The sequence below is a fragment of the Agromyces kandeliae genome (genome assembly GCF_009674665.1).
Classification (GTDB): Bacteria; Actinomycetota; Actinomycetes; order Actinomycetales; family Microbacteriaceae; genus Agromyces; species Agromyces kandeliae.
Genome location: NZ_WKJD01000021.1, coordinates 115,343 through 342,395 on the forward strand (window position 1 = coordinate 115,343; position 227,053 = coordinate 342,395).

Below are 227,053 nucleotides of genomic sequence, written 5' to 3' on the forward strand. Positions count from 1 at the left end.
CGGGCGCGAGCGTCGCGTCCTCGTCTCCCTCCCAGCGGAGGGCATCCTCATCGTCGCCGTCACGGCTCATGCGGATCAGCCTAGCGACGGCCGTGCCCGCCGAACGCGTCGGCGGGCACGGCCGGCCGCTGATCAGAACACCGGCGTCCCGTCCCGCGTGAGCCGCCAGTTCGCGACGTGGAAGTCCACCGGGTCGATGACGCCCGCCTCCGACGCGTACGACACGATGGCCTCGCGGATGGCAACATGCGCGTTGTACGCGACCGGCGCCGACGCGATGTGCGGGAAGCCGCCACCGCCGGACTGCCGGTAGTTGTTCACTGCGACGAGGAACCGCTGGTCGGATGCCACCGGAGCTCCCGCGTACGAGAGGTTCGCGATCCGCGAGCCGACGGGCTGCGAGCTGTCGACGTCGTAGTCGACCCCCCGAGAACTGGTCGTAGTTGTCGTCGGGCGTCCCGCTCGCGTTCGTCCACGCGGTCGGGGTCACGGGTCGCCGGGCGCGACCTGCGCGAAGTACTTGGTGGAGTCTGCTCATTCGCGCACGCCGTTCCGGACCCCGGAATCACCGCATGGGGGGCCGCTCGGATCGACCCCGCCATGCGGTTGCCCCGCTGCCGTCCTCCGGTCGGGAGCGGCTCCGTGAGATCTGCACCGATCAGCCGCAAGTTCCCGCCGCGAGTCGTTCCGCGGTGTCGGCGGTCACCAGCGGCCGCTGCGCGAGTGCGAGGACGGCGCACTCCTTCACGGTGCGGGGCTGGCGACCGGTCGCGGCGGCCATCCGCTGCTCGATGCGGTCCGCGGGGAGCCCCGCGAACTCCTCGGCCAGCGCCTGGCGCCGCTCCGCCTCGCGGAGGATGGCCTCCTCCAGGCGGTCGGCCGGTGCGAGGTGGGACAGGTACGCGGGCCGCTCCGCCCGGGCGGCCGCCGGCACCCCTCCGCCCTGGGTCTGCGCGGCAGTCGCACAGGCCGAGAACGACAGGGCGACTCCGACGGCGGCCACGATCCCGGCCGAGGCGCGAACGATGTGTGCGCGGCGGTTCCCGATGCGAGTGTTCATGATGCTCCCTTCGGCCGGAACGACTCCGGCGTTCGCCTTCACGCTCGCAATCGCGGATATCGGCGGACGATCGGCAAATATCCACGCGATATCCGTCCCGGCGCGACATCATTGACCGGCAACTGACGATTTCTCGATACTTCAGGCATGACCATGCGGATTCTCGGCCCGATGGACACCGGCGGCCCCTCGCTGAGCCCGAGGGAACGCACCATCCTGACCGCCCTCATCGTGCGCCGTGACGTCGCGATCTCGCCCGCCGAGCTCGCCGAGGCCTGCTGGGGCGAGGAGCCCCCGGCGACATGGGCGCAGCAGGTCCGCAACGCCGTCGCGAAGATCCGGTCGAAACTCGGCGCCGACGCCGTGCGCACGGTCGGCGTCGACTACCGCCTGGGCATCGAGCCCGACGCCATCGACGCGGTGCAGTTCGAGCGCGCGGTCGCCCAGGCTCGGCGGCAGGCGCTCCAGGGCGCGCACGATCGTGCGGCGGCGGGATTCGCGAAGGCGCTCGCCCTCTGGCGCGGCGCCCCGCTGCCGGATGCCCCGGACTGGCCGCCCGCCGTCATCGAGGCCGCGCGGCTGGTCGAGATCCGCCGCAGCGCCGAGGAGGAGCGGCTCGACGCCAGGCTCGCGGCCGGCGAACGCGGCGCCGTGATCGCCGACGCCGAGCGCCTCGTGCGCGAGGAGCCGCTGCGCGAGCACCGCTGGGCGATCCTCGCGCTGGCGAACTACCGGGCCGCCCGCCAGGCGGAGGCGATCGCCGTCATCCGCGGTGCGCGAGCGCGGCTCGCCGAGGACCTCGGCATCGATCCGAGCCGGAGCCTCGTCGAGCTCGAGACGGCCATGCTCCGGCAGGACCCGGACCTCGAGGCGCCCGCCATCGCGCTGGCCGAGCGCGAGATCGCGGCATCCTGCCCGTATCGAGGGCTCGCCGCATACGGCGACGGCGACCGCGCGCTCTTCTTCGGCCGCGACGCCGACATCGAGGAGGTCCTTGCGCGCTGCCGTCGCCAGTCGGTGGTCTCGGTCGTCGGTCCGAGCGGGTCGGGCAAGTCGTCGCTCGTGCGCGCGGGCGTCGTCCCGCGGCTGCGCGACCAGGGCCGCGAGGTCCTGATCGTCACGCCCGGCGGTGCGGGCGCCGAGCAGTTGCGGGCGGCGTTCGAAGGCGGTGCGGCAGTGGTCTGCATCGATCAGGCCGAGGAGTTCCGGACGCTGCCGGAACACCAGCTCCGCGAGATCGGCGCGCGCTCGGCCGAGTGGGTCGAGCGCGGCGGATGCCTCGTGCTGGCGCTGCGCTCCGATTTCATCGACGGGGCGACCGGCATCCCATCGCTCGGGACGCTGGTCGGGCGAGGCCTGTACGCGCTGTCACCCCTCGGTGAAGCCGGCCTGCGAGCGGCGATCACCCGCCCCGCCGAATCCGCGGGACTCGAACTCGAGCCAGGCCTCGTGGAGCTCATCCTGCGCGATGCGGGCGATCGGCCCGGCATCCTTCCAGCACTGTCGCACGCGCTCGTCGCCACGTGGTCCAGACGCGAGGGCGCGACGCTCACGGTCGACGGCTACGAGACGTCGGGGGGTATCGCCGGCGCGATCGCCCAGTCGGCCGAGCAGGTGTTCCAGTCGCTCTCCCCCTCCCGCCAGGAGGTCTGCCGGTCGCTCATGATGCGGCTGGTCGAACGCACCCCGGAGGGCATGACCGTGCGACGCCGGGTGCCGCTGGCGACGCTGAGCTCCAACCCGGAACGGCGTGCCGTCGTCGAGGGTCTGGTGCGGGCCCGTCTGGTCACCATCGACGGCGACGCGGCGATCATCGCCCACGAGGCGGTGGGCACCACCTGGCCGCGCCTGGACGGGTGGCTGACCGAGGACGCGGCGAACGCCCGCATCCTGCGACAGATCGAGGCCGCCGCGGCCGCATGGGACTCCGCGGGGCGCCCGCCCGATGACCTGCTGCGCGGTGCCCGCCTGCACGGCGCGACGGACTGGCGCGACGGCGTGGACCCCGACCTCACCCCGGTCGAGACGGCGTACGTCGACGCCTCGCTCGAACTGCACCGGTCGGAGATCAGAGAACTCGAAGCACGCTCGGCCCTCGATCGCCGGCGCAACTCGTGGCTGCGGGGCGCGCTCATCGGGGCGGCACTGCTTCTGGTCGTCGCGGTCGTCTCGGGCGGCATCGCGGTCGTGCGCGGCAACGATGCGGGTGCCGCCGCCGAGGACGCGACGATCGAGGCACTCGCCGCCACCTCGCTCGCGATCCGCGACAGCGACCGCGATGTCGCAGCGCTCCTCGCGGTCGAGCTGCAACGTCGCTGGCCCGACGACTCACGTGCCCGATCCGCCCTGTTCGGAACCCTCACCAGCGCGGACGGGCTCGCGGCCCGGCTCTCCCTCGGCGAGTCCCGCGTGAACGGCGCGCTGATCCCCGGCACCCGGACGGCGTTCGTCGTGGAGGATCGTCTCATCGACGACGAACCCCAAGGTGTCACAGCCGAGCCCCGTTCCGTCCGGGTGATCGACCTCGACACGGGCGACACGGTTCGCGAGTACGCCGTCGACATCGCGCCGGTGGACTCGAGGTTCGAGCGCGACGTGTTCGTGAGCGAGGACGGCTCGATCGCGTTCATCCAGTCGGGCGCACTGCGCGATCCGGCGCGTGACAGTTGCTGCAGGAACTTCTTCGATGCGGTGGACCTGGCAACCGGGGAACAGCCGTTCGCGACGGTGGACTTCGACGACCGCACCGGGCAGCGCCCTGCCGTGACCCCGGACGGGTCCCGCGCCTACTTCAACCACGCCATCACCGCGGATCCGGGCTGGATCGACCTCGTGACCGGGGCGGTCACGCTCTCGGTGGAGCACGATCCGCTCGAATTCGAGGGCCTGCCCCTGTACACCAGCGGGCTGGCGCTGATCGACGACCGGCTGTACATCGGCGGCGAGGAGGGCATCGTCGTCTACGACGCCTCGAGCCTCGAGCGGATGACGCGGCTGGGCGACCTGCCGGGCGACCTGGTCAACCAACTGTTGTTGGCCGACGGCGAGGGCGGGCTCATCGTCGCCGGGAACGAGGGCGGGGTCGCGCGCCTCGATCTCGCCTCCGGCGAGGTGATCTGGCAGCGCGCCGCCGACGAGGTGCGCTGCGGCGAGGCGATCGTCGTGCCGCCCGACCGATTCGTCTGCACCGACGGGATCGGCCAGATCCGTCAGTTCGAGCTCGCGACCGGTCGGGAGACCGGCGCGGCGCTCGACACCCTGTCGGACTGGAATCGCGGGCTCGGCCTCCTTCCCGGAACCGAGGAGGTGGTGACGTTCACCACCCGATCTCCGGCATCCGTGCTGCGATGGCGCGTCGACGGCATGCCGGCCATCACCCGCCCCATCGCCGAGGGCCAGGTCGCGGTCGACGGGTTCGGCGCCGACGACGCGCTGCTCATCACCGCCGACGCGCCCGCCGCGCGCGGCGCATCGCCCGGGGCCGTCCGGCTGTGGAATGTCGGGGACGACACGCGGGCGAGCGACGACGCGTTCGAGCAGGTGTGGGTCGGCCGGGACACCGTCGCGGTGAAGCAGACCGGGTTGGGCGACCAGGTGCTGCGTTCGGTCGACTCGGACGCGATGGTCGACATCGGCGTGCCCGACGACGCTCGCGCGGGATGGTTCGTGCCGCAGGGCTCGACCGGTCCCTACGGCTTCGTGGTGATGCACGAGGGGCTGCTCGCCTTCGACCCGAGTACCGGCGAACCCGTGAGGCTGATCGAGACCGCGATCGACCCCGTCATGTTCGGGACCGGGCATTCGCAGGTCGGCGAGGACCGGGTCGCGTTCACGTGGTGGGACGCCGACCTCGGCCGCACCGTCACGGGCGTGTACGACATCGCCTCCGGCGAGGAGGTCGCACGCGGACTCGAGGACGACGAGAGCGTCGTGGGCCTGCCCGACGGCGACGTGGTGAGCGCGAGTGCGGCTCGCCTCAACCGGAGCACGGGTGATCTCGAGCCGGTGCACTCGCTGCCCAAGTCCGGCGTCACTCCGGCCTACATGAACGTCAGCGCCGACGGCACGACCCTACTGCTGTCGGGTCACGACCAGAGCGTCGCGCTCTACGACGTCATCGACGTGCGTCGGCTCGGCGACGAGATCTCGACACCCCAGAGCCCGAGCCAGTGGTGGCCGGCCGGGTTCCTGAGCTCCGACGGCCGCCTGATGGCCACGAACACCTTGGACGGCGTGCTCCTCTGGGACCTCGACGCCGACGCCATGCGCGACGCCGCGTGCCGCATGGTCGGCCGCGACCTCACCGAACTCGAATGGGCGACCTACTTCGGCGACGAGGCGCAGCTCGCCACCTGCGCCGACTCGATCGGGTCGGGTGTCACGGCGGGCTGACCGCCGCGAGACGGATACTCGACGAGGGCGCCCAGCACGCGATGTGCATGGGCGCCCTCGTGAACCAGTGCGGTGACGGTCGCTGAAGCGCGACCGACTAGCGAGCGACCTCGCCGTCGACGTAGTCGTCCTCGCTGACCTGGGTCCACGCGAACAGCTTGCGCAGCTCGCGGCCCGTGGTCTCGATGGGGTGACCCTCGCCCTTGGCGCGGAGCTCGAGGAACTCCTTGGCGCCGTTGTCCTGGTCGTCGATGAAGCGCTTGGCGAACGCGCCCGACTGGATGTCGGCGAGCACGGCCTGCATGTTCTCCTTGACGTGCGGGTCGATGACGCGCGGGCCCGAGACGTAGTCGCCGTACTCGGCGGTGTCGGAGACCGACCAGCGCTGCTTCGAGATGCCGCCCTCCCACATGAGGTCGACGATGAGCTTCAGCTCGTGGAGCACCTCGAAGTAGGCGATCTCGGGCTGGTAGCCGGCCTCGGTCAGGGTCTCGAAGCCGTACTGGACGAGCTGCGAGACGCCGCCGCAGAGCACGGCCTGCTCGCCGAACAGGTCGGTCTCGGTCTCCTCCGTGAAGGTCGTCTTGATGACGCCCGCGCGGGTGCCGCCGATGGCCTTGGCGTACGACTTCGCGAGGTCCCAGGCGGTGCCGGAGGCGTCCTGCTCGACGGCGATGATGTCGGGGATGCCGCGGCCGGCGACGAACTCGCGCCGGACGGTGTGGCCCGGCGCCTTCGGCGCGACGAGGATCACGTCGACGCCCTCGGGCGCCTCGATGTAGCCGAAGCGGACGTTGAAGCCGTGGCCGAAGACGAGCGTGTCGCCGGTCTTCAGGTTGTCCTTCACCGAGTCGGCGTAGATGTGGCGCTGGAACTGGTCGGGCGCGAGGATGACGACCACGTCGGCCCAGGCCGAGGCATCCGCCACGCTCTTGACCTCGAAGCCGGCCTCCTCGGCCTTCTGGGTCGACTTCGACCCCTCCTTGAGGCCGATGACGACCTCGACGCCCGAGTCGCGGAGGTTCTGCGCGTGCGCGTGGCCCTGCGAGCCGTAGCCGATGACGGCGACCTTCTTGCCCTGGATGAGCGAGAGGTCGGCGTCCTTGTCGTAGTAGATCTCAGCCATTGCTGTTCTTTCTCCTTGGGTGGGGTTCAGGTGACGGATGCTTCGGCGCGCCGCCGCGGCATCCGCTGGTCAGTTCTTGAAGACGCGCTCGGTGATCGACTTGCCGCCGCGTCCGATGGCGAGGAGGCCCGACTGGGCGATCTCCTTGATGCCGTAGGGCTCGAGGACCTTCAGCAGCGCGGTGGTCTTGCCGGAGTCGCCGGTGACCTCGATCACGAGCGCGTCGGTCGAGACGTCGACGACGCGGGCGCGGAAGAGGTTCACCGCCTCGAGCACCTGCGAGCGCGTGGTGTTGTCGACGCGCACCTTGATCAGCAGGTGCTCGCGCTGCACCGACTGCGTCGGGTCGAGCTCGACGATCTTGATGACGTTGACGAGCTTGTTCAGCTGCTTGGTGACCTGCTCGAGCGGCAGGTCCTCGACGTCGACGACGACGGTGATGCGGCTGAGGCCGTCGATCTCGGAGTGGCCGACCGCGAGCGACTCGATGTTGAAGCCGCGGCGGGCGAAGAGTCCCGCGACGCGGGTCAGCAGGCCGGGCTTGTCCTCGACGAGGAGGGAGAGCACGTGGGTCGACATGTCAGTCCTCCTCGCTGAAGGCCGGCGCATGGTCGCGCGCGTACTGGATGTAGCTGTTCGAGACGCCCTGCGGGACCATCGGCCACACCATGGCGTCGGCCGACACCACGAAGTCGATCACGACCGGGCGGTCGTTGGTCTCGAGCGCGAGCTTGATTGCGTCGTCGACCTCCTCCTCCGTCGTCACGCGGATGCCGAGCGCGCCGTAGGCCTCGGCCATCTTCACGAAGTCGGGCACGCGCGCGGTGTCGTGTCCGGTGTTCAGGTCGGTGTTGGAGTACCGGCCGTCGTAGAAGAGCGTCTGCCACTGGCGGACCATGCCGAGGGAGGAGTTGTTGATGACCGCGACCTTGATCGGGATGTCGTTCAGGGTGCAGGTCGCCAGTTCCTGGTTCGTCATCTGGAAGCAGCCGTCGCCGTCGATCGCCCAGACGGTGCGGTTCGGCTCGGCGACCTTGGCGCCCATGGCCGCCGGGACCGCGTAGCCCATGGTGCCCGCGCCGCCGGAGTTCAGCCACGAGTTCGGCCGCTCGTACTTGATGAACTGCGCCGCCCACATCTGGTGCTGGCCGACGCCCGCCGCGTAGACGCCCTCGGGGCCGGTGAGCTCGCCGATGCGCTGGATCACGTACTGCGGCGCGAGCAGGCCGTCGGAGGTCGGCGCGTAGCCGAGCGGGTACTCGGTGCGGAGGCCGTCGAGCGTCGCCCACCACTCCTCGAGGTCGGGCGCGCCCGCCTTGGTGACCTCGCGGTACGCGGCGAGCAGGTCGACGAGGACCTCCTTCGCGTCGCCCACGATCGGCACGTCGGCGGCGCGGATCTTGCCGATCTCGGCCGGGTCGATGTCGACGTGGACGACCTTCGCGTCGGGCGCGAACAGTGCGGCCTTGCCGGTCACGCGGTCGTCGAAGCGCGCGCCGAGCACGATGAGCAGGTCGGACTCCTGAAGCGCGAGCACCGCCGGGACGGTGCCGTGCATGCCCGGCATGCCGAGGTGCTGCTGGTGCGAGTCGGGGAAGGCGCCGCGCGCCATGAGCGTGGTCACCACCGGTGCGCGCGTGCCCTCGGCGAGTGCGAGGAGTTCGTCTGACGCACCGGCGCGGATGATGCCGCCGCCGACGTAGAGCACCGGGCGCTTGGCCTCGGCGATGAGCTGCGCCGCGGCGAGCACCTGCTTGCCGTGCGCCTTCGTGATCGGGCGGTAGCCGGGCAGGTCGAGCTTCGGCGGCCACGAGAAGGCGAACGTCGCCTGCTGGGCGTCCTTCGTGATGTCGACGAGCACGGGGCCGGGCCGGCCGGTCGAGGCGATGTGGGCTGCGGCCGCGATCGTCGCCGGGATCTCCTCGGCGCGCTTGACGAGGAACGAGTGCTTCGTGATCGGCATGGTGATGCCGACGATGTCGGCCTCCTGGAACGCGTCGGTTCCCATGAGGTTCGAGAACACCTGGCCGGTGATCGCGAGCAGCGGCACGGAGTCCATGTGCGCGTCGGCGATCGCGGTGACGAGGTTCGTCGCGCCGGGGCCCGAGGTCGCGATCGCGACGCCGAGCTTGCCGGTCGACGACGCGTAGCCCTCGGCGGCATGGCCGGCGCCCTGCTCGTGGCGGACCAGGATGTGGCGGAGGCGACGGCTGTCGAGCAGCGGGTCGTAGACGGGGAGGATCGCGCCGCCGGGCAGTCCGAACACGTCGGTGATGCCGATGAGCTCGAGCGATCGCACGACCGCCTCGGCTCCGGTGAGCATCTCGGGCCCGTTCTGGGACTGCGACAGGGTGGCGGGCGATGGCACGGGGCTGGCTTCCGTGGTCATTCGATTCCTGTTCATGGTGATGGTGAGTTCGGGACAGGCGAGAGCCTCAGCCCGTCGTCGCGCCTTCGGCTGCGGAGCGCACGAGCTTCGAGTACTTCGCGAGGACGCCTCGGGTGTAGCGCGGGGGAAGTGCGGCCCAGCCGTCGCGGCGGGCTGCCAGCTCGGACTCGTCGACCAGTAGGTCGATGGAACGAGCCGCGATATCGACCCGAATCAGATCACCATCGCGCACGAAGGCGATCGGACCTGCGTCCACCGCCTCGGGTGCCAGATGGCCGATGCACAGGCCGGTTGTGCCGCCTGAGAATCGACCGTCCGTCAAGAGTAGTACATCTTTTCCGAGCCCAGCGCCCTTGATGGCGGCGGTGATGGCGAGCATCTCGCGCATGCCGGGGCCGCCCTTGGGGCCCTCGTAGCGGATGACGACGACGTCGCCGTGCTTGATCTCGCCCGCGGTGAGTGCATCCATCGCAGCGCGCTCGCGCTCGAACACCCGGGCGGGGCCCTCGAAGGTCGCCGCGTCGAAGCCGGCGGTCTTCACGACCGCGCCCTCGGGGGCGAGCGACCCGTGCAGGATCGTGAGGCCGCCGGTCTCGTGGATCGGGTTGTCGAGGGTGCGGAGCACCTCGCCGTCGAGGGCGGGGATGTCCATCTCGGCGAGGTTCTCGGCGAGCGTCTTGCCCGTGACGGTCAGTGCGTCGCCGTGCATGAGCCCGGCGTCGAGCAGCGCCTTCATGAGCACGGGGAGGCCGCCGCGGCGGTCGACGTCGTTCATGACGTACTTGCCGAAGGGCTTGAGGTCGCCGATGTGCGGCACCTTCGAGCCGATGCGGTTGAAGTCGTCGAGGGTGAGCTCGACCTCGGCCTCGCGGGCGATGGCCAGCAGGTGGAGCACGATGTTCGTCGAGCCGCCGAGCGCCATGCCGACCGCGATGGCGTTCTCGAACGCCTTCTTGGTGAGGATCCGGCGCGCGGTGATGCCCTGCTTCAGCAGCTCGACGACCGCCTCGCCCGAGCGGTGCGCGTAGTAGTCGCGGCGGCGGTCGGCGGATGCCGGGGACGCCGACCCCGGCAGCGAGAGCCCGAGCGCCTCGGCGACCGACGCCATGGTGTTGGCGGTGTACATGCCGCCGCACGCACCCTCGCCGGGCGCGAACGCGCACTCGATGCGCTTGGCGTCCTCCTCGCTCATCTTGCCCGCCTTGACGGCGCCGACGGCCTCGAACGAGTCGATGATCGTGATGTCCTTCTCGGTGCCGTCCGACAGGCGCACCCAGCCGGGGGCGATCGAGCCGGCGTAGAGGAACACCGAGGCGAGGTCGAGTCGGGCGGCGGCCATGAGCATGCCGGGGATGGACTTGTCGCAGCCCGCGAGGAGCACCGAGCCGTCGAGGCGCTCGGCCTGCATGACGACCTCGACCGAGTCGGCGATGACCTCGCGCGAGACGAGCGAGAAGTGCATGCCCTCGTGGCCCATCGAGATGCCGTCGGAGACCGAGACGGTGCCGAACTGCAGCGGGTACCCGCCGCCGCCGTGCACGCCCTCCTTCGCGGCCTGCGCGAGGCGTCCGAGCGAGAGGTTGCAGGGCGTGATCTCGTTCCACGAGGACGCGATGCCGACCTGGGGCTTGTCCCAGTCGGCGTCGCCCATGCCGACCGCGCGGAGCATCCCGCGACTGGTGGTGGCCTCGATGCCATCCGTGACGACGCGACTGCGGGGCTTGGGATCGATCTCCGACATGGGTCCGAGTCTACGGGCCGCGCGCGACCCGTTTCGCCGGGCGACCGGCGCTCGCGGCGCCATTCGTTCGCCACGGCGTCCAGTGCGAGGCGGATGCCGCGCCGCGGCGTTTCAGCGCGCGGCGTCGCGCGCGTCGGCGAGGAGCTCCAGGAGCTCGGCGACGTCGTCGGGGCCGTTCAGGCGATACGCGGCGAGCGACTTGCCCTGGCCGACCTTCACGCCGACGTCGACGCCCTCGAGGACCGCGAACGCATCCTCGTCGGTCACGTCGTCGCCGACGTAGATCACGGCGTCGGCTCCCGCGTGCTGTCGCAGCCGGAGCAGCGCCTCGCCCTTGTCGCTCGCGCGGACCGCGAACTCGAGCACGTTCTTGCCCGAGCGGGTCGCGAGACCGGGCAGCTCCTGCTCGACCAGCTCGCGGGCGCTGCGCTGCAGTGCGGCGCCGGCTCCGGCGCCCAGCTTGCGGGTGTGCAGCGCGATGCCGGCGGGCTTGCGCTCCACCCAGGCGCCGTCGGCGGCGGATGCCGCCTGCTCGACGATCTCGATGAGCTGCTCGAGTCGCGTCAGCTCGCCCTCGCGCAGGTCGATCGTCACGTCGCCCCCGCTGTCGAGCTGGAGCTCCACGCCGTGCGATCCGCTGAGGAGCGCGGCGACCGGCGGCGACGCGACCTCCTTGAGGCTGTCGAGCGCCCGCCCGGAGACGAGCGCCACCCGGGTGTCCTCGTGCTCCGACATCCGTTCGATCGCGGCGCGGGCCTGCGTGGTCGAGCGGGCGTCCTCCGGCCGGTCGACGATCGGGGCGAGCGTGCCGTCGAAGTCGAGCGCGACGAGGAGCCTCGGCGCCTCGGCGAGCTTGGCGACGGCACTGCGCAGCCCGTCGGGCACGCCCGGCGCGATCTTCCCGACCCCGGTGAGGGTCTCGAGGAAGGTCGCGGACCAGTTCGCGACGTCGTTCTCCTTGACGCGCTTGCGGAGCACCCGCATCCGGCGGGCCCGCTCGCGCTTCGAGAGCTTCGTGGCCTCGACCATGGCGTCCTTCAGGCCCTCGATGTCGTGCGGGTTCACGAGGATCGCCTGGCGGAGCTCGTCGGACGCCCCCGTGAACTCGCTGAGCAGCAGCACGCCGTCGTCGTCGTACCGGCTCGCGACGTACTCCTTCGCGACCAGGTTCATGCCGTCGCGGAGCGCCGTGACGAGCATGACGTCGGCCGCGAGGTAGAGCGCCGCCATCTCCTGCCGGGGGTAGCCGTGGTGGAGGTACGTGATGGCTGGGTGCCCGAGCGTCGAGTAGTCGCCGTTCAGGCGTCCGACCATGAGCTCGATCTCGTCGCGCAGCTGGCGGTAGGTCTCGACCCGCTCGCGCGACGGGCTCGCGACCTGCACGAGGGTGGCGTGCTCGACCGAGAGCCGGCCGTCGCGCAGCAGCTCGCCGAACGCCTTCATGCGGTGGCGGATGCCCTTGGTGTAATCGAGCCGGTCGACACCGAGCATCACGACATCGGGGTCGCCGAGGCTGCGACGGATGGCGCGGGCGCGCTCCTGCACCTCGGGCATGCGTGCGAGCTCCTCGAACGCGGCCGCGTCGATCGAGATCGGGAAGTGTCGCGCGACGACGTGGCGCACCGCGCCGTCGTCGCCGGGGACGTCGACCACGGTGCCGCGCGTCTTGTAGCCGAACAGGCGACGGACCGCTCGCGAGAAGTTCCCGGCATCCGCTGCCCGCTGGAACCCGATCACGTCGGCGCCGAGCAGGCCCTCGACGACCTGGCGACGCCAGGGCAGCTGCGAGTAGATGCCGTAGGCGGGGAACGGGATGTGGTTGAAGAAGCCGATGACGAGGTCGGGCCGTGCCTCGCGGAGCATCCGCGGCACGAGCTGCAGCTGGTAGTCCTGCACCCACACGACCGCGCCCTCCGCGGCGGCGGCCGCGGCCGCCTCGGCGAAGCGGCGGTTGACCGCGACGTACGCCTCCCACCACTCGCGGTGGAAGCTGGGCGGCGCGATGACGTCGTGGTAGAGCGGCCAGAGCGTGTCGTTCGAGAAGCCCTCGTAGTACTCCTCGATCTCCTGCTCCGAGAGCGGGACGGGCACGATCGAGATGCCGTCGTGCTCGAAGGGCGCGAACTCGCGGTCGGCGACGCCGGCCCAGCCGACCCAGGCGCCCTCGTTGGCGCGCATGACGGGTTCGAGCGCGGTGACGAGCCCTCCCGGCGAGGCCTTCCACTGCGTGTCGGCGCCCTCGCCGCCGACGTAGTCGACTGGCAGGCGGTTGCTGACCACGACCATGTCGTAGATCGGCTCGATGTCTGGCTCGGTGTCGGAGTCGGTCGCGGGCTTCACGTCGTCGGATCCTCCTGGCGGCTCGGGAATCAGGCTAACAGCCGAAGGTCCCCACCCGATCCCCAGCCGTCGGGGCTAGACTTCGAGCCTCATGATCCGTATCGGTATGAGCACCACTTGCGTGTACCCACTCGAACCCGAGCACGCCTTCCGAATCGCGAAGGATGCCGGGTTCGACGGCGTGGAGATCATGGTCACGCAGGAGGCGACGACGCAGGATCCCGCGGCCCTCATCGAGATGTCGGAGCGCTACGAGCTGCCGATCCTGTCGATCCACGCCCCGGTGCTGCTGCTCACGCACTTCGTGTGGGGCCGCGACCCGCGCATCAAGCTCGCCCGCACCGCCGAGCTCGCGAAGGCGGTCGGCGCCGACAGCGTCGTCGTCCACCCGCCGTTCCGGTGGCAGGCGAGCTACGCGCTCGAGTTCCTCTCGATCGTCCGCACGCTCTCCGAGGAGCACGGCGTCGCCATCGCGGTGGAGAACATGTTCCCGTGGCGCGCCGCCGGCCGGAACATGAAGGCGTACGCGCCCGGCTGGGACCCGCGCCAGATGGACTGCGACGCGGTGACCCTCGACTTCTCGCACGCCGCGCTCTCCGGAACCGACAGCATGCAGCTCGCGACCGACCTCGGCGAGCGCCTGCGTCACGTGCACCTGTGCGACGGCTCGGGCGCGATCGGCGAGGGCCAGATCTTCGACGAGCACCTGCTTCCCGGGCGCGGCAAGGAGCCCGTCGCCGAGGTGCTGCGCATGCTCGCCGACCGGGGATGGGACGGCGCGGTCGTCGCCGAGGTGAACACCCGCAAGGCGAAGACCGAGGCCGAGCGGCTCGAGATGCTGCGCGAGACCGTGGCGTTCGCGCGCGAGCACACGGCGGTCGCGGCAGGCGTTCCCACGCCGGAGCCGGCGCACGGTTCGCCGCTGCGCCGCGTGATCGACGCGATCATCCCGGGCCGCAACTCGTAGCGGTCGCCGAGCCCGACCGGCCGCGCCGCGGCATCCGCTCGAGCCCGCCGTCGGCGGTCGCCTGCGGCGGCGCCGGGCATGAGCCTCGACGCCGCCGCGCTGCCGGTCAGGCGCTCGCGGGTGCGAGCCGCGGTGCGGTGCGGATGCCGCGGCGTCGGGCGACCACGATCGCCGTGCCCGCCACCCCGAGCACACCGAACAGCATCAGCGCTCCGGCCGCGGCCCAGACCCCGGATCCGCCTGCTCCCGACACGATGAGCTGCATGCCCTGCACCGCCCAGGTCAGCGGCAGGAACGGGCTGATCGCCTGGTAGGGACCGCTCACGATCTCGAGCGGGTAGACGCCGCCGGATGCCGCGAGCTGGAGCACCACGAGCACGAGCGAGACGACCGTGCCGATCCGCCCGAGCCAGGCGCTGAGGAACGCGTGGATCGCCGTGAACACCACTGCGAGCAGCGCCGAGAACGAGAGCGTCTGCGGCAGCAGCGACCAGGCGACGCCGAGCACGGTGTGCATGAGCAGCACCACCGCGGCCGCCTGCGCGAGTCCGATGAGCGAGCCGCGGAAGAGCGTGCGTGCGACGAGCGTGCTCGTCGGCGCGGTCGTCTCGAGCGCCTCGCGGCGGAACGGCCGGAAGACGAGGAAGAGCGTCATCGCGCCGAGCCACAGCCCGATGGGGCCGATGAGCATCGCGACGACCTCGCCGAACGTGGAGATCTCGTTGGCCCGCGTCGCCTCGGTGACGACCGGCTCGGCGACGACGCCCGCGGTCTCCTCCGGGTCGAGTCCCTCGAGCGACGAGGTGCCCGCGGCGCCCTGCGCGAGGCCGTCGGCGAGCTCGCCGGTGCCGTCGGCCAGCTGGGCCGCGCCGTCGGCGGACGCGGCAGCGCCATCGCTCAGCCGGGTGAGGCCGCTCGCGATACCGCTCACGCCGGACGCGAGGCCGTCGGCGCCGTCGCGCAGGGCGGGCGAGCCGGCAGCCGCCTGGGAGGCGCCTCCGGAGAGCTGCGAGATGCCGGACTGCAGGCCGTCGATGCCCGAACCGGTGCCGGAGACGAGTGCGGCGCCGCCCGCGGCGAGCTCGTCGAAGCCCGTCGCGGTGCCGGCGCGGAGCGCATCGCCGCCGTCGACCAGCTTCGTGAAGCCATCGGCGGTGCCGGCCCGGAGCACGTCGCCACCGCCCACGAGCTGGTCGAAGGTCGCATCCGTCCCGGCGATGAGGTCGGCACCGCCGTCGGCGGCGGCGTGCACGCCGGCGGCGTACTCCTGGATCGCCGCCTGCAGTGCGGCGCCGGTCGGGTCTGCCGCGAGCAGCGCGGGGACGGATGCCGCGAGCTGATCGCCGGCGGTCGCCAGCCCTCCGATGCCGTCGACGTAGTCCGACGTCCCCTGGGCAAGGCCGTCGCCGGCGAGGCCGATGCCGTCGACGTATGCCGCGATGCCATCGTCCACGCCGGTGCCGGCCGACCGGACGCCCCCCACGTACTGCGCGATGCCGCCGTCGATGCCGGCTCCGGCCTGTGCGACGCCGCCGACGTACTGCGACACGCCCGAGGTGATGCCGTCGAGGCCGCCCGCCTCGGCGTCGAGGGTGCCGAGGCCGCCCGCGAGCTGCTCGACGCCCGAGGTGTACTGGTCGACGCCGGAGGCGTACGCGACGGCGCCGTCGGCCGCCTGCGCGGAACCGTCGGCGGCCGAGCCGATGCCCCCGGCGAGCTGGTCGAGACCGCCGGCGAGCGAGTCCGCGCCGTCGGCGAGCCGACCCGCGCCGTCCGCCGCATCGCCGAGCGAGCCGCCGACCTGCACGAGGTTGCCGTAGAGCCCCTCGAGGTACTGGGTGGTCAGCTCGTGCCCGAAGGTCGTCGCGATCGCGTCGCCGACGGTCGCGCCGATGGTGCCCGCCAGGTAGCTGTGGGCGTCGTCGGTGCGGATGTCGAGCGCCGCCGTCGTCGGCGCGTCGCCGGCGAGCGAGGTGACCGAGGCCGAGAAGTCGGCCGGGATGGTGAGCACCGCGTACGCCTCGCCGTCGGCGAGCTTGGCCGCTGCCTCCTCGTCGTTCGAGATCGTCCAGTCGAACCCGGTGTCGCCGTCGCCCGTGAGCTCGGTCACGAGCAGGCGACCCGCCAGGACCGGCTGCTCCTCGCCGTCGGGCGTGGTCGTCGTGACCATCTCGTCGTTGTTCACCACGATGGCGGGGATCGAGTCCATGCGCTCGTCGGCGCCGCCGATCGCCCCGGCGACGAGGCCTGCGACGGCGAGCGGGACGGCGATCACGGCCGCGAGCAGCGCGGCGCGGCGACCTCGGCGGCGGACCGCGGGTGCGGCCTGGGCTGGGGCGTCGGGTCGGGTCATCGGAGTGCCTCCATCGGGCGGGTGGCGAGGTCGATCGTGCGGATGCCGCGCGGCTCGAGCGCCGCGCCGGCGGCGTCGAGGTCGGCGTCGGGGTCGGCGGTCGCGATGAGCACGACGCCGGGGGGCAGGATGCGGTCGAGCGCCGTCCACGCGGCGGCCGAGCCGGAGAGCCCGTCGAAGTCGACGACGATCGCGCGGGGGTGCTCGGCGAGGGCCGCCGAGACCGTGACGAGCAGTCGGTCGAGCGCGTCGAGCGACGCGATCGGGGTGTCGGGGTCGATCGTGCGCGAGCGGCGGGAGGTCTCGTCGCCCGGCGCCGTGCGCGCGTCGGCGACGCGACGCAGGGCGGCGTCCACGGCCGATCGGGTCGAGTCGAGTCGGTACCACGCGCGGGTCGCGTCGGCACGCGCGGCGATGAGCTCGCCGGCGCCGCCCGCGGCCGCGGCATCCGCTGCGCCGTCGGCGATCGCGACGCGGCGCATGACCGTGCCGGCGTCGATCGGGAGCGGTGCGCCGAGGACCGCGAGGCGCCCGCCCGCGGGCAGCACGCGCCCGGCCAGCGTCGCCGCGACGAGGCGGCGCTCGGCCGGCTCGCCGAGCACGACGAGGGCGCCGCCGCGCGGCACGCCGACGGAGATCGGGCCGATCGGCGCCGCAGGGTCGCCGACGAGGAGGTCCTCGGCGAGCACGTCGGCGTCGCGCGCGGCCGCCCACTCCGACTCCGCGAGGTGGGCGCGCAGGCCCTCCCCCTCGATGTCGACGTCGGGGAGGATCCGGCCGAGCCACTTCGGCAGCCACCAGGCGCCGCGACCGGCGAGCGCCATCGCCGCGGGGACCAGCGTCATCCGCACCAGGAACGCGTCGAACGCCACGCCCACGGCGAGCGCGAACGCGATGCCCTTGATCACGCCCGTCCCCTCGGGCACGAACGCGAAGAAGACGAAGAACATGATGAGCGCCGCCGCCGTGACCACGCGCGCGGCGTGCTGGAAGCCGTGCACGATCGAGTTGCGCGCATCGCGGGTCTTCACGAACTCCTCGCGCATGCCGGAGACGAGGAACACCTCGTAGTCCATGGCGAGCCCGAAGAGGACGGCCATGAGCAGGATCGGCAGGAAGCTGAGGATCGGCCCGGGCTCGATGTGCATCAGGTCGGCCATCCATCCCCACTGGAAGACGGCCACGGTGAGGCCGATCGCACCGAACGCGGAGAGCAGGAACCCGAGCGCGGCCTTGATCGGCACGAACAGCGATCGGAACACGATGAGCAGGAGGATCACCGACAGGCCCACGACGATGAGCGCGAACGGCACGAGCGCGTCGTTCAGGCGCTGCGAGATGTCGATCGAGACGGCCGTGTAGCCGGTCACTGCGATCGGGGTGCCGAACTCGTCGACGATGTCGTCCTCGAGCGCGCGGATGTCCTGCACGACCACCTTGGTCTCGGGGTCGGTCGGCGCCGACTCCGGGATCACCTGGATGATCGCGGTGTCGACGGTCTCGTTCGGCAGGCCCTGCCCGACGTAGGCGACGCCGTCGACCGCGGCGAGCCGGGCGCCGATCGCGTCGAGGTCGTCGAAGATGTCGGTCGTCTGCGTGATGTCGACGGTGACGATGAGCGGGCCGTTGTAGCCGGGGCCGAAGCCCTCGGCGATCATGTCGTACGCCTCGCGCTGGCTCGTGCCCTCCTCGCCCTGCCCGCCGGGCAGGTTGAGGTCGAGGCTCGCCGCGGGGACCGCGGCCGCGCCGAGGAGGCCGACGACGAGCAGCACGAACACGACCGGGGCCTTCAGCACGGTGTCGACCCAGCGGCGACCCATCGTGCGCTTGCCGGAGTCGTCGGAGGCGACCGCGCGCCGGTGCGCCCGGCTGCCCGGCTTCGGTGCGAGTCGGCCCTTCGCCAGGCCGAGGAGCGCCGGCAGGAGCGTGGTCGCTCCGAAGACGGCGACGAGCACCGCGAACGCGGCGCCCACGCCCATGACGCTGAGGAACGGGATGCCGACGACGAGGAGGCCGAGCAGCGCGATGATCACGGTGAGGCCCGCGAACACGACCGCGCCGCCCGCGGTCGCGACGGCCTCCGCAGCGCTCTCCTCGGGGTCCATGCCGCGGGAGAGCTGGGTGCGGTGACGAGACAGGATGAAGAGCGCGTAGTCGATGCCGACCGCGAGGCCGATCATGACCGCGAGCATGGGCGCGGTGCTCGACACCGTGGCGAACGCGGCCACCACGGTGATGCCGCCGAAGGCGGTGCCGACGCCGACGAGCGCGGTGAGCAGCGGCATCCCCGCCGAGAGCAGCGACCCGAACGTGATGAGCAGCACCACGCCCGCGAAGATCACGCCGAACGCCTCGGTGATCGTCAGGCCGAACGTGGTCTCCTGGAAGACCTCGCCGCCGAACGCGACCTCCAGCCCGGCGTCGCGGCCGGTTTCGCCGGTGGCGAGCACGGCGTCGATCTGATCCTGCGTGACATCCGTCACCTGGCCGTCGAACTGCACCTGGATGTACGCGGTGCGGGCGTCGTCGGAGACCTGGTCGCCGGCGTACTCGTCGAACGGGCCGAGCACGCTCGCGACGCCGTCGACGTCCTCGAGATCGGACTCCATGTCCTCGATGGCGTCGCGGTACGGGGCGTTCTCGACCGAGTCGCCGTCGGGCGCCTCGACGACGGCCTTCGCCGACGCACCCGCGGTCTGGGGGAAGACGGCGGCGAGCTGGTCGATCGCGTCCTGGGACTCGGTTCCGGGGATCGCGTAGGACTCCTGGAGCTGGCCGCCGAGGCCGATGCCGGCGCCGACGAGCCCGCCGAGGGCGATCACCCAGGCGATGATGACGACCCAGGCGCGACGGTAGGCGAAGCGTCCGATGCGGTGGAGGAGGAGGGCCACGGTTCTCTCTCAGTTGCTGGGGGTTCGGGCGGGGGTGAGGATCTCGGCGATGATGCGCCGGAGCGCGTCGCGCATCTCGTCGTCGCTCGGGAGCGTCGACTCGTCGGCGAAGTTCCGGCCGGCGGTGAGGAGGAACGCGGCTCCGCCGATGGCGATGCCGAACCGCACCTGGTCGTCGACGCTCTCGCGCTCCTCGCACACTGCCGACGCCAGGCGGCGGACGGCGACGTTCGCGCGGGCGATGACGGGCAGCTCGGCGAGGCTCTGGCCCTGGGTGAGGAAGACGTGCACCGCTTCGCGATGCTCGAGCAGGAGGTCGACGACGCGGTCCACGAGCTCACGACGGCGACCGGAGCCGCGCCCGGCGAGGAAGACCTCGAGCACGTCCTCGAAGCCCTCCACCGCGGGCTCGATGGCCGCCTCGAGCAGCGCCTCCTTCGACCCGTAGTGGTAGAGCACGCTCGACTTGGCGTAGCCGGCGGCGTCGGCGATGTGCTGCAGCGACGTGCCGGCGAAGCCGACCGTCGCGAACTGCTCGAGGGCGGCCTGCTTCAACTCGTCGGCAGCGCGCGCACGCGGGACGGGCGTGACTTCGGTGGGCATGCCGTCGACGCTAATTGACCGATCGGTCAGAGTCTGCACGATCGGTCAGACTCCGGGCGTTCTCACAGCCTCGACGGCACGCGTCAACCGGTCGCGCGAGCCGATCCGAACGCGATAGCGTTGCGGAATGCGCAAGTACCTCTTCAGTGGAGCGGTCCTGAGTTCGCTGTTCGGCGCGGTCGGAGTCATCCGCGCGACGCAGGCCGGGCCGCGCGACTGGAGGCTCGTGCTCATGTGGATCTCGTGGGCCGCCACGCTCGCCATCGCGATCGGAACGGTCGCAGACGAGCAGAAGCGCCGCGAACTGGCCGAGTAGCCTCGGCCGACCCGAACCGTCCGCGTCCGACGGCTCGACGCCCCCGCGGCGTGTCCGAGCCCGGGGGGTCGCCGCGTGACGGACACTGGACGAAACGCCGTCCGACGTAGTCCGCCACCCGTCCCGACCGAGAGGACACCGATGTTCCGCCGCTGGCGCCGCGCACGGCTCGCCGCACAGGCCGCAGCCCACACCGCACCCGCGCCCTCGCCCCGCGCAACGGCCGCAGACCTCCGCGGCGAGCACATCTTCGAGCTGGTCAACGCTCGACTCTCGCGATTCATCGGCCCGGACGGCCAATGGTCCCTCGTCCGCCGCCAGGCGGACGACTCCGACCGCATCTTCCAGGCGATGCTCACCCACCAGATCGCCGCCGAGGTGACCCGCGCGATCCTCGAGGAGCGCGAGCAGGTCGCCGTCGTCGTGCCCGCCGATGAGACGTCGCACGCGCTCAGCTGGACGCCGGCCCCGCTCGTGATGTGGGCAGACCCGGTCGCGGTCGACGAGACGGATGCCGCGTCGCCCGAGCCCGAGGCCGAGAACGTCGCCCTGCTGGCCGTCGAGGAGTCCGCGCGGGCCGCCTGACGGCATCGCCCCGGGTTCCGCCCGCTGGGCAGCGCGGAATGCACGGCCTTCGTCGATCCGCAGACGAGTCGGCGGCTCGGGACCCGAAGGTTCCGAGCCGCCGACGACAGCGGTGAGCCCGTCAGGGGATCTCAGCCGCAGATGCCCCTGGCGGTGTCGTTCTTGCCCTGCCCGCCGATCGCCTTGACGACGTCTCCGACGTTCGTGAAGCCGAGCGCGCCTTCGGTGTTGATGGTCTTGTGCACCTGGCCGAAGCAGGCAGCGTCGGCGGGCGCAGCGTGCGCGGGGCCGGCGAAGCCGAGCGTGGCGAGGGCGGCGATGAATCCGGTGGCGAGAATGCGCTTCATTGAACTTCCCCTTCGATCGGCGGGTGCGTATTCACCCTTTACCGGTACTTCCGCCACGAACGCGGTTTCGGATGCACCCCGGAGGTGGGAATCGAGAATTCGCGAGTGCGATCCCGGAATCGTGGGCATCCGCCGGATGCCTCGATCGGTTCGGAGACCCCGCGGAACGCCCGGGGCGGCGGTCCACTCAGGGGGCGACGCGAACCGCGCGTCCATCGAAGCTCACGACGTCTCCGAGCGTCAGCTGCCGTCCGCGTCGCCGATCGACCTCGCCGTTCACCGTCACGCGGCCGCCGACGATGGCCTCCTTCACGTCTCCACCGGAGTCGAGGAGCCCGGCGAACTTCAGGAACTGCCCGAGGCGAATGCCCTCCCCACCGATCGGGACGTCGTCGATCGGAGCCGGGTTCGTCATGCCCGAATGCTCACCGAGACCACGGCGCCCGCCCTGCGTCGGCGCGGCGCAGCGGCCGGGGCGGCGGCCCCGGCACTCCAAAATCGGCCGGGGAATCTTGTACGGCCACCTCGCGCGGCCGTTCCCGGGCGTTCGTAGCGTGAAACGACACGGGCATCCCCGCCCCCTCACGCCGACCGATGGGAATCGCATGACCGCCGCACCCAGCCCCGTCGCCGCGCCCGAACGGCGCCGCGCACGCACGTCCGCCCGCGACCTCGCCCAGATCGCCGTCTTCGCCGCGCTCATCGCCGCGCTCGGCCTGCCCGGCGCCCTGTACGTCGGCGGCACGGCGGTTCCGATCACGTTCCAGACGCTCGGCGTCATGCTGGCCGGCGCGATCCTCGGCGCACGGAAGGGCGCGCTGAGCGTGGTGCTCCTGCTCGCACTCGTCGCAGCGGGCCTGCCCCTGCTCTCGGGTGGCCGCGGCGGCCTCGGCGTCTTCGTCGGGCCGTCGGTCGGGTACCTGATCGGCTGGGTGCTCGGCGCGCTGGTCATCGGCTGGTTCACGGCGCGGCTGCTCCCCCGCTACCGCGTCCTGCCCGCGCTCGGCGCCACCGCGCTCGGCGGGATCGTCGCGATCTACCTCGTCGGCGTGCCGGTGTTCGCCGCGATCACCGGCACCCCGATCGGCGTCGCGATCGCGGGTTCGGCGATCTTCCTGCCGGGCGACCTCCTCAAGGTCGTCGTGACGGTCCTCGTCGCCAAGGGCGTGCACCGCGCATGGCCGGGGCTCATCGAGCCGCGCGCCTGGCCGTGGAAGCGCCCCGCGGAGGCCACCGCGAAGTGACCGACCTGCTCGGCGCGTCAGGCGACCGCATCGCGCTCTCGTTCGGCGGACGGTCCGCCGGCTTCGACGAGCTCGCGCGGGCGGTCGCCGGCGCCGGGTTGCCCCCGGGCGACGGGCCGGTCGGATGTCGCGCCGACGGCGATCCCGTCCTCGCGATCACCACCGTGCTCGCCTGCCTCGACCGCGGTCGGCCGGTGCTCGTCGGCGGCACGCAGCGCGACGCGGACCGCATCGCCGACGACCTGCCCGCCGGCACCGAGCTCGCCCTCACCACGTCGGGTTCGACGTCGGCCGACGGCTCGCCGCGCGTGGTCGCGCGCACGCTGGACTCCTGGCTCGCGTCGGCCGAGCCGCTGGCGGGGCTCGCCGGCCTCGACGCGCACGACCGCGTCGCGGTCACCGGCCCCCTCGCCGCGACGATGCACCTCTACGCGGCCCTGCACGCGCTCCGGATCGGGGCGACGGTCACCGACGACGTCGCCTCGGCCACCGCCGTGCACGCCACGCCGACGCGCCTCGCGCGCCTGCTCTCCACCGAGGCGGCGCTGCCGCGCACGGCGATCGTCGCGGGCGCCGCGATGCCGTCCCGGCTCCGCGGGCAGGCGGCGGGCCGTGGCATCCGCGTCGTCGAGTACTACGGCGCCGCCGAGCTGTCGTTCGTGCTCGCCACCCGTCATGGGAGCGACCGAGCGCCGGACTCCGGGCTCGAGCCGTTCCCCGGCGTCGAGGTCGACCTGCGGCCCGCCGACGCGGGCCTCGAGCTGTGGGCGCGGTCGCCGTACCTCGCGATGGACGTGGTCGGCGGGCGGATGCGGCGCGACGCCGACGGATTCGCGACGGTCGGCGACCTCGCCGAGCGCACGCCGGCCGGCGGCATCCGCGTGCTCGGACGCGGTGACTCGGCGATCATCACGGCCGGTGCGACGGTGCTCGCCGAGGACGTCGAGGCGCACCTCGTCGCGCTTCCCGGGGTCCACGACGCGGCCGTCGTCGGCGAGCCGCACGACCTGCTGGGCGAGCGCATCGCGGCCGTCGTCGAGCTCGAACCCGGCGCGCGGCTCGAAGCGGTGGCGGATGCCGCGCGCGTCGCGCTCTCGCCCGTCGAGCTGCCGCGCCGCTGGTTCGCCGCCGACCTTCCGCGCACGGCGTCGGGCAAGCCCGCGCGCGGGCGCCTACGCGACGACATCGCGGCCGGCCGGCTCGGCCCGGGCCATCCGCCGCACTTCGCCGACTGGAGTCGCGCATGACCCGGGAGCACGCACCGGTGATCGTGGCGGCGCGACGCACCGCGATCGGCACCGCCGGGCGCGGGTTCGCCCGGCACGCGGTCGACGCGCTCGCCGCCCCGGTGCTCGCGGCGGTCGCCGCCGAGGTGGCGCCGGCCGGGGTGCCCGTCGACGACGTGGTCCTCGGCAACTGCATGGGTCCGGGCGGCGACCTCGCGCGCGTGGCCGCGCTGCGCGCGGGGCTCGGCGCCGAGGTGCCGGGCGTGACGGTCGACCGGCAGTGCGGGTCGGGCCTCGACGCCGTGATCCAGGCGTCGTCGCGCGTGCGCGCCGGCGACGCACGCCTCGTGCTCGCGGGCGGCGCCGAGTCGGCGTCGACCGCACCGCACCGCTCGTGGCCCGACTCCGGCGAGCGGTACGCGCGGGCGCCGTTCGCTCCCCCGGGCCTGCCCGACCCCGACATGGGTCCCGCGGCACAGTACCTCGCCGGGGTGCGCGGCATCGGCCGCGAGCGGCAGGACGCGTGGGCCGCACGGTCGCACGCGCGTGCCGCCGCCGCACGCGACGCAGGCCGGTTCGACGCCGAGGTCGTCGCCGTCGACGGCGTCGCCCGCGACGACCGCCCGAGGGCGACCATGGATGCCACGATGCTCGCGCGGTTCGCGCCGGCGTTCGGCTCCGCCCGCGACGTCACCGGCACGGTCACCGCGGGCAACTCCTGCGGGTTCTCCGACGGCGCCGCCGCGATGGCGGTCGCGACCGCCGACCTCGCCCGCGACCTCGGCCTGCCCGCGCTCCGGATCCGCGCGACCGCGGTCGCCGCGGGCGACCCGGCGCTGCCGGGACTCGGCGCCGCGTGGGCCGGACGCCGTGCGCTCGTAGGCGCCGGAATGACCGCCCACGACCTCGGCTTCGTCGAGATCACCGAGGCGTTCGCCGCGCAGGTCCTCGCCGTGAGCGACGAGCTCGGGCTCGACGAGGAGACGATCTCGGGCGACGGCGGCGCGATCGCGCTCGGCCACCCGTGGGGCGCGTCGGGCGCCGTGCTCCTCGTGCGCCTGGCCGCCCGGATGGCCGCCGACGACGATGCCCGCGCGGGCCTCGCGGCGTGCTCGATCGGCGGCGGACAGGGCGTCGCGATGATCGTGGAGCGCGTCGCATGAGTGCCATCCGCTTCGACGGCGTCAGCCATCGCTTCGACGACGGACTCGTCGTCGACGACGTCACCCTCGAGCTCACCGAGCGGCGCATCGGCATCGTCGGCGCGAACGGGTCGGGCAAGTCCACGCTCGCGCGCATGGTGAACGGGCTCGTGACGCCGACGACCGGCACCGTGACGGTCGACGGACTCGACGTGGCCCGCCACGGCCGCGAGGTGCGCCGCCGCGTCGGGTTCGTGTTCACGAACGCCGACACGCAGATCGTCATGCCCACCGTCCGCGAGGACGTCGCGTTCACGCTGCGACGACACCGGCTGGATGCCCCGACCGCGGCCGCTCGCGTCGAGGCCGTGCTCGAGCGGTTCGGGCTCGTCGAGCTCGCCGACCGCCCCGCGCATCGCCTCTCCGGCGGGCAGAAGCAGCTGCTGGCCCTGGCCGCGGTGCTCGTCGGGGAGCCGGCGATCGTCGTGGCCGACGAGCCGACGACCCTGCTCGACGCACGGAACGCCCGCCGCATCGCCGAGCACTTCGCGACGCTCGACGAGCAGCTCATCGTCGTGAGCCATCACCTCGAGCTCCTCGAGTCGTTCGACCGCGTGATCGTGATGGAGGCGGGCCGCATCGTCGCCGATGCCGAACCCGAGGCCGCGCTCGACGCCTACCGGGCGCTGATCGGGTGATCTGGCCATGATCGGCGTCTTCCACCCCGGCTCATCGGTCGTCCACCGCGCGCCGGCGCTCGCGAAGCTCGGGCTGCTCGCGGTCGCGGTGACGGCGACCGCGCTCGTCGGCTCGCTGCCCGCGCTCGGGATCGTCGCGGCGGCCACGATCGGCCTCTTCGCCCTCGCCCGGATTCCGGTGCGGGTCGCCTGGCGGCAGGTCTCGCCGATCCTCTGGGTCCTCGTGTTCGCGGTGCCGGTGCAGTGGATCTTCGCGGGATGGGAGGCCGCCGCGACCATGGGCGCCCGGCTCGTGCTCGCCGTCGCCCTCGCCGCCGTCTACACGCTCACGACCACCGTGTCGGCGACCCTCGACGCGATGCAGGTGCTGCTGCGCCCGTTCGCGCGGTGGATCGACCCGGACCGCGTCGGGCTGGCGCTGGCCCTCGCCATCCGCTGCGTCCCGCTGCTCGCCGACCTCGTGCGCGAGGTGCTCGAGGCGCGCAAGGCGCGCGGCGCCGAGGGGTCGCTCACCGCGCTCGCGGTGCCGGTCATCGTGCGGACGCTGCGCACGGCCGACCACCTCGGCGAGGCGCTGATGGCGCGCGGCGTCGACGACTAGGCGTCCGCGGACCGGCCGCCCGTCTCGAGCACGTCGCCGGACGGCAGCTCCCGGTGGCCGCCGAACTGGAGCCGCATCGCCGAGAGCAGCTGGTTGGCGTAGCGATCGTCCTCCCGCGAGGCGAACCGCTCGAACAGGGCTGCCGCGAGCACCGGCGCCGGCACGCCCGTGTCGACCGCGGCCTTGACGGTCCACCGACCCTCGCCGGAATCCGAGACCCGGCCGGCCAGTCCGTCGAGCGTCGGATTCTCGACGAGCGCGGCCGCGGTCAGGTCGAGCAGCCACGAGGAGATCACCGACCCTCGTCGCCAGAGCTCGGCGACGGCCGGCGTGTCGATCGTGAACCGGTAGAACTCCGGCTCCTCCAAGGGCGCGATCTCCGCCGAGTGCTCCTCGGGGCGGAGTCCGGCATCGGCGTTCTTCAGGATGTTCAGCCCCTCGGCGAGCGCCGCCATGATCCCGTACTCGATGCCGTTGTGCACCATCTTGACGAAGTGGCCGGACCCCGAGGGCCCGCAGTGCAGGTACCCGCGCTCCTCTGGGGACAGCTCTCCCGTGCGGCCCGGCGTGCGCTCGATGTCGCCCGGGCCGGGTGCGATCGACCGAAGGATCGGCTCGATGCGCGAGACCGCCTCGTCAGGGCCTCCCACCATCAGGCAGTAGCCGCGCTCGAGGCCGAACACTCCGCCGCTCGTCCCCGCGTCGACGTAGTGGATGCCGGAGGGCGCGAGCGCCTCCGCTCGGCGCACGTCGTCGCGGTAGTTGGAGTTGCCGCCGTCGATGATGACGTCACCGGCATCGAGCACCGCGGCGACCTGGTCCACGAGCTGCCCCGTGATCCCCGCGGGAACCATGAGCCACACGGTCCGCGGCGCGTCGAGCTTGGACGCGAGGTCGGCGATGCTCGCCGCGCCGGTCGCGCCCTCGGCCGCGAGCGCGGTCACGGCCCCGGGATCGACGTCGTACACCACGCACTCGTGCCCGTCCCGCATGAGGCGCCGCACGATGTTCGCGCCCATCCGCCCCAGTCCCACCATCGCGATCTGCATCAGCCATCCCCCGTCGCTCAGCCGACGCGGATCGCTCGGTCCGGCCGGCGCGTTCACGCGGCAGTCTAGGACCCCGCGCGGACGCGCCGCATCGTCGTGGTGCGGCGATCCCGGGCCGCGCCGCGACCCGACGGTCGGTGTCCGCGGGTCCGGGCACACTGGTCGACGCGGACCCTTCTCCGCCGATCGTCCCGCCGTCCCCTCGGCCGACCCCCTGGAGCACCCGACCCGATGATGGGCATCACCCATGCCACGAGCGGCGCCGCCGCCTGGCTCGCGATCACCGGAACCATGCCGATCGTCACCGCCGGCGCCTACCCGCTCGACCCGGTCGGCGTGCTCGCCGGCACGGCGGTGTGCGCGGGCGCAGCACTGCTGCCCGACGCCGACCACCACAGCGCCACGATCGCGCACTCGGTGCCCGTGCTCGGCAAGCTCGCGACGGGCGTCGTCGAAGCGGCATCCGGCGGTCACCGGCAGGGCGCGCACTCACCCGTCGGCGTGCTCGTGACGTTCGCGGCGGCGTGGGCACTGACGCTCGTCGCATTCCCCGTCGATCCGCTCGGCTCGCTCGCCATCGGAGCGGGCGCGGGCACGGCCGCCCTGACGGCGTTCGGGCTCAAGGCGCGCGGCCTCATCCGGTCGTGGCCCGCCGCATGGGCGATCGGGGCGATGCTCGGCGCGTTCATCGTCGTCTTCGCGCCCGAGCAGGTCGCCTGGTTCCCGCTCGCGGTGCTCGTCGGCTTCGTCGCGCACCTCGCAGGAGACCTGCTCACCACGGGCGGCCTGCCGGGGCTCATCTGGCCGTGGCGCATCCGCCCGCCCCGGGCGATCCGTCCGCTGCCCGTGCTCAATCGCGTCTGGCTGCCGAACGGCTACGTGTCGCTCCCGGTCCTCGGCGACACGGGGTCGCTCCGCGAGACGATGCTCGGCGCGCTGCTCGGCACGTACTGCTTCGTCGGCTCGACGTACGAGGTGCTGCGGCTGATCGGCGTCGACCCGTTCGCGTTCTGGTGACGGAGGGGACGAGCCGCCGGGCCCACGCTCACTCGTGAGCCGGCACCGACGAGGCGTGCTCATATGCAGCCGATTCCGCTCACGCGCGTGACTGGCGGCGCGCCGCAGCTTATCGTGAGGGCAGCCCGACCTCGATGAGGAGATCAGCATGACGTGGGACACCGGCGGCTTCGACCGAGAGAGCCTCGCCTCGGCGGCGCGAGCCTTCACCGCCCAGCAGGTCGACAGGTGCGCCGCGATCGGCATCGACGCGGACGGATTCCAGGTCAGCCACCTCGCCGTCCGCACGCCCACGTGGCGCGACTACGTCGCGGCGCGCGACGCGATCGAGTCGTACTCGACGGCGAACCTCGAGAACGTCTGGAACGGGCGGCCGATCTCCAAGCTGATGCTGGCCGAGCCCATCGAGATCGCCGACGGCATCGGCATCCCGCTCATCGAGCTCATCCCGCCATTCCACCAACGCGTCTACCGCATGGGGCTCGAACACGTCGGCTTCGTCGTCGGTCCCGAGCATCAGGCGTTCATCGAACGCCACCGCGAGGTGCTGACGGGCCAGCAGTTCCAGAGCCGGTTCTGCGCGCCCGTCTACCGGCTCTTCGACGACTACACCCACGTGAAGTTCTACGAGACCTCGCTGGGAGACGTCTGCCGGCTCGAGGGGGCCGCATTCGACGGCATCGTGCACGCCGACTGGCAGCCCGCGGATCCCGATGCCGGACCGTACGAGATCGGCTGCGACTGAGGCGCGCGCGATGGACCGCGACTTCGAGGGCACGACGGTGCTCGTCACCGGGGCGACCGGTGGGCTCGGCTCGGCGATCGCCGAGCGCTTCGCGCGCCGCGGTGCCGACGTGGTGCTGCACCATCGGTCGCGCGAGCGCGACGCGGAACGCCTCGCGGAGACGCTCGCCGCGGCGCACGGCGTGGTCGCCGACACGGTGCGCTGCGACCTGTCCGACGAGCGCGACATCGAGCGGATGTTCCGCGCGGAATCGCCGGCCGCGCGCGCGACGGTGCTCGTCAACAACGCCGGCACCTACCCGGTCGCCGGGTTCCTCGACCTCGGCGCCGACGACTGGATCGCGGGCTTCCGGTTGAACGTGGTGGCCGCGTACCTCTGCACCAAGCTCGCCGCGCCCGCGATGATCGCGGCCGGCGGCGGCGCGATCGTCAACGTCACGTCGATCTCCGCCGACCGTGCGACGCCCGACCAGGCGCCCTACGGCAGCAGCAAGGCCGCGCTGCGGTCGCTGACGCGCACCTCCGCGGTCGCGCTCGCGCCGCACGGCATCCGCGTCAACTCGGTGTCGCCCGGGCTTGTGTGGCGCGACGGGCTCGATGCGGAGTTCCCCGACGGGCTGGCCCGCTGGTCCGATCGTGCGCCGATCGGACGTGCCGTCCGGCCTCGCGAGATCGCGGACGCGTGCACCTTCCTCTCCTCACCGGCGGCGGCGGCGATCACGGGCCACGACCTCGTCGTCGACGGCGGCATCACGGCGACCTCCGACTACTGAGGTCGACATCATCCGGCGAGTCGTTCGCACGGCACCTGGACGAGCCACCCTTCGGGGGCGATCGCGATCGCCGTCCGGCCCGGAGGCTCGTCGACGGTGCACGCGCTCCGCGCCGGCGGGATCTCAGGGGCCCAGTCCGGGCCGTCGGCCCGAACGGACGGCTGCGGAACGATCGCAGCGACCACCGTGAGCACCACCGCGCCGACGAGCACGACGGCGGAGGTCCGCCTCAGCACTCCCGCGCGCCACGCCACGGATGTCGCGAGGACGACCAGGGCGAGCAGGTACGACGCCGGCACCACGCCGTACCTCGTGAGGTGGAGGTGGACGGCGAGCGCGACCGGGATCTCGGAGTAGAAGAAGTCCGGGTTCGAGTTCAGCACGTACGCCGCCGACCACGCGATGACCGATCCGGCCGCGAGCGCCGCCGCCGCGATGCGCTCGACCGCGATGCCGCGCCACAGCACCCAGACGAGGGCGGCGAGGAACGGGAGCATCACGAGTGCGGCACCCCACCAGCCGAAGTGGATGACCCACGCCGCCTTCCACTGCCGCGAGGGGAAGACCGCCTCCATCGGCGCGTGGTACAGGTATCCCTGCACGGTCGAGAGGAACGGCGGCGAGGTCTCGGCACCGGCGTCCCGGGGCGAGAGCAGCACGGCGGCCACCTGCAGGGCCGAACCGATGACGACGCCTGCGCCGACGATCCACCGGTTCGGATCGCGGAAGCGCCACGCGAGCAGCGGCAGGAAGAGCAGCATCTGGATCTCGGTGAGCGCCGCGGCGAGGCCCACGACACCGAGCAGGATCGCGGTCGATCTCCGGCGAGGAACGGCGAGCAGCAGCCAGGGTGCGAGCCAGAGCAGGTACCAGTGCAGGTTCGCCGCGTTGCCGAGCACTTCCCACCCGGCCGCCGGGGCCAGGAACGTGAGCGCACCGATCGCGATGCGGGCGGGGAGCCACACCACCACGCTCCGCGCGCAGAGGAACACGACCGCGGAGACCGCACCGACGACGAGGCACGAGCCGACCGTCATCGCGATCGCGTAGCCCTCGACGGGCACGACCGAGACGACCGCCCCGGCGATGATCCGCGGAACGAGGTGCAGGTACCCCTGGTAGGGCTGCAGGAGCACGCTCACGGGGTCCGCGTCGAGCGCGTCGCCGAGGAAGAACGTGCCGTCCTCGGCCCACAGCGCCCGCGCCGCGTGCTCGATGCGGAACCATGACACGACCGACCCCAGCACGACGAGGGCGATCGCCCACGCCCAGTCGGGCAGGAGTGCGGCGCGCGGGCGGGTCCGTGCCGGGATTCCGCCGGTCGCCCGGGCCGCCGAGGGCGCGTCCATCGTCCTCCCGCCGTCCGATCTGCTTCGCTCCACGATACGGCCGGACCCTCACCCGCCCGGGAATGGCGGAGGCGCGATGATCAGGCCGGCTCCACCTCGTCGAGCGCCTCGGCGATCCCCGGCGCCTTGTCACCGTGGTGATGGATGACCTTCCACCCGTCGCCCTCTCGATAGTAGATATTCGTGACGCGGGAGTTCACCGTGAGCTGCGTGCCACCGACACCGAAAGCGGCGTGTTCGACGCCCACTTCGTATGCCGTGTCCCCGTGAACCCGAACGAGTTGATCCGTGATCTCCACATGACCGCCTGTGCTCGACCGGGCCACGCGCTCGAACGACCCGTTGATCTGGTCCCATCCCACCTGACGATCGCCGATCGGGTGCATCGTCGTCGCCTCGGGGCTGTGCACCCAGATATCGGTCAGCGAACCGGCGTCCCCGGAGAGCATGCGATTCAATGCCGCGTAGAACGCCTTCGAGGCGGCGCGCACATCGTCTTCGTCGGTCATTTCCCTGCTCCCGGGTACCTGCGTGTCGAACTTCGAGCGATCGGGGCACCGGGTGCTGGATGCCCACGAACATGCTACGGCGGTCGGCGGACCAGCACAGCCCGGTCTGGGGGGTCAGCACCCGGGAGTGCCGAAGACGCGATGAGTGAGGCGGGCGTCGCGGCCACGGGCGCTCCACATCGCCAAGGCGACGAGGCCGGGCCGGAGCAGGGTTCGCCGCTCGGCACTGACCAACGACAGAAGCCCGGTACCCACGCGATCCGCGTAGTGCCGGGCTTCTTGCTGGTGCACCCCCAGGGACTTGAACCCTGAACCCACTGATTAAGAGTCAGTTGCTCTGCCGATTGAGCTAGAGGTGCGTTTCGGCCGGGTTTTCTGCAACCCCGGACCGAGGAACAACGGTATCAGGTGACCGCCCTGAACGCGAAATCGGGCCCGCTTCGGACGCCCCGACCCCCGGCGGCCCGCCGCAGGCGGTCGATAGGCTGAGCCGGTGACGGATGCCTCGTACGCCGACGACCTCGCCCTCGCCCTCGAACTGGCCGACCTCGCCGACTCGGCCGCCATGGCCCGCTTCCGCGCGGTCGACCTCAGGATCGACACGAAACCCGACCGCACGTTCGTGACCGAGGCCGACCTCGCGGTCGAGCGCGCGGTGCGCGAGGTGCTCGCGGAGCGTCGCCCCGGCGACGGCATCCTCGGCGAGGAGTACGGCACCGAGGGCACCGGTTCGCGGCGGTGGATCATCGACCCGATCGACGGAACCTCGAACTTCCTCCGCGGCGTGCCGGTCTGGGGCGCGCTCATCGCGCTCACGGTCGACGGCGCACCGGTCGTGGGCGTCGCCTCCATGCCCGCCATCGGGCGGCGCTGGTGGGGCGCGCCCGGTGTGGGCGCGCAGACGACGGATGCCCCGGGCGCTGCGCCCCGCGACATCCGCGTGTCGAACGTGGCCGACCTCGCCGACGCGTCCCTCAGCTTCCAGAGCATCGCGCAATGGCGCGATGCCGGCTACCTCGGGCGGCTGCTCGCGCTCGGCGAGCGCGTGTGGCGGGATCGCGCGTACGGCGACCTGTGGTCGTACTGCCTGCTGGCAGAGGGCCTCGTCGACATCGTGGGCGAGTTCGACGTGAAGGCGTGGGACCTCGCCGCGCTCATCCCGATCGTGGAGGGCGCCGGGGGCCGGTTCACGTCGGTCGCCGGTGAGGCGGGCGCGGGCAACGGCAGCGCCCTGGCCACCAACGGCCTGCTGCACGACGCGGTGCTCGAGGCGTTGAAGTGAGCCGCTCGCTCGAGGTCTGCGTGTTCACCGAGCCCCAGCAGGGCGCGAGCTACGACGAGCAGCTCGCGCAGGCGCAGGAGACCGAGCGGCTCGGCTTCGACGGATGGTTCCGCAGCGACCACATCCTGCACATGGGTCCCGGCAGCCCGTTGCCCGGGCCGACCGACGCCTGGACGACGCTCGCCGGCATCGCCCGCGAGACCGACCGCATCCGGCTCGGCACGCTCGTCTCCCCGGTGACGTTCCGGCACCCCGGACTCCTCGCGATCCAGGTCGCGCAGGTCGACGACATGTCGGGCGGTCGCGTCGAGCTCGGCCTCGGCGCCGGCTGGTTCGGCGCGGAGCATGCCGCGTACGGCATCCCGTTCCCCGATCGGCGCTTCGACCTCCTCGAGGAGCAGCTGCAGGTCGTCACCGGCCTCTGGCAGACGCCGGCCGGCGAGCGCTTCTCGTTCGCGGGCGAGCGCTACGAGCTCGTCGACGCGCCCGCGCTGCCGAAGCCGGTCCAGTCGCCCGTGCCGCTCATCATGGGCGGCGGCGGCCGCACCCGATTGCCCGCGCTCGCGGCGCGGTTCGCGACGGAGTTCAACCGGGGCTTCTCCCACGAGGACGAGATCGCCGCATCGTTCGAGCGCGTGCGCGCCGCGTGCGAGGCGATCGGCCGCGATCCCGACACGATGCGCCTGAGCGTGGCGCTGCCGACGGTCGTGGCGACGGATGACGCGAGCTACCTCGCACGCCTCCGCGCGATCCACGCCGACCCCGACGCGTTCGCCGAGGTCAACGTCGCCGGAACCCCCGAGGTCGTGGTCGAGAAGCTCCGGCGGCTTTCCGACCTCGGCGCCGACCGGGTGTACCTCCAGCTGGTCGACCAGCGCGACCTCGACCACGTCGAACTCATCGCCGCCGAGGTGCTCCCGCACCTCCGCTGAGCGGCGGATGAGCACGTCTCCGAGACATCCTCGTCATCGTGCGCGGAACGTCCGTGGAGTCGCGTACCCTTGTGGGTGAGGGCCGGGGGGCCTCGAGGGGGAAGAACATGCGGGCGATGGCACGCCGACGACACGAGTTCGTCGACCAGCAGCCGCTGGATCCTGAGAACGATCCGTACGCCGCCTACCTGATCTGGAAGGCCGAGCGCGACGCCGAGGCGGCCGCGGTCGCCGACGACGGCGCAGCCGACGGCTCCGACGGCGACGACGACGAGTCGGAGCCGCCGCGCGGTTCGTGGCTTCGGCGGCTCGCCGCCCGCGCCCACGTGAACGCGTCCCGCGAGCGCTGACCGCGCAGACGCCGATCGCCGCGACGAGTCGCGGCGATCGGATGACCGGCACAGCGTGCGATGACGACCGGTGGTGGAGATGGGGGGAATTGAACCCCCGTCCATCGCTGGGATTCCGCGGTTTCTCCGGGCGCATCCTGTGAAGCGTTCTCATCGGCCCCGACCCTTGCCACAGGCAGCCAGGTCGACGGGCCCAGCCTGAAGAAAGTCCCGTACGACGCTCAGGCGACGTCGTACAGCGAGTTCCCTAGATGACGCCAGCGACCGGGGCGGGAACGAACCCGGGCTGACGGACTAACGGACTCGCTTAGGCAGCGAGGGCGTAGTCGTTCTGCGACTTATTGGCAGTTATTGTTTCGCAGGGAGCGTTCACGAGATAACCCTGCATCCTCGGCCCGCTTCTCGCAGTCTCGCAGGCGATGTCGAAACCGATCATCCCCATGAGACGCGCTCCGACCGTCGGTCGGAAGGCGGGTCGTCATCGCACGCTGTTGAGTTGCCAACCGCGCAGGACCCCCGAAGGGTGCGCGGCCCTACAGGATACAACAGGAGCACCGGGCGGGGCATTCCGGATGGCGCGCCGGAATCGTTCATGTGACTGTAACCCGCGCGGCTCCGCCAGCACGTAGCGTCCCCGCATGGGACGTTCCGAGATCGCCTCGCCCCGAACGGGCACCGCCGCCCGCACCGGGTCCGCCGCCGCACGCCGCCGCGCTGGAGCCGCATGATCGCGCGGGTCGATCCGTTCATCGGCACCGAGGCCGTCGACCTGCCCCCGCAGACGGGGCTGGCCGCGACCTGGTGGTGGCCGAAGCCGCAGGTCGGCAACACGCATCCCGGCGCGACCTATCCGCTCGGGATGGTCTCCGCGTGCGCGTACTCGGGGGCGTACCCGACCGGGTACGGACGCTACGACCTCGCGACCGAGGGCGTGCCGCCCATGATCCACGAGGGCGGCGTGGCATCCGGCTTCACGCACTTCCAGCAGTCCGGCACCGGCGCGATCCGCAAGTACTACAACTACTTCCGCGTGACGCCCATGCTCGAACCCCTCGACGTGCTCGGCCGCACCTGGGAGCTCCACGAGGAGGCGGCGGAGCCCGGGTACTACGCGGCGACGCTCGACTCCGGCATCCGCGCCGAACTCACCGTCGGGCCGAAATCGGCCGTGCACCGCTACACGTTCCCGCGGAACCCGAACGCGCGGATCGTGATCGACTTCTCGCTCGGCGGCCTCTCGATCCCCCACGGCGAGACGATTCCCCTGCGCGCGAAGCTCGAGCAGGTGGCGCCGGGCATCGCGCAGGGCGAGATCGTCGTCGAGGGCGCGCCTCTCTCGGTGTACATCGAGTGCGACGCGCACACCTGGCGTCAGATGCTCTGGTACGACCGGCGCCTGATGCCGGGCGGCACGCGGCTCGCGTTCGACCACATCCGCCCGACGACGCTGCGCCCGTTCGGCCTCATGTGGGCCGGCCCGAGCGAGCCCGGCCAGAGCATCGAGGTGCGCATCGGGTTCTCGCTCCGCGGGGTCGACCAGGCCCGGGCGAACCTCCGGGCCGACGAGGGCACGGGCCCGGCGCGGTTCCCGCACCGGCGCGACCGGACGAAGAAGGCGTGGCGGAAGCACCTGAAGGCGATCACCGTCGACACCCCGTCGACCGAACGCCAGACGATCTTCTCGACGGCGCTCTACCACTCGCTGATCAAGCCGTGCCTCGCACCCGAGGAGAGCCCGTTCTGGCCGACCGAGGGCCCGTTCGTGTTCGACCTCTGCACGATGTGGGACATCTACCGCACGCAGCTGCCGCTGATCACGACGCTGTTCCCCGAGCGGGCCGTGGAGCTCGCCAACGCGCTGCTCACGATCTGCGAGGAGGAGGGCAACTTCCCCATCGGCTACCGGATGGCGCGCGGCAGCGACCGGTTCTCCCGGCAGGGCAGCGCGCTCGCGCAGACCTTCCTCGCCGACCTCTGCCAGCTCGGGCTCCCCGGCGTCGACTGGGAGTGGGCGCTCGTGCACATGCACGCGGACCTCCGCCGCACGTACGGCGAGGACTTCCTGCTCCGCGGCGTCGCGCACCCGATCAGCCACACGCTCGACCTCGCCTACGGCTACTGGTGCACGGCGAAGGTCGCGGCGCGCGTGGGCGACCGCGCGCTCGTCGAGGAGCTCACCGCCCTCGCGACCCGGTGGATCAACGCGTTCGACGAGCAGACCGGGCTGCTCCACGACTCGACCTTCTACGAGGGCAGCCGCTACAACTACTCGTTCCGACTGCTGCACGACATGAAGAGCCGCATCGAGCTCTCAGGGGGCGACGAGGGGTTCGTCGCCGCCCTCGACGCGTTCTTCGGATTCGGCGCCGAACCCGTGCGGCAGCCGGGCGTCGCGCCCGGCCTCGCGGAGCTCGCGACGGGCTACGCCCTCGGCCGCTTCGAGGGCCTGAACAACGAGCCCGACATGGAGGCGCCCTGGGCGTACCACTACGCGGGGCGCCCGGACCGGACCGCGGAGATCGTGCATGCCGCGGTGCACCAGCAGTTCGGCACCGGTCGCGGCGGCCTGCCCGGCAACGACGACTCGGGCGGCATCAGCTCCTGGTACGTCTGGGCGAGCCTCGGCCTGTTCCCCGTCGCCGGGCAGAACCTGTTCCTCGTCAACGCGCCGGCGTTCGCCGAGTCCGAACTGCGCGTCGGCGGCGACGCGTTCCGCATCGAGACGGCCGGGTTCGTCGAACCGCACCGGGACGGACCCGCGCAGTACGTCCAGTCCGCCGAACTCAACGGCGACCCCCTCGACCGAACCTGGCTCCGCGGCGACGAACTGCATCGCGGCGGCAGCCTCCTGCTGCGACTCGGTCCCGAACCGAGCGAGTGGGGGCGGATGTCGCGTCCGCCCTCCTCCCCGGAACGCTGACCCCGCGGCATCCCACCGCCAGACCTGCCCGATCAGGACGCGCACCTCGCGCCCCACCAGGAAAGGAGGAGCCATGAACGCTCCGCCCCGGAACCGCCTCGTCATCGTCAACCGCGCCGATCCGGTCATCTGCGGCCACTCGGTCGAGGGGCGCAACCTCGCCGAGGCCGCGCTGCAACGCGGCTTCGACGAGGTGCGCATCGTGACCTGGCCGATCGATCGCCTCGAGGCGGCCGGCCTGCCGCTGAAACCCCTGGATCGGATGCTGCCGTACAGCCCGGGCATCATCGTCGAACGCCCCGAGCCCGTGGGCGACTACAAGGTGCCCGACGGCCGCTACCTCGCCGGCATCACCGGCCGGCTGGTCGAGCTCTTCACCGACGGCGTGCCGACGGTGTGCCTGTCGCTCTACCTCAGCCCGCACACGGTGGCCGTCACCGACGCCGTGCGTGCGGCGTGGAGCACGGGCCTGCCGGTGAACGTGACGACGATCGCCGAGGCGGTCGGGTCCGATGTCACGAACGTGGTGCGCTCGTGCGTCGAGGAGGGACGCTTCGGCGCCGCCGCGCACATCCTCTCGAGCTACCTCGCGCAGGACCACTGCGTGGCGGTCTCGGAGTACACGCGCGAGCTCATCGTCGCCGCGGCGTCGGAGATCGACGCGTTCCACGGCACGCGCTTCGCCGAGCAGTGCCGGGACCGCATCCGCATCTCGTACCCGGCGATCGACACGTCGCAGTACCTCGACCTCGACCCGGCGATCGTGCGCGGCGTCCTCGCCGCGCGCGGGCTCGAGCCCGACGGCTACGTGCTCTTCCTCTCCCGACTCACCGAGGCGAAGGGCGTCGACGACCTCATCGCGGGGTTCGAGCGCACCGCGGCGAACGACCGCCTGAAGCTCGTGATCGTCGGTCGCGGCCCGGCCGCCGAGAAGTTCCGCGCCCGCGCCGCGGCGTCGCCCGTGGCCGACCGCATCGTGTTCCTCGACGACGTCGACGACGCGGAGAAGCCCTACCTGATGGCAGGCTGCGCCACCTACGTGCTGCCCAGCAAGCCGCGGCCGGAGTTCGTGGAGACCTTCGGCATCGCGCTCGCCGAGCAGATGCTCGCGGGCGGCGGCACGGTGATCACGACCGACACCGGCGGCATCGGCGAGGCAGTGGGCGAGCACGCGATCATCGTGCCGGTGGACGACCCCGACGCGATCGCCGACGCGATCGACCGGGCGCTCGCGCTCACGCCCGAGGAGCGCGCGCTCCGCGCCGAGCGGGCGAGGGCGTACGCGCTGCAGTTCGACCGCGGCGCCGTGTTCGAGCGCCTCTTCGACGGTGCGGGGGTGCTCCCGGAGCGCGCGATCGCCTGACGCGGGGCCGGGCTCCCGTCGGCGGTCGCCGCCGCGGGAGCCCGGCCTCGCGCGGCGGGAGTCCGGCCCCGCGCGGCGGGAGTCCCTCGATGCCGGAGGCACCGACGTATGCTGAGGTCGGCCGCGCCCGGGCGCGGCCCGCCGATGCCGCGCCGCCAGCGGCCGCACCCGCCGGGAGGTCCCGCATGCCGACCACGATCGCCGTCACCGGCCGTGCCGAGGAGCGCGTCGAACCGGAACTCGGCGCGGTCTCGCTCGCCGTGTCGTCCAACGGCGCCGACCGCGACCGCGTGCTCGCGACGGTCGGCGAGACGCACGAGCGCCTGCTCGCGGCCATCCGCGAGCTCGAGGTCGCGGGCGCGCTCGAGTCGTGGTCCGCGGGGCAGCTGCGCGTCTGGTCGCACCGCCCGTGGAACGACCAGGGCCGGCAGCTTCCCCTCGTCCACCAGGCCTCCGCCGACCTCGAGGTCGTCTTCCGCGACCTGGAGGCGCTCGGCGGGTGGGTCGGCCCAGTCTCCTCGACGTCCGACGTGACCGTGCAGGGCGTCGACTGGCGCCTGACGGATGCCACGCGCTCGCGCGTGCAGGAGGCGGCGCAGCGGTCGGCGGTCGCCGATGCGGTGCGCAAGGCCGCGGTCTACGCCGAGGCGCTCGGGCTCGGCGCCCCGACACCCGTCGAGCTCGCCGACCGCGGCCTGCTCCAGGCCCAGCCGATTCCCCGGGCGCACCAGGCGGTCGCGGTGCGCGCGATGGCGATGGACGTCTCGGACGCCGGGCCCGCGCCGGAGTTCGCACCCGCGAAGCTCGTGGTCGAGGCATCCGTCGACGCGCGCTTCACGGCCGGCTGACCCGCCGCGGCGTCACCTCCGCGACCTCAGTCGCGGGCGATCAGCCACGCCTCGAGCGCGGCCAGCTCGTCGTGGGCGAGACCCGACGCGAGCAGGTACTCGCGGACCGTCCCGTGACTGCGCTCGACCTCCTCGAGCGCGGACTCGAGCGCCTCGCGCGGGCTGCCGCCCATGAGCACGCGCAACTCGGGGGTGTCGGGCACGCCGTAGTCGCCGATGAGCGCGACCATCTCCTCCAGCCATTCACCGGCGAGGTGCCCCTCGGTGAGGGCGTAGTCGACGATCACGGCCTCGCGGTCGACACCCGCCGCGAGCAGGGCCAGCGCGACGACGACGCCGGTGCGGTCCTTGCCCGCGGTGCAGTGCACGACGACCGCGCGGTCGCCGGCCGTCGAGATCTCGCGCAGTGCCTCGACCACGACGGCCGAGTGCTTCGTGACGATGCGCTGGTAGAGCGCCTCGAGGGAGATGCCCCGACCGCCCTGCGACGCGCCCGACCCCTCGAAGACCGGCAGCCGCAGCACCTCCACGTCGAGCCCGTCGAGGTCGTCGGGCATGGCTCGCGCCTCGTTGGGGTCGCGCAGGTCGACGATGACGCCGACCTCGAGCCGCCGCAGCGCGGCTCGTCCGTCGTCGCCGAGGCGGTGGAGTCCGTCGGAGCGGAAGAGCCGACCGGGACGGACGGTTCCGCCGCGCGCGGGCAGCCCGCCGACGTCGCGGAAGTTGTACGTACCCGGCACCGGGATGCGCGTCGAGATCTCCACGCGGCGGAGTCTAGCCCGCCGCGCCGTCAGCACGCCGTGAGGCGGCGCAGTCCGCAACTCGTCGAAAGTACTTTCTGAACTGGCAAGTAGTTGCTAGTCTCGGGCCATGTCCGCGAACGACTCCTCATCCGCCGATCTCCCCGAGCCCGCCGACGCGGCCGCCTTCGTGCGCGAGGCCGAGACGGCGGTCCGACGCGTCGCCGTCCAGGGCTCCGCGTCCGCTTCCGCCTGGCTGACCGGGCTCGCCGCCGCATCCGCGATGTACCTGTTCGCGCTCGGCTGGTACCAGCGCAGCGACGAGACGCAGATCCTCGCCCTGTCGATCGCCTTCGCCGCGGTGCTCGGTGTCCTGTCGGTCGTGCACCTGCGACGAATGGGGGCCGCGAGCCTCGGCTTCTCCCGACGCTTCGGCTTCGCCGTGGGCGGTTGGGGTGCGGCCTTCGCCGTCTCGCTGACGGTCGGCCTGCTCCTCTTCCCCGGCGCCCCCGTCTACTTCGCCCTCGCCGCGATCGCGACCGCAGCGCCGCCGATGTGGGGGTCGGTGCGCGAACTGGTCGTGGTCCGTGGCTGAGCCGGAGGACTCCGGGCATCCACGGCACCGGCTCGACCCGCTCCTGCAGCGGCCCGTTCCGTTCTCGATCGCGGCGCTGCTCGCGGCGGCCGACGAGGCCGAGTTCAGGTTCGTCCGAGACGCCGTCGAGCTCAGCGACTCGGCGCTCAGCAAGCAGGCGTCGGCGCTCGAGGCGGCCGGCTACGTCGCCGTCCGCAAGGGCTTCGTCGGCAAGTTCCCGCGCACGTGGCTCTCGATGACCCCGCAGGGCCGCGCGGCGTTCGCCGCCCACCTGGACGCGCTCCGCGAGATCGCGGGCTGAGCCGCCCGACGGTGGGCTACTCCCCCAGGTTCCGGCGGCTCGCCATGGCGCGCTCGGCCTCGCGCTTGTCCTGCCGCTCGCGGAGGGCCTGCCGCTTGTCGTACTCGCGCTTGCCCTTGGCGACCGCGAGCTCCACCTTCGCCCGCCCGTCCTTGAAGTACAGCGACAGCGGGATGAGCGTGTAGCCGCCCTCCTTGGTCTTGTGGCTGATCTTCACGATCTCCTGCTTGTGCATCAGCAGCTTGCGCTTGCGTCGCGGGGCGTGGTTGTTCCAGGTGCCCTCGGTGTACTCGGGGATGTGCACCGCGTCGAGCCAGATCTCGCCGCCGTCGATGAAGGCGTACCCGTCGACGAGTGACGCCCGCCCCTGCCGGAGCGACTTCACCTCGGTCCCCGAGAGCACGATGCCGGCCTCGTAGGTGTCCTCGATCAGGTAGTCGTGGCGCGCCTTGCGGTTGGTCGCCACGACCTTCTCACCGCGTTCCCTGGGCACGGTCCACTCCTCGCTTCGATGACGGATGCCGCCGGCGATCGCCGGCAAGCCCTTCAGTCTAGCGGCGGTCGCGGCATCCGTCGCCCGTGGCCCGGTTCCGCGGCCGGGTCAGACCCGCAGGTACCGCCGGATCGCGATCGCGGCCGAGACGGCCGCCAGGAGGACCCCGACGGCGACGAGCAGCGGCACGACGAGCATCGCGTCGTCGAGCCCGACGAACGTGAACGAGAGCGATTCGGCGAGGTAGCCCTGCACGAAGAAGGTCACGATCGCCACGACCGCCCCGCCCGCGAGGAGCGAGCCGAGCAGCCCCGCGAAGATGCCCTCGAGCACGAACGGCGTCTGGATGAAGCGGTTGGACGCGCCCACGAGCCGCATGATGCCGAGCTCCTTCCGGCGCGAGAACGCCGAGAGCCGGATCGTCGTGGCGATGAGCAGCGCCGCCGCCACGAGCATGACCGCGGCGACCGCGATCGCCGTGTAGCTCGCCGCGTTCAGCACGTCGAAGATCTGGTCGAGGTAGCGGCGTTGGTCGACGACCTGCTCGACGCCCGACAGGCCGGCCAGGCTCTCGACGAGCACCGCCGACTGCGACGGATCGGTCAGGTTCACCCAGAACGTCTCGTTGAGCACGTCGGGCGTCACGTAATCGGCCGCGGGCGTGCCGGCGAACTGCTCCTGGAAGTTCGCGTACGCCTGGTCGCGATCCTCGAAGTAGTACTCGTCGATGAAGGGCGCGAGCGTGTCGCCGCGCAGCTGCGCCTCGACCGCCTCCTTCTGCTCCGGAGTCGCCTCGCCGTCGATGCAGCCCTCGGTGGTCGAGACCGCCGTGCAGAGGTAGACCGCCACCTGGGCGCGGTCGTACCAGTAGCCGCGCATCTGCGCGATCTGCAGCTGCAGCAACGCCGCGGTGCCGACGAACGTGAGCGAGACGAACGTGACGAGCACGACCGAGATGACCATGGTGGCGTTGCGGCGCAGGCCGTTCGCCGCCTCCGCGAGCACGAGACCGACCCTCACTTCACCGGCCCCACTTCCTGGTCGTCGTCGCCGGCGCGCGGCCCGGCGGGGCTCCGCAGGCCGAGTCGCTCGGCGAGCGTGAGGTGCGCGGACTTCGCGCTCACGGGGGCGGCCGGCCTGCCGGGCGGGCGATCGCGGCCGTCGCCGTCATCGTCGTCTCCACCGTCGTCGCCGGCCTCGGCCGCGCCCGCGGTCGTCAGCGGCTCGACCGGCATGGTCGCTGCGGCGGTGATCTCCGCGGCCTCGTCGGTGACGGCGTCGCGCTCCTCCGGCTCCACGTAGAGCGGCGGCGCGTCCTGCATGACCTTCCGGGTGACCTTGGGTGCGGCGACGCCGACCGTGCCCGTGTCCATCGGGGTGTCGACGGATGCCTCGTCCGCGGCCTGCTCGACCACCTCGGCCTTCGCGGCGGGCCGCTTGGCCGGGCGCTTCTTCCTCGGTGCGGGTCGCTTCGCCGGCTCGGGCTCGGGCTCGGTGACCGTGGCCGCGGCATCCGTGTCGGCCTCGATCGCGTGGAGCGCCTCCTCGGCTCGGACGGAGGCGACGAGCGCGTCGGCCGCCGCGGTCTCCCCCGTCGACGTCGACGATGCGGCGCTCGCCGCGACCGGCACGACCTCGACGTCCGCAGCGGATCCGGTCGCGTCGGTGGACTCCGCGCCCACCGCGGCGAGGGCTGCGGCCGCGAGGTCCGTCGGGACCGCGTCGCCGGGGACCGCCCCGACGACCGACGTGGTGGGGGCGAGCGCGACGCCGACCGCGTAGCCAGCGCTGCGCTCGTCGCGCACGACCTCCCCGGAGCTCAGTTCGATGACTCGGCGCTGCATCTGGTCGACGATGCCCGCCTCGTGGGTGGCCATCACCACGGTCGTGCCGCTCGCGTTGATGCGCTCGAGGAGCGTCATGATCCCGGCGCTGGTGACCGGGTCGAGGTTGCCGGTGGGCTCGTCGGCGAGCAGGATCTGCGGCTTGTTGACGATGGCGCGCGCGATCGCGACGCGCTGCTGCTCGCCGCCGGAGAGCTCATGGGGCATCCGCTTGCCCTTGCCGTCGAGGCCCACCAGCTTCAACGTCTCGGGCACCGCCGTCTGCACGAACCCGCGCGACTTGCCGATGACGCGCAGGGCGAACGCCACGTTCTCGAAGACGTTCTTGTTCGACAGCAGCCGGAAGTCCTGGAACACGACGCCGAGGTTGCGCCGGAAGTACGGGACCTTGCGCGTCGAGATGGAGCGCAGGTCCTGGCCGAGCACGTGGATCCGGCCGGCCGTCGGGCGATCCTCCTTGAGGATCAGGCGCAGGAAGCTGGACTTGCCCGATCCGGACGCACCCACGAGGAACACGAACTCGCCGCGCAGGATCTCGACCGTGATCCCGTCGAGGGCGGGTCGGGTCTGCCCCGGGTAGGACTTGGTGACGGAGTCGAAGCGGATCATCGGGTTCGAGCGTAGGCGGCATCCGCTCGAAACGGGGCAGCGACACCGGAAAACGTCGGGCCGTGGGGCGGCCCGGGGGCGGCCCGGTCAGGCGGGGAGCGCCGCGAGTTCGGCCGCGACCTTCCTCGCCCACGCGTCGATCGCGTCCCAGTCGCGGAAGTCGCCTGCGGGCAGCGCGTCGTTCGCGGGCATCCAGCTCACGATGCGATCGCGACCCTTGAGGTGCTCGGTGTCGAGCGCCCCGAAGAACACCATGGTGCCGCGCGGGTGGATGAGCTCCTCGAACTCGGCGAACTCCTTCGGGGCGGCGCCGGCGAGCACGTCGTTGCCGTCCTGGTCGACGCGCTCGGTTCCGAGGGGGCCGCTGGAGAACAGCCAGACCGGCCTGCCGCCGAGCAGCTCGTGGTTGTGCCGCACGAACCGCCGCGCCTCCTTGCGCCACCTGCCCAGGTAGGTGGCGCTGCCGATGACGAACGCGTCGAACCCCTCGGGGAACTCGACGTCGTCGCAGTGCTCGATGTCGACCTCGTGGTCGGCGTCGCGCAGGCGATCGGCGATCCGGTCGGCGATGCCCCGCGTCGCACCGTACTTGCTCGAGTACGCGACCAGCACGCGCATGATGCCCACTCCCCCCGCGGGACGCCCGTGGTCCCACACGCGTGAGGGTAGGCCGCGCGGTCAGTGGCGGCCGGTGCCGAAGGTCCCGTGCGCCGGAGTACCGGATGCCGCGTCAGCGGCTCAGGCGTCGTCCTTCTGCTTGCGCCACCGGATGCCGGCCGCGATGAGGCCGTCGAGGTCGCCGTCGAACACCGTCGCCGGGTTGCCGACCTCGTAGCCGGTGCGCAGGTCCTTCACGAGCTGCTGGCCGTAGAGGAAGTAGGAGCGCATCTGGTCGCCCCAGCTCGCCGTGATGGTGCCGGCGAGCTCCTTCTTCTTCGCCGCCTCCTCCTCGCGCTTGAGCAGGAGCAGGCGGGTCTGGAGGACGCGCATGGCCGCGGCTCGGTTCTGGATCTGCGACTTCTCGTTCTGCATCGAGACGACGATGCCGGTCGGGATGTGCGTGAGGCGCACGGCCGAGTCCGTCGTGTTGACCGACTGGCCGCCGGGGCCCGACGAGCGGAACACGTCGACGCGGATGTCGTTCTCGGGGATGTCGACCTCCTGCGCCTCCTCCATCACCGGGATGACCTCGACGGCGGCGAAGCTCGTCTGCCGCTTGTCGGCGGAGCCGAACGGGCTGATGCGGGCGAGGCGGTGCGTGCCGGCCTCGACGGAGAGGGTTCCGTACGCGTAGGGCACGTCGATCTCGAAGGTCGCGGACTTGATTCCCGCACCCTCGGCATACGAGGTGTCCATGACCTTGACGGGGTACTTGTGCCGCTCGGCCCAACGCAGGTACATGCGCATGAGCATCTCCGCGAAGTCGGTGGCGTCGTCGCCGCCGGCGCCCGAGCGGATGGTGACGACCGCGCCGCGCGGATCGTACTCGCCGTCGAGCAGGGTCTGCACCTCGAGCTGGCTGACGGTCTCCTCGAGCGCCGCGAGTTCCTTGCGGGCCTCGACGGCGGAGTCCTCGTCCTCCATCTCGTTCGCGAGTTCGACGAGGACCTCGAGGTCGTCGATGCGGCGCTCGACCTCGAGGACGCGCTTGAGCTCGGACTGGCGGTGGCTGAGCGCGCTCGTCACCTTCTGCGCGTTGGCGGGGTCGTCCCAGAGGGACGGGACGCCGGCCTCCTCGGAGAGCCGGGCGATGTCGGCCTTGAGGGCGTCGACGTCGACCACGGCGCGGATGTCGCTGAAGGTGCTGCGCAGGGAGGCGATCTCCTGCGTGAGGTCAAGATCCAACATGTCCCGACCAGCCTAGTGGCCCCGGCCGTGAGCGACCTGCGCGGGCCTCGCGCGTACATTGGGAGCGATGACGTCCGACACCGCCCACCCGTTCTCGTGGCGGTCGATCGTCCTCCCCGCGTACCTGCCGACGCTGCTGTTCTCGCTCGGCGAGGGCGCGCTCGTCCCGGTCATCCCGGTCGTCGCGGTCGACCGCGGAGCGTCGCTCGCGCTCGCGGGCCTCATCGCGGCCATGCTCATGGTCGGCGGGCTGGTCGGCGACCTGCCGGCCGGCTGGCTCGTCGCCCGCACCGGTGAACGCCCCGCGATGATCGGCGCGTCGGCGCTCGCCTCGGCGGGCACGCTGCTGGCCCTCCTGGTGCCGACCGCGTGGGCGCTGGCGGTCGGCGTGTTCCTCCTCGGGCTGGCGACGGCCGTGTTCGGGCTCGCGCGGCACGCGTTCCTCACGAGCTACGTCCCGGCGCGCGTGCGCGCCCGCGCGCTGTCGACGCTCGCGGGCGTGTTCCGCGGCGGCTGGGCGATCGGGCCGTTCACCGCGGCCGCGATCATCGCCTGGACCGGATCGGCGACGGCCGTGTTCTGGGTGCTGGTCGCGTCGTGCGCCACGGTCGTCGCGGTCCTGCTCGTCCTCCCCGACCCCGAGCGGGTGTTCGGCGCCGCGGTGCGTGCACGGGCGGCGTCCGTCGGGAAGGCGGGCGGCGCCGCGACCGTCGAGCAGGGGCGAGCGGATGCCGCGGGCGGCATCCGCCACGCCGTCGTCGCCTATCGCGGCGTGCTCGCGCGGATCGGAAGCGGGATCGGGCTGCTGGCCGCGCTCCGCGCCAGCCGCATCGTGATCCTCCCGCTGTGGGCGGTCTCGCTGGGCATGCGACCGGATGCCGCAGCGCTCGTCATCGGCGTCGCCGCGACGGTCGACTTCGCGCTGTTCTACGTGAGCGGTCACGTGATGGACCGGCACGGGCGCCTGTGGAGCGCCATCCCGGGCCTCGTGGGGCTCGCGATCGGGCACCTCGTGCTGTCCGTCACGCACGACCTGCCCGGTGCGGTCGCGTGGTTCACGGGCGCGGCGATGCTGCTCGGCGTCGCGAACGGGCTCTCCTCGGGCGTCATCCTGACCCTCGGGGCCGACCTCGCGCCCGCGTCGAACCCGGCGCCCTTCCTCGGCGCGTTCCGCACGATCGCCGACGCCGGCGGGGCCGCCGCACCCCTCGCGATCTCGGCGATCACCTCGGCGCTCTCGCTCATGGCCGCCGCGGCGGTGATGGGCGTGCTCGGCCTCGTCGGGGCGGGCATGCTGTGGCGATGGATCCCGCGGTACGTGCCGCGCGCGTCGCGGCATCCGTCGCCCGAACCGCCCGAGCCCGATGAGGCGTGGACGCCCGCGACCGACACCTGAGCGGCGCTGCGTCGCACGGGCCGGATGGCCCGCGACGGCGCGGGCGGCCGGAGTAGCGTCGGCACCGGGCGGTGGGTTCGCCACCGCCGGAGCGGAGGCGGCGTGCGGGCTGCGGTCATCGGTGCCGGGATCGCGGGACTCGCGAGCGCGAGGCAACTGGCGCTCGCCGGGTGGGAGGTCGACGTGCTCGAGCGGGCCGACGGGCCGCGTGCGGACGGCTACATGATGGACTTCTTCGGCCTCGGCTTCGACGCCGCCGAGCGCATCGGGGTCCTGCCGCGGCTGCGCGAGGTGTCGTACCGCATCGGCGCCGTCGAGTACGTCGACGCCCGGTCGGGCCGGCGGACCGCGAGCATCGACTACGACGCGTTCGCGTCGGCGCTCGGTGGCCGGCTGCTCAGCCTCATGCGTCCCGACCTGGAGCTCGTGCTGCTCGACGCGATCGGCGACGCGCCCGACGGCTCGGTGCGCGTCCACTACGGCGTGCCGTACCGCGCGTCCGAGGCGGCGGGCGCCGGCACGGGACTCGGCGCGCGGCTCGCGGGCGCCGACCTCGTGGTCGGCGCCGACGGCGTGCACTCGAGCGTGCGCGAGGCCCTGTTCGGCGATGAGCGGCAGTTCGTGCGCCCGCTCGGGCTCCGGGCCGCGGCCTACGTGATCGACGGCGCACCCGACCTGCACGCCGAGTTCGACGGGCGGTTCGTGCTCACCGACACCGTCGACCGCCAGGCCGGCATCTACGGGCTGCGCGACGGACGGGTCGCCGCGTTCCTCGCCTACCGCGAGGACGCGCAGGACGCGATGGAACCCGATGAGGACGCACCGACGCGCCTGCGCCGCGTGTTCGGGGGCCTGTGGCACCCGATCGACCGACTGCTCGACCGCTGCCCGGCGCACCCCTACGACGACGTGGTGGCGCAGGTGGTGCTTCCGGCTTGGCACCGCGGCAGCACCGTGCTCGCCGGCGACGGATGCCAGGCCGTGTCGCTCCTCGCGGGGCAGGGCGCGTCGATGGCGATCGCGGGCGCCGAGCTGCTGGCCGATCTCGTCGGGCCGTGCCGCGACGCCGCATCGATCGAGGAGGCGCTCGGCGAGTACGAGCGCCGGTGGCGTCCGGTCGTCGAGGAGAAGCAGGCCGCCGGACGGCGCGCGGCGAACACGTTCCTGCCCCCCGATCGATTCCGGCTCCTGCTCCGGCGGTGGGCGTTGCGGGCCTCGGCACTGCCCGTGATCGACCGGCTCGTGATGCGTTCGATCGCGGGAGGCACCGGGTTGAAGGGCGGGACCGGAGTGTGAGCGTGCGCGGCGTGCTGCTCGACCTCGACGGCGTGTTCTACGTCGGGGACGAGCCGGTGCCGGGCGGCGCCGAGGCGGTCGCCTGGCTCGTCGAGCGCGGCATCCCCCACCGATTCGTGACGAACACGACGTCGCGCCCGCGGCGCGGGATCGTCGCGAAGCTGCGGGCCATGGGCATCGAGGTCGATGCGGCCGACGTGCTCACGCCGGTCGTGGCGGCGGCGGCGTGGCTGGAATCGGAGGGATGCCGTCATCCGGCGCTGTTCGTGCCCGAGGCCACCGCCTCGGAGTTCGCCGAGCTCGGCGTGGCCGGCGCGGAACCCTCCGGGTCGGCGGACGCCGTCGTGGTCGGCGACCTCGGGAGCGGATGGGACTTCGCGACCATGAATCGGGCGTTCCGGCTGCTCGCCGAGGATCCCGGCATCCCGCTGGTCGCCCTCGGCCTCACGCGGTACTGGCGTGCCGAGGACGGACTGCGGCTCGACGTCGGCGCGTTCGTGCGCGCCCTCGAGTACGCCTCGGGGCGGGAGGCGGTGGTGCTCGGCAAGCCGGCCGCCGCGTTCTACCGCGCCGCCGTCGACTCGCTCGCGGAGGCGCCCGACGAAGCCGTCATGGTGGGCGACGACATCCGATCCGACGTCGAGGGCGCGCAGCGGGCGGGGTTGCCCGCCGTGCTCGTCCGCACCGGGAAGTTCGATCCGGCCGACCTCGACGGAGCGATCCGACCCGACGCCGTGCTCGATTCCATCGCCGGACTGCCCGAATGGTGGCGGAATCGAGCGATCGGCGGCGGAATCGACGAATCCACGGGCGAAGTCTTGACAGCGCGCGACGGGTCGCAGGAAGGTGGCCCGTAGGGTCCGCACAGCGTCAGAAGCGTGGCGATCTCGGGACGCACAACGTCGTCGTCACCAATCCCCTCTGGCCGGAGACGGACCGGAGGGGTCGTCATGACTGGAAACCGTTCCACCCGAACCCGGATCGCCCTCGGAACCGCCGTCGCGGCACTCGCCGCGGCGATGCTGAGTCCCATCGGCGCGAACGCCGCCGAGGACGACGTGGGTGAACTCGACATGTACACCGCGGAGGTCAGCTCGGAGCAGGCGGCCGACATGGCCGCGTCCGGGCTCGACATCGCCGCGAGCAAGGCATCCGGACGCGGAGTCGAGATGCAGCTCATCCTCTCCGAGGACGAGGCCAAGGGGCTCGCCGACCGTGGCATCGACGTGAAGCTGACCAAGGGCAAGAACGGCAAATCGGCCAAGCAGTCGGCCCAGGAGCAGGCCGCCTCGGGCTACACGGTGTGGCGCTCCTACGACGAGCCGGGCGGCTTCCGCGACCAGATGTACCAGATCGCGAAGGACAACCCGCAGCTCGTCAAGCTCGTCGTGCTCGGGCACACCTACCAGGGCCGCGAGATCATCGCGCTGAAGGTCACCCAGGGCGCGAAGGGCCAGAAGGACGGATCCCGTCCCGCGGTGCTCTACAGCTCGACGCAGCACGCGCGCGAGTGGATCTCGGCGGAGACCAATCGGCGCCTGCTCAACTGGTACCTCGACGAGTGGAAGTCGAACGACAAGGAGGTCAAGGACCTCCTGAAGTCCACCGAACTCTGGTTCCTCCTCGTCGCCAATCCCGACGGGTACCAGTACACGTTCGACACCGAGCGGCTGTGGCGGAAGAACCTCCGCGACAACGACGGCAACGGCGAGATCACGCGCGGCGACGGCGTCGACCCGAACCGCAACTACCCGGAGCACTTCGCGTACGACGAGGAGGGCTCGTCGTCGCAGACCTCGAGCGAGACCTACCGCGGCCCGTCGCCGGCGTCCGAGCCTGAGACGCAGGCGATGATGGCGCTGTTCGACCGGGCGAACCCCGAGTTCCAGGTCAACTACCACTCCTTCGGGGAGTGGCTGCTGTACCCGGAGGGCTGGCAGATCGCCACGCCGAGTGGGGACGACCCGATCTACTACGCGCTCTCGGGCAACCTGGACAACCCGTCCATCGAGGACTTCGAACCGGGCCTGTCCTCCGACGTGCTGTACGTGACGAACGGCGAGACCACCGACTTCGCGCACGTGTCGCACGGCACGCTCGCCTGGACGCCGGAGCTCAGCGACGGCGGCAGCGGCGGCGGGTTCGTCTTCCCCGACGACGAGGCGCTCGTGCAGGCGGAGTTCGAGCGGATCCTTCCGTTCTCGACGGATGTCGCGATGTCGGCCGTCGACCCGGCGAACCCGGTGTCGCACCTCGGCATCACGACGAAGCCGTTCTACCTGCAGAGCGACGACGACTACAAGGTCGGCCTCCCGCAGGCGAACTTCACGTTCGACTACTCCTACGGCGACCCGCAGGAGGTGCGCGTCCTCGCGAAGCGCAGCCTCGGCGACGTCACCGTGAAGTACTCGATCAACGGCGGCGCCGCGCAGAGCGCGCCGACCTCGGAGTGGGACGGCGGCGACCGCTACGGCGGCGCGACGGACGTCTACTACCACGTGATGAGCGGCATGGTCACGGGAACCGATCCCGGCGACAGCGTCGAGGTCTGGTTCGAGGGCGGTGGCGAGACGAGCGACTCGTTCACCTACGACGCCGTCTCGGAGTCGGGCGCCGACGTGCTGGTGCTCGCGGCCGAGGACTACACCGGCGCCTCGCCGGGGCAGGCCGGCGGACCGAACCACCTCTCGTACTACACGGACGCGCTCGACGCGAACGGCACGAGCTACGACGTCTACGACGTCGACGCCCGTGGCCGCATCGCGGCGGACTCGCTCGGCGTGCTCTCGCACTTCGACGCCGTCGTCTGGTACACCGGCGACGACATCGTGACCCGTGAGCCCGGCTGGGGCGGCGGCAACGCGTCGCGCCTGGCGATGGACGAGCTCCTGAACGTCCGCGACTTCATGAACGAGGGCGGCCAGGTGCTGTACACGGGCGACTGGGCCGGCAGCCAGTACACGCCGAACCTCGGCACGCAGTTCTTCGATCCGACCTCGGCGAACGAGGAGTGCCGCGCCGATCCGGCCGTGCTGGCTCGATGCAAGGCGCTGTTCGGCTCGGGCGACGCGACGAACGACGTGCTGCAGTACTGGCTCGGTGCCTACGTGGCCGTCGACTCGGCAGGCCTGGACGACCAGGGCGACGTGCTCGACGCGCTCGGCGTGGACGTCCCGCTCGAGGGCCTCAGCTGGGGCTTCAACGGCGGCGACAGCGCGCAGAACCAGTTCCACACGAACTCGTTCATCACCACGAGCGGCGTGCTGCCGGTGGCGGACTACCCGCAGTTCGAGAGCTGGGTCTCGGCCCGCTGGGACCGCGCGGGCGGTCCGTTCGAGCCGCACACGGGTGACTACTACCTGTACTCGCAGCTCGGCGACGTGTCGTACAAGCAGGTCATGCGCACGATCGACGTGCCGGCCGGCGGCGCGACCATGTCGTTCTGGACGTCGTACGACACCGAGGCGGACTGGGACTACACGTTCGTCGAGGCGCACACCCCGGGCCAGGACGACTGGACGACGCTGCCCGACGCCAACGGGCACACGACCCAGGACACGGGCCTCAGCTGCCCGGCTGGTTGGAACGAACTGCACCCGCAGCTCGACTACTACCAGACGTTCATCGACGAGAACACCTGCGACCCGAACGGGTCGAACGGCGGTGCGTGGAACGCCGCCTCGGGCAACTCGGGCGGCTGGCAGCAGTGGTCGGTCGACCTCTCCGCCTACGCGGGCGGCCAGGTCGAGGTGGCGCTGTCGTACGCCAGCGACTGGGCGACGCAGGGCCTCGGCGTGTTCTTCGATGACATCGAGGTCTCCACGGGCGAGGGCACGACCTCGTTCGAGGCCGACCTCGGCGGCTGGGAGATCACGGGGCCGCCTCCGGGCAGCTCGCCGAACCCGAACAACTTCATCCGCACCACGGCGGGCGGGTTCCCGGAGGCCGCGGTCGTGGCCACGCCGGGCTCGCTCTACGCGGGCTTCGGGTTCGAGGGCATCACGGATGCCGCGGCCCGGGCCGAGTGGATGGATGCCGCGCTGGGCCACCTGCTGGACTGACGCGCACTCCCGTTCGGGACACCGACACGGGCGGCCGGCGACCTTCGGGTCACCGGCCGTTCCGGTCGTCGCGCCGCTTCCGATGCCGCGGTGATCGGATTGCCCGATCGGGCAATCCGCCGGCGGTGTCCGGTGCGACACTGGAAGCAGGTCGACCATGGGGGTGGTGATCGTGAGGGCATCGGTGCGTGCGCCGTCACGTGCTCCGTACGCATCGCATCCGATCGCACCTGCTCACCGGATGCACGGGCCCGCGATGGTCGCGCCGTCCCGGCTCACGCCGTCGACCACCCTGCACCTGCAGCGCCTCGCCGGGAATGCCGCCGTCACGCGCGCACTCGCCGGGAGCGCCGGTCGCACGGTGCCGCCCGGGCAGCAGGACGAGCCCGTCGCGACGTTCCCACCGCAGCCGGTGGGGGCGCCCGCGGCGCTCGCCGAAGCGGCGGGGACCGTGCAGCGGACGATCGGCGACGGCCATGACCTGACGAACCGGCGCTTCGCCGGCGATGCCGTGCTCGAGGCCGCCTTCGACAACGAGCGGTTCGTGCGCGTCGGCTCGACGGGACCGGCGGTGTCGAAGCTGCAGCAGGCGATGGTCGACATCGGCCTCGACCTCCCGAAGTTCGGGGTCGACGCGAAGTTCGGACCCGAGACCAAGTCACGTGTGCAGGCGTTCCAGCGGTCGGCGGGCATCGTCGACGACGGCATCGTCGGCCCCATCACGATGGGCGAGTTCAACCGTCGGATCCCCGGCGGCGGGCCGCCGCCTCCCCCACCGCCACCGCCTCCGCCACCCCTGCTGACGACGACCACCGTCGCGGCCGCACCCGACGGCGGGCCCTCGTCACGCCGGCGCGTCGGGTCGGGAGAGTTCGTCGACCTCGCCGCGTCGGCACCCGTCACCTGGACGGTCACGGCGGGCACGCTCACGATCGCGAGCGGGCCGGCGACCCGCTGGACCGCGCCGGAGACCGGATCGGTCACGGTCACGGCGACACCGGCGAGCGGTCCGCCCGCGACCCTCGCGCTCACCGTCGTCCCGCCGGACGGCATCAGCATGACCCGGGACGTGGTGAACCCGATCCCCGCCGGCCAGGCCGGCGCCGACATGCTGACCGACGTGGACTTCGGTCATCGGGACGTCAGCTTCGCCCGGGTGCAGTGGCTCGAGGACCCCGGCCCGCCGAGCGGGGTCAACGGCTACTTCCGATCCGGCAAGGGATCGGCGATGGACCTGAACCACCATCCGAACCCGGCGTTCGTGACCTTGCGGGCCGACAACCACTTCAAGCACGACCACTGCGGCAGCGGCTTCCCGCTCGCCCCGCCGTTCTTCCGGCTGTTCCCGCCGCCGCCGTTCTTCGGAGGCGGGTGGACGTGGTTCATTCCGAACCGGTTCCGGGTGCTCGGCTCGGGCACCGCCGGGACGTTCTTCTTCCGTTCCGCGCAGGTCTTCGCGGTGGATTCCGTGGGAACGACCACCGTCAGCAAGCAGGGCGCCAGCATCACCCGGACGCGAGCGGGGGCGGTGACGTGAGCGCGCCGGAACCTCGACTGTCCCTCCGGGTCGACCGCGCGCCCGGCGCGGACACCGCCCTGGTGCGGATCGCAGTCACCGTGACGAACCCCGGCACCGAACCGATCGCACCGGGCGTATTCGGATCGGAGTTGCTGGTCAACGGCGAACCCGATCCGAGTTGGCGCCTGGCGATGAACGGCGCGGTCGATCCCAGCCTCGTGCGACTCCCCGGTGGTGATTCCGCGGAGCTGGTGCGCGATCTCCGGGTGGCGGGACTCGTGCCAGGACCCAACGAGTTCGCGGTGCGGATCGGCGACGTGCAGAGCGACCCGGTCGTGCTCGACATGGACTGACGCTGCGGCGGGGGCGTCGGCGGCACTCGTCACGCACGCTGGCGGATCTCCTCGCGCAGTGCGCGGATCTCCTCGGTGAGCGTATCGATGTGCGCCTTCGTGGCGACCTGCTCGGCCTCGTTCGTCTCGCTCACCCGCTCGACGATCCACGACGCGAGCGTGCCCGTGACCACGCCGATCAGGGCGATCCCGCCGACCATGACGCCGACCGCGACGAGCTGGCCGGTCGGGGTCACCGGGAAGAAGTCGCCGTAGCCCACGGTCGTGATGGTCACGAACGCCCACCACAGTCCCTCGCCGAAGCTCTCGATCGACCCGCCGTTGCCGCGCTCGGCGTCGAGCACGGCGAGCGCGGCGACGTAGACGAGCAGCACCGACGCGCCCGCGGCGTAGAGGATCACCTTGCCGCGCAGCATCGCCCCGGCGGTCCGGCCGATCACGGTGAGGATCGTCACCACGCGGAGCAGTCGCAGCGGGCGGAGCACCGGCAGCACCACGACCGCGAGGTCGAGCAGGTGCCGCACGAACCAGCGCGGGCGATCCTCGGCGAGCGCGAGGTTCACGACGTAGTCGAGCGCGAACAGCGCCCACGTGCCCCAGATGACGGATTCGGCGAACACCGCCTCCGGTCCGTGCAGGTCCCCGATCACCTCCCACGAGTACGCCGCGAGGAACAGGACGGCCGCGATGAAGAGCGGCCATTCGACGAGTTTCTGCCAGGACTGCTGGGACATCCGTCCACCGTAGGAAGCGCAGGTCACGGTTCGGTCACGCGAAGCGGGGCGACGACGCGGACGTGGGACCCATTCCCGACCGCCCAGTTCACGTGACCCGTTCGCGGGTCAGTCGTGAGGATTCATCATCGATAGCATTCGGTCAGGTCGACGCTGCGGCGGCCACCTCTGGGGGGAGGGGTCCATGTTCGGCACGCTCTTGAACGCACTCTCGGGTCCGAGGACCGACATCCTCGAGATCAGGATCCACGGCGTGCGCAACACACCGCCCGCCGAGATGCTCGAGACCTCGCCCGACGAGATCGAGCGTGTCGTCGGCGATGACCTCGGATCCTTCTGGCGCAGGCGCGACGAGCGCCCCGAGCGAGGCATCCGCTCGATCGAGGCGTTCTCGTGGGGCGCCCAGGCTCGGACCGGCGGAGGTGCCCTCGCCGCCATCGGGCGCGCGTTCGTCCACGTCGGGTGGTTCCTCCTCCTCCCCTATGCGCTCGCCAACCTGGGCTACTGGACACGCCGCATCGACCCGCAGCGCGGCGTGAGCGCCGGCACGCCGACCTGGAACGGCGACTTCGGGGCCGCGACGGTCCGCGTGTTCGGGCTCCTCCTCACGCTGATCGCCGTGGCGGCGTTCTGCTCCGTCGCGATCGACCTCGTCGGCGTCCAGTGCTTCCGCGACGGAGAGGTCTGCGCGGCGCTGCCGCCCCTGTTCGACGGCCTGGCCGACCTCGAACGCGACCGGCGGGCGGCGCTGTTCGGGTTGGCCCCCATCGCCACGGTGGTCGTGCTGTACGTGATCGCCCGCAGGGGACGCGTCGCGTACGAGGAGCGCGTGAAGAAGTTCGGGACCGAGCTCGACGCTCGGCAGCAGGAGGACGACCGTCCGCTGCTCGCGACGCGCGGCTTCTGGACCGAGTCCCGCATCGGGCAGACCTCCGAGTGGCTCCACGTCGCAGGTGCGATCGCCCTGGTGCTCTTCCTGCTCGCGCTCGATTCGGCCTACCTCGCGGTGGACTCCTGCTGGACGGGCGACTCGTCGCCGATCACCGGCGAGTGCCTCGTCGCGGGCTTCGGGAATCCGGTCGCGGCGTGGTTCGCGATCGGCGCGGCGGCGCTGCTGGTCGCGATCGTGGTCCTCGTCGCGCTCGCCTCGCACACCACCTCCGACAGCCGGACCACCGCGAAGCGGATGGCGTCGATGGCTTGCCTCGTCGTCGCGATCGCGGCGTACGGCGCGTGGACGTGGCTCACCTTCCAGGCGACCGAGGAGCACGGCGGCGGCAAGGTGTTCCTCGGCCTGATCGGCACGCCGATCGCCCTGATCGTGCTCGCCCTGTTCCTCGCGCTCGCCGGTGCCGGCTGGAAGAACCGGTCCTGGACGCGCCGGGTGATCAGCTCGATCCTCCTGGTCGGCGGAGCGGCGCTGCTGCTCGGCAGCCACGCCCGCGTCGGCGACGAGCGGTGGTTGTGGGTCGGCGGCGCCGTCCTCTGCGTGCTGATCCACCTGGTGAACGCGTGGACGACGCCGGCGAACCACCGGTTCGAGGCCTGGCGCGGCCAGGGCGCCGCGGTCGCGATGCTGCTCGCGCTCTTCGCGTCGATGGCGCTGTCGAGCCTGCTCGTGCTCGGCGTGGCCTCATGGCTGGGGACCTCGACCGACAAGGCGGACACGTCGTACATCTGGCGGACGCCGCCCGAGCCGCAGCCGGAGCGTTCCCTGGACATCCCGGACGCGTACGAGCGGTTCGCGGTGGTGCTCACCGCGATCGCCGTGCTGCTGGTGGCCCTGATCATCGCGGCGCTGGTCGTGAACATGGTGCGCTTCGCACGCTTCAGCCTGCCGAAGCTGGCCTGGTCGACGCCGTCGGACGGCGACGAGGAGCGTGCGCCCGCGCATGATCGCGGCGGGCTCGAGACGCCGGACCCGAGCACGTACGCCCCGCGGGTCACGGTGCCCGCCGCCCGGAACCGGCGCCGTCTCACGGTCCGCAGGAGCTCCCACCTGCTCCATCGCGGAGAGCCGCTCTTCGGCTGGCTCGCGGTCTTCGCGGCGATCGGCTTCCTCAGCCTGTCGTCGGCGGTCGTCTACGAGGGCCTCCGGGCGCTCGTGGTCGCCTGGTTCGGCGAGAACGCTCCCGCGGGCATCCGCGCCGCGTCGACCGCGGTGCTCGTCGCGGTCGCCCTCGCTGCGGTCGCGGCGGTCGTGGCGCACGCCGCGTCGAGCAGTGAGCGGCCGCTCGGGGTGTTCTGGGACGTCGTCGCGTTCTTCCCGCGCGCGGGGCATCCGTTCGCACCGCCGTGCTTCGGCGAGCGCGTCGTTCCCGAGCTGGCGGCGCGCACGCGGGCCTGGCTGAACGACCCGTCGGCGCGGCGTCGCCGCGGCGTCATCCTCACCGCCCACTCGATGGGCTCCACGATCTCGGCGGCGACGCTCATGGCGATGCGCGGCGACCGCGTGCCGGCCGGGGTGATGGAGGACGAAGAGCTCGTTGACCGCATCGCCCTGCTCTCGTACGGCACGCAGCTCCGCGCGTACTTCAGCCGGTTCTTCCCGTCGGTGTTCGGTCCGAAGGACCTCGGGGTCCCGGGCACGCGCGGCCCGTCGCTCTGGCGATCGGATCCCTGGCGCTCGCAGGTGCTCGACGAGTTCCGGGACGGGCTCCCCGCCCCGAACACCGATCCGGAGCGATCGCTCACCGGCATGCTCGGCGCGCACGACCGGGAGGTCCCGCGGTGGCGGAGCCTGTGGCGACGGACCGACTACCTGGGCTTCCCGGTGTACGGCTACCCGCGGGTGGGCAACCCGGTCGACCGCGGGGTCACCGAGTCGGCGCCCGCGAGCTACCTCTGGCGGATCGCGACGCACAGCGACTACCTCGGCACCGAGCAGTTCCTCCTCGCCCGCGACGACCTCGTCGCGGCGCTCGCGGCGGCGGACGGGGAGCGCTGACCCGGCGGCGCGCGCCCGGCCGGTCGGGTCCGCTCAGTGGAACACCGACCGCGCGTCGGCCGTCACCTCGATCGGCACGGTGACCGGCACGAGGTCGGTCGAGATCGGCGCGTGCCACACGGCTCGCAGGGTCACGCTCGCACTGCGGCCGTCGTTCGTGGCGGCTCGCACGAGCTCGAGGCCGCGAAGCGAGTGCTCCGCGTCGCCGAGGTAGTCGGTCGCGGCGGCCGCGACGGATGCCTCGTCGAGGCCGAGCACGAGCGCGTCGCCCTCCACCCGGACCTCGTCGAGCCGCCACGACTCGGCCGCGGCGAGCGCCGCGCCGTCGGCGAGGGTGAACAGTCGCTTCCGTTCGAGGTACAGCGACGTCGCCGACGTCACGACGAGCACGAGTGCGAGCCCCAGCACGCCGAAGAGGATCGTGAGCAGCAGCGTCGAGCCGGACTCGTCGTCGCGCAGCGCGACCGCCCGGCCGTTCACGGCGCACCTGCGAACCGCGACACCGTCTGCGTCGCCCGCGCCTCGAGTCGCACCGTCCCGATGCCGCTCGAGGCGAGCACCTGCGGTACGAGCGGGAGCGCGAGCGCGGCACGCACGGCGACGGTCACCCGCGTGCCCGAGGTCGCGCACGGCCCGCTGCAGTCGACGACGACGGATGCCGCGCCGGCATCGACCCCGTAGTCGGCGAGGACCACGTGCACGGTGCGCTCGACGGACGCCGAGGGCCCGTCGGCATCCGCCCGCAGCACGGCGACGCGGGCCGCCTGCCGCGCCGCGCCCTCGACGCCGAGCGCTGCGGCCTGGATGGACGCCATCGCGAGCACCAGGTAGACGAGGGGAACGAGGAGGATCATGCCGACGGTGAGGAACTCGAGGGACGCGGAGCCCGCCTCCGCGGCGAGCGCGCGCCGAGCCGGCTCAGTCGACGGACTCGATCGCGGCATGGCCGGTCACCTCCAGTGCGCGTTCGGGCCCGAGCAGGCCGACGACCGGGAGCGAGGTCCGGACGGTGATCGCAATGGCGGGGACGCCGCCGACGGTGGCCGCCTCAGCCGAGACATCCGCTGCGTAGTCGGCGGCGATGGCCGCATCGATGAGCTGTCGGGTGCGCTCGACGCCCGCCGCGGGCGAGGACCCCGCGAGCGCCGCGTAGCGGGCGCCCTCGGCGGCCGCGTCGAGCACCGTGTTGCGGACGTGCAGGGCGAGTGCGAGCTGCACGACCGCGACGAGCAGCGCCGCGAGCAGGACGCCGACGAGTGAGAACTCCGCGACCGCGGAACCCCGATCGTCGTCGAGCCGGCTCAGAATCCGACGACGCGGTCGATCGCCTGGTCGAAGACGCCCGAGAGCGCGGGGCCGGCGAGGCCCCAGATCACGATCACCAGGCCCGCCGTCATGAGCGTGATGAGCACCCATCCGGGTACGTCGCCCCGTTCGTCGGCGAGCCGTCGGGCGATCCAGCAGGGCATGCGAGGTCCTTTCGTCGGGTGGCGGGGTGCATCGGCGCATCAGAAACCCGCCTGGAGCACGAGGTAGCCGGGGAACAGCGCGAAGGCGATGGTGACCGGCAGGATGAGGAAGATCAGGGGGCTAACAGACCATCTAAAATATCCTTATGAACCAACATCAGATCCGCGCAGCGATCTACACCCGCATCAGCGAGGACGACGGCACCGCCCTCGGAGTGCAACGGCAGGAAGAGGACGCTCGGAACGAGGCAGCGAACCGAGGCTGGGAGGTCGCGCGGGTCTATGTCGACAACGATGTCTCTGCGACGCGCACCCGCATGCGCCCTCAGTTCCACCGCATGATCACCGACGTTCGTGCGGGTCTGGTCGATGCTGTCCTCATCTGGGACACCGACCGATTGACCCGCACACCACGGGAGGCGGAGGACTTGATCGACCTCGCGGACACGCACGGCTTGCAGATCATCAGCCTCGGCGGCTACCGCGATCTGTCTACGCCGAACGGTCGACGCGACTTCCGGAACGACGTGACCAACGCCCGTTATGAGACGGAGAAGATGGCGCGACGGCTCAGGCGGCGGCTGCAGCAGAAGGCCGAGGCTGGCGAGCCCCAGGGGAGGCCTGGCTACGGATTTACCCGTGTTCCGGTTCTGGACGATGCCGGTCGACCGACTCGGCTCCGCCGGGACGAGGCCGACCCTGAGCAGGCGGCGGTAATCCGAGAGGTTGCGAATCGCCTGCTCGCGGGCCACTCGCTGCGATCGGTGGTGAGCGACCTGAACCTTCGGGGCATTCCAGCACCAGAAGCCGAGAAGTGGAACTCTACGATGCTCAGGCAGGTCATGAAGCGTCCCTCCCTTGCCGGCCTAAGGGTCTACAAGGGCAAGGTGATCGGGCGAACGACGGGTGACGCGATCCTCGATGAGAGCATGCACGATCGACTCATCGCGCTCCTGACCGACCCCTCACGGCGCACGAATCGCGCGGGCAATGATTACAAGTACCTGCTCTCCGGTCTGGCTCGATGTGGTCGGGAAGGTTGCGGTGGGGCAGTCCGCGCGGGAGTGGGCCGCCTTGTGTCCCGCCCAGATGGAACTGCCCACCGTCAGCCGCCCAGCTACGTCTGCACCGAGTGCTTCAAGGTTCGCCGGAAGGTCGCCGACGTCGATTCCGTTGTCAACGATCAGATCATCACGCTCCTGCGCACGCCTGAGGTCATTGGCATGTTCGAGCACGGCGACGCTGATGCGGCGGCCCGCGCGCAGGCGGACATCGCTGCCCTGGATGCGAAGCTGGAACTGATTGCCGATCAGTGGGCAGAGGACGTCATCACTGCCGCACAGTTCACGAGGCTGAACACCCGGCTGCGGGACAAGCGCGTGGCTGCTGAACAGGAACGTCGGGCGGCACTGCCCAACGCGGCGCTCACCGTCCTCAGCACCGGCGACGTCGCAGCCTCGTGGGACGATGCGCCAATCGAGGTACGGCGAGCTATCGTTTCCGAACTGGTCGAGGTAACGATCCTCCCAACGGGGCCCAGAGGACGCCGCCCGTTCGACAAGGCTTCCGTCTCAGTGGTGCCCAGGACCATCGTTGCGCTATGAGCCTTCGCCCTCCCCGCGCCTCGGCGCTGGAGTACGGACCTGACGGGACTTGACGGGATGAGTCGTGAAATGGCATCCTGACCACACGCAGAAGAAGTGTGCCCCGGTACAGTTCGTCTGCGTTTTCTATGCCCGGCGCACGACGCGCCTGAGAACTGAAGATCGTCACCCGCCCCTCTCCGGGGGCTACTCACCTTAGAAGGGAGTCCCCCGGCAACGGGAGAACTCCGTCATCCAAGGCGCAGCCGACTCGGCTGCGCCTTCCGTCGTTAAGGAGCATTCGATGACGTCTGAAGCGAGGTGGGGCTCCATGCAGGAGGCCGCGGAACTAGCAAGGGTGTCCACCCGCACCATCCGGCGGCGAATCGCCGACGGGGTTCTCCCCGCCCGGCGGTTTGGCCCGCGCCTCATCAGGGTGGACTTGAATCAGCTCGACGAAATGGGTCGGCCGCTTCCCGGGCGGCGAGTGTCATGAGTTGCTCGGACGCATTCTGGGCTGACTACGGACCGTGGCTCTCCACGCGGCATCCGTCGATGGGTGAGGCAGACCTGCGCGCGTACGCGGGGCGAATAGAGAACGTCCGCGAAAGCATCCGTCCGACGCTTACCCCTGAGCGCGTCGACCGAATCGCCCGCATCTGGCGGGGGGTGGGGCTCCAGTGAGCATCGCCCTAACCCTCCGGCGATTCCCGATCCACGACCGCCTGGCGACGGGAGGTGTGCGATGCCCGGCATGAACGCGAATCTCCCGCTCAAGTGGCTCAGCGACGGCACGATTCACGGGCTCACGCCGTTGGCCTGGTGGCTGCACTCCTTCGGCGTCATTTGGTCCATGCAGCAGGAGTCGGATGGGCGCATTCCAACGAACGCGCTGCCCGTCATCGAGCCCTATCGAACCTCTCCCGCAGCCCGCTCGAAGGCGCTCCGCGAGTTGGCCGAAAAGGGCCTCTGGACCACCAACGAGGGCGGCTATGTGATCGAGGGTTGGGCGGACTCGCAGACAACCCACGCCCAGATGGAGAGCAAGCGCGCGAAGTGGCGGCGCGACAAGGGCTCGGAGCCTGCAGCATCGCAGCCACGAGAGTCCGATTCCACCGACGGATCCACCAAGGGCTCCGCCACGGTTCCACCGGAACTGTCTAAGGGAAGGAAGGGCAAGGACGAGCAGGCGAAGGACGAGCAGGCGAAGGACGAGCAGCGGAGAGCTGACGAGTTCGCAAGCGAGCACGATGAAGCGTTCGCGACAGACCCTGGGCTTCGGTACCTCGGAGACGAGCCCGCCTTCCCTACCTCACCGAACGCTGTGGTCGGTGGCGCCGAATTCGATCGCCAAGGCAATGAGGTGCCGGAATGGCTCCGAAGTAAGGGGGCGCAGCTCGACGGCGTGACCGGTCGCTGGGCGAACGGGAGTGGGTTCCTTGACTGAGTGGCCCACTCGTATTCCGGGCACGCCGTTCCGATGGGTACTCACCCTCACATCGGAGGACCGCGCTCCGGTCTGTCCAGCGCATCAACAAGTCACCGATGTCATCGGCGTGTGCGCGGAGTGCCTTGACGAACTCGGTTGGTCGGGATCCCGGTGCGCCATCTGCGGGTGGCCACTGCATCCCGCAGTCGAGCGGGACCGCTTCGACACGCACCCCACCTGCGAACCCCGAATCGATGGACAGGAGAACACCAATGAACCCCGATGAGATGTTCGACCCCGAGCACCCTGAGAACAACCCGGCCAACATCGTGACGATGGCCGAGCTTGTGAAGGCCACCGGCCTGCGTCAGCCCTACCGCTTCACGGCGATCCTCGATGCGTTCACCCGCGGTGGTGGCCAGGCCACGCATCTGATCTGGACCCTCGCACTCGAGCTGGCCGCCGCCCTGGCGCGCGAGGTCGGGCCTGGCTGGGCCCAGGTCGTCGAGACCACGAGCACGATGAAGCAGGCCGAGGTTGCCGCATGGGTCGCCGTTGGCCAGGAAGAACCGGCTACCGAGGTGCAGCACGATTCGAGCCGGGCACATGCGGACGTCAGTGCGCTACGGCGTCTCGTTCCTCCTCCGCGCACAGTTCGTGACGTCAAGTCGCGGATGGGGTGGGGCTCGGGGCGGGCGTCAGCCGCCCTGCGGGCGTACCGGGTGCGGCGCGACCAAGGCTGATCGATTACGCAGCCACTACCGCAGCACGGCCAAGTTTTGTACCATGGTTTGTAGCTGATCAAGCCAAGGCCGAGGAGCCGCAGCGGGGCAGGCGGAGGAGCCGAACGGCCAACGCAGGCACCCGATTCATCGTGGCCAAGTCCGAGGAGCTGGACCAGAGTCCAAGCCGCGATGCGCGGCGCACTCCGGTGGTTCCCAGAACGGGCCGATCCTCATGCCTACCCTCGCCGAGCAGCGAGACGCGCTGCTCACCCAGGCCAACGCGATCGTCGCGGCGGCCAAGAACGACCATGACCGTCCCCTGACCGACGCCGAGTCGGCGGACCTGTCGACCCTGCTCGATTCGGTCGACGCGCTGGACGAGCGCCTCGCTCACGTGAAGCGTAGCGACGAGATCATGCGCCGCCTGTTCGGGATCGGCGGGGACGCCGACCCCAAGGCGTTCGACGACCGAATTCGAGGTGACGAGGGTCAGCTGCACCTAGCCTTGACTTCGCCGGAGCGCCGGGTGGCCGGGACGAAGCTCGCGCAGGCGATGCTGCAGAAGTCCCTGACGGTGACCGGGGAGACCGTCTCGGATGTCCCCGTCACCGGTCCGATCGCGCAGGGCCAGGTCCCGAGCTCGATCCTCGATCTACTGCCGCTCGTTCGGCACGCCGGCCCGGTGTTCCGCTACCTCCGGCAGACCACCCGAACCTTCGCCGCGGCCGTGGTCGCACCGGGGGCGGTCAAGCCCGAATCGAGCGTCGGCGTTACGTCGGTGGACGGCGGGCTTCAGGTCATCGCTCACGTCGCGGGTGGCATCAACGTCTACGATGTGCTGGACGCGCCGTCCCTGGCGCGCTGGCTCAGCGACGAGATGCTTTACGGCCTGGGCCGGGCGGTCGAACAGGAGATCCTGCTCGGCGACGGCACGGCCGGGCACCTCACCGGCATCCTGAACACCAGCGGCATCCAGACCCAGGCTGCAGGGCCGGACGTGGTCACCACGATCCGTTCGGCGATCACGAAGGTGCAGTCCCTCGGCTACAGCCCCGGCGCGGTGATCCTCAACCCGGCCGACTGGGAAGCGGCGGAGACGCTGCGCGCCACCTCCGGCGTCTTCGACTTCGCACCCGGTGCCCCGGTCGACGCCGCCGCCCAGCGCCTCTGGGGCGTCCCTGTGGCCCTCTCGCCGACGATCACGGCGGGCGTCGCGGCGGTGCTGGATCCGGGCGTGGTGGGCGTGGACGTCGATACCCAGGGCATGCGGCTGCAGTGGTCCGAGGCCAACGCGGACGACTTCACCCGCAACCTCCTCACGATCCGCGCCGAGGGTCGGTTCGGGGTGTCCGTCTACCAGCCCTCAGGCGTGGTCATGGCCACCCTCCCGGCCTAAGCAGGGGGCCGCGATGCTCCGTAAGTACACCCCCGCCACGGGCCTCAAGGCCGGCGTGGACGACGGCCTGACCGAGGGCGAGTTCATCGCCTACCCCAGCACCTTCACCCGCACACCCGACAGCTACGGCGACGTGGTCGCCAAGGGCGCATTCCTACGCACCATCGCGGACTGGAAGGCCTCGGGCAACGTGCTGCCCGGCCTGTTCGGGCACCGCATGGACGACCCCGACTACTTCGTCGCGTCCGCCACCGACATGGGCGAGGACGACCACGGTTGGTGGGTCCGTGGCCGGTTCGACCTCGACAGCCCGAAGGGCGTCCAGGTGTACCGACTCGTGAAGGACCGTCGACTCGCCCAGCTCTCCTTCGCCTACGACGTCCAGGACAAGGCCACGGTGACCCTCGCGGACGGCACCAGCGCCACCGAACTCCGCCGGGTGAACGTCTACGAGTTCAGCTTCGTGCCGGTCGGCGCGAACCAGGACACCGGCGTCGTCGGCGTTAAGCATCGAGGCGGGAGAACGTCCGATCTACTGCAGCGACTGCGCTTGGTTGAGGCCCGCAGGCATCAGTAGGGCGAGCGCCCCGCGAGTGGGTCGTTATCGGTCTCGCCGCCCACCTCGAGGAGTGTCCGTCATCCTGGTCGGTCCGGAGGGGTGATCTTGTCCGCTAGCGAAACCCCACCTTGGTTCACGCAGTCCCGCGCGAGGTCGTGAACCTCCCAATGGAACTCGAGATCCGAGACATCCGTCCTGATCGTCGCCTCGACTGGTGTGAAGCGGTGCAGCGGAGTCGACCAGTCTTCGATCGCGTGACCGAAACGGTCCGCAGCCATGATCGAGAGCGGCTGCGCGCCGCTCCATTCGATGCCGACGCGTACCTCATATTCGGAACGGTTGCTCGAGCCTGCAGTGGCACGCAGCAGCGCCATGAAGTCGGCGACTCCGGCCTGGATGGCGCGGGACTCGATCTGCCTGCCCTCCCAGTGACCGTCCCTGCTCATCCGGTGCCCGCCGACGGCGGCAGCGATAGATACTGAGCCATCGTGATGGATGCTCGCCCACGCCTCCCTCCACATCTGACGCTCTCCAGTAGCGGCGTTCGCCGCAACCCAACGCCGCAGACCTGGCCGCGGGTTCAGGAGTTCGACGCTTTCCAACGGGTGAACGGCGTTCCGATCGACATACACGAGACAGAGCTTCATTGCGGCCTCGAAGATCTTGCGCGCGTCATCGCGAGTTGGCCGCTCAATACGACCTGGGACCCTCGGGTGCCCGACGGCGACCAGCCACGCGCGAACGTCGTGGTCGCGACCCGCCACAGCTTCGGCGTAAAGCTTGTCGAGTGTTTCGGTCGCATGCCGTCGCTCGTCGAAACGGGCACGATACATCGCTTCGATCTGGCGTTCCTTCATCCACACTGTGTCGGAGTCGTTGCGGATCGGCGCACCGAAGTACTCGTTCCTAAAGATGAGATGGGGGCCATCCATACTCGCCGGCACCACAACGACGACTGCCCGATTAGCTGCTGTCCCGACGGTGTGAACTCCGAGCCCGAACACTGGTGGCGTGATGGCCGTAACCGCCGCCGAGCGGAGAGCACGTTCGTACTGTTCACCGAATTCGTGGATGCCGACGCGGGCGCTAGCCGCCCGTTCAGATTCGGTCACGCCGTAGACGATCACCCCTCCGCCATTGTTCGCCATCGCAGCCACGTCCTTGGGAAAATCCGACTGCGGCAATGCCTTCATCGGAGGGAGCTCCGCCTTCCAGTCGAGGTCGTCCGTCTCCATGACCCCGACGTCGATCGCTTGATCGACCATTTCGATGGTGAAGGGACCCGGCGGTAGCCCGAGCGCACGGTGTAGGGCGGTGAACGTCATGATCTGACCGTAGTCAAGTGACCCGAGAATGCCCGGTCGAGCACGCCAACGGGGGGAGCTCGAATCGCGGCCCGGCCCGGCCCCGGATCACGCCCCACGGGAGTGACCCGCCCCCCCTCAATCACATAGCCACCCCAGGGGTGTTGGCATGATTGACGGAATGTCCTCTTCAATTCGCCCACCGCTGATAGGCCCAGCCTCGCCTCTAAGACGACTCCCAGCTGGCTTGGACACCCGGCAGGCCATGTTCTGGGACGGCGTGCGTCTGGCCCTTGAAATGCTCGACATATCCAATGCGAGACTCCGGGATGGGTTGGAGTCAATCGCCGAGTACGGCGGCGGAGTCGACGCTCGAACGTCGCAGGCGATGCTTGACGCGTGGTCGTTTGTCGACTCAGCTCACAGGTTGCGATCACTCCTGAGAGAATTGCCGAGGTTGAAGCAGAAGACTCCCCCGATGCAGTCGATCTACCGAGCTTTGCAGCCCAGCGAGGCACTCCGACACTCCGTCCAGCACCTTCAACGGGACATCACACGCCATGCTGAATCGGGTACCCCGACCTGGGGAACCCTCTCGTGGCAGCGAATGGACTCCGCGGAAGCTGGCCGCGCATTCATCTTGGTCCCAGGAGCAGTGCGGACAATGCAGAATCTGGGCGGACTGCCAAGCGAGCCCATCGTGGAGAACCCGGACCATATAGTCCTTAGCGCATTTGGCGCGCACCTGAATGTCTCGAATACCTACAGAGCTGTTGAGAACTTCACCACGGCTCTGGACCGTTCACTCGAGGAGGCCTTCGCGGTCACCGATGATCGACTAGGTTCCGACGCGGTACTCACTGTTGAGTTCACGGTGGACGGGCAGCACTTAACGCCGAATGGGGCTAGATCGGACCGAGGAACTGGGAGCTAGCGCGGGAACGGGGTGCCCTACTCAGACGCAGGTGGCCGAACTACTGCTGTCTCTCGAGTCGCACTCGCCTTGTCACGCTTCGTCGGCCCGGTGCGCCTAGCCGGGCCGCGCCCACGCGAACCCGCACCAGCGATGTAGAGCACAACGCCACCTCCGAAAGCCACCGTGACGATCGTGCCGCCTACCACCGCCTGACCATTGAGGATGCACACGAGTCCGAGACTGAGCGCCGCAAGTACCAGGACAAAGGCGAGCCATTGGCCGATGAAGGCTCGAACCTCGTTCCCCTTCACGAACCGCTTTTCCATCTCCCTACGATGCTTCCCTTGCTCGTCGAAAGATTCGAAGACAACTCGGGCGGCACCAGGATAGAGCGCCTCGAATCGCTCCAGGTGGTCCGGATGAGGGAACGGACTGTTGTACTGCTCCAATTCGACGCGCTCGAGCTTCGCCTCCACCCGAGCATCGATCTCCTCGACGACCTCGGCAGGGAGCTCCGGATCGGCTTCTGCAGCCTGCGAATCCGCGTGGGCTGGCCGCTTGACCGCGTCCCCGCGAGTGACGTCAGTCATGGGTGTATGCGCCGGTGCCCGCGAAGACAGTGCCTAGGTCACCGCCGACTGCATCCCAATCATTCTGGATCGCGGCGATGTCGGCCTCGCCCCCTGAGTCGTGCAGGTAGTAGCAGTGCTTTGTGTCCCCGGCCAGATTGAAAGTCTCGATGGCACCGCGGACGAAACCATGCCACCGCTCGTCACGGACCGGATACGAGTTGAACAGCACCGTACAGTTGCGCTCGGCATCGAAGGAGTAGTCGACCCACCAGCGTCGTCGAGCGCTCGAACCAAGCGACATGTCGGCCTCCCCGCTCTGCTTCGTTTCCTGAATCTAGCAGCATCCGTGCTACGCAAGTAGTAACGCCAGCGACGCATCAGGATTCCCTGCGGGGGCAGACAGGTCTCCATGCCAGAAAACATGTCATCGTCCCCTGGAAACCGGGACCAGCATCGCGATCTCCTTGCGGCCCGCGAGCTCGATGATGGTGCGTCTGGCCTCTGCTCGGGCGTCGCCCGCCTGCGCCCTCAGGACGTCGGCGAGCGGGGTGCCGCGGTCGAGTGCACCGAGCACCTGGTCGAGCGCTCGCGACAGCGCCGGATGCTCGAGGCCGTCGCGCAGGTCGGCGAGCGCCGTGCCGATCGGGACACCCGTGCCGACCGCCGCGACCACGCCGGAGAACTCCCGGGCGAGCTCACCGGTGCCCGTTCGGGCCACGCGGCGGAGCGCGTCGAGCATGCCTTCGCCCGCGGTGAGGCTGAGCGTGAGGAACTCGAGCACCGTGGGCAGTTCGCTCGTGATGCGCGCGAGGCGGCGGCGCGCGGCGCGCTGGAGCATCCAGTCGGCCGCGACCGCGCCGGCCATTGCCCCGAAGGGCGGGATCGCCCAGCGCAGCACCGCGGGAGCCGCCTCCATCGTCGGGGCGAGGAGCGCGAGCAACCCGGCCGACGCGAAGCCCGCCGCCGCCCAGACGAGTTGACGTCCACGGAACCGCTCGACCGTCCCATCCGCCCCGGCCTGCCGCAGCCGGCGCGCGACCGTGTCGTTCCCGCCGAGGATCGACGACAGGATGCCGCGTGCGCGCCGCGCAGCGGGGAGCACGAGCATCCCGATGACCGGGCCCGGGTCGGATTCCGGCTTCGCCCGCATGGCGCGCGCCTCGGCGGAGACGTCGGTGACGTACGGCGCGACGCGGTCGACCAGGCGGGCCCGGCCGATGCGGGGAACGGATGCCGCGACCAGCCAGAGACCGAGCCCGAGCATCGCACCGAGCGCGACGGCGACGATCGGCGTGGCAGTCAACTGGACCATCGGCGCTCCTCGGGGAGCCGGCCGAGGCCGAGCATCAGCCGATACGCGACGACCGTGACGGCGACGCCGCAGAGGATGAGCACGGTGCCTGCCGGCGAGTCGTAGGAGGCGAGTGTCTCTGGCCTGGTCGCGAGGACGCACAGGAGCAGCCAGGGCGCGGCGACGCCCAGGCGCGCGGCGTTCCGGATCCACCCCTGACGAGCGACGACCTCGGCGCGCAGCGCTGCGTCCTCGCGGAGGTAGCTCGCGAGCCCGCGGAGCACGGCGGTCAGGTCGGTTCCGCCGACCTCGCGCGCCATCCGCAGGGTCTCGAGGATGCGATCGGCGACCGGATCGGCGAGGCGGGCCTTCAGCGCGTCGACGGCCGAGCCGAAGTCGCCCGTGCGGCGGAACTCGTCGTCGAAGCGCGCGAACGCGCTTCGCGTCGCCGCGGGGCCGAGGTCGGCGAGCGCGGCGACGGCGTCGGGGAGGTTCATTCCCGCACGCACGCTCGAGACGAGGTGATCGACGACGTCGGGCCAGATCGAGCGGTTCACGGCACGGCGGCGGTTCGCGCGCGACCTGACGACGACGGGCACTGCACCGGCGCCGATCAGCGCCCCGATCAGCGCGAGCAACGGCACGCCGAACACCGCCTGCGCGATCGCCGCGGCGAGCGCCGCGAGCACGACGCTCACGGTGATGACGATCGCGATCGGCACCCCGGGGATGCCGGCCAGCGCGAACTCGTCGCGAATCGCGGCGAGCGCGCCACGCCCTGCGACGGCGTCGGCCGCCTCGACGGCCGACTCCCGACGCGCCGGCCAGAGCCACGGCGACAGCACCAGGACGATGCCGGCGCCGAGCGTCGCGCCGAGGATGAGGCTCACGCCGCGGCACCCAGGACGATCGCAGGATCCAGTCCCGCGGCGTCGAACTTCTCGAGCCGGACCGGGTGCGCTCCGGTACGGACGAGTTCGTCCGTCGACCGGTCGCGGCGGAAGATCGCCTCGGCCTCCACGCGGGCTCCGACGGTCGCACCCGTCGTCGCGGCGATCTCGACGACGCGCCGCCGCCCGTCACGGTCGATGGCGAGGTGGACGACGAGGTCGATGCAGGATGCCACGGTCGGCACCACGAATGCCGAGTCGATGTTCCTGCCGGCCAGGAGCGGCAGGGTGCAGAGCTTCGCGAGCGCGTCCGGTGCGGAGTTCGCGTGGATCGTGCACATGCCGGGCACGCCGGAGTTCAGCGCGATCAGCAGGTCGAGGCTCTCGGCCTCGCGCACCTCGCCGACGACGAGCCGGTCGGGACGCATCCGCAGCGCCTCCTTGACGAGTCGACGCAGGGTGATCTCGCCGCTGCCCTCGAGGTTGGGCTGGCGGCATTGCATGGCGACGAGGTCGCGCACGTCGAGGTCCAGCTCGAACGTCTCCTCGACCGTGACGACCCGCTCGCCTCTTCGCGTCGCGGCGAGCAGGGCGTTCAGCATGGTCGTCTTGCCCGTGTGCGTCGCACCGGAGACGAGGAGGTTGGCTCCGGCGAGCACGCCCATCCGGAGGAACTCGGCCGCGGGTCGGGTGATCGATCCGAGCTCGACGAGCCGCTGGAGCGAGCGGATCCGCTGCTGGAACTTCCGGATGTTCACGGCCCAGTGCGCACGCGTGACGTCCGGGATCGCGACGTGGAGTCGAGAGCCGTCCGGCAGCGACGCGTCGACGAACGGCGACGAGAGGTCGACCCTACGGCCCGAATGCTGCAGCATCCGCTCGACGAGGTCGCGCACCTCGCGATCCGACAGGACGACCGTGGTGAGTTCGGCCACGCCGCTCCGCGCCACGAACACCCGGGTCGGCGAGTTGATCCAGATCTCCTCCACGGTCGGGTCGTCGAAGAACGGCTGCAGCGGCCCGTAGCCGGTGATGGATGCCACGACCTCGCGCGCGGCGCCCTGCTCGTCGATGAGCGGAGCGTGCGCCCCGGCGAGCGCCCGCTCGGAGTACCGGCGCACCTCCTCGGCGGCGAACCGGGCGGCCAGCGCCTCGTCGCGTGCGAGGTCGACGCCCTCGCTCAGCACCCGCCCGCGCACCCGCTCGGCGATGGTGCGCACGGGGTCCGACATGGCTCCCATCTTGGAGAAACGGAGCGGATCGCCCGCTCAGTTATCCACATCGCAGACGGAGCTGGACCCGGGACCGTCGTCAGGTGCCCGGGATCGGCGGAACGCCCGGACCATCGGGTGAGCGCACCTTCCCGCAGCGGCCGCACTCGTAGTAGCGGTCGCCGGTCTCGGGTTCGTGCTGCAGCACCCACTTGTGGATGCCGATCCGGCACTCCCAGTTCTTCTCGGCCATCGCCCGCTCCCGTCTCCGGGTCTGGGGGGAACCGTGACTGACGGTACTCCGATCGGCGCGGCGCCGCGCCTCGGATCGGCTCAACGGACGAGGTCGTCGCGCGCGGCCTGCGCCTCGTCACGCGCGCGCGCCGAACTCGCGGCCTCGGCGGCCGCCGCGTCGCGGGCACGCGTCGCGATGCGCACCTCGCGCTCGGCCGGGCGGAGTTCGTCGCGCACCTCGGAGAGGCGTCGCTCGAGTTCGTCGCGCTCGGTCTCGAGGTCGTCGAATCGGCGCACGGCGCGATCGAGGCGGGCGGATGCCTCGGCGAGCGCGTGCTCGTCGTCGTCGGCGCGCTCGCGCGCCTGTCGCAGGGCCTCCTCGAGGCGCTCGCGTTCCCGGCGCGCCGCCTCGGCGGCCCGGTCGGCCCGGTCCGTGCGCGAGGTGTCGCGGGAGGCGGCATCCGCTCGCCCGTCGGCCCGCTCGGACAGGCGTCGCCCGAGCCGGCGCGGCGGGCCGGTTTCGCCACCGCCGACCGCACCCGCGACGTCGACGTCCACGCCGACCGCGCGCAGTGCGCGCACGAGCCGGCCGCTCGCGACGGCGGCGCCCGCCTCGGCGGAGACGCTCGCGGCGACCAGGGTCTGCTCCACCTCGTCGAGCACGGTGCGCGACGGCGAGCGGTCGGCGGCATCCGCCAGTGACACCGCGAGCCGCATGAGGTCGCCGATGAGCTCGCGCCGCTCGGCGATCAGGGCGCCGAGCGCCCGCCCGTCGCCGGCGGCCTGCGCGTCGGCGAGTTCGCCGCCGAGGCCGACGAGGTCGCCCAGGCGATCGGGCTCGTCGCGCGCGAGCCGGTTCACGATCCACGCCGAGGGCGAGGGGCGACGGAGCGCGCCGATCGCCTTCGCCAGCGCCGGCTCGCGCGCACTGCGCGCATCCGCCGCGCGGGCGTTGCGCGCCGCGGTGAACTCCTCGGGCACGAGCGCGTAGAGCGCGTCGGCCGCCTCCGCCACCGGGTCGGTCGCCATGCGACCATCATGGCGCGATGGCCGGCGAGGTGGTGGAGTACGCAGGATGAGCCGCGTCACGCCCGGCGGTGGGGTCGCGTGCTCCGCGTCATCCTGCGAACCCCACGGTCCGCAGCCGACCTCGAGCAGCCGCGAGGACGCCGCTGCCCCGCCCCGCCTCAGACCGTCTCGAGGTACTTGTGCACGAGGCTCACCGCGACCGAGCCCTGCCCGACCGCCGACGCGACGCGCCGCATCACGTCGTGCCGCACGTCGCCGGCGGCGAAGATGCCCGGCACGCTCGCCTCCTGCAGGAACGGGTCGCGCTGCGGCATCCACCCGCGTGGGCGCCTGCCGTCGCGCACGAGGTCCTGCCCGGTGAGCACGAACCCGTGGTCGTCGAGCTCGACGAGGCCGCGCACGAGCCCCGTGCCGGGTACCGCCCCGATGAAGACGAACATCGCGTCGGCGGGCAGCTCCTCCTCGCCGCCGGTCGCCATGTCGCTGACCGTGACCGACTCGAGGCGCTCCTCGCCGGCGAGCGCGACGACCCGCGAGTGCGGGCGCACCGTGATGTTGGGCGCCGCCTCGATCTGGTCGATGAGGTAGCGCGACATCGACGACTCCAGGCCGTCGCCGCGGACCAGGATCGTGACCTCGGCCGCGTACCGCGACAGGAACATCGCGCCCTGCCCGGCCGAGTTCGCGCCGCCGACGACGGCCACGCGGCATCCGCTGTACGCCACCGCCTCCGACGCGGCCGCGCCGTAGTAGACGGATGCCCCGAGCAGCCGCTCCTCGCCGGGCACGTCGAGCGTGCGCGCCGACACCCCGGTCGCGAGCACGAGTGCGCGGCAGCGCAGCTCGGTGCCGTCGTCGAGCGTGACGATCTTGTACGAGTCCTCCAGGCGGATGCCGGTCACCGACTGCGGGCTCAGGATCTCGGCGCCGAGTCGCTTGGCCTGCGTCACCGCACGCCGGGCGAGGTCGGCGCCGCTGATTCCGTTCGGGAAGCCGAGGTAGTTCTCGATGCGCGAGCTCGTGCCGGCCTGTCCGCCGGGCACCTCGCGCTCGACGACCGCGGTGCGCAGCCCCTCCGAGGCGCCGTAGACCGCGGCGGCGAGCCCGGCGGGTCCGGCGCCGACGACCACGAGGTCGTAGAACGGCTGCTGGGCGGGCGCCCGCAGGCCGATGCGCTCGGCCAGCTCGTGCAGGTCGGGGCAGAACAGCGTCGTGCCATCCGGTAGGAAGACGACGGGCAGCTTGCGCGTGCCGCTCGTCGACGCCTCGACCAGCTCTCGCGCCCCCTCGTTCTTCTCGATGTCGAGCCACTGGTACGGGATCTGGCTGCGCGCGAGGAAGTCCTTCACGGCGTGCGTCGTCGGCGACCACAGGGCGCCCGCGACGCGGATGCCCTCGTACACCGGCGGCGCGCTCGCGCGCCAGTCGTCGAGCAGGTCGTCGATCACCGGGTAGAGCCGCTCTTCCGGCGGGTCCCACGGCTTCAGCAGGTAGTAGTCGAGGTCGAGCGCGTTGATCGAGGTGATCGCCGCGTTCGTATCGGCGTAGGCGGTGAGCAGCACGCGCTTGGCGTCGGGGACGAGCTTCAGCGCCTGCTCGAGGAACTCGGTGCCGGTCATGCCCGGCATCCGCTGGTCCACGATGAAGAGCGCCACGGGGGTGCCGCGCTTCAGGTACTCCCCCACGGCGTCGAGCCCCTCCTGCCCCGACGCCGCCTTCACGACGCGGTAGTCGGAGCGGTAGCGCGCCTGGAGGTCGCGCGCGATCGCGTTGAGCACCTGCGGCTCGTCGTCGACCGTCATGATCACCGGCTTGGCCACGGGTCAGCCCTCTCCGTCGTCGCCCGGCGTGGCGTCGCCGGGCGTCGAGTCGATCGGAAGGCGCACCGTGAAGCACGTCCGGCCCGGGACCGACTCGACCGTCATGTCGCCGTGGTGCTTCTTCACCACGATGTTCCGCGAGATCGGCAGGCCGAGCCCCGTGCCCTCGCCCACCGGCTTGGTGGTGAAGAACGGGTCGAAGAGCACGACCATGTTCTCGGGCGGGATGCCGGGGCCGTCGTCCTCGATCTGCACCTCGACCACGTCGTCGTCGCGCCGGGCGCGGACCGTCAGCGTGCCGACGCCGTGCATGGCGTCGATGGCGTTGTCGATGAGGTTCGTCCACACCTGGTTCAGCTCGCTCGCGTACGCCTGGATCGCCGGGAGGTCGGCGTCGTACTCGCGGACCACGTGCACGCCGCCCTTGAGCTTGTTGTGCAGGATGATCAGCGTGTTGTCGAGGCCGCGGCGCACGTCGACGTCCTGGACGGGGGTCTGGTCCATGTACGTGTAGGTCTTCAGCGCCTTCACGAGGTCGACGATCCGCGTCGTGCCGACCGCGACCTCCGAGAGCAGCGTGTAGATGAGGAACTTCAGGCCGAGCCACTCGACGACGACCGAGGCCTCGTCGCCCGCGAAGGTCGCCGCGAGCCCGGCGAGGTCGTCGACGTCGAGCCCGAGGCTCACCAGCGCGGGGGCGAGCTCGCCGCCGTCGTCGACGTCGTGCTCGTCGAGCCAGTCCTCGACCTCGGCCTCGCGATCGCTGCGCTCGAGCGCGCCGAGCTCGATCGGCTGGTCGGCGCGCTCGACGGCCATCCGATCGAGCTCGCGGAGCTGCTCCATCTTCGACCCGTACAGGCCGAGGCGTCCGAGCTGGAGCTGCGCCTCCTGCAGCTTGGCGAACACGGCCATCGCCTGCGACGCGCCACGCTGGGCCGCGGATGCCGGGTTGTTCAGCTCGTGCGCCATGCCGGCGCTCAGCTTGCCGAGCGAGGCCATCTTCTCCTGCAGGATCAGCTGGTCCTGCATCTGGCCGATCTGCGCGAGGGTCTCCTCGAGCGCCGAGTTCTTGCCGCGGAGCTCGTCGGTCCGCTCGCGGAGCTGCTGCTCGCTCTGGCGGAGCGCCTCCTCGGCGGCCTTGCGCTCGCCGATGTCGCGGATGATGCCCGTGTAGTAGCGGTCCTCGTGCACGGTCCACGTCGACAGTGACAGCTCGATCGGGATCTGCGCGCCGGACTTCGTGATCGCCGAGAGCTCGACCGTGGTGCCGATGACGTGGGCCTCGCCGGTCTCGGTGTACCGCTTCATGCCCGCACGGTGCAGCTCCTGGAACTCGGGCGGGATCACGAGTTCGAGCTGCTGCCCGACCGCCTCGTCCTCCTCGTAGCCGAGGATCCGGGTCGCCGCCGAGTTCCACGACATGATGCGGCCGGTGTGGTCGGCCGAGATGATCGCGTCGATCGCCGACTCGGTCACCGAGCGGAACTTCTGCTCCGCCTGCTTGCGCTCGCTGATGTCGCGGATGATGCCCGTGTAGTAGCGGTCCTCGTCGAGGAACCAGGTCGCGAGCGACAGCTCGATCGGGAACTCCGACCCGTCGTTGCGGATGGCGGCGAGCTCGACGGTCGAGCCGATGACGTGGGTCTCGCCGCCCGTGCTCACGCGGTGGATGCCCGTGCGGTGCAGCTCGCGGAACCGCTCCGGGATCACGAGCTCGAGCGGCCGGCCGATCGCCTCGGCCTCGGTGTGGCCGAACAGCGCGGTGGCCGCGCTGTTCCAGCTCCGGATGACGCCCCCGGCGTCGGCGGAGATGATCGCGTCGATCGCCGACTCCATGACGGAGCGGAACTTCGCCTCGGACTCCCGCAGCGCCATGCGCACCTTCGACACCGTGACCTGGCGTTCGATGCGGGCGAGCACCTCGCGGGCGTCGAACGGGATCCCGATGAGGTCGTCGCCCGCCTCGAGCCCGCGCACGCGGGTCTCGACGTCGGCGTCGGCGGCCATGAAGATCACCGGCAGGTCGTGGGTCTCGTCGGCGCCGTGCAACTCGGCGGCGAGCGCGAACGGGTCGGCGCGCCGCAGGCCTGCGTCGAGCACGATCAGGTCGGGGCCGTGCGTCAGGGCGGCGTGCGCCTGCCCCGGATCTCCCTCGGCCGTGAGGACGGTGTAGCGGTCCTCCTCGAGGATGCCGCTGAGGTCCGCGATCGCGCGGGCGTCGTCGGAGATCACGAGGATCGAGCCGAGCTGGGCCACGGAGGCCTCCTCTCCGGGTCCGCGTCGTCGTCGCTGGTCGTGTTCCGCCACCCTATCGACGCGGTCGGGCGTCGGACTGTCCCCCGTACGGGGCGTCGCCGGCTCAGACCGGCGCCGACACGAGGGCGGTGGCGAGGATCGCGATCTGCCCCAGGAGCACGAACGCTCCGAGGATGATCGCCGTGAGCGACAGCCACCCCGGCCCGGTGATCGGGTCGGCGCGGAACTGCCGGCGTCCGACCACCCCGAGCACGATCGCGATCGCCGCGACCGGCAGCGCCCACCACGAGGGCAGGAGGAACGCGAACACGGCGAGCGCGATGCCGATGATCGCGGCGAGCGACGGCCGCCGCGTCGGCTCCGCGTCGCCCGGGACGCCCCGCCCGGGCCTGAATCCGCCGCCGGCACCCCCGCTCACGTCGAGTCCGCCCGTCGTCCACGCTGCCGATGCGCCATGGCTCCAGTCAACCGCACTCCCGGCCGGGCCGGGCGGATGCCGCGGGCCGGCGCGGCGCGGACCCCCGCGTTCGGGTGCCACCGCCCCGACACGCCCGCGCGTCGCCGCGCGCACGAGGCGCCTTCCTGACTACTGTCGGCCGAGAGACACGGCCGCGGGGGCGACGAGAACGGAGCGAACGCGAATGACCGGACCCGAACCTGCACGCACCCCGGAGGTCGACGCCGCCCGCACCGGCGACGACACGGTGTACCGGAGCGAGGCGGTCGATGACCTCGTCGCGCGCATCGTCGCCGAGGAGGTGGCGGAGCTCCGGCGCGGCTTCGCCTCGGGCGCCGAGTTCGCCCTGACCCGCGGCTCGGCGCGCGAGCAGATGCTGCACCGCCTCGAGTGCGCCTCGATCGAGTCGCACCTGGATCGTCCCTCGCGGTGGACCGAGCCGCACCGGCGGCGCCTCGCCTCGGACCCGGACTACCGGCTCCCGCTGCCGGACCTGATCACGCGGCAGGCCGCGCGCGACCTCTCCGGCGTGCGATCGTGCAAGGTCTGCTGGCCGAACCCCACGGGCGGCGAACCCCGACCGCTGCGTCGGGTGTCGGCGAAGAGCCTCGGGCCGCAGCACGTCGGCCACGTCCTCGCGAGGTCCGACGGCGAGCCGATCGGGACGATCGTGCGCTGGGGCGCCCGTACCGGCGCCGACCTGTTCGGCATCGAGCACGACGAGATCGAGATCGTCACCTCGACGGGTGTCGAGACGGTCGGGCCCGACGATCACGTCACGATCTGGGACCTGCCGACCGACGAGCAGGCGATCCGACGCAAGGCCCAGCTGGTCCAGCGGTTCGCGGGCGACGACGTCGCGGCGGCGGGCTGAGGTCGTCGGCCGGGCCGAGCCCCGCGGCCGGGCCGAGCCCCGCGGCCGGGCCGAGCCCCGCGGCCGGGCCGGTTCGCCGGCCGGTCCGCCTCACCCGTCGAGCCAGGGCTCGCGCCATCCGCCCCGCCCCTCGACGAGCGCGTCGGCGGCCGCCGGCCCCCACGTGCCCGGCTCGTAGGGCTGCACCTCGGGCGGCGCGTCGAGCAGCGGCTGGATGACGCGCCACTCCGCGTCGATCGTCCCCTGGCTGGCGAACCGCATGCCGCCGCCGGCGAGCGCGGCCTCGAACAGCACCTCGTACGGCGTCGGCGCCTCCCCCGGCGATGCCGCGAACCCGACGTCGAGTTCCGCCAGCTCGGGGTCGGCGGTACCCACGCGTTGCGCCGCGAGCGCGACGCGGACGCCGAAGGTCGGGCCGAGCCGCACGACCAGCTCGTTCGACGGGGGATGCTCCCCGCGCAGCCCGAACCCCAGCGACGGCGCCTCGCGGAACACGATGCGCACCTCCGTCTCGGTCTCGCGCAGCTTCTTGCCGGTGCGGATGAAGAACGGCACGCCCGACCACCGCGGGGTGTCGATGCGCAGCTCGAGCGCCGCGAACGTCTCGGTCGTCGAGTCGGCCGCCACCCCGTCGACGTCGCGATAGCCGTCGTACTGCCCGCGGACGTACCGGGCCGGATCCGCCGGCGCGACCTGTCTGAGCAGCTCGGTCCGCCGCTCGCCGATCGACGCACGGTCGCCGGGCTCGGGCGCCTCCATCGCGACGGCGACGACGACCTGCAGCAGGTGGTTCACGACGACGTCGCGGAGCGCGCCGACCGGGTCGTAGAAGTGCCCTCGGTCGTCGACGCCGAACGCCTCGGTCATCGAGACCTGCACGTGGTCGATGTGCTCGTGGTTCCACGCCGGTGCGAGGAGGGTGTTCGCGAAGCGCAGGAACGGGATCTCCTCGAGCCCCACCTTGCCGAGGTAGTGGTCGACGCGCAGCAGCTGCGACTCGGCGACGACCGAGTGCAGCTCGTCGGCGAGCGCCTTCGCCGAGGCGAGGTCGTGCCCGAACGGCTTCTCGATCACGAATCGCGCGTTCGTCGCGAGCCCCGCGCCGGCCACGCCCTTCACGACGGTCGCGAACAGGTTCGGCGGCACCTCGAGGTAGAAGAGCGGATGCTCCGCCCCACCCATCGCCTGCTTCACGCCGTCGTACGTCTCGGGCTTCCCGAAGTCGCCGTGCGCATACGACATGCGGTCCATGAGTCGTTGGAACACCGCCTCGTCGAGGTCGCCCTCCTCCGTGGTGATGCTCTCGCGAGCGCGCTGCGCGAGCCGGTCCTTCGTCCAGTCCTCGAACGCGACGCCGACGATCGGGCAGTCGAGCAGCCCCCGCTCCTCGAGTCGGTACAGCGAGTGGAAGGTCTTCACTTGTGCGAGGTCGCCGGTGATGCCGAAGATCACCATGACGTCGCGACGCGTGGTCGTGTCATCCGTTGCCCCCATGGGCGGCAGTCTTGCCGAGATGCGGCGGCGCCGACAAGGGGCGGATGCCTCCGCGCTGCCGAGCCCCGTGCCGGGCCGGCACCTCGCCGCCGCCTAGACTGAACGGGCACTCGCGGGAGTGGTGGAATCGGCAGACACGCAGGATTTAGGTTCCTGTGCCTTCGGGCGTGAGGGTTCAAGTCCCTCCTTCCGCACTCGAGCCGTCGGGCTACGAGGCGTGGACGACTCAGCGCCCGCGCTCAGTCCGGCATTCGGCGTACCGGCACGGGAGAGTTGATTCTCCCTGAGAGCGTGGGCAGGGGCGCGTAGGTCATCGAAGCAACCGCGGTTCGCCCGACGGGGCTTCAGCTCTCGATCGGCGGCGACTCAGGTGCTCGACTCGACCGCTCGCGATGCGCCTCGACCCCGACCCGGCGTCGCCTCACACGAGCGACAGCACGAACGAGAGCACGAATCCCGCGGCCGTGCCGAGCGCCACCGCCGGGCCGCCGTGCTCGTACGCCTCGGGCATGATCGTGTCGGCGAGCGAGGCGATCACCGCGCCGGCGGCGAACGCGAGCGGCAGCGAGATCGTCTCGGGGTCGGTGTTCGCGAGCGGGCCCGCCCCGATGACGACCGCGAGCACGAGCAGCGCGGCGCACGCGCTCCACAGGAGCACGATGCTCCGGGTCGATCGTCCCTGGCTGCGCATCGACGATGCGCCCACGAGCGACTCGGGCAGGTTCGAGACGAAGATCGCCGCCAGGAGGGCGAGCCCGCCGGTCCCGGCCTCGCCGAGTGAGACGCCGAGTGCGAGGTTCTCGGGCACGCCGTCGAGGGTCACCGCGGCGAGCAGCGCGAGTCCGGCCGCGCCGCGGGTCGTCGCGGTGGAGGCCGGTCGATCGGAGGCCGCGGCATCCGTGTCGAGCTTGACACTCCCCTCGACCTCGGCCGCGGGCCGCGCCTGCGGCCCCGGCTGCGCCCAGCGGTCGAGCAGCGCGCTGAGGACCGCGAACACGATCGCGCCGACGAGCAGGCCGAGCGCCGCCCTGACGATCCCGCCGCGCTCGTACGCGTCCTCGAACAACTCGAACGCGAGCGCGGTGATGAGTGCGCCCGCGGCGAACGACAGCAGGATCGCGAGCACGCGCTTCGGCAGGCGGACCCGCGCACCGACGACCGCGCCGACCACGAGCGCGCTCGAGGCCACCAGCCCGAACCAGAGCGCCGTCACCACGCGCCAAGTCTCGGCCGGATGCCGCGACCGGAGAAGGGGATTGACGCGCGGGACGATTCAGGCGTCGAGTGCGACCACGGCGTGACCGACGCCCTCGACGGCGAGGGCCGCTCCCTCGACCGAGACGCCGCTGCCGAGGAGCACCCGCGCCGAACGGCCTTCCATCACGTCCAACTGCAGCTGCACGGGCGCGCGCCTCGGATTGAGGACCACCAGGTGGTCGTCGCCGCGGAGGTAGGCGAAGGGGTACCCGGCTGCCACGACCGTCCGCGACCCGGAGGTGCCGAGCACCGGTGACTCGCGCCGGAGCCGGACCAGCCGTCGCACGTGCTGAAGCAGCGAGTCGGGATCGTCGCGCTGCGCGGCGACGGTGGGTCGGGCCGGGGCGAGGTCCAGGGGCAGGTAGAGGCGGTCGGCGGGCGCCACCGAGAACCCGGCGTTCGCGAGCGAGTCGTCCCACTGCATCGGCGTGCGGCAGCCGGCCCGGTCGTAGCCGGGGTTCCATCGACTGCCCTCGGTCGTCGGGGCGTCGGGGAGATTGCGCATGCCGATCTCGTCGCCGTAGTAGATCGACGGGATGCTCCCCCAGGTCATGAGGAAGGTGAACGCCACGGCCAGCTGCTCGCCGCTTCGTGGTTCGGTCGCCAGCCGGGTGAAGTCGTGGTCGGCGCTCGGGAGGACCAGGAGCCGATCCTCGCCGACGAGGTCGCTCCGATGCCGCCACAGGCTGAGGAACCGCCCGAGCGCAGCGGTCCCGTCGGCCTCGTCGACATCCGCGCTGAAGTAGCAGGGCTCCGGATGCGCCTGCCAGGGCAGGATCCCGGTCGTCCCGTCGTTGAACAGCGCGCTGTGCTCCGGATGGATGACGAGCGCGAAGTCGGCGTCGAAGGCGCCGCGCTGTCCGGCATCCGCCGTCCGGCCCTCGTCGCTCTCGGGGAGCAGGACGGCACCCGGGTGCTCGGCACGCATCCACGCGCCGATCTCGCGCCACAGCGCGGTGGTCTCGGCGAGGTCGGCGTCGTCCTTGACGAGCGAGAACGCCATGTCGACCCGGAATCCCGCCACGCCGCGATCGAGCCAGAAGCCGATGATCTCGCGCAGCGCGGCCCGGTTGGCACGGGGCCCCGGCGCATCGGGCGGCTGCCGCCACGGTTCGTCGGGATGCTGCCGCGCATAGCCGAAGTTCAGCGCCGGCTGCTCGGGGAAGAAGTTCTTGAGGTAGTACCCCGGCCGCTCCCCCGGCGAGGCGACGAAGCCGTCACCGGGCCGATCCGACCAGATGTAGCGATCGTCGCCGGGGTCCTCGGCCGAGGCGGCGAACCAGGGGTGGTCGACCGACGTGTGGCCGGCGACGAGGTCGAGCAGCACGCGGATGCCGCGGCGTCGCGCCTCGGCGATGAGCTCGACCATGTCGTCGTTCGAGCCGTAGCGCGACGCGATGCGCAGGTAGTCGGTGACGTCGTACCCGGCGTCGCGGAACGGCGAGTCGAAACACGGGTTGAACCAGATGGCGTCGACGCCCAGCCACTCGAGGTGGTCGAGGTGGTCGATCACGCCCCGTAGGTCGCCGATGCCGTCGCCGTCGGAGTCGGCGAACGACTGGGGGTAGATCTCGTAGATCACGGCGTCGGCGAGCCACGATGCGTCGGTGTCGTGCATGTCCCACCTCCCTTGCACGACGTTGCCGCACTCCGCCCGGGCGCACAAGGCCGCGCCCGAGCGCTCAGGCGTAGTCCGACCGGTGCCGACCCGCATCGCCCGCGTCGAGGCCGAAGACCTCGGCCGCACCGAGCAGCGCCTCCGCGCGGGCGATGCGCGGCAGGTCGCTGCCGTCCCGGATGCCGTGGCGCTCGAGGGTCTCGAGCACGTCGCGGGCCCACGCGAGCTCGCCCGCCGAGGGGCTGAGCGACGCGTTCACGACGGCGACCTGCTCCTCGCGCAGGCACAACCGGCCGGTCATCCCGACGGATGCCGCGTGCCGCGACGCTTCGGCGAGCGTCGCCGGATCACGCGCGACCGTGGGGCCGTCGACGGGTCCGGGCAGGCCCGCCGCGCGGCTCGCGCTGACGAGCCGCGATCGGGCGAACAGCAGTGCGAGCGGGTCGTCGGCGGCGCCCGTGTCGCGGCGGAAGTCGCCGCTGCCGAACGCGAGCCGGGTGACGCCGGGGGCCTCGGCGATCTCGAGGGCCGCCTCGATGCCCCTCGCGCTCTCGACGAGGGCGACGAGCGGCAGCGCACCGTCGAGGGCGTCGTGCAGCACCCGCACGTCGCGATCCGACTCGACCTTCGCGAGCACGACGCCCGCGACCGGGCCGGCCTCGCGCAGCAGCGCGACATCCGCGCTCCAGTGGTCGCTCGCGACGTCGGCGATGCGCACCCACGGCCGCAGCCCGGAGCCCACCGCCTCGGCGAGCGCGCCCCGGGCCGACGGCTTGTCGGCTGCGGCGACGCCGTCCTCCAGGTCGACCACCACGGCGTCGGCAGCGGATGCCGCGATCCGGCGCCCGAGGCCGTCGGCCGATCCCGGCACGAGCAGCCACGAACGCGCGACCGACGGATCGACGGGCGCGACGGCGGGCGCCGCCGACGCGGAGCGACCCGCCTCGACGACGCCCGACAGCTCCGGGCCGACCGGCATCACCGGCGCGCCCCGGTCTTCTCGGCCTCGAGCTCGCCCACGATCGCGGCGATCGCCTCGGTCGAGGGCCGCTGCTCCCGGTCGACCTCGGCCCGCTCGTCGGGTGAGAGGTGGTCGTCGACGCTCATCGTGGCCTCGTCGAACGGGCGCTCCCCCGAGAGCACGCCGGCCAGCTGCTCGCGATCGAGCTCCCTGGTCCAGGTTCCGACGAGGAGCGTGGCGACGGCGTTGCCGGTGAAGTTCGTGAGCGCACGGGCCTCCGACATGAACCGGTCGATGCCGACGATGACGCCCACGCCGTCGACGAGGTCGGGTCGGTGCGCCTGCAGGCCGCCGGCGAGCGTCGCGAGGCCCGCACCGGTGACGCCCGCGGCGCCCTTCGAGGCGACCATCATGAACAGCAGCAGTCCGACCTGCTCGCCGATCGAGAGCGGCGTGCCCATGGCGCTCGCGATGAACAGCGACGCCATGGTCAGGTAGATCGCGGTGCCGTCGAGGTTGAACGAGTAGCCCGTGGGGATCGTGATGCCCGCGACCGGCTTCGAGACGCCCGCGTGCTCCATCTTCGCGATGAGGCGGGGCAGCACGACCTCGCTCGACGACGTCGAGACGATGAGCAGGTACTCGCGGCCGAGGTACTTCATCATGCGGAAGATGTTGACGCGCGCCACCGCCCAGAGCAGCGATCCCAGCACGACCACGATGAACAGTGCGCAGGTGATGTAGAAGGCCACCATGAGGGTGCCGAGCGCGAAGATCGCGGCGATGCCGGTGTTGCCGACGACCGCGGCGATCGCGCCGAACGCGCCGATCGGGGCGACCCACATGATCATCGCGAGGATGCGGAAGACGAGCGCCTGGATCTGGCGGATGGCGCCGAGGATGGGCGTGCCCTTCGGCCCCATCTTCTGGAGCGCGAAGCCGACGAGCAGCGCCACGAAGAGCACCTGCAGGATGTTGCCGTCGACGAGCGACGGCAGCAGCGAGGTCGGGATGATGCCGAGGATGAACTCCTGCGTGGTCTTCGCCTCGGTCGCGCCGGCGTCGTACGATGCGCCGGCGATGTTCAGGCCCTCGCCCGGGTGGATGAGGTTGCCGACGACGAGGCCGATGCCGAGGGCGAACGTCGACATGACGATGAAGTACAGCAGTGCGAGCCCGCCCACCTTGCCGACCGTCGCGGCCTTGGCGATCGATCCGACGCCGAGGACGATGGTGCAGAAGATGATCGGGGCGATCATCATCTTGATGAGCAGCACGAACGCGTCGCCGATGGGCTTCAGGCCGACCGCGAACGCGGGGGCGGCCAGGCCCACGGCGATGCCGGCGAGCACGGCGACGATCACCGCGATGTAGAGGTAGTGCGAGGGGTCGATCCGCTTCCGAGGCCTGGTGCCGTCGATGCGAGACTGGAGCGCCATTGCCGTCCCTGCCTTCCGTGGTCGGTCGTCGCCGGGTGCGACGAGTCGGGATGTCGGGCCAGCATGTTCGAGCGGATGGCGCGGCGTGCGCTTGTGTTCATACTGTTCGCGCCGCGACCGGCGGCAGTCACGCCGACGCGACGTATCGTGAGAGCGGACGACGACGCCTGCGAGGTGGACATGGTGCGATGGGTGCGCGGATGGAGCATCGCCGCGAAGCTCTTCGCCCTGCAGCTGGCGGTCATCGTCGCGCTCGCGGCGATCGCCGTCGCGCTCATCTGGGCCGACGCTCGCGCCGACGTCGAGCGCGACGCGGCCGTGAAGTCGATGGCGATCGCGCAGACGATCGCGAACGACCCGTTCGTGGTCGACGCCGTGCGCGCCGACGATCCGACGGCCGCGCTGCAGCCCTATGCGCTCGACGTCATGCGCGAGGCCGGGGTCGACTTCATCACGATCATGGCGCCCGACCGCACGCGCTACACGCACCCCGATCCGTCGCAGATCGGGCAGGCGTTCCTCGGCAGCATCGACCGGGCGCTCGACGGCGAGCCGTTCAGCGAGACGTACACCGGAACGCTCGGGCCATCCGTGCGCTCGGTCGTCCCGATCGAGGATGCGTCCGGCGAGGTCGTCGCACTCGTGTCGGCGGGCATCACGGTGTCGAACACCCAGGTCGCGCTCGGCGCGCGGATCGCGACCGTGGTGCTCGCCGCCGCGTTCATGATCGCGCTCGGCGCGCTCGGCGCATGGCTGCTCAGCCGGTACCTCCGGCGCGTCACCTGGGGTCGCGGCGCCGAGGAGATGAGCCGGATGTTCGCCTACTACGAGGGCGTGCTCCACTCACTCGGCGAGGGTCTCGTGCTGCAGGACGACCGCAACCGCGTCGTGCTCGCGAACGATCGCGCGCAGGAACTGCTCGGGCTGCCCCGCGGGATCGTCGGCACGACGCCCGCGTCGCTCGACGGGCTCGACCTCGCGCCCGCGGTGGCAGAGGTGCTGGCACGACCGGACGCCGTCGTGGACGAGATCGTGATCACCCCGACGCACGTGCTCGTCGTCGATCGCGACGTCGTCGTCTCCCGGTCCCGCCCCGGCGACCCGCACGCACGGCGCGTCGGAACGGTGACGACCCTGCGCGACCACACGCGGCTCCAGGAGCTGACGGGCGAGCTCGCGACCATGACCACGCTCTCCGACGCGCTCCGCTCGCAGGCGCACGAGTTCGCGAACCGGCTGCACACGGTCATCGCGCTCATCGAGCTGGGCAGGCCGGAAGACGCCGTGGAGCTCGCGTCGAACGAGCTGGCGCTCAGCCAGGCGCTCGCCGACCGCCTGCTCTCCGCGGTCGAGGAGCCGGTGCTGCTCGCGCTCCTGCTCGGCAAGGCGGCCCAGGCCGGCGAGCGCGGCATCCGCTTCGAGGTCGACCTCCCCGACCGCCTCGCGGCGACGGGGATCGACCCACGCGAGACCATCACGATCGTCGGGAACCTCATCGACAACGCGCTCGACGCCGCGAGCACGACGGCCGCGCCCGAGGTCTGCGTCGCGATCGAGGCGGGCGAGGGACGGCTCGTGATCGCGGTCGCCGACAGCGGGGCGGGGCCGGCCACCGGTGCGCGGGTGTTCGACCTCGGCGTGACGGGGAAGGCGGATGCCGCCGTCGGCGGACGCCACGGACGGGGCATCGGCCTCGCGCTCGTGCGCCAGTCCGTCGACCGCCTCGGCGGGCGCATCCGCGTGGACGGTTCCCGGTTCGAGGTGACCCTCCCGCTCCCGGGCGACGCAGTCGCAGCCGCCGGGCCCGGTGCACCGGGAGCCGCGGGTGCCTGAGGCCGACGCACCGATCCGGGTCCTCGTCGTCGAGGACGACCCGGTCACCGCCGAGGCGCACGCCGCCTACACGACCCGCGTCGCGGGCTTCGAGGTCGCGGGCCTCGCCGGCACCGGCGCCGAGGCGCTGCGACTGCTCCGCGATGCACGTCGTCCCGACGGGTCGATCTCCGGCATCGACCTCATCCTCCTCGACGTGAACCTGCCGGACACGACCGGCATCGAGCTCTGCCGGGCCCTCCGCGCCGCCGGCATCGAGATCGACGTGATCGCCGTGACGGCGGTGCGCGAGGCCGCCGTCGTGCGCTCGGCGGTGTCGCTCGGCATCGTGCAGTACCTCATCAAGCCCTTCGCGTTCGCGGCGTTCGCCGAGAAGCTCGGCGCATACCGCGACTACCGGGCACGGGTCGGTTCGGCGGGGGTCACCGACCAGCAGGAGGTCGATGCGTCGTTCGCGGCGCTGCGCGTCTCATCGGGGTCCGACCTGCCGAAGGGCCTCACCCGCGAGACGCTCGACCGGATCCGCGCGGCGGTGCGTGCGGCACCGGCCGGCGCCGGCGTCTCAGCGGCCGAGCTCGCCGCGCGACTCGAGCTCTCGCGCGTGACGGCGCGCCGCTACCTCGAGCACCTCGCCGACACGGGCGCGGTCGAGCGGGCGAACCGCTACGGCACGCCGGGCCGACCCGAGGTCGAGTACCGGCCCCGGTGAGCGCGACCTGCCTCACGCCTGCCCGGGCCATCCGTACGATGGGCCGGTGACCTCTCCGAACACAGCGCCGGCCATCTCCCCCGGCACCTACGAGCACTGCAAGGGGGCCCGGTACGAGGTCCTCGCCCTCGCCCGCCACAGCGAGACCGAGGAGTGGGTCGTCGTCTACCGCCAGCTGTACGGCGATCGGAGCGCCTGGGTGCGGCCGGCCGACATGTTCGCCGAGGAGGTCGAGGTCGACGGCAGGCTCGTCCCCCGCTTCCGGCGCGTCGGCTGAGGGGCGAGCGGATGCCTCGGCGCGGCCGCCGACCGGCACGTCGTCCTCCCGGCGGATTCGGGGGCTGCCCCGATCGCCGCGAGGCATCCGCTCGGTAGACTGCACGGACACCCCGGCCGACCGGGACCGGCCGCCGCCAGGTCCGACGACAGGAGCACCACGCCGTGATCCACACCGCGCTCATCCCGTGGCTCGACCCGGAGACGATCATCCAGGGCGCAGGGCCGTGGGCACTGCTCGTCGTCTGCTTCATCGTCTTCGCCGAGACCGGCCTGCTCGTCGGGTTCCTGCTGCCGGGCGATACGCTGCTCGTCATCTCCGGCCTGCTCTCCAACTCCGAGCTGGTGCCGCCCGCCGGCGTGTTCGGCGTCACGGTCTGGATCGTGGCCCTGCTCATCGGGCTCTCGGCGTTCGTCGGCGGCGAGGTCGGGTACGAGATCGGCCATCGCGGCGGCCCCAGGGTGTTCGAACGCAAGGAGAGCGGGCTCTTCAGCGTCAAGAACGTCGAGCGCACGAACGCCTTCTTCGAGCGGTTCGGCGGGCTGACGATCATCCTCGCCCGCTTCGTGCCGATCGTGCGCACCTTCGCGCCGGTCGCCGCGGGCGTCGGCCACATGAACCGGGGCCGCTACACGCTGTACAACTTCATCGGCGCAGTGCTCTGGGGCTTCGGACTGACGATGTTCGGCTACGCCGTCAGCTTCATCCCGCCGATCGCGTTCCTCGTGCGCGAGTACATCGACCTGATCCTGCTCGTCGCCGTCGGCGGCACGGCACTCGTCACCGCGTGGCACTACTTCAGCGAGCGTCGCAAGGCGAAGAAGGCAGAAGCCGCCGGAGAGGATGTCGTCACCGACGAGGAGGAGGCCGAGGAGCTCGTGCTCGACCCCGACGTGTTCGACCGCCCGCCGCACCTCGACGGCGACCACCCGCACCACGGCGACGCGCACGGCGACGAGCGCCCGCCGCACGACTGATCAGCCGGCGAACCACCCCGTCGCGCCGACGGTCTCGCCCATGCGCGGCACGTACTGGTCGAAGTAGACGCGCGAGATGAGCTCGCGGCGGCTGCGCACGCCCGCCTTGTCGAACACCGACTTCAGGTGGTCCTGCACGGTGTAGGCCGACACGTGCAGCGTCGAGGCGATCTCCTTCGTCTCGACGCCCTGCAGCACGAGCCGCGTGACGTCGCGCTCCCGCGGCGTGAGCCCGAATGCGGCGACCACGAGCGACACGATCTCGGGCGGCCTGGCCTCCTCGATCGTCACGACCACGTCGCCCGTGGCGCCGTCGGCGCCGCGCAGCGGCGAGGCGTGGAGCAGCAGCCACACGCCGGCGCCGGTTCGCACGCGCGCGCGGGCGGGCGGCGCGTCGGGTGAGCCGAGCGTGCGACGCGCGGCGCCGACGAGCGAGGTCACGAGGCTCAGCGGGTCGCCGCCGTGCGCGCTGCCGCGCAGCTGCTCGAGTCGCTCCTCCGCGCCGATGCTGATCTGCGACACCTGGTCGCGCGCATCGACGATCACGACCGCGGGGCCGCCGGTCTCGCCGCCCGGCACCGAGTCGTGGGCCAGGCGGGTCAGGATGCCCGAGCGAACGCCCCGTGCGAACGACTCGGAGAGCGCGCCGAGGAACTCGATCTCTGCGGCGTCGAACATCGGATCGTCGCTCCCGCGGAAGATCGCGAGGCACCCCCAGACCGCCGCGCCGTCGCGGAAGACGAGCCGCGCCTCGTCGGCGAATCCGTACACGGGCCGCATGAGCCGTGTCATCCGCTCGGAACGGTCGATGGCATCGCCGTGCGTGGCGTGCATGCCGATCGCCCGGCGATCGCCCACCGCGAGCGACCGGAACGACGTCGGCTCGTCGGAGCCGTACTCGATGATCCCGAAGAGCCGGTCGTGCTCGTTGTGCGCCTGCAACGCACCGTACTTGCGCGCACTCGTGAGCATCATCGTCGCCGGATCGTGGGTGCCGACGCACGCGCCGACCCACGGCACGGCACGGCGCACGGACTCGGTCGCCTCGCCGATGAAGTCCTCGAGGTCCAGCCCGGCGCGCGAGAGCACGTCGACGTCGCCCCGCACGCGGGCGCCGGTCAACTGGGGAATCACGGGTTCAGTATGCGCCTCGACGCGGCAGCACCGGTATCCCAGAACGCTGGGAATCGCGTCGCGACGCCTCGATGGGAGCCCGGATTCCCCGCTCGGTCGGGATACCGCGGAATGCGTCCGCCCACGCACGATGTCGGACGTGACCACCACCACGACCATCGAGACCGGGTCCGTCGACGACCGCGGCGCGCTGCTGCACGCTGACGACGCGACCGCGCAGCTGTGCCTGTCCCTCCTCCGACTCGAGTCGGCGCTCGCCGATCGCGGGCTGGGGGTCGAGGCGGTCACCCAGGTGCGCATCCACGCGACCGATCCGGGATCGGCGTCGGAGCTGGTCGAGCTCGTGCTCGAGCGGTTCGGCGCCGGCTCGACGACGCCCGTCGTCGCCTGGATCTCGGACGACCGCCACGACGTGCCGGGCATGCTCGTGCGTCTCGCCGCCGACGTCGCCGTCACCACACCCGTACCCGAGACACCGAAGGACTGACATGACCCCCTCGCTCACCGACACCTCGACGCTCCGCGAGGCCGGAACCGTGCTCCTGCCGGGCGATTCCGGCTTCGAGGCGGCGACCACCCCCTGGAACCTGGCCGTCGTGCAGCGCCCCGCCGCCGTCGCGGTTCCGCGCTCGGCCGACGAGGTCGCACGCGTCGTGACCGCCGCGACCGCGCTCGGGCTGCGCGTCGCCCCGCAGAGCACGGGCCACGGAGCTGCGGCGCTCGCCTTCGGCTCGCTCGCCGACGTGGTCCTCGTGCGCCTGCACGAGCTGACCGGCGTGCGCATCGACCCCGTCGCCCGCACGGCCCGCGTACTCGGCGGAACGCTGTGGCGCGACGTCGTCGCGGCGGCATCGCCCCACGGGCTCGCCGCGCTGCACGGAAGTGCGGGAGACGTCGCCGTGGCCGGTTACGTGCTCGGCGGCGGCCTGTCGTTCTACGGCCGTGCGCACGGGCTGGCGTCCTCCCACGTGCGCGCCGTCGAACTCGTGACGGCCGACGGCACGATCGTCCGCGCGAGCGCCGACGACCACGCCGACCTGTTCTGGGCGCTTCGCGGCGGCGGCGGCAACTTCGGCGTGGTCGTCGCGCTCGAGATCGACCTCGTGCCGGTGGCCGACGTCGTCGCGGGCATGCTGCTCTGGGACCTCACCCGTGCGCCGGAGGTGACCCGCGCCTGGGCGCGCTGGACCGCCGACCTCCCGGATTCGACGACGACCTCCCTGCGCTTCCTGCGCTTCCCGCCCGACCCGGAGCTGCCCCCGTTCCTCAGCGGCCGGAGCCTCGTCGTCATCGACGGCGCGATCCTCGAGGACGACGGTCATGCGGCGGAGCTGCTCGCCCCGCTGCGGGCGCTCGCCCCCGAGGTCGACACGTTCGCGCGCATCCCGGCGGCCGGCCTCGTGGACGTGCACATGGACCCGCCCGGCCCGGTCCCGGGGGTCAGCGACCACGCGATGCTCGCCGAGCTGCCGGATGCCGCGATCGACGCGCTCCTCGAGGTGGCCGGGCCGGGCGTCGAGCTCCCGCTGATGTGCGCCGAGCTGCGCCACCTGGGCGGCGCGCTCGCGCGGCCGGGCGTCGGAGCGCTGTCACGCCTCGACGGCGCATACGCCCTGTTCGCGCTGTCGCCCGCCCCGACGCCCGAGATGGCGTCGATCGGCGAATCGGTCACGACCGCGGTCGTGGCGGCACTCGAATCGTGGACGAACGGGAGCACCCTCCTGAACTTCGCCGACCGCGCGATCGACGTCGCGACCGGCTTCGAGGCCGACGCGTGGGCCCGCCTCGTGGAGGTGCGCCGCACCGTCGATCCCGACGGCGTCTTCGCCGCCGCCCACCCGATCGGCGACCGCCGATGACGCGCACCGCCCGCGACTCGACCACCATCACCACCGACACCGCATCGAAGGAGCACACCACCATGTCCGTCCGCCGAATCGCGGCAGCCAGCACGCTCGTCGCGCTCGCCGTCGCCGTCCCGACCCTGCCCGCGCAGGCTGCGCCCGCCGACGATCCCGCCCGGCCCGAGCACGCGAGCCAGTCCGCGCTCGTCGCGCAGGTCCGCGCGGCCACGGCACGCTTCCACGACGTCGACGTCGCCATCGCCGAGGGGTACGTCGACACCCACGAGTGCTCGGCGAGCGCCGACGGCGCGATGGGCATCCACTTCGTGAACCCCGCGCTCATCGCACCCGGTGCGCCGGTCGATCCGACGCGCCCGCCGGTGCTGATGTACGGTCCGTCGGCCTCGGGCGACCTCGAGCTCTGGGGCGTCGAGTTCTTCGAGCCGGATGTCGGCCAGCCGACGCCGGTGTTCGGGACGGTCGCGTTCGACGGCCCGATGCCCGGCCACGACCCGGAGATGCCGGTGCACTACGACCTGCACGTCTGGACGGGAAAGCACAACCCGAGCGGCCTGTACGCGCCGTTCAACCCGTCGCTGTCCTGCTGAGCAGGCGGATGCCGCGCGCCGATCGCGCCCGTTCGGGGTCGGTCGGCACGCGGCATCCGTCGACCGACACCGGGCTTCGGCGCGCGCCGGAGCCCGCCCGCGGCGCACGATCCGTCGTCTATATCGCATTGCGATATAACGCTGGGCGTCATACACTGCGACCGGACCCGAGACGCGGCATCAGCCGCAGTGGAGGTGGTCGAGATGGACGAACGCAACGGGCGCACGTGGTGGATCGCCGGCGCGGTCGCCGCCTTCGCGGTCGGCACCCTGTCGTGGGTGCAGTCGATCGGCTACTGGGTACAGCGCGGGACCGGCGCCGCCGAGCCGGCGTTCATGTTCGTCGACCACGACGGGCCGAGCGTGACCGGGGCGCTGCTCGGCACGGTGTTCCTGGCGATCGGCGCGCTGTGCGCGGCCATGGCGGCGCACCGCTCGCGACGCCGGGCCTGAACCGGCGGCCGGATCACGCGGGGTGGGGTTCGCGCTGCCGCGTCCGTGCTCCGGACGGGGCGGGCGTGAGCGCGAGCCCGGCGCCGAGCAGGACCGACGTCACGGGGACGAGCCACACCGCGATCGCCATCGCGGGTCCGCGGAGGAACACCTCCATCGGCACGCCGCTCGCGAAGCCGAGGAGCGAGACGCCCAGCAGGAGCACGAGGCTGCCCACGACCGCGAGGGGCGTGAAGCTGAGCGCACCGAGGGCGCGCGTACGGACGGCGATGACGCCGGCGACGATGAGGACGCCGAGGATCGCGAGGAACCCCGCACCGAGCAGGATGCTGCCGACGAGGTCGAACGCCCCGCGCCACGGCGAGACCGTCGGCAGCGCGTAGCTGAGCATCGAGACGCCCCCGAGGCCGACCATCGCGCTGCCGACCGCGGCCGCGATGCGCAGCCTCGACACGGTCGCCGCTGCGGCGGCGGAGAGTCGATGCACGAGCGCGAGCAACCCGATCGCGGTGAGCAGGGCGCCGACGAGCACGATCGTCGGATGCACGGCGACGTCGGTCGAATCGAATCCGACCACCGCACCGGTCTGGCGGACCAGTCCCCAGAATCCGTAGCTCGAGTAGCTCGCCACGATCATGGGCAGGCCGATCGCGGCCGCGATGCCGGCTCCGAGGCCGGCGAGGTTGAAGTGCATGACGGACTCCTTCCGTGCGTGTTCCCGCATCGCCGCCAGCAGCAGGTCGACGACGATCCGCGTCCGCGCCGACCGCGCGGAGGCGGTGCCCTGCGACTGCGCCTCGCGGACGGTGTCGCGGGCGAGCACCCGGATCTCCTCTCCGTACTCGGAGCGGAACTCCCCGGGCAGCATCAGCATCGCGGCGCCGAACAGCCGCCCCTCGACGCCCGGCGTGGACATCAGGCCTCACCCCACCCCGTGAGCAATCGCTTCAGGGCCGCCTGGCGTGCCAGGGCCGCGACGCGCGCGGCCTCTGCCGCCGCGACGCGCTCGCCGAGGCCGGTGATGCGGTAGTACTTGCGACGCTCGTCGTCGAGCTCGGGATCGACCCGCGTGGCCGCCTCCTCGATGAGCCCGAGCGTGCGAAGCCGCTTGATCGCCCCGTAGAGCGTGCCCGGCGCGAGCACGATGGATCCCTCGGTGCGCTCGCGCACCTCGCGCATGATGCCGTACCCGTGCCGCTCCTCGTCGGCGAGCGACAGCAGGATGTGGAAGACCGGCTCCGTGAGCGGGAGCAGGTCCTTCGGCTGGGTCTCGACGGTCATGCGCTCCTCGATCGGTCAATGTATCGAACTGCGGTATATCGCGTCACGATACATCTGGAGGCGACGCGCGTCAAGCATCGCGCCCCGCGAGGCTCAGGCGTGCGTCGCCGACTCGCGACGCCCGCGACCCGACGGCTCGAGCTGGAAGGTCGAGTGCTCGACGTCGAAGTGCTCGTCGAGGCATCCGCCCAGCTCGTCGAGCAGGGCACCGACCCGCCCCTCCGCGAACACCGCGGGCTCGACCTCGACGTGCGCGCTGAACACGTGCGCGCCCGTCGTGATCGCCCACACGTGCACGTCGTGGACGGCGACCACGCCGGCGGTCTCGAGGATGTGGTCGCGGATCTCCGCGACATCCGTCTCGGCCGGCACCGACTGGCTGAGCACGCGCATCACGTCGCGCAGCAGCACGAGCGCCCGCGGCACGATGAGCCCGGCGATGAGCAGCGACGCGATCGGGTCGGCCGCGTCCCAGCCGGTGACGAGGATCACGATCGCCGCGGCGATCACGAGCACCGAGCCGATGGTGTCGCCGAGCACCTCGAGGTACGCCCCGCGGAGGTTGATCGACTGCGACGCGCCGCCGCGGAGCACCAGCAGCGCGGCGACGTTGGCCAGCAGGCCGACGATCGCGATCACGAGCATGGGACCGCCGGCGACCTCATGTGCCTCGCCCGACGCGCCCGACGCGAGCCGGCCGATCGCGCTCGCCGTCACCGCGACTGCGACGACGACGAGCAGCACGCCGTTGAACAGGGCCCCGAACACCTCGAACCGACGGAACCCGTACGTCTGGCGGTCGTTCGCGGGCCTGGCCGCGACGATCGCCGCACCGAGCGCGACGACGAGGCCGAGCAGGTCGCTCGTCATGTGGCCGGCGTCCGCGAGCAGCGCGAGCGAGCCCGTCAGGAATCCACCGACGACCTGCACGACGACGAACGACGCGATGATCGCGATCGCGATCCCGAGGCGTCGGCGGCCGGCGGCGTGCGCGTCGGCGGAGTGGTCGTGCGAGTGTCCCATCCCCTCCAGCGTAGGCACGGATGGCCCGGCCCGCCGGTGATGGGAATGAGTCCCGTTCTCGCGGGTGACCGTCCGGCGCGCGATCAGCCGAACCGGGTCACGCGCTCCAGCTCCGGCAGCAGCGCCCGGAACGCCCGCGCCCGGTGGCTGTGCGCGTTCTTCACCTCGGGCGCGAGCTCCGCGGCCGAGACCTCGAAGCCGTCGGGCAGGAAGATCGGGTCGTACCCGAAGCCGTTGACGCCCGCCCGCTCGGTCGCGATGCGCCCGGGCCACGCGCCGACGGCGGCGAACTCGTGCGGCTCGCCGCCCGAGGCATCCGGCACCACCAGGGCGATCGTGCAGTGGAAGTGCGCGGTGCGATGCGGGTCGCGGATGTCGCCGAGCTGCGCGAGCAGCAACTCGAGGTTCGCCTCGGCGCCGCGCCCGGGCCCCGCCCAGCGCGCCGAGAAGATGCCCGGAGCACCGCCCATGACGTCGACCGCGATGCCCGAATCGTCGGCGAGCGCGATGCGCCCGGTGTGGGATGCCGCGGCGCGCGCCTTGATGAAGGCGTTCTCGTCGAACGACGTGCCGTCCTCGACGGGCTCGGGCCCGTCGTACGGCAGCACCGTGATGCCCGGGAACTCGGCCCCCAGGATCTGCTGGAACTCGGCGACCTTGTGGGCGTTGTGGGTGGCGAGGACGACCTCGAGCGGCTGCGGCATCCGTCGGCCCTCGATCAGCCCGCGGCGCCCGCGGTCGCGCCGCCGAGCTGCGCCTCGAGCGCCGCCCGCTGGATCGCGGTGAGCTCGGTCGTGCCGGCGAGCGCGAGGTCGAGCAGTTGGTCGAGCTCGCGCCGGTCGAACGGCGCACCCTCGGCGGTGCCCTGCACCTCGACGAACAGCCCGCGGCCGGTCGCTACCACGTTCATGTCGGTCTCGGCCCGCACGTCCTCGACGTACGCGAGGTCGAGCATCGGGGTGCCGTCGATGATGCCGACCGAGACCGCCGAGACGGTGTCGATGAGCGGCGTCGCCTTCTGCGCGATGAACTTCTTCCCGCGCGCCCACTCGATCGCGTCGGCGAGCGCGACGTACGCGCCCGTGATGGCCGCGGTGCGCGTGCCGCCGTCGGCCTGGAGCACGTCGCAGTCGATCTGGATGGTGTTCTCGCCGAGCGACTTCATGTCGACCACGGCGCGCAGGCTCCGGCCGATGAGCCGGCTGATCTCGTGGGTGCGGCCGCCGATGCGGCCCTTGACCGACTCGCGGTCGTTGCGGGTGTTCGTGGAGCGCGGCAGCATCGCGTACTCGGCGGTGACCCAGCCCTTGCCCTTGCCGGTCATCCAGCGCGGCACGCCGTTGGTGAAGCTCGCGGTGCAGAGCACCTTCGTGTTCCCGAACGAGATGAGCGCGCTGCCCTCGGCGTGCGCGCTCCAGCCGCGCTCGATGACGACGTCTCGCAGCGCGTCGGGGGTGCGGCCGTCGGCGCGCACGAGGTCGGGGGTCTCGGTCACTGGGTTCTCCTGTCGGTGACGGATGCCGCGGGCGCGGCGGTTCCGGATGAGGCGGCGGGCGCGGCCGACGCCGCGGCGACGGGGAGCGTGAGCACGCCCGTCTGCACGAGCTCGACCTGCGAGATCTCGGGGCCGATGAGGCGGTGCGCGAGGTCGAGGAACGCCGAGCTCGAGTCGCCGGTCGCCTCGAAGCGGTGCACGGGCGGTTCGGGCGATCGGCGCTCGAGGCCCTGGGAGACGAGCACGCGGTAGACGTCGTTCGCGGTCTCGACGTCGCTCGAGACGAGGCTCACGCCCTCCCCCATGACGTACGAGATCGCGCCCTTCAGGAAGGGATAGTGGGTGCAGCCGAGCACGAGCGTGTCGACGCCGGCGGCGCGGAGCGGCGCGAGGTACTCCTCGGCGACCGCGAGCACCTCAGGGCCCGTGGTGAGGCCGGACTCGACGAACTCGACGAAGCGCGGGCACGCGGCCGACGACAGCTCGAGGTGCGGCGCGGCCGCGAACGCGTCGTCGTACGCACGGGACTGCACCGTGCCGGCCGTGCCGATCACGCCGACGCGACCCGTCCGGGTCGTTGCGACGGCACGCCGCACCGCGGGCTGGATGACCTCGACGACCGGCACGTCGTAGCGCTCGCGCGCATCGCGCAGCATCGCCGACGACGCGGTGTTGCACGCGATCACGAGCATCTTCACGCCCTGCGCGACGAGGTCGTCGAGCACGGCGAGCGCGTAGCGGCGCACGTCGGCGATCGGCTTCGGCCCGTAGGGCGAATGCTCGAGGTCGCCCACGTAGAGGATCGCCTCGTTGGGGAGCTGGTCGCGCACCGCGCGGGCGACGGTGAGGCCGCCGACCCCCGAGTCGAAGATCCCGATCGGTGCATCACTCACGAGCCACCAGCCTAGATCAGCCGGGGCCGGGGCCGGCCGCGGCGACGGACTCCCCGGGTGCCGCAGCCGTGTACGCCGCTCGCACGGCGCGCGCGACGCGCCCCGTCGACGGATGCCGGTGGCTCCGGTGCCAGGCGATGCGGACCTCCATCGGCGGGGCGTCGTCGATCGGCACGAACACGACCCCCGGCCGCGGGAGGTGGTGCGCGGTCGCCTCGGAGGTGACGCCGATCGCGTCGCCCGCGGCGATGAGGTCGAGCCACTCCTCGACGTCGCCGCTCCACGTGAGCGGCGGCGGCGCGATCCCCCGCGACTCCCAGAGCTCGGCCGTCGTCGTGCCGGCGCGACGGTCGACCGCGACCTCCCATGGCGTGAGGTCGGCGAGGGAGACGGCGTCGCGGTCGGCCAGCGGATGGTCGACGGGCAGTGCGGCGACCCGCCGCTCGCGGCCGACGACCTCGGATTCGAGCTCGGGCGGCAGCACCGGGTGGCGCACGACGGCGAGGTCGACGTGCCCGTCGAGGAGTCCGGCGTCGCGCGAGTTGATGCGCACGAGGCGGATCGGGCTGTCGGGATGCGCGCGATTCCAGGACCGGAGCACCGAGGTGGTGTGCGCGCCGAGCGCCGCCCAGGCGTACCCGATCCGGATCACGGCGCGCTCGCCCCGCAGGGACGCCACCGCCCGATCGAGTTCGGCGAGGACGCGGCGCGCCGTGCCGACGAGCGCGGCGCCGGGTTCGGTCGGTTCGACGCGCCGGGTCGTCCGGTGCATCAGGGTCGCCCCGACCGTGCGCTCGAGCGCGGCGAGCGACCGGGACACGGCGGCCTGCGACATCCCGAGGCGGTCGGCCGCGGCCGTGAAGGAGCGCTCGTCGTCGACGGCGACGAGGACGCGCAGATGCCGCAGCTCCAGTTCCATGCGCTCAGCGTATCAATCAGCGTGCATTGCATTTCTCTGCGCGTCAATGCCGACGTAGCGTGAATCGCATGGCACGGATGGACGGAGACGGGATCGGCGGCGGGGTCGCGGTCCTCGGCGGCGCGACCTCGGTGCAGGTCGGCGCGGCGATCGGCGCCACGATCTTCCCCCTCGTCGGCCCGGCCGGCGTGGTCGCCCTCCGCCAGCTCGTCGCCGCCGTCGCGCTGCTCGCCGTCGCCCGCCCGCGCCGACGCGACCTCACCTGGCGGACGCTGCGACCCGCGGTGCTCCTCGGCGGCGTGCTCGTCGCCATGAGCCTCGCGCTCTACGCCGCGATCGAGCGCATCGGCCTCGGTCCGGCGGTCACGATCGAGTTCCTCGGGCCGCTCTCCCTCGCCCTCCTCGGTTCGCGCCGCCGCATCGACCTCGTCGCGGCGCTCCTCGCCGCCGCGGGGGTCGTCCTCCTCACCGGCACCGTGCCGGGGATCGACCTGCTCGGCGTCGGGTTCGCCCTCACGGCGGGCGCCGCCTGGGCCGCGTACATCCTGCTCAGCCAGCGCGCCGGCCGGTCGCTGCCCGGCGTGCAGGCGACGGCGGTCGCCACGGCCGTCGCCGCGATGCTCACCGCGCCGCTCCTCGTCGTCGTGCTGCTCGGACTCGAACCCGGCGCGATCGCGCTGGTCCTCGGCGTCGGCACGATCGCGGGCCTGCTCTCCTCCGCGCTCCCCTACTCGATCGACGTCGTGGTGCTGCGACGGATGCCGCGCCAGCGGTTCGCCGTGCTGCAGAGCGTGCATCCGGCCTCGGCCGCCCTCGCCGGACTCGTCATCCTCGGGCAGGCGCTCGCGCCGTGGCAGCTCGCGGGCCTCGCGCTCGTCACCGCCGCGAACGTGCTCGCGGTCGGGTTCGGCGCGCGCACCCCTGCACGCCCGAGGACGCGCGCGCGTCGGCACGCCGCCCCGACGACCCCCGCCTCCCGGCCGAGCCCCGCCGCCGCGGCATCCTGACCCCCTCGCACTAGGCTGGCCGGGTGACCGGGTCTGCTGCGCTGTTCACCGACCGCTACGAGCTCACCATGGTGGATGCCGCCCTCCGCGACGGCACTGCGCACCGCGAGAGCCTCTTCGAGGCCTTCGCCCGGCGCCTGCCCGACGGGCGACGCTACGGCATCGTCGCGGGCACCGGTCGCCTGCTCGAGCTGATCGAGCGCTTCCGCTTCGAGGACGCGGAACTGGAGTTCCTCCGCGAGCAGCGCGTCGTGCACGACGAGACGCTCGACTGGCTCGCCGACTACCGGTTCCGCGGCGAGGTCTGGGGCTACCGCGAGGGCGAGGCGTACTTCCCGGGCTCGCCGCTCGTGACGATCCAGGCGCCCTTCGCCGAGGCGGTCATGCTCGAGACCCTCGTGCTCTCGGTGTTGAACTACGACTCCTCGGTCGCGAGCGCGGCCGCGCGCATGGTGTCGGTCGCGCTCGGCCGGCCGATCGCCGAGATGGGCTCGCGCCGGACCAACGAGGCCTCGGCCGTCGCCGCCGCACGTGCGGCCTACATCGCCGGCTTCGACGCGACGAGCAACCTCGAGGCCGGTCGCACCTGGGGCATCCCGACCATGGGCACCGCCGCGCACGCGTTCACGCTGCTGCACGACAGCGAGGAGGACGCCTTCCGCGCACAGGTCGACGCCATGGGCCCGGGGACCACGCTCCTCATCGACACGTACGACATCCACACCGGCGTCGAGACCGCCGTCCGCGTCGCCGGCACCGGGCTCGGCGCCGTCCGCATCGACTCGGGCGACCTCCCGACCGTCGTCGCCGCCGTGCGCGAGCAGCTCGACGGACTCGGCGCGGTGAACACCCGGATCACCGTGACGAGCGACCTCGACGAGTTCACGCTCGCCGCCCTGTCGGGCTCCCCCGTCGACGCCTACGGCGTGGGCACGTCGGTCGTGACCGGCTCGGGCTTCCCCGCGGCCGGCATGGTGTACAAGCTCGTCGCGCGCCGTGGCGACGACGACGAATGGGTGAGCGTCGCGAAGGCGTCCACGAAGAAGACGAGCATCGGCGGGCGCAAGAACGCGGCCCGCCGCATCGACTCCACGCGCACCGCACGCGAGGAACTCGTCTTCGTCGGCGACGGCCCCGACGGCGAGGACGAGTTCGCGGCCGACGACCAGCTGCGGCCGCTCATGGTGCGGCTCATGCACGAGGGACGAGCGGATGCCGCGTACACGGGTCACGCCGGCGTCGAGGCGGCCCGCGCGCACCGCGCCGAGGTCATGCAGGAACTGCCGATCGAGGCGTTCCGCCTCGGCCGCGGCGAGCCGGTGATCCCCACGACGTACCGCTGAGGGGCACGTCGCGGCGTGGGCGTCAGCCCTTCTTCATCCGCTCGTAGATCTCCTTGCACGCCGGGCAGACCGGGAACTTCTCCGGGTCGCGGCCGGGCGTCCACTTCTTGCCGCACAGCGCGCGGACCGGCTTGCCGGTCATCGCGGACTCGAGGATCTGCTCCTTCTTGACGTAGTGCGAGAACCGCTCGTGGTCGCCGGGCTCGATGTGCTCCTCTTCGAGCAGCTTCTCGAGTTCGCGGTCGAGGACCGAGGTGCCGCCACCGGGCGCGTCGGGGTCGGCGATGCTCGCCTGCGCGGGTCGGATCATGCCGAGAAGTCTACGCCGCCGTCAGGCCCGGACGGCCGCCGCGACGATCTCCGGAGCGCGACGCTCGAAGACGCGGCCACCGGCGAAGACGCCGATCACGAGGACGAGCAGGCCGACCCCGGCGCCCGCGGCCAGCGATGCGAGGTGCCAGGACGGGTCGTCGAAGATGCCGAGTGCGGCGAACCCGATCGCGGGCGCGGCGAACAGCAGTGCGGCGAACATCGCGAGCGACTGCACCAGCGCCGTGATGCCGCCGGTCGACTGCGGCTGCTGGAACGGGCTGTCGCCCGGCTTCACCACGGGGTAGGGCATCGCCGCCGACGTGATGGACCCGATGCCGAGCCCGGCGAGCAGCAGCGCGGTGCTCACGCCGAGCAGCGACGGCAGGAGGCGCCAGTCGTCGAGCACGAACACCGTGACGGCGCTGCCGAGTCCGATCACGAGGATGCCCGCGACGAGCACGGGCACGAGGCGACCGAAGCGGTCGGCCGCGCCGCGCACGCCCGAGGCGACGTGCAGCCAGATCGCGGTGTTGTCGTACGCGGTGTCGTTGTGGAGGCTCCAGCCGAGCAGGAGGCACACGAGCGGCACGGGGATCAGCCCCAGGTACATGGACGGCACGCCGGCGATGCCGAGCGGGAGCATGACGAGGATCGGCGCGATGGGCACCATCAGCAGCGACACCCAGTAGCGCGAGTCGCGGAACCAGTACGTGGTGCTGCGCGCCGCGATCGCGCCGGTCGGGCCGCTCGTCGTGCGCCCGAACCAGCCGAGGCCGTGGTAGCTGCGCACGCTGGCCTCACGGCCCGGGGTCACGAGCATCCTGGCGACGAGCGCCTTCCAGGCGAGCCAGCCGAGCCACACGCTCGCCCCGGCGATCAGGAGCTTCGCGAGCGCGAGTCCCCAGGCACCGGATGCGGCCTCGCCGGGCGCGGCGAACGCGGCGCCGAGCGGGGTCCACGACAGCGCGCCGGCGATCGCGGCGATCGCTCGCCGGCCCGAGGCGGCCCAGTCGACCGTGGTCAGGGCCACGGCGAGCGGCGCGATCATGACCACGAACAGCACGCCGAGCACGGTGCCGACGTCGCGCGCACGCCGGGTCTCGAGGAGGAGCCCGGCGATGCCGGCCGCCAGCCTGGCCGCCAGGAGGCACGTCGCGAACGCGAGCAGCGCGCCGAGGATCGCGAACACGGTCGAGCCGAATCCGCGCGACCACGTCACGACGGTGCCCGTGAGCACGATCGCGAGCGCGACCGCGGGCACGCCGATCATCGCGGAGAGCGCGAGCCCGAGCGCGATCGTGCGGTCGGGGATGCCGAACAGCGCGAAGCGCCGCGGGTCCATGGTGTCGTCGACGCCGAACACGAGCGGCACCACGAGGAAGCCGACCACGGTCGCCGCACCGCCGACCACGAGCGCGTCGCGCACGAGCGCGAGGTCCTGGACCGAGCGCAGGCCGACGAGGATCAGGAAGAGCAGCGCGGAGATGCCGAGCCCGTAGACGATCGCGACGGAGAGGCCGACGACCTGCCATGCACTCCGCTTGAAGATGTTCCCGAGCAGCCGCAGCTTCAGTCGGAGAAGCTGTGCAACCATTCCATGCCCTCCGCTGCCTTGCGTCCGCCCGCGAGCTCGACGAATCGGTCCTCGAGCGTGTCGCCGCGGCGCACCTCGTCGAGCGTGCCGGACGCCAGGACCCGCCCGCCCACGATGATCGCCGCCGAGTCGCAGACCCGCTCGATGAGGTCCATGCTGTGGCTCGAGAGCAGGACGGTGCCGCCGCCGGCGACGTAGCGCTCGAGGATGTCGGTGAGGTTCGCCGCCGAGACGGGGTCGACCGACTCGAACGGCTCGTCGAGCACGAGCATGCGCGGCGAGTGGATCATCGCGCAGGCGAGGGCGACCTTCTTCGTCATGCCCGCCGAGTAGTCGGCGACGAGGCGATCGAGGGCGTCCTCGAGGCCGAACGCGTCGGCGAGGTCGGCGCTGCGATCGAGCACGGTGCGATGGTCGAGTCCGCGCAGCGAGCCGGCGTAGTAGAGCATCTCGGCACCCGTGAGCCGGTCGAACAGGCGCAGCCGGTCGGGCAGGACACCCGTGATGCGCTTGGCCGCCCGCGGCTCCTTCCAGACGTCGATGCCGTTGACGTGCACCGACCCGCCGTCGGGTCGGAGCAGCCCCGTGATCATGGAGAGCGTCGTGGTCTTGCCCGCGCCGTTCGGGCCGACGATGCCGTAGAACGAGCCGGCCCGGATGCCGAGGCTGATCCCGTCGACCGCGGTCGTGTCGCCGAACCGCTTGACGAGCCCCTCGATCGAGAGGACGACCGGCGCCTCGGGCGCCGGCGCCTCGCGAGCCACGCGGATCGTCCGCTTCTTGCGCGCGGCCGGGGTCGTGATGGCGGCGACCCCACCGAGGGGGATGACCGCGACGCCGCGCTCGCCCTCGTGGTCGTCGCCGACGGCTGCCGTCGTCGCGTCAGCGGTCTCCGCGGTCTCGTCGGCCTCAGCGGTCTCGTCGGCCTCGTCGGTCTCGGTGTCCTCGGAGCGGTCGGCTGCGGAGTCGCCGACCAGCAGGATGGCTTCGCCGGTCAGGTCCCGCTCGACGGCGGCGGCGGCATCGGCCTCGACCGCCGGGGCCGCATCGCCGTCTCCGGCATCGTCGGAGTCGACCTCGACGGAGGAGTCCGCGTCGCCGAGCTCGTCGGCCGTCGCCGGCGTCTCGTCGGGTCCGCCCGGGTGCCAGGTCCGGGTCACCTCGGCCGCGCGAACGACGTCAGCCGCCTCGTCGGCGATCGGCTCGGCGGCGGTCGCCTGCGAGACGCCGGGCTCCGCGGCTTCGGGCTCGGCGACCACGGGGTCGATCGGCCCGGTCGCGCGTCGCGGCCTGGGCTCGGCCTCGGTCGTGTCGGTCGTGACCGAGGCGGCCACGCGCTCCCGGGCGGATGCCGCGGCCTTGCGAGCCTCGGCCGCGCGCGATCGCGCCGCGGCCGCCGACGCGGCGCGCGCCGACTTCGCGGACTTGCCCCGCGCAGCGGAACTGCTCGCCGACTCGCCCCGCGCCGCGGCGGCGCGCTTGGGAGCCGACGCGGAGGTCTCCGGCGCATCGTCGCCGGGATCGGACCGCGCTTCGGAGGTCGCCTTCGCGGAGGCCCGCTTCGCTGCTGCCGCGGATGCGGGGCGCTTGGCGGCGCCGGAGGATGCGGCGGGCTTCCGCGCGCTCGAGGTGCGCTTCGCCGCCGGCTTGGCCGGCTCGGCCGCCGTCGTCTCCGTCGCATCGTCGGCTGCGGTCGTCGCGCGGGCCGCGGACGCCCGCTTCGCCGCGGTCGAACGCGTCGCAGCCGACTTGGCTGCGGTGGACTTCGTCGACGACTTGGTCGCCGCGGACTTGGACGCCGAGGCCTTCGCAGCGCTCGAACGTGCGGCTGCGGACTTGGCCGCGGTCGTCCGGCCCGCGGGCTTCCCGCCCGCGCGGGCGGATCCGTCACGCCCCTGTTCGGACGCGACGGATTCCCCCCGACGATCAGACACCCCCGTGTCCGTGCCTTCGGGAGTCTCGTCGTCAGGAGCTGATCGCGAAACGGAAGTCACCACGACAACCTACCAACCCCCTCGCCCGCAGCCGTGGACCTCTCACAGCGAATTCACGTCGTGGCGGTCGGAACCGCCGAGCTGGGCGTGATCTGCGCGTCGTATCACGATCGCGCTACGGCTTGCGCGCAACCCCCAGCACGGACTTCGGCTGTCCGGTATCCTGTGACTCGGCATAACGGCGTGTCCAGAAGTGAACTTGCGGATGAATCCCCGGTGAACTCGAACCGAATCGAGGGCAGCGGCATCCGATCGACGAAGGAGATGTCATGACCACGCAGATCGTGATCCTCGCAGCCGGCATGGGGAGCCGGCTCGGGCGTTCCCTCCCCAAACCGCTCACCGAGCTCAACGACGGCCGCACGATCATGCGCCAGCAGTTCGACAACATCGAGCACGCGTTCGGCCGCAACGCCGTCGTGACGATCGTCGTCGGCTACAAGCTCGAGCACATCATCGAGGCGTTCCCGCAGGCGTCCTTCGTCTACAACGAGGAGTACGACCAGACGAACACCTCGAAGTCGCTCATGCGCGCGCTCCAGGCGTCGCAGCCGGGCGGCGTGCTCTGGATGAACGGCGACGTGGTCTTCGATCCGGCGATCCTCGACCGCGCGCTCGCCTTCATCGCACGCGACCAGTCGTTCGTGACCGTCAACACCGCGAAGGTGTCCGACGAAGAGGTGAAGTACACGACCACGGCCGAGGGCTACATCAAGGAGCTCTCCAAGACCGTCAAGGGCGGCCTCGGCGAGGCGGTCGGCATCAACTACATCTCCGGCCGCGACAAGGCCACGTTGCTCGCGCACCTCCAGCGCGTCGGCGACCAGGACTACTTCGAGCGCGGTCTCGAACTCGCGATCGAGAAGAACGGCCTGCTGGTCGAGCCCATGGACGTCTCCGACCTGTACGCGGTCGAGATCGACTTCGCGGAGGACCTGGAGCGCGCGAACCACTTCGTGTGACCTGCGAACCACCCACAGCGTGAGGAGCGGATGCCGGTTGCGGCATCCGCTTCTCGCATCCCAGCCCGCGAACGCGCTGATCCGACCGGTTCGGAGGGTCGCCTCCGTCCATCTACGATGAGACCGTGATGAGCTACGCCGACTCGCATCCGTTCACGCGGACGCCCTGGGACGGCTACCGGCATTCGCTGTGGCTCCTCACGACGCGCGACCTCAAGGTCCGGTACTCGACGTCGGCCCTCGGCTACCTCTGGTCGGTGCTCGACCCGCTCGTCATGGCCGGCATCTACTGGTTCGTCTTCACGCAGGTCTTCCAGCGTCCGGTCGGCACCGAACCGTACATCGTGTTCCTGCTCGCCGGGCTGCTGCCCTGGATGTGGTTCAACGGCGCGGTCTCCGACTCGACCCGCGCATTCCTGAAGGACGCCAAGCTCGTCCGATCCACGAAGCTGCCGCGGACCATCTGGGTCAACCGGATCGTGCTGTCGAAGGGCATCGAGTTCCTGCTGTCGCTGCCGGTGCTCCTGCTGTTCGTGCTGCTCGCCGCCTGGTTCGGCGAGGACATCCGGGTCGGCTGGGAGCTCGCCCTCTTCCCGCTCGCCATCATCCTGCAGGCGATGCTCACCGCCGGGCTCGGACTCATCGTGGCGCCGCTCGTGGTCTTCTTCCGCGACCTCGAACGCGCGACCAAGCTCGTCCTGCGCTTCCTCTTCTACGCCTCGCCGATCGTCTACGGAACGACGAACCTGCCCGAGTCGCTGCACTTCTGGGCCGCGTTCAACCCCCTCACCGGGATCTTCGGCCTGTACCGATCCGCGATCTTCCCCGGCGAGCTCGACTGGTTCGCCGTCGGCGTCGCCGCCGCCATGTCGCTCGCCTTCCTCGGGCTCGGCCTCTGGGTGTTCCGGAGCTCCGAGCGCCAGGTGCTGAAGGAGATCTGATGCCAGAGGCTGCCATCCGCGCGAACGACCTCGGCGTCCGGTTCCGGCGCAACCGTCGCGGCAGGAAGTCGTTCAAGGACCTCCTCTCCCGCCGACGCCGCAGGATCCGGCCCGACGAGTTCTGGGCCCTCCGCAACGTGTCGATCGACGTGCGCCCGGGCGAGGCGATCGGCGTCGTGGGGCGGAACGGGCAGGGCAAGTCGACCCTGCTCAAGCTCGTGGCCGGGGTCATGCTGCCCGACGAGGGCGCAGTGATCGTCGAAGGCGGTGTGGCACCGCTCATCGAGATCACCGGCGGCTTCGTCGACGACCTGACCGTCCGCGACAACGTGTACCTGACGGCCGGCCTGCACGGCATGTCGCGTGCCCAGATCGACGACAAGTTCGACGAGATCATCGAGTTCGCCGAGATCGGCGACTTCCTCGACACGCCGTACAAGCACCTGTCGAGCGGCATGAAGGTGCGCATCGCGTTCGCGGTGATCTCGCAGCTCGAGGAGCCGATCCTGCTCGTCGACGAGGTGCTCGCGGTGGGCGACAAGGCGTTCCGCGAGAAGTGCTATCGCCGCATCGAGGAACTCCTCGAGGGCGGGCGCACGCTCTTCTTCGTCTCCCACAACGAACGCGACCTGCGCCGCTTCTGCACGCGCGGCCTCTACCTCGACAAGGGTGCGCTCGTCCTCGACGCCGGGATCGACGAGGTGCTCGACCGCTACAACGCCGACTACGGCACGCGCTGACGCAGCGTCAAGCCCCCGCCCGGAAAGGCGGGTCCCCGCGACGTTCCCATCCGCGCCGCCTAGGATCGTCGCCATGTCCGAACGTGTGCACCGGATCACGACGCTGGGCCGTGGTGCGCCCGAGGAGGCGGCGCCCGAAGCACCCGACGTGACGGGCGAGCCCGGGTCCGGTCAGGCCGGCACGCCGCGGACCGATCCCGCCGATCGGGCCGTCGGCCTCGAGCGGGGATTCGACCGACTGCTGTCCATCCAGCGACCGATCGTGCTCGCGCACCTCCGCGCCATCCGTCGGAACCACCCCACGGCGAGCCCCGAGGAGCTGGTCCGCGTGCTCGAGCGCCGGTACCTGACCGCCGTCACGACCGGCGGCGCCGCCGTCGGCGCGACCGCCGTGGTGCCGGGCATCTCGACCGGCATCACGCTCGCCCTCTCGGGTGTCGAGACCGCGGGCTTCCTCGAGGCGACTGCCCTCTTCGCCCAGTCGGTCGCCGAGGTGCACGGCCTGCACGTCGAGAACCCCGATCGCGCACGCGCACTCGTGATGACGCTCATGATGGGCCGCGAGGGCGCCGACCTGGTCCGGCAGTTCGCCGCGCAGGCGACAGGCAAGGGCGTGCCGCGGAACGCGTACTTCGGCGAGATCATCACGAGCACGCTCCCGCGCGCCGTGATGGGCTCGGTCGTCGACCGGCTTCGGCACGTGTTCGTCAAGCAGTTCGCCGTCCGGGGCGGCGCCGGGATCATCGGACGCGCCATCCCGTTCGGGATCGGTGCCGCGATCGGCGGCATCGGCAACCACGTGCTCGGGCGCCGGGTCCTCCAGCAGTCCCGCCTGGCCTTCGGTCCCGCGCCGTTCGTGCTCCCGGTCGAACTGGAGCCGCGCGGCGACGAGACCGCCATCACGTCGGCCGGCAGGCGCCTCGCACGAGCGGTGACGACCGCGGGACGCGTCGCGAGCCGACCGTTCGGACGGCTGTCCGCGGCGACGTCGAAGGGCGACCGTGCGGACGCCTCGGCCGACGACCTGACCCCCGGCGGTGATGACGGGACGAACGAACCGCTCGGTGACGGCGAGGCCGACGACCCCGTCGAGCCCCGCGCGGACCGGCCCGCCGACCCGGACGGGACGGTCTGAGGCTCCGGCCTACGGGATCGGCTCGTAGCCGAGCAGCTCGCGCAGTTGGCTCGTCTCGGCGTCGAGCACGTCCTCGGGCTTGCCCGCGTCCCGCCGCACCCGGAACCGCCCGCTCAGGGCGATCAGGCGATCGGCGACGTCGTGCTCGGGATCGCGCTCGATCAGGCGGAGGGTGATCGCGAACCAGCGCTCGGCGAGCTCGAGTTCGTCGGCGAGCTCGAACGCCTCGGCGACGTGGAGGTGCCGCCACCACTGCCCGCTCCCCGACCCGCGCAGCTCGTCGGCCGTGCGCAGCGCCGCGTCGCGCTCGCCGAGCGCGAGCTGGATCGCGACGAGCCGTCCGGTCGCCTCGTGGGGCTCGGCATCGGATGCCTCGGCGGCGCGCCGCGCGGCCGTCAGCGCCCGGTCCAGTTCGCCGGCCATCTCGAAGTGCTCCGCCGCGGTCAGGAGGAGGTGCGCGCGCCGCACGCCTTCGGCCAGCTCGAATGCCGCGTCATCCGTCGCCCACCGCTCGAGCAGGTCGGCCCGCGCGACATGGCCGCGACCATCCGCGACGCGGAGCTCCAGCTCGTCGAGATCGTCCTCGGTGATCAGCTGCGCCATGGCCCGAGCATACGTTCCGGGCCGACGGATCGCATCGGGCCGCGCGCGGTCTCAGTCGACCTCGATCTCGTCGGACTGCTCGGCCGCCTCGCCCTCCGCGTCGTGGTCGTCGACCTCCGGGTCGGTCGCGTGCAGCGCCGCGAACCGCTGCCACTCGACCATGAGGTGGTCGACCGCGTCGTGGAAGCGACGGGTCGTGACGCCCGGCGTCGTGTCGCCGAAGTAGCGCTCGACCCAGTAGCCGAGCCGCTCGAGCGCCAGGGCGTCGTGCGCGACCTCGTCGACCCGGGCGAGCATCGCGGCGCCGTCGGCCCGGTCCAGCCACTCGCACGCGGAGAGGTAGCCGCCCGTGTCGATCTGCGCATCGGGATTCGCCGGACGCGTGACGAGGAGCGGCTTGCCGGCCGCGAGGCGGTCGTAGACCATCGCCGAGATGTCGACGATCGCCACGTCGGCGGCCGCGAGCTGCCAGCCCAGGTCCTTCCCCTCGTCGACGACGTGATGCGCGGACGGGTCCGCCGCGTTCGCCTGCTCGAGCATGCGCTTGATCTCCTGGTTCGCAGCGCCGTACTCGTGGTCGACGACGCCCGAGCGCGGGTGCGGCCGATAGATCACGCGGTGCCGGCCGCTCGCGATGAACGCGCGGACCAGGTCGACGCCGTGCGATGCGATCGAGCCGTACGCGGCCGCCCCGCGATCCCCCTCCCACGTCGGCGCGTAGAGCACCACCTCGCGGCCGTCGTCCGGGTACGGCAGCGCACTGCCGTCGAGGTAGTGATCGGCCTGCGGACGGCCGATCGGGATGGCCCGCTTGTCGAAGTCGTAGTCCCACAGCACCTTCTCGAGGCGCGCCCGCGCGGCATCGCCGGCGATGAACGCGTAGTCGTAGGCCTTGAACTGGTTCGTGGTCATGTACATCTTGTCGGACTCGCCGTGGTTGATGAACACGTGCCAGCGCCGCCCATAGCGCATCATCTGGAAGTTCTTGGCGTTCTGGTTGACGTAGAAGATGACGTGCAGGTCCTGCTCGTGGATGACGTGCTCGAGGTCCGCCACCCGGCGCACGTACGCCACCGGCACCGGTGCCTCGTCGAGCAGCGCGAGCGCCGCGCCCGAGGCGCGGCTGAGCATCAGGACCGGATGCCGCTCGGCGAGCCGGGCCAGCGGCCGGTACCACTGCCGCAGCTGGTACAGGTTGACCTTGCCGTCGGCGAAGTAGACGCCCACGCGGAACCGGTGCGGCTCGAGGGGCCCCTGCACGGCGAGCTTCTCGACCAGCTGCCGCTGCGCACGTCGCGAGCGGAGCACGTTCTGCACGAGCTTCACGGCACGCCGCGCGTCTCTCCTCAGTTCCACCGTCCAAGGGTAGCCGCCGTCGCGCATCGCGCGTGACGCATGTCAGACGACGGGCGGCCGCCCGGCGAGGGTCATCCGCCACACGGTGCGCCACCGCATCGGGCGTCGCTCCCCCGCGTCCTCGCGCCATCCGGCCCGCCAACCCGCGAACCACGCCCGGAGCGCGGCGGGCTGCCGGACCCAGCGCAGCACCTGGATCGCCGTCCAGGAGCCGACGTAGCACGGGACGAGGATCGCCGGCAGGTTGCGGCGGGCGAGCCAGACCCGATTCCGGGCGTTCAGCCGGTAGTAGTACGCGTGGCGAGCCGGGTCGATCACGGGATGCGCCGCCTCGAGGTCGCCGGCGTACCAGGCACGGTAGCCGGCATCCCACACGCGCCAGGCCAGCTCGATGCCCTCGTGGGCGTAGAAGAACGGGTCGGCCCAGCCGCCGGAGGCCTCGAACGCGCGCCTCGGCATGAGGACCGCGCCCTCCCAGCAGGAGAACACGGGGCTCGAGTGCGCCGGATCGCCCTTGCGGATGCGCGGGATCCAGCGCCGCGGGGACGCGAGCCCGGTCGGGTCCACCACGCGGGGCTGCACGAGCCCGAGGTCGGGCCGGGAGGCGAGCATGCGGCATCCGTCGGCCAGGAAGGCCGGGCTCGGCAGGTAGGCGTCGTCGTCGAGGAAGAAGAGCACGTCGCCCGCGACCTCGGGGACGCCCCGGTTGCGACCGGCCGGGATGCCGAGGTTCTCGGGCAGGTGCAGCGTGCGCACCTCGGCCGGGAGCGCAGGGCCGGCGGTCGCCGGGTCCCAGCCGTTGCCGACGCATACGACGTCGACGTCGACGCCCTCCTGGTCGAGGATGCTCCGGATGCCCCGCGCGAGTTCGACGGGACGCCGGCCCATCGTGAGCACCACGACCCCGACGCGGGGCCGCGCGGTCGTCGACGGCGGATCAGGCACGGACACGCCGGGAGGCCATGATCGCGATGAAGTGGCCGACGAGGGCGAGCACCGCGAGGGGCAGCAGCGCGGCGAGCACGACCCGGTCGACGAGCGGCTGGCCCGCGAACAGCCCCACGACCGCCGCGGCCAACGCGATGAGCGTCAACTCGACCGAGTGGTAGAGGCGGTGGAACGGGACGAACCGCGCCGCCTTGCGCAGCGTCGCGACGAGTCCCCCGCGCGGCGCGGTCTCGCCCTGCGTGTCGGCCAGCTTCGGCAGGCCCGCGTTCGCCCGTGCCACGTGCACCATGTCGTTGAGCGCCTTGTTCAGCACGATGACGAGCGCCAGCAGGGCCGCGATCGTCGTCCAGAGGAAGTCGGCGGGGAACTCCAGCGGATACGCGGCGGCACGGATGCCGAGGGCGATCGGGATGAGCGCCTCGGTCGAGTAGTGGCCGACCTTGTCGAGGAACACGCCGGCCGGGCTCGACGTGCGGCGCCAGCGCGCGACCTCGCCGTCGCAGCAGTCGACGAGCATCTGCAGCTGTCCGAGCACCACGGCGAGCAGCGCGCCCCAGATGCCGGGGATCAGCAGCGCCGCGGCGGTCGACCAGCCGACGAGGATCATGAGTCCCGTGACGCCGTTCGCCGAGATCCGCGTGTGCAGCAGCAGCCACGTCAGGTAGGGCGAGAGGTCGCGCAGGTACAGCGACGCCGTCCAGTGCTCCGCGTTCCGGCGGCCGCGGACCTCGGGCGGCTGCGTCACCGCGCGCTGCTCGGCGAGGCTCGACGGGATCCCCCGGTCCGGCATGGGCTCCGACATGCTCACCTTCCCGTGTGCGTGGCGATGTTGGTCGTGAGCGAGAGGTACCCGAGCACGAAGCCCGCCCCCCACGCGACGTGGATGCAGGGCAGCACGGCGAGGAACCACGCCGCCGTCGCCGCGCCGCGGTGGCGCGCGTACGCGATCGTCGCGGCGATCACGAAGAGCAGGTAGACGAGCGGGACGACGAATCCCACGAGCAGCCACGGCGCCTGGCCCGTCACCGCCTGCACGATGCCGACGACGCCGAGGATGAGGCCGAGCACGACGCCGACGACCATGGCGGGCGGGACGAAGTACCGGAGGCCGTTCGCCGCGGGGAACCGGCGGGCGAGCTCCCCCCGCCACAGCCCGGTGGAGAACATCTGCCGCGCGAGGCGCTCCAGGCTCGAGCGCGGGCGATAGGTCACCGCCAGCTCGGGCGTGAACCAGACCGTCCCGCCCGTCTGACGCAGTCGGCGGTTCAGTTCCCAGTCCTGGCCGCGCTTGATCGTCTCGTCGAAGAGGCCGACGCGCTCGAGCGCGCTCCTGCGGAACACGCCCAGGTAGACCGTCTCGACGGGCCCCTCGTGGCCGCCGACGTGGAACGCCGAGCCGCCGAGCCCGACGGGGGTCGTGTAGGCGAGCGCCACCGCCCGCTCGAACGACGTCTCGCCGCGGGCGTCCATGATGCCGCCGACGTTGTCGGCACCGGTGCGCACGAGCGTCTCGACCGCGATGCGCGTGTAGTCGACCGGCAGCATCGAGTGGGAGTCGACCCGGACGACGACCGGGTGCACGGCCGCGCGGATGCCGATGTTCAGGCCGGCGGGCGTGGACCCCACCTCGTTGTCGAGGACGTGCACGCGCGCATCGCGCGACGCGAGGTCGGCGACCAACTCGTTCGTGCCGTCGATCGAGGGACCGAGCGCGATCAGCACCTCGACGGGGCCGTCGTACTCCTGCGCGAGGATCGACTCGACCGCGGCGCGCACGTGCGACGCATCGTTCAGCACGGGCATGACATACGAGACGCCGATCGGCGGCGACGGTTCCGCCGGATGGGGCTGGTCGGGCATGGTCCTCACTCGTGCACTGGGTCGATCGAGCCTAGCAGCAGGGACCCCCGCGATCGCGGTGCCGACGCGGGGTTCCGCGCACGAGGAACGGGGGCCGTACCATGCGGTCCGGCCCCCGTCGGAGCGGTCGCCCGTGGAGCGATCCCCGGGGTCAGCCCTCGAAGGTGCCGAGGGTCACGGTCACGGTGTTCGACTCGCCGTCGCGCGTGTAGGTCACCTCGGCCTCGGCACCGCCCGCGAGGGCGCGCACCTGCGCGGTGAGGTCGGTCTGGTCGGTGATCGGGATGCCGTTCAGCGCCGTCACCACGTCGCCGGACTGCAGGCCGGCCGCCTCGGCGGCGCCGCCCGCGCTCACCTCGGCGATGAGCGCGCCGACCGTCGAGCTCTCGCCGCTCGCCTGCGCCGAGGTCACGGTCGCGCCGAGCAGGCCGTGCGTGGCCGAGCCGTTCTCGATGATCTCGCCCGCGATCCGCTCGGCGAGGTTCGAGGGCACCGCGAACCCGACGCCGATGTTCCCGGCCTCGCTCGAGCTGCCGCCGGCGGAGAGGATCGCGACGTTCACGCCGATGAGCTTGCCCTCGCTGTCGAGCAGCGCGCCGCCCGAGTTGCCCGGGTTGATCGCGGCATCCGTCTGGATCACCGGGATGGAGATGAGGCCGCCGCCGCCGGACGAGCCGTTGCCCTCCTGGCCGTCGAAGTTCCAGAAGTCGAACGGGCTGTCGCCCGACCCGCCCTGGTCGCCTTCCCCGCTGTCGGGGGTGGTCTCGGGCGCAGCCGACGACTCGACGTCGATGCTGCGGTTCAGGGCGCTGACGATGCCGTTCGTGACGGTGCCGGAGAGGCCCAGCGGCGCGCCGATGGCGATCGCCGTGTCGCCGACGTTGAGCTCGCTCGAGTCGGCGAACTCGATCGGCGTGAGGCCGGAGGCATCCGCCAGCTTGATGACGGCGAGGTCGCTCAGCGGGTCGGTGCCGATGAGCTCGGCCGAGTAGAGCGAGCCGTCGTCGGCCTTGACCTGGATCGACGGGTCGCCGGTCGCGCCGTCGAGGGTGACGACGTGCGTGTTGGTGAGCACGTACCCGTCCTCGGACAGGATGATGCCGGAGCCCGTGCCGCCGGACTGGCCGCCGGACACCTCGATGGTGACCACGCTGGGGCTCGCGGCCGCGGCGACGGCCGCGACCCGGTTCACCGAGCCGTCGTCGTTCACGACGATGCGCTGCGTGCCCGAGGAGGTCTGCTCGACGGCGCTGTCGCCGTCGTCGGTCATGAGCGCGGTGATCCCGGCGCCCGACGCGCCGCCGATGAGCGCGGCCGCGACGATCGCCGCGGCGACGCCGAAGCCGACGCGGCGCTGCTTCGGCGCAGGCTCCTGGACCGCGGTCGGGGCGCCGCCGAAGGCGGGCGGGACCGTTCCCGCGCCGTCGGCCCGATGAGCGCCAGACGCCGCGGACGCCGCGGGTGCACCGGCGACCGGCGCGGTCGGCTGCGTCTGGCCAGCGGTCGGCGCGGCCGGGTCGTGGCGGTACTGGCCCGCGATGTACGGCTGCGGGGCCTGGCCGGGCGCGTACACGGTGCCGGTCGGGCGCGGTGCGGGCTCGGCGACCGGGGTCGCGGGAGCTGCCGCGGGCGCGGGGTGCGCGGCCGGCGCGGGCGTCTCCGCCGGGGTCGACGCCGCGGCCGGGGCGGCGGCGGGGGCCGCGGGAGCTGCCGGCTCGACCGTGGCCTCGGTGGCGGGCGCCGGCGCGGGCGGCTCGCTCACGGGCTCGGCGGGCGCATCGGCGCGGGGGGTCTCGACCTGGGCGGGGGCCTCCGCGGCATCCGCACCCTCCGCCGTCGGCGTGGGGTGGGGCTCCGGGGTCTGCTCGATCCCGCCGGTGTTGGTCTCGGTCATCTTCGCTCCTTCCAGCGGATGCCAGCATCCCGCTCCAAGCTGTGCGGCGAGTCGGCGGTCCCTATGTCGAAGCTATGTCGCCCCCGTGAACCGCCCGAGCGCCGCAGTCAGCGTAGCCGCCGCACCGTGGCATACGGTGTGAGCGTGGATGCCATCCCCTCACGACCGCTCGCACCGTGGCAGCGGACCGCAGCCGGGGCGGGGCTGCTCGCCCCCGACGGCGGCGTCGCGCCGACCGTCTTCGCCGAGATGAGCGCGCTCGCCGTGTCGACCGGCGCCATCAACCTGGGGCAGGGATTCCCCGACGAGGACGGCCCCCGCGAGGTGCTCGACGCCGCGCGCGAGGCGATCGCGACCGGCGTGAACCAGTACCCGCCCGGCCCCGGGATGCCCGTGCTCCGGGAGGCGATCGCCCGCCACCAGCACCGCTGGTACGGGCTGACCGTCGATCCGGCGCGCGAGGTGCTCGTCACCGCGGGCGCGACCGAGGCGCTCGCCGCCACGCTGCTCGCGTTCGTCGACGACGGCGACGAGGTCGTCACGTTCGAGCCGTCGTACGACGCGTACGGGGCGGTGATCGCGCGGGCCGGGGGCATCCACCGCACCGTGCCCCTGCGCTTCCCCGACTGGCGGCCCGACCACGACGAGCTGCGCGCCGCCGTGAACGACCGCACCCGCGTCATCCTCGTCAACTCGCCGCACAACCCGACCGGCATGCTCCTCGACGAGGCGACGCTCGACCTGGTCGTCGAGCTCGCGCACCGGCACGACGCCCTCATCGTCACCGACGAGGTCTACGAGCACCTCGTGTTCGACGGGCAGCACGTGCCGATCGCGACCCGCCCCGGGGGCTGGGACCGCACGATCTCGATCTCGTCGGGCGGCAAGACCTTCAACACGACCGGCTGGAAGATCGGCTGGCTCACCGCCCCCGCGCATCTCGTGACGGCCGTACTCGCCGTCAAGCAGTACCTGACCTTCGTCAACGGCGCGCCGTTCCAGCCCGCGATCGCGACCGGGCTCGACCTGCCCGACCGGTTCTTCGCGGATGCCGCGGCCGAGCTCGCCGCACGCCGCGACCTGCTCGTCGCGGGCCTCACGAGCGCCGGCTTCGCGCCGTCGGTCCCGGCGTCGGGCTACTTCGTGGTGGCGGATGCCGCACCGCTCGGCGCGCGCGACGGCGATGCGTTCTGCCGCGAGCTCCCGCACCGCGCCGGGGTCGTCGGCGTGCCGGTCACGGCGTTCGTGCACCCGGAGCGCCGCGACGACGTGCGAAGCCTCGTGCGGTTCGCGTTCTGCAAGCGTCGCGAGGTGCTGGAGTCCGCGGCCGAGCGGCTCGCGGCGATGGGCTGATCGCGGCGTCGGCTCAGGGCGTCTCGCGCTCGACGACCGCGAAGCGGCGGAGCGCCAGTGCCGGGTTGCGCCTGCGCACCTCGGCGATGCGGTCCGTCGAGAGCCAGGCGAGGGCGACATCGGTCTGCTCGCCGATCGTGGCGACCTCGACGCCCATCGGGTCGACGATCATGCTGTTGCCCGCGCCGACGGGCGGGGCGTGGTCGGCGGCGAGCACGTAGGCGGTGTTCTCGATCGCGCGCGCCGTCGTGAGCGTGCGCCAGTGCGCCTCCTTGAGCGGACCGCGCACCCACTCGGCCGGCATGCAGATCGCGTCGGCGCCCGCGTCGACGATGCGGCGCGAGACCTCGGGGAAGCGCGCGTCGTAGCAGGTCTGCAGGCCGAAGCGGATGCCGCCGACCGCGAACGTCTCGGGATCGCCGATCTCGCCCGGGGCCACCCACTCGCTCTCGCGCTGGCCGAACGCGTCGTAGAGGTGGAGCTTGCGATACGCGGCGACGACGCCCTCGCCCGGCGCGATCGCGACGACCGTGTTGGCCACGCGGCGCTCCTCGCCCGCCGGGCGCTCGATCATGCCGACGACGAGGTGCACGTCGAGCCGAGCGGCGAGCTCCGCCACCGCGGTCGTGAACGACCCGTCGAGCGGTTGCGCCGCCTCGACCCACGCCGGGCCCGGCTCGGGCGTGAAGTAGCTCGAGTACTCGGGGAAGACGACGAGTCGCGCGCCGCGCGCCGCAGCGACGCCCGCGAGGCGTTCGATCTCGGCGAGGTTGGCATCGGGGTCGTCGCCGGGCGCGAACTGCGCGATCGCGACGGCGAGGGGCGCGGCATCCGTCTGCATGCAGCCAGCCTAGGCCGCCCGGCCGTGCTCAGACGGGGAGCTCGCGCCCGACGATGACCGTCCGGCGCGCCGGCAGCTCCGCGAGGTCGACCGGGGAGCCCTGGGTCCGCTCGAGGCCGATGAACAGCCGTTGCTGCCACCTCGGGAGCCTCGAGTCGGCGTCGGCCACGGGCGAGTCCGACGAGACCACGTACGTCGCATCCTCGAGCTGGTCCACCGTGAAGCCCGAGTCCGGGCGCGTGGCCGCGAGCGCCAGCGCGTCGGCCACCCGCAGCCGCTGGCGGTAGCCGAACCCGGCATCGATGACGGTCACCCCCCGCGTCAGCGAGCGGGCCTCGGCGTCGACCCCGAACGGCGAGGTGGTCGTCCGCATCGCCAGCACGATCACGTGCTCGGACAGCACCCCGTACCGCTCCAGCAGCGTGGTGAGCGCGACCGGGGCGGTGTCGCTGCTCCGAGCCAGGTACACCGTGGTCCCGGGGACTCGCGGGGCGGTTCGGATGCGGTCGGTCAGGTCCGTGAGCAGGGGTTCGTCCCTCCTGCGGGAGACCGTCATGCGGAAGGACCCGCGCCACCAGGTCCACATGGACACGAGCAGGGCCACGCCGACCCCGAGCGGCACCCATCCGCCGCTCACGACCTTGGTGAGGTTCGCGGCGAGGAAGGCGAGCAGCACCCCCAGGATCGCGGCGATCCCGACGGCTCGCGGGACCGACAGTCCACCGCGGACGCGCAGCAGCAGGAGGAGGAGCGTCGTCGTCGAGCTCAGGGTCACGGTGACCGCGATGCCGTATGCCGACGCGAGCGCGGAGGAGCTCTGGAACCCCACGACGAGCCCGATCACGGCCACGGCGAGCAGCAGGTTGACCGCGGGGAGGTAGAGCTGCCCGCGGTGCGTCGCCGAGGTGTGGATGACGCGGACGGACGGGATGAGGTCCAACCGCCCCGCCTGGTGCACCGCACTGAACGCGCCGGAGATCACCGCCTGCGACGCGATCACGGTCGCCATCGTCGCGAGGATCACGACGGGGATGGTCGCCCAGCCCGGCACCAGGAGGAAGAAGGAGTTGGGTCCGGCCGCGCCGGCAGCCAGCACCGCCGCCGCCTGCCCGAGGTAGGCCAGCAGCAGGCACGGGTAGACGACCGCGAACCACGCGATCGTCACCGGGCGACGGCCGAAGTGCCCCATGTCGGCGAACAGGGCCTCGGCACCCGTGATCGCGAGCACCACGCCGCCGAGGGCGAGGAAGGCCGTCCACGGGTGCTCGGCGACGAGCAGCACGATCCAGTGCGGTGAGAGCGCGACCAGCACTTCGGGGCCCCGGGCGATGGCGACCACCCCGAGGACGGCGAGCAGCAGGAACCACGCGAGCATGATCGGGCCGAAGACCCGGCCGATGCGCGCCGTCCCGAACCGCTGCACGACGAACAGCGCGACGAGGATCGCGACCGTGATCGGGACGACGAGCGCCCCGAGGTCCGAGTCGATCGTGGTGAGCCCCTCGACGGCGGACAGCACCGAGATCGCGGGCGTGATCATGCTGTCGCCGAGGAACATCGCCGCGCCCAGGATCGCCACGCCCGTGGCCAGTGCCCGCACCCTCGCCGTCGGGCGCGCGCGGCGGATCTGCGCGAGCAGCGCCAGCAGGCCGCCTTCGCCGTCGTTGTCGAAGCGCATCAGGACGGTGACGTAGAGCACCGTCACCACGAGCGTGATCGACCACACCACCATCGACGTGACGCCGTAGACGTGCGCGGAGTCGATCGTCCCGGTCGGCGCGAGCGCGGCGCTGAGGGCGTACAGCGGGCTGGTCCCGATGTCCCCGAAGACGACGCCGAGCGCCCCGACCGCCGCCAGTCCCGTGGGCCCCGAGGAAGGGGTGCGGGGCGGGGCGGTCACATCCGCGGGCATGCCCCGAACTCTACGGACCCACGTCCTCCGGCCGCACCTCCCACACCGGGAACCCCGACCCGTCCGCCTTCCCCGATGACGGCGAGTGAGCGATGCGGGAGGCGGGAATAGGCAACCACTACTCAGGACACCGAGCTGCACCGTCCCTAGCGTCCTCGACATGAGCACCCACTTCCTCGCCTCACGCGCGCACCGCAGGAGCGTCGCGATCGCCGTCGTCCTCGGATTCGTCGCCCTCGCCGTCGCCCTCGCCCTGACGGAGTGGTTCGTCACCGGCGACCTCACGGCCGTCTTCGAGGGCATCGAGAACGGCCTCACCGGCCAGCAGGCCCGCCGGCGACTCTGAGGGGCTGAGACATGGACACCATCGAGGTCACGGGCACCAACGGCGACCGTCTCGTGTACGACGGCGCCACGGTCGCGAAGTTCCGGCACAACGGGATGCACGAGTCGGCGCGCAACCCGGTGTCGACGTACCGGGAGATCCGGGTCACGCACCGCCCGGGCAAGCGCGGGCGGCCCGACAGCTACGAGGTCCTCCTCGCGATGGCCGCGATCCTGACGCTCACCATCGACCAGTCGCAGAAGGCGCACCTCGACGCGCTCGTCGCGGCACTCGAGCGGTCGTCGGCGTGAGGGAGTGACGGCGCGCGGGGCCCCGGCCGGCCCCGTACCCGGGCCGTGGACCGCCCCGGCACGCGGCTGGCCGATCCCGGCGCCGCCGCCGGTATCATCGCCTCGAGGTCGTACCGGAAGCGGCGGCTGCTCCGGGCGGCACGAGGGGGTGGCTCATGTCCGGCGTCCTCGCCGTCGCCGCGGACGACCCGCTGACGTCCGTCATGGCCGTGATCCAGGTGGTCCTCGAGTACGTCGGCACCATGGCCTTCGCGATCTCCGGCGCCGTCGCGGCGGGGCGCAAGCGCATGGACCTCGTCGGCGTGGTGGTGCTCGCGTGCCTCGTCGCGGTCGGCGGCGGCACCCTGCGCGACGTCCTGCTCGGGAACTTCCCGGTGTTCTGGGTGCGCAACCCGACCTACCTGCTCGTCGCGGCGCTCACTGCGCTCGCGGTGATCCCGCTCACCCGCACCCGTGCGCTCGACGTGCTGCAGCGCCTCCACATCGTCCAGGTGTCGGATGCCGCGGGCATGGCCGTCTTCGTCGTCACCGGCACGAACGTGGCCCTCGCGGCCGGCGCGAACGAGATCAGCGCCGCGATCATCGGCGTGATCTCGGGGGTCGGCGGCGGCATCGTCCGCGACATCCTCGCGAACGAGGTCCCGGACGTGCTGCGCGGTGGCCAGTTCTACGCCACGGCCGCCCTGATCGGCGCGGGCGTCTACGTGGCGCTGCTCGCGCTCGACGCGGATCCGCTCATCGTCTTCTGGATCCCGATCGCCATCATCCTGCTGATCCGGCTCGCGTCGCTGCGGTTCGGCTGGGGCGTGCCGACGTTCGCGTACGAGGACCGCGGCGGCCGACCCCCCGACGCGGACGACGCGCCGGCGGGCGGACGTCGATGACGACGTTCGCCTCGTTCGGCGTGACGCGAGCGCACTCGATGATCGCGTGACGGGGCTGTCCGCCGCGGGGACGGATCGTCGTCGGGGCAGGGCACCGTCGGGCCGCCCGGAGGGTCTTCCGGCACGGCTCCGGACAAGCGAAAGGCCCCGGTCCGATTGGACCGGGGCCTTCCTGTTTGGTTGCGGGGGCAGGATTTGAACCTACGACCTCTGGGTTATGAGCCCAGCGAGCTACCGAACTGCTCCACCCCGCGGCACAAGAGATAACACTAGCACGGGTTCCGAGGGCGGTCGAATCGAGGCCGCATCCCGGGCGGGTCGGCGCCGATCGGCCGCTGTCGGCTACTCCTCGACCGGTCGCGAGGCGACGAGTTCGTAGCCGAGCGGCAGCCACTGACGGCCCGGCCAGCCGAACATCCCGTCGCCCTTGGGCACCGTGATGGGGAACATCCGCCAGGGCAGTTCGTAGTGCTCGGCGAAGTCGTCGACCGTGAGCCCGGCGTCGCGCAGCGCGCCGAAGACCTCGCCGAGCGGATGCATCCACTCCCACGTCCGGGCGTTGACGAGGCGCGCCTCGGGGTCGGCGTAGTCGCTCGGGTCGTCGATGATGTCGGGACCCGTGCCCACGTACGGGAAGGCGAACGCCGGCAGGCCGCCCGGCCCGGCGTCGCCCTCGAAGACGTACGCCGCCGGGTGGCCGTCGGCGAAGAACAGGCGACCGCCGGGCTTGAGGAACCACGCGACGATCCGCGCCCACTCCGCGACATCCGGAAGCCAGCCGATCGTGCCCCAGGTCGTGAAGACGACGTCGAACGACTCCGGCTCGGGCAGGCGGTGCCGTGCGTCGTAGACGTTGGCCTCGACGAAGCGCACGCGATCGTCCACGCCGAGCTCCGCCGCCATCCTCCGTGCCTCCTCGACCGCCGGGCGCGAGAAGTCCACGCCGACCGCCGTCGCCCCGAGGTTCACGAGCGACAGCGTGTCGGAGCCGAAGTGGCACTGGAGGTGCAGGACGCGCACGCCGTCGAGGCCGCTCGGGAACATCCGGTCGATGCCCGCCTGCGCGATCGGGTCGAGCACGCTGCCGCCCGCCCGGAGGCGCGACCGGTCGTAGAACGGCGAGGCGACGTGGAGCGCCACGCGCTCGTCCCAGTTCGCGCGGTTCTCCTCGAGCCAGTCGCCCGAGCCGAGCTCGACGGACATCAGCCGTTCGAGGGTTCCTCGGTCGCCGGCGCGTCGGTCGACGGGGTGTCCGTCGTGCTCGCGCCGTCGTCAGCGAGGACGATGAGCTCCGAGATGATCTCGGCCAGCTCGGCGTCCGCCGCACCGTAGGCCACCCAGTCGCCGTCCTGCAGCGCCTGCTGCTTGTCCTCGATCGCCTGCCGCGCGCGGTTGAGCAGCGACTGGAGTTCGGTGTCGGTCGTCGTGGGCGTCTCGCCCTCGGCGGGCGGCTCGCCGCCGTCGGGTGTGGTCGGCTCGACCTCCTCGTCGCCCGCGGCCGCGCCGGAGTCGCCGCCGAACAGCACGTTGAGCGCCTCGTCGAGCGTGTCCTGGAACGCGATCTCGTCGCCGAAGGCGACCAGCACCTTCTGCAGGAGCGGGTAGCTCGTCTCACCGGTGGACTGCACGTAGACCGGCTGCACGTAGAGCAGGCCGCCGCCGACCGGCACCGTCAGCAGGTTGCCGTTGATCACGTCGGACTGGCCCTGCTTCAGCAGGTTCAGCGATTGCGACACGGTCGGGTCTGAGTTGAACGTGTTCTGCACCTGACCGGGGCCTGGGACGTTGTCGTCCTCGGGCAGCGAGAGCAGCCTGAGCTTGCCGTAGCCCTCGGCGCGTTCGCCGTCCGTCGACCCCGCGTCGGAGTCGACCGCGAGGTACCCGCGCAGGACGTTGCGGCTCGCGCTGCCGCGCGCCTCCGGGATGAACGTCGAGTAGATCGAGTACGTCGGCGCCTCCTGGCCCGGCATCTGCATCGTCAGGTAGTAGGGCGGCTGCAGGAACGAGGTCGCCGCGCTCTGCGTCGGGTCGAGCGGCGTCGTCCACGCGTCCTCGCGCGAGTAGAACGTCACCGGGTCGGTCACGTGGTACCGGCCGAGCACGGCGCGCTGCATCTTGAACAGGTCGGCCGGGTAGCGCACGTGGCTCATGAGCTCGCCCGACATCTCGCTCATGTCCTTGAGCGCGTTGGGGAAGACCTTCTGCCAGGTCTGCAGGATCGGGTCCTCTTCGTCCCAGGCGTACAGCGTCACGGTGCCGTCGTAGGCGTCGACCGTGGCCTTCACCGAGTTGCGGATGTAGTTGACCTCGTCGAAGGCCAGCGGCTGCTGCACCGCCTCGCTGTCGGAGATCGCCTCGCTGTAGCTGACCTTGTTCGAGTAGGGGTACTGGTCGGACAGGGTGTAGCCGTCCACGATCCAGACCACGCGGCCGTCGACCACCGACGGGTACGTGTCGCTGTCGAGCGTCAGGTACGGCGCGACCTTCTGCACGCGCTCGATCGGGTTGCGGTCGTAGAGGATCTGCGACTCGTTCGAGACCTGGTCCGAGAGGAAGATCTGCTCGGACTGGAACTTCAGCGCGTAGACGAGCTTCGTGAACACGTTGTCGAGCACGGGGCCGCCGTCGCCGGTGAACGTCGTCTGCTGCGGTTCGCCCTCGCCGCCGGCCGGGTAGTCCAGCTCGATCGGCGGCGCCCCCTCGGGCGCGCCCACGATCGAGTACTCGGGCGAGTTCTCGCCGAAGTACACGCGCGGCTCGAACTCCGGGAGCGTTCCGCTGGACGGGATGCCCGACTCGAGGAACACCGGCTGCCCGTCGCTCGATCGCTGGTTGCCGGCCGCGGCCACGAGGCCGTAGCCGTGCGTGTAGACGAGGTGCGAGTTGAACCACGTCTGGGCGTCGTTCAGGCCCTCGAGGTTGAGGTCGCGGATCGCGACGACGGTGTCCTGCGACTCGCCGTCGATCTGGTACCGGTCGACGTCGAGCATCTCGGGGAACTGGTAGTACTGGCGGAACTGCTCGAGCTGCCGGAACGCCGGGCTGATGACGGCCGGGTCCATGAGCCGGATGCTCGCGGTCGTCCCGGCGTCGGCACGCAGCGCGCCCGGCTCGGCGTCGGTCTTCGCCTCGTACGGGATCTCCTCGATGTCGGCGACGCCGAACGCGTCGCGCGTCTCGTCGATGTTCCGGTCGATGTACGGCGCCTCGAGCGCTCGCGCGCTCGGGTCGACCTGGAAGCGCTGCACGACCCACGGGTAGAGGGAGCCGATGAGCAGGCTCGACACGATGAGCAGGACCGCGCCGACGAGCGGCAGGCGCCAGCGGCCGAGGATCGCGGTGATGAGGAACAGCACCGCCACGACGGCGGCGATGACCGAGAGGATCTGCCGGCCGGGGATGGTCGCGTAGACGTCGGTGTACGACGCACCGGTGATCAGCGAGCCCGTCTCGGTGACGGTCGCGTACTGGTCGAACCAGATGCTGACCGCCTGCAGGAGCAGGTAGAGCCCCGCGGTGATCGCGATCTGGATGCGCGCGGCCTTCGAGATGACGACCTCGCGTCCGCTCACGCGGATCGCGCCGTAGAGGTAGTTGGTCGCGATGACGAGCAGGCCCGAGAGCAGCACGACCGCCGACGCGAAGCCGACGATCGATCGGTAGAAGGGCAGCTCGAAGACGTAGAAGCCGATGTCGAACTGGAACTGCGGGTCGACCGCGCCGAACGGGGTGCGGTTCAACCACGCGAGCACCGAGTCCCAGCGGCTCGCGGTCGAGACGCCGGCGAAGATGCCGAGGACGGCGGGGATGCCGTACATCGCGAGGCGCCGAAGCGGCTCGAAGATCTCCTGATAACGATCCAGTTGCGAATTGAGTTTCGCGTACACGGGACGGGTCCGATAGGCGATCTGGATGGACAACCACACGGGGAGCGCCATCGCGATGAACCCGACGAAGAAGAGCACGATGCGCGTGATCCACTCGGTCGTCAGCACCTCGAGGAACCCGAGCTGGTCGTACCAGCGGATATCCGCGTAGATACCGGCGAACACGAAGAACGCGACGACGAGGGCACCGACGATGCCGATCGTGATCGCGATCGGCGCGCGGCGGCGCGTCGTCCTCGGTTCCTGCGACTGTGCTGTGGACACTCTCGGCCTCATTCGGGTCGGGACGGGATCGGATTCCCATCCTACGGTCGGCTTTCTTGGAAACGGCTGGCGGGGCGGGCCGCGCGCTCCGCTCGGGGCGAACGCGCGTCGCGGCATCCGTCATCGGGAACGTCGGCGGATGACGCGGGGCGCAGGCGTCAGCCGACGACGCTCTCGCAGCTCCGGAACGCCGACGTGTCGCCGCCCTCGCCGATCGTCTCGACGACCGTCCGCGCCTCCTCGAGGGTGCCGACCGCGAAGACCTCGAGCCCGTCGGGCACGTTGCCCACGACCTCGTCGCAGTTCGCCTCGGGGGCGAGGAACCAGTCGGCGTCGGCGTCGAGCGCGCCCCACAGCTTCTGGCGGATGCCGCCGATGGAGCCGACCGTGCCGTCCGAGTCGATGGTCCCGGTCCCCGCGACGTCCTCGCCGCCGGTCATCGCCCCGGGAGTCAGCGTGTCGACGATGCCGAGCGCGAACATCATGCCGGCGCTCGGGCCGCCGACGTCGTTCAGCTGGATCTCGACGTCGATCGGGAACTCGTACCGCATCCGCACGCCGACGCCGAGGACGGCGCTGGCGCCGTTGGCCGCCGGCGTCGCCTCGACGGTGAGGGCCTCGCCGTCCCGGACGATCCCGATCTCGGCGGGCGAGTCCGTCCCGTGCTCGCCGAGCGCGGTGCGCAGCTCGTCGACCGAGTTCACCTCGGCGCCGTCGACCGACCGGATGACGTCGCCCTCCTCGATCACGCCGTCCGCGGGCATCCCCTCGCCCACGCCCTGCACGACCACCTCGCGTGGGAAGTCGTAGCCGAGCTCGACGAGCGCGGCCGCGATCGCGTCCTGCTGTGAGTCGACCATCTGAGCCTCGTTCGCCGCGTCGCGGTCCTCGGTGCTGAGGCCGGGCGGGTAGAGCACCTCGAGCGGCAGCGCGGCGCGGCGCGGGTCGATCCATGCCGCCGCGACGTCCAGCCACCCGGGCGTGGCACCGGGGCGCCCGATCGCCGACACGGTGAGGAGGTCGAGCGACCCCTCGGTCGGGAAGGTCTCCTCGTCGGGGACCTCGATCAGCGGCACCTCCTCGCCGTCGACCTCGGTCGTGCCGAGCGTGTCGTACACCGGTCCGGCCTGCTGGATGACGTACGGGCTCGGCAGCAGTGCGAGGGCGAGGCCGATGACGGCGGCGATCGCGACGGCCGTCCAGCCGATCCGCTCGCGACGCGAGCGCCGAGCGACCTCGACGCGCTCGGACGTCGGATCGGGTGCCGACCGGTCGTCGCCAGGGCCGCCGAAGAGCGTCATCCGCCGTGGTCCTTCCCGAGCGCCCGCGGGGAACCCGGCGCTGTTCGCGACGGGCGGACACCCGAGGGGTCAGCCTAGGCCATTTCCCGGCGAGGACGCAGATGAGCGGCGGTAGCGTGGAGCGCGAAGCGAGGGAGGTGGCCCGAGTGGCCGAACGCGACCAGGAGCCCGACCGAGACCCCGAGGACGAGTTCCGCGACATGCTGCGGGAGCTGCTGTCCGGCTCGGGTGGCATCGACCCGTCGAAGCTCGCCGGCGCGGCCGGGCTGCCGAACGATCCCGCGAGCCTCGCGGCGCTCTTCAGCCAGCTCCAGCAGGCCATGCAGCGGTCGGAGGAGGAGGGCATCGACTGGTCGCTCGCGCTTCGACAGGCCGAGCAGCGCGCGTCGACGGGCCAGCGCCAGGTCGCCGCCGCCGAGACCGAGCGGCTCGACCGCGCATTCGACCTCGCGGCGCTGTGGCTCGACGAGGCCGTCGAGGTCTCCGCCCTGCCGGGCACCCCCGAACTGCTCACGCGCCGCTCGTGGGCCGCGGCGACGATGCCCATCTGGACCCAGCTCGCGGAGCCGGTCGCGCTCAGCATCGCCGACTCGCTCACGCGGGTGATGAGCGAGCAGGCGCCCGAGGAGCTCCGCTCGATGATCCAGGGCGCGAGCCGCATGATGCGCGGCATCGGCGGCGCGATGTTCGCGATGCAGCTCGGCCAGGTCGTCGGCCAGCTCTCGACCGAGGTCGTCTCGGGCGGCGACGTCGGGCTCCCGCTGCTGGAGGACGGCCGGGCCGCCCTCCTGCCCGAGAACGTGGTCGAGTTCGGCGAGGGCCTCGACATCCCGACCGACCAGGTCGAGCTCTACCTCGCGGTGCGCGAGCTCGCGCACGCCCGGCTGTTCCGGCACGCGCGGTGGCTCCGGCTGCACCTCATCACCGCGATCACCGCGTTCGCGCGCGGCATCGACGTCGACGTCGAGCGCCTCGAGCAGCTCGCCGAGGGCTTCGACCCGTCGAACACCGACGAACTGCGCGACGCCGTCGCGAACGGTGCGCTCCTGCGACCGAAGAGCCCGGAGCAGGAGGCGGCGCTCGGCCGGCTTGAGACGATGCTCGCGCTCGTCGAGGGCTGGGTCGACGTCGTGACGGCGGATGCCACGTCCCGCCTGCCGAAGTCCGACGCCGTCGCCGAGACCATCCGTCGTCGACGCGCGACCGGCGGGCCGGCCGAGTCGGCGCTCGCGACGCTCGTCGGCCTGGAGCTCCGCCCACGCCGTCTCCGCGACGCGGCCGCCATGTGGCGCGCGGTGACCGATGCGGTCGGCGTCGCCGGGCGCGACGCGCTGTGGGCGCATCCCGACCTCCTGCCGACCGCGGCCGACCTCGACGACCCTGCACCGCTCGCGGCGCGCCTCGCGTCGGGCGGCGAGGCCGGCGGCGACGCCGATGCGGAGTTCGACGAGGCCCTCGAGGCGCTGCTGCGCGGTGAGTTCCCGCCGGCGGATGCCGCGGACGGCGACGACGCCCCGGGCGACGCCCCCGAGGGCGGGCCCCGCTCGGGCTGACGGCTCCCGACGGCGTTCCGCAGCGCCCTCGGCGAACCCGTTTGCGTCGGGTCGGCACCTGTGGACGCTCCGCGACACGCGGTCGAGCCGTGCGGCATGCTTCCCGCATGACGCCCCGACTCGACCCGGCCCTCCCCGTGGTGTGGCGCTCGCCGCGCACCCTGCAGCTCGGCGGGGTCCGACCGGTCGCCGTCCTCGACGACCCCGCTGCGCTCGAGACCGGCATCCTCGGCGCACTGGCCGCCGGGGCCTCGCGTGCCACGCTGCACACCATCGGCGCCGCACTCGACGGCGACTCCGCGCGGATCGACGCGCTGCTCGACCGCCTCGGACCCGCCTGCATCGACGAGTCGCCGTGCGCGGCCCCCGGCGTCGTCGCCCTCGCCGGCCCCGCCGAGCTCGTCGACGACCTCGGCACCGCCCTCCTGCGGCTCGGGCATCGACCGGTGACCGCGGCCCATGCCGATCCGGCGACGACGGATGCCGCGGTGCTGCTCGCCGCACGCGTCGTCCCGCCGTCGACGCACCTGCCCTGGCTCGCAGCCGACGTCCCGCACCTCGCCGTCGTGTTCGACGAGCGGGGCGCCGAGGTCGGCCCGTTCGTCCGTCCGGGCTCCGGGCCGTGCGTGCGCTGCGTGCACCTGTCGCGACGCGACGCGGATGCCGCGTGGCCGGCCATCTCGGCCCAGCTCGCGGTCGCGCCGGCGCCTCCGCACCGCGGTCGGGCGCGGCACGAGGCGCTGGCGCTCGCGGCATCCGTCGTCGACGACCTGCTGCGAGCGGGGCGCTCGGCACTGGACGCGGCGACGGTCGTCGTCAGCGACGCGCCCGCGCCGGAGCCCCCGCGGCCGACGCCGGTCGGGATGCACCCGGAGTGCGGGTGTCGAGCTCCCGGAGGAAGCGCGACGGCTCCCGTTCCGATCGGCGTCCGGCCGACCAGCGCGAGAAGCTCATCGACAGCCGTCGCCGTGCCCGCGTGATGCCGACGTAGAGCAACCGGCGCTCCTCGTCGATCGCATCCAACCCGGTCGCGTACGCGATCGGGAGCATGCCCTCCACGAGGCCGGGCAGGTGGACTTCGTCCCACTCGAGGCCCTTCGCCGAGTGCAGGGTCGCGATGGTGACCGCGGCCACCGCCGGTTCGTGGTGGGTCTCGGCGCGCGTGCGGAGGTCGTCGGCGAACATACGGAAGGTCGTTCCCGCGGGCTGGTCGTCGACGAGCCGGGCGATGGCGTTGAGCGACTCCCAACGGTCGCGCACGGCGCCGGGGCCGGCCGGCGGCTCGACGGTCCAGCCGAGCGAGCGGAGCACGTCGCTCACCGACTTGAACAGGGGCTCGTCGGCGATCGCGAGGGCCGCGGCCCGGATCGCGCGCACCGCCTCGCGCACCTCCGGGCGATCGAAGAAGCGCTGCGCCCCGCGCACCCGCACCGACACGCCGACCTCGCCGAGCGCCTGCTCGAACATGGCTGACTGCGAGTTCACGCGCAGCAGCACCGCGATCGACTCGGGTGCGACGCCGGCGTCGATGCGCTGCCGCACCCGGGTGGCGACCCCACGCGCCTCGGCGAGCTCGTCCGGGAACTCGAGCACGTCGGGCACCGGGCCGTGGGCGACGCGATCCGATCCGGTGCGGCCGGAGCGGCCGGCGCGGTCGGGTGCCGGCTCGACCGGCGGGGCGACCTCGACCTCGACCTCCGCCGCCGGGGGCGCCGACTCCCCCGGGTGCGGGTCGGCTGCCGCCGGGTCGCCGCCGTCCGGCGCGGCCGCCGCGAGCCGCAACGCGCCCGGCCGCCCGCGCATCAGCCGGTTGGCGGCCTCGACGATCTCGGGCGTCGATCGGTAATTGCGCTCGAGCCGCACGATCGTGGCATCCGGGTAGTGGCGCTCGAAGCCGAGGAGGAACTCGGCGCTCGCGCCCGCGAAGGAGTAGATGGTCTGGCTCGCGTCGCCGACCACGCACACGTCGCGGCGCCCGCCGAGCCACAGCTCGAGCAGGTGCTGCTGCGCGGGCGAGACGTCCTGGTACTCGTCGACGACGAAGTGGCGGTACGCCTCGCGCACCTGCATCGCCACCGCCGGCTCCGACTCGATCATGCCCGCGGTGGCGAGCAGCACGTCCTCGAAGTCCATCGCGCGGCGCTCGTCCTTGAGCTGCTCGTACGCCTCGATGAGCGCGATCACCTGCTCCGCCGTGAGCGTGCCGGGCGCGCCCCGGGCTGCGAGCCGGATGCGGTAGTCGTCCATGCCGACGAGGCCGACCTTGCGCCACTCGATCTCGGCGGCGACGTCGCGCAGCGTCGCGGTGTCGACCTTCACCGAGCACCGTTCGGCCGCGAGCCCGAGCAGGCGGCCCTTGAACTCCAGCACTCGCGGCGCAGGGCCGCCGACGACGATCGGCCAGAAGTGGTTGAGCTGGGCGAGCGCGGCGGCGTGGAACGTGCGCGCGGCGACGGCCCCCGCCCCGAGTGCGCGGAGCCTCGTGCGCAGTTCGGCGGCAGCGCGCGAGGTGAAGGTCAGCGCCATGACGCGCGAGGGATCGTACGACCCGGAGGCGACGCCGTACGCGATCCGGTGCGTGATCGCCCGGGTCTTGCCCGTGCCGGCGCCCGCGAGCACGCAGACCGGACCGATGAGCGCCTCGGCGGCGACGCGCTGCTCGTCGTCCAGTGCGGTGAGGAGGGGGTCACCCGTCACGACGTGGACCACGGCATCGACGAGGCGAGCGGCCCGCCGTACCACTCCTCGAGCATCCAGCGGGCGATCGAGGTCTCGCCCGGCAGCGCGACGCGGCCCAACGCGGCGCGGAGCCCGTCGCGGTCGAACCAGCGCAGCTCGAGGATCTCCTCGCCATCGGGCACCGGCACGGTCGAGGCGCCGTGCGCCACTCGCGCGCGGAACGCGCACATGAGGCTCGCCGGGAACGGCCACGGCTGGGAGCCCAGGTACTCGACCCGGTCGACGGCGAGGCCCGTCTCCTCGACGAGCTCGCGCACGACGGCCGCCTCGAGCGACTCCCCCGGCTCGACGAAGCCCGCGAGCACCGAGAACCGGTCCTGCTCCCACATCGCGTTCGAGCCGAGGAGCACGCGATCCTCGTCGTCGGTGACGACCACGATCACCGCCGGATCGGTGCGCGGGAACCGCAGCCGGTCCTCGGCCAGGCACCGGCGCGCCCACCCCGAGCTGACGACCTCGGTGGGGCTGCCGCAACTCGCGCAGAACGCGTGGGTCGCATGCCAGTTCGCGAGCGCCACCGCCTCGATCGCGAGCCCGGCGTCGCGGTCGTCGAGCGAGGTCGCGATCCGGCGGAGCCCGGCCCAGCGGCTCTCCTCGGCGATCGCGGCCGAGGCGTCGGCACCGTAGGTCCAGGCCTCGATCGGGCTGCCCGCGGGCAGGGCGTCGCCTGTGGCATCCGCCCCCGCATCGAGCGTGCGCCCGAGGTAGCAGCGCACGTCGGGCTCCGGCAGGGTAGACGGATGCCGCAGCTCGAGTCGCGGCGCCCCGTCGGCCGCCTCCGCTTCGACGACGAGCACGCGGCCCGCGTGCACCGCGAGCACCCGGGCGTTCGCGTCGGCATCGAATGCGGCGGCGCGTTGCTCGTCGGGACGCGACACCGCGTCGCGATCGAGGTGCTCGCGCGCGAGCGGCGGCGCGGACCCGGCTCGCGCGACGTCGGCAGGATTCGGCGCGTCGGGGTGGAGCACGGGTGCACCTCTCGTCGGAGCCGGAGTCGTCGGGAAGGCGTGGCGGTCGCCGGGCAGGACGGATGACCTGCTTAGGCTGTGTGCCATGGCCAGACCCCCACTCACTCTAGCCGCGTTGGCCACGGCCGCGGTGGCCGGACTCGAGGTGCGGGCGGCCCGGGCGCACTCCCGCGGAGCGGGTGGCGCGTTCGATGCCGTCGAGCTCCACGCCACCGACGGACGGCACCTGCTGATCCGCGCGCCGCGGTCGCAGACGGCCGAGTCCGAGCAGTCGTCCGACCTCGTCGCGCTGCGCGCGCTCACGCCGGGCATCCGCTCGCGTCTGCCGTTCGCGGTGCCGCAGTTCGTCGGGCAGGCGCCGATCGGCCCGACCCGTGCGGTCGTGACCGAGTTCATCCCCGGCGCCGGGCGCACCGCCGACGAGCTGACGGGGTCCCCCGAACTCGCCGCCGACGTGGGGCGTGCGATCGCCGCCATCCACGCACTGCCGTCGGGCTTCGTCGGCGATGCGGGACTTCCCCGGCGGTCGGCGAACGAGGCACGCGAGGCCGCCGTCGCGATCATCGACCGCGCATCCGACACGGGCCGACTGCCGGCGGCGCTGGTCCGCCGGTGGGAGGAGGCGACCGACGACGACACCCTGTGGCGGTTCGCGCCGACCGTCGTCAACGGCCAGCTCGGCGCCGACTCGTTCCTCGTCGAGGGCGACCGGGTCACCGGCGTGATCGGCTGGTCCGGGCTCGGCCACGATGACCCGGCGCACGACCTGCACTGGGTGCTCACCTCGACCGGCGCATCGGCCGAGCGGACCCTGGGTGCGTACCTCGAGGCGCGCGCGGGCGGCGCAGATGCGGAGCTCGCTCGCCGGGCGCTCCTCTACGGCGAACTCGAACTGGCGCGGTGGCTCCTGCACGGCGTCGACACGCACGACGACGAGGTGATCGAGGATGCGGTCGGGCTCCTCGACGGGCTGGTGGCGAGCGTGCACGACCACTCGTCCGAGTCGCTGACGACCGACACCGGGCCGGTGCTCGCCGTCGCGGACGTCGAGCGGATGCTCGACGAGACGCCCCGGGAGGGGCTCCCGCGCGAGTCGGGCGCCACGATGCTCACCGACAGCTACGACGTGTCCGAGCTGCGTCGGCACCTGACGGAGGGCGACGATGCCGAGGACGCCGAGCGCGACCTCGGCCTGACGGCGCCCATCCCGCTCGACCTCAGCGACTGGGGCGATGCGGCGCCCGAGACCACGGAGTCCGCGTCGGACCCGGCGGGCGGGACCACGACTCGCGACCGCTCCGCGTAGCGACCGGCGCGACGACCTGCTCCAGCGGGCGGTGCGGACGCACGCCTCGATCCGGATGCCGGCAGCTGGATCAACGCCGGGAGATCGCCGTCCGCACCTCTTCCGGGACCGCGGACGTCTCGCCGGGCGCCGATCGCGAACCGCCGGGTTCGACTCCGGATCGCGCGGCCACCCCTGACCAGGCCCTCCGCAGCGCGGCCTCGTCGTACAGCTCGTCGGGACGCAGCACCAGGTCGTCCTCCACGTAGTAGAAGACGGCGTCGATCTCCTCCGGGCGCAGCCCCGACCAGCGCGCGTACGCGAGCCGGTACAGCGCGAGCTGGGTCTGCCGGAGCTCGAGCTCGCGCGCGTCGCGCGGCGCGGCGCCCGTCTTCCAGTCGACCACCTGCGCACGGACGCCCGTGCGACCGAGCTCGGACTCGGGCTCGACGTCGTACACCGCGTCGAGCTTGCAGACGAACACCTGCTCGTCGAGTGGCAGGTGCAGTTCGAGTTCGACGGCGACCGGCCTGCGGTCTCCCCACTCGGAGGCGGCGAAGGTCGCGCGAAGCCGCTCGAGGCGGGCGTCGACCGGATCGACCAGGACCTCGTCGGATGCCGTCGCGTCGTCGAACGCGAAGTCGAGCGCGTCGAGGTCGGTCGTCACTGCCCCCGCAGCCGCGCCACCTGGCCCGGGTGCCGGGGCCGAGGGACGTGCGGTCGTCCCGCCGGAACGCTCCTCGACCCAGGCGTGGAACAGCGTGCCGATCCGCGTGGCCCGATACGGACGCTGCGGCATCGGCCTCGCGAGTTCGGCCGCGACGGCGTCGGGGTCGTCGACGTAGTCCTTGAAGCGCGACGCGGGCACGCGCGTGGGGACTCCGGCCCCGCCTCGCGCCTCGCTCCGACGGCGACGTTCCTCCAGCAGCATCCTCAGCTCGTCGGCGAGCGCCGGACCGATCCCGGCGCCCGTCGGCAGGGCCGCCGCCTCGCGCACGGCGTCGGCGGCGCGCACGACGGCCGGTCGGCGGGCGCCCAGCGGATCGAGCGGCCAGCTCACGCGGGCCGCCTCGGATGATCGCGGGTTCTCCGGCTCGGTCGGGGTCGACGGCAGCGCCGCGGCATCCACGACGTCGGCCATGACGAGCTCGCGCAGGAACGGACTCGGCGACCGCGGGGCGCGCTGCGTCGCCCACCACGACCCGGAGAGCAGCAGCTCCGTTCGTGCCCGCGTGAGGCCGACGTAGGCGAGCCGGCGCTCCTCCTCGGCGTGCCGTTCCCGGTTCTCCTCGGCGTAGGCCTTCACGGCCTCGTCGAACTCGGCTTGGCTCTGCACGCCCCGCCACGCCAGCTGCGGGATCTCGTCGGCGTCGCCGCGGAACTCGTCGGGCAACGTGCCGAACGAGAGCCAGCCCCGGTTGCTGCGCGGCTTCGACGGGAGTTCGTCGTCGACCATGCGCGGAATGGCGACGACGTCCCACTCGAGTCCCTTCGACCCGTGGATCGAGAGCACCTGCACGGCCCCCGGCTCCGGCTCGTCCTGGCGGGGGCTCAGGCGGTCGCGCTGCTCGGCCTCGGTCAGCCACCCGAGGAACGCGCCCAGCGTCGGGTGCTCGGCGGAGTCGACGAAGCTCGTCACGAGGTCGTCGAACGACTCGAGGCTCGCCGCGCCGAGCGGCTGGGCCGGGTTCGCGGCCACCTCGATGTCGAGCAGGAGCTCCTGCTGCACCAGGGTCACGAAGTCGACGAGCCCGAGTCCGGCGCGGCGTCGGAGCGCCTGCAGTTGGGCGCCCGCGCGGCGCATGCGCGCGAGGCCCTCCTCGCTGAACCGAGCGAGCGCACGATGGTCGTCGGGCGCGGTGAGCACGAAGTCGAGCGCGTCGACGATCGACGGCGACTCGTCGGGGGCGATCGACCCGCGGATGCCCCGGCGCACCTCGTCGGCGAGGCGCCGCGTCGAGAGGTCCCGGTCGGCCAGCCACTTCCCGAGCGCCCCGAGCGCGGCGAGGTCGGCGGGGCCGACGCGCCACCGCGCGCCGCCGAGGAGGCGCAGGAGCTCCGAACCGGCGGTCGGATCGTGCACCACGCGCAGTGCGCACACGAGGTCGGCGATCACCGGCTGGTCGAGCAGACCGGCGACCCCGAGCACGTGCACGGGGACCCCGCGCTCGCGGAGCGCCGACGCGAAGAGGTCGACGTGGGCGAAGGTGCGGCAGAGCAGTGCGCCCGTGCGCCCGGCCGGGCGCATCCGGTCCGCGAGCCAGTCGGCGACTGCCGCGGCCTCCTCGTCGATGGTCTCCGACCACGAGACGTCCAGCCGCCCCGTGCCGGCGGACGGCGACGGCCGGAGCGACGCCTTCGGGATCCCGCCGTCGAGCGGGGCGATGATGACGTTGGCCGCGTCGAGCACGATCACCGGATTGCGCCAGCTCGTCGACAGGTCGTAGGCGACCGCCTCGCCCGACTCGGAGAAGTCGCGGCCGAAGCGCGCCAGGTTCGCGGCACTCGCCCCGCGCCATCCGTAGATCGACTGGTCGGGATCGCCCACGGCCATCACGGCGTGGTCGCGGAACAGCGTCGAGAGCAGGCGCGTCTGCACGACGCTCGTGTCCTGGTACTCGTCGAGGAGCACCGTCGCGTACCGCTCTCGATGCTCGATGACGACCTCGGGATGCGCCGTGCAGATCTGCAGCGCGAGCGCGACCTGGTCGGAGAACTCGACGACGCCCCGCCGCTGCTTCTCGGCCGCGTAGGCGTCGGCGAGTTCGAGCAGCGGCCCCAGCGCCTCGACGACCCCGAGCGCCGAGGTGAAGCTGTCGAACGGGGTCCGCTTGCGGGGCGCCTCGATGGGCAGGTCGTGCATCGCGAGGAACTCGCGCGCGAACGCGCGCACGTCGCGGCTGTCGGTGACGTTCTCGGCGAGCGCACGGCTGAGGGAGAGCACGGCACCCGTCACGCGGTCGAGCGACGCGTCGAGCTCGACCAGTCGCGGGTCGGCCGACGCCGAGACGATGCCGCGCGCGAGCTGCCACGCGGCCGCCTCGCCGAGGATCGACGCGTCGGGCTCGCGCCCGATCCGCAGCGCGTGCTCGCGGTAGATGGCTCCCGCGAACGCGTTGTACGTGAACACCGCCGCCGACTCGAGCGGATCGAGCCGCACGTCGGCGATCCCCTCCGCGACGAGTTGCGCCACGCGCTCGCGCACGCGCTCGGCGAGCTCGCCCGCCGCCTTCCTGGTGAAGGTCAGGCCGAGGACCTCGGGCACGTCGACGGCGCCGTTGGCGAGCAGCCAGACCACGCGGTTGGCCATGGTCTCGGTCTTGCCGCTGCCGGCCCCCGCGACCACGATGCTCCGGCCGCGCGGGTCGGCCTCGATGACGGCGCGCTGCTCGGGCGTCGGGGCGTGCAGGCCGAGGCGGGCGGCGATCTCGTCGGCGCCGATCCGGACCGCGCTCACGCGCACACCGCCGGGACGAGGTGGACCCGGTACTGCCAGTCGCCGAACCGCGAGCCGTGGGCGAACTCGGCCGGCGAGTCGAACCGGGCTCCCGCCATGAGGCGGGCGACCTCGTCGAGTCGCTCTCGGAACGCGGCCTCGGCGGCGTCGTCGAACGGCTGCTGGGCGCGCTCGGTGTAGAGCCGCCCGCCGACGGGTCGCGCGACGTACACGAGCTTCGCCCCGCCGAGGCGCCCCTCGTTGGGCAACGCGCCCGCGCGAGCGGCGAGCTGGTAGGCGGCGAGCTGCGGGTGTTCGGCCGTCTTCGCGGCGGTGGGCGGGGTCCGCCCGGTCTTCAGGTCGACGATCACGGTCGTGCCGTCGGGCGACGCCTCGACGCGGTCGATCGTGCCGGTGATGCGCACGCGCCCGCTGACGAGCGTGAATCGCCCCTCGGCGCCGAGCACCACGACCCCGTCGTCCTCCGCGTTGCGGAGGTAGTCGGCGGCGCCCTCGGTCATCCTGCGCGCGCCGCGCCGCTCGCGCTCGGCGACCCATCCGGCCTCGAACCGGAGGTCGCGCCAGCGGCGCTCGACCGACGCCCAGAGCGTCTCGACGTCGATGTCGCCCGCCTGTTGCGCCGCCTCCTCGACGACCGCGTGCACGATGGTGCCGATCGACGCGGCGAGTCCGGACGGCGGCTGGGCGACGTGGTCGACGAACCAGCCGAGCGGGCTCTCCTCGACGCGGTCGATCTGCGACGGGGAGACGGGGACGAAGGCCTCGGGGTCGCCGTCGAGGTCGACGAGCGGTGCCGTCGTGGTCGGTTCGGCCAGGCCGTACCACTCGTCGGGATGCGCGCCCGGCACGCCCTGCTCGGCGAGCATCGCGATCGCCGAGGCGGCCTCCCGGTCGCCCGCACCCGCGTCGCGCCGGAGCGCGCCGACCATGCCGCGCAGGTGCAGCGGGCGCCTGCGGCGGGCGGGGAGGCGGACGGGCGCGAGGCCCATCAGGACCGAGGGCTGCTCGTCGTCGTTCGACGTGCACGACAGGACGACCTGGCGCGCCGCCCGGGACGCCGCGAGCGCGAACAGCCGCAGTTCGTCGGCGCGCACCGCGGCGCGGGCGGATGCCGGGGTCTCCTCGTCGCGGAGCGGATCCCCGGCACGCGCGGTCGCGACCGCTCGCGGGAGCGCGCCGGCGTGCAGGAGGGTGCCGCGCGGGCGGAGGTTCGGCCACACGCCCTCCTGGAGCCCGGCGACGACGACCACGTCGAACTCGCGACCGATGAGCGCGGGCGGGGTCGCCAGCACGACGGACTCCGCCCCGCGCTCAGGGGCGAGCGAGTCCTCGGGGAGCGCGTTCTGGAGCACCTCGTCGACGAATCGCCGTGCGGGGGCGCCGGGCTCGCGCTCCACGAACCGCCTTGCGGCGGCGAACAACGCGACGACCGCGTCGAGCGATCGGTTCGCCTCGTCGGCGAGGACCCCCGATCCGGCGGCCTGGCCCGCCCACTCGGCCTCGAGCCCGCTGTCGTGCCAGAGCAGCCACAGCAGTTCCTCGACCGTCGCTCCGCGCGCGGCCGCCCGTCGTGCCGAGTCGAGCAGTCGCGCGAGGCGCGAGGCACGGCGCCCCGACGGCGCATCGATCGTCGCGAACCCGCCCGCCGCGCCGAGTGCCTCGACGAGCAGTTCGTCGGCGCTGCGCGCGCCGCCCGTGGCGAGTTCCTCATGGCGGAGGGCGAGCCGGAGGCGGCGCAACCCCACGCGGTCGAGCCGACCGAGCGGCCCGGTCAGCAGCGTGGTCGCGGTCTCGGGGTCGAGCGGATGCAGGTCGAGCACGATGGTCGCAGCCGCGATGAGCGCGGCAGAGCCCGGAGCGTCGCGGAGCGCGGTACGCGCGACGCCGCCGGACACCGGGACCTCGGCCGCCGCGAGCGCCCTGGCGAGCGCGGGCAGCTCGGAACCGGACCGCGCCACGATCGCCATCGACGACCAGGCGATGCCATCGAGCAGGTGCCGCTCGCGGAGCAGGCCGGCGATCTGCGCTCCCTCGGCGCCGGGCGACGACGCCTCGATGCCGAGGATCGGGTCGAGCGGGTCGTCGTCGCCCGGCCGAGCGACCGCGGCCGACCGGTGCAGCCCGCCGAGCGCCGCTCCGATGTGCGCGGTGACCTGGCCGAGCAGCTCGCGATGCGCGGGCCGGCCGCGATGCACGACCGGCAGTTCCAGGCGCCGGACCCGAGCACCGCCGAGCACCTGGCCGAGGGAGCCGAGCAGGTCGGCGCGGCCGCCGCGGAACCCGTTGCTCGCCACGTCCGGATCGCCGAGGGCGACGACCTCGACGCCGCGCGCGGCGAACGCGGCGAGCAGCGCCGCCGTGGCCTCGGTGGCCTCCTGCGCGTCGTCGACCACGAGGAGCTTCAGGCCGGCGAGCAGCCCGAGCGCGCGCTCGTCGTCGGGATCGTGCACGCTGCTCCGCACGATCGAGGCCGCGTAGGCGCCGAGCTCCGCCGAGTCGAACTGGGTCGGGCGCAACTGCTCCTTCACCTCGGCGTACTCGGCGAGGAACGCGGCGGCCGCGGTCCATTCGGGGCGCGCTGCGGCGTCGCCGAGTCGCGCGAGCTCGTCGGGCCCGACGCCCTGCTCGACGGCGCGCATCATGAGGTCGCGGAGCTCGGAGCGGAACCCGCGCAGCTCCCGGACGTCGGGCGAGAGCGCCTCGGGCCACTCGGGCCCGCCTCCGTCGACCGCCTGCGCCTCGAGCAGCTCGCCGATCACCTGGTCGTGCTCGGCTCCGGTGAGGAGCGTCACCGATCGCCCGCTGCGCGCGCGCACGAGGTCGTAGGCGACCGCGCTCGCGGTCCGAGCCAGCGCGCCCCTCGTGGTGCGGTCGAGCCGGAGCGCGATCGCGTCGCGCATCGCCGCCGCGGTGCGTCGGGTCGCCGAGAGCACGAGCACCTCGGCCGGGTCGAGCCCGAGCTCGACCCGGTGCGCGACGAGCTCGACCGCCAGGCGGGTCTTGCCCGAACCCGGAGCCCCGAAGACCGCCGCGTGGCCGCGCGCCGCGAGGGCCGGCACGAGGTCGACGACGGCGGGTGCGGTGGTCGCTTCGCGCTGCATGCGGCCCACGGTATCCGTGTCCGCCGACAGTGAACGGGTCCGGGCGCGACGCCCGCGTGTCGTAGGGTTCTGTCAACGACAGAAAGGCGCACCGTGGACCTTCGCATCGGCATCCAGAACTCCCCCCGCGAGCTCGGCTTCGAGACCTCGCTGACGGCGGCGGAGGTGGAGCAGGCCGTCTCGGCGGCGCTCAGCGGGCAGTCGCCCGTGCTGCGCCTGACCGACGCGAAGGGTGCGGTCTACGTGGTGCCCGCGGCGGCCCTCGCGTACGTCGAGATCGGCACCGAGGAGTCGCGCAAGATCGGCTTCGTCGGCTGATGGAGCTCCTCTTCATCACGCTCGGCGGCGCCATCCTCGGCCTCGCCGCGCGGTACGCGGTCCCCCGTCGCGAGTTCCACGGCGTCGTGCTCGTCCCGGCCGTCGGCGCCGCCGTCGCCGCGGTCGTGTGGGTCGCGCTGACCTGGCTCGGCATGGCGTGGGACGGCGGATGGATCTGGGTGATCTCGCTCGTGGCATCCGGTGCAGCGGCGGCGGGCGCCGCCTACCTCGTCGGCCGTCGCCGCGAGGAGGACGACGCGCGGACCTTCGCTCGCCTCGCTCGATTCGGCCTCGCCCGAGGCTGAGCCGAGTCGGGCCCAGGCGACGGCCGAGGCCGTCGCCGGACTCGTGGAGCGCGGGTCAGGCGGTCAGCCCGAGCGCGTCCATCCGCCGCGTGTGGGCCGCGATGAGCTCGGTGAAGACCGGCTCGACGTCGGGCCCGTGCTCGCCCGACCCGGCCGCGCGCACCGCGGAGCGCGCGATGAGCAGCGTGTCGCCGACGAGGCTCCGCCCCCAGAGGGCGAGCCGGTCGTCGAGCGTCGAGTCGGCGGCGATCGCCTCCTCGAGCTCGCGCTCGATGACCTCGGCCGATCGCGATTCGCCGAGGATCGCGCGCACGCGGGCGCGGAGCTCCTGCGGGAGCCCCTCCGCGAGTCGGATGAAGTAGTCGTCGAGCATCCCCGACGTGATGTGGATGCCGAGCAGCAGCTCGTACCAGTCCGCTCCCGAGGTGACCTGTCGGAACCGATCGGCGGCCGGCGCGAAGGGCGCCATGACCTCGGCGGGCTCCGCGTCGAGCCGGCGAAGCTCCGCGATGAGCTCGTGGTGCTTGCGCAGCGCCACGCCCGCGGCCGCGCTCAGGCCCTCCTTCGACGACAGGTCGGGCGCAGTGGCCACGGCCTTCGCGAGGCTCTCGAAGAACTCGAGCTGGAGGTACGCCGCCTGGCCGAGGAACGGGACGGGCTCGGGCGTGAACTCGGTGAAGTCGATTCGGGTGAGGTCGGTCGGCGCGACCCTCGGTCGCATCCTCGGGGTCTCCGGACGGGGACGGCGCGACATCGACCAATTGACCACGAGCACAGCATATCCGGGGCCTCTCAGACCGCTCCGATAGGCTGGGACCCGCCGCGGGCGATGGATCCGCGGCCGTGCGCCTGTCGATCGGAGCAGGGCGCACCCATTCCGCATCACGGACAGGCAGACATTTTGACCACGTTCACCGAACTCGGCATCGCGCCCGACATCGTCGAGGCCCTCGCCGGGAAGGGCATCATCGATGCCTTCCCCATCCAGGAGCAGACCATCCCCCTCGCCCTCACCGGGCAGGACATCATCGGCCAGGCGAAGACCGGCACGGGCAAGACCTTCGGCTTCGGCCTCCCCATCATCCAGCGGCTCGGCGACGACCCCGAGCACGGCGTCAAGGTCCTCGTCGTGGTCCCCACGCGCGAGCTGTGCGTGCAGGTGACCGAAGACCTCGAGCTGGCCACCTCGAACCGCCCGACCAAGGTCGTCTCGATCTACGGCGGCAAGGCGTACGAGGGCCAGATCGAGCAGCTCAAGGCGGGCGCGCAGATCGTGGTCGGCACCCCGGGCCGCCTCCTCGACCTGGCATCGCAGCGCCTGCTGTCGCTGAAGGACGTCACCGAGATGGTGCTCGACGAGGCCGACAAGATGCTCGACCTCGGCTTCCTCGCCGACATCGAGAAGCTCTTCGCGCAGACCCCGCCGACCCGTCACACGATGCTCTTCTCGGCGACCATGCCGGGACCGATCGTCGCTCTCGCCCGCCGCTTCATGACGCGCCCGATCCACATCCGCGCGAACGACCCCGACGAGGGCCTGACGCAGGCGAACATCAAGCACCTCGTGTACCGGGCGCACTCGCTCGACAAGGACGAGGTGATCTCGCGCATCCTCCAGGCCGAGGGACGCGGCAAGACCGTCATCTTCACGCGCACGAAGCGCGCGGCCGCCAAGCTCGTCGAGGAGCTCAACGACCGGGGGTTCAACGCGGCCGCCGTGCACGGCGACCTCAACCAGGACCAGCGCGAGCGCGCCATGGCGGCCTTCAAGGCCGGCAGGAAGGACGTCCTGATCGCCACGGACGTCGCGGCGCGCGGCATCGACGTCGACGACGTCACGCACGTGATCAACCACACCATCCCCGACGACGACAAGACGTACCTGCACCGCGCAGGACGCACCGGTCGCGCCGGCAAGACCGGCATCGCCGTGACGTTCGTCGACTGGGACGACCTGCACAAGTGGGCGCTCATCAACCGGGCGCTCGAGTTCGGCCAGCCCGAGCCGACCGAGACGTACTCGTCGAGCCCGCACCTCTTCACCGACCTCGACATCCCCGAAGGCACCAAGGGTCGCCTGAAGCCGGCCGCCCCGACCGCGGCGCCGTCGCGGTCGAGCACCGCGGGCCGACGCGAGGGCGACGGCCGGTCGGATGCCTCCGGCGAGCGCAGCTCGCGGTCGCGTCGCCGCACGCGGTCGGGCAAGCCGGTCGGCGAGGGCGCCGCGCCGTCCGATGGCGCCGCCGCCGAGTCGGACGCCCCGCAGGAGAAGGAGCCGGGTGCGGGCACGCACGACGGCAAGGGCAAGGAGCACCACGACGGCAACGCGGCCCCGCGTCGTCGCCGCCGCCGCCGCGGGGGCCGTTCCGGCGGCAGCGCGGCCGGCGCGCCCTCGACGGCGCCCACCGCCTGACGGACTCGGACCGCAGCACGCGCGGGAACGGGCCGGATGCCTCGCCACGGGGCATCCGGCCCGTTCTCATGTCCGCGGAGCGCCGCCTCGGGCGCACCTCACGGCAGGATCGGCGCGCTCCCCCGCCCCTCGGCGAGGATGCGCGCGACGATCTCGGGCGCGGTCGTGTACTGGCCGAGGCGGTTGACCTTGCCGCGACCGTGGTAGTCGCTCGAGCCGGTGATCGCCAGCCCGTGGCGACGTGCGAGCTCGCGCAGGCGCGGCTTCGCGGCATCCGTGTTCTCGGGGTGATCGATCTCGAGGCCGAACAGGCCCGCGTCGGTCAGGCGGCCGAGCCGGCGGTCGGGGACCACGTCCTCCGCACCGCGCGTGCCCGGGTGCGCCAGCACGGGCACGCCGCCCGCGGCGCGGATCAGGCGGATGCCGGTGAGCGGGTCGGGCGCGTAGTGCGGCTGCGCGTAGCCGGAGCGCCAGTGCAGGATGCCGGCGAAGGCGTCGGACCGCGTCGATGCGTGGCCGCGCGCGACGAGCGCGTCGGCGATGTGCGGTCGGCCGATCGTGGTGCCGTCGCTGGTCTGGGCGAGCACGTCGTCCCAGGTGAGGTCGTAGTCGGCGGCGATGCGTCGCACGATCGCCTCCGCCCGGGTGAGCCGCGAGTCGCGGATGCGCGCGGTCTCGGCGAGCAGCGCCGCGTCGGTCGGGTCGACGAGGTACCCGAGCACGTGGACGCTCGTGAACTGCTCGCGCGTCGACAGCTCCATCCCGGGGATGAGGGCGATGCCGTGCCGACGTGCCGCATCGGCCGCCTCCGCCCACCCCGCGGTCGAGTCGTGGTCGGTGATGGCGAGCGCACCGAGGCCGGCCGCCGATGCGGCGGCGACGAGCTCCGTCGGCGTGTCCGTGCCGTCGGAGACCGTGGTGTGCGCGTGCAGGTCCGCTGCGACGGCGAACGGGGCGTCGGCCATGCCCCCATCGTAGGCGCGCGTGGTCAGCAGGTTCCCCGCAGACTCCCAGCGGACCCCCTGTGGATGCTCCGCGCGGCGCGCGCGCACTCGCCTACGCTGGGGTGAATGCTCCCCCGCATCCTCGGCTGGGCGATCGCGCTCGGCACCACGGCCCTCGCTGCGGCGCTGCTGTGGCCGCAGGCGTTCGGGTTGCAGAACCAGTGGATCGCCGCGCACGTCGTCGCGCTGCGGGGCATCGCCGCAGCCGGCGCCGGACTCCTCGCCGCCGTGCTCGCGATCGCCTTGCTCCTCGGGCCCGGACGACGTCTGATGGGAGCGGTCCTCGCGATCCTCGTGCTGTTCGCCCTCGGCAACCTCGGCATCCTCGCGGTGCGCGGATTGAGCGGCGGCGACGTGATCGCCGGGGCCGACTCGGTCACCGTGCTCTCGTGGAACACGCTCGGCGAGGTCCCCGATGCGTCCACCATCGCCGGCCTCGCGCTCGAGCAGGAGGCCGACGTCGTCGTGCTGCCGGAGACGACCGAGTCGCTCGGCGAGGAGGTCGCGATCGCGATGCGCGAGGGCGGGCGGCCGATGTGGGTGCACACGCAGTCCTTCGACGAGGTCGCGAAGGCACGTTCGACGACCATCCTGATCTCCCCCGAACTCGGCGACTACGACGTCGTGAACGACCCGTGGCCGGGTCCGCCCGGCAACACGAACACGCTGCCGTCGGTCGTCGCCGAGCCGACGAACGGCGACGGCCCCAGGATCGTCGCCGTCCACGCGGTCGCGCCGATCCGGTGGGAGCTGCGCAACTGGCGGAGCGACCTCGACTGGCTGGCCGAGCAGTGCGCGGGCGACGACGTCATCATGGCGGGCGACTTCAACGCGACGGTCGACCACTTCGCCGGTCGGGGCGTCGACGGGGGCGACCTCGGCCGGTGCGCGGATGCCGCGACGGCGGGCGGCGCGGGCGGCATCGGCACCTGGCCGACGAGCCTGCCCGAGATCCTGGGGAGCCCCATCGACCACGTGCTCGCGACGCCCGGCTGGTCGGTCGACTCGTTCCGCGTGCTCGACGCGCTCGATGACGCGGGCAGCGATCATCGACCGATCGTCGCGACCCTCTCCCGGGCCGGCGGGTGATCCTCCGTCGACTGCGACGCCGACGCGGCGGTGCGAGAATGGAGACCATGACGAACACCGGCGACGCGACCGCGACGGCCCACGAGGCCCCCACCGACGAGACCACCGCTGAGGAGACCGGCCGGAACGCGAACCGTTCGACCACGCCGGGGTCCGAGGGCTTCAAGGAGTTCATCGGGGGCGGCTGGGCCGAGCGCGACGAGCGCCTGCCCGAGGCCCGCCCGCAGGCCGCGCACGCGGCCGCCCGTCGCGCGACCGTCTCGGCGGCGTTCCCCGGGCAGCGACTCGTGATCCCCGCGGGCGACATGAAGCAGCGTGCGAACGACACCGACTACCCGTTCCGGGCGCACTCCGCGTTCGCGCACCTGACGGGCTGGGGCTCGGACTCGGAGCCGGGCGCCGTGCTCGTCCTCGAACCCGCCGGCGATGCCGGCCACGAGGCGACCGTCTACTTCCGCGAGCGCGCCGGCCGCGACAGCGAGGAGTTCTACGCCAACCCCGCCATCGGCGAGTTCTGGATCGGACCACGCCCCTCGCTCGCGCACGTCGCCGCCGACCTCCAGCTCGGCACGCGCGGCATCGCCGACCTCGACGCGGTCGTGAACTCGGTCGACACCGCGACGCTGGTCGTCCGCGAGGCCGACGCCGCGATCACCGAGCGCATCGACCACGCCCGCCTTCGCTTCGCCGCCGAGGAGGCGCTGTCGACGAATGCGTCCGACGCGCCGTTCAGCCTCGAGGTGAATGCCGAGCACGAGCCCGACGCCGACTTCGCACGCGTGCTCTCCGAGCTCCGCCTCGTGAAGGACGACTTCGAGGTCGCCGAGCTCCGCGCCGCCGTCGACGCGACCGAGCGCGGCTTCGCCGAGGTGCTCGCCGAGCTGCCGCGCATCACGAGCGAGGTCCGCGGCGAGCGCGTCATCGAGGGCGTCTTCGCCACGCGCGCCCGCCTCGACGGCAACGACGTCGGCTACGCGTCGATCGCCGCGGCCGGCCCGCACGCGACCATCCTGCACTGGACCCGCAACGACGGCGCGGTCGTGCCGGGCGACCTGGTGCTGCTCGACGCGGGCGTCGAGATGGACAGTTACTACACGGCCGACATCACGCGCACGTTCCCGGTGAACGGCACCTTCTCGCCGGTGCAGCGCCGGGTCTACGACGCCGTGCTCGAGGCGGCGGATGCCGCGTTCCGCATCGTGCGACCCGGTGTCGTCTTCCGCGAGATCCACGCCGCCGCGATGGAGGTCATCGCGAAGCGCACCGCCGAGTGGGGCTTCCTCCCGGTCTCGGCCGAGGAGTCGCTGCAGCCCGAGAACCAGTTCCACCGCCGCTACATGGTGCACGGGACGAGCCACCACCTCGGCCTCGACGTGCACGACTGCGCCGCGGCCCGTCGGTCGATGTACATGGACGGCGTGCTCGAGCCGGGCATGGTCTTCACCATCGAGCCCGGCCTCTACTTCCAGGCCGACGACCTCACCGTTCCCGAGGAGTTCCGCGGGATCGGCGTGCGCATCGAGGACGACATCCTGGTGACGGCCGACGGCGCCGAGAACCTCTCGGCGGGCATCCCCCGCACGGCCGACGAGGTCGAGGCCTGGGTGCGCGGCGCCCAGCGCTGACCCGGCTCGGCGGAGGGCTCGTTCAGGCGGCGCGGGCGGCGCGGCGCGCCTTCCACCAGGCCCAGAAGCGGTCGAGCATGCGCTTGACCCACGCCGCCAGCCGGCGTGCCCACGCGAACTCGGTGCCGAGGATGGCGAGGCCGAGGAACACGACGAGCCAGCCGGGCCCCGGGAGCGGCACGAGCGCCAGGCCCGCGACCGCGATCACGCCGCCGAGCACGCCCACGCCGATCCGGTAGGCGAAGCGCAGGCGGGGGTGGCGGTCGATCCGGCGACGGATGCCGCGGAGCCACCGTCGCACGGGGCGGTCGGGCCGTTCGGCGGCGGCGATCTCGGCGCGCACCGCCTGCTCGAGCGGCGTCGTGCCGGTCTCGGGGCGGGTGGTGCTGCGCATGGTCGTCACGGTAGGCGGCGACGCTGGGAGTCGCCGGTGCGTCCGACGCACGCGGCCCGTCGTGCCGCGGCTACTCCTCGCCGCGCTCGGCGCGGCGGCGGGCGTCCTGCGCCTCGCCGTACGTGAGCGGGCGGGAGGGGTCGATCTCGCGGGTCTCGGACTCGGACCCGCTGCCGGTCGCCGACGGCTCGACCGGGGCGTCCGCCTCGGGCGCCGGGGCTGCCGGCGGGCGGGTGACCGTCGTCACCGGTGCGGGCGGCGCAGCGGCATCCGTCACGCCCAGGACCTGTCGTGCCCGGACGACGTGCGCGGGCTCCGCGATGATCGCGTAGCGGGTGGCGAGCACCTGCATGACCGAGGTGAAGTCGCGCCGTCGGCGGTTGATGGAGTACGACACGAGGCTGAAGATCATGCCGAACCCGGCGCCGATGAGCACCGCCGCGCCGAGGATGCCGAGCGAGGTGCCGGACGGCGAGAAGATGAAGAACAGCAGGCCGAGGAACGTGCCGAACCACGCCCCGGAGAGCGCGCCGGCGGCCGCCGTGCGACCCCAGCTCAGCGTGCCGGTGATGCGCTCCACGCTGGTGAGGTCGTGCCCCACGATCGCGAGCTCCTTGACCGGGAACTCGGCCTTCGCGAGTTGGTCGACCGCGGCCTGCGCCTCCTGGTAGGTCTCGTAGCTCGCGACCGTCTCGCCCTTCGGCAGGGTCGGGAAGGCGCGGCCGATGCGACCGCCGAACGGCGACTGGGTGCTCACGGTGCCATTCTTCCACGCGGCTCCGTCGCCCGGCCCGAACGGAGGTGCGCGGGGTAAGTTGGGGGGCGTGAGCGCCACGAGAGTCTTCGTCGCCCGACTCGCCGGGTGCGCCGTGTTCGACCCCGCGGGCGACCGGGTCGGGAAGGTGCGCGACGTCCTCGTCGTGTACCGCAAGGACGACCCGCCGCGCGTGGTCGGCCTCATCGTCGAGATCCCCGGCAAGCGCCGCGTCTTCGTCTCGATCGGGCGCGTGACCTCGATCGGCGGCGGCCAGATCATCACGACCGGGCTCATCAACCTGCGCCGGTTCGAGCAGCGCGGCGGCGAAGTCCGCGTCATCGCCGAGATGCTCGGCCGCAAGGTCGCGTTCAACGACGGCTCCGGCACGGCGAGCATCGAGGACGTCGCGATCGAGGAGCGCGAGCCCGGCGAGTGGGAGGTCGACCAGCTCTTCGTGCGCCGGCCGAAGACGAGCGCGTCGCCGTTCGCGAAGGGCCCGTCGGCCTACGTCACCTGGCGCGAGGTGCGTGAGACGACCGAGGCCGGCGAGGCGCAGTCGGCCGAGCAGCTCATCGCGACCTACTCCGAGCTGAAGCCGGCCGACCTCGCCAACACGCTGCTCGACCTGCCGCCGCAGCGGCGGCAGGAGGTCGCGGCAGAGCTCCCCGACGACCGCCTGGCCGACGTGCTGGAGGAGATGCCCGAGGTCGACCAGGTCGAGATCCTCGCGAAGCTCGGCGACGACCGCGCCGCCGACGTGCTCGACCACATGTCGCCCGACGACGCCGCCGACCTCATCGCGCAGCTGCCCGAGGAGCGCGGCGAGCACCTGCTCGAGCTCATGGAGCCCGAGGAGGCCGAGGATGTCCGGTTCCTCCTCTCCTACGGCCCCGACACCGCCGGCGGCCTCATGACGACCGAGCCGATCATCGTGTCGGCGGATGCCACGGTGGCCGAGGGCCTCGCCCTCATCCGCCGCCACGACCTCCCGCCCGCGCTCGGCGCGGCGGTGTGCGTCACGTTGCCGCCGTACGAGCCGCCGACCGGGCGGTTCCTCGGCATCGTGCACTTCCAGCGGATGCTGCGCTATCCGCCGCACGAACGGCTCGGCTCGCTCATCGACCAGGGGCTCGAGCCCGTGAAGGCCGAGACGTCGGCCGCCGAGGTCAGCCGCATCCTCGCGAGCTACGATCTCGTGTCGGTGCCCGTGGTCGACGAGAAGCATCGGCTGGTGGGCGTGGTCACGATCGACGACGTGCTCGACTACCTGCTCCCGGACGACTGGAGGAGTCACCCCGAGGACGAGTCGGAGGTGAGCAGACGCGCGACGGCCCGCGCACAGCTGGCCACCGGCAGCATCCCGATCGCACCCGGAAGGAGGGCAGGAGATGGCACGCGCTGACGCCGCCGACGACCGTCGGTTCGACACCCCGAAGGGCATCCGCCGATCCGCGCCGCCCCTGCGCCGTTCCGGCGATCGGGACCGCTTCGGCCGGTTCACCGAATGGGTCGCACGCAACATGGGCACCCCGTGGTTCCTGCTCGGCCTCACGCTCTTCGTCACGTTCTGGATCCTGTGGAACACGCTCGCGCCGCCCGCCTGGCGGTTCGACTCGGTCGAACTCGGCTTCATCGCGCTCACGCTCGTGCTCTCCCTCCAGGCGTCGTACGCCGCGCCCCTCATCCTGTTGGCGCAGAACCGCCAGGACGACCGCGACCGCGTCCAGATCGAGCAGGACCGCCAGCGAGCCGAACGCAACCTCGCCGACACCGAGTACCTCGCCCGCGAGGTCGTGGCGCTGCGGCTCGCGGTGCGCGACCTCGCGTCGAAGGAATTCATCCGGCAGGAGCTGCGGCAGGCGCTCGAGGAACTCGACCGGCGCGACGAGGAGGACGCAGCGAATGCCCCGTCCTGACGCGGGCGACGTCGAGCGCGCCGTCCACGCCGCACTCGAGGGCGTCATCGATCCGGAGATCCGGCGTCCGATCACCGAACTCGACATGGTCGAGCGGGTGACCGCGACCGATGCCGGCGTCGAGGTCGGCGTGCGACTGACGATCGTGGGGTGCCCGGCGTCCGACCGCATCGAGCAGGACGTGCGCGCCGCGGCCGAGCAGGTCGTCGGGACGGGCAACGCCGTCGTCGAGCTCGGCGTCATGACGCCCGCGCAGCGGGCCGCCCTCACCGAGCGCCTCCGCGGCGGCCGCGCCGCGCGCGGCAACCCGTTCGGGCCCGGCACGCTGACGCGCGTCATCGCCGTCACGAGCGGCAAGGGCGGCGTCGGCAAGTCGACGCTCACGGCGAACCTCGCCGTCGCGCTCGCGGCGCGCGGGCTCTCGGTGGGCCTCGTCGACGCGGACGTGCACGGCTTCTCGATCCCGGGCCTGCTCGGCCTGGTCGACGAGCACGGCACCGCAACCCGCCCGACGCGCGTCGACGACATGATCCTGCCGCCCGTCGCGTACGGCGTGAAGGTCATCTCCATCGGCATGTTCGTCGAGCCGACGGAGCCCGGCGGTCGCGGCTCCTCGGTCGCCGTGGCGTGGCGCGGCCCGATGCTGCACCGCACGCTCCAGCAGTTCCTCACCGACGTGTACTTCGGCGACCTCGACGTCCTGCTCGTCGACCTTCCCCCGGGCACGGGCGACGTCGCCATCTCGCTCGGCCAGCTGCTGCCGAACGCCGAGGTCGTGGTCGTGACGACCCCCCAGCCGGCCGCCGCCGACGTCGCCGAACGCTCGGGTCTCGTCGCACGCCAGACCGGTCAGCGCGTGGTCGGCGTGATCGAGAACATGGCGGGCCTCGCCCAGCCCGACGGGTCGCTCCTCGACCTGTTCGGGTCGGGCGGCGGCGACGAGGTCTCCCGCCGCCTCTCGGAGGGGGTCGACGAGCCCGTACCGCTCGTGGCCGCGGTGCCGCTCAGCGTCGCGCTCCGGCGCGGCGGCGACGAGGGCCGCCCCGTGGTGCTCGCCGAGCCCGACGACCCCGCGGCGCGCGCGATCGAGCAGGCCGCCGCCTTCCTCGCCGGGCGACCGCGCTCGCTGCCCGGCCGGCGGCTCGACGTGTCGGTGCGGTGAGACGGATGCCGCGTGCCGCCCGCTCCCCCGGAGGACCGGCGCGCGGCATGGCCGTCGGCCTCGCCGTCGGGGCCCTCGCGGCCGCGGCCATCACCGGGTGCGCCACGGGCCCTGCACCGGATGCCGGGCCGGACGCCGGCCTGCCCGAGGGGCTCTCGGTCATGGTCCAGCAGGGCCGACTCGACGTGCCGCAGGGCCGGCTCGTGCTCCATTTCGAGAACACGGGCGCCCCCGTCACGGTGTCCGCGGTCGCCGTCCGCTCCCCCGCCCTCGAACCGGGCATGCACCGCGACGAGCCGTTCGCCCTCGACCGGGGCGACGCCATCGACATCCGGCTCGACCTGACCGGAAGCGTGTGCGACGGCGACCCCGCCGCGATCGGCGTCGACGTCCGCGCGACGACCGCCGACGGCGACGAACGCGAGGGCACCCTCGAGCCCGACGACCCCTTCGGCACGATGGCGCGCATCGCCGACGCCGACTGCCTCGCCGAATCGGCCGCGGCCGTCGCGGCGATCGAACTGCCCGAACGGCTGCGGACGACGGGCGCGGGCGCCGAGCAGCGCGCGTGGATCGACGTGCGGGTCGCGCCCGTGGCATCCGGCGACGGCGCGCTCGCGATCGACGGCGTGGCGGCGACGACGCTCATCGGCAACGAGGACGGCCAGGACTGGCCGCTCGGCATCGAGGTCGCCGCGGGCGACGAGCCGGTCGACGTGTCGCTCGCCGTCCGGCCCGCGCGGTGCGACGCGCATGCCCTCGCGGACGACAAGCGCGGCACCATCCTGCCGTTCACGGTCGCGACCGACGACGGCCGCGAGGGCCGCCTCGAGATCGCGTCGGGCGCTGCGCTCAAGGCCGACCTGTACGCCTACTACGCCGAGCGCTGCGGCCTGTAGGCGCAGGTACGCTGGGCCCATGCGGACACCGGCCCAATGGCTGCGCGGGGTGCGCCACCCGGAGGCGTTCCACGGCCACGGGGTGCGGCGCGGGTTCTTCGAGGGCTGGTACGTCAAGCTCGTCTCCCCCGACCGGGCGGCCCGCTGGGCGGTCATCCCCGGCGTGTTCCGCGGGATCGGCGGCGACGCCGGCGACGATCGCGACGAGGCCTTCGTGCAGGTCCTCGACGGGCTCACCGGTCGCTCCTGGTACCACCGGTTCCCGGTCGAGGCGTTCACCGCATCGGCGCACGGGTTCGACGTCGAGGTCGGCCCCAACCGCTTCGACGCGCGCGGCGTCACGCTCGACCTGCCGCAACTGCGCGGGCGCATCGAGCACGCCGAGCCGCTCCGGCCGTGGCCGGTGACGCTCCGCGAGCCGGGGATCATGGGGTGGTACGGGCTCGTGCCGTTCATGGAGTGCTTCCACGGCATCGTCTCGTTCGGGCACGGGCTCCGCGGCACGCTCGAGGTGGAGGGCGCCGCGGTCTCGTTCGACGGCGGCCGCGGGTACATCGAGAAGGACTGGGGTCGGGCGTTCCCGTCGGGATACGTCTGGATGGCGAGCAATCACGTCGACCAGGCGGGCGGCGAGCATCCGGACGCCTCGCTCATCGCGTCCGTCGCGATCATCCCGTGGCTGGGCGGAAGCTTCCGGGGCTCCATCGCGGGTCTCCGGCATGGAGGGCGCCTGCACCGCTGGACGACCTACAACCGCTCGGAGGAGCGCCGCCTCGAGATCGACGACACCCACGTCCGCTGGACGCTCGACGGCCCGGACGGGCTGCTCGAGCTCGAGGCGGAGCGCGTGCGCGGCGGCCTGCTGCACGCCCCGATGCGCACCGCGATGCACGAGCGGGTCGAGGAGACGCTCGACGCCCGCATCACGCTCCGGCACGTCGCACCCGACGGGACGACGCTCCTCGACGGTGTCGCCGAGTGCGCCGGACTCGAGGTCTTCGGCGACACCGACCGGATGCTCGCGCTCTGAACGCGAAGATCGCCGGAGCCGGCGTCAGGCCGGCGCGAGCCGGGGCGACCGCAGCCATCGCAACGGCACCGGCCGATCGTCGACGCGCTTCGCCCGATGCGCCATGACGATGCGTCCGTCGCGGTCGACGACCAGGGAGGTGGGCATCGCGGTCGTCTCGCTCGTCCCGCCGAGGAAGGGCCTGGTGAACCACGGCCGACCGCGCGTGTCGTGGGCGCCGACGGCATCGAGCGTCGCGGCGTCGAGACCGCACAGGATGGTGATCCGCTCGCCGACCACCTCCTGCAGCGGCGCGGCCTCCTCGGCACCGTCGACGGAGGCGGCGTAGATCGTCAGGCCGGCCGCCGAGAGCTCGTCGTACGCGTCGAGCAGGTCGTGCATCTGCATCTTGCTCGTCGGGCACCACCAACCGCGGTAGAACACGAGCAGGGCCGGCGCACTGCCGACGATCTCCCGATCGTCGACGGGCCGGCCGTCCACGGTGGACAGGCGGAGCGGCGGGAAGAGGTCGCCGGGGCCGACCGCGAGCCGGCGCGAGCCCGGGATGCGGTTCTCGACGGTGGTGAGCACGAACCAGCCGATGGCGAACGCGACCGCGATGATCGCGACGACCGCCGGCCCACCGAGCACCCACCCCGCGATCGCCACGACGGCGCCGGTGGCGACCAGCACGTGGACCACCCAGAAGCGGTAGGTGAACCACTCGAAGAACATGTAGGGGACGAAGAACGCCACGATGGTCCCGACCACGGTGACGAGGCCGAGGATGACGAGGATGAGGCCGAGGGTCACGATCCGATCCCAACTGCTCCGGGGTCGCGGCGCGACCTGCGAGCGCACGCCCCCTCGACCCGAGGCTCCCACCGCAGCTGAGACGCGTCAAGGCCCGCAGGTCGGCCGTCCGAGGGACGGGCGCGACTCCGATGGGTCAGTCGCGCGGCTCGACGACCCGCGCGAGCAGTTCGACGAGGAGCCGCTCGGTGAGCGGGCCAGGCAGCGCCTCGACGAGCGCGAGCACCGGCGCCATCCGGTCGGGCAGCGCTCCCCCGGCACCGTCGCCGCCGAGCAGCCCGAACGCGGCGAGCAGGCGTGCTGCCGTATCCGAGTCGAGACCGGCGGATGCCGCGGCGAGCGCCTGGGCGCCGCCGGGAAGCTGCGCGGTGAGCCCGGCCACGAGCGCGCCGCCGTCCACGGCGGGCGTTCCGCGGACGGTGTCCGCCGCGGCGACGAGCGCCGGCACCAGCTCGCCGACGACGTGGTCGGTCACCGGCGTGACGGTGAGGTGCGTCGTGTGCGGCAGCGCGGGTCCGTCGGCCTGGGCCATGCCGGGCTGGAGCTGCAGGTGCCATCCGGCACCGCGCGCGGCGTCCGCCCAGTGGTGCGGGTCGACCCGGCGGTCGGCGGGCGCCGACTCGTCGGCGCGGACCGCGAGCAGCGGCCCGACGGGCTCGCCCACCACGGCGAGGCCCTCGATGCCGTCGATCGCCTCGCGCAGCGTCGCGGTCGCGGTGGTCGCCCGTGCGGTGAGCTCCGCGAACCCGTCCTCGCCGAGCACCTGCACGATCGCCCACGCCGCGGCGAGCGGGCCGGCCGGCTTCGAGCCCGCCATCGTCGGGTTCACGACCGGGTAGCCGGGCCACGCGGTCGTCGCGAAGTACTGGCGCCGCTGCCGGTCGCGACCGCGCTGCAGGAGCACCGAGACCCCCTTCGGCGCGTAGCCGTACTTGTGCAGGTCGGCCGACAGGCTCGTGACGCCCGGCACCCGGAAGTCCCACTGAGGCAGCCCGTCCTGGAAGGCGAGCGCGAAGCCGCCGATGCACGCGTCCACGTGGAGGGCGATCGCGTGCTCGGCCGTCGCCGCCGCGACCTCGCCGACCGGGTCGAGCGTCGCGAACGGGTACGAGGGCGCGCTCATCACGACGAGCGCGACGTCGTCGTCGAGTCGCGCGACGACGTCCGGGACCTCCGGCGCGCCGGTCTCCGCGGAGACGGGCACGAGGTCGAGCGCGAGCCCGAAGTAGTGCGCGGCCTTGTGGAACGCGGCGTGCACGGTCGTGGGGGCGACGAGCCGAGGCATCCGCACGTCGCCCGGGTGCGCCGAGCGCCAGGCGTCGCGGGCCGTCTTGACCGCCAGCAGGCAGCTCTCGGTGCCGCCCGAGGTGACCGAGCCGACGACCTCGGCCGAGCCCTGCCCGGCGGCGTCGCCGTGGAACACGCGACGCGCGAAGCCGACGACGCCGGCCTCCATCGCCGCGACCGACGTGAACGTCGTCGGGTCGAGGCCGTTCACGGGCTGCACGAGCCGCGCCGCGCGCGCGGCGAGCTCGTCGAGCTCGGCGAGGCCCGAGTCGTAGACGTACGAGAGCACGCGACCGCCGTGCGTGGGCGCGTCGGCCTCGCGGAGCGCGGCGAGCTCGGCGAGCACGTCGTCGGGCTCGCGTTCGAAGGCGTTCATCGGGCGATCTCCTCGGTCGGGGCGGGGGTGTCGATGTCCGCGCGCCGCAGGGGGTAGCGGAGGAGCGGGACGAGGCTGACGAGCACGAGCACCGCCGGCAGCAGGCTGAAGCTCAGCGCGATACCGGTGACCGCGGCCTCCGGCTGGGCGACGACGGCCGACCCCACCGACTCCAGGTAGCCGGTCGTCGCGAGCACGACCGTGAGCAGCGTCGCGCCGAGTGCCATCCCCGTGGTCTCGCCGGCGGTCCAGACCCCGCCGAACGTGCCCGCACGGCCCGGCCCGTCGGTCCGGGCGTCGTGCGCGACGACGTCCGGCAGCATCGCCATGGGCAACGACTGCATGCCGGCGTAGGCGGCTCCCGCGATCGCGACCGGCGCGTACACCCACGCGCCCGGCGCCCAGATCATTCCCACGAGGGCGGCGGATGCCACGGCGAACGCGAGGCTCGCGAGCACGTAGGCGCGCTCCTTCCCGATCCGGCGGGCGAGCCGGCCCCACAGCGGCGCGCAGAGGATCGCGGGGCCGATGAGGGCCACGAAGAGGAACGTCAGGGCGTCCTCGGAGCGGAGGACCCAGACCGCGACGTAGTTGGCTCCCGCGAGCATGACGCCGGTCGCGAGCCCCTGCAGGAGGAAGCCGGAGAGCAGCAGCCGGAAGGGCCGGCTGCGGCGCAGGGCGTCCAGGCCCTCGGCGTATCCGGCCGCGAGGCTGCGACGCTCGCGCGGTTCGACGACTCTCCCGGTCGGCGCCGTGGTGGTGGCAACGAGCATGCCGATGCCGATGACGAGGCCCGCCACGACGGCCATGACGAGGTACCCGAGCGGCTCGTCGTCGCCGCCGGCCCGGCGGAGCATCGGCCCGCCGGCGCCGAAGAGGAGGATCGCGAAGCTCAGCACGACCACGCGCCACGTGAGCAGGCGCGTGCGAGCGTCGTAGTCGTCGGTGAGCTCGGCGGGCAACGCGATGTACGGCACCTGGAACAGGCTGAACGCGCTGGCGGTGGCGAGGAACGCGACCATGACCCAGGCACCCGCGACGACCGGGCCGAGCCCTGCGGGCGCGGCGAACGTCAGGACGAATGCGATCGGCAGGGCCAGGGCACCGATGCGCATCCAGGTGCGGCGCGTGCCCGACACGGCGAGGGAGTGGTCGCTGCGATCGCCGATCCACGGGTCGATCAGCACGTCCCACACCTTGGCGGCGGTGACGACGAGTCCGGCGAGCAGCGCGGTGACGCCGAGGGTGTCGGTGAGGTAGAAGACGAGCACGAGGCCGGGCAGCGTCGCGAAGCCGCCCGTGCCGATCGATCCGACGGCGTATCGGGCCACGATGCCGCGTGAGAGCCGCCGTTCCGGGGAAGCCATGCGGGGAAGCATACCCACTCGGCGACCCCGATCCGGACACGGTCCCCCGGTCGAGACCCGCCTAGACTGGCCGGGTGTCCAACGCCGCCACCCGAACTCCGGCCGTCACCCCGAGCCCCGCGCGCGACGCCCTCGTCGCCGACCTCATCGCCACGACCGGCCGCACGGCCGCGATCCCCACTCCGGCGACCGGCGAGACCCTCGTCGACCTCCCGCGGTCGAGCGCGGAGGACGTCCGCGGAGCCGTGTCGCGCGCGCGCCTCGCGCAGGTCGCGTGGGCTCGGGCCGGGTTCGCCGCGCGCCGCCGGATCCTGCTCCGCGCGCACGACCTCATCGTCGCCCGCCGCGAGGAGCTGCTGGACCTGGCGCAGCTCGAGAGCGGGAAGACCCGCGGCCAGGCGTTCGAGGAGGTGTTCCAGGCCCTCTCGGTGACCAGGTGGAACGCGGTCAAGGCCCGCACCGTGCTCCGCGGCGGTCGCCGTCGCTCCGGAATCCCCGTCGCCCTCTCGACCAGGATCCGCTATCGCTCGAAGGGCGTCGTCGGCGTCATCACGCCGTGGAACTACGCGATCAGCCTCGCCGCCATGGACGTCGTCCCGGCACTCGCCGCGGGTTGCGCGGTCGTGCAGAAGGCCGACGACCAGGGCGCGCTCTCCGTGCTCGCGCTCCGACGCGCCTACATCGACGCCGGGCTGCCCGAATCGCTCTGGGCCGTCGTCTCGGGCGATGCGGCCGAGGTCGGCGAGGCGGTGACCGACGAGGCCGACTACATCTGCTTCACCGGATCGACCGCGACCGGGCGCCGGATCGCGGAGAAGGCCGGGCGCCGACTCGTGGGCGCCTCCCTCGAACTCGGCGGGAAGAACGCGCTGATCGTGCTCGACGACGTCGACGTCGAACAGGCGGCGGCGGACGCCGCGCACGCGTGCTTCTCGTCCATGGGGCAGCTGTGCGTGTCGGTCGAGCGGATCTACGTGCAGCGCCGCATCGCGGACGCGTTCACCGCGGCACTCGCCGCGCGCCTCTCGGACCCCCGGATCGGTTCCGGCCTCGACCACGACGCCGACTACGGCAGCCTCGCGACGGCGGCGCAGCTCGACCGCATCCGGGGCCACCTCGACGATGCGCTCGAGAAGGGCGCCCGCGTGCTGGTCGGCGGCGATGCGCGACCCGACGTCGGGCCGTGGGCGTTCGAACCCACGGTCCTGACCGACGTCGCGCCCGGCATGCGCGTGCTCGACGAGGAGACGTTCGGCGCGATCGCGTCGCTGCACGTGGTCGACGACGAACTCGAGGCGGTGTTCGCCGCGAACGCCTCCGAGTACGGCCTCAACGCATCGGTCCTGTCGGGCTCGACCCGGCGCGCCCTGCGCGTCGCCGACCAGCTCGACGCTGGGAGCGTCAACGTCAACGAGGGCTACCGGGGCAGCTTCGGCTCGGTCGATGCGCCCATGGGCGGCGTCAAGGCGTCCGGCATCGGTCGCCGCAACGGCCGCGAGGGCCTGCTGCGCTTCGTCGATCCGGTGACGGTGTCGGTGAACACGCGGGTGATCCCGCTCCCGCACACCGGGCGCGAGTACGCCCGGCTCAGCGGCCCCCTGGTCCTGCTCGCACGGGTGCTGCGCGGCATCCGCCGCGCCTAGGCCGCGTCTGCGGAACCACGCGACCGGACCGCAGCGGGGATTCGCGCGAACCGGTTCGGGCTCAGGTCGCCTCGGAGTCGAACGGCGCGGACTCGCCGGCGGCGATCGCGTCGAGCTTGCGCTTGCGCTGCAGGTAGGCGGAGTTCTCGTTGACCGCCGCCCGCGCGACGACCGGCTTCGCGGGCTCGGCGAACGGGTCCACGTCGCTCAGCGCCTCGCGCACGATGCGCCGCGGGTCGTACTGGCGAGGGTCGAGCTTGCGCCAGTCGACGTCGTCGAAGTCCGGGCCCATCTCCTCGCGCATGCGGTCCTTCGCACCGTTCGCCATGTCGCGGAGCGACCGCACGAACCGGCCGAGCTGCGCGGCGTAGTGAGGGAGCCGCTCCGGACCGAGCACGAAGACGGCGATCACCCCGATGATGAGGAGTTTGTCGAAGGTGAGGCCGCCCATGCGCTCAAGGATAGTCGGCGGCGAGGCGTGCGATCGACCGTTGCCGTGACCCCTAGGCTTGGGGGTCGACAGAACCTCCGGGAGCCGCCACGTGTCCGAACACGACCTGAACTGGAAGTACGTCGACGAATCCGTCGTCGAGTCCGAGTCGATCGCGAAGGCACGCCTGCAGTCCCTGGAGCTCGGCGTCGAGCCGGTCTCGCCCGCCGTGGGCGCGCAGCTCGCGGTGCTGGCGGCGGCGAGCGACGCACGGGCGATCATCGAGGTGGGCACCGGCGTCGGCGTCTCGGGGTTGTGGATGCTCCAGGCCGCACGCTCGGCGCACCTGACCTCGATCGACTCCGAGACGGAGTACCAGCAGCACGCGCGCGAGCACTTCGCCGACGCGGGCGTCGCCCCGGCGCGCGTGCGCCTCATCGCGGGTCGTGCCGGAGAGGTGCTGCCGCGGATGAACGAGGGCTCCTACGACCTCGTCGTCGTCGACGCGGACGCGGCCTCGGTCATCGAGTACGTCGAGCACGGCCTCCGACTGGCGAAGCCCGGAGGCAGCGTGCTGGTGGCGCGTGCCCTCTGGAAGGGGAGGGTGGCCGACCCGGCGCGACGAGACGACGTGGCGACGGCGTTCCGCGGGCTCGTCTCCGAGCTCGCGGCCTCCACCGCCGTGGTCACCGCCATCTCGCCGGCCGGGGACGGCCTGCTGCAGATCGTGAAGCTGGGCGCCTGACTAGGCCGCGTTGACGACGCCGCCCAGGACGTCGTAGAGCTCCTTGGCCTCAGCGTCGTTCACCGAGACGACGAGGCGACCGCCACCCTCGAGGGGCACGCGCACGATGATGAGGCGCCCCTCCTTCACAGCCTCCATCGGTCCGTCTCCAGTGCGTGGCTTCATGGCCGCCATTGAGCTACCCCTTTCGTGGCTGAATCTCCATTATCCCGCATCGAGGCGACGCCCCGGGACACCGGGCTCCGTTTTGTGGACGACCGCGGCCGCCGTTCACGCTCCGGACGCGCGCCGTGCACCGACCGATCACCCGACCGGGACGGCACTCCGGCGATCACGGCGGGGTCCAGTCGTAGCCGTCGATGAACCAACCGATCCGCAGCCACGCCACCTGGAGCGCGATCGAGACCGCCACGAGCGAGCCCCGCCACCACGGCGAGCGCGGCACGGCGAACGCGCCCACGATCGGGAAGAGCGGCGCCAGCAGCCGGAACGTGCTCGACTGCGGGAAGAAGACCGCGAGGAGGTACAGCGCGTAGCTCGCGAGCCAGAGCCTGATGTCGATGCCGAGGCGCCGCACCCACGGCGTGACGAGCAGCGTGCCGAACCCGACGACGAGCGCGATCGGCAGGATCGTCCCCATCGGCTGGCCGAGCCACCAGTCGCCCGACTGGAACCACGGCGTGAGGGGAACGAGCTCCACGTAGCCGATGTACGGCGCGCGCCAGGCGAGCTCGGTGTCGGTGTACGCGGCGGGCTCGCCCGTGAACGCCCACGCGATCGCCGGCCAGGCGAGTCCGACCAGGGCCGCGAACAGGGCGACGGATGCCGCGAGCACGCGCTCGCGGACCGGGAACGGGTCGCGCGCCCGGGTGGACCAGCGCACGATCCAGTGCAGGCCGAGCGCGAGCGCGAATGCGAGCGCACCCGGACGCGTGAACGCCCAGATCGTGATCACGGGAACGAGCCACCCGTAGCGGCGATCGACGAGGAGCAGCAGGGCGAGCGCGAGCCAGAGGAAGCCGAGCGACTCGGCGTAGCCGAAGCCCATGATCGGCGACACGGGCGCGACGCAGAACAGCACGACCGCGAAGAGCGCCTGGTCGGGGTCGAGGAAGCGCGACATGAGCCGGTGGAAGACGAGCGCCGCTGCGAGGCCCGCCACGAGCGAGACGACGACGGATGCCACGTCCCACGGGACGCCGACCGTCGAGAAGACGCGGACGATGCCCGGGAACACGGGCAGGAAGGCCCACGCGCTCTCGGCGACCCGGCCGTCCTCCGTGAGCGGCAGCTCCGTGGGGTACCCGGCGACCGCGATGTAGGCGTACCACCGTCCGTCCCAGATGTTCGCGTACTCGAAGTACCCCGGTCGTGCGTCGGTCCAGGCGCTCGCGGCCTGCTCGTGCGCGAACTGCAGCACGATGGCGATCGACACGGCGCGGGCGGCGAGGTACACCGCGACCACGCGCGCCCACCACGGCAGGAGCCGCCAGCGCACGCGCGGCGACCCCCGCCCGACGCGGTGCGCGTCCGGCGGCCGCGGCTCCGGCGCCGCCGCGGTCTCCTCGCCCACTGGTCGGCTCAGCGCGCCGACCCCGTGAGCCAGTCGCGCAGCGCGGCCTCGCACGCGAGGATCTCGTCGCAGTCCACGCGTTCGTCGTCGGCGTGCGCGAGGAGCGGGTCGCCCGGCCCGAAGTTCACGGCCGGGACGCCGAGCGCGCTGAAGCGCGCGACATCCGTCCACCCGTACTTCGGCTGCGCGTCGGCGCCGACCGCGCGGACGAAGTCCTGCGCGAGCGCGTCGTCCAGGCCGGGCCGAGCGCCCTCGGACGCATCCGTGACGGTGAGCTCGTACTCGGGGAAGAGCGCGCGGACGCGCTCGGTCGCCTCGGCGACGGAACGGCTCGGGGCGAAGCGGTAGTTCAGCGTGAGCACGGCGTCGTCGGGGATGACGTTGCCCGCGATGCCGCCGTGCATGAAGACGGCGTTCAGCCCCTCGCGGTAGTCGAGTCCGTCGACGCGGACGGTCTCGGCCTCGTACGACGCGAGCCGCTCTAGCGCGGGTGCGAGCTTGTGGATCGCGTTCTCGCCGACCCAGCTGCGCGCCGAGTGCGCCCGTCGCCCCGTCGCGCGGAGCTCGACGCGGAGCGTGCCGTTGCAGCCGCCCTCGACCTCGCCGCGCGTCGGTTCGCCGAGGATCGCGAAGTCCGCCTCGAAGAGGTCGGGACGCGATCGCAGGACCCGCCCGAGCCCGTTCAGGTCGGCGGCGACCTCCTCGTGGTCGTACCACATCCACGTGACGTCGACGATCGGGGCGACGAGCTCGCGCGCGAGCTTCAGCTGGACGGCGACGCCGGCCTTCATGTCGACCGTCCCTCGCCCCCAGAGCACCTGGCGGTCCCCGTCGACCTCGAACCGGGTCGGGACGTTGCCGTTGATCGGCACGGTGTCCAGGTGCCCCGCGATGACCACGCGCCGGTCGCGGCCGAGGTCCGTGCGCGCCACGATGGTGTCGCCGTCGCGGAGCACCTCGAGGTGCGCGGCATCCTCCAGCGCCTCCTGCACGAGGTCCGCGAGCCGCCCCTCCTCGCCCGAGACGCTCGGCACATCGCAGATCGCCTGCGTGATGGCGACGACGTCGGCGGACAGGTCGAGCGCGGCCGTGGGCCGGACGGGTGCAGCCATGTCCCCGAGTCTACGAGGGCGGATGCCACGCCTCCTCCCCGCGTCATCCGCCGTCGCGGCCCCACGTCGCTCGGTACCCTTGGAGCATGCCCGCAGACTCGTCGAACCCGACCGCGCCCGCCACCGCCTGGGGCGACGGCCTCGCCACGATCGCCGGTGACGGCACGGTGCTCGACACCTGGTTCCCGGCGCCGCAGCTCGGCGAACCCGCCGCCGACGAGCCGGCCTGGGAGCCGCCGGTCGGGTCGGTGGGCCCCGACGAGCGGCGGGGGGTCCGGGTCGAGGCCGTGCGCGTCGCCATCCGCCTCGCCGACGCGCCGGCGAGCACGTCGGACGCCTACCTCCGACTGCACCTGCTCTCCCACCTGCTCGTGCGTCCCAACGGACTGAACCTCGACGGCGTGTTCGGGCACCTCCCGAACGTCGCGTGGACGAACGCCGGGCCCGTGCACCCCGACGACCTCGACCGGCTCCGTCCGGCGCTCCAGCGCGCCGGCATCCACGTGACCGGGCTCGACAAGTTCCCCCGCCTGCTCGACTACGTGATCCCCGAGCGCGTGCGCGTCGCCGACGCGTCCCGGGTGCGCCTCGGCGCACACCTCGCGCCCGGCACGACGGTGATGCACGAGGGATTCGTGAACTTCAACGCCGGCACCCTCGGGTCCTCGATGGTCGAGGGTCGCGTCTCGCAGGGCGTCGTCGTCGGCGACGGCAGCGACATCGGCGGCGGCGCGTCGATCATGGGCACGCTCTCGGGCGGCGGCACGCAGCGCGTCGCGATCGGGGAGCGCGCCCTCCTCGGCGCGAACTCGGGCATCGGCATCTCGATCGGCGACGACTCCGTCGTCGAGGCCGGCCTGTACGTCACCGCCGGCACGAAGGTGGTGCTCCGGGGCGGAACGGGCGAACGCGACCGGATCGTGAAGGCCGTCGAGCTGTCGGGCCTGCCCAACCTGCTGTTCCGCCGCAACTCGCTCGACGGGCGCGTCGAGGTGCTCTCGCGCTCGGGTGAGGGGATCGCGCTGAACACCGCCCTGCACGCCTGAGCCGGCGGTCGGCGGCGCGGCCCGCCCTGCCGCGGTCGCCGGGGTACAGTGATGACCCGGGGTCGCTCGGACGGGCGGCCCGAGCCATGCGCCGACACGAAGGAGTGACGTGGGAACCGACGCGCCGAGGACCCGACGGACCGGCTGGGCGAAGTTCCTCGTCGGAGCGCTCGTGACGGTGCTCGTGCTCGGGGTGGCGGCGGTCGGCTTCGGCTGGTGGACGGTGCATCGGTCGTTCCCGGTCGAATCGGGTCGCATCTCCGTCGCCGGCCTCGACGGAGCGGTGACGGTGTACCGCGACGACGCGGGGATCCCCCAGCTCGTCGCCGAGACGGACCACGACCTGCTGTTCGCGCAGGGGTACGTGCACGCGCAGGACCGATTCTGGGAGATGGACTTCCGTCGGCACGTCACGGCGGGCCGCGTCGCGGAACTGTTCGGCGAGTCGCAGGTCGCGACCGACGCCTTCATCCGCACGCTCGACTGGCGCGGCATCGCCGAGCAGGAGTTCGAGTTGCTCGACGAACCGTCGCGCGCCCTCTACGAGGCCTACGCCGACGGCGTGAACGCCTACCTCTCCGAGCGTTCGGGCGTGGAGCTCTCGTTGGAGTACGGCGTGCTCGCCCTGCAGAACCCCGGCTACCAGCCGGAGCGGTGGACGCCGGTGGACTCGATCGCCTGGCTCAAGGCCATGGCCTGGGACCTCAGGTCGAACCTCGGCGACGAAATCGACCGCGCGCTCCTCCTCGCCTCCGGGCTCACGCCGGAGCAGGTCGCGCAGCTGCACCCCGCGTTCCCCTGGTCGGCGAAGCCGACCATCGTCGGCGGGCCCGCGCCTGCTGCGCCGGCCGGACTCGACGTGCGCGCCGTCGACGGCGGATCGGCACCCGTCGACGCGGGCACGGCGGCGACGGCGGCCGACGAGGAGACCGCGGGCGTGCTCGGCGACCTCGCCGCGCGGCTCGACGCGTTGCCGCAGCTGCTCGGACCCGAGGGCGGCGACCTCGGCTCGAACTCGTGGGTCGTCTCCGGCGCCCTGACCGACACCGGCATGCCGCTGCTCGCCAACGACCCGCACCTCGGGCCCGCGATGCCCTCGATCTGGGTCCAGATGGGGCTCCACTGCGCCGAGCTCTCGCCGCTGTGCACGTTCGACGTCGCCGGGTTCGGCTTCTCCGGCCTGCCCGGCATCATCATCGGCCACAACGAGCGCATCGCGTGGGGCTTCACCAACCTCGCTCCCGACGTGGCCGACCTCTACCTCGAGCGCGTGACGGAGGACTCCTACGAACTCGACGGCGAGCTGGTTCCGCTCGGCACGCGCGAGGAGGTCATCGAGGTCGCCGGCGGCGAACCCGTGACGGTGACCGTGCGATCGACCGCGAGGGGGCCGATCGTCACGGACATCGGCTCGGACTTCGCGGCGGTCGCCGAGGGGTACGCGTCGACCGCCGACGGCGCCGACGAGCCCGCCGACGGCGCCGAGCAGACCGCGCTCGAGGTGTCGCTCCAGTGGACCGCGCTGCAGCCCGGCCGCACGCCCCAGGCCGTCTTCGCGATGAACCGCGCCGAGGGCTGGGACGAGTTCCGGGCCGCGGCCGAGCGATTCGAGGTGCCCTCCCAGAACGTCGTCTACGCCGACGTCGACGGCAACATCGGCTACCAGGCTCCCGGACGGATCCCCGTGCGCTCCGCGGGCGACGGCACCGTTCCGCTGCCGGGCTGGACCAGCGAGAACGGCTGGACGGGCACGGTCCCCTACGACGAGCTCCCGTCGGTGCTGAACCCGGAGCGCGGGTACATCGTGACCGCGAACAACGCCGTCGAGCAGGACGGCCCCATGCTCACGCGCGACTGGGACCTGGGCTACCGCGCTGAGGGCATCGAACGCCGCCTCGGCGAGCTCATCGCCTCGGGCGAGCCGATCACGGCGGAGGACATGAGCGAGATCCAGTTCGACACGCGCGACGCCAACGCCGAGGCGTTCCTGCCGGTGATCGCCGAGCTCGACCTCGACGGCGACGCCGCACGCGGCGCGCGGCTCCTCGCGGACTGGGACGCCTCGGCCGACGAGGACAGCGCCCAGGCGGCGTACTTCGCGGTGTTCTGGCGGAACCTGCTCGACGGCATGTTCGGCTCGCTCCCCGAGTCGACGCGGCCGGTCGGGGGCGACCGGTGGTTCTCGGTCCTCGGCACCCTGCTGGGGCAGCCGGAGGACGCCTGGTGGTCCGACCGGGCGTCCGGCGCGACCGGACGCGACGCCGTGCTCGCCGCCGCCCTCGACGCCGCGTGGGCCGAGGCATCCGACCTCATGGGCGACGACCCCGGCGCCTGGAGGTGGGGCGGCCTGCACACCCTGACCCTGACGAACCAGACGTTCGGCGAGTCGGGCATCGGACCGATCGAGTGGCTGTTCAACCGCGGACCGTACGAGGCGGGCGGCGGATCGGCGATCGTGAACGCCAACGGCTGGGACGCGACGCTCGGGTACGAAGTCAACTGGGTGCCCTCGATGCGCATGGTCGTCGACCTCGACGACTTCGACGACTCGACCTGGGTGAACCTGACCGGTGCGTCGGGGCACGCCTTCCACGCGCACTACGACGACCAGGCGGAGCTCTGGCAGACCGGCGAGACGCGCGAGTGGCCGTTCTCGACCCGCGCGGTGCGCAGGGCGGCGACCGACGCGCTCGTCCTGCAGCCCGGTCGCTGACGCGACGGCGGATTCGCCGCGCCGCCCGCCACGGGGCCGCACGCCGCGGTATCAGCGCAGCACCGAGCTCAGCAGCAGGCTCGTCTCGCTGTTCACCACGCCGTCGATCGACCGGATGCGCCCGAGCACGCGGTCGAACTCGCCGAGGGTCTCGGTCCGGAGTTCGGCGACGAGGTCCCACCCTCCGTTGGTCGTGTGCAGCGCGATGATCTCGGGGAACCCGCGGAGGCGCCGGATCACGTCGTCGGTCGTGCGGCCCTCGACCTCGATGAACGAGATCGCGTGGATCGACAGCGGGTCCGACTCGTCGCGCACGCGCACCGAGAACCCGACGATGATGCCGGATGCCACGAGCCGATCGATCCGCCCCGTGACGGTCGCGCGTGCGACCCCGAGCCGGCGCGAGAGCTCGGCCACCGGCGTCCGTCCGTCCTCGCGGAGGAGCGCGAGGAGTCGGCGGTCGAGATCGTCGAGCGGTTCCATGTGCATATCGTATAGCGCGACGTCGCAGACTGATCTCTCGTCAGACAATCCGTGCGCAAGGAGGTCGTTGCTGTTGCATATCGACGGATCGTACCCTCGAATCACCGAACTGAAGGGAACGATATGACGAGCTTCGTCGACGTACGCAACATGATCGGCTGGGTCGCAGGAACCGGCCCCGAGCGCATCATCGCGGGGATCATGGAGTACCTCGAGCAGGACTTCGCGCGGTGGGAGAGCTTCGACAAGACGCCCCGCGTCGCCAGCCACACGCCGTTCGGCGTCATCGAGCTCATGCCGACGAGCGATCACGAGTCCTACGCCTTCAAGTACGTCAACGGGCACCCCTCCAACCCCGCACGCGGCTACCAGACCGTCACCGCCTTCGGCGTGCTCGCCGACGTGCACAACGGCTACCCCACCTTCCTCGCGGAGATGACCGTCCTCACCGCGCTCCGCACGGCCGCGACGTCCGCATTCGCGGCGAAGCTGCTGGCACGCCCCGACTCCCGCGTCATGGCGATGGTCGGCACCGGAAGCCAGGCCGAGTTCCAGGCCCTCGCGTTCCGCCACGCCTTCGGCATCACGACGCTGCGCGTGTTCGACGTCGACCCCGACGCGATCGCGAAGTTCGTCCGCAACATGCTCCCCCTGGGCTTCGAGATCGAGGTCGCCGGCAGCGCGGCGGAGGCGCTCGAGGGCGCCGACATCGTGACCACGTGCACGGCCGACAAGGCGCGCGCGACGGTCGTCGCCGACGAGTGGGTCCGTCCGGGCATGCACCTGAACGCGATCGGCGGGGACTGCCCCGGCAAGACCGAGCTCGACCCCGCGATCCTCGATCGCGCCGACGTCTTCGTCGAGTACACGCCGCAGACGCGCATCGAGGGCGAGATCCAGGCCAAGCCCGCCGACTTCCCCGTCACGGAGTTGTGGGAGGTCCTCGCGGGCCGGAAGACCGGCCGTGCGGCCGCGGAGGCCATCACGGTCTTCGACTCGGTCGGCTTCGCCATCGAGGACTTCTCGGCCCTGCGCTACGCGCGCGACCAGGTGGCCGGAACGAGGTTCGAACAGCGGATCGACCTCGTCGCGGACCCCGACGACCCGAAGGACCTCTTCGGCCTCGTCGGCGCCTTCTCGCCGGTGGGCTGAGCCGATGTCGGTCCAGTCCCCGGCCGCGGTCGTCATGGTCCGGCCGCACCACTTCTCGCCCAACCCGCACACCGTCGCCGACAACGGCTTCCAGCCGAACGCCGACGGACTCGACCCCGACCGTCTCGCGGCATCGGCCTACGACGAGGTCACGCGCGCGGCCGCCGCGCTCGAGTCCGCGGGCGTGACCGTGCACCTCTTCGAGGACGAGACCACGCACCGGCCCGACAGCGTCTTCCCGAACAACTGGATCTCGACGCACTCCGGCGGGCACATCGCGCTGTTCCCGATGTTCACGCCGAACCGCAGGACCGAGCGTCGCGGCGACATCGTCGAACTGCTGAAGACCACCTACCGGGTGCAGGACGTCATCGACTACTCGGGCCTGGAGTACGACGAGGTCTTCCTCGAGGGCACGGGGGCGATGGTGCTCGACCACGAGTCGCGCATCGCGTACGCCGCCCGCTCGAATCGGGCCGACCCCATCGCGCTCGAGCGATTCTGCACGAACTTCGGCTACGAGCCGATGGTCTTCGACGCCGTCGACGGTCGCGGCATCGCCGTGTACCACACCAACGTGATCCTGAGCATCGCGACCGAGTTCGCACTCGTCGCGGCCGACATGTTCGTCTCCCCTGCACGGCGCGACGAGGTGCTCGGGCGGCTCGGCGCACGCGGCCGTCGCGACGTCATCGCCCTCGACAACGCGCAGGTCGACGCGTTCGCCGGCAACGCGCTCGAGCTCTGGACCGCGCAGGGACGCGTGCTCGCGCTCTCGCGCACGGCCTTCGACGCGCTGACCGTCGACCAGCGCGCACGCATCGAGCGCTCTGCGCGCCTGCTGCCCCTCGACGTTCCGACGATCGAGCTCGCCGGCGGGTCCGTGCGATGCATGCTCGCGGGCGTGCACCTCGATCCGCGGCCGGGGCTGGTCGACCACCGATCGGCACCCGTCGACGACGCCGCCGCGGACGAGATCGCCGCGCTCTGACACGCACGGGTCATCCCGAGACGACGAACGGCCTGTCCGAGGACAGGCCGTTCGCATCGGCTGCGGATCGGTGCTCCGGGCTCAGCCCAGCGGGTAGTGCCGCTCGCCGGACCCCGTGTAGAGCTGCTGCGGTCGACCGATCTTCGTGCCGCCGTCGAGGTTCATCTCGCGCCAGTGGGCGATCCAGCCGGGCAGGCGGCCGATGGCGAACAGCACGGTGAACATCCGCGTCGGGAAGCCCATGGCCTTGTAGATGACGCCGGTGTAGAAGTCGACGTTCGGGTAGAGGCGCCGCTGCTTGAAGTAGTCGTCCTCGAGCGCGAACTGCTCGAGCTCCTTCGCGATGTCGAGCAGCGGGTCGTTGACGCCGAGTCCCTCGAGCACGGCGTCGGCGCTCGTCTTCACGATCTTCGCGCGCGGGTCGTAGTTCTTGTAGACCCGGTGGCCGAAGCCCATGAGCTTGACGCCGTCCTCCTTCCGCTTCACGCGCTCGACGAACTTGCCGACGCCCTCACCGGAATCGCGGATCTGCGCGAGCATCTGGAGGACCGCCTCGTTCGCGCCGCCGTGCAGGGGGCCCGAGAGCGCCTGGATCCCGGCGGAGATCGACGCGTACAGGTTGGCGCCCGTCGAACCGACGAGCCGGACGGTCGAGGTCGACGCGTTCTGCTCATGGTCCTCGTGGAGGATCAGCAGCCGGTCGAGCGCCTTGGCGAGCGTCGGCTCGATCTGGTACGGCTCGGCCATGTTGCCGAAGTTCAGCCGGAGGAAGTTCTCCACGAAGTTCAGCGAGTTGTCGGGGTAGAGGAAGGCCTGCCCGATGCTCTTCTTGTGCGCGTAGGCGGCGATCACCGGCAGCTTCGCGAGCAGGCGGATGGTCGTGAGCTCGACGTGCTCGGGGTCGTGCGGGTCGGACGAGTCCTCGTAGTAGGTCGAGAGGGCGGCCACGGCGCTGGAGAGCACGGCCATCGGGTGCGCGGTGTGCGGGAGCGCGGAGAAGAACCGCTTGAGGTCCTCGTGGAGGAGCGTGTGGCGACGGATCTTCTCGTCGAACTCGGCGAGCTGGTCGGCGGTCGGCAGCTCGCCGTACATGAGCAGCCAGGCGACCTCGAGGTAGGTCGAGTGCTCGGCGAGCTCCTCGATCGGATAGCCGCGGTAGCGGAGGATGCCCTGCTCGCCGTCGATGTAGGTGATGGCCGACCGCGTCGAAGACGTGTTGACGAATCCGTAGTCGAGTGCGGTGAGTCCGGTCTGCCGGGTGAGCGTCGAGACGTCGATGCTGGCGTTGCCCTGCGAGGCGCGGTGGATCGGGAATTCGGCCGTTCCGCCGGGGAAGTTCAGCGTCGCAGTGTCGGAGTCGACTCCGACGGATTCGTTCACGACGTTGCTCACGGCGTCTCCTGTGATCGTCACTGTCTCGCGGTTCCCTGCTCTCCGGTCCGGCACCGGTCGGCGCGCGCGGCCCGACTACAGCCTAGACGGGTCGGGCGCACACTGTCGCATCCGCCAATGGATCGTGCGATCGGTTGGAGTGGATGCACAGTCTCGGCTGCGATTCGGTGACGATCCGCGACGTCAGCGCACCGCAGTTGCCCGGAGCCGCGCGGCGGCCTGCCCGATCCGCTCGTCCGTCGCCGTGAGCGAGAGCCGAACGTGCTCAGGGAAGTGCGGCCCGTAGAAGTGCCCGGGGCCGCCCAGGATGCCGAGGTCGGCGAGACGTCCGATCGACTCCCACGCGTCGCGACCCTCGGTCGCCCAGAGGTACAGCCCCGCCTCGCTGTGGTCGATCCGGAAGCCGGCGTCCTCGAGGGCGGGCCGCAGCAGGTCGCGCCTGGCCCGATAGCGCGCCTTCTGCTCCTGCACGTGCGCGTCGTCCGCGAGCGCGACGGCCATCGCCTCCTGGAGCGGCGCCGGCACCATGAGCCCGGCGTGCTTGCGGGCCGTGGTGAGCCGGGCGATCACGGCCGGGTCGCCGCCGACGAAGGCCGCTCGGTACCCGGCCATGTTGGACTGCTTCGAGAGCGAGTAGATCGCGAGCACGCCGCTCGGATCACCGCCCGTCGCCGCCGGGTCGAGCACGCTCGGGACGGCGCCGTCGCGCCAGGGCTCCTCCCATCCGAGTTCGGCGTAGCACTCGTCGCCGACGATGATGGCGCCGAGCTCACGAGCACGGGCGACGGCGCGGCGCAGCTCGGGCACGCCGAGCACCCGACCGTCGGGATTGCCGGGCGAGTTCAGCCAGACCAGCCGCGTGTTCGCGGGCCACTCGGCCGGGTCGTCGGATGCCACGGACTCCGCGCCCGCGAAGATCGCGCCCATCTCGTAGGTCGGGTAGGCCGCGCGGGGATGGACGACCGCATCGCCTGCGCCCACGCCCAGGAAGAAGGGCAGGAGCGCGACGAGCTCCTTCGAGCCGATCGTCGGCAGCACGGCGTCCGTGTCGAGGCCCTCGACCCCTCGACGACGAGCGAACCAGTCGACGATCGCGCGTCGTAGCGCGGTCGTGCCGACGGTCGTCGGATAGGAGTGCGCGTCGGTCGCCGCCGCGAGCGCATCGCGCACGAGCTGCGGCGTCGGGTCGATCGGCGAGCCGATCGACAGGTCGACGATGCCGTCGCGGTGGGATGCCGCTCGATCGCGATACGGGACCATCCCGTCCCACGGGTACTCGGGCAGGGCCCCGAGCGCCATGGTCAGTGACCCTGCGGGGGCAGCGCCGCTACCAGCGGGTGGTCCTTCGGGATGACCCCGACCTTCGCCGCGCCGCCCGGCGAGCCGACCTCGTCGAAGAACTCGACGTTCGCCTTGTAGTAGTCGGCCCACTCGTCGGGCAGGTCGTCCTCGTAGTAGATGGCCTCGACCGGGCACACGGGCTCGCAGGCGCCGCAGTCGACGCACTCGTCGGGGTGGATGTAGAGCGAGCGCTCACCCTCGTAGATGCAGTCGACGGGACACTCGTCGATGCAGGCACGGTCCTTCACATCGACGCACGGCAGGGCGATGACATAGGTCACGGTGGGTCGCTGTCCCTTCGGTGATGCTGGACTGCCAGTCTATGCGCGACGCGCCTCGCGCGACGGCAGCGAGGGCCACGCGACGACCAATACGGAAATGATCGCGGGCCCGATGGCCCAGATCGCGCCGACGACGCCGTCGGCGACAAGCACCGATCCGCCGGGCCCGGGGAGCGACAGCACCGCCACGATCCCGACCACGCCCGCGGCCGCGGCCGTCGCGGCGGCCCGCCCGCCCGCGACGAGCCGGGTGCCGACGAGGAGGGCGGCGACGCCGACGAGCCCAGCGACGAGCCCCCAGGGGATCGAGACGCCTCCGATCTCCCACGCATGCCGGTGCCCGATCGTCGCGACCGTGCCGTAGACCACGCCGACCGCGAATGCGATCGCCAGCGTGCCGATGCGGGAGCCGAGCGATCGGCGCCCGGCCGCCGCGCTCACGGCGCCGGCGTCACGGTGTAGGTCACCGTGCCGCCCTCGCCCGCGAGGATCACCAGGAACTCGCCGTCGGTGTAGGCCGATCCGGCAGCGGTCGCCTGCGCGAGCGTCGGGTCCTCTCGGAACCCGGCCGCTTCGACCTCCGCCCGGGCATCGCCCAGGGGATCGGCCGCCTCCGACGTGAGGACCACGACCCATCCGTCGGCGCTCGCGGCCGCGCCCGCGAGTTCGATGCTGCCGTCGATGATCGGCACGGAGGCCGGGAAGTCCTCGGGGATCTCACCGCTCAGGTCGACCCGATCGCCGGTCGCGTCCTCGACGGCATCCTCGACCCCGCGCTCGACGGCGTCCTGCACGCCGCCCGCGCAGCCGGAGAACAGGGCCGCCGCGGCGGGGCTCGCCACGATGGCCGCGGCGCGTGCGCGCCTGGAGAAGATGGGCATGCGCGCGAGTCTATCCGCCGCGCCCGAGCCGCTGCGTCGAGGGCGGCGCGCCGGACCGGCGCCATGCCGTAGCGTGGTCGGCGGTGCGGCGGAACCGCCGCGGGAAGGACGATCGAGGATGACCGAACAGCCCGGGACCGACGAGCACCGCCCGCCCGTCCGCATCGAGCGCGACGGCGTCGTCGCCACCGTCGTGATCGACCGGCCGAAGGCGCTCAACGCCCTCTCCCCCGACGTGCTCGGCGCGATCGCCGACGCATTCGACGCGCTCCGGTCCGAGGCGGACGCCGTTCGCGGCGTCATCGTCGTCGGCGAGGGCGGCCGCGCGTTCGTCGCCGGCGCGGACATCCGCTCGCTCTCGACGCTCACGCCCGACGAGGGTGCCGAGGCCGCCCGCCTCGGCCATCGAGTCGCCGCCGCGATCGAGGCGTTCCCGGCTCCCGTCATCGCCTGCGTCGACGGGTTCGCGCTCGGTGGCGGGCTCGAGCTCGCGCTCGCGTGCGACCTCATCTACGCGACCGAGTCGTCGTGGTTCGGGCAGCCGGAGGTCCGACTCGGGCTCATCCCCGGGTTCGGCGGCACCGTTCGGCTGCCGCGCGCCGTCGGGCTCTCACTGGCGAAGGAGCTGATCTTCACCGGCCGCCGCATCGACGCGGCGACCGCGGAGTCGGCCGGCCTCGTCGCGCGGCGCTTCGGCGACCGCGACGCGCTCCTCGCCGGGGCCAGGGCGACGATCGACGAGGTCGCCGCGAACGCCTGGACGGCGGTCGCCCTCGCCAAGCGCGTGCTCGTCGATGCGGCCGGGACGCCCACCGCCGCAGCCACCGAGTTCGAGGTCGCGGGCTTCGCGGACGCGTTCCGGACCGACGACATGCGCGAGGGCGTCGCCGCCTTCATCGAGAAGCGGGAACCGGAGTTCTCGGGTCGCTGAGACGACGACGGATGGCGCGGCGCTCGCGGCGCCGCCCGGAACGGCCCTCGTCCTCCGGACGAGGGCTCAGCCGGTGACGTGCGAGCTGAGCCAGGACATGCCGTCGAAGCGGACGCCGTCGGCGCCGTACATCTCCAGGTGGAGGTGCGGTCCGGTGGACTGGCCCGTCGTGCCGACCGCACCGAGCGCCTGGCCGGCCGTGACCCGCTGGCCGGGCGCGACCGCGAGCGAGCCGTACTGCATGTGCGCGTAGAGCGAGGTGATGACGGCGCCGCCGATGTTGTGCTGCACCTCGACGTACACGCCGAGCCCGCCGCCCGCCTCGGTCGCCGTGATCACGACGCCATCGGCGATCGACCCGATCGTCGCGCCGACGCCGGGGTTGAAGTCGATGCCGTCGTGGAAGGTGGAGCACCCGGCGCACGGCGCGATGCGCGGGCCGAAGCCCGACGCGGTCCGAGAGGGGTCGACCGGCCACACGACCCGGTCGGCCTGCAGGAGGGAGACGTCACCGAGGCCGGCGACGCTCGACTCGATGGGCGGCGGGGCCGCCTCGACGTCCCAGTCGCCGACCTCGATCGGCTCGAGCGCGACCTCGGACCCGACATCGAGCGTCTGGGAGCGGAGCGAGATCGAGTCCTCGGCGGGAGCGTAGACCGAGGCGCGGGCCACCGTGTCGGTGGCAGTGACCGCGAGCGCGGGGACGCTCGTCGAGAGCAGCATGCCTCCGGCGAACGTCATGGCGCCGATCGTCATGACCGGGCGCAGCGCGGCGGCGGCTCGACGGCGCGCCGGTCGGACGGTCGCCGGCTGGGCGGTCGTCGGCTGCGAGGCCTCGGGGCTCGTGGGGGCTGCGGGGCGGGCGGGGGCGGTGCGGCGGTAGCGGGGGCGTCCGGCCGCACGGCGACCGTGCTGGGGGAGGTTCATAGGCGGGGGAAGGTGATTCTCGGTAACGGTTGCGTAACGACTGACTCGGTTTCGAAGAACCCGACAACCATACGAGGTGCTTTCTGTGAGGTTCCTCCACTCCCCCGTTGCCCGCGCGAACGCGGCCGGGAAACGGCGAAGGGGGATGCCGCGGCCACCCGCGGCATCCCCCTTCTGCGTCGGGAGGCTAGCCCTGCTTCTTCAGGCGCGAGGCGGCCCGCGCGCGGGCCGTGGCGTCGAGCTCGACCTTGCGGATGCGCACCGCGGTCGGCGTGACCTCGACGCACTCGTCCTCCCGCGCGAACTCGAGGCACTCCTCAAGCGAGAGCTGGCGCGAAGGCGTCATCGACTCGAAGGTGTCGGCCGTCGACGAGCGCATGTTCGTCAGCTTCTTCTCCTTCGTGATGTTGACGTCCATGTCATCGTTGCGCGAGTTCTCGCCGATGACCATGCCCTCGTAGACCTCTTCGGTGGGGTTCACGAAGAACGTCATGCGCTCCTGGAGGGCGATGATCGCGAAGGGCGTCACGACACCCGCACGGTCGGCGACGATCGACCCGTTGTTGCGCGTGACGATCTGGCCCGCCCACTCGTCGTAGCCGTGCGAGATCGCGTTCGCGATGCCGGTGCCGCGCGTCGTGGTCATGAACTCCGTCCGGAAGCCGATCAGCCCGCGGCTCGGAACGATGAACTCCATTCGGACCCAGCCGGTGCCGTGGTTGGACATGTTGTCCATCCGGCCCTTGCGCGAGGCGAGCAGCTGCGTGATGGCGCCGAGGTACTCCTCGGGCGCATCGATCGTCAGGTGCTCGAACGGCTCGTGCAGCTTGCCGTCGACATGCTTGGTGACCACCTGGGGCTTGCCCACCGTGAGCTCGTAGCCCTCGCGGCGCATCTGCTCGACGAGGATCGCGAGGGCGAGCTCGCCTCGACCCTGCACCTCCCACGCGTCCGGGCGACCGATGTCGACGACCCGCAGCGAGACGTTGCCGACGAGCTCGCGGTCCAGGCGGTCCTTCACCATGCGTGCGGTGAGCTTGTGACCCTTGACCTTGCCGACGAGCGGCGAGGTGTTCGTGCCGATGGTCATCGAGATCGCGGGCTCGTCGACGGCGATGACCGGGAGCGGGCGGACGTCCTCCGGATCGGCGAGCGTGTCGCCGATCATGATGTCCTCGAACCCCGCCACGACCGCGATGTCGCCCGGGCCGGCGCTCTCGGCCGGGTAGCGGTCGAGCGCCTTCGTGAGGAACAGCTCGGTGACGCGGACGTTCTGGACCGAGCCGTCGTGCTTCACCCACGCCACGGTCTGGCCCTTGCGGATGGTCCCCTGGAACACGCGCAGCAGGGCGAGACGGCCGAGGAACGGCGACGCGTCGAGGTTGGTGACGTGCGCCTGCAGCGGGTGCTCGTCGTCGTACGTCGGGGCGGGGATGTGCTCGAGGATCGCCTCGAACAGCGGCTCGAGGTCGCCGTTGTCGGGCAGCTCGCCGTTCGCGGGCTTCGTGTGGCTCGCCGCGCCGTTCCTGCCGGAGGCGTACACGACCGGCACGTCGAGGATCGCGTCGAGATCGAGGTCGGGCACGTCGTCGGCGAGGTCGGAGGCGAGGCCGAGGAGCAGGTCCTGGCTCTCGGCGACGACCTCGTCGATGCGGGCATCGGGCCGGTCGGTCTTGTTCACGAGGAGGATGACCGGCATGCGGGCCTCGAGCGCCTTGCGGAGCACGAATCGCGTCTGCGGCAGCGGCCCCTCGCTGGCGTCGACCAGGAGGACCACGCCATCGACCATCGACAGGCCGCGCTCGACCTCGCCGCCGAAGTCGGCGTGGCCCGGCGTGTCGATGACGTTGATGGTCACGGGCGCGCCGCCCGCGTGGGTGCCGTTGTACGAGATCGCCGTGTTCTTGGCGAGGATCGTGATGCCCTTCTCGCGCTCGAGCTCGTTCGAGTCCATCGCACGCTCTTCGATGTGGGCGTGCTCGGCGAAGGAGTGCGTCTGGTTGAGCATCGCGTCGACGAGCGTCGTCTTGCCGTGGTCGACGTGGGCGACGATCGCGACGTTGCGCAGGTCGTTGCGGGTGGCCTTGGCCATGGTGTGGTCCTCGCGTGGCCTCCGGACGCAGAGCGGCTCCGGGGCGCGGATCGGCAGCGCCGGGGCGCTGGTGTGGAGTCGGTGGGAGCGCGAGCAGCCGATGGTCACGGTTCGCGCCCGACCAGCCTACCGCGTCCGGCGGAAACGGCGGACGCCCGGCCTCCGTGCGGGAGGCCGGGCGTCCGTGCGATCTGCGATCGACTACGCGCCGAGCTGGAGGTTCGCACCCGGGATCGCCGCCAGGAGATCCTTCGTGTACTGCTCCGTGGGGTTCTCGAACACGTCGTCGGTGGCCGCGGCCTCGACGATCCGTCCCTTCTGCATCACGCACACGTTGTCGGCGATGACGCGCACGACGGCGAGGTCGTGCGTGATGAAGAGGTAGGTGAGGTCGAGTTCGGCCTGCAGGTCGGCGAGCAGGCGCAGGATCTGGGCCTGCACGAGCACGTCGAGCGCCGACACGGCCTCGTCGAGGACGACGATCTCCGGCTTCAGCGCGAGCGCACGCGCGATCGCGATGCGCTGACGCTGGCCGCCGGAGAGCTCGTTCGGGTAGCGGCCGACGAGGGTCCGGGGCAGCGACACCTGGTCGAGCAGCTCGAACACGCGAGCGCGACGCGACGCGCGGTCGCCCACGCCGTGCGTGACCAGCGGCTCCGAGATGGTGTTGCCGATGTTCCGGAGCGGGTTCAGCGATCCGTACGGGTCCTGGAACACGGGCTGCATCCGACTGCGCAGGTCGAACAGCTCCTTGCCCGTCAGGCTCGCCAGGTCCTTGCCGCCCACGATGATCTTGCCGCTGGTGACGTCCTCGAGCTTGAGCAGCATCTTCGCGACCGTGGACTTGCCCGAACCGGACTCGCCCACGAGCGCGGTCGTGGTGCCCTTCGGGATCTCGAAGGAGACCTTGTCCACCGCGGTGAAGTCGCCCGAGCCGCGGATCTTGAAGACCTTCGTGAGGTCCTCGACCACGATGGCGGGGGGCTGCGCGGCCGCGGCCTCGTGCGCCTCGGCGCGGGCCTCGGCCGTCGCGATCAGGTCGATCGTGTCGGTCGTCGTCCCGACCTCGGAGCCCGTCTCGTGCGCCGCGCCCTCCTGACCGTGGATCGTGGACGTGATTCGACGCGACGCCAGGCTCGGCGCCGCGGCCACGAGGCGCTGGGTGTACGGGTGCTGCGGGTTCTGCAGGATCTCGAGCGAGGGTCCCGACTCGACGACCCTGCCCTTGTACATGACCACGAGCTGCTCGGCGCGCTCGGCGGCGAGGCCGAGGTCGTGCGTGATGAACAGCAGGGTCGTGCCGAGCTCGCGCGTCAGGGACTCGAGGTGGTCGAGGATGACGCGCTGGACCGTGACGTCGAGCGCCGAGGTCGGCTCGTCGGCGATCAGCAGCTGCGGATCGGCCGAGAGGCCCATGCCGATGAGCACACGCTGGCGCATGCCGCCGGAGAACTGGTGCGGGAACTGCTTGAGACGGCGGTCCGCATCCTGCAGGCCGGCCTGCTTGAGCACCTCGATCGCACGGGCCCGGACCTCCTTGCGGCCGGTCGCGATGCCGTTGGCCCTGATGGCCTCCTCGACCTGGAACCCGATCGACCAGACCGGGTTCAGGTTCGACATCGGGTCCTGCGGCACGAAGCCGATCTTGCGACCGCGGATGGCCTCCATCTCCTTCTTCGACGCCTTGGAGATGTCCTGGCCGTCGAGGATGATCTGGCCGCCTGCGATCTGCCCGGAGCCGGGCAGCAGGTTGATGATCGCGTGCGCGGTCGTGGACTTGCCCGATCCGGACTCGCCCACGATCGCGAGGCTCTGGCCGCGGTAGAGCGTGATGTCGACGCCGTCGACGGCCGTGACCTTGCCCTCCTGGGTCGTGAACTGGACCTTGAGGTCCTTGATCTCGAGGAGCGGCCGCTCCTCGCCCTCGGGCGTGGTGTGCTTCACGTCGCTTCCGTTCACAGTGGAGGTCATCGCTGCGCCCTCGCCTTCGGGTCGAGCGCGTCGCGGACGACCTCGCCGAGCATGATGAAGCTCAGGACGGTCACCGAGAGCGCGATGGAGGGCAGGATCAGCGTCTGCGGGTTCGTCCGCAGGTCGACCTGGGCCTGGCTGATGTCGTTGCCCCACGACATCGTGCTCGAGGGCAGTCCGACGCCGAGGAACGACAGCGTCGCCTCGGCGACGATGGCGGACGCGAGCGAGATGGTCGTGATCACGATCACCGGGGCGATCGAGTTCGGGAGGACGTGGCGGATCAGGATCCGGAGCCGCGTGACGCCGACGGCCGTGGCCGCCATGACGAAGTCGGCGTTCTTCACCCTGAGGATCTCGGCCCTCAGCACACGCGCCGTCGCCGGCCACGCGAAGATGCCGATGGCGAGGGAGATCGTCCACACGCTCGCGTACTGCGAGAGCACCGACATGATGACGACCGCGGCGAGGATGTAGGGGATCGAGAAGAAGATGTCGCCGAGTCGCGACAGGACCGCGTCGACCCAACCGCCGTAGAAGCCCGCGAGCGCACCGAAGAAGATGCCGAGCGATGCGACGAGGAACGTCACGATGAGGCCCACCGACAGCGAGGTGGACGTGCCGTAGATGATCCGCGAGTAGATGTCGCAGCCCTGGCGGTTGTAGCCGAGGACGCTGCCGTCACCGGGGCCCTGGTTGCTCAGCGAGAGCTGGCAGTACCGCGGGTCGACGCTCGTGAAGAGCGCCGGGAAGAGCGCCACGACGACGATCAGGACGATCAGCGCCGAGGAGATCCAGAACATCGGACGCTTGCGCACGTCGCGCCAGGCGTCGGTCCAGAGGTTCGTCGGCTTGCCGTCGGCCTTGACGGAGTCGATCGCGACGAGCGGAGTCTCGTCGATCGGCGCCACGAAGTGCGCCTGAGTGGGGCGGGTGTTACTTGGCATAGCGGATCCTCGGGTCGAGAACGGCGTACAGCAGATCCACCAGGAGGTTGATGACGAGGTAGATCAGCACCATGACGGTCACGAACGAGACGACGGTCGGTCCCTCGCCGCGGATGATGGCCTGGTACAGGGTTCGTCCCACGCCGGGGACGTTGAAGATGCCCTCGGTGACGGTCGCACCGACCATGAGCACGCCGAAGTCGACGGCGAGGTAGGTCACGACGGGGATCAGCGAGTTGCGGAGGATGTGCACGGGGACGATTCGTCGGCGGGAGAGGCCCTTGCTCGCGGCGGTGCGAACGAAGTCCTGTCCTCCCGTGTCGATGACCGACGCCCTTGTCAGTCGAACGATCTGGGCGAAGCTGATCGTCGCCAGCACGATGGCCGGCAGGACCAGGTCTTGGATCGGCGCGCCCGGGCCGACCGTCGTCCGGAACCACCCGAGCTGGATGCCGAACACGAACTGCGCCACGAAGGCGACGACGAAGACGGGCAGCGAGATGAGGATCAGGCTGACGACGAGGAAGCTCGCATCGAAGATGCCCCCCTTGCGGAGGCCGGAGACGAGGCCGATCGTGATGCCGAACACCATCTCGATGAGGACGGCCAGGACGGCGAGCTGCAGGGTGACCGGGAACGTCACGGCGAGGATCTCGGACACGGGCTGGCCCGAGAACGAGACGCCGAAGTCGCCCTGGAAGATTCCGCCGAGGAAGAGCAGGTACTGCACGATGAACGGCTTGTCGAGGTTGTACCGCTCTCGGACGGCCTCGAGCACCTGGGGCGGAGGGGTCTTGTCGCCGAAGAGGGCGACGACGGGGTCGCCCGGCATGGCGAACACCATGAAGTAGATCAGGAAGGTGGTGCCGAGCAGCACAGGGATCGCCTGAAGCAGTCGGCGCGCGATGTAACCGGCCATGGATCAGGCCCCGCGATCTGCGTGTGTTGACATTGTTTGGAGAAACCTCACCGTTATGGGAGTGCGCACACACGATGTTACGCGCCTCGGCACACCCCGGATACGTGGGAGTGGGGCGGCGATCCGAATGGACCGCCGCCCCACGGGCGTCAGAGAGTCTAGCTCGCTGAAACCCCTGATCGAGAATTACTCGCTCTTGGTGACCTCGTAGTAGAGCGGCACCGAGTTCCAGCCGAACTGGACGTTCTCGACCTGCTCGCCCCACGCGCCGTTGACGGTGGAGTACCAGAGCGGGATCGCGGGGAGGTCCTCGAAGAGGATCTCCTGCGCCTGCTGGAACTTCTCGATGCCCGCCTCGACCTCGGTCTCGCTGAGGCCTTCGTTGATGAGGGCGTCGAACTCGGGGTTCGAGTAGTCACCGTCGTTCGAACCCGCGCCGGTCACGTAGATCGGTCCGAGGAAGTTGGAGAGCGACGGGTAGTCGGCCTGCCAACCGGTGCGGAAGCCGGTCTCGATGGTGCGGTCGGTGATGGCGGTGCGGAACTCCGCGAACGTCGGGTACGGAGCACCCGACGCGTCGATGCCGAGCTCGTTCTTGATCTGGTTGGTCACTGCGTCGACCCAGCCCTGGTGGCCGCCGTCGGCGTTGTAGCCGATCTGGAACGAACCCTCCCACGGGCTGATGGCGTCGGCCTCGGCCCACAGCTCCTTGGCGAGCTCCGGGTCGTACTCGAGGACGTCGCTACCGGGGATGTCCTCCGAGTAGCCGTCGATGACCGGCGACGTGAAGTCGTGGGCCGGGGTACGGGTACCCGAGAAGATCACGTCGGTGACCTCTTCGCGGTTGATCGCGTGCGAGATCGCGGCGCGGCGGAGCTTGCCCTCCTCGCCACCGAAGTGCGCGAGACGGTCCGGGACCACGAAGGACTGGAAGATCGCAGCGCCCTGGGTGACCGAGCGGTCGCCGAACTCGTCCTGGAAGGTCGAGAGCGCGCTGTCCGGGATGGCGTCGAGCACGTCGAGGTTGCCGCCCTGGAGGTCGGCGTACGCCGCGTCCTGCGTCGCGTAGAAGATGATCGAGAGACCACCGTTGGCGGCCTGGCGGTCGCCCTGGTAGTCCTCGTTCACGACGAGGTCGATGCGCTCGTTGTGCTTCCACGCACCCTCGCCATCGAGCATGTACGGGCCGTTGCCGATCGGGTTCTCACCGAAGGCGTCGAGGTCCTCCCACGCCGCCTCGGGCAGCGGGAAGAACGCCGAGTAGCCGAGTCGCAGCGGGAAGTCGGACTCCGGCTGCTTCAGGGTCACGGTGAAGGTCGAGTCGTCGACCACCTCGAGGCCCGAGAGCTCGTCGACGTTCTCGTCGTAGCTGAAGCCCTCGATCGAGTCGAAGAAGTAGCTCGAGAGCTGCGCGTTGTCGAGCGCGGCGCCGTAGTTCCAGGCCTTGACGAACGACTCGGCGGTGACGTCCTCGCCGTTCGTGAACGTCTGGCCATCCTTGATGGTGATGGTGTAGGTCTGCGCGTCGTCGGTCTCGATCGACTCCGCCATGTCGTTGTGCGGAGCACCCTCGCCGTCGTAGTAGACCAGACCCGCGAAGATCGAGTCGAGGATCTTGCCGCCACCGGTCTCGTTGGTGTTGGTCGGGATCAGCGGGTTCTGGGGCTCAGAACCGTTGGTGGTGATGATCGCGGTCGAGTCGCCGGCCGGGGCTTCCGGTTCGCTGCTGGACGAGCAACCGGCGAGCGTGAGCGCGCCGGCCGCCGCAAGAGCAATGGCTGCAACGCCGATTCTCTTGATCTTCAATGTTCCTCCTGTGAGATGAGCGCACGACTGTTCGATTCGTGGTCGAGCAGGGGGCGCTGGTAGGTGAATCGAGACTATAAGCGGGCTCCTGCCGAACAAACTTCACGGCGGAACCGTTACCGAGGCGCAATCTTGCGACGGGGTCGTGCGCAGATGAGCAGCCGTCGACGCACGATTCTTGCGCGACGAGCGCCCGTGCGAGGATTGCCGCATGCCTGCGGCACGACGTCTCCGCATCGAGGTGGCCATCGTGCTCGCGCTCTCGCTCGGCGCGTCCGCCGTCTACTCGATCGTCGCGATCATCGCCAGGCTCACGGCCGACCGCCCGCTCGGCGAGCAGAGCGCCTCGCTCAACCAATCGAGGTCGACGCGCGAGTGGCTCGACCTCACCTACCAGGTCCTGGACGTCGTCTTCGGCCTGGCGGTCGTGGCCCTCGTGCTCTACCTGCTCTGGCAACCGGGCCGCAGCCCGTTCCGACGGATCGGCTTCGACCTGACGAGGCCGGGGAGGGACGCGGCATCCGGGCTGCTGCTCGCGACCGTCATCGGCGTGCCGGGCCTCGCGCTCTATGCGGCCGGTCGCGCGCTCGGCTTCACCGTCGCGGTCGTGCCGCAGCCGCTCGACACCTACTGGTGGACGATCCCGGTCCTGGTGCTCGCCGCCCTGAAGGCGGCGCTGACCGAGGAGCTCATCGCGGTCGGCTACCTCTTCACCCGCTTGCGCGAACTCGGCGTCGGCCCGTGGGCGACGATCCTGTCGAGCGCCCTCCTCCGCGGCAGCTACCACCTGTACCAGGGGTTCGGCGGGTTCATAGGCAACGCCGTCATGGGCGTCGTCTTCGGCTGGGCCTACACGCGCTGGGGCCGCACGATGCCCCTGGTCATCGCGCACTGGCTCCTCGACATCGTGAGCTTCGTCGGCTACCCGCTCGCGGCGGGCTGGTGGCCCGGACTCTTCGCACCGCCCGCGGAGTGACCGACGGGGGCGTCCGACCCGGCGGGCGCAGGCGGCCGAGCGGGCGCTGGCGACGGATGCCGCGGCCTGGGCGCATCGACCAGGTGCCGGGAGCCGGCGAGCGCGACCACGGTCGCCGGCATCGGCGGCAGCGTCTCCTCGGGCGGTTCAACACGCAGGTCGGAGTCGTTCGAGCGCACGAGTGCGCCGTCGATCCAGCTTCGGCGGCCGGGAGTGCAGACGGCTGAGAACTGCTCGGCGCCGCCGTAGAACCCGCCGCGCGAGAGGTCGCTGAACGACTCGGCGCGCCGGAGCGCGTCGGCCAGTTGCGGATTGCGGCGATCGAGCAGGCCGGCCCGCTGCTCGAGCCCGAGTCCCCGCGCGCCGGCGAGCGTGCAGCCGACCATGAGCCCCACGAAGCCGAGCGTGGCGAGCAGGGCGACGACATCCATCGGGATCATGCGCACCCCCTATGTGCGAGTGATCCTCAGTGTACTCCCGGGGGCGGTCGAGGGGTGGCCCGGATGCCGCCGTCCGCCGCGACGCGGACCATGTTCGATGCCGGGCCGGATGCGCCCGGCCCCACGTCAGGAGAAGGAAGCATGGACCTCGCGCACGCCCTCACCGCGGGCGGCCTCGCCGGCCGTCGCACCGACCACCGCTTCACCGCGGACGAGACGGAGATCCGCGCGGCCGAGGAGCGCGTGGCGCGACGACGGGCCGCGGCGGTCGAGCGCCACCCGATCACGTTCACCGAACGCGGACGCCACGCCGCGCCGCGGACGGCCTGACGGCCCGTCCGCGGCACGCGTCACCGCGTCTGCTGCAGAGCGCCGGGACGGCGCCTCGCGGCGAGCGGACCGCTACGCGAACGCCTCGATCGGCGGGCAGGCGCACACGAGGTTGCGGTCGCCGTACGCCTGGTCGATCCGGCGGACGGGGGCCCAGTACTTGTTGCGGACGAGCGAGTGCACCGGGTAGACGGCCTGCTCGCGCGTGTACGGGTGCGTCCACTCCCCCGCGATGACCGACTCCGCGGTGTGCGGGGCGTTGCGCAGCGGGTTGTCCTCGGCCGGCCATTCGCCGCGCCCGACGGCGTCGGCCTCGGCCTTGATCGCGATCATGGCCTCGACGAACCGGTCGAGCTCCGCGAGGTCCTCCGACTCCGTCGGCTCGACCATGAGCGTGCCCGCGACCGGGAACGACATCGTGGGCGCGTGGAAGCCGTAGTCGATGAGGCGCTTGGCGACGTCGTCGACGGTGACACCCGTCTCGGCGGTGAGCGGCCGCAGGTCGAGGATGCACTCGTGGGCGACGAGGCCGTTCTCGCCGGTGTAGAGCACCGGGAAGTGGTCGCGCAGGCGCGCGGCGACGTAGTTCGCCGCGAGCACGGCGGTCGCGGTCGCCTGCTTCAGGCCCTCGGCGCCCATCATGCGGACGTACGCCCACGAGATCGGCAGGATCGACGGGCTGCCATAGGGCGCCGCCGAGACGGGGCCGCCGCCATGCTCGACGCCGCCCGAGTGGTCGGCGCGCTGGGCCATCGGGTGACCGGGCAGGTAGGGCGCGAGGTGCGCCTTGGCCGCGACCGGGCCGACGCCCGGGCCGCCGCCGCCGTGCGGGATGCAGAACGTCTTGTGGAGGTTGAGGTGCGACACGTCGCCGCCGACGTCGCCGAAGCGGGCGAAGCCGAGCAGCGCGTTCAGGTTGGCGCCGTCGATGTACACCTGCCCGCCGGCGTCGTGCACGGCCCGGGTGATGTCCTTCACCTCGTGCTCGTAGACGCCGTGCGTCGACGGGTAGGTGATCATGAGCGCGGCGACGTGCTCGGCGTTCGCGGCGATCTTCGCGCGCAGGTCGTCGAGGTCGACGTTGCCGAGCTCGTCGGTCGCGACGACGACGACCTTCATGCCCGCGAGCACGGCTGATGCGGCGTTCGTGCCGTGCGCGCTCGACGGGATGAGGCAGACGTCGCGCTCGTCGTCGCCGTTGGCGAGGTGGAAGCCGCGGATGGCGAGGAGTCCGGCGAGCTCGCCCTGGCTTCCCGCGTTGGGCTGCAGCGACACGGTGTCGTACCCGGTGACCTCGGCGAGCCAGCTCTCGAGCTGCTCGATGAGCCCGAGCGAGCCCACGACGTCGGCCTCGGGCGCGAAGGGGTGCAGGTTCGCGAACTCGGGCCACGTGACGGCCTGCATCTCGGTCGCCGCGTTGAGCTTCATGGTGCAGGAGCCGAGCGGGATCATGCCCCGGTCGAGCGCGTAGTCGCGGTCGGCGAGGGTCTTGAGGTACCGCATCATCTGCGTCTCGGACTGGTGCGTGTTGAACACGGGGTGCTCGAGGTACGACGACGTGCGACGCTGCGCCTCGGGCAGGCTCGCGGGGAGCTCGCGAAGCGCGACCGGCACCTCGATCCGCGGGTCGAACCCGAAGGCCTCGACGACGAGCGAGAGCTCGGCGCCCGTGGTCGTCTCGTCGACGGCGACGTGCACGGTCGCCTCGTCGGCCTCCCACAGGTTCAACCCGAGCTCACGTCCGCGCGCGACGACGTTCGCGGCGAGCCCCGGCACGTGCACGCGGATCGTGTCGAAGTAGGCGTCGTGCGCGAGGGTGAGCCCGAAGCCGGTCAGTGCGTCGGCGAGCGCCTTCGCCTTCGCCGCGGTGGTCACCGCGATGTGGCGGATGCCTCGCGGCCCGTGGTACACGGCGTACATCGACGCCATCACGGCGAGCAGCACCTGCGCGGTGCAGATGTTCGACGTCGCCTTCTCGCGGCGGATGTGCTGCTCGCGGGCCTGGAGGCTGAGCCGGTAGGCGGGGTGGCCCGCGGCGTCCTGCGAGACGCCCACGAGGCGGCCGGGGAGCTGCCGCTCGAGGCCCTTCCGCACGGCCATGTACCCGGCGTGCGGGCCGCCGAAGCCCATCGGCACGCCGAAGCGCTGCGACGTGCCGACCGCGACATCCGCCCCCAGTTCGCCCGGGCTCGTGATGAGCGCCATGGCGAGCAGGTCGGCGGCGACCACCGCGAGCGCTCCCTGCTCCTTCGATGCGGCGATGACCGCCGACGGGTCCCACACGCGACCCGACGCACCCGGGTACTGCACGAAGACGCCGAAGTGCTCGCCGAGTGCGGCGACGTCCGTCGTCGCGTCGAGGTCGGCGACGACCAGCTCGATGCCGACGGCCTCGGCGCGCGACGCGAGCAGCGCGTGCGTCTGCGGCAGCGCGTCGGCGTCGACGACGAACCGGTTCGACTTCGACTTCGAGGCGCGACGCGCGAGGAGCATGCCCTCGACGACCGCGGTGCCCTCGTCGAGCATCGAGGCGTTGGCCGTGTCGAGCCCGGTGAGGTCGGTGACCATCGTCTGGAAGTTGATGAGCGCCTCGAGGCGGCCCTGCGAGATCTCGGGCTGGTACGGCGTGTAGGCCGTGTACCAGCTCGGGTTCTCGAGCACGTTCCGCTGGATGACGGCCGGCGTGATCGTGCCCGAGTAGCCGAGCCCGATCATCGACGTGCGCACCGTGTTCGCGTCGGCCAGCGCGCGCAGCTCGGCGAGCGCCTCGCGCTCGGTCGCCGCGGCCGGGATGACGGAGTCGAGCACCTCGTGCATGCGGATGGCGCTCGGCACGGCGGCGTCCATGAGCGCGTCGAGCGAGTCGTAGCCGAGCGCGGCGAGCATCCACTCGTGGTCGCGCGGGGTGGTGCTGATGTGCCGCCGCCCGAAGGCGTCGACGTCGAAGGCCGTGGAGGTGCTGGTGGTCATCGTCTTCCTCGGGGTGGGACTACTCGCCCGTGAGGGCGCGGTACTCGTCGTGGCTGAGCAGGGCGGGCAGCGACGTGGTGGTGAGCTTCAGGAGCCATCCGTCGCCGTACGGGTCGCTGTTGACGAGCTCGGGAGAGTCGACGACGGCCTGGTTCGACTCGACGACCTCGCCGTCGACCGGGGCGAACAGCTCGCCGACCGACTTCGTCGACTCGATCTCGCCCACGACCGTGCCGGCGACGACGGTGCTGCCGGCGTCGGGCAGGTCGACGTAGACGACGTCGCCGAGCTTCTCGGCGGCGTAGTCGGTGATGCCGACGGTGACGGTGTCGCCGTCGACCTTCACCCACTCGTGCTCGGCGGTGTACTTCAGGTCGGTTCGGTCGGTCATGGGGTGCTCCTCGTGGTGGTCGTGTGGTGCGGGCCCGGCGGTGCGTCCGTCGGAGGGATCGTGGGTCAGGCGTCGCGCTTGTAGAACGGCAGGGCGGTGACGGATGCCGCGACGCGCGTGCCGCGGACGTCGACGAAGAGGGACGAGCCGACCTCCGCGAGGTCGGGGGCGACGAAGGCCATCGCGACCGGGTGGCCGAGCGTGGGCGAGAGCGCGCCGGAGGTGATCTCGCCGACCTTCCGGGCGTCGTCGCCCTCGCCGTCGTAGACCTCGTAGCCCGCCCGGGGTGCGCGGCGGCCGTCGGCGGTGAGCCCGACGAGGACGGGCGCGCCCTCGGCGGGGCCCTGCTCGATCGCGGCGCGGCCGACGAAGTCGCCGTCCTTGGTCAAGGCGACGACCCGGCCGAGACCGGCCTGGACCGGCAGGATGTCACGGGAGAGCTCGTGGCCGTAGAGCGGCATGCCCGCCTCGAGGCGGAGCGTGTCGCGGCTGGCGAGCCCGCACGGAACGACGCGCGGGCCGCCCGTCTCCTGGAGTGCCTCCCACAGCGCCTTCGCGCGCTCGGGCGCGACGTAGAGCTCGAAGCCGTCCTCGCCGGTGTAGCCGGTGCGGGCGACGAGCACGGGCGCACCCTCCCAGGTCGCGGCGATCGCGCGGTAGTACTTCAGCGCGGCGAGGGCGGCGACGAAGTCCTCCTCGTCGTTGCCCGGGCCCTCGATGCCGAAGCCCGGGGTCTGCTGCAGCACCTCGAGTGCGTCGGGCCCCTGCAGGGCGACGAGCGCGATGTCGTCGGACTCGTCGAAGACGTCGGCCTCGAAGGGCGCCGTGCGCGCACGCAGTTCCTCGGCGACGACGTGGCGGTTGGCGGCGTTGGCCACGACCATGTAGCGGTCGGGCCCGGTGCGGTAGATCACGAGGTCGTCGATGACGCCGCCGTCGCGGCCGAGGAGGAGCGAGTACTTGGCCTGGCCCTCGACGATCGCCGAGAGCTTGCCCGCGAGCGCGTAGTCGAGCGCGTCGGACGCCTCGGGTCCGACGACCACGATCTCGCCCATGTGCGAGAGGTCGAAGAGGCCGGCGTGCTCGCGGACCGCGTGGTGCTCCGCGAGGTCGCTGGAGTAGCGGACCGGCATCTGCCAGCCGGCGAAGTCGGTGAACGACGCGCCCGCGGCGCGGTGCACCTCGTCGAGGGGGCTGCGGCGCTCGTTGGTGCCGGGGTCGGTGGTTCCGGGTGCGTCGGTCACGAGTTCTCCAGGATCGCGCGGATCACGCGGCGGTCGCCGCGGAAGAACTCCCCCTCTGTCATGGGCCTGAGAGCTTCGCGACGCTCCGGGGGAGCTGTGCTTTCACCTTCGGCGGGAAGCCGCCGGGGCGGCATCCGCTTTTCAGAGTCGGCCTCGTCATCGCGGTGATGCGACCTGAGAGATTGGCGGGGAGGCTTGCTCCTTCGGTGCCGGCGGCGTTCCGTGAAGGAACCTCCGGCTCTCCCGCGATGCGTCGATGGCCCGGTATGCGGTTGTCGGGGGCAGTCTACCAACGCGCGCGCCCGGGTTCGCGCGCAGCCGCGCGAGCGCGTCGCGAGGGTGCCGCGTCATGCGATTGGCGTTCGTGTCACGGTGACTGTAAGCTGTGGTCCAACGACTTAGCGTCATGCTGACTCTAAGCGCCGACGAAAGGGGCGAGCGGATGTCGCAGCACGACGCGCACGCGCGCCTCGCCGTCTCGACGGTGATCTTCGCGCTCGCGCCCGACCAGGCCGACGGCGCCGCCGACGACCGCGAGCGCCCCACGAGCCTGCGCATCCCGCTCGTGCGGCGCCTCCGGGAGCCCGGGCTCGGCCGCTGGGCGCTGCCCGGCGGCTGGCTGCCCGTCGGCGAAGCGCTCGACGCCGCCGCGGCCCGCACGCTGCACGAGACCACCGAGCTCGCCCCGAAGTACCTCGAGCAGCTCTACACGTTCGGCGACCCCGACCGCTCCCCCGGCGAGCGCGTCGTCTCCGTCGTCTACTGGGCGCTCGTGCACTCCGACGAGGTCGAGCGCGCCGTCTCCGACGAGAACGTCCGCTGGTTCGACGAGGACGCCCTCCCGGACCTCGCATTCGACCACGCCGCGATCATCGACTACGCGCTCCGCCGCCTCCGCACGAAGCTCGTGTACTCGCGCATCGCGCACGCGCTCCTCGGCGAGCGCTTCACCATGGCCGAACTCCGCCGCGTCCACGAGGCGGTGCTGCGGCGGCGCCTCGACCCCGCGAACTTCCGCCGCACGATCGAGGCCTCGGGAACGCTCATCGACACCGGGGAGCGCCTCGCGGGCACGCGACACCGCCCGCCGGCCCTCTACCGCTTCGACCCCGCCCACTCGCCCGTGGCGTCGCCCTCACCGGCGCCGACGGCGCCGCCCCACGCGGCATCCGCCACCGCATCCACGACCAGGCCCGGAACGCACAGCAAGGAACCGCAATGAGCACCACCGCAACCACGCCCGAGCGCGAGGTCCGCCTCGCGGCATCCGTCGATCGCACCATCCGGCTCATCACGACCGGGAAGGCCGCCGGCGAGACCTGCACGCCCGACCTCGCCGAGGGGCCGTGGGAGTTCGACGCCGGCCCCGCCGGCTACGGCCCGGGCTCCTCGATGGGCGACGTGATCCCGACCGGGTCGCCGCGCCAGGGCGCGCTTCCCGCCGAGTACCGCGAGGCCTCCGACGCCGAGCTGCACGACCGCATCCGGGCCGCGAAGGCGACGCTCGGCGAGAAGGTCGTCATCCTCGGCCACTTCTACCAGCGCGACGAGGTCGTGCAGCACGCCGACTTCACGGGCGACTCGTTCCAGTTGGCGAACGCGGCAATGACGCGCCCCGACGCCGAGGCGATCGTGTTCTGCGGCGTGCACTTCATGGCCGAGACCGCCGACATGCTCTCGCGTCCCGACCAGGCCGTGATCCTGCCGAACCTCGCGGCGGGCTGCTCGATGGCCGACATGGCCGACGAGTCGGGCGTCGCGGAGTGCTGGGAGCAGCTCGAGGAGGTCTACGGCGACCTCACTGCGACCGACGCCGACGGGCGGGTGCCCGTGATCCCCGTCACCTACATGAACTCGTCGGCGGCGCTGAAGGGCTTCGTCGGCCGCAACGGCGGCATCGTCTGCACGTCGTCGAACGCGAAGACCGTGCTCGAGCAGGCGTTCGAGCGCGGGCAGCGGGTGCTGTTCTTCCCCGACCAGCACCTCGGCCGGAACACGGCGAAGGCCATGGGCGTGCCGCTCGAGGCCATGCCGATGTGGAACCCGCGCAAGGCGCTCGGCGGCAACGCCGCCGAGTCGCTCGCCGACGCACGCGTCATCCTCTGGCACGGCTTCTGCTCGGTGCACAAGCGCTTCACGGTCGACCAGATCGAGCGCGCGCGCGCCGAGCACCCGGGCGTCCAGGTCATCGTGCACCCCGAGTGCCCGATGCCGGTCGTCGACGCGGCGGATGCCGCGGGCTCGACCGACTTCATCGTCAAGGCCATCCAGGCGGCGCCCCCCGGCTCGACCTTCGCGATCGGCACCGAGATCAACCTCGTGCAGCGACTCGCGGCCGAGCACCCCGAGCACGAGATCTTCTGCCTCGACCCGGTCGTCTGCCCGTGCTCGACGATGTACCGCATCCACCCGGGCTACCTCGCATGGGTGCTCGAGGAGCTCGTCGCCGGGCGCGTCGTCAACCGCATCAGCGTCGCCGACGACGTCGCCGAGCCCGCGCGACTCGCGCTCGAGCGCATGCTCGCGGCGAAGCCGCCGGCCTCCGTGCCGGTGCCGGCGGGCTCGACGATCGCGGCGGCGACGGATGCCGCGGCGGCGCGCTCCGCGTCGACCGCGACTGCGGCGACCGGGGCCTGACATGACCGCCGTGCTCGTCGTCGGCTCCGGCATCGCCGGGCTGTGGACGGCGATCCGCGCCGCAGAGGCGGGGTGCGACGTCACGGTCGTGACGAAGGCCGCGGTCGGCGAGGGCTCGACGCCGTGGGCGCAGGGCGGCATCGCCGCCGCGGTCTTCGCGGGTGACGCGGCCGCGCGTCACGCGGCGGACACGCTCGCCGCGGGAGCCGGCCTCGGCGACCCCGACGCCGTCGACGTGCTGACGACGCAGGGCCCGGCCCGCATCCGCGACCTGATCCGGTTCGGCGTCGCGTTCGACCGCGACGAGTCCGGCATCGCCCGAGGGCTCGAAGCGGCCCACTCCCGCGCGCGCATCCTGCACGCGGGCGGCGACGCGACCGGCGCCGCGATCGAGGCGGCGCTCGTGGGCACCGTCCGGCGGCGCGGCATCCGCGTCATCGAGCACGCGACGCTCGTCGACCTCGCCGTCGAGGGCGGCCGGGTCGTGGGCGCGACGGTGCTCGTCGAAGACGGGGCGGATGCCGCGGGGGTCCCGGATTCGGGCACGCCGGGCCGGACGGATGCCGCGACCGGCGTCGGCACCATGCGCGAACTCCGGGCCGACGCGGTCGTGCTCGCGACCGGTGGCGCCGGCGTGCTGTACGCGCACACCACCAACCCCGACGTCGCGACCGGCGACGGCGTGGCGGCCGCCGCGCGTGCCGGCGCCGAGGTCGCCGACCTCGAGTTCGTGCAGTTCCACCCCACCGCGCTGGCCGTGCCCGGCACGCCGCTCATCTCCGAGGCCGTGCGCGGCGAGGGCGCGGTGATCCGCGATGCGACGGGCCGCCGGTTCCTGCTCGATGTCGATCCGCGGGGCGAGCTCGCTCCTCGCGACGTCGTCGCCCGCGCCGTGTGGCGCCGCATGGCCGAGCAGGGCGGCGAACCCGTGCGCCTCGACGCGACCGCGCTGGGTGCCGAGTTCCTCGCCCGTCGGTTCCCCTCGCTCGACCGCGCCTGCCGGGCCGCAGGATTCGACTGGTCCCGCGACCCCGTGCCGATCGTCCCCGCCGCGCACTACGCGATGGGCGGAATCGTCACCGACCTGGACGGCCGTTCGAGCCTGCCCGGGCTGTGGGCCGTCGGCGAGGCCGCGCGCACCGGCGTGCACGGCGCCAACCGGCTCGCCTCGAACTCGCTGCTCGAGGGCGCGGTGTTCGCCGAGCGCGCCGCCGCGTCGATCGCCGGCGCCGCGGCATCCGCTGCTCCCCCGGCCGGGCCGCGCATCGCGGCCTCCACGGGAGGACGAATCCTGCGACACGCCGACGGCCGCCGCGCGGCCCCCGGCGTGTCGCCCGAAAACTCCTCCGCTACGACGCGGCCCGTCGATCGCGACGACCTCCGCCGGGTGATGTGGGACCACGTCGGACTCGAGCGCGACGCCAGCGGGCTCGCCGAGGCATCCGCTCGCCTCGACGGATGGCACGCACCCGACCCCGTCGACCGTCGCAGCGTCGAGGACCGCAACCTCCTCGACCTCGCCCGGCTCACCGTCGCAGCGGCTCTCGCCCGGGCCGAGAGCGTCGGGGCCCACACCCGCACCGACGCGCCCGCCGGCGCCGCGCACCGCCCGAACCCGGAGAGGCAGGCCGCCTGATGACCGAGACCCGCGAGATCGAGCGGATCGTCGCGATGGCCCTCGACGAGGACGCCCCGTGGGGCGACCTCACCGGCGAGACGCTGATCCCCGAGACGGCGACGGCGACGGCCGACCTCGTCGCGCGCGAGCCCGGCGTCTTCAGCGGCGCGCGCGTCGTCGAGGCGACGTTCCGGCTCGTCGACCCGCGCATCGAGGTCGAGCTGCGCATCGCCGACGGCGGACGCTTCGCCGCGGGCGACGTGATCGCGCGCGTGGCCGGGCCGGCCCGCGGCATCCTGCGCGCCGAGCGCGTCGCGCTGAACCTCGTGCAGCGGATGTCGGGCGTCGCGACGCTGACCGCGCGCTACGTGCAGGCGGTCGCCGGCACCCGCGCTCGCATCGTCGACACGCGCAAGACGACGCCGGGGCTGCGCAGCCTCGAACGCCAGGCCGTGCGCGACGGCGGCGGCCGCAACCACCGGCGTTCGCTGTCGGACGCGATCATGGCCAAGGACAACCACCTCGCCGTGCTGACCGCGGGAGGCGCCGACCTCGCCGAGTCGCTCCGTGCGGCGCGCGAGCGGATGCCGCACACCGCGCACCTCGAGGTCGAGGTCGACCGGGTCGAGCAGATCCCGGCCGTGCTCGCGGGCGGCGCCGACACGGTCATGCTCGACAACTTCGAGCTCGACGCGCTGCGCGAGGGCGTCGCGCTGATCGGCGGCCGGGCGATCGTCGAGGCCTCCGGCGGCGTGAACCTCGACACGGTCGCGGGCATCGCCGCGACCGGGGTCGACGTCATCTCGGTGGGCGCGCTGACCCATTCGGCGCGGGCACTCGACCTCGGCCTCGACGTGGTCATCGAGGCGGGCTCGGCGTGATCTTCGCCGACCACGCCGCCACGACGCCCGTCCGCCGCGAGGCGCTCGAGGCGATGTGGCCGTACCTCACGGGCGCCTTCGGCAACCCGTCCAGCCGTCATGGCGTCGGCGAGGAGGCCGCACGTGCGCTGGCGTGGGCGCGCGACGCGGTCGCCTCGGTCGTCGGATGCCGCGCGGGCGACGTCGTCTTCACCTCGGGCGGAACCGAGGCCGACAACCTCGCGGTGATCGGGCTCGCGCTGGCGAGCCCCCGCGGCCGGCACGTCGTGGTCTCCCCCGTCGAGCACGAGGCCGTGCTCGGCGCCGCCGACGCCCTGCGCCGCCTGCACGGCTTCGACCTCGACGAGGTCGAGGTCGACGCGACCGGAGCCGTGACGCCCGAAGCGCTCGCCCGGGTCATCCGCCCCGACACGACGCTCGTCTCGGTGCAGCTCGCGAACAACGAGGTCGGCACCGTGAACCCGATCGCACAGCTCGCCGCGATCGCGCATGCCTCGGGTGCGCTCATGCACACCGACGCCGTGCAGGCGGCCGGATGGCTGCCGCTCGCGATCGACGACCTCGGCGTCGACGCGCTCTCGCTCGCCGGGCACAAGGTCGGCGCCCCGAAGGGCACGGGCGCGCTGATCGTGCGGGGCCGGCTGCCGATCGAACCCGTCCTCCACGGCGGCGGGCAGGAGCGCGGACGCCGCTCGGGCACCGAGAACGTCGCCGGAGCGGTCGCGTTCGCGACGGCCCTCCGTCTCGCCGAGGACGAGCGGGCGGATGCCGCGGCGCGCGTCGGCGCGGCGACGACCCGGTTCCGGGAGCTCGTCGCGGGCGCCGTGCCGGATGCGGTCCCCACGGGTCATCCGTCGCATCGACTGCCCGGCACGGTGTCGTACGTCTTCCCCGGGACGAGCGGGGAGGCCGTGCTGCTGGAACTCGAACGCCGCGGTGTCGTCGTCTCGAGCGGCTCGGCGTGCGCGGCGGGCAGCGACGAGCCGTCGCACGTCCTGACCGCGATGGGCTTCGCGCCCGAGGTCGCCCTGACCGCGGTGCGGTTCTCCTTCGGCGGCGACGTGACAATGGCGGATGCCGCGGCCGCGGCGAGCGCCCTCGCCGAAGCCGTGTCGGCGGTCCGCGGTATCGTCCGCTAGCCGGGCACGCGCGACGCGCCGGCCCGTCGGGGGAGGCGATCTCGATGCATGCGCCGGCATGCATCGTCGCGATCGGGAATAGCAGCCGTGCGACTTCGGGTTGCATTCCTCGTTCGCCTGGTCGGGGCAGCCGTGCTGCGCCCGCCGAACCCGAGCAGCGACGACGAGACGACGAGACGACAGGACGCACCGTGAGCGAACGATCCGCACCCCACACCGATTCGATCACGGTGCCCGGCCCCGATGGAGCCACCGCCGACGCCGCCGACCGCGCCATCGACCAGCACATCGTCGCCGCCCGCCCCGAGCACGGCGCGCGCAACACCCGGGTGATCTGGCTGCTGCTCGCCGCGACCTTCACGGTGTTCCTCAACGAGACCATCATGAGCGTCGCGATCCCGGAGCTCGTCGACGACCTCGGGGTGACGCTGTCGGCCGCACAGTGGCTGACCACCGCCTTCATGCTGACGATGGCCGTCGTGATCCCGATCACCGGCTTCCTGCTGCAGCGGTTCCCGACCCGTCCGATCTTCGGCGCGGCGATGACGCTGTTCTCCGCGGGCACCCTGCTCGCCGCGCTCGCGCCCGGCTTCGAGGTCCTGCTCGGCGGCCGGATCATCCAGGCCACGGGCACGGCGATCATGATGCCGCTGCTCATGACGACGCTCATGACGGTGGTGGCTCCGGCCGACCGCGGCCGCTTCATGGGGCGCGTGTCGATCGTCATGTCGGTCGCTCCGGCGATCGGCCCGGCGATCTCGGGCCTGATCCTCAACACGCTCGGCTGGCGGTACATGTTCTGGCTCGTGCTGCCGATCGCGGTCGCGATGCTCGTCATCGGGCTCCGCCGCGTCGAGAACATCAGCGAGACGCGCGTCTTCCCCATCGACGTCTTCTCGGTCGTGCTCTCCGCATTCGGCTTCGGCGGTCTCGTCTACGGCCTGAGCCTCGTCGGCGAGGTCGCGAGCGGCCGCGCGCCCGGAGACGCCGTGCCCATGTGGATCGCGCTCGCGGTCGGAGCGGTCGGCATCGCGTCGTTCATCGTCCGCCAGCTGCTCCTGCAGCGCCGTGACCGAGCCCTGCTCGACCTGCGCACGTTCCGGTCGCGCAACTTCGCCGTCTCGATCGGCCTGATGGCCGTGATGATGGCCTCGCTCTTCGGGACGATCATCCTGCTGCCGATCTACCTGCAGGACGTGCTCGGCCTGGAGCCGCTCGCAACCGGGCTGCTCGTGCTGCCCGGCGGCCTGGTCATGGGCCTGCTCGGACCGACCGTCGGCCGGCTCTACGACCGGGTGGGACCCACGCCGCTGCTCGTCCCCGCGAGCATCGGCGTGAGCGCGGTGCTGTGGTCGCTGACGCTCGTCACCCAGACCACGCCGCCGTGGATGATCCTCGCCGCGCACGTCGTGCTCTCGATCTCGCTCGCGTTCATGTTCACGCCGCTGTTCACGACCGCCCTGGGATCGGTCGAGCCGCACCTGTACTCGCACGGATCGGCGATCGTCGGAACGCTCCAGCAGGTCGCCGGCGCCGCGGGCACCGCGCTCTTCATCACCGTGATGACCGCGACCGCGGCCGGCGCGACGGCGGTCGGCACCGAGGCGATCGCCGCGCAGGCGGCCGGCGTCCGCAACGCATTCCTCGTGGGCGCGATCGTCTCGCTGTTCGCGATCTTGGGGGCGACGCTCGTGCGTCGACCGGCCGACATGCCGTCGGGCGGTGCTCCCGCGCACTGATCCGGGCGCGGCAGACGACGAAGGGCGCCCTCCGTGCGGAGGGCGCCCTTCGTCGTCGGTGCGCGTCGCGGCCGAAGGCTCAGCCGCAGTCGGGACGGCACGTGCGCTGCGACAGGGCGTCGACCAGCACGGTCCCGAGGTCCTCGGGCTTGGTCGCGGAGTACGCGCCGCCCTTGGTCGCCTTGGCGATCTTCTTCATCGCGTCGAGGTCGGTGTCGGGACCGAACCCGATCATGATGACCGCGACGGGCTTGGTCGGGTCCTCGAGCTTCTCGAGCTCGGCGAGCAGCTGATCGAGGCTGATGCCGTTCTGGTCCTCGTTCTTGCCGTCCGTGATGACGAGCACCGAGTTGACCTTGTCGGGGTCGTACGACTCCTGCACCCGCTTGAACGCGGCGAGCGTCGTGTCGTAGAGCCCCGTCGCACCGCCGAGGCGAGCGGGAAGCGATCCGATGATCTGCTGGATCTGCTGGGTGTGCGAGGCGTCGGCGAGCGGAGCGATCGGCGAGAGGTCCTCGTAGTCGAGGTCGCCGTTGCGCGCCGTGGAGAACACCCACACGCCGAGTTCGACCTCGCCGGAGAACTTCGACATGGCGCCGACCGCGGCCTGCTGGAAGATGTCGATCCGGCGCAGGCCGTTCTCTGCCGGTTCCTCCATCGAGCCCGACACGTCGATCACGGCGAGCATGCGGGAGCGGAGCGTCAGGACGCCCCACGAACGCAGGATCTCGATCTGGGCCGCGGCGTCCAATTCGGTCTGCGTCGGCGGTGCCGTCGCGGCGACTCCCGGCGACTCGACCTCGCCCGACCCGTCGGGGGCCCGGAATCCGGCCTCCAGGAAGTGCTCGGTCGCCGTGCCGAGTGCGGACTCGAAGTCCTCGAGGTTCGCGGATCCGGCGTCGCCGATCCGCACGAACGGGTAGTCGAGCGCGATCGTGCCCTCTTCGGGATACGCCGCGACGAGCGGCGTGGCCGAGGAGTCGGCGTTGTGCGCGGCGACGCTCGCCTCGCTCGTCAGCACGACGGTCGGCGACTTCGCCGAGGCGACCGTGCTCATGGCGGCATCCGCCGTCGCTGGGATCGACTTCCCGAGCGCGATCAGCGCCCCCGCGAACTGGCGCGGGTCGTCGGGCGAGGACTGCCCCTTCAGGGCGTAGAGGCTCGCCAGGCTGGCAGCGGATGCCTCGGGGTCGGGCAGGAGCGCGGGCAGCGTGCCGTTGAGCACGCGCGCCCAGCTGACCGGCTCGGCCGCCAGCTCCTGCGCCTTGCTCGCGGGCGTGGCGAAGACGACGGGCGAGGTCGCGATCGAGTCGCCGACGGTCGCCTCGGGCTCGCCGAGGCCGAGCGAGGCCGCGGTCGACGCGGTCCGCGTGAGCCAGCTGGTCGAGTCGGGGACCCAGGCGTCCGCGGACAGCGTGCCCGACGCGAGCTCGGCCGCGGTGTCGGCGGAGTCCTGCGCGCGGACCGCGGTCTCGACGCACCGCTTGGGGTCGGCATCGAAGTCGGCGGCGAGCTCGTCGATCGCCGAGGCGATCGAGGTGTCGGCGACGATCGAGAGCTGCTCGATCTCCTCGCACACCGGCTCGTCCGCTGAGGCGAAGATCGGGTTGAGGTGGCCTCCCACCCACAGGTACACGCCGGACGCGACGATGCCGATGACGGCCACCCCGGCGACGATGGACAGGATGAATCTGCGGCTCGGCCTCTTCGCCGGAGCCGCGACGCTATGACGTCCCACGGGCACTCCAAGCCGACCGGCACTGTCGGGGGGCGCCGATCCCAGTCTGAACGGGTTCCCCCGTTCAGGGGGAAGGGTGTTGCCAGCATAGGCGAACCTGAGCGATCGGCGAATTCTCCATCCACCGGCCGCGCGAACCACACCAGGGCCGCGTGTGCAACCCCTGTCCACCGATCCGCGCCCTGCGATTGAGTGACCTGAACTGACGAAGGGACGTGCGAACGTGGACACCAGCACCACCATCTGGATCGTCGTGGGCATCATCGCCTTCCTGGTCGTGGTCGCGGCGATCGTGCTCATCGCGACCGCCGGCCGTCGGCGCGAGGCCCGTGCCGAGGCGCAGCGTGCGCATGCGGCCGAGATCCGCGAGCAGGCCGCGCAGACCGACCGGGAGGCGCGGGAGCGCGAGGCGAAGGCGATGCAGGCGGATGCCGCGGCGCGCGCCGCCGAGGCGGACGCCGCCCGAGCGCAGCTCGAGGCCGAGCGGCTCGCGGAATCGAGCCGCGGGCACCGCGACGAGGCCGCGGAGTTGCGCGAGACGCAAGCGGAACAGGAGCGGCGCGCCATGGAGGTCGACCCGGACGGGACGCCGGCGGAGCCGGAGCCGGAGCAGGCACCGCCCCCGGCGGCCGCCGCCGACGGCGGGTCGGCCGACGATCGGACCGATGACGTCGCGCCCGCGCCCCGTGAGCCCGAGCGCGTCGAGAGCGCCTCGGAGGCGTCGGCCGACCGGGACTCCGCCGAGCGCGAGGACGCGGTCGACGCCGAGCAGCACGCGCCGCGGCACGCGCGGGAGGCCTGAGCCGCCCGCCGGGGCGGACTCGGTCGGCGACGGGTTCGGCCGATCGGATGCACGGATGACGGTTCGGTGGCTCTTCGCCGGGCAACTCGGCGCCGCCTTCGACGACGGCGGGCCGGTGCTGCTCGTCGAGTCGCGCGCGGCGTTCGGCCGCGCGCCGATGCACCGCCAGAAGGCGCACCTCATCCTCTCGGCGATCCGGCACCGCGCCGCCGAGCTGGGCACGCGCGCCGAGTTCCGGCAGGTCGAGCGATTCGGCGACGCGGTGGACGGGCGCGACGACCTCGAGGTGATCGCGCCGCCGTCGCGAGCCGCGCGAACCGCCGTCCGCCGACGCGGCATCCCGATGCTCCCGAGCCGCGGATTCGCCACGGCGGAGGCGGACTTCGCCGAGTGGATCTCCGGTCGCGGGGCACGGCGCACCCGCATGGAGGACTACTACGCCTGGGTGCGCGAACGGACCGGGCTCCTGATGCGTGGACCCGACCCCGCGGGCGGCCGGCTGAACCTCGACCGCGAGAACCGCCATCCGCCGCCGAAGGGAGCGGTCACGCTCGGCCTTCCGGAACCCCGGTGGCCCGACGAGGACGACATCGACCGCGAGGTGCGCGCGGACCTGGACCGCTGGGAGGCGGCCGGGCTCCTCCGGCTCATCGGCGCGGACGGGCCGCGACGCTTCGCCGTCACCGGGGCGGAGGCGGAGCGAGCCGTCGACGACTTCATCGAGTCGCGGCTCGGCGACTTCGGCCCGTTCGAAGACGCCGTCCTCGAACACGACTGGGTGATGGCGCACTCGCTGCTGAGCGTGCCGCTGAACCTCGGGCTGCTCGATCCGCTCCGGCTCGCGCAGCGCGTCGCGACGGAGTACGACGCCGGTCGCGCGCCGCTGCCGAGCGTGGAGGGGTTCGTGCGCCAGGTCGTCGGGTGGCGGGACTGGGTCTGGCACCTCTACTGGCATCTCGGCCCCGACTACGTCCGCGAGAGCAACCTCCTCGAGGCGAACCGGCCCGTTCCCCGTCCCTTCGCGACGCTCGACCCGGACGGCGTCGACGCCGCGTGCCTGCGCGCCACGCTCGGCGACGTCCGCGACCGCGGCTGGGCCCACCACATCCAGCGGCTCATGGTGCTCGGCAACTGGGGGCTGCAGCGCGGCGTCGATCCGGCGGCGCTCAGCGACTGGTTCGCCGGGGCGTTCGTCGACAGGACGCCGTGGGTCATGCCGGCGAACGTCGTGGGGATGTCGCAGTACGCCGACGGCGGGCGGGTCGCCACGAAGCCGTACGCCGCAGGTGGCGCGTACCTGGACCGGATGACCGACTACTGCGGCGGGTGCCGTTTCGACCCGCGCACACGGGTCGGTCCGGACGCCTGCCCGTTCACGGCGGGGTACTGGGCGTTCCTCGACCGCGCGGAGTCGAAGCTCCGCGGCAACCACCGGATGGCGCAGCCGCTCGCCGGGCTCCGCCGCCTCTCGGATCGGGCGGCGGTCGTCGCCCAGGAGCGGGCGCGCGACGAGGAGGGCGAGGGGTTCGGTCCGGCCCCGACGTGAGCCCGTCCGGCGGTCAGCCGAGCGCGTGCCGGATGCCGAGCGCCTCGTCGACCCCGTCGTGCACGTCGTCGTGGCGGCATCCGCTCGGGCAGCGGTAGTCGATCACGGCGAGACCCGCGTCGCCCATGGTCGGCACCACGGCCACGAGGGCGGCGGACGTCTCGCCGCATCGCGGGCAGCGCACGCGGCGCCAGCGCTCGGTCATGCGTCCCTCCCATCGGTCGCCGTCGGAGGTTCGTCCTCGTCGACGTCGTCGTCCGTGCCCTCGGCCGCATCCGGCCGGGACTCGCCCGACCGGTCGAGCGCCTCGGCGATCTCGGCGTCCAGGTCGTCCGCGGTCGCCCAGGAGGTCGTGAGCACCTCACCTGCGCCGACGGTGAACTCGACGAGCTGGGTCAGCAGCGCCCGCAGGCTCGTCGACGCGAGCAGTCGGACCTGGTCGAGCGGCGTGAGCGGCGCGATCCCTGCGAGCTGCCATGCCGCCGCCGCCGGATCATCGCTGAGCTCCGCGTCCGCGTCCCACGGCAGCTCGACGAACTCGCTGGCCCGGGCGATCGTGCGGCGAACGACGAGTTCGGCCTTCTCGAGCAGCGGGCGGAGGCTCTCGTCCCAGGCGAGCTCCGGCAGGTCGCGGACGACGGCCACGGGATGCGGGTCGTCGGGCAGCCATTCGACGACCTCGATGCGACGCCCGCCCCGGGCGATCACCGCGAGGTCGCCCTCGGTCGCGCCGAGTTCGGTGACCCGTGCGACGGTCCCGACGCCGAACCGTCGCTGCGCCTCGGGGCCCGCCGCCTCGCGCCCGCTCTCGATCAGCACGACGCCGAACTCGCTCGGCTGCTCGTTCAGGACCCGGGACATCATGACCAGGTACCTGGGCTCGAACACGCGCAGCGCCAGCGGCATGTGCGGGAACAGCACACTGCCCAGGGGGAACATCGCGAACGAGCCCATGACAGCATGCAAGCACGTCGGGGGTCGGTCCGGGCGTCGCCACAGGTGCCTCGCGGCATCCCCCCAGCCCGCTCGGAGGCGCTACTTCACGAGCCGCGACAGGACCCGGTCGGCGAGCGGCGTGCCGCCGGTCTGGCAGGTCGGGCAGTACTGGAACGTCGAGTCGTGGAACTCGACCTGCCGGATCGTGTCGCCGCACACGGGGCAGGCCTGGCCGGTGCGCCCGTGGACCCGGAGGTGGCGTCGCTTCGCGTCCTTCAGTTCGGCGGCGGGCTTGCCGGATGCCTCGGCGAGCGCCTCGCCGAGCGTGCCGCGCATCGCGGCGTACAGCCGCTCGACCTCGGCGGGGTCGAGCGACGCGGCGATCTTGTACGGGGACATCTTCGCGGCATGGAGGATCTCGTCGGAGTACGCGTTGCCGATCCCCGCGAGCACGGACTGGTCGCGGAGCAGCCCCTTGATTCGCGTGCGACGGCCGTCGAGGATCTCGGCGAAGCGCTCGAGGGTGAAGTCGTCGGCCATCGGATCGGGGCCGAGCCTGGCCACGCCGGGCACGTCGGCGGGATCTCGGACGACGTACACGGCGAGCGACTTCTTCGTGCCGGCCTCGGTGAGGTCGAACCCGGCTCCGTCGTCGAGGCGGACCCGAAGCGCGATGGGCGATCGGCCCGGCCGGAGCGCCGTGGTCGGGAGTTGGTCGTACCAGCGCAGCCAGCCCGCGCGGGCGAGGTGGAAGACGAGGTGGAGGGGCTCGCCGGCCGGCGTGCCGCCCGGGGCATCCGCCCCGCCCAGCTCGACGTCGAGGAACTTGCCGTGCCGCCCGACCGAGGCGATGGGCCGGCCCTCGATCGCGTGGAGGGGCGGATCGAACGTCTTGAGCGCCGCGATCGCGACGACCCGGGCGGACGTGACGGCATGCCCCTCGGTGCGCTCGGCGAGGAACTCGGCGAGCGCCTGGACCTCCGGCATCTCCGGCACGGCTCCATGGTGGCACCGGCCGCCGACTTCCGCGACCGGACCCCGCGATCAGCTCGCGGGCGCGGGCGCCCCTGCGTCCGGGCGGGCACCGCCGATCGCGGCCAGCTCCTGGATCGCCTCCGGCGTCAGCTGCAGTCCTCCGACGCCGTTCGCCGAGCGCATGAGGCGCTCGAGCCAGTCACGGACGAGACCGATCCGGTCGTCGGCGTCGTAGTTGACGACGACCGGCATCGTGGGGTGCACGAGCACCTCGTCGCGACGCCCCTCGGGCGAGGTCCATCCGACGAGCACCGGCTCATGGATGCGGAGCTTGGCGATGACGACGGCGTGCACGTGGGCGAGCACGATGTCGGGGAGATCGATCCGCGTGATGCGGCCGACGTGGAGCGTTCCCAAACGGGGTCCTTCCGGGCATGGCGATGGAACGGGTCAGGCCGTCGATCGCCCGGGTGTCCCGGGACGTCCGCGTGGGTCGAACTCCGCGCGGTGACCGACGGCCTGTGGCGGGCTTCGGGGACCCGCGCAGTCAGTTCTACGGACTGTTCCCCGATCGCGGGAGGGACTTGACACCGACCCGCCGCGCGTGCTGCGGCCCCGGTTCCTCAGCCGACGCGGTGCGCGGCCTCGAGCAGCGAGGTGAGCTCGTCGCGGAGCCGTTCGAGCCGTTCGACGGGGTAGCCGAGACGCGCGACGACCTCGCCGGGCACCGCGAGCGCGCGTTCGCGCAGCTGCTCGCCGTCGGCGGTGAGCTCGATGTCGACGGCGCGCTCGTCGGCCGCGCTGCGCCGGCGGGTCACGAGCCCGGCCGACTCGAGGCGCCCGACGAGTGGACTGACGGTCGCCGGTTCGAGGTGCAGGCGATCTGCGATCTCGCGCAGTCGGAGCGGGCTCTGCTCCCACAGCGCGAGCATGACGAGGTACTGCGGGTGGGTGAGGCCGAGGGGGTCGAGCGACGGACGGTAGAGCCGCACGACCTCGCGGCTCGTCGCGGCGAGCGCGAAGCAGAGCTGACGGTCGAGCTCGAGCGGGTCGATCATGCGCTCCAGAATAGTCTGTACACTAATCATTCGTGCACGAACAGAAACTGCCGAACCCGTGGAAGGGCGTTCCCGGGTTCTGGTCGCGCGTCAACCAGTTCCTCTATCCCGTCGCCGGGCCCGCGCAGGTCGGCATCGGACGCCCGGAGGCGCCCTACGTGCCGCCGGCGGACCCGGCGTGCCCGCTGTGCGGCGCCCCGATGGCCGAGCACCGCATCGATCGCGGGGACGCCACGACGCCCACGCACCTGCACTGCCCCTGAGCGGCGCGGCCCGCTCGTCGCCATCGGGCCGACCCGGGTGACGTCGGCGAGCAGCGCGCCCGGCGGCGCGGCGCCGCGCTCCGGGGTCAGGCGCCGTCGCCGTCGGTGCAGCGGACCTGGTCGATCCAGCCGAACTCACGGTCGTCGTTCCCGAACACGACCGGCACCGCCTCGTCGGCTCGCACGTCCGACACGAGTCGCGTCTCGGTCTCCTCGGCGACCCACGAGTCGGCGTCGTCGTTGAAGACGAGGGTCACCTCGAGCACGTCGCAATCGGCCTCGGTGAACAGCGCCGTCTGCCAGCAGCCCTGGACGAAGCCGATCGCGCACTCGTCGTCGTATCGCCCGTCCCAGTACATCTCGATCGCGGAGGGGAACTCGAAGCCGGTCTCGTACGACTCGTACCGCTCGAGGTCGTCGCCGATCGCTCCTGGGCCCGCGGACTCGGACGACTCGGCGATCGCCGTCTCCGCCACGCCCCGGACGAGCCCGAACAGGCCGACGCCGCCGGCGACGAGCACGGCGACGAGCGCGACCCCTCCGACCACGATCGCGGCGATCGCTCCGCCGGAGAGCCGGCCTCGTGGCGCCGCCGCCGCCGGGCGCGTCGGAGCGACGGGCGACGCGAGCTCCGCCACGAGCACCGCTCGCGCGCGACCCAGCGTGTCGCGCCAGGCCTCGGCCGCGCGACGGCCGTCGGCGTCCGGGTACCGAGAGGGATGCCGCAGCCAGAGCTCGCGCTGGTAGGCGTCGTCGATGAGCTCGATCGACAGCGGGGCATCGGGCGCGATCTGGAGGGTCGTGCGAGCGGTGTTCGGATCCACAGCGCGATCATACGGACGACCACCGGCGCTCGGCATCCGTCCGCGGCGATGCGCGCGCACTTGGAATCCGATCGATACCGGGACGGGCCCACGCGCATGCTGGTGACCGCGGCCTGCTGCGCGGTAGCGTGACGGCGACGCCGCATCTCGGCGGCCATGAAGGGACGGAGCACGAAATGGCTACTCGACCCGGCGGCGTGACCCTCGTCGCGGTTCTCGCATGGATCTCGGGACTGCTGCAGATCATCGGCGGCGTCCTCACCCTCACCGGGGGCGGCTCGGCCGCGACCGGGTGGACGCAGGTGGTGATCGGCGCGATCACGTTCCTCGTCAGCCTCGGGCTGTTCCGCGGCAGCAACGGCGCACGCATCCTCGTCTCCATCGTGTTCGTACTGAACCTCATCACGGCCGTGTGGGCGATGATCGCGGTTCCGGCGGTGTTCTGGCCCGCGCTGGTGGCCGCACTGGTCGCCCTCATCGGTCTGCTGCTGCTCTACACGCGCGCGGCGAACGAGTTCTTCCGCAGCTGACGCCGACAGCGCATGCCGCTGCGAGCATGCGCGCTCGCATAGGGTTGCCGGATGCTCCGACGACTCGTCTCCCGCGTCTACTGGGCCGTCAGCAGGTGGTCCCTCGCGGGCGAGTCCGCACCCGGCCGTCCGTCCGTGCTGATCGGCGCACCGCACACCTCGAACTGGGACTTCGTGCTCATGCTCGCGATCGCATGGCACTACCGCATCGACGTGCGATGGCTCGGCAAGAAGAGCCTGTTCAGTGGATGGCGCGGCCCGATCATGCGCGGTCTCGGCGGCATCCCGGTCGACCGCGACGACCCGAGCCGGGTGGTCGGCGAGGTCGTGGCGAGGATCCACGCGGGAGAGGTGTTCGGGCTCGTCGTGACCCCGGACGGCACGCGTGGCTCGAACGCGTACTGGAAGTCGGGCTTCTACCGCATCGCGAGGGAGACCGGCATGCCGGTGACGCTCGGGTTCGTGGACCGCACGACCATGACGACGGGCCTCGGCCCGACGTTCGAGCTCACGGGGAGCGTCGCGTCCGACATGGACCGGATCCGCGCCTTCTACGCGGACAAGGCCGGCGTGCGACCCGAGCTCCGGACCGAGCCGCGCCTGCGCAACGAGCCGAGCGACGACGCCGCCGCGGGACTCGGCTAGCTCCCGTCGAGGTCGCCGCCTCGGGCCCGGCCCGACGCCCTACTCCTCGAGTCGGAACCCGACCTTCAGCGTGACCTGGAAGTGCGCGACGCCGCCGTCCTCGACGACACCGCGCGTCGAGACGACCTCGAACCAGTCGACGTGCCGCAGGGTCGCGGTCGCTCGCGCGATGGCGTTGCGGATGGCGGTGTCGGTGCCGTCCGGCGAACTCCCGACGATCTCGGTGACGCGGTAGACGTGATCGCTCATGTGCCTGGGCTCCCCCTCCCGCACCGGCGCGGGATGCCTCGACCCTAGCCCGATCGCCCGCGCGCCGACAGGCCGCCCGGGCGTCCGTCCTCCCCGGCGCCGACCTACTCCATCGAGAAGTCGAGCCGCTCGTCGGCGACCGCGACGACGGACCAGGCGCCGCCCTCGGCATCGGTGAACTCGTACGCCGGGACGACGAGGACGCTGCCGTCGGACTGCCACTGGCTCGCGAGCCCGAGTCGGGCCTCGACGATGTCGACGTCGTTCACCGGCCACGAGAGCGCGGTGCCGGCGGCCGGAACGGCGGGAGGCTCGGTCGGCGGCACCCACTCGGCGATCTCGTCGCTCGCCTGCTCGCGGACCGCGAAGGGCATGATGGTCATCTGCGCGCCGAACCGCGGGTCGGAGAGCCGCTCGAACGCCTCCTGCTCGCTCACGACCGGGTAGTCGCCGAGCGGCACGAGTTCGGCGAGTGCGCCGTACGCGCTGTACAGGCCGTCCTGCGTGACCTCGACCGACCAGCCGGTGTCGACGCGCTGGCCGTCGACGACGGGCCACGCCGACGCCGTGCGGGTGACGGCGCCCTCCCAGGTCTCGGACGAGAACTCGTACGAGCCGGGGTCGCGGCCGGCGGACGCGAGCAGGTCGCGCAGGGCGGCGATCGCGGCATCCTCGCTCGGCAGGTCGCCGGTCGGCTCGCACACGCCCGTCCCCTCCTCGCAGGCCCACGGGTCCGTGCCGGGGTCCGAGTACGAGAAGCTCATCGTGCCGTCGAGCGACACCCACAGGGTCGGCGCGCTGCCGTCCTGCGGGCCGACCGTCCAGGCTCCGTCGGCGAGCACGGGCTCCCCCGCGACGCCGAGCGCCGCGGCGAGCGCCGCGATCGTGTCGGGGTCGGATGCCGCCGGCGCATCGAACGCGTACGCGGCGGCAGTGCCGCCCGTGGTCGACAGCCCGTTCGCATGGAACGCATTGCGGCCGAAGCCGTAGGGGTACGACAGGTCCGCGGCGCCCGGTCCGGCCATCCGCTGGTCGACGACCCCGGGTTCGACGAGACTCCCCTCGGTCGCCCCGGAGCCGGCGACGCCCTGGAGCGAGATCGGCGGGGCGGCGGCATCCGCCAGGTTCGTGGTGGGGCCCGCCGTCGCGCCGACGCCGTACCCGACGGCGCCGACGACGGCGAGCGAGGCCGCGACGGCGGCGACCGGAATCCAGCGCGGGCGCCGGCGGGCGCGCTCGCTCGCGAGGTCGGCGACGGGAGCGGCGGATGCCGCGGCATCCGTCGTCTTCGTCTCGGCCCGGGCCTCGTGCGGCACCGTGCCTGCGGCCTCCGCCGCGACGCGCGCGACGACCTCGTCGGCGAAGCCCTCGCGGGGCTCGACGCGGGCGGCCGGGTCGGCCGCGCGAAGCTCCTCCATCGGATCGCGCCGGTCCTCGTCGTCACGCATGTCGCTCACCCTCGCTCGCCTTCCTGCCGGACTGTCTCACCCATGCATGTGTGCCGCGGCCGCGGAACCTTGCACGGCTCAGAACGACAGCCGCTCGCCCCACGCCTCTCGGAGGCGCTTGCGGGCACGCGAGAGCGCGGCATCCGCCCCCGACCGCGAGATGCCGAGCACCTGGGCCAGCGCCTCGCCGTCGAGGCCCTCCCAGGCGTGGAGCAGGATGATCTGCCGGTCGCGCTCGCCGATGCTCGCCAGGGCGCCGCGGAGCTCGGCGTCGAAGAGCGCGCTGAGCTCGGGGTCCTCGTCGACCCGCGAGGTGCCCGCGTCGGGCACGTGCTCGACCGGGAGGTCGAGGGACTTGCGCCGATGGTTGGCGAGCGTGAACCCCGCCGTGCGGTACAGCCACGGCAGGACCGCCTCGCGCGGCACGTCGTCGCGGCGGCGCCACGCGGTGGCGAATACGTCGGCCGCGAGGTCCTCGGCGTCCTGCCGCGGACCGCGGCGCGCGAAGTACTTCACGAGCGCGGTCGAGTGCTCGTGCACGACCCGGGTGAACCAGGCCAGGTCCTCGTCGGTGGCCGGCATCGCGGGCGGTTCCGCGGCATCGGGCATCGCCACCCCCTGGGTCGTGTCGGCGTCTGCGGCGTCGGTGCTGGCGATCCTCACGCCCTGCTTGTGTCGCGACTGCTGCGAGTCTTGCACGCGGCGCGCCGATCGTTCCGGATGCACCCCGGGCATCGCCCGATCCGCTCGCGGTCGCGCCGCGCCTGCGCGAGGCGTAGCCTCCGAGCAGCACGGTCTCGCGTGCTCGTCGGCGTGGAGGGACGTGAGGGCATGGCCATCAAGGTGATCGTGGAGCTGAGGGCGCATCCGGGTCGGCGGGACGAACTCAGGGCGTGGCTGGACGACCTCGTCGCCACGGAGGGCACCGACCAGCCGGGGTTCATCGGCAGCACCCGCTACGAGGTGCTCGGCGATCCCGACGCACTGGTCGAGATCGCGGACTGGGAGTCGGCGGAGGCGCGCGCGGCGCACATGGAGCAGGCCGCGGCGACGGGGGCGTACGCACCCCTGGCGGCGATGCTCGCCGCGCCGTTCCGAGTCAGCGTCGTCAGCGAACTCGCGTAATGGCCCCAGACAGCCTGAAAGGCCTCGGCGTCTGTCGACTCGTCGGGGCCTTTCTATGCCGGAGCGTCCTCCGGTGGTGATCATGATCTTACGCCGATGTGCTCAGGATGCAAGCGATTCGTGACGTTTGCTCACGTTCTCTGGTCGTGCGAGCAAACCGAGCGCGGCCGCCCCCGCCGGGCGTGCGCGAACGCTACACGTTGAAGCGGAACTCCACCACGTCGCCGTCCTGCATGATGTAGTCCTTGCCCTCCATGCGGGCCTTGCCCTTGGCGCGGGCCTCGGCGACCGAGCCGGTCGCGACGAGGTCCTCGAACGAGATGACCTCGGCCTTGATGAACCCCTTCTCGAAGTCGGTGTGGATCACGCCGGCCGCCTGCGGGGCCTTGTCGCCCTTGCGGATGGTCCAGGCGCGCGACTCCTTGGGCCCCGCGGTGAGGTAGGTCTGGAGGCCCAGCGTGTCGAAGCCGACGCGCGCGAGCTGGTCGAGGCCCGACTCCTCCTGGCCGGTGGAGGCGAGGAGCTCCGCCGCGTCCTCCGGGTCGAGGTCGATGAGCTCCGACTCGATCTTCGCGTCGAGGAAGACCGCCTCGGCCGGCGCCACCAGTGCGGCGAGCTCCGCCTTGCGGGCGGCATCCGTCAGCACCGCCTCGTCGACGTTGAAGACGTAGATGAACGGCTTCGCCGTCAGCAGCCCGAGCTCGGCGATCGGCGAGAGGTCGAGGCTCGAGGCCGACAGCGGCGTGCCCTTCTGCAGCGCCTCCTGCGCCTCCTTCGCCGCCGCGAGTACCGACGGGTCGAGCTTCTTGCCCTTGACCTCCTTCTCGTAGCGCGTGATCGCGCGCTCGAGGGTCTCGAGGTCGGCGAGGATCAGCTCGGCGTTGATCGTCTCCATGTCGTTCTTCGGGTCGACCTTGCCGTCGACGTGCACGACGTCGGAGTCCTCGAAGCCGCGCACGACCTGCGCGATCGCGTCGGCCTCGCGGATGTTCGCGAGGAACTTGTTGCCGAGACCCTCGCCCTCGGACGCGCCCTTCACGATGCCCGCGATGTCGACGAACGACACCGCGGCGGGCAGGATGCGCTCGGAGCCGAAGATGCCCGCGAGCACCTCGAGCCGGGGGTCGGGCAGGTTCACCACGCCGATGTTGGGCTCGATCGTCGCGAACGGGTAGTTCGCCGCGAGCACCGTGTTCTTGGTGAGGGCGTTGAAGAGGGTCGACTTGCCGACGTTGGGGAGGCCGACGATTCCGATGGTGAGTGCCACGGGCGACCAGTCTACCGGGGCAGGGGCACCGGGCCCGTCGCCGGCGAGCCCGCGACCTCGCCGTCCTGGCCGGGGAGGTCGTCGCCGGCCGGCTCCACCGGGACGCGGCGGGTCCGCGGGACGCGCACGGTCAGGTAGACGCCGACGAGGACGACCGCGCCGCCGACGATCGCGGCGGGGTCGATCGGACGCCCGAGCAGCAGCGCGATGATCACGGTGAAGACGGGCAGCAGGTTGAGGAAGACCCCGGCACGGGCGGGTCCGAGGCTCGCCGAGCCGGCGTTCCACAACGCGTAGCCGGCCACCGAGGGCAGCAGCACGATGTACGCGATGGCGAGCGTGCCGCCGAGGTCGGAGGGCATCGTGAGCCCGGTGACCGCGATCACCGGGAGCATCGTGACGGTGGCGAACGCGGCCTGCAGCGCGGTCGCCGTGATCGGCGGGGTCGTGAGGCGCCGCGCGATGATCGAGTACACGGTCCAGGCGACCACGGCGCCGAGCACGAGCAGGTCGCCGACGCCGAACCCCTGCGCGAACGCCGCGACCGGGTCGCCCCCGGTGAGCACGACGGCGACCCCGGCGAACGCGAGCACGATGCCGAGGCCCTGCGTGCGCGACATCCGCTCGCCCAGCACGACCGCCGCGGCGAGCGCGATCGTGGCCGGGTTGATCGCGCTGATCACCGATGCCGTCACCGACCCCGTCATGCCGATGCCCGCGTAGAGCAGCAGCGCGTAGCCGGTCAGGCCGAAGAGCGACTGCACGAGGTGCCAGCGCCACTCGCGCGCGGCGGCGCGCCAGTCGGGGCGCTCGGCGATCCACGCCACGACGAGGAGCGGAAGCGCGGCGAGGGACCACCGCCAGAACGTGAGCGAGACCGGATCGACCTGCTCCGAGATGACGGCCGAGAACACGAAGTTGCCCGCCCAGAACAGGTTGGCGAGGGAGAGCGCGAGGAACGCGCGGCGACGTGGCACCGGGGAATGCTACGGCCTCGTCGGCTGAGCGGACGCCGTGAGTCGCAAACTGCTGCCCACCGGCGGTTTCGCGGGCCTCCTCGAGCTCGGTGCCCACCCTGAGGCGGCGACGGCCTCCGCCGCGTAGCGTCTGCCTGCGGGCGCCCACTCGGGCGCCCGGATGTCTGTACGGCCGCCGCGCCGTCGAAGGGGGAACGGATGCCGCAGGACGGACGCGTCGTCGCACGGGGAGCCGCGGCGGCGCAGCTGCAGGCCGAGCTCACGCCGATCGTGACGGTGGGATCGACCGCGACGCTCACCGTCCGGTTGGTGCGAACGGATGCCGCGGCCGCGCCGGGCGCGCAGACGCCGCTCGACGACGATGCCGACCGGATCGCGGCCGGTGGACCGGTCACCGTGACGGTCGTGCCCCGCGGCCTGCGGTTCCTCGTGGGCGCACGTCGCAGCCGCCTGGTCCGCCTGCCCTCCGGGACGGCCGCGGAGGCGCGATTCACCATGCTCGCCGTCGATCGCGGCCCCGCGGAGGTGACGGTGCTCGTGCGCGGCGACGGGGAACTCCCGCTCGCGACGGTCCGCCTCACGAGCGAGGTCGTCGGATCGGACGACCACGGCCAGGCCGGCCTGGCGCGCGCGTCCGCCCGGATCGCGGCGGCCGACCCGTTGATCACGCGACGACCGACGCTGCGCATCGACGAGGAGATCGCGCGCGGCCGCTCGATCCTCCATGCCGCCCTGAGCGTCGGCGGCGAATCGCACCGCTTCCGGATCCGGCTCGCCGACAAGGCGCGGCTCGTCGCGGACGTGCGCGCCTCCCTCGCACGGGCGAAGGAGGTCGGCGCGGACCTGCCCGCCGCCGAGCGCGCGGACGCCGTCGAGCGCGGACTGCGCGAGGTCGGCGCCCGGCTCGCCGACCACCTGCTCGACCGCCGCGCGCGAGACCTGCTCTGGGCGCACCGCGAGCGCCTCGACGGACTCGTCGTCCAGACGACCGGCGAGACCGAGCTGCCGTGGGAGCTCCTCGTCGTCCGCCGCCCAGGGGCCGCCGCGTCGGACGCCGACCCGTTCCTCGGCCAGTTCGGGCTGACTCGCTGGCTCTACGACGTCGCGCCACCCGCCGCGGTGCGCCTGTCGACGACGACGGATGCCTCGACCGCGCGCCCGGCGACGGCGATCGCCTCGTCGTCCGTCGTCGCGCTCGGTTCCGCCACCGCGGTCGGCGAGGGGGCGGCGGCCGCGATGCGCAACGGCGCGGGCGTGGTCGTCGAGTGCGGCGGCAGCGGCGGGCGCGCCGTGCTCTCGGAGACGTTCCTCGCGACCTTCTCGGCCGAGCTCGCCGACGGCTCGCCCGTCGACCGGGCATCGCGTCGGGCCCGAGAGGCGGCGCGTGCGGCCGGCGAGGCCTGCGCCATCGCCTACGCCGTGTACGGGCACCCGGACGCGCGGGCGCAGGCCGCCTGACGCGCCGCGTCAGCCCCTGACCGCACGGAAGCAGTACGTCACGTACGGCACCGCGAGCTCGTCGTCTCCCGCGACATCCGGATGCGTGACGAGCAGCGTCTCGACGGCGGCGAGCACGGTGCGCTGCTCGTCGGGCGGCGCGGTCGACCGGCCGCCGCGGGAACGGACGCGGTCGAGGAACCTCGCCCGCGACATGCGCTGGACCCATTCGACGCGGTGCGACTCGACCGGTCCGAACGGACCGCCGACCCGGACGGACGGCGCGGAGGACGAGGGCGCCGCGTCGAGCGGCTCGTGCATGATCTCACCCGCCGCGCGGAGCCAGTCGGGGCTCGTGTCGCGGCGGTTCCAGGCGAGGCCGAGCACGCCGCCGCGGCGGAGCACGCGCGCGATCTCGGGCACGGCGCGCTCCCGCTGGAACCAGTGCCAGGCCCCACCCGCGACGACGGCGTCGACCGAGTCGTCCTCGACGGGGAGGTCCTCGGCGGTGCCGAGGATGCGCCGGACGCCGGGCACCCGGATCTCGAGCTCCTCGAGCATCTCCGCCACCGGGTCGACCGCGACGACCTCGCGATCGAGCGCGACGAGCGCCTCGGTCAGGCCGCCGGTGCCCGCGCCGAGGTCGAGCACGCTGGCGGCGCCGCCGACGAGCCACTCGACCGCCTCGAGCGGATACCCGGGCCGGGTGGGCCCGTAGACGGACGCCACGGCGTCGGACGAGCGCGCGACGCGACGCGGGTCGGGGTCGGACGGGTCCGCGAGGAGCCCGCCGCGGACCCCCGACGCGCCATCGACTTCGCCAGCCATCGCCCACCCCCGGATGCCGCCCACCGCACATTCCACGCCACGTGGGCGCGCGCGTCAATGGCGGGGCGCGCCGATCGGGTCGTGGGACGCGTCGGCGGCGCGTGCGAGGATGCCCGCGTGCCAGTGAGCTTCACCGCGATCGACTTCGAGACCGCCAACTCCTCCGCCGCCTCGGCCTGCTCGATCGGAGTGGTGAAGGTCGTCGACGGCCGCGTCGTCGAGCGCGAGCACCGGTACATCCGCCCACTGTTCCCGCACGGCGACTTCTCACCCTGGAACGTGCGCATCCACGGCATCACGCCCGACATGGTCGCGCACGCCGACGACTGGCGGGTCCACCTTCCGTTCCTCCGCGAGTTCGCCGGCGACGACTGGCTCGTCGCGCACAACGCGGGCTTCGACATGGGCGTCATCCGCGCGACCTCCGAGGCGCTCGGCCTCGACGTGCCCGACTTCAGGTACGTGTGCAGCCTGCAGGTCGCACGGAGGACGTACCACCTCGACTCGTATCGGCTGACGTCCGCGGCGGCGGCCGCGGGCTTCGACGACTTCGCGCATCACGATGCGCTCGCCGATGCCGAGGCGTGCGCGGCGATCGTCGTGCACGCCGCGAAGCGGCACGACGCCGGAGACCTCGCGCGACTCGCCCACGTGACGCGGGTGCGGGTCGGCGCCATCGGCGCGGCGGCCTCGCGCGAGCAGGCGTCGCTGCACGGTCCGATGGCGCTGCAGTAGGTCCCGGCCCGGCCCGGCGGCCTGCCGGGCCGCCTGCCGACGGATGTCGGGGGCCGCTGCCACACTTGCCGACATGGACATCCTCCTCCTCGTCATCGGGCTCGTCGTCGGCGGCACGCTCGGCGCCCTCGTCATGCACGTCGTCGCGCAGCGTCGGCCGGCGGGCGACGGCGCCGCGGTCGACGACCCCGCGCTCGTCGAGGCCCGACACGAGCGCGCCCTGCTCGAGCAGCGGGCGGCCGCCGAAGCCGAGCGAGCGCGGCTGCTCTCCGAGCAGCAGGGCCTCCAGGCGGCGCTCCGGGCCGAGCTCGCCGCCGCCGAGGCGGCGGCCGCCGGGCTGCGCGAGCAGGTGGAGCAGCAGGGCCAGCGCCAGCGCGAGCTCCTCGAGCAGCAGCGGCTCGACCAGGCCGAGCGCAGCGAGCGCGAGCGCCGCGAGAGCGCCGTGCTGCAGGCGCTCAGCCCCGTGCGCGAGACGCTGTCGACGATGCAGCGCAAGGTGTCCGAGCTCGAGCAGCAGCGCAGCGAGCAGTACGGCTCGATCGCCGAGCAGCTCAAGCGGGCGCAGATGTCCGATGCCGAGCTCCGGGCCACGACCGAGTCGCTGGCGAGCGCACTCCGGAACAACAGCACCCGCGGCGTCTGGGGCGAGACGCAACTGCGGCGCGTCGTCGAGGCCGCGGGCCTCACGCAGCACGTCGACTTCGAGCTGCAGACGCAGGTCACGACCGACCAGGGCCGCGGCCGTCCCGACATGGTCGTGAACCTGCCGGGCGGCAAGTACATCCCGCTCGACTCCAAGGTGCCGCTCGAGCACTACCTCGAGGCGTCGAGCATCCCCGAGACCGCCACCGGCGAAGAGGGCGCGCGGCGCGCGGCGCTCATCGCGAAGCACGTGAAGGCGATGCGCTCGCACATCGACGCGCTTGGCAAGAAGACCTACTGGGAGGGACTCGCGGCGAGCCCCGAGTTCGTGATCGCGTTCATCCCGAACGAGTCGCTGCTCTCCGCCGCCCTCGAGGCCGATGCGGGGCTGCTGAACTACGCGTTCGAACGTCGCGTCGCGCTGGCGTCGCCCGTGAACCTGTTCGCCGTGCTCAAGACGATCGACTACGCCTGGCAGCAGCAGGCGGTCTCCGACGAGGCCAAGAAGCTCTTCGACCTCGGCACCACGCTCTACCAGCGCATCGGCGTGCTCGCGGGCCACGCGGACTCGCTGCGCAAGGCGATCGAGCGCACGGTCGACAGCTACAACAAGTTCGCCAGTTCGCTCGAGTCCCGTGTGCTCGTGACCGCCCGCCAGTTCCCGGGCATCAACGAGACGAAGCTGTCACTGGTCGAGGAGCCGACGCCCATCCACGAGTCCCCCCGACGCCTGTCGGCGCCCGAGCTGACCGACGGCGATCCGTTCGATGCGGGCGAGGAGTCGGCTGCCGCGGTCGGAACCGCGCCGGACGACGGCGCATCGACGTCCACGGAGCCCGACGGCGCCGACGCCGACCACGGACTCGCGCTTCCCCTCGACGACGACTTCGACGGTGCCGACCTCGACGAGCACATCCGTCGTTCAGCATCGTCCTGAGCGCGCCCGCTCCGGCGCGCCGCGACCGCGTCCTGGAGGCGAATCCTCACGCCACGAGCACGCTGAGCACGTTGCCCGCCGGGTCGCGGAACCACGCGATGTCCGGGCCCGTGCCCGTCGCAGAGCCGCGGTTGATGCCTCGCTCGTCCGTGCCGTACGACTCCTCCCCCGAATAGATCTTGGTGACCACGCCGGCAGAGTTCAGCTCCTCGACGGCGCGGTCGATGTCGTCGACGACGAGGTTGAGCACCGTGTACCTCGCCGGCTCGTGCGCTTCGGTCGGGTAGAGCAGCACGCCCTGTCCCGACGGCAGACGCACCGTGAGGCCGCCCGCGCCCGGAGCGTCTTCGACGGAGAGTCCGAGCGTGGTCCCGTAGAACTCGCGAGCCGCCTCGACGTCGTCGACGGTGAAGCCCGAGAAGGCGTCCTGAATCATGATCATGTTCGCTCCTCCGCGTCGGTGAGTGCCCAGCCTGCCAGAGTGCCGGTCGTCCGATCAGGGGGTTGCACGGAGGGGCACGGTCGAGATGTTCACTCCTCGTCCGCCCCGACCGCCCTTCCGGCGCCGCGACCGTCGGCTTCGGACGACGGGTCGCGGAGCGTATGCGGCTCGTCGACCGGCGCGGCGAGCCCCGCAGCAGCCTCGGCACCGGTCGTCTGCGTGGCATCCATCGGGCCGTCGTCGAGCGGATGCGCGAGCTCGTCCTGGCCGAGGCGCGCCGTGGCGAGGGTCACGACGGCGAGCAGCGGCGGCACGACCCCGGCGATGAGGAACGCCGGTGCGAGCCCGAGCCACTCGCCGACCGGTCCGGCGATCGCCATCGACAACGGCATCAGCGCGAGCGACACGAAGAAGTCGAGGCTCGACACGCGACCGAGCATCGCCGGCGGCACGCGCCGCTGCAGCAGGGTGCCCCACACGACCTGGCCTGCGTCGAAGAAGAACCCGACGACGAACGCCGCGACGACCATCACCCACAGCCACGGCGTCAGGCCCATGACGGCGAGCGGCAGGCAGCCGAAGCCCCACGCGAGGATCATCAGCGTGAGGTAGCGTCGCGGGAGCCGGAACGACGACACCAGCAGCGACCCGACGGCCCCGCCGATGCCGAACGACGCCAGCACCAGTGCGAACTCGCCCGCGCCGCCGCCCGTCTGGTCGCGGACCGCGAACGGGATCAGCACCTCGAGCGGCCCGACGACCACGAGCACGAGCAGGATCGAGAACGCCAGGGTCGCGAAGAGCCACCGCGTACGCAACAGGTACGCGAATCCGTCGCGGAGGTCCACCGCCATCTGCCGGAGCGGGTGAGCGTCGGACGGCTCGAGGTCGCGCCGCAACGGCGTGGTCTGCATGAGCGCGAGCGCGACGATCGCGACGACCTGCAACCCGCCGACGACGAGGAATGCGAGCCACGGCGCCTGGACGGCGATGAGCAGGCTCGCGAGCGCCGGGCCGGCGGCGTTCTGGGCGACGGGACGAAGCACGCCCTCGACGCCGTTGGCAGCGAGCAGCTGCTCCGCGGGAAGCAGCGCCGGAAGCCAAGCCGAGTACGCGGGATAGAAGAAGCCATCCGCGACGCCGAGCACGAAGGAGAGCACCGCCAGGTGCCAGACCTCGATGGCCCCGGTCGCCGCGAGGACGCCCGCCACCGCGAACACGACGGCCCGCGCCGTCTCGATGACGAGGAGGACCCGCCGCTGCGGCACGCGGTCGGCGACGACGCCGCCGACGAGCACCGCCAGGACGAGCCCGAGGCTCGCACCGACCGCCACGATCGACAGGTCGATCGGCGTTCCGCCGAGCTCGATGACCTGCCACGCGGCAGCCACGATCCACGCCCCCGCCGAGAGCAACGACGCGGCGAGGGCGACCACCAGCCGGCGGTACTGGGCCGAGGAGAAGGGCCGCAGCGCACGCGGCATCCGGGTCTCGGAGCTCACCCGACCAGTCTGCGGCACTCCCCCGACATCGGACAGGCTCGTCCGCTCACGGCAGCGCGGGGCGCGCCTCGGGCGGCGAGGTCAGCGGTCGGTGTCGTCGAGCCACTTCTCGACGAGGTGGTCGGCGACGATGCGGCGGATGGTGCCCGACTTGCCGCGGAGCACGATCGACTCGGTGCGGATGATCGGCCCCTTCTTGCGCACGCCGTCGACGAGCTCGCCATCGGTCACGCCCGTCGCGACGAAGAACGTGTTGTCGCTGCGCACCAGGTCGTCCAGTTCGTACACCTGGTCGCAGTCCAGGCCCGCGGCCTCGCCGCGCGCGCGCTCCTCGTCGTCCTTCGGCGCGAGCCGACCCTGCATGAACCCGCCCAGCGCCTTGATCGCGCACGCCGTCGTGATGCCCTCCGGGCTGCCGCCGATGCCCACGCACATGTCGATCCGCGACTCGTACCTGGCCGCGTTGATGCCGCCCGCGACGTCGCCGTCCGAGATCAGCCGCGTGCCCGCACCCGCCTCCCGGATCTCGGCGATCAGCTGCTCGTGGCGAGGACGGTTCAGCACCGCGACGCGCAGCTCGCCGACCTCCTTGCCCTTGGCCTCGGCCAGCGCCCGCAGGTTCTCGCCGATCGGCTTGCGGATGTCGACGACGCCGATGCCGGAGGCATCCGTGACGATCTTGTCCATGTAGAACACCGACGACGCGTCGAGCATCGTGCCGCGGTCCGCGACCGCGATGACCGACAGCGCGTTCTGCCGTCCGGCCGCGGTGAGCGAGGTGCCGTCGATCGGGTCCACGGCGATGTCGCACGCCGGCCCGCGCCCGTTGCCGACCCGCTCGCCGTTGAAGAGCATGGGCGCCTCGTCCTTCTCGCCTTCGCCGATCACCACCACGCCGTCGAAGTTCACCGTGCCGAGGAACGCGCGCATCGCGTCCACCGCCGCGCCGTCCGCGGCGAGCTTCTCGCCACGGCCGATCCACGGATACGAGCGGATCGCGGCCGCTTCCGTCGCACGGACCAGCTCGAGCGCGATGTTCCGATCGGGGTGCAGGTAGAGGCTGTCGTGTTCGCTGCTCGCCATCGAGGGGTCCTCCTGGTTCGTGGGTGCTGCGCCCGCGCGGCTCGACGACCGGGGCGCCTGTCTTCGAGCCTAGTGACGGGGGTGCCCGAACGGGCCGGTGCGGCCCGGATCGGGCGTGAAAGTTCGTGCATTCTTAATGGGACGAGACCCGCCACGACTGTCCCGGATCCAGTCGGCTGCCTGGCCCCAGGTCGCACGGCGTCACGGCGGTGAGGAACACGGCGACCCGGTCGCCGCAGAGCTCGTCAAGCCCGGAGACCCGCCCGAGGGGGATGCCGGCGGCCGCGAGCCGGTCGGACTCGCCCGCGGACTGCGGTGCCAGCCGTGCCTGCATCCAGCCGCCGAGCGCCCGCACCGCGGCAGCCGTGAGCACGCCTTCGGGCGCCCCGCCGACGCCGACCACCAGGTCGAGGTCGCCGTCCGGGCGCGCGGCGCGCAGGCACCGCTCGACGTCGCCGTGCACGAAGCGCTCGACGTGCGCGCCGGTCGCCTCGGCGGCATCCGCCACGGCCGCGTTCCGCGCACGGTCCTGGACCGCGACCCGCACGTCCCCGGGCGGCACGCCGCGGACCTCGGCGATCCGCGCGATCGACTCGCGGACCGGCGCATCGATCTCGAGCCCCGGCACCCGCGAGACGAGCTTCGCCATGTAGTGGGCGGGTCCGATCTCGAGGAAGGCGCCGCGCGGCGCCACCGCGAGGATCGCCATCGCGCCGGGCGATCCCGCGGCGGCGAGGCTCGTGCCGTCGACCGGATCCACCGCGACGTCGACGGCCGGGCCGTCGCCGGTGCCGAGCCGCTCGCCGAGGTGCAGCATGGGCGCCTCGTCCTTCTCGCCCTCGCCGACGACCACACGCCCGTCGAGCGCGAGCCCCGCGAGCGCCGCGCGCATCGCGGCCACCGCTGCACCGTCCACCGCCTCGCGATCCCCGGAGCCGGCGAACGGCACGGCCGCGAGCGCGGCGGCCCGCACGGCGGCGGCGAACCCGTCGGCGAGCGCCGCGTCGACCACGGCGCCGTCTGCCCCTCGATGGGCGTCGGAAGGCCCTGCGTCCTGTGTCACGACTCAATCCTGCCGCGCGAGGCGCGACATCCGGCACCCCTTGCGACATGGCACCTGAGGCGGACTCGACACGTCGGTAGACTCGGGACGATCCCACTCACCTCCGAAGGAGCAAGGTATGCCCATCGCAACGCCCGAGCAGTACGCCGAGATGCTCGACACCGCCAAGGCCAAGGGTTTCGCCTTCCCGGCGTTCAACGTCTCGAGCTCGCAGACGCTGAACGCGGTGCTGCAGGGCCTGACCGAGTCGGGTTCCGACGGCATCATCCAGGTCACCACGGGCGGCGCGGACTACTTCGCCGGCCACACGGTCAAGGCCCGTGCCACCGGCGCGCTCGCCTTCGCGCGCTTCGCGCACGAGGTCGCGAAGTCGTACCCCGTGACCGTGGCGCTCCACACCGACCACTGCCCGAAGAACGCGCTCGACGACTTCGTGTACCCGCTCATCGCCGCCTCGGAGGAGGAGGTCAAGGCGGGCCGCAACCCGATCTTCCAGTCGCACATGTGGGACGGCTCGGCCGTCCCGCTCGAGGAGAACCTCGAGATCGCCAAGGAGATCCTCCCCAAGCTCAAGAACATCAACGCCATCCTCGAGGTCGAGATCGGCGTCGTCGGCGGCGAGGAGGACGGCGTCAAGCACGAGGGCTCGAACGAGGCGCTCTACACGACCCTGGGCGACGCGATCGCCGCGGTCGAGGCCCTCGGCCTCGGCGAGCAGGGCCGCTACATGGCCGCCCTCACCTTCGGCAACGTGCACGGCGTCTACAAGCCCGGCAACGTCAAGCTCCGCCCGGCGCTGCTCAAGGAGATCCAGGACGGCCTGGCCGCCAAGTACGGCACCGGTGAGAAGCCGCTCGACCTCGTCTTCCACGGCGGCTCCGGCTCGACCGACGACGAGATCGCCGAGGCGGTCGCCAACGGCGTCGTGAAGATGAACATCGACACCGACACGCAGTACGCCTTCACGCGCTCGATCGCGGGCTACATGTTCCAGAACTACGACGGCGTGCTCAAGGTCGACGGCGAGGTCGGCAACAAGAAGCAGTACGACCCGCGCGCCTGGGGCAAGGTGGCCGAGTCGGCCATGGCGGTCCGCGTCGGCGAGTCCACCCGCCAGCTCGGCTCCGCCGGCAACTCGCTCACGGCGTAGGGCGCCGGATGACGCAGGACGAGGCCGCTCGGAACGAGACGCAGGGGCACGCCGCCGACGGCGGCGACGCTCCCCCGCCGCGCGACGAGCGGCCTCGCCCGCAGTACGGCGAGTACGCCCCCGAAGGCTGGTCGTGGCAGCCGCCGGGCGACGAGCGAGCGGATGCCGCCGCGGCCGCCCCCGCACCGCCGCCACCGCCGCCCGCCGCGACGCAGGCCGGCGCAGGTCGGGAACCGAGCGACGCGGCCGCGAGGCGCCCGCGGACGACCGACCGGTTCTTCACGATCCTGCTGCTCGCGCTCGGCGCGATCGGCGCGTGGAATACGTCGGTGAGCCTGCAGCAGCTGCCCGGCGCCATCCAGAGCGTGTACAGCGACCAGGGCGTCGGCACCTACACCCCGCAGGAATGGCTGCCCACGCTCGCGCTCATCGGCACGGTCTTCATGCTCGCGCTCTACGCGGCCGTGCTCGGCTGGTCCATCGCGCGCCTGCGGGCACGGAGGCTCGCGTTCTGGGTGCCGCTCGTCGGCGGAGCGGTCGCGTTCCTCGCGACGATGGTGCTCACGTCCATCGTGTTCTTCACCGACCCGACGTTCCAGTCGTACCTGGAGCGGATGACCGGCGTCTGAGGCCGCCCCGCCCCGCCGCGGCATGCCCGCTCGGGGCGGCGAGCGCTCAGGCGGTGGCGCCGGCCCGGTTGCGCCCGCCGATCGCGCGCGCGTCGCGGTTGCCCTGGAGGTCCTTGCGGAGCTCCTTCGGCAGCGAGAACATCAGGTCCTCCTCCGCCGTCTTGACCTCCTCGACCTCGCCGAAGCCGGCGTCCTCGAGCTCGAGGAGGACCTCCTTCACGAGCCCCTCGGGCACGGAGGCGCCGCTCGTGACGCCGACGGTCTCGACGCCCTCGAGCCACTCCTGCTTCACCTCGGTCGAGTAGTCGACCCGGTAGGCGGCCTTCGCGCCGTACTCGAGCGCGACCTCGACCAGGCGAACGCTGTTCGACGAGTTGGCCGAGCCGACCACGATCACGAGGTCGGCGTCCTGCGCGACTTTCTTGATCGCGACCTGGCGGTTCTGGGTGGCGTAGCAGATGTCGTCGGAGGGCGGGTCCTGCAGGTTCGGGAACCGCTCGCGCAGGCGCCGCACGGTCTCCATGGTCTCGTCGACCGACAGCGTGGTCTGCGAGAGCCAGACGACCTTGTCGGGGTCGCGGACGTCGATGTTCGGCACGTCGTCGGGGCTGTTGACGAGGGTGACGTGGTCGGGCGCCTCGCCGGCGGTCCCCTCGACCTCCTCGTGGCCCTCGTGGCCGATGAGCAGGATCTCGTAGTCGTCGCGGGCGAAGCGCACGGCCTCCCGGTGCACCTTGGTGACGAGCGGGCAGGTGGCGTCGATGGCGTGCAGGCCGCGCTCGGCGGCCGAGTTCACGACCGCGGGCGAGACGCCGTGCGCGCTGAAGACCACGTGGGCGCCCTCGGGCACCTCGTCGACCTCCTCGACGAAGATCGCGCCGCGCTTCTCGAGCTCGGTCACGACGTGGATGTTGTGCACGATCTGCTTGCGCACGTACACCGGGGCGCCGTAGTGGTCGAGCGCCTTCTCGACGGCGATCACCGCCCGGTCCACGCCCGCGCAGTAGCCGCGCGGCGCCGCGAGCAGCACCTTCTTGCGTCCCTGGGCGGGGATATCCTTGAGCCGGCCGCGCACGCTCGGGATCCGAGGCATGCCGAGGTCGATTCGCGGGGCATCCGTCAAGCTCGTCACGGAGGCCATCCTACGCGGGCGAAGACGACGGGCTGCTGGGAGGCGCATGGCCGAGGGACCGACGACCCGTGAGACGCCCTGGCCCGTCTCGGTGCTCTCGGCGAAGCTCAAGGAGTACCTCGACCGCCTCGGCACGGTCTGGATCGAGGGCGAGATCACGCAGTGGGGCGTGTCCGCCGGCAACGTCTACGGCAAGCTCAAGGACCTCGAGACGGATGCCACCGTGTCGTTCACGATCTGGTCGTCGACGCGCGCGAAGCTCACCGAGCAGTTCAAGGCGGGCGACCACGCCGTCGCCCTCGTGAAGCCGAACTGGTGGGTCAAGGGCGGCTCGCTCACGATGCAGGTCTTCGACCTCAGGCACGTCGGGCTCGGCGACCTGCTCGAGCGGCTCGAGCGGCTGCGCGCGCAGCTCGCCGCAGAGGGCCTGTTCGCCGCCGAGCGCAAGCGGCCGCTGCCGTTCCTGCCGCAGGTCATCGGACTGGTCACGGGCCGGGAAAGCGACGCCGAGAAGGACGTCGTGCGCAACGCGCGCCTGCGCTGGCCGGCGGTCGAGTTCCGGATGGCCTATGCGGCCGTGCAGGGCGACCGGTGCGCGCCCGAGGTGGCCGGAGCCATCCGTCGCCTCGATGCGGACCCGGACGTCGACGTCATCATCGTCGCCCGCGGCGGCGGCGACTTCCAGAACCTGCTGGGATTCAGCGACGAACGCGTCGTGCGGGCCGCGGCCGCGGCGTCCACCCCCGTCGTCAGCGCGATCGGGCACGAGGCCGACCGGCCGCTGCTCGACGAGGTCGCAGACCTGAGGGCGTCGACGCCGACGGATGCCGCGAAGCGCGTCGTGCCCGACGTCGCCGAGGAGCTCATCCGGGTCGAACAGGCCCGCGCGCGCCTGCGCATGCGCGTCACCACCCTCGTGAACCACGAGATCGACCGACTCGGGCACCTGCGGAGCCGCCCGGCGCTCGCCGACCCGGGGTGGATGGTCGACCGGCGCGCCGAGGAGGTCACCCGCTGGGTCGCGCGCGGCAGCGAGCTCGCCGAGCGCGCGATCGAGCGCGCCGCGACGCGCGTCGTGGAGCTCCGGTCGCAGCTGCGCGCACTCTCCCCGCTCGCGACGCTCGAGCGCGGGTACGCGATCGTCCAGCGCGAGCACGACGGGGTCCTGACGAACCCCGAGCAGGCCCCGGCGGGCACGCCGCTCCGGATCACGCTCGCCGAGGGGCGTCTCGGGGCGACATCTCGGGGAGCGGTCGGCGACGCCGAATAGAATGCCCTCCATGCCCCCTGCCTCCACGGATGTCGCCGAGCTCAGCTACGAGCAGGCCCGCGACGAGCTCGTGCGCGTCGTCGCCGAGCTCGAGCAGGGCTCCGCGACCCTCGAGCAGTCGCTCGCGCTGTGGGAGCGCGGCGAGGCACTGGCGCAGCGCTGCGAGGAGTGGCTCGTGGGCGCCAAGGCCCGCCTCGACGCCGCGCGTGCCGGAGCGGCCGGTACGCGCGCGGCCTCCGCGTCGGACGCACCCGACCTCGACGGCGGCGAGGCGTGATGGCCGCGCGCGCCCCGCGGGTCGTCGCCGAACTGGGCCGCCCCGAGACCCCGCAGGAGACGGCCGACCGCAGGGCCGAGCAGTCCCGCAAGCACCGCGAACGGCAGACGCTGCGGAACCTCATCGGCTCGCTCCTGGCGTGCGTCGCGGTCGTCGCCCTCATCGTGCTGCTCGTCCCGCGCAGCGACACCCCGATCGACCGCGACATCGACGTGTCCGCGGTCGCCGCGCAGGCGCAGGTCGGCATCGACGCGCCGCTCGCCGTGCCCGACCTGCCCGACGGGTGGCGTTCGAATGCCGCGGAGCTCCGTACGCGCGACGCCGACGGCATCACCGCGTGGTACGCGGGCTACCTCACCCCGAGCGACGAGTACGCGGGGCTCTACCAGGGGCTCGGGGCGAACCCGACCTGGACCGCCGAGCTGCTGGACAACACGATCGCCACCGGCGTCGTCACGATCGACGGCGTCGAGTGGACCGTCTACGACAACCGCGAGACCGACGCCGACGTCGGCAACGCGCGATACGGGCTCGTGACCGAGGCGGGCGAGAGCACCTTCGTGGTGCTCGGCACCGCGACCCCCGAGGAGTTCGAGACCCTCGCCGGCGCACTCGCGCCGGCGATCGACGCGCAGCGCTGAGAGGAGCGGCCGTGAGCAAGTCCGCACCCGTACGACCGACGACCCCCGCCGAGACGTGGCGGGAGCTGCGTGCCGGCAATGCCCGGTTCGTGGCCGGAGCCCCCCTGCACCCGCGACAGGACGTCGACCGCCGCACCGAGCTGGCGAACCACCAGCGGCCGCTCGTCGCGATCTTCGGTTGCAGCGACTCGCGCCTGTCCGCCGAGATCATCTTCGACGTCGGCCTCGGCGACGCCTTCGTGGTCCGCAACGCCGGACAGGTCCCCTCGGACTCGGTGCTCGGCTCGCTCGAGTACGCCGTCGCCGTCCTCGGCGTCCCGCTGATCCTCGTGCTCGGCCACGACGAGTGCGGAGCGGTGCGCGCCGCGATCGACTCGCAGGCGGAGGACGCCGCGCCGCTGCCCGCCCACATCCGGGGCATCGTCGACGAGATCGTGCCCGCCGTGCGCAAGGTCGCCGGGGTCGAGGAGGGACCGATCTCGCCCGACCACCTCGACGCCGGGTACGTCGGGCGCGAGCATCTCCGCAACGCCGTGTCGCAGCTGCTCGAGCGCTCCGAGGTGATCAGCGACGCGATCGCAGCGGGTACGCTGGCAGTCGTCGGCGCGAACTACCGCCTGCTCGAGGGCCGCGCCGAGACCGACGTCGTCGTCGGTCGCATCTGACGCCGCCGGCGGCATCCCACCGCCGCGCCGCACGTTCCGAATCGAAGGGGAGCACACCGTGGTGGACAACGCCGCCGACTACCGGATCGAACACGACACGATGGGCGAGGTGCGGGTCCCCGCCGCCGCGCTCTATCGCGCGCAGACCCAGCGCGCGGTCGAGAACTTCCCGATCTCGGGCTCCGGTCTCGAGCGCGCCCAGATCGCGGCGCTCGCCCGCATCAAGAAGTCCGCGGCGCTCGCCAACGCCCGCCTCGGGGTCCTGGACCGCCAGCTCGCGCAGGCGATCGCGGATGCCGCCGACGAGGTCATCGCGGGAGCGCACGGCTTCACCGAGCACTTCCCGGTCGACGTGTACCAGACCGGCTCCGGCACGTCCTCGAACATGAACATGAACGAGGTGCTCGCGACGATCGCGACCCAGAAGCTCGGCAGCGCGGTCCACCCGAACGACCATGTCAACGCCTCGCAGTCGTCCAACGACGTCTTCCCCACCTCGGTCCACATCGCCGTGACCGCCGCGCTCATCGACGACCTCATCCCCGCGCTCGACCACCTCGCGGTGGCGCTCGAGGCCAAGGCGGAGGCGTGGGCCGGCGTCGTCAAGGCCGGCCGCACGCACCTCATGGACGCCACGCCCGTGACGCTCGGGCAGGAGTTCGGCGGCTACGCCCGCCAGGTCCGCCTCGGCATCGAGCGCGTCCGAACGGCGCTCCCCCGCGTCGCCGAGGTGCCGCTCGGCGGCACCGCAGTCGGCACCGGCATCAACACGCCGGCGGGCTTCCCGCAGCTCGTGATCGAGCTGCTCCAGCAGGAGACCGAGCTGCCGATCACCGAGGCCGCCGACCACTTCGAGGCGCAGGCGAACCGCGACGGCCTGGTCGACGCGTCGGGCGCCCTGCGCACGATCGCCGTGAGCCTCACGAAGATCTGCAACGACCTCCGCTGGATGGGCTCGGGCCCGAACACCGGCCTCGGCGAGCTGTTGATCCCCGACCTGCAGCCCGGCTCGTCGATCATGCCCGGCAAGGTGAACCCCGTCGTGCCCGAGGCCGTGCTGATGGTCGCCTCGCGCGTGGTCGGCAACGACGCCACCATCGCGTGGGCCGGCGCCTCCGGGTCGTTCGAGCTCAACGTGCAGATCCCGGTGATGGGCACCGCCCTCCTCGAGTCGATCCGCCTGCTCTCGAGCTCGGTGCGGGTGCTCGCCGACAAGACCGTCGACGGCCTCCGGGTCAACGAGGCGCGCACGACGGCGCTCGCCGGCATGTCTCCCTCGATCGTGACGCCGCTCAACAAGGCCATCGGCTACGAGGCTGCTGCGAAGATCGCGAAGCACTCGGTGGCAAAGGGCATCACGGTCCGCGAGGCCGTGATCGAGCTCGGCCACGTCGAGCGCGGCGACCTGACCGAGGCCGAGCTCGACGAGGCGCTCGACCTGCTCTCGATGACGCGTCCTCCGCAGCAGGGCTGAGCCCGCGGCATCCGCTCGACGCACGCGACGACGGCCCCGGAACCTCGCGGTTCCGGGGCCGTCGTCCGTCGGCGGGCGGGTGTCAGGCCAGCTCGCCGCCGTCGAGCATCTCGGAGACGAGCGCGGCGATGGCGGACCGCTCCGACCTGGTGAGCGTGATGTGGGCGAACAGCGGATGTCCCTTCAGCGTCTCGATCACGCTCGCGACGCCGTCGTGGCGGCCGACGCGGAGGTTGTCGCGCTGCGCGACGTCGTGGGTGAGCACGACGCGCGAGTTCTGGCCGACGCGACTGAGGACGGTGAGCAGGACGTTCCGCTCGAGCGACTGCGCCTCGTCGACGATCACGTAGGCGTCGTGGAGCGACCGGCCGCGGATGTGCGTGAGCGGCAGCACCTCGAGGATGCCGCGGTCGACGACCTCGTCGAGGACGTTGTCGGAGACGAGCGCGCCGAGCGTGTCGAACACCGCCTGCGCCCACGGGTTCATCTTCTCGCCCTGGTCGCCGGGCAGGTAGCCGAGCTCCTGGCCGCCGACCGCGTAGAGCGGTCGGAACACCATGATCTTCTTGTGCTGCTGTCGTTCGAGCACGGCCTCGAGACCCGCGCAGAGCGCCAGCGCCGACTTGCCGGTTCCCGCACGGCCGCCGAGCGAGACGATCCCGACCTCGGGATCGAGCAGGAGGTCGATGGCCAGCCGCTGCTCGGCCGATCGACCGTGCACGCCGAACGCCTCGCGATCGCCCCGGACCAGGCGCACCTCTCGGTCGCCGACGACGCGCGCGAGCGCCGACCCGCGATCGGAGTGGATCACGAGGCCCGTGTTCACCGGCATGCCCGCGACGGTCGCCGTCTCGAGCTGCTCGTGCTCGTAGAGCTTCGCCATGTCGTTGGAGCCGAGGTCGACCTCGGCCATGCCGGTCCAGCCGGAGTCGACGGCGAGCTCGGCGCGGTACTCCTGAGCGTCGAGGCCGATCGAGGCGGCCTTGATCCGCAGGGGAAGGTCCTTCGAGACGACGGTCACCGCGACGCCGTCGTTCGAGAGGTTCATCGCGCACGCGAGGATTCGCGAGTCGTTGTCGGCCAGCTGCAGTCCGCTGGGCAGCACCGACAGGCTCGAGTGGTTCAGCTCGACCCGGAGGGAACCCCCGTCGCCGACGGGGATCGGGAAGTCGAGTCGCTCGTGCTGCACGCGGAGGTCGTCGAGCAGCCGCAGCGCGGCCCGGGCGAAGTACCCGATCTCGGGGTCGTTGCGCTTGGCCTCGAGCTCCGTGATGACCACGACCGGCAGCACCACG

General features: G+C 72.2%; 210 protein-coding genes, 3 tRNA genes, 1 other RNA gene, 1 pseudogene and 2 riboswitches (2 of these 217 cut by a window edge). Of the genes and pseudogenes, 97 read left to right on the forward strand and 118 right to left on the reverse strand.

Features of this window, described 5'->3' with window-relative positions:
• The 3 genes and pseudogenes from GJR97_RS16275 to GJR97_RS16285 form a co-directional block, all read right to left on the reverse strand.
• On the reverse strand, positions 1-70 hold the start of the coding sequence (locus GJR97_RS16275) for an Asp23/Gls24 family envelope stress response protein (RefSeq protein ID WP_154347826.1). The gene continues 434 nt to the left of window position 1, outside the view; 70 of the gene's 504 nt are visible here — the first part of the coding sequence; it begins with the start codon at positions 68-70; the stop codon falls past the left edge of the window.
• A 62-nt stretch (positions 71-132) separates the two neighbouring features.
• Positions 133-426, reverse strand: a pseudogene (locus tag GJR97_RS18410) (5'-nucleotidase C-terminal domain-containing protein); the annotation flags it as partial.
• A 232-nt stretch (positions 427-658) separates the two neighbouring features.
• Entirely contained in the window at positions 659-1,060 is a 402-nt protein-coding gene (locus GJR97_RS16285; protein ID WP_154347827.1) for a hypothetical protein, read from the reverse strand.
• Positions 1,061-1,207: 147 nt separating this feature from the next.
• Here GJR97_RS16285 and GJR97_RS16290 point away from each other — a divergent pair, with 147 nt between their 5' ends.
• Positions 1,208-5,452 (forward strand): nSTAND1 domain-containing NTPase, encoded by a 4,245-nt coding sequence (locus GJR97_RS16290; RefSeq protein ID WP_154347828.1) that lies wholly within the window; start codon positions 1,208-1,210, stop codon positions 5,450-5,452.
• 97 nt (positions 5,453-5,549) lie between these two features.
• On the opposite strand, the gene ilvC is transcribed toward GJR97_RS16290, so the two are convergent.
• From ilvC to GJR97_RS16315, 5 genes are all read right to left on the reverse strand, one after another.
• Positions 5,550-6,578 (reverse strand): ketol-acid reductoisomerase, encoded by a 1,029-nt coding sequence (ilvC, locus tag GJR97_RS16295; protein WP_154347829.1) that lies wholly within the window; start codon positions 6,576-6,578, stop codon positions 5,550-5,552.
• A 69-nt stretch (positions 6,579-6,647) separates the two neighbouring features.
• The gene (ilvN, locus tag GJR97_RS16300; RefSeq protein ID WP_154347830.1) at positions 6,648-7,157 is read right to left on the reverse strand and encodes an acetolactate synthase small subunit; all 510 of its coding nucleotides are present in this window, start codon (positions 7,155-7,157) and stop codon (positions 6,648-6,650) included.
• Between the two features lies 1 nt (position 7,158).
• Positions 7,159-8,967, reverse strand: coding sequence for an acetolactate synthase large subunit (locus tag GJR97_RS16305; protein ID WP_154347831.1), 1,809 nt, complete (start codon positions 8,965-8,967; stop codon positions 7,159-7,161).
• 46 nt (positions 8,968-9,013) lie between these two features.
• Positions 9,014-10,708, reverse strand: a complete 1,695-nt coding sequence (gene ilvD / locus GJR97_RS16310; protein ID WP_154347832.1) for a dihydroxy-acid dehydratase — start codon at positions 10,706-10,708, stop codon at positions 9,014-9,016.
• Positions 10,709-10,819: 111 nt separating this feature from the next.
• The gene (locus GJR97_RS16315; RefSeq protein ID WP_154348069.1) at positions 10,820-12,994 is read right to left on the reverse strand and encodes a bifunctional alpha,alpha-trehalose-phosphate synthase (UDP-forming)/trehalose-phosphatase; all 2,175 of its coding nucleotides are present in this window, start codon (positions 12,992-12,994) and stop codon (positions 10,820-10,822) included.
• Between the two features lie 145 nt (positions 12,995-13,139).
• Here GJR97_RS16315 and GJR97_RS16320 point away from each other — a divergent pair, with 145 nt between their 5' ends.
• Complete coding sequence (locus GJR97_RS16320) at positions 13,140-14,015, forward strand: sugar phosphate isomerase/epimerase family protein (protein WP_154347833.1); 876 nt, start codon at positions 13,140-13,142, stop codon at positions 14,013-14,015.
• Between the two features lie 106 nt (positions 14,016-14,121).
• Here GJR97_RS16320 and GJR97_RS16325 read toward each other — a convergent pair whose 3' ends face one another.
• Genes GJR97_RS16325 through GJR97_RS16335 form a run of 3 tightly spaced genes read right to left on the reverse strand, consistent with a single transcriptional unit; the run spans position 14,122 to position 19,862 of the window.
• On the reverse strand, positions 14,122-16,368 hold the full coding sequence (locus GJR97_RS16325) for a YhgE/Pip domain-containing protein (protein WP_154347834.1): 2,247 nt from the start codon (positions 16,366-16,368) through the stop codon (positions 14,122-14,124).
• The gene (locus tag GJR97_RS18865) at positions 16,365-19,259 is read right to left on the reverse strand and encodes an MMPL family transporter (RefSeq protein WP_154347835.1); all 2,895 of its coding nucleotides are present in this window, start codon (positions 19,257-19,259) and stop codon (positions 16,365-16,367) included. The genes GJR97_RS16325 and GJR97_RS18865 overlap by 4 nt, the downstream gene beginning before the upstream one ends.
• A 9-nt stretch (positions 19,260-19,268) precedes the next feature.
• On the reverse strand, positions 19,269-19,862 hold the full coding sequence (locus tag GJR97_RS16335) for a TetR/AcrR family transcriptional regulator (protein WP_154347836.1): 594 nt from the start codon (positions 19,860-19,862) through the stop codon (positions 19,269-19,271).
• Positions 19,863-19,989: 127 nt separating this feature from the next.
• Between GJR97_RS16335 and GJR97_RS16340 the strand changes: the two genes are divergently transcribed.
• Positions 19,990-20,178, forward strand: a complete 189-nt coding sequence (locus GJR97_RS16340; RefSeq protein WP_154347837.1) for a hypothetical protein — start codon at positions 19,990-19,992, stop codon at positions 20,176-20,178.
• Between the two features lie 141 nt (positions 20,179-20,319).
• Positions 20,320-20,763: a hypothetical protein gene (locus GJR97_RS16345; protein ID WP_154347838.1), complete on the forward strand. Its 444-nt coding sequence runs from the start codon at positions 20,320-20,322 to the stop codon at positions 20,761-20,763.
• A 131-nt stretch (positions 20,764-20,894) separates the two neighbouring features.
• Here GJR97_RS16345 and GJR97_RS16350 read toward each other — a convergent pair whose 3' ends face one another.
• Together GJR97_RS16350 and GJR97_RS16355 are read right to left on the reverse strand one after the other, a co-directional pair.
• Positions 20,895-21,110 (reverse strand): hypothetical protein, encoded by a 216-nt coding sequence (locus GJR97_RS16350; RefSeq protein WP_154347839.1) that lies wholly within the window; start codon positions 21,108-21,110, stop codon positions 20,895-20,897.
• Between the two features lie 187 nt (positions 21,111-21,297).
• Positions 21,298-21,525 carry an RNA-binding S4 domain-containing protein gene (locus tag GJR97_RS16355; protein ID WP_154347840.1) on the reverse strand — a complete coding sequence of 76 codons (228 nt, stop codon included), beginning with the start codon at positions 21,523-21,525 and terminating at the stop codon, positions 21,298-21,300.
• Positions 21,526-21,715: 190 nt separating this feature from the next.
• On the opposite strand from GJR97_RS16355, the gene GJR97_RS16360 reads away from it, so the two are divergent.
• The 5 genes from GJR97_RS16360 to GJR97_RS16380 are packed head-to-tail and all read left to right on the forward strand — an operon-like array spanning position 21,716 to position 26,021.
• Entirely contained in the window at positions 21,716-22,354 is a 639-nt protein-coding gene (locus GJR97_RS16360) for a biotin transporter BioY (protein WP_154347841.1), read from the forward strand.
• Entirely contained in the window at positions 22,351-23,601 is a 1,251-nt protein-coding gene (locus GJR97_RS16365) for a class I adenylate-forming enzyme family protein (RefSeq protein ID WP_154347842.1), read from the forward strand. The genes GJR97_RS16360 and GJR97_RS16365 overlap by 4 nt, the downstream gene beginning before the upstream one ends.
• On the forward strand, positions 23,598-24,743 hold the full coding sequence (locus GJR97_RS16370; RefSeq protein ID WP_154347843.1) for a thiolase family protein: 1,146 nt from the start codon (positions 23,598-23,600) through the stop codon (positions 24,741-24,743). The genes GJR97_RS16365 and GJR97_RS16370 overlap by 4 nt, the downstream gene beginning before the upstream one ends.
• Positions 24,740-25,420, forward strand: coding sequence for an energy-coupling factor ABC transporter ATP-binding protein (locus tag GJR97_RS16375; protein ID WP_154347844.1), 681 nt, complete (start codon positions 24,740-24,742; stop codon positions 25,418-25,420). Before GJR97_RS16370 ends, GJR97_RS16375 begins: the two co-directional genes overlap by 4 nt.
• A gap of 7 nt (positions 25,421-25,427) precedes the next feature.
• Positions 25,428-26,021 (forward strand): energy-coupling factor transporter transmembrane component T family protein, encoded by a 594-nt coding sequence (locus tag GJR97_RS16380; protein WP_154347845.1) that lies wholly within the window; start codon positions 25,428-25,430, stop codon positions 26,019-26,021.
• Here the strand turns inward: GJR97_RS16380 and gnd are convergent.
• Positions 26,018-27,127 (reverse strand): phosphogluconate dehydrogenase (NAD(+)-dependent, decarboxylating), encoded by a 1,110-nt coding sequence (gnd, locus tag GJR97_RS16385; RefSeq protein ID WP_324613610.1) that lies wholly within the window; start codon positions 27,125-27,127, stop codon positions 26,018-26,020. The two genes, GJR97_RS16380 and gnd, sit on opposite strands and share 4 nt — an antisense overlap.
• A 174-nt stretch (positions 27,128-27,301) precedes the next feature.
• On the opposite strand from gnd, the gene GJR97_RS16390 reads away from it, so the two are divergent.
• The 3 genes from GJR97_RS16390 (at position 27,302) to GJR97_RS16400 (ending at position 29,604) form a co-directional block, all read left to right on the forward strand.
• Positions 27,302-28,087, forward strand: coding sequence for a metal-dependent hydrolase (locus GJR97_RS16390; protein WP_154347846.1), 786 nt, complete (start codon positions 27,302-27,304; stop codon positions 28,085-28,087).
• A gap of 148 nt (positions 28,088-28,235) precedes the next feature.
• On the forward strand, positions 28,236-28,832 hold the full coding sequence (locus GJR97_RS16395) for a VOC family protein (RefSeq protein WP_154347847.1): 597 nt from the start codon (positions 28,236-28,238) through the stop codon (positions 28,830-28,832).
• Positions 28,833-28,842: 10 nt separating this feature from the next.
• Positions 28,843-29,604, forward strand: a complete 762-nt coding sequence (locus tag GJR97_RS16400; RefSeq protein WP_195760746.1) for an SDR family NAD(P)-dependent oxidoreductase — start codon at positions 28,843-28,845, stop codon at positions 29,602-29,604.
• 8 nt (positions 29,605-29,612) lie between these two features.
• Here the strand turns inward: GJR97_RS16400 and GJR97_RS16405 are convergent, their stop codons facing one another.
• The 3 genes from GJR97_RS16405 to GJR97_RS16415 all read right to left on the reverse strand — a co-directional run bounded on the left by GJR97_RS16405 (position 29,613) and on the right by GJR97_RS16415 (position 31,821).
• On the reverse strand, positions 29,613-30,953 hold the full coding sequence (locus tag GJR97_RS16405; protein WP_154347849.1) for a hypothetical protein: 1,341 nt from the start codon (positions 30,951-30,953) through the stop codon (positions 29,613-29,615).
• Positions 30,954-31,033: 80 nt separating this feature from the next.
• A complete protein-coding gene (locus GJR97_RS16410) occupies positions 31,034-31,462 on the reverse strand; it encodes a YybH family protein (protein ID WP_154347850.1) in 429 nt (142 codons plus the stop codon).
• Between the two features lie 283 nt (positions 31,463-31,745).
• Positions 31,746-31,821, reverse strand: a tRNA-Lys gene (locus GJR97_RS16415).
• 134 nt (positions 31,822-31,955) lie between these two features.
• Between GJR97_RS16415 and GJR97_RS16420 the strand changes: the two genes are divergently transcribed.
• From GJR97_RS16420 to GJR97_RS16430, 3 genes are all read left to right on the forward strand, one after another.
• A complete protein-coding gene (locus GJR97_RS16420) occupies positions 31,956-32,744 on the forward strand; it encodes an inositol monophosphatase family protein (protein ID WP_324613611.1) in 789 nt (262 codons plus the stop codon).
• A complete protein-coding gene (locus GJR97_RS16425; RefSeq protein WP_324613612.1) occupies positions 32,741-33,676 on the forward strand; it encodes an LLM class F420-dependent oxidoreductase in 936 nt (311 codons plus the stop codon). The genes GJR97_RS16420 and GJR97_RS16425 overlap by 4 nt, the downstream gene beginning before the upstream one ends.
• 116 nt (positions 33,677-33,792) lie before the next feature.
• Entirely contained in the window at positions 33,793-34,026 is a 234-nt protein-coding gene (locus GJR97_RS16430; RefSeq protein WP_154347851.1) for a hypothetical protein, read from the forward strand.
• 71 nt (positions 34,027-34,097) lie between these two features.
• On the opposite strand, the gene ssrA is transcribed toward GJR97_RS16430, so the two are convergent.
• Positions 34,098-34,466: a transfer-messenger RNA gene (gene ssrA / locus GJR97_RS16435) on the reverse strand.
• Between the two features lie 284 nt (positions 34,467-34,750).
• Between ssrA and GJR97_RS16440 the strand changes: the two genes are divergently transcribed.
• From GJR97_RS16440 to GJR97_RS16450, 3 genes are all read left to right on the forward strand, one after another.
• A complete protein-coding gene (locus GJR97_RS16440; protein WP_154347852.1) occupies positions 34,751-36,946 on the forward strand; it encodes a glycoside hydrolase domain-containing protein in 2,196 nt (731 codons plus the stop codon).
• 73 nt (positions 36,947-37,019) lie between these two features.
• Positions 37,020-38,309 (forward strand): glycosyltransferase, encoded by a 1,290-nt coding sequence (locus GJR97_RS16445; protein ID WP_154347853.1) that lies wholly within the window; start codon positions 37,020-37,022, stop codon positions 38,307-38,309.
• 185 nt (positions 38,310-38,494) lie between these two features.
• Complete coding sequence (locus GJR97_RS16450) at positions 38,495-39,157, forward strand: SIMPL domain-containing protein (protein ID WP_195760747.1); 663 nt, start codon at positions 38,495-38,497, stop codon at positions 39,155-39,157.
• A gap of 26 nt (positions 39,158-39,183) precedes the next feature.
• Here GJR97_RS16450 and GJR97_RS16455 read toward each other — a convergent pair whose 3' ends face one another.
• On the reverse strand, positions 39,184-39,921 hold the full coding sequence (locus GJR97_RS16455) for a tyrosine-protein phosphatase (RefSeq protein WP_324613613.1): 738 nt from the start codon (positions 39,919-39,921) through the stop codon (positions 39,184-39,186).
• Positions 39,922-40,027: 106 nt separating this feature from the next.
• On the opposite strand from GJR97_RS16455, the gene GJR97_RS16460 reads away from it, so the two are divergent.
• Positions 40,028-40,492: a hypothetical protein gene (locus tag GJR97_RS16460; RefSeq protein ID WP_154347855.1), complete on the forward strand. Its 465-nt coding sequence runs from the start codon at positions 40,028-40,030 to the stop codon at positions 40,490-40,492.
• Positions 40,485-40,793 (forward strand): winged helix-turn-helix domain-containing protein, encoded by a 309-nt coding sequence (locus GJR97_RS16465; protein WP_324613614.1) that lies wholly within the window; start codon positions 40,485-40,487, stop codon positions 40,791-40,793. Before GJR97_RS16460 ends, GJR97_RS16465 begins: the two co-directional genes overlap by 8 nt.
• 16 nt (positions 40,794-40,809) lie before the next feature.
• On the opposite strand, the gene smpB is transcribed toward GJR97_RS16465, so the two are convergent.
• From smpB to prfB, 5 genes are all read right to left on the reverse strand, one after another.
• Entirely contained in the window at positions 40,810-41,286 is a 477-nt protein-coding gene (gene smpB, locus GJR97_RS16470) for an SsrA-binding protein SmpB (RefSeq protein ID WP_324613615.1), read from the reverse strand.
• Positions 41,287-41,394: 108 nt separating this feature from the next.
• Positions 41,395-42,306 carry a permease-like cell division protein FtsX gene (ftsX, locus tag GJR97_RS16475; protein WP_324613616.1) on the reverse strand — a complete coding sequence of 304 codons (912 nt, stop codon included), beginning with the start codon at positions 42,304-42,306 and terminating at the stop codon, positions 41,395-41,397.
• Positions 42,303-43,739 (reverse strand): cell division ATP-binding protein FtsE, encoded by a 1,437-nt coding sequence (gene ftsE / locus GJR97_RS16480; RefSeq protein ID WP_154347857.1) that lies wholly within the window; start codon positions 43,737-43,739, stop codon positions 42,303-42,305. Before ftsE ends, ftsX begins: the two co-directional genes overlap by 4 nt.
• Positions 43,740-43,826: 87 nt before the next feature.
• A complete protein-coding gene (locus GJR97_RS16485) occupies positions 43,827-44,357 on the reverse strand; it encodes a flavodoxin domain-containing protein (protein WP_154347858.1) in 531 nt (176 codons plus the stop codon).
• A gap of 120 nt (positions 44,358-44,477) precedes the next feature.
• Positions 44,478-45,587 (reverse strand): peptide chain release factor 2, encoded by a 1,110-nt coding sequence (gene prfB / locus GJR97_RS16490; protein WP_154347859.1) that lies wholly within the window; start codon positions 45,585-45,587, stop codon positions 44,478-44,480.
• Positions 45,588-45,654: 67 nt separating this feature from the next.
• Here prfB and GJR97_RS16495 point away from each other — a divergent pair, with 67 nt between their 5' ends.
• The 6 genes from GJR97_RS16495 (at position 45,655) to GJR97_RS16520 (ending at position 54,212) form a co-directional block, all read left to right on the forward strand.
• Positions 45,655-46,983: an MFS transporter gene (locus tag GJR97_RS16495; protein WP_154347860.1), complete on the forward strand. Its 1,329-nt coding sequence runs from the start codon at positions 45,655-45,657 to the stop codon at positions 46,981-46,983.
• A 102-nt stretch (positions 46,984-47,085) separates the two neighbouring features.
• Positions 47,086-48,279: an FAD-dependent oxidoreductase gene (locus GJR97_RS16500; RefSeq protein ID WP_324613617.1), complete on the forward strand. Its 1,194-nt coding sequence runs from the start codon at positions 47,086-47,088 to the stop codon at positions 48,277-48,279.
• Positions 48,276-49,136 carry a TIGR01458 family HAD-type hydrolase gene (locus tag GJR97_RS16505; RefSeq protein ID WP_324613618.1) on the forward strand — a complete coding sequence of 287 codons (861 nt, stop codon included), beginning with the start codon at positions 48,276-48,278 and terminating at the stop codon, positions 49,134-49,136. The genes GJR97_RS16500 and GJR97_RS16505 overlap by 4 nt, the downstream gene beginning before the upstream one ends.
• Before the next feature lie 93 nt (positions 49,137-49,229).
• Positions 49,230-52,340 (forward strand): M14 family metallopeptidase, encoded by a 3,111-nt coding sequence (locus GJR97_RS16510; protein ID WP_229276352.1) that lies wholly within the window; start codon positions 49,230-49,232, stop codon positions 52,338-52,340.
• Positions 52,341-52,581: 241 nt separating this feature from the next.
• Positions 52,582-53,877 (forward strand): peptidoglycan-binding domain-containing protein, encoded by a 1,296-nt coding sequence (locus GJR97_RS16515; protein WP_195760748.1) that lies wholly within the window; start codon positions 52,582-52,584, stop codon positions 53,875-53,877.
• Between the two features lie 62 nt (positions 53,878-53,939).
• Complete coding sequence (locus tag GJR97_RS16520; RefSeq protein ID WP_154347863.1) at positions 53,940-54,212, forward strand: hypothetical protein; 273 nt, start codon at positions 53,940-53,942, stop codon at positions 54,210-54,212.
• 29 nt (positions 54,213-54,241) lie between these two features.
• On the opposite strand, the gene GJR97_RS16525 is transcribed toward GJR97_RS16520, so the two are convergent.
• Positions 54,242-54,946 carry a potassium channel family protein gene (locus GJR97_RS16525; RefSeq protein WP_154347864.1) on the reverse strand — a complete coding sequence of 235 codons (705 nt, stop codon included), beginning with the start codon at positions 54,944-54,946 and terminating at the stop codon, positions 54,242-54,244.
• A 184-nt stretch (positions 54,947-55,130) separates the two neighbouring features.
• On the opposite strand from GJR97_RS16525, the gene GJR97_RS16530 reads away from it, so the two are divergent.
• A complete protein-coding gene (locus tag GJR97_RS16530; RefSeq protein WP_154347865.1) occupies positions 55,131-57,893 on the forward strand; it encodes a hypothetical protein in 2,763 nt (920 codons plus the stop codon).
• 33 nt (positions 57,894-57,926) lie between these two features.
• Here the strand turns inward: GJR97_RS16530 and GJR97_RS16535 are convergent, their stop codons facing one another.
• Genes GJR97_RS16535 through GJR97_RS18425 form a run of 4 tightly spaced genes read right to left on the reverse strand, consistent with a single transcriptional unit; the run spans position 57,927 to position 59,362 of the window.
• Positions 57,927-58,373, reverse strand: a complete 447-nt coding sequence (locus GJR97_RS16535) for a pilus assembly protein TadG-related protein (protein ID WP_324613619.1) — start codon at positions 58,371-58,373, stop codon at positions 57,927-57,929.
• Positions 58,370-58,837, reverse strand: coding sequence for a hypothetical protein (locus GJR97_RS16540; RefSeq protein WP_154347866.1), 468 nt, complete (start codon positions 58,835-58,837; stop codon positions 58,370-58,372). The genes GJR97_RS16535 and GJR97_RS16540 overlap by 4 nt, the downstream gene beginning before the upstream one ends.
• Positions 58,812-59,264 (reverse strand): TadE/TadG family type IV pilus assembly protein, encoded by a 453-nt coding sequence (locus tag GJR97_RS16545; protein WP_407643613.1) that lies wholly within the window; start codon positions 59,262-59,264, stop codon positions 58,812-58,814. The genes GJR97_RS16540 and GJR97_RS16545 overlap by 26 nt, the downstream gene beginning before the upstream one ends.
• Entirely contained in the window at positions 59,195-59,362 is a 168-nt protein-coding gene (locus tag GJR97_RS18425) for a hypothetical protein (protein WP_229276353.1), read from the reverse strand. Before GJR97_RS18425 ends, GJR97_RS16545 begins: the two co-directional genes overlap by 70 nt.
• Positions 59,363-59,508: 146 nt before the next feature.
• Between GJR97_RS18425 and GJR97_RS16550 the strand changes: the two genes are divergently transcribed.
• The 6 genes from GJR97_RS16550 (at position 59,509) to GJR97_RS16575 (ending at position 65,072) form a co-directional block, all read left to right on the forward strand.
• Complete coding sequence (locus GJR97_RS16550) at positions 59,509-60,966, forward strand: recombinase family protein (protein ID WP_154347868.1); 1,458 nt, start codon at positions 59,509-59,511, stop codon at positions 60,964-60,966.
• 310 nt (positions 60,967-61,276) lie between these two features.
• Positions 61,277-61,441, forward strand: coding sequence for a helix-turn-helix domain-containing protein (locus tag GJR97_RS16555; protein ID WP_229276376.1), 165 nt, complete (start codon positions 61,277-61,279; stop codon positions 61,439-61,441).
• Between the two features lie 249 nt (positions 61,442-61,690).
• Positions 61,691-62,392 carry a hypothetical protein gene (locus GJR97_RS16560; RefSeq protein ID WP_154347870.1) on the forward strand — a complete coding sequence of 234 codons (702 nt, stop codon included), beginning with the start codon at positions 61,691-61,693 and terminating at the stop codon, positions 62,390-62,392.
• Positions 62,393-62,646: 254 nt separating this feature from the next.
• Entirely contained in the window at positions 62,647-63,117 is a 471-nt protein-coding gene (locus GJR97_RS16565) for a hypothetical protein (protein WP_154347871.1), read from the forward strand.
• 214 nt (positions 63,118-63,331) lie between these two features.
• Positions 63,332-64,495, forward strand: a complete 1,164-nt coding sequence (locus GJR97_RS16570) for a phage major capsid protein (RefSeq protein WP_154347872.1) — start codon at positions 63,332-63,334, stop codon at positions 64,493-64,495.
• A 13-nt stretch (positions 64,496-64,508) separates the two neighbouring features.
• The gene (locus tag GJR97_RS16575) at positions 64,509-65,072 is read left to right on the forward strand and encodes an HK97 family phage prohead protease (RefSeq protein WP_154347873.1); all 564 of its coding nucleotides are present in this window, start codon (positions 64,509-64,511) and stop codon (positions 65,070-65,072) included.
• A gap of 59 nt (positions 65,073-65,131) precedes the next feature.
• Here the strand turns inward: GJR97_RS16575 and GJR97_RS16580 are convergent, their stop codons facing one another.
• The 11 genes from GJR97_RS16580 to GJR97_RS16630 all read right to left on the reverse strand — a co-directional run bounded on the left by GJR97_RS16580 (position 65,132) and on the right by GJR97_RS16630 (position 76,995).
• Positions 65,132-66,379 carry an AlbA family DNA-binding domain-containing protein gene (locus GJR97_RS16580; RefSeq protein WP_154347874.1) on the reverse strand — a complete coding sequence of 416 codons (1,248 nt, stop codon included), beginning with the start codon at positions 66,377-66,379 and terminating at the stop codon, positions 65,132-65,134.
• Between the two features lie 930 nt (positions 66,380-67,309).
• The gene (locus GJR97_RS16585) at positions 67,310-67,864 is read right to left on the reverse strand and encodes a DUF2335 domain-containing protein (RefSeq protein ID WP_154347875.1); all 555 of its coding nucleotides are present in this window, start codon (positions 67,862-67,864) and stop codon (positions 67,310-67,312) included.
• Positions 67,857-68,147, reverse strand: a complete 291-nt coding sequence (locus GJR97_RS16590; protein WP_154347876.1) for a hypothetical protein — start codon at positions 68,145-68,147, stop codon at positions 67,857-67,859. Before GJR97_RS16590 ends, GJR97_RS16585 begins: the two co-directional genes overlap by 8 nt.
• Before the next feature lie 123 nt (positions 68,148-68,270).
• Positions 68,271-69,158 (reverse strand): type II secretion system F family protein, encoded by an 888-nt coding sequence (locus tag GJR97_RS16595; protein WP_154347877.1) that lies wholly within the window; start codon positions 69,156-69,158, stop codon positions 68,271-68,273.
• Positions 69,146-70,027: a type II secretion system F family protein gene (locus GJR97_RS16600; protein ID WP_324613620.1), complete on the reverse strand. Its 882-nt coding sequence runs from the start codon at positions 70,025-70,027 to the stop codon at positions 69,146-69,148. The genes GJR97_RS16595 and GJR97_RS16600 overlap by 13 nt, the downstream gene beginning before the upstream one ends.
• Entirely contained in the window at positions 70,024-71,259 is a 1,236-nt protein-coding gene (locus GJR97_RS16605; RefSeq protein ID WP_195760749.1) for a CpaF family protein, read from the reverse strand. Before GJR97_RS16605 ends, GJR97_RS16600 begins: the two co-directional genes overlap by 4 nt.
• Positions 71,260-71,338: 79 nt before the next feature.
• On the reverse strand, positions 71,339-71,491 hold the full coding sequence (locus GJR97_RS16610) for a hypothetical protein (RefSeq protein ID WP_154347879.1): 153 nt from the start codon (positions 71,489-71,491) through the stop codon (positions 71,339-71,341).
• 80 nt (positions 71,492-71,571) lie between these two features.
• Positions 71,572-72,501: a coiled-coil domain-containing protein gene (locus tag GJR97_RS16615; RefSeq protein ID WP_154347880.1), complete on the reverse strand. Its 930-nt coding sequence runs from the start codon at positions 72,499-72,501 to the stop codon at positions 71,572-71,574.
• A 158-nt stretch (positions 72,502-72,659) separates the two neighbouring features.
• Positions 72,660-74,321 carry an FAD-dependent oxidoreductase gene (locus tag GJR97_RS16620; protein ID WP_324613621.1) on the reverse strand — a complete coding sequence of 554 codons (1,662 nt, stop codon included), beginning with the start codon at positions 74,319-74,321 and terminating at the stop codon, positions 72,660-72,662.
• A gap of 3 nt (positions 74,322-74,324) precedes the next feature.
• Complete coding sequence (locus tag GJR97_RS16625) at positions 74,325-76,577, reverse strand: PAS domain S-box protein (protein ID WP_154347881.1); 2,253 nt, start codon at positions 76,575-76,577, stop codon at positions 74,325-74,327.
• 103 nt (positions 76,578-76,680) lie between these two features.
• Complete coding sequence (locus GJR97_RS16630; protein ID WP_154347882.1) at positions 76,681-76,995, reverse strand: hypothetical protein; 315 nt, start codon at positions 76,993-76,995, stop codon at positions 76,681-76,683.
• Positions 76,996-77,218: 223 nt separating this feature from the next.
• On the opposite strand from GJR97_RS16630, the gene GJR97_RS16635 reads away from it, so the two are divergent.
• Complete coding sequence (locus GJR97_RS16635) at positions 77,219-77,908, forward strand: hypothetical protein (protein ID WP_154347883.1); 690 nt, start codon at positions 77,219-77,221, stop codon at positions 77,906-77,908.
• 90 nt (positions 77,909-77,998) lie between these two features.
• Here the strand turns inward: GJR97_RS16635 and zwf are convergent, their stop codons facing one another.
• On the reverse strand, positions 77,999-79,402 hold the full coding sequence (zwf, locus tag GJR97_RS16640; protein WP_154347884.1) for a glucose-6-phosphate dehydrogenase: 1,404 nt from the start codon (positions 79,400-79,402) through the stop codon (positions 77,999-78,001).
• Positions 79,403-79,514: 112 nt separating this feature from the next.
• Between zwf and GJR97_RS16645 the strand changes: the two genes are divergently transcribed.
• A tRNA-Leu gene (locus tag GJR97_RS16645) sits at positions 79,515-79,596 on the forward strand.
• A gap of 227 nt (positions 79,597-79,823) precedes the next feature.
• Here the strand turns inward: GJR97_RS16645 and GJR97_RS16650 are convergent.
• The 4 genes from GJR97_RS16650 to GJR97_RS16665 all read right to left on the reverse strand — a co-directional run bounded on the left by GJR97_RS16650 (position 79,824) and on the right by GJR97_RS16665 (position 84,677).
• Positions 79,824-80,618, reverse strand: a complete 795-nt coding sequence (locus GJR97_RS16650) for a ZIP family metal transporter (RefSeq protein ID WP_324613622.1) — start codon at positions 80,616-80,618, stop codon at positions 79,824-79,826.
• A gap of 57 nt (positions 80,619-80,675) precedes the next feature.
• Entirely contained in the window at positions 80,676-82,277 is a 1,602-nt protein-coding gene (locus tag GJR97_RS16655) for an alpha-amylase family glycosyl hydrolase (RefSeq protein ID WP_154347885.1), read from the reverse strand.
• Between the two features lie 64 nt (positions 82,278-82,341).
• Entirely contained in the window at positions 82,342-83,256 is a 915-nt protein-coding gene (locus tag GJR97_RS16660) for an HpcH/HpaI aldolase/citrate lyase family protein (RefSeq protein WP_154347886.1), read from the reverse strand.
• A complete protein-coding gene (locus GJR97_RS16665) occupies positions 83,256-84,677 on the reverse strand; it encodes a cation:dicarboxylate symporter family transporter (RefSeq protein WP_154347887.1) in 1,422 nt (473 codons plus the stop codon). Before GJR97_RS16665 ends, GJR97_RS16660 begins: the two co-directional genes overlap by 1 nt.
• Before the next feature lie 147 nt (positions 84,678-84,824).
• On the opposite strand from GJR97_RS16665, the gene GJR97_RS16670 reads away from it, so the two are divergent.
• The 4 genes from GJR97_RS16670 (at position 84,825) to GJR97_RS16685 (ending at position 88,473) form a co-directional block, all read left to right on the forward strand.
• A complete protein-coding gene (locus GJR97_RS16670) occupies positions 84,825-86,510 on the forward strand; it encodes an ATP-binding protein (protein WP_195760750.1) in 1,686 nt (561 codons plus the stop codon).
• Entirely contained in the window at positions 86,503-87,219 is a 717-nt protein-coding gene (locus GJR97_RS16675; protein WP_324613623.1) for a response regulator, read from the forward strand. The genes GJR97_RS16670 and GJR97_RS16675 overlap by 8 nt, the downstream gene beginning before the upstream one ends.
• Positions 87,220-87,265: 46 nt before the next feature.
• The gene (locus tag GJR97_RS16680; protein WP_324613624.1) at positions 87,266-87,496 is read left to right on the forward strand and encodes a DUF1653 domain-containing protein; all 231 of its coding nucleotides are present in this window, start codon (positions 87,266-87,268) and stop codon (positions 87,494-87,496) included.
• Between the two features lie 164 nt (positions 87,497-87,660).
• Entirely contained in the window at positions 87,661-88,473 is an 813-nt protein-coding gene (locus GJR97_RS16685; RefSeq protein WP_407643608.1) for a DedA family protein, read from the forward strand.
• Here the strand turns inward: GJR97_RS16685 and GJR97_RS18870 are convergent, their stop codons facing one another.
• Positions 88,474-89,607, reverse strand: a complete 1,134-nt coding sequence (locus GJR97_RS18870) for a helix-turn-helix transcriptional regulator (RefSeq protein WP_324613625.1) — start codon at positions 89,605-89,607, stop codon at positions 88,474-88,476.
• Positions 89,608-89,746: 139 nt separating this feature from the next.
• Between GJR97_RS18870 and GJR97_RS16695 the strand changes: the two genes are divergently transcribed.
• The 4 genes from GJR97_RS16695 (at position 89,747) to GJR97_RS16710 (ending at position 92,512) form a co-directional block, all read left to right on the forward strand.
• Positions 89,747-90,094 carry a RidA family protein gene (locus GJR97_RS16695; protein WP_154347891.1) on the forward strand — a complete coding sequence of 116 codons (348 nt, stop codon included), beginning with the start codon at positions 89,747-89,749 and terminating at the stop codon, positions 90,092-90,094.
• A 1-nt stretch (position 90,095) separates the two neighbouring features.
• The gene (locus GJR97_RS16700) at positions 90,096-91,466 is read left to right on the forward strand and encodes an FAD-binding oxidoreductase (protein ID WP_154347892.1); all 1,371 of its coding nucleotides are present in this window, start codon (positions 90,096-90,098) and stop codon (positions 91,464-91,466) included.
• Positions 91,463-92,059: a hypothetical protein gene (locus GJR97_RS16705; RefSeq protein WP_154347893.1), complete on the forward strand. Its 597-nt coding sequence runs from the start codon at positions 91,463-91,465 to the stop codon at positions 92,057-92,059. The genes GJR97_RS16700 and GJR97_RS16705 overlap by 4 nt, the downstream gene beginning before the upstream one ends.
• A gap of 204 nt (positions 92,060-92,263) precedes the next feature.
• Positions 92,264-92,512, forward strand: a complete 249-nt coding sequence (locus tag GJR97_RS16710) for a hypothetical protein (protein WP_154347894.1) — start codon at positions 92,264-92,266, stop codon at positions 92,510-92,512.
• Between the two features lie 13 nt (positions 92,513-92,525).
• On the opposite strand, the gene GJR97_RS16715 is transcribed toward GJR97_RS16710, so the two are convergent.
• The 7 genes from GJR97_RS16715 to GJR97_RS16745 all read right to left on the reverse strand — a co-directional run bounded on the left by GJR97_RS16715 (position 92,526) and on the right by GJR97_RS16745 (position 98,123).
• A complete protein-coding gene (locus GJR97_RS16715; protein WP_154347895.1) occupies positions 92,526-93,428 on the reverse strand; it encodes a hypothetical protein in 903 nt (300 codons plus the stop codon).
• Complete coding sequence (locus GJR97_RS16720) at positions 93,428-93,793, reverse strand: PadR family transcriptional regulator (RefSeq protein ID WP_154347896.1); 366 nt, start codon at positions 93,791-93,793, stop codon at positions 93,428-93,430. Before GJR97_RS16720 ends, GJR97_RS16715 begins: the two co-directional genes overlap by 1 nt.
• 93 nt (positions 93,794-93,886) lie before the next feature.
• Positions 93,887-94,816: a cation diffusion facilitator family transporter gene (locus GJR97_RS16725; protein ID WP_154347897.1), complete on the reverse strand. Its 930-nt coding sequence runs from the start codon at positions 94,814-94,816 to the stop codon at positions 93,887-93,889.
• An 83-nt stretch (positions 94,817-94,899) separates the two neighbouring features.
• Complete coding sequence (gene rdgB, locus GJR97_RS16730) at positions 94,900-95,520, reverse strand: RdgB/HAM1 family non-canonical purine NTP pyrophosphatase (RefSeq protein WP_154347898.1); 621 nt, start codon at positions 95,518-95,520, stop codon at positions 94,900-94,902.
• Between the two features lie 14 nt (positions 95,521-95,534).
• The gene (gene rph, locus GJR97_RS16735; RefSeq protein ID WP_324613626.1) at positions 95,535-96,311 is read right to left on the reverse strand and encodes a ribonuclease PH; all 777 of its coding nucleotides are present in this window, start codon (positions 96,309-96,311) and stop codon (positions 95,535-95,537) included.
• Positions 96,308-97,204 carry a glutamate racemase gene (gene murI, locus GJR97_RS16740; protein ID WP_407643609.1) on the reverse strand — a complete coding sequence of 299 codons (897 nt, stop codon included), beginning with the start codon at positions 97,202-97,204 and terminating at the stop codon, positions 96,308-96,310. The genes rph and murI overlap by 4 nt, the downstream gene beginning before the upstream one ends.
• A 16-nt stretch (positions 97,205-97,220) precedes the next feature.
• Positions 97,221-98,123: a LysR family transcriptional regulator gene (locus GJR97_RS16745; RefSeq protein WP_154347900.1), complete on the reverse strand. Its 903-nt coding sequence runs from the start codon at positions 98,121-98,123 to the stop codon at positions 97,221-97,223.
• 68 nt (positions 98,124-98,191) lie between these two features.
• On the opposite strand from GJR97_RS16745, the gene GJR97_RS16750 reads away from it, so the two are divergent.
• Positions 98,192-99,130 (forward strand): EamA family transporter, encoded by a 939-nt coding sequence (locus tag GJR97_RS16750; protein WP_154347901.1) that lies wholly within the window; start codon positions 98,192-98,194, stop codon positions 99,128-99,130.
• A gap of 23 nt (positions 99,131-99,153) precedes the next feature.
• Complete coding sequence (locus GJR97_RS16755) at positions 99,154-100,473, forward strand: nicotinate phosphoribosyltransferase (protein ID WP_324613627.1); 1,320 nt, start codon at positions 99,154-99,156, stop codon at positions 100,471-100,473.
• 22 nt (positions 100,474-100,495) lie between these two features.
• On the opposite strand, the gene GJR97_RS16760 is transcribed toward GJR97_RS16755, so the two are convergent.
• From GJR97_RS16760 to GJR97_RS16770, 3 genes are read right to left on the reverse strand one after another with little or no spacing between them, the layout of a single operon-like run.
• Positions 100,496-100,783 carry a DUF3039 domain-containing protein gene (locus tag GJR97_RS16760; RefSeq protein ID WP_129235326.1) on the reverse strand — a complete coding sequence of 96 codons (288 nt, stop codon included), beginning with the start codon at positions 100,781-100,783 and terminating at the stop codon, positions 100,496-100,498.
• A gap of 21 nt (positions 100,784-100,804) precedes the next feature.
• On the reverse strand, positions 100,805-102,379 hold the full coding sequence (locus GJR97_RS16765; protein WP_154347902.1) for a hypothetical protein: 1,575 nt from the start codon (positions 102,377-102,379) through the stop codon (positions 100,805-100,807).
• Positions 102,355-103,713 (reverse strand): ABC transporter ATP-binding protein, encoded by a 1,359-nt coding sequence (locus GJR97_RS16770; protein ID WP_324613628.1) that lies wholly within the window; start codon positions 103,711-103,713, stop codon positions 102,355-102,357. The genes GJR97_RS16765 and GJR97_RS16770 overlap by 25 nt, the downstream gene beginning before the upstream one ends.
• Between GJR97_RS16770 and GJR97_RS16775 the strand changes: the two genes are divergently transcribed.
• From GJR97_RS16775 to GJR97_RS16795, 5 genes are all read left to right on the forward strand, one after another.
• Positions 103,688-104,464 (forward strand): hypothetical protein, encoded by a 777-nt coding sequence (locus GJR97_RS16775; RefSeq protein ID WP_154347903.1) that lies wholly within the window; start codon positions 103,688-103,690, stop codon positions 104,462-104,464. The genes GJR97_RS16770 and GJR97_RS16775 overlap by 26 nt on opposite strands.
• Before the next feature lie 178 nt (positions 104,465-104,642).
• Positions 104,643-105,335: a phosphocholine cytidylyltransferase family protein gene (locus GJR97_RS16780; protein WP_154347904.1), complete on the forward strand. Its 693-nt coding sequence runs from the start codon at positions 104,643-104,645 to the stop codon at positions 105,333-105,335.
• Positions 105,336-105,463: 128 nt separating this feature from the next.
• The gene (locus GJR97_RS16785) at positions 105,464-106,276 is read left to right on the forward strand and encodes an ABC transporter permease (RefSeq protein WP_154348085.1); all 813 of its coding nucleotides are present in this window, start codon (positions 105,464-105,466) and stop codon (positions 106,274-106,276) included.
• Positions 106,276-107,016, forward strand: a complete 741-nt coding sequence (locus tag GJR97_RS16790; RefSeq protein ID WP_154347905.1) for an ABC transporter ATP-binding protein — start codon at positions 106,276-106,278, stop codon at positions 107,014-107,016. Before GJR97_RS16785 ends, GJR97_RS16790 begins: the two co-directional genes overlap by 1 nt.
• A gap of 73 nt (positions 107,017-107,089) precedes the next feature.
• The gene (locus GJR97_RS16795; protein ID WP_154347906.1) at positions 107,090-108,151 is read left to right on the forward strand and encodes a hypothetical protein; all 1,062 of its coding nucleotides are present in this window, start codon (positions 107,090-107,092) and stop codon (positions 108,149-108,151) included.
• Positions 108,152-108,160: 9 nt separating this feature from the next.
• Here the strand turns inward: GJR97_RS16795 and GJR97_RS16800 are convergent, their stop codons facing one another.
• The 6 genes from GJR97_RS16800 to GJR97_RS16825 form a co-directional block, all read right to left on the reverse strand.
• Positions 108,161-108,754 (reverse strand): hypothetical protein, encoded by a 594-nt coding sequence (locus GJR97_RS16800; protein ID WP_154347907.1) that lies wholly within the window; start codon positions 108,752-108,754, stop codon positions 108,161-108,163.
• 51 nt (positions 108,755-108,805) lie between these two features.
• Complete coding sequence (locus GJR97_RS16805; protein WP_324613629.1) at positions 108,806-110,110, reverse strand: CDP-glycerol glycerophosphotransferase family protein; 1,305 nt, start codon at positions 110,108-110,110, stop codon at positions 108,806-108,808.
• Between the two features lie 42 nt (positions 110,111-110,152).
• Positions 110,153-110,998, reverse strand: coding sequence for a glycosyltransferase family 2 protein (locus GJR97_RS16810; RefSeq protein ID WP_154348086.1), 846 nt, complete (start codon positions 110,996-110,998; stop codon positions 110,153-110,155).
• Positions 110,999-111,047: 49 nt separating this feature from the next.
• The gene (locus GJR97_RS16815) at positions 111,048-111,860 is read right to left on the reverse strand and encodes a CDP-alcohol phosphatidyltransferase family protein (protein ID WP_229276354.1); all 813 of its coding nucleotides are present in this window, start codon (positions 111,858-111,860) and stop codon (positions 111,048-111,050) included.
• 2 nt (positions 111,861-111,862) lie between these two features.
• The gene (locus GJR97_RS16820) at positions 111,863-112,918 is read right to left on the reverse strand and encodes a glycosyltransferase family 2 protein (protein WP_229276355.1); all 1,056 of its coding nucleotides are present in this window, start codon (positions 112,916-112,918) and stop codon (positions 111,863-111,865) included.
• 151 nt (positions 112,919-113,069) lie between these two features.
• Positions 113,070-114,812 carry a S1C family serine protease gene (locus GJR97_RS16825; protein ID WP_154347909.1) on the reverse strand — a complete coding sequence of 581 codons (1,743 nt, stop codon included), beginning with the start codon at positions 114,810-114,812 and terminating at the stop codon, positions 113,070-113,072.
• 144 nt (positions 114,813-114,956) lie between these two features.
• Here GJR97_RS16825 and GJR97_RS16830 point away from each other — a divergent pair, with 144 nt between their 5' ends.
• Positions 114,957-116,165, forward strand: a complete 1,209-nt coding sequence (locus tag GJR97_RS16830; RefSeq protein WP_324613631.1) for an aminotransferase class I/II-fold pyridoxal phosphate-dependent enzyme — start codon at positions 114,957-114,959, stop codon at positions 116,163-116,165.
• 13 nt (positions 116,166-116,178) lie between these two features.
• Here the strand turns inward: GJR97_RS16830 and GJR97_RS16835 are convergent, their stop codons facing one another.
• Both GJR97_RS16835 and GJR97_RS16840 read right to left on the reverse strand, forming a co-directional pair.
• Complete coding sequence (locus GJR97_RS16835) at positions 116,179-117,006, reverse strand: carbon-nitrogen hydrolase family protein (RefSeq protein ID WP_154347911.1); 828 nt, start codon at positions 117,004-117,006, stop codon at positions 116,179-116,181.
• A gap of 28 nt (positions 117,007-117,034) precedes the next feature.
• A complete protein-coding gene (locus GJR97_RS16840; protein WP_195760751.1) occupies positions 117,035-118,918 on the reverse strand; it encodes a KUP/HAK/KT family potassium transporter in 1,884 nt (627 codons plus the stop codon).
• Positions 118,919-119,078: 160 nt separating this feature from the next.
• Here GJR97_RS16840 and GJR97_RS17935 point away from each other — a divergent pair, with 160 nt between their 5' ends.
• From GJR97_RS17935 to GJR97_RS16850, 3 genes are all read left to right on the forward strand, one after another.
• Positions 119,079-119,264, forward strand: coding sequence for a hypothetical protein (locus GJR97_RS17935; RefSeq protein ID WP_195760752.1), 186 nt, complete (start codon positions 119,079-119,081; stop codon positions 119,262-119,264).
• Positions 119,265-119,275: 11 nt separating this feature from the next.
• Positions 119,276-119,554 (forward strand): hypothetical protein, encoded by a 279-nt coding sequence (locus tag GJR97_RS16845; protein ID WP_154347913.1) that lies wholly within the window; start codon positions 119,276-119,278, stop codon positions 119,552-119,554.
• Positions 119,555-119,709: 155 nt separating this feature from the next.
• Positions 119,710-120,438: a trimeric intracellular cation channel family protein gene (locus GJR97_RS16850; protein WP_154347914.1), complete on the forward strand. Its 729-nt coding sequence runs from the start codon at positions 119,710-119,712 to the stop codon at positions 120,436-120,438.
• A 177-nt stretch (positions 120,439-120,615) separates the two neighbouring features.
• Here GJR97_RS16850 and GJR97_RS16855 read toward each other — a convergent pair.
• From GJR97_RS16855 to GJR97_RS16870, 4 genes are all read right to left on the reverse strand, one after another.
• Positions 120,616-120,692, reverse strand: a tRNA-Met gene (locus tag GJR97_RS16855).
• An 88-nt stretch (positions 120,693-120,780) separates the two neighbouring features.
• Positions 120,781-121,641, reverse strand: coding sequence for a class I SAM-dependent methyltransferase (locus tag GJR97_RS16860; protein WP_154347915.1), 861 nt, complete (start codon positions 121,639-121,641; stop codon positions 120,781-120,783).
• Positions 121,641-124,601, reverse strand: a complete 2,961-nt coding sequence (locus tag GJR97_RS16865) for a UPF0182 family membrane protein (protein ID WP_154347916.1) — start codon at positions 124,599-124,601, stop codon at positions 121,641-121,643. Before GJR97_RS16865 ends, GJR97_RS16860 begins: the two co-directional genes overlap by 1 nt.
• Before the next feature lie 146 nt (positions 124,602-124,747).
• Positions 124,748-125,890, reverse strand: a complete 1,143-nt coding sequence (locus GJR97_RS16870; RefSeq protein WP_154347917.1) for a YlbL family protein — start codon at positions 125,888-125,890, stop codon at positions 124,748-124,750.
• A gap of 200 nt (positions 125,891-126,090) precedes the next feature.
• Here GJR97_RS16870 and GJR97_RS16875 point away from each other — a divergent pair, with 200 nt between their 5' ends.
• The gene (locus tag GJR97_RS16875) at positions 126,091-127,443 is read left to right on the forward strand and encodes a zinc-dependent metalloprotease (RefSeq protein WP_154348089.1); all 1,353 of its coding nucleotides are present in this window, start codon (positions 126,091-126,093) and stop codon (positions 127,441-127,443) included.
• Between the two features lie 816 nt (positions 127,444-128,259).
• Here the strand turns inward: GJR97_RS16875 and GJR97_RS16880 are convergent.
• Complete coding sequence (locus tag GJR97_RS16880; RefSeq protein ID WP_407643610.1) at positions 128,260-130,185, reverse strand: ATP-dependent helicase; 1,926 nt, start codon at positions 130,183-130,185, stop codon at positions 128,260-128,262.
• Positions 130,137-131,150 carry an NAD(+) diphosphatase gene (gene nudC / locus GJR97_RS16885; RefSeq protein WP_324613633.1) on the reverse strand — a complete coding sequence of 338 codons (1,014 nt, stop codon included), beginning with the start codon at positions 131,148-131,150 and terminating at the stop codon, positions 130,137-130,139. The genes GJR97_RS16880 and nudC overlap by 49 nt, the downstream gene beginning before the upstream one ends.
• 85 nt (positions 131,151-131,235) lie before the next feature.
• Between nudC and GJR97_RS16890 the strand changes: the two genes are divergently transcribed.
• A complete protein-coding gene (locus tag GJR97_RS16890; RefSeq protein WP_154347919.1) occupies positions 131,236-132,456 on the forward strand; it encodes a phosphotransferase in 1,221 nt (406 codons plus the stop codon).
• Positions 132,457-132,526: 70 nt separating this feature from the next.
• Here GJR97_RS16890 and GJR97_RS16895 read toward each other — a convergent pair whose 3' ends face one another.
• Positions 132,527-135,892, reverse strand: a complete 3,366-nt coding sequence (locus GJR97_RS16895) for an ATP-dependent DNA helicase (protein ID WP_324613634.1) — start codon at positions 135,890-135,892, stop codon at positions 132,527-132,529.
• Positions 135,889-138,993: a UrvD/REP family ATP-dependent DNA helicase gene (locus tag GJR97_RS16900; protein ID WP_154347920.1), complete on the reverse strand. Its 3,105-nt coding sequence runs from the start codon at positions 138,991-138,993 to the stop codon at positions 135,889-135,891. The genes GJR97_RS16895 and GJR97_RS16900 overlap by 4 nt, the downstream gene beginning before the upstream one ends.
• Before the next feature lie 93 nt (positions 138,994-139,086).
• On the opposite strand from GJR97_RS16900, the gene GJR97_RS16905 reads away from it, so the two are divergent.
• Together GJR97_RS16905 and GJR97_RS16910 are read left to right on the forward strand one after the other, a co-directional pair.
• Entirely contained in the window at positions 139,087-139,311 is a 225-nt protein-coding gene (locus GJR97_RS16905; RefSeq protein ID WP_129235487.1) for a DUF3107 domain-containing protein, read from the forward strand.
• On the forward strand, positions 139,311-139,616 hold the full coding sequence (locus GJR97_RS16910; protein WP_154347922.1) for a hypothetical protein: 306 nt from the start codon (positions 139,311-139,313) through the stop codon (positions 139,614-139,616). The genes GJR97_RS16905 and GJR97_RS16910 overlap by 1 nt, the downstream gene beginning before the upstream one ends.
• 55 nt (positions 139,617-139,671) lie before the next feature.
• Here the strand turns inward: GJR97_RS16910 and GJR97_RS16915 are convergent, their stop codons facing one another.
• Positions 139,672-140,337, reverse strand: a complete 666-nt coding sequence (locus GJR97_RS16915; protein WP_154347923.1) for a ferritin-like fold-containing protein — start codon at positions 140,335-140,337, stop codon at positions 139,672-139,674.
• Between the two features lie 180 nt (positions 140,338-140,517).
• Between GJR97_RS16915 and GJR97_RS16920 the strand changes: the two genes are divergently transcribed.
• On the forward strand, positions 140,518-142,029 hold the full coding sequence (locus tag GJR97_RS16920) for a DEAD/DEAH box helicase (protein ID WP_195760753.1): 1,512 nt from the start codon (positions 140,518-140,520) through the stop codon (positions 142,027-142,029).
• 98 nt (positions 142,030-142,127) lie between these two features.
• Here the strand turns inward: GJR97_RS16920 and GJR97_RS16925 are convergent, their stop codons facing one another.
• A complete protein-coding gene (locus GJR97_RS16925) occupies positions 142,128-142,994 on the reverse strand; it encodes a PHP domain-containing protein (protein WP_154347925.1) in 867 nt (288 codons plus the stop codon).
• Between the two features lie 105 nt (positions 142,995-143,099).
• On the opposite strand from GJR97_RS16925, the gene GJR97_RS16930 reads away from it, so the two are divergent.
• Together GJR97_RS16930 and GJR97_RS16935 are read left to right on the forward strand one after the other, a co-directional pair.
• On the forward strand, positions 143,100-144,122 hold the full coding sequence (locus GJR97_RS16930) for an endonuclease/exonuclease/phosphatase family protein (protein ID WP_154347926.1): 1,023 nt from the start codon (positions 143,100-143,102) through the stop codon (positions 144,120-144,122).
• Positions 144,123-144,169: 47 nt separating this feature from the next.
• Positions 144,170-145,747, forward strand: coding sequence for an aminopeptidase P family protein (locus tag GJR97_RS16935; protein WP_229276356.1), 1,578 nt, complete (start codon positions 144,170-144,172; stop codon positions 145,745-145,747).
• Between the two features lie 22 nt (positions 145,748-145,769).
• On the opposite strand, the gene GJR97_RS16940 is transcribed toward GJR97_RS16935, so the two are convergent.
• The gene (locus GJR97_RS16940) at positions 145,770-146,141 is read right to left on the reverse strand and encodes a TIGR02611 family protein (protein WP_154347928.1); all 372 of its coding nucleotides are present in this window, start codon (positions 146,139-146,141) and stop codon (positions 145,770-145,772) included.
• Between the two features lie 70 nt (positions 146,142-146,211).
• Complete coding sequence (locus tag GJR97_RS16945; RefSeq protein WP_324613635.1) at positions 146,212-146,898, reverse strand: general stress protein; 687 nt, start codon at positions 146,896-146,898, stop codon at positions 146,212-146,214.
• A gap of 67 nt (positions 146,899-146,965) precedes the next feature.
• On the opposite strand from GJR97_RS16945, the gene GJR97_RS16950 reads away from it, so the two are divergent.
• From GJR97_RS16950 to GJR97_RS16970, 5 genes are read left to right on the forward strand one after another with little or no spacing between them, the layout of a single operon-like run.
• Positions 146,966-148,300: a magnesium transporter MgtE N-terminal domain-containing protein gene (locus GJR97_RS16950; RefSeq protein WP_324613636.1), complete on the forward strand. Its 1,335-nt coding sequence runs from the start codon at positions 146,966-146,968 to the stop codon at positions 148,298-148,300.
• The gene (locus GJR97_RS16955) at positions 148,287-148,814 is read left to right on the forward strand and encodes a DUF1003 domain-containing protein (RefSeq protein ID WP_154347930.1); all 528 of its coding nucleotides are present in this window, start codon (positions 148,287-148,289) and stop codon (positions 148,812-148,814) included. Before GJR97_RS16950 ends, GJR97_RS16955 begins: the two co-directional genes overlap by 14 nt.
• The gene (locus tag GJR97_RS16960; RefSeq protein ID WP_154347931.1) at positions 148,801-149,976 is read left to right on the forward strand and encodes an Mrp/NBP35 family ATP-binding protein; all 1,176 of its coding nucleotides are present in this window, start codon (positions 148,801-148,803) and stop codon (positions 149,974-149,976) included. The genes GJR97_RS16955 and GJR97_RS16960 overlap by 14 nt, the downstream gene beginning before the upstream one ends.
• A 47-nt stretch (positions 149,977-150,023) precedes the next feature.
• Positions 150,024-150,875, forward strand: a complete 852-nt coding sequence (locus GJR97_RS16965) for a hypothetical protein (protein WP_154347932.1) — start codon at positions 150,024-150,026, stop codon at positions 150,873-150,875.
• A 19-nt stretch (positions 150,876-150,894) separates the two neighbouring features.
• On the forward strand, positions 150,895-151,905 hold the full coding sequence (locus tag GJR97_RS16970; protein WP_154347933.1) for a tocopherol cyclase family protein: 1,011 nt from the start codon (positions 150,895-150,897) through the stop codon (positions 151,903-151,905).
• A gap of 24 nt (positions 151,906-151,929) precedes the next feature.
• Here the strand turns inward: GJR97_RS16970 and GJR97_RS16975 are convergent, their stop codons facing one another.
• The 3 genes from GJR97_RS16975 to GJR97_RS16985 form a co-directional block, all read right to left on the reverse strand.
• Positions 151,930-152,697, reverse strand: a complete 768-nt coding sequence (locus tag GJR97_RS16975; RefSeq protein ID WP_154347934.1) for a redoxin domain-containing protein — start codon at positions 152,695-152,697, stop codon at positions 151,930-151,932.
• Between the two features lie 136 nt (positions 152,698-152,833).
• Positions 152,834-154,360, reverse strand: coding sequence for a pyridoxal phosphate-dependent decarboxylase family protein (locus tag GJR97_RS16980; protein ID WP_154347935.1), 1,527 nt, complete (start codon positions 154,358-154,360; stop codon positions 152,834-152,836).
• A complete protein-coding gene (locus tag GJR97_RS16985) occupies positions 154,357-155,727 on the reverse strand; it encodes an MFS transporter (RefSeq protein ID WP_154347936.1) in 1,371 nt (456 codons plus the stop codon). The genes GJR97_RS16980 and GJR97_RS16985 overlap by 4 nt, the downstream gene beginning before the upstream one ends.
• A 74-nt stretch (positions 155,728-155,801) precedes the next feature.
• Here GJR97_RS16985 and GJR97_RS16990 point away from each other — a divergent pair, with 74 nt between their 5' ends.
• Positions 155,802-157,370, forward strand: a complete 1,569-nt coding sequence (locus GJR97_RS16990; protein ID WP_324613637.1) for a succinic semialdehyde dehydrogenase — start codon at positions 155,802-155,804, stop codon at positions 157,368-157,370.
• A 61-nt stretch (positions 157,371-157,431) separates the two neighbouring features.
• Here GJR97_RS16990 and GJR97_RS16995 read toward each other — a convergent pair whose 3' ends face one another.
• Positions 157,432-157,821: a twin-arginine translocase TatA/TatE family subunit gene (locus GJR97_RS16995; protein WP_154347937.1), complete on the reverse strand. Its 390-nt coding sequence runs from the start codon at positions 157,819-157,821 to the stop codon at positions 157,432-157,434.
• A gap of 91 nt (positions 157,822-157,912) precedes the next feature.
• Between GJR97_RS16995 and GJR97_RS17000 the strand changes: the two genes are divergently transcribed.
• Positions 157,913-158,545, forward strand: coding sequence for an O-methyltransferase (locus GJR97_RS17000; protein WP_324613638.1), 633 nt, complete (start codon positions 157,913-157,915; stop codon positions 158,543-158,545).
• On the opposite strand, the gene GJR97_RS17005 is transcribed toward GJR97_RS17000, so the two are convergent.
• The 3 genes from GJR97_RS17005 to dapE form a co-directional block, all read right to left on the reverse strand.
• Complete coding sequence (locus tag GJR97_RS17005; RefSeq protein WP_019179788.1) at positions 158,546-158,719, reverse strand: DUF3117 domain-containing protein; 174 nt, start codon at positions 158,717-158,719, stop codon at positions 158,546-158,548.
• 157 nt (positions 158,720-158,876) lie between these two features.
• The gene (locus GJR97_RS17010) at positions 158,877-160,118 is read right to left on the reverse strand and encodes a hypothetical protein (protein WP_324613639.1); all 1,242 of its coding nucleotides are present in this window, start codon (positions 160,116-160,118) and stop codon (positions 158,877-158,879) included.
• Positions 160,119-160,126: 8 nt separating this feature from the next.
• Positions 160,127-161,230, reverse strand: a complete 1,104-nt coding sequence (gene dapE, locus GJR97_RS17015) for a succinyl-diaminopimelate desuccinylase (RefSeq protein ID WP_154347939.1) — start codon at positions 161,228-161,230, stop codon at positions 160,127-160,129.
• Positions 161,231-161,316: 86 nt separating this feature from the next.
• Here dapE and dapD point away from each other — a divergent pair, with 86 nt between their 5' ends.
• Together dapD and GJR97_RS17025 are read left to right on the forward strand one after the other, a co-directional pair.
• On the forward strand, positions 161,317-162,276 hold the full coding sequence (dapD, locus tag GJR97_RS17020) for a 2,3,4,5-tetrahydropyridine-2,6-dicarboxylate N-succinyltransferase (protein ID WP_154347940.1): 960 nt from the start codon (positions 161,317-161,319) through the stop codon (positions 162,274-162,276).
• Between the two features lie 109 nt (positions 162,277-162,385).
• A complete protein-coding gene (locus tag GJR97_RS17025) occupies positions 162,386-164,989 on the forward strand; it encodes a penicillin acylase family protein (protein ID WP_324613640.1) in 2,604 nt (867 codons plus the stop codon).
• Positions 164,990-165,040: 51 nt separating this feature from the next.
• On the opposite strand, the gene GJR97_RS17030 is transcribed toward GJR97_RS17025, so the two are convergent.
• Positions 165,041-165,472 carry an Lrp/AsnC family transcriptional regulator gene (locus GJR97_RS17030; RefSeq protein WP_129235281.1) on the reverse strand — a complete coding sequence of 144 codons (432 nt, stop codon included), beginning with the start codon at positions 165,470-165,472 and terminating at the stop codon, positions 165,041-165,043.
• A 123-nt stretch (positions 165,473-165,595) separates the two neighbouring features.
• On the opposite strand from GJR97_RS17030, the gene GJR97_RS17035 reads away from it, so the two are divergent.
• Together GJR97_RS17035 and ctlX are read left to right on the forward strand one after the other, a co-directional pair.
• Positions 165,596-166,624 (forward strand): ornithine cyclodeaminase, encoded by a 1,029-nt coding sequence (locus tag GJR97_RS17035; RefSeq protein ID WP_154347941.1) that lies wholly within the window; start codon positions 165,596-165,598, stop codon positions 166,622-166,624.
• 4 nt (positions 166,625-166,628) lie between these two features.
• The gene (gene ctlX, locus GJR97_RS17040; protein WP_154347942.1) at positions 166,629-167,615 is read left to right on the forward strand and encodes a citrulline utilization hydrolase CtlX; all 987 of its coding nucleotides are present in this window, start codon (positions 166,629-166,631) and stop codon (positions 167,613-167,615) included.
• Between the two features lie 81 nt (positions 167,616-167,696).
• Here ctlX and GJR97_RS17045 read toward each other — a convergent pair whose 3' ends face one another.
• The 5 genes from GJR97_RS17045 to GJR97_RS17065 form a co-directional block, all read right to left on the reverse strand.
• A complete protein-coding gene (locus GJR97_RS17045) occupies positions 167,697-168,995 on the reverse strand; it encodes a citrate synthase (protein ID WP_324613675.1) in 1,299 nt (432 codons plus the stop codon).
• 195 nt (positions 168,996-169,190) lie between these two features.
• Positions 169,191-170,306 (reverse strand): succinyldiaminopimelate transaminase, encoded by a 1,116-nt coding sequence (gene dapC / locus GJR97_RS17050; RefSeq protein ID WP_154347943.1) that lies wholly within the window; start codon positions 170,304-170,306, stop codon positions 169,191-169,193.
• A gap of 2 nt (positions 170,307-170,308) precedes the next feature.
• A complete protein-coding gene (gene fdxA, locus GJR97_RS17055) occupies positions 170,309-170,629 on the reverse strand; it encodes a ferredoxin (protein WP_121478128.1) in 321 nt (106 codons plus the stop codon).
• Positions 170,630-170,668: 39 nt separating this feature from the next.
• Entirely contained in the window at positions 170,669-171,070 is a 402-nt protein-coding gene (locus tag GJR97_RS17060) for a hypothetical protein (RefSeq protein WP_154347944.1), read from the reverse strand.
• Positions 171,067-171,510 carry a hypothetical protein gene (locus GJR97_RS17065; protein WP_154347945.1) on the reverse strand — a complete coding sequence of 148 codons (444 nt, stop codon included), beginning with the start codon at positions 171,508-171,510 and terminating at the stop codon, positions 171,067-171,069. The genes GJR97_RS17060 and GJR97_RS17065 overlap by 4 nt, the downstream gene beginning before the upstream one ends.
• Before the next feature lie 118 nt (positions 171,511-171,628).
• On the opposite strand from GJR97_RS17065, the gene GJR97_RS17070 reads away from it, so the two are divergent.
• Positions 171,629-172,441: an enoyl-CoA hydratase/isomerase family protein gene (locus tag GJR97_RS17070; protein ID WP_154347946.1), complete on the forward strand. Its 813-nt coding sequence runs from the start codon at positions 171,629-171,631 to the stop codon at positions 172,439-172,441.
• Positions 172,442-172,507: 66 nt separating this feature from the next.
• Here GJR97_RS17070 and GJR97_RS17075 read toward each other — a convergent pair whose 3' ends face one another.
• From GJR97_RS17075 to GJR97_RS17100, 6 genes are all read right to left on the reverse strand, one after another.
• The gene (locus tag GJR97_RS17075; RefSeq protein ID WP_154347947.1) at positions 172,508-173,368 is read right to left on the reverse strand and encodes a M23 family metallopeptidase; all 861 of its coding nucleotides are present in this window, start codon (positions 173,366-173,368) and stop codon (positions 172,508-172,510) included.
• A 187-nt stretch (positions 173,369-173,555) separates the two neighbouring features.
• Positions 173,556-175,460 carry a translational GTPase TypA gene (typA, locus tag GJR97_RS17080; protein WP_154347948.1) on the reverse strand — a complete coding sequence of 635 codons (1,905 nt, stop codon included), beginning with the start codon at positions 175,458-175,460 and terminating at the stop codon, positions 173,556-173,558.
• 201 nt (positions 175,461-175,661) lie between these two features.
• The gene (locus GJR97_RS17085; protein ID WP_154347949.1) at positions 175,662-177,431 is read right to left on the reverse strand and encodes a dipeptide ABC transporter ATP-binding protein; all 1,770 of its coding nucleotides are present in this window, start codon (positions 177,429-177,431) and stop codon (positions 175,662-175,664) included.
• Complete coding sequence (locus GJR97_RS17090) at positions 177,428-178,378, reverse strand: ABC transporter permease (protein ID WP_154347950.1); 951 nt, start codon at positions 178,376-178,378, stop codon at positions 177,428-177,430. Before GJR97_RS17090 ends, GJR97_RS17085 begins: the two co-directional genes overlap by 4 nt.
• Positions 178,368-179,297, reverse strand: coding sequence for an ABC transporter permease (locus tag GJR97_RS17095; RefSeq protein WP_154347951.1), 930 nt, complete (start codon positions 179,295-179,297; stop codon positions 178,368-178,370). The genes GJR97_RS17090 and GJR97_RS17095 overlap by 11 nt, the downstream gene beginning before the upstream one ends.
• Before the next feature lie 186 nt (positions 179,298-179,483).
• A complete protein-coding gene (locus GJR97_RS17100) occupies positions 179,484-181,103 on the reverse strand; it encodes a peptide ABC transporter substrate-binding protein (RefSeq protein WP_154347952.1) in 1,620 nt (539 codons plus the stop codon).
• 211 nt (positions 181,104-181,314) lie between these two features.
• Between GJR97_RS17100 and GJR97_RS17105 the strand changes: the two genes are divergently transcribed.
• Positions 181,315-182,079, forward strand: coding sequence for a CPBP family intramembrane glutamic endopeptidase (locus GJR97_RS17105; RefSeq protein WP_154347953.1), 765 nt, complete (start codon positions 181,315-181,317; stop codon positions 182,077-182,079).
• On the opposite strand, the gene GJR97_RS17110 is transcribed toward GJR97_RS17105, so the two are convergent.
• The gene (locus GJR97_RS17110) at positions 182,025-182,519 is read right to left on the reverse strand and encodes a hypothetical protein (RefSeq protein WP_154347954.1); all 495 of its coding nucleotides are present in this window, start codon (positions 182,517-182,519) and stop codon (positions 182,025-182,027) included. The genes GJR97_RS17105 and GJR97_RS17110 overlap by 55 nt on opposite strands.
• 141 nt (positions 182,520-182,660) lie before the next feature.
• On the opposite strand from GJR97_RS17110, the gene GJR97_RS17115 reads away from it, so the two are divergent.
• Positions 182,661-182,849, forward strand: coding sequence for a hypothetical protein (locus GJR97_RS17115; protein WP_154347955.1), 189 nt, complete (start codon positions 182,661-182,663; stop codon positions 182,847-182,849).
• Positions 182,850-182,921: 72 nt separating this feature from the next.
• Here GJR97_RS17115 and gcvP read toward each other — a convergent pair whose 3' ends face one another.
• From gcvP to gcvT, 3 genes are all read right to left on the reverse strand, one after another.
• The gene (gcvP, locus tag GJR97_RS17120; RefSeq protein WP_154347956.1) at positions 182,922-185,819 is read right to left on the reverse strand and encodes an aminomethyl-transferring glycine dehydrogenase; all 2,898 of its coding nucleotides are present in this window, start codon (positions 185,817-185,819) and stop codon (positions 182,922-182,924) included.
• Between the two features lie 19 nt (positions 185,820-185,838).
• On the reverse strand, positions 185,839-186,210 hold the full coding sequence (gene gcvH, locus GJR97_RS17125) for a glycine cleavage system protein GcvH (RefSeq protein ID WP_129235648.1): 372 nt from the start codon (positions 186,208-186,210) through the stop codon (positions 185,839-185,841).
• Between the two features lie 65 nt (positions 186,211-186,275).
• Entirely contained in the window at positions 186,276-187,454 is a 1,179-nt protein-coding gene (gene gcvT, locus GJR97_RS17130; protein ID WP_324613641.1) for a glycine cleavage system aminomethyltransferase GcvT, read from the reverse strand.
• Between the two features lie 45 nt (positions 187,455-187,499).
• Positions 187,500-187,605, reverse strand: a riboswitch (glycine riboswitch).
• 1 nt (position 187,606) lies between these two features.
• Positions 187,607-187,710: riboswitch (glycine riboswitch) on the reverse strand.
• 186 nt (positions 187,711-187,896) lie between these two features.
• Here gcvT and GJR97_RS17135 point away from each other — a divergent pair.
• From GJR97_RS17135 to GJR97_RS17160, 6 genes are read left to right on the forward strand one after another with little or no spacing between them, the layout of a single operon-like run.
• Positions 187,897-188,676, forward strand: a complete 780-nt coding sequence (locus GJR97_RS17135; protein ID WP_154347957.1) for an NUDIX hydrolase — start codon at positions 187,897-187,899, stop codon at positions 188,674-188,676.
• Positions 188,673-190,091: a quinolinate synthase NadA gene (nadA, locus tag GJR97_RS17140; RefSeq protein ID WP_154347958.1), complete on the forward strand. Its 1,419-nt coding sequence runs from the start codon at positions 188,673-188,675 to the stop codon at positions 190,089-190,091. The genes GJR97_RS17135 and nadA overlap by 4 nt, the downstream gene beginning before the upstream one ends.
• A gap of 1 nt (position 190,092) precedes the next feature.
• Entirely contained in the window at positions 190,093-191,727 is a 1,635-nt protein-coding gene (locus GJR97_RS17145) for an L-aspartate oxidase (protein WP_154347959.1), read from the forward strand.
• Positions 191,727-192,590, forward strand: a complete 864-nt coding sequence (gene nadC, locus GJR97_RS17150; protein ID WP_154347960.1) for a carboxylating nicotinate-nucleotide diphosphorylase — start codon at positions 191,727-191,729, stop codon at positions 192,588-192,590. Before GJR97_RS17145 ends, nadC begins: the two co-directional genes overlap by 1 nt.
• Positions 192,587-193,729, forward strand: coding sequence for a cysteine desulfurase family protein (locus tag GJR97_RS17155; RefSeq protein ID WP_324613642.1), 1,143 nt, complete (start codon positions 192,587-192,589; stop codon positions 193,727-193,729). The genes nadC and GJR97_RS17155 overlap by 4 nt, the downstream gene beginning before the upstream one ends.
• A 44-nt stretch (positions 193,730-193,773) precedes the next feature.
• Complete coding sequence (locus GJR97_RS17160) at positions 193,774-195,468, forward strand: MDR family MFS transporter (protein WP_154347961.1); 1,695 nt, start codon at positions 193,774-193,776, stop codon at positions 195,466-195,468.
• Positions 195,469-195,547: 79 nt separating this feature from the next.
• Here GJR97_RS17160 and GJR97_RS17165 read toward each other — a convergent pair whose 3' ends face one another.
• On the reverse strand, positions 195,548-197,134 hold the full coding sequence (locus tag GJR97_RS17165) for a VWA domain-containing protein (RefSeq protein ID WP_195760754.1): 1,587 nt from the start codon (positions 197,132-197,134) through the stop codon (positions 195,548-195,550).
• Positions 197,135-197,429: 295 nt separating this feature from the next.
• Between GJR97_RS17165 and GJR97_RS17940 the strand changes: the two genes are divergently transcribed.
• Positions 197,430-198,008 carry a hypothetical protein gene (locus GJR97_RS17940; RefSeq protein ID WP_195760755.1) on the forward strand — a complete coding sequence of 193 codons (579 nt, stop codon included), beginning with the start codon at positions 197,430-197,432 and terminating at the stop codon, positions 198,006-198,008.
• A gap of 55 nt (positions 198,009-198,063) precedes the next feature.
• Positions 198,064-199,554, forward strand: a complete 1,491-nt coding sequence (locus tag GJR97_RS17175; RefSeq protein WP_154347964.1) for a cryptochrome/photolyase family protein — start codon at positions 198,064-198,066, stop codon at positions 199,552-199,554.
• 13 nt (positions 199,555-199,567) lie between these two features.
• On the opposite strand, the gene GJR97_RS17180 is transcribed toward GJR97_RS17175, so the two are convergent.
• The 5 genes from GJR97_RS17180 to GJR97_RS17200 all read right to left on the reverse strand — a co-directional run bounded on the left by GJR97_RS17180 (position 199,568) and on the right by GJR97_RS17200 (position 202,523).
• The gene (locus GJR97_RS17180; protein WP_154347965.1) at positions 199,568-199,759 is read right to left on the reverse strand and encodes a hypothetical protein; all 192 of its coding nucleotides are present in this window, start codon (positions 199,757-199,759) and stop codon (positions 199,568-199,570) included.
• Complete coding sequence (locus GJR97_RS17185) at positions 199,756-200,508, reverse strand: LON peptidase substrate-binding domain-containing protein (protein ID WP_154347966.1); 753 nt, start codon at positions 200,506-200,508, stop codon at positions 199,756-199,758. The genes GJR97_RS17180 and GJR97_RS17185 overlap by 4 nt, the downstream gene beginning before the upstream one ends.
• An 81-nt stretch (positions 200,509-200,589) precedes the next feature.
• Complete coding sequence (locus tag GJR97_RS17190) at positions 200,590-201,486, reverse strand: Fpg/Nei family DNA glycosylase (RefSeq protein WP_324613643.1); 897 nt, start codon at positions 201,484-201,486, stop codon at positions 200,590-200,592.
• Between the two features lie 48 nt (positions 201,487-201,534).
• Positions 201,535-201,882: a DUF7882 family protein gene (locus tag GJR97_RS17195; RefSeq protein WP_154347967.1), complete on the reverse strand. Its 348-nt coding sequence runs from the start codon at positions 201,880-201,882 to the stop codon at positions 201,535-201,537.
• Between the two features lie 206 nt (positions 201,883-202,088).
• Positions 202,089-202,523, reverse strand: coding sequence for a MarR family winged helix-turn-helix transcriptional regulator (locus GJR97_RS17200; protein WP_229276358.1), 435 nt, complete (start codon positions 202,521-202,523; stop codon positions 202,089-202,091).
• Between the two features lie 32 nt (positions 202,524-202,555).
• Between GJR97_RS17200 and GJR97_RS17205 the strand changes: the two genes are divergently transcribed.
• Positions 202,556-202,786 (forward strand): hypothetical protein, encoded by a 231-nt coding sequence (locus tag GJR97_RS17205; protein ID WP_207207093.1) that lies wholly within the window; start codon positions 202,556-202,558, stop codon positions 202,784-202,786.
• Between the two features lie 86 nt (positions 202,787-202,872).
• Here GJR97_RS17205 and GJR97_RS17210 read toward each other — a convergent pair whose 3' ends face one another.
• Positions 202,873-203,610 carry a hypothetical protein gene (locus GJR97_RS17210; RefSeq protein ID WP_154347968.1) on the reverse strand — a complete coding sequence of 246 codons (738 nt, stop codon included), beginning with the start codon at positions 203,608-203,610 and terminating at the stop codon, positions 202,873-202,875.
• A 176-nt stretch (positions 203,611-203,786) separates the two neighbouring features.
• Here GJR97_RS17210 and GJR97_RS17215 point away from each other — a divergent pair, with 176 nt between their 5' ends.
• Both GJR97_RS17215 and GJR97_RS17220 read left to right on the forward strand, forming a co-directional pair.
• Positions 203,787-204,140 (forward strand): hypothetical protein, encoded by a 354-nt coding sequence (locus GJR97_RS17215; protein ID WP_154347969.1) that lies wholly within the window; start codon positions 203,787-203,789, stop codon positions 204,138-204,140.
• Between the two features lie 51 nt (positions 204,141-204,191).
• A complete protein-coding gene (locus GJR97_RS17220; protein WP_154347970.1) occupies positions 204,192-204,785 on the forward strand; it encodes a 1-acyl-sn-glycerol-3-phosphate acyltransferase in 594 nt (197 codons plus the stop codon).
• Between the two features lie 39 nt (positions 204,786-204,824).
• Here the strand turns inward: GJR97_RS17220 and GJR97_RS17225 are convergent, their stop codons facing one another.
• From GJR97_RS17225 to GJR97_RS17235, 3 genes are all read right to left on the reverse strand, one after another.
• Positions 204,825-205,034, reverse strand: coding sequence for a dodecin (locus GJR97_RS17225; RefSeq protein ID WP_154347971.1), 210 nt, complete (start codon positions 205,032-205,034; stop codon positions 204,825-204,827).
• Positions 205,035-205,138: 104 nt separating this feature from the next.
• Entirely contained in the window at positions 205,139-206,491 is a 1,353-nt protein-coding gene (locus GJR97_RS17230) for a hypothetical protein (RefSeq protein ID WP_154347972.1), read from the reverse strand.
• A 69-nt stretch (positions 206,492-206,560) separates the two neighbouring features.
• A complete protein-coding gene (locus tag GJR97_RS17235) occupies positions 206,561-207,145 on the reverse strand; it encodes an RNA polymerase sigma factor (RefSeq protein ID WP_324613644.1) in 585 nt (194 codons plus the stop codon).
• A gap of 168 nt (positions 207,146-207,313) precedes the next feature.
• Between GJR97_RS17235 and GJR97_RS17240 the strand changes: the two genes are divergently transcribed.
• A complete protein-coding gene (locus tag GJR97_RS17240; RefSeq protein WP_195760757.1) occupies positions 207,314-207,607 on the forward strand; it encodes an antibiotic biosynthesis monooxygenase family protein in 294 nt (97 codons plus the stop codon).
• Positions 207,608-207,800: 193 nt separating this feature from the next.
• Here the strand turns inward: GJR97_RS17240 and ychF are convergent, their stop codons facing one another.
• The gene (gene ychF, locus GJR97_RS17245) at positions 207,801-208,874 is read right to left on the reverse strand and encodes a redox-regulated ATPase YchF (RefSeq protein WP_324613646.1); all 1,074 of its coding nucleotides are present in this window, start codon (positions 208,872-208,874) and stop codon (positions 207,801-207,803) included.
• A gap of 11 nt (positions 208,875-208,885) precedes the next feature.
• A complete protein-coding gene (locus GJR97_RS18875) occupies positions 208,886-209,851 on the reverse strand; it encodes a DMT family transporter (RefSeq protein ID WP_154347974.1) in 966 nt (321 codons plus the stop codon).
• Positions 209,852-210,049: 198 nt separating this feature from the next.
• On the opposite strand from GJR97_RS18875, the gene GJR97_RS17255 reads away from it, so the two are divergent.
• Positions 210,050-211,309 (forward strand): DUF7363 domain-containing protein, encoded by a 1,260-nt coding sequence (locus GJR97_RS17255; RefSeq protein ID WP_154347975.1) that lies wholly within the window; start codon positions 210,050-210,052, stop codon positions 211,307-211,309.
• Between the two features lie 9 nt (positions 211,310-211,318).
• Here the strand turns inward: GJR97_RS17255 and GJR97_RS17260 are convergent, their stop codons facing one another.
• Positions 211,319-212,116: a class I SAM-dependent methyltransferase gene (locus GJR97_RS17260; protein ID WP_154347976.1), complete on the reverse strand. Its 798-nt coding sequence runs from the start codon at positions 212,114-212,116 to the stop codon at positions 211,319-211,321.
• A gap of 117 nt (positions 212,117-212,233) precedes the next feature.
• Between GJR97_RS17260 and GJR97_RS17265 the strand changes: the two genes are divergently transcribed.
• Together GJR97_RS17265 and GJR97_RS17270 are read left to right on the forward strand one after the other, a co-directional pair.
• Positions 212,234-212,851 carry an exonuclease domain-containing protein gene (locus GJR97_RS17265; RefSeq protein ID WP_324613647.1) on the forward strand — a complete coding sequence of 206 codons (618 nt, stop codon included), beginning with the start codon at positions 212,234-212,236 and terminating at the stop codon, positions 212,849-212,851.
• A gap of 73 nt (positions 212,852-212,924) precedes the next feature.
• Positions 212,925-214,430, forward strand: a complete 1,506-nt coding sequence (locus GJR97_RS17270; protein ID WP_154347978.1) for a DNA recombination protein RmuC — start codon at positions 212,925-212,927, stop codon at positions 214,428-214,430.
• A 46-nt stretch (positions 214,431-214,476) separates the two neighbouring features.
• Here the strand turns inward: GJR97_RS17270 and GJR97_RS17275 are convergent, their stop codons facing one another.
• The 4 genes from GJR97_RS17275 to GJR97_RS17290 all read right to left on the reverse strand — a co-directional run bounded on the left by GJR97_RS17275 (position 214,477) and on the right by GJR97_RS17290 (position 218,520).
• A complete protein-coding gene (locus tag GJR97_RS17275) occupies positions 214,477-214,872 on the reverse strand; it encodes a VOC family protein (protein ID WP_154347979.1) in 396 nt (131 codons plus the stop codon).
• A gap of 89 nt (positions 214,873-214,961) precedes the next feature.
• On the reverse strand, positions 214,962-216,374 hold the full coding sequence (locus GJR97_RS17280; protein WP_324613648.1) for an MFS transporter: 1,413 nt from the start codon (positions 216,372-216,374) through the stop codon (positions 214,962-214,964).
• Positions 216,375-216,455: 81 nt separating this feature from the next.
• Positions 216,456-217,457, reverse strand: a complete 1,002-nt coding sequence (glpX, locus tag GJR97_RS17285; protein WP_154347980.1) for a class II fructose-bisphosphatase — start codon at positions 217,455-217,457, stop codon at positions 216,456-216,458.
• A 133-nt stretch (positions 217,458-217,590) separates the two neighbouring features.
• Positions 217,591-218,520 carry a fructose-bisphosphatase class II gene (locus GJR97_RS17290; protein ID WP_154347981.1) on the reverse strand — a complete coding sequence of 310 codons (930 nt, stop codon included), beginning with the start codon at positions 218,518-218,520 and terminating at the stop codon, positions 217,591-217,593.
• Positions 218,521-218,638: 118 nt separating this feature from the next.
• Between GJR97_RS17290 and fbaA the strand changes: the two genes are divergently transcribed.
• Together fbaA and GJR97_RS17300 are read left to right on the forward strand one after the other, a co-directional pair.
• Positions 218,639-219,670 (forward strand): class II fructose-bisphosphate aldolase, encoded by a 1,032-nt coding sequence (gene fbaA, locus GJR97_RS17295; protein WP_154347982.1) that lies wholly within the window; start codon positions 218,639-218,641, stop codon positions 219,668-219,670.
• An 8-nt stretch (positions 219,671-219,678) separates the two neighbouring features.
• Entirely contained in the window at positions 219,679-220,299 is a 621-nt protein-coding gene (locus GJR97_RS17300; RefSeq protein ID WP_154347983.1) for a DUF6264 family protein, read from the forward strand.
• 46 nt (positions 220,300-220,345) lie between these two features.
• On the opposite strand, the gene GJR97_RS17305 is transcribed toward GJR97_RS17300, so the two are convergent.
• Entirely contained in the window at positions 220,346-221,392 is a 1,047-nt protein-coding gene (locus GJR97_RS17305) for a 4-hydroxy-3-methylbut-2-enyl diphosphate reductase (protein ID WP_154348100.1), read from the reverse strand.
• Positions 221,393-221,477: 85 nt separating this feature from the next.
• On the opposite strand from GJR97_RS17305, the gene xseA reads away from it, so the two are divergent.
• From xseA to GJR97_RS17330, 5 genes are read left to right on the forward strand one after another with little or no spacing between them, the layout of a single operon-like run.
• A complete protein-coding gene (gene xseA, locus GJR97_RS17310) occupies positions 221,478-222,701 on the forward strand; it encodes an exodeoxyribonuclease VII large subunit (RefSeq protein ID WP_154347984.1) in 1,224 nt (407 codons plus the stop codon).
• Between the two features lies 1 nt (position 222,702).
• Entirely contained in the window at positions 222,703-222,978 is a 276-nt protein-coding gene (locus GJR97_RS17315) for an exodeoxyribonuclease VII small subunit (RefSeq protein ID WP_154347985.1), read from the forward strand.
• A complete protein-coding gene (locus tag GJR97_RS17320; protein WP_154347986.1) occupies positions 222,978-223,619 on the forward strand; it encodes a DUF4245 domain-containing protein in 642 nt (213 codons plus the stop codon). The genes GJR97_RS17315 and GJR97_RS17320 overlap by 1 nt, the downstream gene beginning before the upstream one ends.
• A gap of 11 nt (positions 223,620-223,630) precedes the next feature.
• On the forward strand, positions 223,631-224,284 hold the full coding sequence (locus GJR97_RS17325) for a carbonic anhydrase (protein ID WP_324613650.1): 654 nt from the start codon (positions 223,631-223,633) through the stop codon (positions 224,282-224,284).
• Positions 224,285-224,342: 58 nt separating this feature from the next.
• Positions 224,343-225,758: a class II fumarate hydratase gene (locus GJR97_RS17330; protein WP_324613651.1), complete on the forward strand. Its 1,416-nt coding sequence runs from the start codon at positions 224,343-224,345 to the stop codon at positions 225,756-225,758.
• Positions 225,759-225,840: 82 nt separating this feature from the next.
• On the opposite strand, the gene GJR97_RS17335 is transcribed toward GJR97_RS17330, so the two are convergent.
• On the reverse strand, positions 225,841-227,053 hold the 3' portion of the coding sequence (locus GJR97_RS17335; RefSeq protein WP_324613652.1) for a PhoH family protein. 176 nt of this gene lie beyond the right edge of the window; only the last 1,213 of its 1,389 coding nucleotides appear in the window; the start codon falls outside the window, past its right edge — the gene reads right to left on this strand; it ends in the stop codon at positions 225,841-225,843.

Bases quoted from the DNA above. Each gene is read 5' to 3' on its own strand.
- GJR97_RS16285 (WP_154347827.1), bottom strand. From the start codon at position 1,060: ATGAACACTCGCATCGGGAACCGCCGCGCACACATCGTTCGCGCCTCG.
- GJR97_RS16290 (WP_154347828.1), top strand. From the start codon at position 1,208: ATGACCATGCGGATTCTCGGCCCGATGGACACCGGCGGCCCCTCGCTG.
- ilvC (WP_154347829.1), bottom strand. From the start codon at position 6,578: ATGGCTGAGATCTACTACGACAAGGACGCCGACCTCTCGCTCATCCAG.
- ilvN (WP_154347830.1), bottom strand. From the start codon at position 7,157: ATGTCGACCCACGTGCTCTCCCTCCTCGTCGAGGACAAGCCCGGCCTG.
- GJR97_RS16305 (WP_154347831.1), bottom strand. From the start codon at position 8,967: ATGACCACGGAAGCCAGCCCCGTGCCATCGCCCGCCACCCTGTCGCAG.
- ilvD (WP_154347832.1), bottom strand. From the start codon at position 10,708: ATGTCGGAGATCGATCCCAAGCCCCGCAGTCGCGTCGTCACGGATGGC.
- GJR97_RS16315 (WP_154348069.1), bottom strand. From the start codon at position 12,994: ATGGTCGTGGTCAGCAACCGCCTGCCAGTCGACTACGTCGGCGGCGAG.
- GJR97_RS16320 (WP_154347833.1), top strand. From the start codon at position 13,140: ATGATCCGTATCGGTATGAGCACCACTTGCGTGTACCCACTCGAACCC.
- GJR97_RS16325 (WP_154347834.1), bottom strand. From the start codon at position 16,368: ATGACCCGACCCGACGCCCCAGCCCAGGCCGCACCCGCGGTCCGCCGC.
- GJR97_RS16335 (WP_154347836.1), bottom strand. From the start codon at position 19,862: ATGCCCACCGAAGTCACGCCCGTCCCGCGTGCGCGCGCTGCCGACGAG.
- GJR97_RS16340 (WP_154347837.1), top strand. From the start codon at position 19,990: ATGCGCAAGTACCTCTTCAGTGGAGCGGTCCTGAGTTCGCTGTTCGGC.
- GJR97_RS16345 (WP_154347838.1), top strand. From the start codon at position 20,320: ATGTTCCGCCGCTGGCGCCGCGCACGGCTCGCCGCACAGGCCGCAGCC.
- GJR97_RS16350 (WP_154347839.1), bottom strand. From the start codon at position 21,110: ATGAAGCGCATTCTCGCCACCGGATTCATCGCCGCCCTCGCCACGCTC.
- GJR97_RS16355 (WP_154347840.1), bottom strand. From the start codon at position 21,525: ATGACGAACCCGGCTCCGATCGACGACGTCCCGATCGGTGGGGAGGGC.
- GJR97_RS16360 (WP_154347841.1), top strand. From the start codon at position 21,716: ATGACCGCCGCACCCAGCCCCGTCGCCGCGCCCGAACGGCGCCGCGCA.
- GJR97_RS16370 (WP_154347843.1), top strand. From the start codon at position 23,598: ATGACCCGGGAGCACGCACCGGTGATCGTGGCGGCGCGACGCACCGCG.
- GJR97_RS16375 (WP_154347844.1), top strand. From the start codon at position 24,740: ATGAGTGCCATCCGCTTCGACGGCGTCAGCCATCGCTTCGACGACGGA.
- GJR97_RS16380 (WP_154347845.1), top strand. From the start codon at position 25,428: ATGATCGGCGTCTTCCACCCCGGCTCATCGGTCGTCCACCGCGCGCCG.
- GJR97_RS16390 (WP_154347846.1), top strand. From the start codon at position 27,302: ATGATGGGCATCACCCATGCCACGAGCGGCGCCGCCGCCTGGCTCGCG.
- GJR97_RS16395 (WP_154347847.1), top strand. From the start codon at position 28,236: ATGACGTGGGACACCGGCGGCTTCGACCGAGAGAGCCTCGCCTCGGCG.
- GJR97_RS16400 (WP_195760746.1), top strand. From the start codon at position 28,843: ATGGACCGCGACTTCGAGGGCACGACGGTGCTCGTCACCGGGGCGACC.
- GJR97_RS16405 (WP_154347849.1), bottom strand. From the start codon at position 30,953: ATGGACGCGCCCTCGGCGGCCCGGGCGACCGGCGGAATCCCGGCACGG.
- GJR97_RS16410 (WP_154347850.1), bottom strand. From the start codon at position 31,462: ATGACCGACGAAGACGATGTGCGCGCCGCCTCGAAGGCGTTCTACGCG.
- GJR97_RS16430 (WP_154347851.1), top strand. From the start codon at position 33,793: ATGGCACGCCGACGACACGAGTTCGTCGACCAGCAGCCGCTGGATCCT.
- GJR97_RS16440 (WP_154347852.1), top strand. From the start codon at position 34,751: ATGATCGCGCGGGTCGATCCGTTCATCGGCACCGAGGCCGTCGACCTG.
- GJR97_RS16445 (WP_154347853.1), top strand. From the start codon at position 37,020: ATGAACGCTCCGCCCCGGAACCGCCTCGTCATCGTCAACCGCGCCGAT.
- GJR97_RS16450 (WP_195760747.1), top strand. From the start codon at position 38,495: ATGCCGACCACGATCGCCGTCACCGGCCGTGCCGAGGAGCGCGTCGAA.
- GJR97_RS16460 (WP_154347855.1), top strand. From the start codon at position 40,028: ATGTCCGCGAACGACTCCTCATCCGCCGATCTCCCCGAGCCCGCCGAC.
- ftsE (WP_154347857.1), bottom strand. From the start codon at position 43,739: ATGATCCGCTTCGACTCCGTCACCAAGTCCTACCCGGGGCAGACCCGA.
- GJR97_RS16485 (WP_154347858.1), bottom strand. From the start codon at position 44,357: ATGCGCGTGCTGGTCGCGTACTCGAGCAAGTACGGTGCGACGCGGGGC.
- prfB (WP_154347859.1), bottom strand. From the start codon at position 45,587: ATGTTGGATCTTGACCTCACGCAGGAGATCGCCTCCCTGCGCAGCACC.
- GJR97_RS16495 (WP_154347860.1), top strand. From the start codon at position 45,655: ATGACGTCCGACACCGCCCACCCGTTCTCGTGGCGGTCGATCGTCCTC.
- GJR97_RS16510 (WP_229276352.1), top strand. From the start codon at position 49,230: ATGACTGGAAACCGTTCCACCCGAACCCGGATCGCCCTCGGAACCGCC.
- GJR97_RS16515 (WP_195760748.1), top strand. From the start codon at position 52,582: ATGCACGGGCCCGCGATGGTCGCGCCGTCCCGGCTCACGCCGTCGACC.
- GJR97_RS16525 (WP_154347864.1), bottom strand. From the start codon at position 54,946: ATGTCCCAGCAGTCCTGGCAGAAACTCGTCGAATGGCCGCTCTTCATC.
- GJR97_RS16530 (WP_154347865.1), top strand. From the start codon at position 55,131: ATGTTCGGCACGCTCTTGAACGCACTCTCGGGTCCGAGGACCGACATC.
- GJR97_RS16540 (WP_154347866.1), bottom strand. From the start codon at position 58,837: ATGCCGCGATCGAGTCCGTCGACTGAGCCGGCTCGGCGCGCGCTCGCC.
- GJR97_RS18425 (WP_229276353.1), bottom strand. From the start codon at position 59,362: ATGCCCTGCTGGATCGCCCGACGGCTCGCCGACGAACGGGGCGACGTA.
- GJR97_RS16550 (WP_154347868.1), top strand. From the start codon at position 59,509: ATGAACCAACATCAGATCCGCGCAGCGATCTACACCCGCATCAGCGAG.
- GJR97_RS16555 (WP_229276376.1), top strand. From the start codon at position 61,277: ATGCAGGAGGCCGCGGAACTAGCAAGGGTGTCCACCCGCACCATCCGG.
- GJR97_RS16560 (WP_154347870.1), top strand. From the start codon at position 61,691: ATGCCCGGCATGAACGCGAATCTCCCGCTCAAGTGGCTCAGCGACGGC.
- GJR97_RS16565 (WP_154347871.1), top strand. From the start codon at position 62,647: ATGAACCCCGATGAGATGTTCGACCCCGAGCACCCTGAGAACAACCCG.
- GJR97_RS16570 (WP_154347872.1), top strand. From the start codon at position 63,332: ATGCCTACCCTCGCCGAGCAGCGAGACGCGCTGCTCACCCAGGCCAAC.
- GJR97_RS16575 (WP_154347873.1), top strand. From the start codon at position 64,509: ATGCTCCGTAAGTACACCCCCGCCACGGGCCTCAAGGCCGGCGTGGAC.
- GJR97_RS16580 (WP_154347874.1), bottom strand. From the start codon at position 66,379: ATGACGTTCACCGCCCTACACCGTGCGCTCGGGCTACCGCCGGGTCCC.
- GJR97_RS16585 (WP_154347875.1), bottom strand. From the start codon at position 67,864: ATGACTGACGTCACTCGCGGGGACGCGGTCAAGCGGCCAGCCCACGCG.
- GJR97_RS16590 (WP_154347876.1), bottom strand. From the start codon at position 68,147: ATGTCGCTTGGTTCGAGCGCTCGACGACGCTGGTGGGTCGACTACTCC.
- GJR97_RS16595 (WP_154347877.1), bottom strand. From the start codon at position 69,158: ATGGTCCAGTTGACTGCCACGCCGATCGTCGCCGTCGCGCTCGGTGCG.
- GJR97_RS16605 (WP_195760749.1), bottom strand. From the start codon at position 71,259: ATGTCGGACCCCGTGCGCACCATCGCCGAGCGGGTGCGCGGGCGGGTG.
- GJR97_RS16610 (WP_154347879.1), bottom strand. From the start codon at position 71,491: ATGGCCGAGAAGAACTGGGAGTGCCGGATCGGCATCCACAAGTGGGTG.
- GJR97_RS16615 (WP_154347880.1), bottom strand. From the start codon at position 72,501: ATGGCGACCGACCCGGTGGCGGAGGCGGCCGACGCGCTCTACGCGCTC.
- GJR97_RS16635 (WP_154347883.1), top strand. From the start codon at position 77,219: ATGACCGGACCCGAACCTGCACGCACCCCGGAGGTCGACGCCGCCCGC.
- zwf (WP_154347884.1), bottom strand. From the start codon at position 79,402: ATGGGGGCAACGGATGACACGACCACGCGTCGCGACGTCATGGTGATC.
- GJR97_RS16655 (WP_154347885.1), bottom strand. From the start codon at position 82,277: ATGCACGACACCGACGCATCGTGGCTCGCCGACGCCGTGATCTACGAG.
- GJR97_RS16660 (WP_154347886.1), bottom strand. From the start codon at position 83,256: ATGCCGGTCGGCCCGGAGCTGTCGGGCGTCGTCGAGGCGGGTCGCTCC.
- GJR97_RS16665 (WP_154347887.1), bottom strand. From the start codon at position 84,677: ATGGCGCTCCAGTCTCGCATCGACGGCACCAGGCCTCGGAAGCGGATC.
- GJR97_RS16700 (WP_154347892.1), top strand. From the start codon at position 90,096: ATGACCCCCTCGCTCACCGACACCTCGACGCTCCGCGAGGCCGGAACC.
- GJR97_RS16705 (WP_154347893.1), top strand. From the start codon at position 91,463: ATGACGCGCACCGCCCGCGACTCGACCACCATCACCACCGACACCGCA.
- GJR97_RS16710 (WP_154347894.1), top strand. From the start codon at position 92,264: ATGGACGAACGCAACGGGCGCACGTGGTGGATCGCCGGCGCGGTCGCC.
- GJR97_RS16715 (WP_154347895.1), bottom strand. From the start codon at position 93,428: ATGTCCACGCCGGGCGTCGAGGGGCGGCTGTTCGGCGCCGCGATGCTG.
- GJR97_RS16720 (WP_154347896.1), bottom strand. From the start codon at position 93,793: ATGACCGTCGAGACCCAGCCGAAGGACCTGCTCCCGCTCACGGAGCCG.
- GJR97_RS16725 (WP_154347897.1), bottom strand. From the start codon at position 94,816: ATGGGACACTCGCACGACCACTCCGCCGACGCGCACGCCGCCGGCCGC.
- rdgB (WP_154347898.1), bottom strand. From the start codon at position 95,520: ATGCCGCAGCCGCTCGAGGTCGTCCTCGCCACCCACAACGCCCACAAG.
- GJR97_RS16745 (WP_154347900.1), bottom strand. From the start codon at position 98,123: ATGGAACTGGAGCTGCGGCATCTGCGCGTCCTCGTCGCCGTCGACGAC.
- GJR97_RS16750 (WP_154347901.1), top strand. From the start codon at position 98,192: ATGGCACGGATGGACGGAGACGGGATCGGCGGCGGGGTCGCGGTCCTC.
- GJR97_RS16760 (WP_129235326.1), bottom strand. From the start codon at position 100,783: ATGATCCGACCCGCGCAGGCGAGCATCGCCGACCCCGACGCGCCCGGT.
- GJR97_RS16765 (WP_154347902.1), bottom strand. From the start codon at position 102,379: ATGGTTGCACAGCTTCTCCGACTGAAGCTGCGGCTGCTCGGGAACATC.
- GJR97_RS16780 (WP_154347904.1), top strand. From the start codon at position 104,643: ATGACCACGCAGATCGTGATCCTCGCAGCCGGCATGGGGAGCCGGCTC.
- GJR97_RS16785 (WP_154348085.1), top strand. From the start codon at position 105,464: ATGAGCTACGCCGACTCGCATCCGTTCACGCGGACGCCCTGGGACGGC.
- GJR97_RS16790 (WP_154347905.1), top strand. From the start codon at position 106,276: ATGCCAGAGGCTGCCATCCGCGCGAACGACCTCGGCGTCCGGTTCCGG.
- GJR97_RS16795 (WP_154347906.1), top strand. From the start codon at position 107,090: ATGTCCGAACGTGTGCACCGGATCACGACGCTGGGCCGTGGTGCGCCC.
- GJR97_RS16800 (WP_154347907.1), bottom strand. From the start codon at position 108,754: ATGGCGCAGCTGATCACCGAGGACGATCTCGACGAGCTGGAGCTCCGC.
- GJR97_RS16810 (WP_154348086.1), bottom strand. From the start codon at position 110,998: ATGGGCCGGCGTCCCGTCGAACTCGCGCGGGGCATCCGGAGCATCCTC.
- GJR97_RS16815 (WP_229276354.1), bottom strand. From the start codon at position 111,860: ATGTCGGAGCCCATGCCGGACCGGGGGATCCCGTCGAGCCTCGCCGAG.
- GJR97_RS16820 (WP_229276355.1), bottom strand. From the start codon at position 112,918: ATGCCCGACCAGCCCCATCCGGCGGAACCGTCGCCGCCGATCGGCGTC.
- GJR97_RS16825 (WP_154347909.1), bottom strand. From the start codon at position 114,812: ATGACCGAGACCAACACCGGCGGGATCGAGCAGACCCCGGAGCCCCAC.
- GJR97_RS16835 (WP_154347911.1), bottom strand. From the start codon at position 117,006: ATGCAGACGGATGCCGCGCCCCTCGCCGTCGCGATCGCGCAGTTCGCG.
- GJR97_RS16840 (WP_195760751.1), bottom strand. From the start codon at position 118,918: ATGCCCGCGGATGTGACCGCCCCGCCCCGCACCCCTTCCTCGGGGCCC.
- GJR97_RS17935 (WP_195760752.1), top strand. From the start codon at position 119,079: ATGAGCACCCACTTCCTCGCCTCACGCGCGCACCGCAGGAGCGTCGCG.
- GJR97_RS16845 (WP_154347913.1), top strand. From the start codon at position 119,276: ATGGACACCATCGAGGTCACGGGCACCAACGGCGACCGTCTCGTGTAC.
- GJR97_RS16850 (WP_154347914.1), top strand. From the start codon at position 119,710: ATGTCCGGCGTCCTCGCCGTCGCCGCGGACGACCCGCTGACGTCCGTC.
- GJR97_RS16860 (WP_154347915.1), bottom strand. From the start codon at position 121,641: ATGTCCGTCGAGCTCGGCTCGGGCGACTGGCTCGAGGAGAACCGCGCG.
- GJR97_RS16865 (WP_154347916.1), bottom strand. From the start codon at position 124,601: ATGAGGCCGAGAGTGTCCACAGCACAGTCGCAGGAACCGAGGACGACG.
- GJR97_RS16870 (WP_154347917.1), bottom strand. From the start codon at position 125,890: ATGACGCTCTTCGGCGGCCCTGGCGACGACCGGTCGGCACCCGATCCG.
- GJR97_RS16875 (WP_154348089.1), top strand. From the start codon at position 126,091: ATGCTGCGGGAGCTGCTGTCCGGCTCGGGTGGCATCGACCCGTCGAAG.
- GJR97_RS16890 (WP_154347919.1), top strand. From the start codon at position 131,236: ATGGCCAGACCCCCACTCACTCTAGCCGCGTTGGCCACGGCCGCGGTG.
- GJR97_RS16900 (WP_154347920.1), bottom strand. From the start codon at position 138,993: ATGCAGCGCGAAGCGACCACCGCACCCGCCGTCGTCGACCTCGTGCCG.
- GJR97_RS16910 (WP_154347922.1), top strand. From the start codon at position 139,311: ATGGAGCTCCTCTTCATCACGCTCGGCGGCGCCATCCTCGGCCTCGCC.
- GJR97_RS16915 (WP_154347923.1), bottom strand. From the start codon at position 140,337: ATGCGACCGAGGGTCGCGCCGACCGACCTCACCCGAATCGACTTCACC.
- GJR97_RS16925 (WP_154347925.1), bottom strand. From the start codon at position 142,994: ATGGCCGACGCCCCGTTCGCCGTCGCAGCGGACCTGCACGCGCACACC.
- GJR97_RS16930 (WP_154347926.1), top strand. From the start codon at position 143,100: ATGCTCCCCCGCATCCTCGGCTGGGCGATCGCGCTCGGCACCACGGCC.
- GJR97_RS16935 (WP_229276356.1), top strand. From the start codon at position 144,170: ATGACGAACACCGGCGACGCGACCGCGACGGCCCACGAGGCCCCCACC.
- GJR97_RS16940 (WP_154347928.1), bottom strand. From the start codon at position 146,141: ATGCGCAGCACCACCCGCCCCGAGACCGGCACGACGCCGCTCGAGCAG.
- GJR97_RS16955 (WP_154347930.1), top strand. From the start codon at position 148,287: ATGGCACGCGCTGACGCCGCCGACGACCGTCGGTTCGACACCCCGAAG.
- GJR97_RS16960 (WP_154347931.1), top strand. From the start codon at position 148,801: ATGCCCCGTCCTGACGCGGGCGACGTCGAGCGCGCCGTCCACGCCGCA.
- GJR97_RS16965 (WP_154347932.1), top strand. From the start codon at position 150,024: ATGGCCGTCGGCCTCGCCGTCGGGGCCCTCGCGGCCGCGGCCATCACC.
- GJR97_RS16970 (WP_154347933.1), top strand. From the start codon at position 150,895: ATGCGGACACCGGCCCAATGGCTGCGCGGGGTGCGCCACCCGGAGGCG.
- GJR97_RS16980 (WP_154347935.1), bottom strand. From the start codon at position 154,360: ATGAACGCCTTCGAACGCGAGCCCGACGACGTGCTCGCCGAGCTCGCC.
- GJR97_RS16985 (WP_154347936.1), bottom strand. From the start codon at position 155,727: ATGGCTTCCCCGGAACGGCGGCTCTCACGCGGCATCGTGGCCCGATAC.
- GJR97_RS16995 (WP_154347937.1), bottom strand. From the start codon at position 157,821: ATGGGCGGCCTCACCTTCGACAAACTCCTCATCATCGGGGTGATCGCC.
- GJR97_RS17005 (WP_019179788.1), bottom strand. From the start codon at position 158,719: ATGGCGGCCATGAAGCCACGCACTGGAGACGGACCGATGGAGGCTGTG.
- dapE (WP_154347939.1), bottom strand. From the start codon at position 161,230: ATGGCTGCACCCGTCCGGCCCACGGCCGCGCTCGACCTGTCCGCCGAC.
- dapD (WP_154347940.1), top strand. From the start codon at position 161,317: ATGCCCGCAGACTCGTCGAACCCGACCGCGCCCGCCACCGCCTGGGGC.
- GJR97_RS17030 (WP_129235281.1), bottom strand. From the start codon at position 165,472: ATGGAACCGCTCGACGATCTCGACCGCCGACTCCTCGCGCTCCTCCGC.
- GJR97_RS17035 (WP_154347941.1), top strand. From the start codon at position 165,596: ATGACGAGCTTCGTCGACGTACGCAACATGATCGGCTGGGTCGCAGGA.
- ctlX (WP_154347942.1), top strand. From the start codon at position 166,629: ATGTCGGTCCAGTCCCCGGCCGCGGTCGTCATGGTCCGGCCGCACCAC.
- dapC (WP_154347943.1), bottom strand. From the start codon at position 170,306: ATGGCGCTCGGGGCCCTGCCCGAGTACCCGTGGGACGGGATGGTCCCG.
- GJR97_RS17065 (WP_154347945.1), bottom strand. From the start codon at position 171,510: ATGCCCATCTTCTCCAGGCGCGCACGCGCCGCGGCCATCGTGGCGAGC.
- GJR97_RS17070 (WP_154347946.1), top strand. From the start codon at position 171,629: ATGACCGAACAGCCCGGGACCGACGAGCACCGCCCGCCCGTCCGCATC.
- GJR97_RS17075 (WP_154347947.1), bottom strand. From the start codon at position 173,368: ATGAACCTCCCCCAGCACGGTCGCCGTGCGGCCGGACGCCCCCGCTAC.
- typA (WP_154347948.1), bottom strand. From the start codon at position 175,460: ATGGCCAAGGCCACCCGCAACGACCTGCGCAACGTCGCGATCGTCGCC.
- GJR97_RS17085 (WP_154347949.1), bottom strand. From the start codon at position 177,431: ATGACCTCCACTGTGAACGGAAGCGACGTGAAGCACACCACGCCCGAG.
- GJR97_RS17090 (WP_154347950.1), bottom strand. From the start codon at position 178,378: ATGCCAAGTAACACCCGCCCCACTCAGGCGCACTTCGTGGCGCCGATC.
- GJR97_RS17095 (WP_154347951.1), bottom strand. From the start codon at position 179,297: ATGGCCGGTTACATCGCGCGCCGACTGCTTCAGGCGATCCCTGTGCTG.
- GJR97_RS17105 (WP_154347953.1), top strand. From the start codon at position 181,315: ATGCCTGCGGCACGACGTCTCCGCATCGAGGTGGCCATCGTGCTCGCG.
- GJR97_RS17110 (WP_154347954.1), bottom strand. From the start codon at position 182,519: ATGATCCCGATGGATGTCGTCGCCCTGCTCGCCACGCTCGGCTTCGTG.
- GJR97_RS17115 (WP_154347955.1), top strand. From the start codon at position 182,661: ATGGACCTCGCGCACGCCCTCACCGCGGGCGGCCTCGCCGGCCGTCGC.
- gcvP (WP_154347956.1), bottom strand. From the start codon at position 185,819: ATGACCACCAGCACCTCCACGGCCTTCGACGTCGACGCCTTCGGGCGG.
- gcvH (WP_129235648.1), bottom strand. From the start codon at position 186,210: ATGACCGACCGAACCGACCTGAAGTACACCGCCGAGCACGAGTGGGTG.
- GJR97_RS17135 (WP_154347957.1), top strand. From the start codon at position 187,897: ATGTCGCAGCACGACGCGCACGCGCGCCTCGCCGTCTCGACGGTGATC.
- nadA (WP_154347958.1), top strand. From the start codon at position 188,673: ATGAGCACCACCGCAACCACGCCCGAGCGCGAGGTCCGCCTCGCGGCA.
- GJR97_RS17145 (WP_154347959.1), top strand. From the start codon at position 190,093: ATGACCGCCGTGCTCGTCGTCGGCTCCGGCATCGCCGGGCTGTGGACG.
- nadC (WP_154347960.1), top strand. From the start codon at position 191,727: ATGACCGAGACCCGCGAGATCGAGCGGATCGTCGCGATGGCCCTCGAC.
- GJR97_RS17160 (WP_154347961.1), top strand. From the start codon at position 193,774: ATGCATGCGCCGGCATGCATCGTCGCGATCGGGAATAGCAGCCGTGCG.
- GJR97_RS17175 (WP_154347964.1), top strand. From the start codon at position 198,064: ATGACGGTTCGGTGGCTCTTCGCCGGGCAACTCGGCGCCGCCTTCGAC.
- GJR97_RS17180 (WP_154347965.1), bottom strand. From the start codon at position 199,759: ATGACCGAGCGCTGGCGCCGCGTGCGCTGCCCGCGATGCGGCGAGACG.
- GJR97_RS17185 (WP_154347966.1), bottom strand. From the start codon at position 200,508: ATGGGCTCGTTCGCGATGTTCCCCCTGGGCAGTGTGCTGTTCCCGCAC.
- GJR97_RS17200 (WP_229276358.1), bottom strand. From the start codon at position 202,523: ATGATCGACCCGCTCGAGCTCGACCGTCAGCTCTGCTTCGCGCTCGCC.
- GJR97_RS17215 (WP_154347969.1), top strand. From the start codon at position 203,787: ATGGCTACTCGACCCGGCGGCGTGACCCTCGTCGCGGTTCTCGCATGG.
- GJR97_RS17220 (WP_154347970.1), top strand. From the start codon at position 204,192: ATGCTCCGACGACTCGTCTCCCGCGTCTACTGGGCCGTCAGCAGGTGG.
- GJR97_RS17225 (WP_154347971.1), bottom strand. From the start codon at position 205,034: ATGAGCGATCACGTCTACCGCGTCACCGAGATCGTCGGGAGTTCGCCG.
- GJR97_RS17240 (WP_195760757.1), top strand. From the start codon at position 207,314: ATGGCCATCAAGGTGATCGTGGAGCTGAGGGCGCATCCGGGTCGGCGG.
- GJR97_RS17255 (WP_154347975.1), top strand. From the start codon at position 210,050: ATGCCGCAGGACGGACGCGTCGTCGCACGGGGAGCCGCGGCGGCGCAG.
- GJR97_RS17260 (WP_154347976.1), bottom strand. From the start codon at position 212,116: ATGGCTGGCGAAGTCGATGGCGCGTCGGGGGTCCGCGGCGGGCTCCTC.
- GJR97_RS17270 (WP_154347978.1), top strand. From the start codon at position 212,925: ATGGACATCCTCCTCCTCGTCATCGGGCTCGTCGTCGGCGGCACGCTC.
- GJR97_RS17275 (WP_154347979.1), bottom strand. From the start codon at position 214,872: ATGATCATGATTCAGGACGCCTTCTCGGGCTTCACCGTCGACGACGTC.
- glpX (WP_154347980.1), bottom strand. From the start codon at position 217,457: ATGGCGAGCAGCGAACACGACAGCCTCTACCTGCACCCCGATCGGAAC.
- fbaA (WP_154347982.1), top strand. From the start codon at position 218,639: ATGCCCATCGCAACGCCCGAGCAGTACGCCGAGATGCTCGACACCGCC.
- GJR97_RS17300 (WP_154347983.1), top strand. From the start codon at position 219,679: ATGACGCAGGACGAGGCCGCTCGGAACGAGACGCAGGGGCACGCCGCC.
- GJR97_RS17305 (WP_154348100.1), bottom strand. From the start codon at position 221,392: ATGCCTCGGATCCCGAGCGTGCGCGGCCGGCTCAAGGATATCCCCGCC.
- xseA (WP_154347984.1), top strand. From the start codon at position 221,478: ATGGCCGAGGGACCGACGACCCGTGAGACGCCCTGGCCCGTCTCGGTG.
- GJR97_RS17315 (WP_154347985.1), top strand. From the start codon at position 222,703: ATGCCCTCCATGCCCCCTGCCTCCACGGATGTCGCCGAGCTCAGCTAC.
- GJR97_RS17320 (WP_154347986.1), top strand. From the start codon at position 222,978: ATGGCCGCGCGCGCCCCGCGGGTCGTCGCCGAACTGGGCCGCCCCGAG.